The sequence below is a fragment of the Psychrosphaera sp. 1_MG-2023 genome (assembly GCF_030548245.1).
In the GTDB taxonomy this organism is placed as follows: Bacteria; Pseudomonadota; Gammaproteobacteria; order Enterobacterales; family Alteromonadaceae; genus Psychrosphaera; species Psychrosphaera algicola.
The window spans coordinates 115,344-309,996 of record NZ_JAUORW010000003.1; the positions used below are offsets into that span (position 1 = coordinate 115,344).

Annotated in this window: 157 protein-coding genes, 2 tRNA genes and 1 other RNA gene (1 of these 160 running past the window's edge); 66 read left to right on the plus strand and 94 right to left on the minus strand. The window is 39.6% G+C overall.

The window, feature by feature from the left end; all coding sequences use genetic code 11:
* A protein-coding gene (locus Q4575_RS03465) for a Zn-dependent hydrolase (RefSeq protein ID WP_303521328.1) crosses the window boundary here: on the plus strand, positions 1-1,293 show its 3' portion. 384 nt of this gene lie to the left of the window's left edge; 1,293 of the gene's 1,677 nt are visible here — the last part of the coding sequence; its start codon lies beyond the left edge, outside the window; the stop codon is at positions 1,291-1,293.
* Positions 1,294-2,208: 915 nt separating this feature from the next.
* Here Q4575_RS03465 and Q4575_RS03470 read toward each other — a convergent pair.
* The 8 genes from Q4575_RS03470 to Q4575_RS03505 form a co-directional block, all read right to left on the minus strand.
* Complete coding sequence (locus Q4575_RS03470; RefSeq protein ID WP_215962194.1) at positions 2,209-2,373, minus strand: hypothetical protein; 165 nt, start codon at positions 2,371-2,373, stop codon at positions 2,209-2,211.
* Positions 2,374-2,395: 22 nt separating this feature from the next.
* Positions 2,396-2,599 carry a hypothetical protein gene (locus Q4575_RS03475; protein WP_215962195.1) on the minus strand — a complete coding sequence of 68 codons (204 nt, stop codon included), beginning with the start codon at positions 2,597-2,599 and terminating at the stop codon, positions 2,396-2,398.
* A 995-nt stretch (positions 2,600-3,594) separates the two neighbouring features.
* The gene (locus tag Q4575_RS03480; protein ID WP_256448276.1) at positions 3,595-3,720 is read right to left on the minus strand and encodes a hypothetical protein; all 126 of its coding nucleotides are present in this window, start codon (positions 3,718-3,720) and stop codon (positions 3,595-3,597) included.
* Positions 3,721-4,186: 466 nt separating this feature from the next.
* Positions 4,187-6,790, minus strand: coding sequence for a TonB-dependent siderophore receptor (locus Q4575_RS03485; RefSeq protein ID WP_303521329.1), 2,604 nt, complete (start codon positions 6,788-6,790; stop codon positions 4,187-4,189).
* Between the two features lie 286 nt (positions 6,791-7,076).
* Positions 7,077-8,183, minus strand: a complete 1,107-nt coding sequence (locus tag Q4575_RS03490) for a DUF4340 domain-containing protein (RefSeq protein WP_303521330.1) — start codon at positions 8,181-8,183, stop codon at positions 7,077-7,079.
* 13 nt (positions 8,184-8,196) lie between these two features.
* A complete protein-coding gene (locus Q4575_RS03495; protein WP_215962198.1) occupies positions 8,197-10,086 on the minus strand; it encodes a Gldg family protein in 1,890 nt (629 codons plus the stop codon).
* Between the two features lie 15 nt (positions 10,087-10,101).
* Entirely contained in the window at positions 10,102-10,836 is a 735-nt protein-coding gene (locus tag Q4575_RS03500; RefSeq protein WP_215962294.1) for an ABC transporter permease subunit, read from the minus strand.
* A gap of 18 nt (positions 10,837-10,854) precedes the next feature.
* Positions 10,855-11,781 (minus strand): ABC transporter ATP-binding protein, encoded by a 927-nt coding sequence (locus Q4575_RS03505; protein WP_215962199.1) that lies wholly within the window; start codon positions 11,779-11,781, stop codon positions 10,855-10,857.
* A 248-nt stretch (positions 11,782-12,029) separates the two neighbouring features.
* Here Q4575_RS03505 and tsaA point away from each other — a divergent pair, with 248 nt between their 5' ends.
* Positions 12,030-12,746, plus strand: a complete 717-nt coding sequence (gene tsaA, locus Q4575_RS03510) for a tRNA (N6-threonylcarbamoyladenosine(37)-N6)-methyltransferase TrmO (protein ID WP_303521331.1) — start codon at positions 12,030-12,032, stop codon at positions 12,744-12,746.
* On the plus strand, positions 12,743-13,804 hold the full coding sequence (locus Q4575_RS03515; protein ID WP_303521332.1) for a galactose oxidase: 1,062 nt from the start codon (positions 12,743-12,745) through the stop codon (positions 13,802-13,804). Before tsaA ends, Q4575_RS03515 begins: the two co-directional genes overlap by 4 nt.
* A gap of 49 nt (positions 13,805-13,853) precedes the next feature.
* Here Q4575_RS03515 and Q4575_RS03520 read toward each other — a convergent pair whose 3' ends face one another.
* Complete coding sequence (locus Q4575_RS03520; RefSeq protein ID WP_215962202.1) at positions 13,854-14,618, minus strand: DUF2310 family Zn-ribbon-containing protein; 765 nt, start codon at positions 14,616-14,618, stop codon at positions 13,854-13,856.
* 155 nt (positions 14,619-14,773) lie between these two features.
* Between Q4575_RS03520 and Q4575_RS03525 the strand changes: the two genes are divergently transcribed.
* From Q4575_RS03525 to Q4575_RS03535, 3 genes are all read left to right on the plus strand, one after another.
* Positions 14,774-16,495, plus strand: a complete 1,722-nt coding sequence (locus Q4575_RS03525; protein WP_303521333.1) for a proline--tRNA ligase — start codon at positions 14,774-14,776, stop codon at positions 16,493-16,495.
* Complete coding sequence (hisIE, locus tag Q4575_RS03530; RefSeq protein WP_215962204.1) at positions 16,495-17,118, plus strand: bifunctional phosphoribosyl-AMP cyclohydrolase/phosphoribosyl-ATP diphosphatase HisIE; 624 nt, start codon at positions 16,495-16,497, stop codon at positions 17,116-17,118. The genes Q4575_RS03525 and hisIE overlap by 1 nt, the downstream gene beginning before the upstream one ends.
* Before the next feature lie 151 nt (positions 17,119-17,269).
* On the plus strand, positions 17,270-18,238 hold the full coding sequence (locus tag Q4575_RS03535) for a WD40 repeat domain-containing protein (RefSeq protein ID WP_303521334.1): 969 nt from the start codon (positions 17,270-17,272) through the stop codon (positions 18,236-18,238).
* Positions 18,239-18,259: 21 nt separating this feature from the next.
* Here the strand turns inward: Q4575_RS03535 and Q4575_RS03540 are convergent, their stop codons facing one another.
* The 5 genes from Q4575_RS03540 to Q4575_RS03560 all read right to left on the minus strand — a co-directional run bounded on the left by Q4575_RS03540 (position 18,260) and on the right by Q4575_RS03560 (position 26,858).
* A complete protein-coding gene (locus tag Q4575_RS03540; RefSeq protein WP_303521405.1) occupies positions 18,260-20,785 on the minus strand; it encodes a glycoside hydrolase family 3 protein in 2,526 nt (841 codons plus the stop codon).
* Between the two features lie 110 nt (positions 20,786-20,895).
* Complete coding sequence (locus tag Q4575_RS03545) at positions 20,896-21,807, minus strand: hypothetical protein (RefSeq protein ID WP_303521335.1); 912 nt, start codon at positions 21,805-21,807, stop codon at positions 20,896-20,898.
* An 11-nt stretch (positions 21,808-21,818) separates the two neighbouring features.
* A complete protein-coding gene (locus Q4575_RS03550) occupies positions 21,819-22,601 on the minus strand; it encodes a sugar-binding protein (RefSeq protein ID WP_215962207.1) in 783 nt (260 codons plus the stop codon).
* The gene (locus Q4575_RS03555) at positions 22,598-25,483 is read right to left on the minus strand and encodes a gluconokinase, GntK/IdnK-type (RefSeq protein ID WP_303521336.1); all 2,886 of its coding nucleotides are present in this window, start codon (positions 25,481-25,483) and stop codon (positions 22,598-22,600) included. Before Q4575_RS03555 ends, Q4575_RS03550 begins: the two co-directional genes overlap by 4 nt.
* 4 nt (positions 25,484-25,487) lie before the next feature.
* The gene (locus Q4575_RS03560; protein ID WP_303521337.1) at positions 25,488-26,858 is read right to left on the minus strand and encodes an MFS transporter; all 1,371 of its coding nucleotides are present in this window, start codon (positions 26,856-26,858) and stop codon (positions 25,488-25,490) included.
* A 252-nt stretch (positions 26,859-27,110) separates the two neighbouring features.
* On the opposite strand from Q4575_RS03560, the gene Q4575_RS03565 reads away from it, so the two are divergent.
* The 6 genes from Q4575_RS03565 to Q4575_RS03590 all read left to right on the plus strand — a co-directional run bounded on the left by Q4575_RS03565 (position 27,111) and on the right by Q4575_RS03590 (position 35,922).
* Positions 27,111-30,095, plus strand: coding sequence for a TonB-dependent receptor (locus tag Q4575_RS03565; RefSeq protein WP_215962210.1), 2,985 nt, complete (start codon positions 27,111-27,113; stop codon positions 30,093-30,095).
* Positions 30,096-30,279: 184 nt separating this feature from the next.
* The gene (locus tag Q4575_RS03570; RefSeq protein WP_303521338.1) at positions 30,280-31,860 is read left to right on the plus strand and encodes a tryptophan halogenase family protein; all 1,581 of its coding nucleotides are present in this window, start codon (positions 30,280-30,282) and stop codon (positions 31,858-31,860) included.
* A gap of 21 nt (positions 31,861-31,881) precedes the next feature.
* Positions 31,882-32,610 carry a SapC family protein gene (locus Q4575_RS03575; RefSeq protein ID WP_215962212.1) on the plus strand — a complete coding sequence of 243 codons (729 nt, stop codon included), beginning with the start codon at positions 31,882-31,884 and terminating at the stop codon, positions 32,608-32,610.
* A gap of 47 nt (positions 32,611-32,657) precedes the next feature.
* The gene (locus tag Q4575_RS03580; RefSeq protein WP_303521339.1) at positions 32,658-33,674 is read left to right on the plus strand and encodes a cupin-like domain-containing protein; all 1,017 of its coding nucleotides are present in this window, start codon (positions 32,658-32,660) and stop codon (positions 33,672-33,674) included.
* Between the two features lie 12 nt (positions 33,675-33,686).
* Positions 33,687-35,189: a tryptophan halogenase family protein gene (locus Q4575_RS03585; RefSeq protein ID WP_303521340.1), complete on the plus strand. Its 1,503-nt coding sequence runs from the start codon at positions 33,687-33,689 to the stop codon at positions 35,187-35,189.
* 10 nt (positions 35,190-35,199) lie between these two features.
* Positions 35,200-35,922, plus strand: a complete 723-nt coding sequence (locus Q4575_RS03590) for a DUF6445 family protein (RefSeq protein WP_215962214.1) — start codon at positions 35,200-35,202, stop codon at positions 35,920-35,922.
* 480 nt (positions 35,923-36,402) lie between these two features.
* On the opposite strand, the gene Q4575_RS03595 is transcribed toward Q4575_RS03590, so the two are convergent.
* Together Q4575_RS03595 and Q4575_RS03600 are read right to left on the minus strand one after the other, a co-directional pair.
* Positions 36,403-38,964, minus strand: a complete 2,562-nt coding sequence (locus tag Q4575_RS03595) for an exo 1,3/1,4-beta-D-glucan glucohydrolase (RefSeq protein ID WP_303521342.1) — start codon at positions 38,962-38,964, stop codon at positions 36,403-36,405.
* Between the two features lie 17 nt (positions 38,965-38,981).
* Entirely contained in the window at positions 38,982-40,265 is a 1,284-nt protein-coding gene (locus tag Q4575_RS03600; protein WP_215962216.1) for a sugar MFS transporter, read from the minus strand.
* 236 nt (positions 40,266-40,501) lie between these two features.
* Between Q4575_RS03600 and Q4575_RS03605 the strand changes: the two genes are divergently transcribed.
* From Q4575_RS03605 to Q4575_RS03615, 3 genes are read left to right on the plus strand one after another with little or no spacing between them, the layout of a single operon-like run.
* Positions 40,502-41,842 carry a GH1 family beta-glucosidase gene (locus Q4575_RS03605; RefSeq protein WP_303521343.1) on the plus strand — a complete coding sequence of 447 codons (1,341 nt, stop codon included), beginning with the start codon at positions 40,502-40,504 and terminating at the stop codon, positions 41,840-41,842.
* Positions 41,843-41,898: 56 nt separating this feature from the next.
* Positions 41,899-43,431, plus strand: coding sequence for an MFS transporter (locus Q4575_RS03610; protein ID WP_215962218.1), 1,533 nt, complete (start codon positions 41,899-41,901; stop codon positions 43,429-43,431).
* Between the two features lie 54 nt (positions 43,432-43,485).
* Positions 43,486-44,490 (plus strand): LacI family DNA-binding transcriptional regulator, encoded by a 1,005-nt coding sequence (locus Q4575_RS03615; protein ID WP_303521344.1) that lies wholly within the window; start codon positions 43,486-43,488, stop codon positions 44,488-44,490.
* Positions 44,491-44,582: 92 nt separating this feature from the next.
* On the opposite strand, the gene Q4575_RS03620 is transcribed toward Q4575_RS03615, so the two are convergent.
* Positions 44,583-45,461, minus strand: a complete 879-nt coding sequence (locus Q4575_RS03620; RefSeq protein WP_303521345.1) for a sugar phosphate isomerase/epimerase — start codon at positions 45,459-45,461, stop codon at positions 44,583-44,585.
* A 744-nt stretch (positions 45,462-46,205) separates the two neighbouring features.
* Here Q4575_RS03620 and Q4575_RS03625 point away from each other — a divergent pair.
* Positions 46,206-47,285 (plus strand): endo-1,4-beta-xylanase, encoded by a 1,080-nt coding sequence (locus Q4575_RS03625; protein WP_303521346.1) that lies wholly within the window; start codon positions 46,206-46,208, stop codon positions 47,283-47,285.
* A 109-nt stretch (positions 47,286-47,394) separates the two neighbouring features.
* Here Q4575_RS03625 and Q4575_RS03630 read toward each other — a convergent pair whose 3' ends face one another.
* The gene (locus Q4575_RS03630; protein WP_303521347.1) at positions 47,395-48,126 is read right to left on the minus strand and encodes an NUDIX domain-containing protein; all 732 of its coding nucleotides are present in this window, start codon (positions 48,124-48,126) and stop codon (positions 47,395-47,397) included.
* 397 nt (positions 48,127-48,523) lie between these two features.
* Between Q4575_RS03630 and Q4575_RS03635 the strand changes: the two genes are divergently transcribed.
* Genes Q4575_RS03635 through Q4575_RS03645 form a run of 3 tightly spaced genes read left to right on the plus strand, consistent with a single transcriptional unit; the run spans position 48,524 to position 53,282 of the window.
* Positions 48,524-50,446, plus strand: a complete 1,923-nt coding sequence (locus tag Q4575_RS03635; protein ID WP_215962222.1) for a PrkA family serine protein kinase — start codon at positions 48,524-48,526, stop codon at positions 50,444-50,446.
* A gap of 19 nt (positions 50,447-50,465) precedes the next feature.
* Complete coding sequence (locus Q4575_RS03640; protein ID WP_303521348.1) at positions 50,466-51,734, plus strand: YeaH/YhbH family protein; 1,269 nt, start codon at positions 50,466-50,468, stop codon at positions 51,732-51,734.
* Positions 51,735-51,749: 15 nt separating this feature from the next.
* The gene (locus Q4575_RS03645; RefSeq protein ID WP_303521349.1) at positions 51,750-53,282 is read left to right on the plus strand and encodes a SpoVR family protein; all 1,533 of its coding nucleotides are present in this window, start codon (positions 51,750-51,752) and stop codon (positions 53,280-53,282) included.
* Between the two features lie 106 nt (positions 53,283-53,388).
* Here Q4575_RS03645 and Q4575_RS03650 read toward each other — a convergent pair whose 3' ends face one another.
* Both Q4575_RS03650 and Q4575_RS03655 read right to left on the minus strand, forming a co-directional pair.
* On the minus strand, positions 53,389-54,372 hold the full coding sequence (locus Q4575_RS03650; RefSeq protein WP_215962225.1) for a sensor domain-containing diguanylate cyclase: 984 nt from the start codon (positions 54,370-54,372) through the stop codon (positions 53,389-53,391).
* Between the two features lie 2 nt (positions 54,373-54,374).
* A complete protein-coding gene (locus Q4575_RS03655) occupies positions 54,375-55,379 on the minus strand; it encodes a response regulator (protein ID WP_215962226.1) in 1,005 nt (334 codons plus the stop codon).
* Positions 55,380-55,522: 143 nt separating this feature from the next.
* On the opposite strand from Q4575_RS03655, the gene tpx reads away from it, so the two are divergent.
* Both tpx and Q4575_RS03665 read left to right on the plus strand, forming a co-directional pair.
* Entirely contained in the window at positions 55,523-56,119 is a 597-nt protein-coding gene (tpx, locus tag Q4575_RS03660) for a thiol peroxidase (protein ID WP_215962227.1), read from the plus strand.
* Positions 56,120-56,329: 210 nt separating this feature from the next.
* Positions 56,330-56,767 carry an Hsp20 family protein gene (locus Q4575_RS03665; RefSeq protein WP_215962228.1) on the plus strand — a complete coding sequence of 146 codons (438 nt, stop codon included), beginning with the start codon at positions 56,330-56,332 and terminating at the stop codon, positions 56,765-56,767.
* Between the two features lie 120 nt (positions 56,768-56,887).
* Here the strand turns inward: Q4575_RS03665 and Q4575_RS03670 are convergent, their stop codons facing one another.
* Positions 56,888-57,226, minus strand: coding sequence for a P-II family nitrogen regulator (locus Q4575_RS03670; protein WP_215962229.1), 339 nt, complete (start codon positions 57,224-57,226; stop codon positions 56,888-56,890).
* Positions 57,227-57,318: 92 nt separating this feature from the next.
* Here Q4575_RS03670 and nadE point away from each other — a divergent pair, with 92 nt between their 5' ends.
* Positions 57,319-58,149, plus strand: a complete 831-nt coding sequence (nadE, locus tag Q4575_RS03675; protein ID WP_303521350.1) for an ammonia-dependent NAD(+) synthetase — start codon at positions 57,319-57,321, stop codon at positions 58,147-58,149.
* 3 nt (positions 58,150-58,152) lie between these two features.
* On the opposite strand, the gene Q4575_RS03680 is transcribed toward nadE, so the two are convergent.
* The 12 genes from Q4575_RS03680 to murJ form a co-directional block, all read right to left on the minus strand.
* The gene (locus tag Q4575_RS03680) at positions 58,153-58,677 is read right to left on the minus strand and encodes a GspH/FimT family pseudopilin (RefSeq protein WP_215962231.1); all 525 of its coding nucleotides are present in this window, start codon (positions 58,675-58,677) and stop codon (positions 58,153-58,155) included.
* A gap of 1 nt (position 58,678) precedes the next feature.
* Complete coding sequence (locus Q4575_RS03685; RefSeq protein ID WP_215962232.1) at positions 58,679-59,170, minus strand: type IV pilin protein; 492 nt, start codon at positions 59,168-59,170, stop codon at positions 58,679-58,681.
* Positions 59,167-62,715: a PilC/PilY family type IV pilus protein gene (locus tag Q4575_RS03690; protein WP_303521351.1), complete on the minus strand. Its 3,549-nt coding sequence runs from the start codon at positions 62,713-62,715 to the stop codon at positions 59,167-59,169. The genes Q4575_RS03685 and Q4575_RS03690 overlap by 4 nt, the downstream gene beginning before the upstream one ends.
* Before the next feature lie 2 nt (positions 62,716-62,717).
* Entirely contained in the window at positions 62,718-63,362 is a 645-nt protein-coding gene (locus tag Q4575_RS03695) for a PilX N-terminal domain-containing pilus assembly protein (protein ID WP_215962234.1), read from the minus strand.
* A 2-nt stretch (positions 63,363-63,364) separates the two neighbouring features.
* On the minus strand, positions 63,365-64,231 hold the full coding sequence (locus Q4575_RS03700) for a PilW family protein (RefSeq protein WP_303521352.1): 867 nt from the start codon (positions 64,229-64,231) through the stop codon (positions 63,365-63,367).
* Positions 64,228-64,923 carry a type IV pilus modification protein PilV gene (pilV, locus tag Q4575_RS03705; RefSeq protein WP_215962235.1) on the minus strand — a complete coding sequence of 232 codons (696 nt, stop codon included), beginning with the start codon at positions 64,921-64,923 and terminating at the stop codon, positions 64,228-64,230. Before pilV ends, Q4575_RS03700 begins: the two co-directional genes overlap by 4 nt.
* 90 nt (positions 64,924-65,013) lie before the next feature.
* On the minus strand, positions 65,014-65,943 hold the full coding sequence (gene ispH, locus Q4575_RS03710; protein WP_215962236.1) for a 4-hydroxy-3-methylbut-2-enyl diphosphate reductase: 930 nt from the start codon (positions 65,941-65,943) through the stop codon (positions 65,014-65,016).
* 9 nt (positions 65,944-65,952) lie between these two features.
* Complete coding sequence (gene fkpB, locus Q4575_RS03715) at positions 65,953-66,396, minus strand: FKBP-type peptidyl-prolyl cis-trans isomerase (protein WP_215962237.1); 444 nt, start codon at positions 66,394-66,396, stop codon at positions 65,953-65,955.
* Positions 66,397-66,407: 11 nt separating this feature from the next.
* Positions 66,408-66,929 (minus strand): signal peptidase II, encoded by a 522-nt coding sequence (gene lspA, locus Q4575_RS03720; RefSeq protein WP_215962238.1) that lies wholly within the window; start codon positions 66,927-66,929, stop codon positions 66,408-66,410.
* A complete protein-coding gene (gene ileS / locus Q4575_RS03725) occupies positions 66,929-69,760 on the minus strand; it encodes an isoleucine--tRNA ligase (RefSeq protein WP_303521354.1) in 2,832 nt (943 codons plus the stop codon). The genes lspA and ileS overlap by 1 nt, the downstream gene beginning before the upstream one ends.
* 43 nt (positions 69,761-69,803) lie before the next feature.
* Complete coding sequence (ribF, locus tag Q4575_RS03730; RefSeq protein ID WP_215962240.1) at positions 69,804-70,730, minus strand: bifunctional riboflavin kinase/FAD synthetase; 927 nt, start codon at positions 70,728-70,730, stop codon at positions 69,804-69,806.
* Positions 70,731-70,871: 141 nt separating this feature from the next.
* The gene (murJ, locus tag Q4575_RS03735) at positions 70,872-72,425 is read right to left on the minus strand and encodes a murein biosynthesis integral membrane protein MurJ (RefSeq protein WP_303521355.1); all 1,554 of its coding nucleotides are present in this window, start codon (positions 72,423-72,425) and stop codon (positions 70,872-70,874) included.
* 187 nt (positions 72,426-72,612) lie between these two features.
* Here murJ and rpsT point away from each other — a divergent pair, with 187 nt between their 5' ends.
* A complete protein-coding gene (rpsT, locus tag Q4575_RS03740; protein WP_215962241.1) occupies positions 72,613-72,873 on the plus strand; it encodes a 30S ribosomal protein S20 in 261 nt (86 codons plus the stop codon).
* Between the two features lie 203 nt (positions 72,874-73,076).
* Here the strand turns inward: rpsT and Q4575_RS03745 are convergent, their stop codons facing one another.
* From Q4575_RS03745 to recR, 5 genes are all read right to left on the minus strand, one after another.
* Positions 73,077-73,472, minus strand: a complete 396-nt coding sequence (locus Q4575_RS03745) for an MAPEG family protein (protein ID WP_215962242.1) — start codon at positions 73,470-73,472, stop codon at positions 73,077-73,079.
* 192 nt (positions 73,473-73,664) lie between these two features.
* On the minus strand, positions 73,665-74,147 hold the full coding sequence (locus Q4575_RS03750; protein WP_215962243.1) for a DUF1993 family protein: 483 nt from the start codon (positions 74,145-74,147) through the stop codon (positions 73,665-73,667).
* A gap of 90 nt (positions 74,148-74,237) precedes the next feature.
* Complete coding sequence (gene adk / locus Q4575_RS03755; RefSeq protein ID WP_215962244.1) at positions 74,238-74,882, minus strand: adenylate kinase; 645 nt, start codon at positions 74,880-74,882, stop codon at positions 74,238-74,240.
* Between the two features lie 531 nt (positions 74,883-75,413).
* Positions 75,414-77,342, minus strand: a complete 1,929-nt coding sequence (gene htpG, locus Q4575_RS03760) for a molecular chaperone HtpG (RefSeq protein ID WP_215962245.1) — start codon at positions 77,340-77,342, stop codon at positions 75,414-75,416.
* Positions 77,343-77,486: 144 nt separating this feature from the next.
* The gene (gene recR / locus Q4575_RS03765; RefSeq protein WP_215962246.1) at positions 77,487-78,083 is read right to left on the minus strand and encodes a recombination mediator RecR; all 597 of its coding nucleotides are present in this window, start codon (positions 78,081-78,083) and stop codon (positions 77,487-77,489) included.
* A gap of 288 nt (positions 78,084-78,371) precedes the next feature.
* On the opposite strand from recR, the gene Q4575_RS03770 reads away from it, so the two are divergent.
* Positions 78,372-79,193 (plus strand): hypothetical protein, encoded by an 822-nt coding sequence (locus Q4575_RS03770; protein WP_303521356.1) that lies wholly within the window; start codon positions 78,372-78,374, stop codon positions 79,191-79,193.
* A gap of 108 nt (positions 79,194-79,301) precedes the next feature.
* Here the strand turns inward: Q4575_RS03770 and Q4575_RS03775 are convergent, their stop codons facing one another.
* Positions 79,302-81,347, minus strand: coding sequence for an ATP-dependent DNA helicase RecQ (locus tag Q4575_RS03775; protein ID WP_215962248.1), 2,046 nt, complete (start codon positions 81,345-81,347; stop codon positions 79,302-79,304).
* A gap of 268 nt (positions 81,348-81,615) precedes the next feature.
* On the opposite strand from Q4575_RS03775, the gene purE reads away from it, so the two are divergent.
* From purE to Q4575_RS03815, 8 genes are all read left to right on the plus strand, one after another.
* Positions 81,616-82,101, plus strand: a complete 486-nt coding sequence (gene purE, locus Q4575_RS03780; protein ID WP_215962249.1) for a 5-(carboxyamino)imidazole ribonucleotide mutase — start codon at positions 81,616-81,618, stop codon at positions 82,099-82,101.
* A gap of 75 nt (positions 82,102-82,176) precedes the next feature.
* A complete protein-coding gene (locus tag Q4575_RS03785; protein WP_215962250.1) occupies positions 82,177-83,349 on the plus strand; it encodes a 5-(carboxyamino)imidazole ribonucleotide synthase in 1,173 nt (390 codons plus the stop codon).
* 305 nt (positions 83,350-83,654) lie between these two features.
* Positions 83,655-84,266: a carbonic anhydrase gene (locus Q4575_RS03790; protein ID WP_272180011.1), complete on the plus strand. Its 612-nt coding sequence runs from the start codon at positions 83,655-83,657 to the stop codon at positions 84,264-84,266.
* 37 nt (positions 84,267-84,303) lie between these two features.
* The gene (gene rlmF / locus Q4575_RS03795) at positions 84,304-85,251 is read left to right on the plus strand and encodes a 23S rRNA (adenine(1618)-N(6))-methyltransferase RlmF (RefSeq protein WP_215962252.1); all 948 of its coding nucleotides are present in this window, start codon (positions 84,304-84,306) and stop codon (positions 85,249-85,251) included.
* Positions 85,252-85,288: 37 nt separating this feature from the next.
* A complete protein-coding gene (gene pulA, locus Q4575_RS03800) occupies positions 85,289-88,066 on the plus strand; it encodes a pullulanase-type alpha-1,6-glucosidase (RefSeq protein WP_303521357.1) in 2,778 nt (925 codons plus the stop codon).
* Positions 88,067-88,216: 150 nt separating this feature from the next.
* Positions 88,217-88,293 (plus strand) — tRNA-Pro (locus Q4575_RS03805).
* Positions 88,294-88,633: 340 nt separating this feature from the next.
* Entirely contained in the window at positions 88,634-89,752 is a 1,119-nt protein-coding gene (locus tag Q4575_RS03810) for an HD domain-containing phosphohydrolase (RefSeq protein ID WP_303521358.1), read from the plus strand.
* 350 nt (positions 89,753-90,102) lie between these two features.
* A complete protein-coding gene (locus tag Q4575_RS03815; RefSeq protein ID WP_215962255.1) occupies positions 90,103-91,026 on the plus strand; it encodes an AEC family transporter in 924 nt (307 codons plus the stop codon).
* A gap of 28 nt (positions 91,027-91,054) precedes the next feature.
* Here Q4575_RS03815 and Q4575_RS03820 read toward each other — a convergent pair whose 3' ends face one another.
* Both Q4575_RS03820 and Q4575_RS03825 read right to left on the minus strand, forming a co-directional pair.
* On the minus strand, positions 91,055-91,552 hold the full coding sequence (locus tag Q4575_RS03820) for an NYN domain-containing protein (RefSeq protein ID WP_215962256.1): 498 nt from the start codon (positions 91,550-91,552) through the stop codon (positions 91,055-91,057).
* Positions 91,553-91,631: 79 nt separating this feature from the next.
* A complete protein-coding gene (locus Q4575_RS03825) occupies positions 91,632-91,976 on the minus strand; it encodes a hypothetical protein (RefSeq protein WP_303521359.1) in 345 nt (114 codons plus the stop codon).
* 214 nt (positions 91,977-92,190) lie between these two features.
* On the opposite strand from Q4575_RS03825, the gene Q4575_RS03830 reads away from it, so the two are divergent.
* From Q4575_RS03830 to Q4575_RS03850, 5 genes are read left to right on the plus strand one after another with little or no spacing between them, the layout of a single operon-like run.
* Positions 92,191-93,162: an MbnP family copper-binding protein gene (locus tag Q4575_RS03830; RefSeq protein ID WP_303521360.1), complete on the plus strand. Its 972-nt coding sequence runs from the start codon at positions 92,191-92,193 to the stop codon at positions 93,160-93,162.
* A gap of 40 nt (positions 93,163-93,202) precedes the next feature.
* Positions 93,203-94,384 carry an MbnH family di-heme enzyme gene (locus Q4575_RS03835; RefSeq protein ID WP_303521361.1) on the plus strand — a complete coding sequence of 394 codons (1,182 nt, stop codon included), beginning with the start codon at positions 93,203-93,205 and terminating at the stop codon, positions 94,382-94,384.
* Positions 94,381-95,565, plus strand: a complete 1,185-nt coding sequence (locus Q4575_RS03840) for a hypothetical protein (RefSeq protein ID WP_303521362.1) — start codon at positions 94,381-94,383, stop codon at positions 95,563-95,565. The genes Q4575_RS03835 and Q4575_RS03840 overlap by 4 nt, the downstream gene beginning before the upstream one ends.
* Positions 95,566-95,617: 52 nt before the next feature.
* Positions 95,618-96,859 carry an ATP-binding protein gene (locus Q4575_RS03845; RefSeq protein WP_215962260.1) on the plus strand — a complete coding sequence of 414 codons (1,242 nt, stop codon included), beginning with the start codon at positions 95,618-95,620 and terminating at the stop codon, positions 96,857-96,859.
* The gene (locus Q4575_RS03850; RefSeq protein WP_303521363.1) at positions 96,849-97,394 is read left to right on the plus strand and encodes a response regulator transcription factor; all 546 of its coding nucleotides are present in this window, start codon (positions 96,849-96,851) and stop codon (positions 97,392-97,394) included. The genes Q4575_RS03845 and Q4575_RS03850 overlap by 11 nt, the downstream gene beginning before the upstream one ends.
* 31 nt (positions 97,395-97,425) lie before the next feature.
* Here Q4575_RS03850 and Q4575_RS03855 read toward each other — a convergent pair whose 3' ends face one another.
* The 10 genes from Q4575_RS03855 to Q4575_RS03900 all read right to left on the minus strand — a co-directional run bounded on the left by Q4575_RS03855 (position 97,426) and on the right by Q4575_RS03900 (position 109,582).
* The gene (locus Q4575_RS03855) at positions 97,426-99,810 is read right to left on the minus strand and encodes an ATP-binding protein (protein WP_303521364.1); all 2,385 of its coding nucleotides are present in this window, start codon (positions 99,808-99,810) and stop codon (positions 97,426-97,428) included.
* 1 nt (position 99,811) lies between these two features.
* Positions 99,812-101,023, minus strand: coding sequence for an ABC transporter substrate-binding protein (locus tag Q4575_RS03860; protein WP_303521366.1), 1,212 nt, complete (start codon positions 101,021-101,023; stop codon positions 99,812-99,814).
* A 158-nt stretch (positions 101,024-101,181) separates the two neighbouring features.
* Entirely contained in the window at positions 101,182-102,636 is a 1,455-nt protein-coding gene (gene gnd / locus Q4575_RS03865; RefSeq protein ID WP_215962264.1) for a decarboxylating NADP(+)-dependent phosphogluconate dehydrogenase, read from the minus strand.
* 352 nt (positions 102,637-102,988) lie between these two features.
* The gene (locus Q4575_RS03870; protein ID WP_215962265.1) at positions 102,989-103,594 is read right to left on the minus strand and encodes a trimeric intracellular cation channel family protein; all 606 of its coding nucleotides are present in this window, start codon (positions 103,592-103,594) and stop codon (positions 102,989-102,991) included.
* Positions 103,595-103,727: 133 nt separating this feature from the next.
* The gene (locus tag Q4575_RS03875) at positions 103,728-104,897 is read right to left on the minus strand and encodes an ABC transporter permease (RefSeq protein WP_303521367.1); all 1,170 of its coding nucleotides are present in this window, start codon (positions 104,895-104,897) and stop codon (positions 103,728-103,730) included.
* Positions 104,894-105,628 carry an ATP-binding cassette domain-containing protein gene (locus tag Q4575_RS03880; RefSeq protein WP_215962267.1) on the minus strand — a complete coding sequence of 245 codons (735 nt, stop codon included), beginning with the start codon at positions 105,626-105,628 and terminating at the stop codon, positions 104,894-104,896. The genes Q4575_RS03875 and Q4575_RS03880 overlap by 4 nt, the downstream gene beginning before the upstream one ends.
* A gap of 9 nt (positions 105,629-105,637) precedes the next feature.
* Entirely contained in the window at positions 105,638-107,110 is a 1,473-nt protein-coding gene (locus Q4575_RS03885) for an alpha/beta fold hydrolase (protein WP_303521368.1), read from the minus strand.
* 171 nt (positions 107,111-107,281) lie between these two features.
* Positions 107,282-107,581, minus strand: a complete 300-nt coding sequence (locus tag Q4575_RS03890) for an Hpt domain-containing protein (RefSeq protein WP_303521406.1) — start codon at positions 107,579-107,581, stop codon at positions 107,282-107,284.
* Between the two features lie 46 nt (positions 107,582-107,627).
* Positions 107,628-108,092, minus strand: coding sequence for a hypothetical protein (locus tag Q4575_RS03895; RefSeq protein WP_303521369.1), 465 nt, complete (start codon positions 108,090-108,092; stop codon positions 107,628-107,630).
* 434 nt (positions 108,093-108,526) lie between these two features.
* Complete coding sequence (locus Q4575_RS03900; protein WP_303521370.1) at positions 108,527-109,582, minus strand: CNNM domain-containing protein; 1,056 nt, start codon at positions 109,580-109,582, stop codon at positions 108,527-108,529.
* Between the two features lie 430 nt (positions 109,583-110,012).
* Here Q4575_RS03900 and Q4575_RS03905 point away from each other — a divergent pair, with 430 nt between their 5' ends.
* A complete protein-coding gene (locus tag Q4575_RS03905; protein WP_303521371.1) occupies positions 110,013-111,065 on the plus strand; it encodes an efflux RND transporter periplasmic adaptor subunit in 1,053 nt (350 codons plus the stop codon).
* Between the two features lie 3 nt (positions 111,066-111,068).
* Entirely contained in the window at positions 111,069-114,161 is a 3,093-nt protein-coding gene (locus Q4575_RS03910) for an efflux RND transporter permease subunit (RefSeq protein WP_215962273.1), read from the plus strand.
* 124 nt (positions 114,162-114,285) lie between these two features.
* Here the strand turns inward: Q4575_RS03910 and Q4575_RS03915 are convergent, their stop codons facing one another.
* Positions 114,286-115,311 (minus strand): oxidoreductase, encoded by a 1,026-nt coding sequence (locus Q4575_RS03915; protein ID WP_215962274.1) that lies wholly within the window; start codon positions 115,309-115,311, stop codon positions 114,286-114,288.
* Positions 115,312-115,537: 226 nt separating this feature from the next.
* On the opposite strand from Q4575_RS03915, the gene Q4575_RS03920 reads away from it, so the two are divergent.
* Positions 115,538-116,503 carry a hypothetical protein gene (locus Q4575_RS03920; RefSeq protein WP_215962275.1) on the plus strand — a complete coding sequence of 322 codons (966 nt, stop codon included), beginning with the start codon at positions 115,538-115,540 and terminating at the stop codon, positions 116,501-116,503.
* Positions 116,504-116,676: 173 nt separating this feature from the next.
* Here Q4575_RS03920 and ffs read toward each other — a convergent pair.
* Positions 116,677-116,773, minus strand: an RNA gene (gene ffs / locus Q4575_RS03925) — signal recognition particle sRNA small type.
* 176 nt (positions 116,774-116,949) lie between these two features.
* On the opposite strand from ffs, the gene Q4575_RS03930 reads away from it, so the two are divergent.
* From Q4575_RS03930 to Q4575_RS03960, 7 genes are all read left to right on the plus strand, one after another.
* Entirely contained in the window at positions 116,950-118,101 is a 1,152-nt protein-coding gene (locus tag Q4575_RS03930; protein ID WP_215962276.1) for a patatin-like phospholipase family protein, read from the plus strand.
* Positions 118,102-118,362: 261 nt separating this feature from the next.
* Positions 118,363-118,614 (plus strand): helix-turn-helix transcriptional regulator, encoded by a 252-nt coding sequence (locus tag Q4575_RS03935; RefSeq protein ID WP_215962277.1) that lies wholly within the window; start codon positions 118,363-118,365, stop codon positions 118,612-118,614.
* The gene (locus Q4575_RS03940; RefSeq protein WP_215962278.1) at positions 118,614-119,828 is read left to right on the plus strand and encodes a type II toxin-antitoxin system HipA family toxin; all 1,215 of its coding nucleotides are present in this window, start codon (positions 118,614-118,616) and stop codon (positions 119,826-119,828) included. The genes Q4575_RS03935 and Q4575_RS03940 overlap by 1 nt, the downstream gene beginning before the upstream one ends.
* Before the next feature lie 81 nt (positions 119,829-119,909).
* The gene (locus Q4575_RS03945) at positions 119,910-121,085 is read left to right on the plus strand and encodes an RHS repeat-associated core domain-containing protein (protein WP_303521372.1); all 1,176 of its coding nucleotides are present in this window, start codon (positions 119,910-119,912) and stop codon (positions 121,083-121,085) included.
* Between the two features lie 8 nt (positions 121,086-121,093).
* Complete coding sequence (locus Q4575_RS03950) at positions 121,094-121,264, plus strand: hypothetical protein (protein WP_215962280.1); 171 nt, start codon at positions 121,094-121,096, stop codon at positions 121,262-121,264.
* 571 nt (positions 121,265-121,835) lie between these two features.
* Positions 121,836-122,213, plus strand: coding sequence for a DUF6516 family protein (locus Q4575_RS03955; RefSeq protein ID WP_215962281.1), 378 nt, complete (start codon positions 121,836-121,838; stop codon positions 122,211-122,213).
* 1 nt (position 122,214) lies between these two features.
* Positions 122,215-122,613: a MarR family transcriptional regulator gene (locus Q4575_RS03960; protein ID WP_215962282.1), complete on the plus strand. Its 399-nt coding sequence runs from the start codon at positions 122,215-122,217 to the stop codon at positions 122,611-122,613.
* A gap of 409 nt (positions 122,614-123,022) precedes the next feature.
* Here Q4575_RS03960 and Q4575_RS03965 read toward each other — a convergent pair whose 3' ends face one another.
* Genes Q4575_RS03965 through Q4575_RS03975 form a run of 3 tightly spaced genes read right to left on the minus strand, consistent with a single transcriptional unit; the run spans position 123,023 to position 126,661 of the window.
* Positions 123,023-123,463 carry a hypothetical protein gene (locus Q4575_RS03965; RefSeq protein WP_303521373.1) on the minus strand — a complete coding sequence of 147 codons (441 nt, stop codon included), beginning with the start codon at positions 123,461-123,463 and terminating at the stop codon, positions 123,023-123,025.
* Positions 123,464-124,645 carry an RHS repeat-associated core domain-containing protein gene (locus tag Q4575_RS03970; protein ID WP_368392708.1) on the minus strand — a complete coding sequence of 394 codons (1,182 nt, stop codon included), beginning with the start codon at positions 124,643-124,645 and terminating at the stop codon, positions 123,464-123,466.
* 36 nt (positions 124,646-124,681) lie between these two features.
* Positions 124,682-126,661: a monovalent cation:proton antiporter family protein gene (locus tag Q4575_RS03975; protein ID WP_215962731.1), complete on the minus strand. Its 1,980-nt coding sequence runs from the start codon at positions 126,659-126,661 to the stop codon at positions 124,682-124,684.
* A 175-nt stretch (positions 126,662-126,836) separates the two neighbouring features.
* Here Q4575_RS03975 and Q4575_RS03980 point away from each other — a divergent pair, with 175 nt between their 5' ends.
* A complete protein-coding gene (locus tag Q4575_RS03980; protein ID WP_215962730.1) occupies positions 126,837-127,730 on the plus strand; it encodes a GGDEF domain-containing protein in 894 nt (297 codons plus the stop codon).
* Positions 127,731-127,808: 78 nt separating this feature from the next.
* On the opposite strand, the gene Q4575_RS03985 is transcribed toward Q4575_RS03980, so the two are convergent.
* The 17 genes from Q4575_RS03985 to pyrH form a co-directional block, all read right to left on the minus strand.
* Positions 127,809-129,602, minus strand: coding sequence for a glycoside hydrolase family 3 N-terminal domain-containing protein (locus Q4575_RS03985; protein ID WP_215962729.1), 1,794 nt, complete (start codon positions 129,600-129,602; stop codon positions 127,809-127,811).
* A 216-nt stretch (positions 129,603-129,818) separates the two neighbouring features.
* Positions 129,819-131,141 (minus strand): tRNA lysidine(34) synthetase TilS, encoded by a 1,323-nt coding sequence (gene tilS, locus Q4575_RS03990; protein WP_303521375.1) that lies wholly within the window; start codon positions 131,139-131,141, stop codon positions 129,819-129,821.
* Between the two features lie 66 nt (positions 131,142-131,207).
* Positions 131,208-132,164: an acetyl-CoA carboxylase carboxyl transferase subunit alpha gene (gene accA / locus Q4575_RS03995; RefSeq protein WP_215962727.1), complete on the minus strand. Its 957-nt coding sequence runs from the start codon at positions 132,162-132,164 to the stop codon at positions 131,208-131,210.
* A 50-nt stretch (positions 132,165-132,214) separates the two neighbouring features.
* Entirely contained in the window at positions 132,215-135,700 is a 3,486-nt protein-coding gene (dnaE, locus tag Q4575_RS04000) for a DNA polymerase III subunit alpha (RefSeq protein WP_215962726.1), read from the minus strand.
* Positions 135,701-135,726: 26 nt separating this feature from the next.
* The gene (gene rnhB, locus Q4575_RS04005) at positions 135,727-136,317 is read right to left on the minus strand and encodes a ribonuclease HII (protein ID WP_215962736.1); all 591 of its coding nucleotides are present in this window, start codon (positions 136,315-136,317) and stop codon (positions 135,727-135,729) included.
* A 28-nt stretch (positions 136,318-136,345) separates the two neighbouring features.
* Complete coding sequence (lpxB, locus tag Q4575_RS04010) at positions 136,346-137,506, minus strand: lipid-A-disaccharide synthase (protein ID WP_215962725.1); 1,161 nt, start codon at positions 137,504-137,506, stop codon at positions 136,346-136,348.
* 14 nt (positions 137,507-137,520) lie between these two features.
* Entirely contained in the window at positions 137,521-138,282 is a 762-nt protein-coding gene (gene lpxA / locus Q4575_RS04015) for an acyl-ACP--UDP-N-acetylglucosamine O-acyltransferase (RefSeq protein ID WP_215962724.1), read from the minus strand.
* Between the two features lie 220 nt (positions 138,283-138,502).
* Complete coding sequence (fabZ, locus tag Q4575_RS04020; RefSeq protein ID WP_215962723.1) at positions 138,503-138,967, minus strand: 3-hydroxyacyl-ACP dehydratase FabZ; 465 nt, start codon at positions 138,965-138,967, stop codon at positions 138,503-138,505.
* Between the two features lie 24 nt (positions 138,968-138,991).
* Positions 138,992-140,044 carry a UDP-3-O-(3-hydroxymyristoyl)glucosamine N-acyltransferase gene (gene lpxD, locus Q4575_RS04025; protein WP_215962722.1) on the minus strand — a complete coding sequence of 351 codons (1,053 nt, stop codon included), beginning with the start codon at positions 140,042-140,044 and terminating at the stop codon, positions 138,992-138,994.
* A gap of 66 nt (positions 140,045-140,110) precedes the next feature.
* Positions 140,111-140,614 carry an OmpH family outer membrane protein gene (locus Q4575_RS04030; RefSeq protein WP_215962721.1) on the minus strand — a complete coding sequence of 168 codons (504 nt, stop codon included), beginning with the start codon at positions 140,612-140,614 and terminating at the stop codon, positions 140,111-140,113.
* A 33-nt stretch (positions 140,615-140,647) separates the two neighbouring features.
* Positions 140,648-143,119: an outer membrane protein assembly factor BamA gene (bamA, locus tag Q4575_RS04035; RefSeq protein WP_303521376.1), complete on the minus strand. Its 2,472-nt coding sequence runs from the start codon at positions 143,117-143,119 to the stop codon at positions 140,648-140,650.
* Between the two features lie 49 nt (positions 143,120-143,168).
* Positions 143,169-144,512, minus strand: a complete 1,344-nt coding sequence (gene rseP, locus Q4575_RS04040; protein ID WP_215962719.1) for a sigma E protease regulator RseP — start codon at positions 144,510-144,512, stop codon at positions 143,169-143,171.
* Positions 144,509-145,687: a 1-deoxy-D-xylulose-5-phosphate reductoisomerase gene (ispC, locus tag Q4575_RS04045; RefSeq protein ID WP_215962718.1), complete on the minus strand. Its 1,179-nt coding sequence runs from the start codon at positions 145,685-145,687 to the stop codon at positions 144,509-144,511. The genes rseP and ispC overlap by 4 nt, the downstream gene beginning before the upstream one ends.
* A gap of 9 nt (positions 145,688-145,696) precedes the next feature.
* On the minus strand, positions 145,697-146,566 hold the full coding sequence (locus Q4575_RS04050; protein WP_215962717.1) for a phosphatidate cytidylyltransferase: 870 nt from the start codon (positions 146,564-146,566) through the stop codon (positions 145,697-145,699).
* 35 nt (positions 146,567-146,601) lie between these two features.
* The gene (gene uppS / locus Q4575_RS04055) at positions 146,602-147,363 is read right to left on the minus strand and encodes a polyprenyl diphosphate synthase (RefSeq protein WP_215962716.1); all 762 of its coding nucleotides are present in this window, start codon (positions 147,361-147,363) and stop codon (positions 146,602-146,604) included.
* Positions 147,364-147,440: 77 nt separating this feature from the next.
* Positions 147,441-147,998, minus strand: coding sequence for a ribosome recycling factor (frr, locus tag Q4575_RS04060; RefSeq protein WP_215962715.1), 558 nt, complete (start codon positions 147,996-147,998; stop codon positions 147,441-147,443).
* Positions 147,999-148,018: 20 nt separating this feature from the next.
* Entirely contained in the window at positions 148,019-148,750 is a 732-nt protein-coding gene (gene pyrH, locus Q4575_RS04065) for a UMP kinase (RefSeq protein WP_215962714.1), read from the minus strand.
* A 195-nt stretch (positions 148,751-148,945) separates the two neighbouring features.
* Here pyrH and Q4575_RS04070 point away from each other — a divergent pair, with 195 nt between their 5' ends.
* From Q4575_RS04070 to Q4575_RS04095, 6 genes are all read left to right on the plus strand, one after another.
* A complete protein-coding gene (locus tag Q4575_RS04070) occupies positions 148,946-149,449 on the plus strand; it encodes a DUF3015 family protein (protein WP_215962713.1) in 504 nt (167 codons plus the stop codon).
* 49 nt (positions 149,450-149,498) lie between these two features.
* Positions 149,499-151,397 carry a DUF4105 domain-containing protein gene (locus Q4575_RS04075; protein ID WP_303521380.1) on the plus strand — a complete coding sequence of 633 codons (1,899 nt, stop codon included), beginning with the start codon at positions 149,499-149,501 and terminating at the stop codon, positions 151,395-151,397.
* A 147-nt stretch (positions 151,398-151,544) separates the two neighbouring features.
* A complete protein-coding gene (locus Q4575_RS04080; protein WP_303521381.1) occupies positions 151,545-152,483 on the plus strand; it encodes a CsgG/HfaB family protein in 939 nt (312 codons plus the stop codon).
* A 128-nt stretch (positions 152,484-152,611) separates the two neighbouring features.
* Positions 152,612-152,926 carry a hypothetical protein gene (locus Q4575_RS04085; RefSeq protein WP_272180051.1) on the plus strand — a complete coding sequence of 105 codons (315 nt, stop codon included), beginning with the start codon at positions 152,612-152,614 and terminating at the stop codon, positions 152,924-152,926.
* A complete protein-coding gene (locus tag Q4575_RS04090) occupies positions 152,923-153,270 on the plus strand; it encodes a DUF4810 domain-containing protein (RefSeq protein ID WP_303521382.1) in 348 nt (115 codons plus the stop codon). The genes Q4575_RS04085 and Q4575_RS04090 overlap by 4 nt, the downstream gene beginning before the upstream one ends.
* On the plus strand, positions 153,270-154,097 hold the full coding sequence (locus Q4575_RS04095; protein ID WP_303521384.1) for a GNA1162 family protein: 828 nt from the start codon (positions 153,270-153,272) through the stop codon (positions 154,095-154,097). Before Q4575_RS04090 ends, Q4575_RS04095 begins: the two co-directional genes overlap by 1 nt.
* A gap of 62 nt (positions 154,098-154,159) precedes the next feature.
* Here Q4575_RS04095 and tsf read toward each other — a convergent pair whose 3' ends face one another.
* Both tsf and rpsB read right to left on the minus strand, forming a co-directional pair.
* Positions 154,160-155,011, minus strand: a complete 852-nt coding sequence (tsf, locus tag Q4575_RS04100; protein WP_215962707.1) for a translation elongation factor Ts — start codon at positions 155,009-155,011, stop codon at positions 154,160-154,162.
* Positions 155,012-155,140: 129 nt separating this feature from the next.
* The gene (gene rpsB, locus Q4575_RS04105) at positions 155,141-155,863 is read right to left on the minus strand and encodes a 30S ribosomal protein S2 (RefSeq protein ID WP_215962706.1); all 723 of its coding nucleotides are present in this window, start codon (positions 155,861-155,863) and stop codon (positions 155,141-155,143) included.
* A gap of 287 nt (positions 155,864-156,150) precedes the next feature.
* Here rpsB and map (Q4575_RS04110) point away from each other — a divergent pair, with 287 nt between their 5' ends.
* The 3 genes from map (Q4575_RS04110) (at position 156,151) to dapD (ending at position 160,500) form a co-directional block, all read left to right on the plus strand.
* Positions 156,151-156,942, plus strand: coding sequence for a type I methionyl aminopeptidase (gene map, locus Q4575_RS04110; protein WP_215962705.1), 792 nt, complete (start codon positions 156,151-156,153; stop codon positions 156,940-156,942).
* A gap of 68 nt (positions 156,943-157,010) precedes the next feature.
* Positions 157,011-159,623 carry a [protein-PII] uridylyltransferase gene (glnD, locus tag Q4575_RS04115; protein WP_303521385.1) on the plus strand — a complete coding sequence of 871 codons (2,613 nt, stop codon included), beginning with the start codon at positions 157,011-157,013 and terminating at the stop codon, positions 159,621-159,623.
* Positions 159,624-159,672: 49 nt separating this feature from the next.
* Entirely contained in the window at positions 159,673-160,500 is an 828-nt protein-coding gene (dapD, locus tag Q4575_RS04120) for a 2,3,4,5-tetrahydropyridine-2,6-dicarboxylate N-succinyltransferase (protein WP_215962734.1), read from the plus strand.
* Between the two features lie 211 nt (positions 160,501-160,711).
* Here the strand turns inward: dapD and Q4575_RS04125 are convergent, their stop codons facing one another.
* The 3 genes from Q4575_RS04125 to Q4575_RS04135 form a co-directional block, all read right to left on the minus strand.
* Positions 160,712-162,097, minus strand: coding sequence for an alkaline phosphatase (locus Q4575_RS04125; protein WP_303521387.1), 1,386 nt, complete (start codon positions 162,095-162,097; stop codon positions 160,712-160,714).
* 113 nt (positions 162,098-162,210) lie between these two features.
* The gene (locus Q4575_RS04130) at positions 162,211-165,384 is read right to left on the minus strand and encodes a TonB-dependent receptor (RefSeq protein WP_303521388.1); all 3,174 of its coding nucleotides are present in this window, start codon (positions 165,382-165,384) and stop codon (positions 162,211-162,213) included.
* 42 nt (positions 165,385-165,426) lie between these two features.
* Entirely contained in the window at positions 165,427-166,323 is an 897-nt protein-coding gene (locus Q4575_RS04135; protein WP_303521389.1) for a S1/P1 nuclease, read from the minus strand.
* A 255-nt stretch (positions 166,324-166,578) separates the two neighbouring features.
* On the opposite strand from Q4575_RS04135, the gene Q4575_RS04140 reads away from it, so the two are divergent.
* Positions 166,579-167,472 carry a PhnD/SsuA/transferrin family substrate-binding protein gene (locus tag Q4575_RS04140; protein ID WP_303521391.1) on the plus strand — a complete coding sequence of 298 codons (894 nt, stop codon included), beginning with the start codon at positions 166,579-166,581 and terminating at the stop codon, positions 167,470-167,472.
* Position 167,473: 1 nt separating this feature from the next.
* The gene (locus Q4575_RS04145; RefSeq protein ID WP_303521392.1) at positions 167,474-168,442 is read left to right on the plus strand and encodes a hypothetical protein; all 969 of its coding nucleotides are present in this window, start codon (positions 167,474-167,476) and stop codon (positions 168,440-168,442) included.
* A gap of 1,230 nt (positions 168,443-169,672) precedes the next feature.
* On the opposite strand, the gene map (Q4575_RS04150) is transcribed toward Q4575_RS04145, so the two are convergent.
* Positions 169,673-170,449, minus strand: coding sequence for a type I methionyl aminopeptidase (gene map, locus Q4575_RS04150; protein WP_303521393.1), 777 nt, complete (start codon positions 170,447-170,449; stop codon positions 169,673-169,675).
* The gene (locus Q4575_RS04155) at positions 170,442-170,648 is read right to left on the minus strand and encodes a ParD-like family protein (protein ID WP_215962699.1); all 207 of its coding nucleotides are present in this window, start codon (positions 170,646-170,648) and stop codon (positions 170,442-170,444) included. The genes map (Q4575_RS04150) and Q4575_RS04155 overlap by 8 nt, the downstream gene beginning before the upstream one ends.
* A gap of 404 nt (positions 170,649-171,052) precedes the next feature.
* Here Q4575_RS04155 and Q4575_RS04160 point away from each other — a divergent pair, with 404 nt between their 5' ends.
* The 6 genes from Q4575_RS04160 to Q4575_RS04185 all read left to right on the plus strand — a co-directional run bounded on the left by Q4575_RS04160 (position 171,053) and on the right by Q4575_RS04185 (position 177,898).
* Complete coding sequence (locus tag Q4575_RS04160; protein WP_215962698.1) at positions 171,053-171,916, plus strand: GyrI-like domain-containing protein; 864 nt, start codon at positions 171,053-171,055, stop codon at positions 171,914-171,916.
* A 53-nt stretch (positions 171,917-171,969) separates the two neighbouring features.
* Complete coding sequence (locus Q4575_RS04165) at positions 171,970-173,343, plus strand: MATE family efflux transporter (protein WP_303521394.1); 1,374 nt, start codon at positions 171,970-171,972, stop codon at positions 173,341-173,343.
* 1,320 nt (positions 173,344-174,663) lie between these two features.
* Complete coding sequence (locus Q4575_RS04170; protein WP_215962732.1) at positions 174,664-175,536, plus strand: LysR family transcriptional regulator; 873 nt, start codon at positions 174,664-174,666, stop codon at positions 175,534-175,536.
* A gap of 299 nt (positions 175,537-175,835) precedes the next feature.
* Positions 175,836-176,753: a sensor domain-containing diguanylate cyclase gene (locus Q4575_RS04175; RefSeq protein WP_303521395.1), complete on the plus strand. Its 918-nt coding sequence runs from the start codon at positions 175,836-175,838 to the stop codon at positions 176,751-176,753.
* A gap of 12 nt (positions 176,754-176,765) precedes the next feature.
* Positions 176,766-176,981: a DUF3820 family protein gene (locus tag Q4575_RS04180; RefSeq protein ID WP_215962695.1), complete on the plus strand. Its 216-nt coding sequence runs from the start codon at positions 176,766-176,768 to the stop codon at positions 176,979-176,981.
* A 314-nt stretch (positions 176,982-177,295) separates the two neighbouring features.
* Complete coding sequence (locus Q4575_RS04185) at positions 177,296-177,898, plus strand: PEP-CTERM sorting domain-containing protein (RefSeq protein WP_303521397.1); 603 nt, start codon at positions 177,296-177,298, stop codon at positions 177,896-177,898.
* 230 nt (positions 177,899-178,128) lie between these two features.
* On the opposite strand, the gene Q4575_RS04190 is transcribed toward Q4575_RS04185, so the two are convergent.
* From Q4575_RS04190 to pnp, 4 genes are all read right to left on the minus strand, one after another.
* Entirely contained in the window at positions 178,129-178,359 is a 231-nt protein-coding gene (locus tag Q4575_RS04190) for a hypothetical protein (protein WP_215962693.1), read from the minus strand.
* A 151-nt stretch (positions 178,360-178,510) separates the two neighbouring features.
* Positions 178,511-180,205 (minus strand): tetratricopeptide repeat protein, encoded by a 1,695-nt coding sequence (locus Q4575_RS04195; RefSeq protein ID WP_303521398.1) that lies wholly within the window; start codon positions 180,203-180,205, stop codon positions 178,511-178,513.
* A gap of 17 nt (positions 180,206-180,222) precedes the next feature.
* Positions 180,223-181,143: a lipoprotein NlpI gene (gene nlpI, locus Q4575_RS04200; RefSeq protein ID WP_272180068.1), complete on the minus strand. Its 921-nt coding sequence runs from the start codon at positions 181,141-181,143 to the stop codon at positions 180,223-180,225.
* 137 nt (positions 181,144-181,280) lie between these two features.
* Positions 181,281-183,389: a polyribonucleotide nucleotidyltransferase gene (gene pnp, locus Q4575_RS04205; protein ID WP_303521399.1), complete on the minus strand. Its 2,109-nt coding sequence runs from the start codon at positions 183,387-183,389 to the stop codon at positions 181,281-181,283.
* Between the two features lie 277 nt (positions 183,390-183,666).
* On the opposite strand from pnp, the gene Q4575_RS04210 reads away from it, so the two are divergent.
* Positions 183,667-184,245 carry a DUF3365 domain-containing protein gene (locus Q4575_RS04210; RefSeq protein ID WP_215962689.1) on the plus strand — a complete coding sequence of 193 codons (579 nt, stop codon included), beginning with the start codon at positions 183,667-183,669 and terminating at the stop codon, positions 184,243-184,245.
* A gap of 64 nt (positions 184,246-184,309) precedes the next feature.
* Here Q4575_RS04210 and Q4575_RS04215 read toward each other — a convergent pair whose 3' ends face one another.
* From Q4575_RS04215 to Q4575_RS04260, 10 genes are all read right to left on the minus strand, one after another.
* On the minus strand, positions 184,310-185,314 hold the full coding sequence (locus tag Q4575_RS04215; protein ID WP_303521400.1) for a phospholipase A: 1,005 nt from the start codon (positions 185,312-185,314) through the stop codon (positions 184,310-184,312).
* A gap of 190 nt (positions 185,315-185,504) precedes the next feature.
* Positions 185,505-185,774 carry a 30S ribosomal protein S15 gene (rpsO, locus tag Q4575_RS04220; protein WP_215962687.1) on the minus strand — a complete coding sequence of 90 codons (270 nt, stop codon included), beginning with the start codon at positions 185,772-185,774 and terminating at the stop codon, positions 185,505-185,507.
* 150 nt (positions 185,775-185,924) lie between these two features.
* A complete protein-coding gene (locus Q4575_RS04225; protein ID WP_303521402.1) occupies positions 185,925-186,899 on the minus strand; it encodes a DUF6635 family protein in 975 nt (324 codons plus the stop codon).
* 100 nt (positions 186,900-186,999) lie between these two features.
* Positions 187,000-187,923, minus strand: a complete 924-nt coding sequence (locus tag Q4575_RS04230; protein ID WP_303521403.1) for an alpha/beta hydrolase — start codon at positions 187,921-187,923, stop codon at positions 187,000-187,002.
* Positions 187,924-188,207: 284 nt separating this feature from the next.
* A complete protein-coding gene (gene truB, locus Q4575_RS04235; RefSeq protein ID WP_215962684.1) occupies positions 188,208-189,143 on the minus strand; it encodes a tRNA pseudouridine(55) synthase TruB in 936 nt (311 codons plus the stop codon).
* Positions 189,144-189,560: a 30S ribosome-binding factor RbfA gene (rbfA, locus tag Q4575_RS04240; RefSeq protein ID WP_215962683.1), complete on the minus strand. Its 417-nt coding sequence runs from the start codon at positions 189,558-189,560 to the stop codon at positions 189,144-189,146.
* Positions 189,561-189,645: 85 nt separating this feature from the next.
* Positions 189,646-192,270: a translation initiation factor IF-2 gene (gene infB, locus Q4575_RS04245; protein ID WP_215962682.1), complete on the minus strand. Its 2,625-nt coding sequence runs from the start codon at positions 192,268-192,270 to the stop codon at positions 189,646-189,648.
* A gap of 24 nt (positions 192,271-192,294) precedes the next feature.
* Positions 192,295-193,791 carry a transcription termination factor NusA gene (gene nusA / locus Q4575_RS04250; RefSeq protein ID WP_215962681.1) on the minus strand — a complete coding sequence of 499 codons (1,497 nt, stop codon included), beginning with the start codon at positions 193,789-193,791 and terminating at the stop codon, positions 192,295-192,297.
* Positions 193,792-193,813: 22 nt separating this feature from the next.
* Complete coding sequence (gene rimP, locus Q4575_RS04255) at positions 193,814-194,272, minus strand: ribosome maturation factor RimP (RefSeq protein ID WP_215962680.1); 459 nt, start codon at positions 194,270-194,272, stop codon at positions 193,814-193,816.
* 264 nt (positions 194,273-194,536) lie between these two features.
* Positions 194,537-194,613: transfer RNA gene (locus Q4575_RS04260), tRNA-Met, on the minus strand.
* Between the last annotated feature and the right edge of the window lie 40 nt (positions 194,614-194,653).

A 194,653-nucleotide genomic window follows, 5' to 3' on the forward strand; every position in this document is an offset into this window, starting at 1 on the left:
ACCGGTTTTGGTGAAAAACCCCTTGGGGCGCAATTTTACCCAGCAGATATGACCAAGAAACAATTGACTGATGCCGTATTACAAGACGGTGAAGGATTGTATTCGGTTATTACTAGAAACGAAGATGGCAAACTGCAAGCCGTTAAATATTCAGTCATTTATCAAAAAGAACTCAAGCAGGCTGCTGATATTTTAGTTCAAGCCTCAAAATTAGCTGAAGACAGCGAATTTGCAAACTACTTAAAAATGCGTGCAGAAGCCTTATTAAATGATGATTACCAAGCATCTGACTTTGCCTGGATGAACATGAAAAACAATGCAATTGAACTTGTTTACGGTCCAATTGAAACTTATGAAGATCAACTTTTTGGATATCGTGCAGGCTTTGAATCTTACGTCCTCATCAAAGATCTGGCGTGGAGTGAAAAATTAGAGAAATACGCCAAAACACTTCCAGAATTGCAAAAAGGCTTACCTGTTCCAGGCAAGTACAAAAAAGAAGTCCCTGGCGCCAACTCACAATTAAATGCCTATGACGTTGTTTATTATGCGGGGCACTCAAATGCCGGCGGTAAAACAATCGCAATCAACTTGCCAAACGACGAACAAGTTCAACTGCAAAAAGGCACTCGTCGACTGCAGCTTAAAAATGCGATGAAAGCTAAATTCGATAAAATTTTGTTGCCAATATCGGATGTATTAATTGCCCCGGAACAAAGAAAACACATTACGTTTAATGCGTTTTTCAACAATACAATGTTCCATGAAGTTGCACATGGCTTAGGCATTAAAAATACCATTACAGGTACTGGTACAGTTCGCCAATCTTTGCAAGAACATGCATCTGCATTGGAAGAAGGCAAAGCGGATATTCTTGGCCTTTATATGATCACGCAATTGTTTAACCAAGGTGTAATAACCGAAGGTAAACTTGAAGATTATTACACGACGTTTTTAGCCGGTATTTTCCGTTCAGTGCGGTTTGGCGCAAGTTCGGCACACGGTAAAGCAAACATGATCCGCTTTAATTATTTTGCAGATAAAGATGCGTTCCAACGTGATGAAAACGGCCTATACCGTGTCGACATGGTGAAAATGCAACAAGCTATGACAGGTTTATCAACGTTAATCTTAACCCTACAGGGCGACGGTGACTACGATGGTGTCGACAAGCTAGTCGCAACAAGCGGCATTATTAAGCCACAATTAGCGGCGGACTTAGCGCGTTTAACAACTGCAAACATTCCAGTAGATATTGTATTTGAACAAGGTAAAGAAGTCTTGGGACTTTAACCCTAGTAAAACGCTCTAATTACCTATCAAATGCGGCTTAAATTCCAAGTGAGTTTAAGTCGTATTTTTGTATTAAATGAAGTTTTGGATAATTGGATAAGCCTTGCTGATAAATAACGGAATTATTAAGGTCTATTCATAAGTTTAAATATTTTATTTTTTAGCCCAAATATTAAATAAAAACACGCCATTGAAAATAAAATGAACGCTGACTTTACGACTATGTCTTTAAAAATAGCGACTCCAAAATCAAAATCAAAATCAAAGCCAATGACAAAACAAATGTTTGTCTTGATTTGGCTTAATTCCAAAATACGCTAGATTAGCAATTCCAATAGTCACCAATCAAAAATACCAATTTTCTAATTTAAGTGCAGACAAGACCCAAGTTGTCCCAGCCACTATCATTGCAAATCCAGTAATATAATTAGCCAAGTTAATCTCCATATTCAGTATTTAAAATATAAACCAGGGTTTTATGAAATATATACCCACTAATGATTACCAATACTAAAAATGATATGTGTGCAACTTCCAGCACTTTGATAAAAAAAGTACCTAGCCCCATGTAAATAAAGGCTTGTCCCCAGTTAAACAATTTAACATTTGAATCGCTTATTGAATTGAAAATCAAAAAAGCCACCAATAATAGACATTATGCCGGTGATAAATAATACGGGGAGACTTAAACCATAAACCCCTAATACAAAAGAAGTAATTGCAATACTAAATGAAAATGGTTTCATCATTATAGATTTCATAAAAATTCCTTAGTAGGGCTTAAGTATCCTTAAGAAAAGATTACCATTGCACACTATGCAACCAATATAAATTTTCTAATTAAAAGGCGTCCAAATTTCTAGCTATGCCTTGAATAACTAACTTTAAGTTTCCCTAATATAGAAAAAAAACCTATTACTTAACAATCATAAAAATAGAAATTGCAATTGCAATTGCCAAACAGATAAATAGTAAATTTCTATTTTTAGTGCCGTTTTGATTCCACTTTGTTTTTTCCTTATTCCGCCATTGTTCAAATTGCATTTCAAGCTCCTCAATATTTGTTTTTAATTGGCTCATTTTTACATGAGCCAAAATATGTTTAGTCTTCCAACAAGTCAGATATGTACGAATATGTAGTTGTTAAACTTACGGCAATCATGGCAATTGGAAACCAAGCTGGGGCGCTTCCGGCTACTGCTATTCCAGCACCGATTGTGACGATTGTTGCATTAGTTGAAATTGCAGTATCCTGGTCGACTGCGCCACTTACTTCTATAACTTCATTTACGCTTAATTCACGCATAATTTACTCTCCTTGTTTCTGACATTTTTGTCAGTTAGTTATTCGCTATATCAGTTATTGATATAGCGCCATTTATGGTCTGTCGCTTTATACAACAGTTCCAAATCTGTTAAACGAGACAAAACCGCTTAGCTTAAATAACAACATGTCGTTTGGTGATGATGGCATTAACATAACCGGTTTAATCGGTCATCTCTGCCCATTAAACATTTGGCTAACAACCACCTCTACAAACCACTATCAATCCTTTGAATGTTTTAACGTTATTAAATTTAAGGCAGCAAATTAAAACCGTCAAGACGAGCTTTTGAGTTGAAAAATATTTTTCTATATTTAACAAACACATAAAACTTAAAAACTGTACTTTTTAATTTGAAGAAACTGACCTTTTTAGGTGAATTAACCTCCCCTTGAAATACCTTCAACCTCAGTAAATTTTAGCTAAAAAATATTATTTAACGCATTAATTAGACGTATTTCTTCGCTCTGTTTTAGATAAACCGTTAATGGCAAACTTGTGGGAAGCTCTAGATATCCAGCGCAGGCTCAATTTTAGTATTTTGGTATTTTAGTATTTTAGTATTTTAGTATTTTGGGATTTTTGGATTTTTGGATTTTTGGATTTTTGGATTTTTGGATTTTTGGATTTTTGGATTTTAGTTCAAGCAATAGCAATCAATGCAAGTAATGCAAGTAATGCAAGTAATGCAAGTAATGAAAATTAACGAGGAGCACGAGAATACATTCACAGTCGCACTTCCCATTGAAAACCCCTTCGTTACTTATTTACTTTCCACTTATTAATTATTTCTATTTTGATAAAGAAAGCTATAAAAACAATTACCAGCCCGATTAAAACAAAGTCGGCATTTGAAAGTGGGTTTACTCTTACAAAATAGAAGATCTGAAACAGGACAAAAAGAGCGATAAAAATCAATTTCCAAATCATTGTCACATCCTCTATGACCTAAAATAAAACCCACATAAACTAACGTTTAAAAGCGTATTAGTAGTTGCTTAAGATGCTTCGGTATTTCGATAACCGCCGGCATCAAAGGAATTTCGTTGGTGATTGCACCACCACAAATCCCACTTAACTCATATTCGATTAATTCGCGCATATAACTCTCCTTGTTTTTAATTTACTAGTCTTGTGCTATCCAATTCACCTAATCCTTATCAAAGACAAACTGGAAAAAGCAATATGATAAAACCGATACTAAGCATTAAAACTTTGCAATTCAGACGGTATCATTTAATTAAATAAGCCCAAATAGCGACTTGCTCTAGCAATATAAAAGTTATATCAGTGCAGGCACATCGTCAAGGTCGGCTTTCACCCATTTACAATAAAACCCATAATTTCAAAATGTTAAGCGACAAAAACTGTACCTTATCATAGCGCTAATTTTTATTAGTGGGTTTTAAGTTCTATTTGAAACTTAAGTTTAAAACACATTACCTTTACTCAATTCCCTATCTACTTTTTTGGCTTACGGTATTGATTAATTGCGTCCTCACCTCAAATCCAGAGCAAAAAAAATCCTCTGCAAGCAGAGGATTTTTCAAATCTAAAGCAGTTTCAAATTAGAAGCTGTAACGGCCTTGGACGTAATAACTACCGCCATTGAAGTCAAACGGACTCGTCTCGTAGAAAACACCACCAGCGTAATCCTGGCTACCTGCATACGGCATACGATGTGCTTCTTGGTCAAATATATTATTCGCACCAACTGAAACAGTAAACTCTTCAGTTACTGAATAGCTCAATTCCGCATCAATTGTAATAGCAGAATCACCAGTTTCACTTACCCCTGGATCATCGGCATGTACTGCTAAGTATTCACCATAGTAGTTAGCGCGGATAAACGTACTTACGTCTTCCCATTTCTGACTAATTGTAAATGTAGCGCGATGCTTAGGAATACCATCTTCTAAACGGCTGATTTTGAAATCTGATGTTGCAACTAGTGCAGCGCCTGTATTTGGATCAAGGCGAGTAGCAACAGAATCTACAGTCGTTTCGTTCCAGTTATAAGCCAATGCAAAATCAGTGTCTCCACCAAATAATTCAGCTGAATAGTTGGCAACGATATCTAAACCTGTTGTCGTTGTATCAAAATCATTTGCGAAGAAAGTGATAGTACCTAACAATTCAGGGTTTTTAACACCAGCTGCAGTAAGTGGAGCCAAATCAGACGCGACAATGTCCAGTTTGTCCGTTTGTGCTATCCGGTCTGTAACTTCAATAGTATAGAAATCCGCTGTTACGAAGAACGTACCGTCATTATAAACCGCACCAAATGCAAAACTTGTTGATTGCTCTGGATCAAGTATTGTAGCGCCTTTTTGAATTGACACTGGGTGAGCTGGTGGGTAAGTCGCCGATTGAATCAACTCACCATTAACCATTGACGTTTGTGTATTAACAACATTGTCTTGGCCAACTGTTGGTGCACGGAAACCAGTTGAATGTGACGCACGAAGTGAAATATCGTCTGATAACTCATATTGTGCAGTTAATTTATAGTTAGTTGTATCACCAAACGAAGAAAAATCTTCATAACGTAACGCGCCGCCTAATAATAATTGGTCGGTCACTTGAGATTCTAAATCTAAGTAAGCTCCAAAGCTATCTCGGGTACTTGTCCCTGCAGCATCTTCGTGGAAGCCAGCAAAACCATGAGAACCGATACTAAACCCTTGGCTTGCTAATGGTCCCGCTTGCCAAGACGCATCTTCACCAGCAATGATTTCGAAGCTCTCTTGACGAATTTCAATACCCGATGCAACGTTTACCAGTTGACCACCATCTAATTGGATTTCTTTAACTAAATCGACATTAAACGATTTTTCCAATTGAACGTAGCTACCTGTATCAAAGCTTAAACCTGAAGGTTGTACAGGACCAAATGATGGGTTGACCGTATTTACTAGAGTGTACGACGACTTATTGCGACCTACTGAGCCACTAACATCATACATAACTTCATCTAAGAAACCGTGTTTAAATTCACCTTTAACACCAGCCACAAACGATGAATCTTCAATATCACCGGTAAATTGCGGAGTGTAACCACCTGGTAAAATTTCGTTAAACGCGAAACAGTTTTGACCTACTGCCGTATTTGGATCTGCAATTAATTGATAATCAGAATTATCAAGAATATTTTCGGTCGTAGGCGTTAACGGTAAAACAGGACATTCAACGCCAACTCCAACGCCGTCTAAATCACCAACTAAATGGTTAGCGTCACCGGTAAATACGCCACCACGGTTTTGTGGGTTACGATAGTAATAGCCCCCAGTTGCAGTACGTGAAGAAACATTACCAAACGCATATAAACTAGCTTGGTCATTTAGCTCCAAACCTAAGTTAATAAATACCGATAGATCGTCCTTAATTTCAGGATTACCCCAAACCATAGCTGGATCATTAACTGATGTATTACCAGCATCGATTAAGTTTTGTGCATCATTACGTTGAACTGTTCTGCTCGTCGCATCGGCGTTTTTATATTGGAAACTTAAATTGGCAAAGCCATTTTCTGTTAGTTCCAAGCCAATATTACCGTCAACAACAGTAGCTGCACCGTCACCTTCGAAATATTCACCTTGACGAACTGAAATAGAACCACCTTCAGACGCATCATTTAGAACAAAGTTTAAAACCCCAGCAATGGCGTCAGAACCATATTGTGCCGCCGCACCATCACGCAAGATTTCAACTTGCTTTAATGCAGAACTTGGGATTACTGAAATGTCTGGGCCTTGAGCACCATCATTAATACCACCACCTTGGAATGCTAATACTGATGCACGGTGACGACGCTTGCCGTTAACCAAAATCAACGTACTGTCCGAAGACAAACCACGTAAGTTCACCGGGCGAATAAACGATGCAGCGTCACTAATTGGCTGTTGTTTTACGGTAAAAGACGGAACTGCAGCTTGCAACATGTCTAGCATGTCAGTTGATGCATTTTTACCTAATTCATCTCCACCAATAATATCAATAGGAACTGGTGAGTCATCAACTGAACGAGGTGCGGCACGTGAGCCTACTACGGCAATTCGTTCAACTTCTTCTGCTGACTCCGCAGCGATTGTTTGGGTAGAGACGGTAGACAGGGCTAAACTTGAAAATAATGCTAGTTTAACCACTTTTGAAAGTGGTGATAATTTATACACTGTTTATTTCCTTCATATGCTATTCATGTTTTGTTGTTGTTGTGCGGTACTCAATTCTGTGTGAGCACTTGTGATAACCTACTACCTATAACAGCCTTGAGTCAACAAAGGAATGTTACAATTTATTTACTAAAGGCAACAATTTAATGCCATCTATAAGATTGATATATAAAGAAATAAATATAAATGCAGTAGAAGTGAAAAATTATTAGAAAGTAAATTGGACAAATATGAAATTATGACCCATCCTAAATTACGATGGGTCATTTTTATTAAAAATCCCTAATTATTCAGACTCAGTATTTGACACTAAATCATTTTTATCGATTGCGAGTTTGTTGTAGTCATTTTTAGCTATTTCAATCAACCACTTCGAATTATCAATTGCTATAAAGTACAAATTTTCATCGTCACTTGAATAAAAATCAACTCTCAATCTACCGGTATTTCCAAGTTTAGATTGATATTCAACAAAAACGCTCTGAGTTAATTTTAACAAATCAAGTTTTGTGCGTTGTTCAACACCTCGCAATTCTAAAGAAATTAAATTTCGAACAAATCCATCAATAATCGATGGTGACTTTAATTCGATATCGACTTTTTCATCGCCAACTAATTCAAAATGATCTGCCAGTACCGACTTTTCGCTGTCCAGTTTTTCGTCTAGTTTTGATAAGTTCAACGTTTGTTCTACAGTCTTTTTAGCCAAATTAGTGATATTTTCCTCATTCGAGGCTTTGTCTTCAACCGCTAAGTTCTTCAAAGGTCGCAGTGCGCTAAATTCAACTTGTCCAGCTTTATCTAAGGTCACTTTACGAATGTCTGAATAGTCCACAGCAAATACCTTGGGCTCTAGCCAGTCATTAACAGAGTCAGATAATTGCAAGTAACTATCAACTAGATAAGTTTGAGGCGAATCTTCAAATCGCACATACCGACCTTTGCCATGGCCCATTTCTTTACCAATTAACAAAGCCATCTCATTTCCAGGCCAATGAAGAACCAATCTTGATGCGTTAGAATTTGGAGAATCTAATGCAGCTAAATTTAGTTTGGAATGGTGTTCAACTTTAGCCGTTTTTAATTCGACGACGCGAGTCGACTGTAACTCTCGTAAAAACTCGGTTAGTGCATTGACGTTAGCGGGGTAATCAAAACCTTCTTTAACGCGCCATTCATTGCCAACGAGATCAATTGTGACACTTTGGTCGTCAGTCGCCGTTTCTATGACAACTTTATTGATTTTATTTAGGTCAACTTTAGCCGATGCATATGACAACAGGTCTTTTTTATTGAGATGAGATGAGCCTGCGTCACTTGACGATATTTTTAAACCAACCGTAATGGCTACGAGTGATATTATTAATAATACAAGTAAAGAATTTTGTTTCATTTCTTCTACCTCACTAACCGAGTTGTTGCATTTGTTTCATCATTTGGCGGCGCACATACTGGGCAATAGCACCTAATAAAAGTGTTAACAATAAAGGGAATACGGCAATATTTAAAAATTTCAGCCAGCTGCCCAGTGACTCTATGTCTTTATCTAACTGATGCCTGACAACACGGAGTTCTTTCCTTATCGCTAACTTTTTAGCAACAAACTGCTCCACTGCGGCAGTTTGTTCTGCCGTTAAAACGAGCGCCCCCGACTCAGATTGTTGGCTTTGTAAATCGGCTAACTGACTTTCCGTTTGCTGTAATTCGTTTTGCAAACGTTGCTCTTGCTCTCTAAATTTAGCTTCTGCAGCAACGGTTAACGCTTCAACAACATCAAACGGACGTTGATATTTACCTTTTCCTCTGATTGACAATAAATTCGAACTACCCGATAAGTTATCGACTGCATTGATAAGGAAATCACCGTTATTCGCAAAAGGTTGCAAAATGGTTTGACCAAAGAAGTTAGAGGTTTGCACCCAGAATCGATCCGTTAACATGTCGGTGTCCGCTACAACGACAACTTGAATATTGTCTGCAGATTTTAACCAATCTTCATCTACTCGGCCTTCTGGTAAAGTTTCAAACGCTGTGTTTGCAGCCCCACTAACGCGAGCGGCTAAAACTCGTGAAACCTGCCCCGGTGTAAAGTTATTTGTTAGCCTTTCTGGATTTTGGCCGGCCATTGAATACACCATGGAGTTGGTGATGGCACTAAACTCTGAACTTGAGAACAAAGGCGTAAACGTTGTGCTCGCGTTTTCAATCTTTGATAAGCTACCAAAACTGGCGCCATTAATTGACGCTAGAGACGTTGTGACGACGTCCTGCCCATCGATGTTTTCTCTATCTAGCCCCAAATAGCCAATATGACGCCCAGGCTTGCCATCTGGCATTCTAATTTCAAGCCCTTTGGCTGCATCCAATACAATTTCACTGCTGTTGTAATCCACTCCCCAGGCAGTAAATAAACGAGCTAAATCTGAGCTAGAAGCCGCTGACATTCCCATCATATTTGCCTCCGCGTCACTTTCAGCATTTGGGTCAACAAACACCAGCAGTTTTCCGCCCCCTAATACATATTGGTCAATGGCAAACAGTTGGTTTTCCGACAGGTTTTTAGGATGAACAAGTATTAGCAAGTTAATGTCGTCAGGCAGTGTTTCAGAATCTTGCTCTAGAACATTAATGTCATATAACTGCGCTAATTGGCTGTAGGTACTCCAAGCAGGTGTTGTAGCAGGTTGCCCCATTTGCATCGCCATAGGATTGGGATTTAAACCTCCTTGCATAGGCAAACTCGATAACAACGCAATTTTCACTTGAGTCGGATGAGTTAATCGGTAGATTAACTTACTAATTTCATATTCAAGTAAGGTTTCCTGACTAGGGTCAAAAAACGCAATAATCTCTTTATTATCTATCGAATCAGTTGCTGCAAGGCCTAAATATACAGACTCGCCGGTCGTACTTATTGGTGCTGCCGTAAGCCCCATTTCTGCCGCTTTATCTTCCGCTTCAGAAAACGGCTCAGGGTCGATGATATGAAGTTTAATTTTGCCATCTGCATATAGTTCATATTCTTCCAACAAGCTTTGGACTCGCACGGCATAGTTGCGCAACGATGTCAGGCCCTCTGTCGCTTTATTGGAATAGAAAAAATACAAATTTATCGGCTCATCTATTTCTGTAAGAATTTTGTGTGTTCCCTCTGAAATCGAATAAACACCGCCTTCGGTTAAATCCAGTCTCGCTTTATTAAACAAAACATTATTAAGTAAAACCAAAGCAAAAAATGCAATTGCAATCGTGCCTAACGAAACGACAAGGCCACTTTTGTTTTTTAAAAAATTCATTTTAAATTAGCTCCCTTAATCGGCTTTTTTATTTTCAATAATGACTAGGCCGGCCGCTAGCCAGCAAACAATCACAACAACAAAATACCCAACATCTTTAAGTGAAATGACACCTTTAGCTATTGCGTCAAAATGTTGAAGAAAAGATAACGAGGCGATAACGTCAATGACGACTGAAGGCAACCAGCCTTGAAACGCCCCTAAAACCGCATCACTGCCGCTAAGAACAAATAAAAAGCTAACAGTAACTGCCAAAATAAATGCAACAACTTGAGATTTAGACAACGCAGACATACAAATGCCCACTGCCAAAAATGCGCCGGCCATTAGCCAGCTTCCAAAGTACGCAGCAACAATGACACCATTATCGGGAGCGCCTAAGTAATTGACCGTAAGCCATAGTGGGAAAGTAAGAACTAAGGCTAACCCTAGCACTAACCAAGCCGATAGAAATTTAGCTGCCATTGCCTGGACCGTTGTAATAGGCAGTGTCATTAATAATTCTATCGAACCACTACGTCGTTCTTCACTCCAGGTCCGCATCGCAAATGCTGGGACTAAAAATAGGTATAGCCATGGATGGAAATTAAAAAATGGCATTAAGTCTGCTTGACCTCGTTCATATAACCCACCCAAGTTAAAGGTCATAATTCCGCTCATAACTAAAAATATGGCGATAAAAACATAGGCAACTGGTGTAGCGAAAAACGACAAAAATTCTCGTTTGGTTAAAATAGAAATCATTGAAATGTTGTTCATCATTGTCTCCTATTTCACAATTTCTGAGTTTGAGGTGAGTTCACGGAAAATGTCATCGAGTCGCCCTTTTTCGCTATAAATGGCATCGATTTCAATATTTTCATTTTGAATAAATTTGTACACTTGGTTAAATATGTTTTGACCATTTTGAGGCTTTATTGTCACCATATTGCCCGACACTTCGACCGCCGCAATATCGTTTAACGATTTAAATTGGTCTTTATCTATGTTGCTTGAAGATGTTTCAATCGTAACTGCATTGTGGAATGACGACTTGTTTTGCAGTTCATTTGGTGTTCCATCAAATATTTTTTGACCATTTGCAATGATCACAGCTCGATTACACACCGCTGTTACTTCTTCAAGAATATGAGTAGAGACAATTACGATTTTATCTTTAGCCATCTTCTGGATCAGTTCTCTGACCTGATGTTTTTGATTTGGATCTAGACCGTCAGTCGGCTCGTCTAAAATAAGTACTTTTGGATCATGTAAAATCGCTTGAGCTAATCCTACTCGTCGCTTAAAGCCTTTAGATAAATTATCTATTGGTTTATCTAATACCGACTGCAGTTCGACGCTTTTAATGACCCGGGCAAGTCGCGCTTGTTTTTTACGCCCTGTTAAGCCACGAATATCCGCAATAAAATTTAGGAATTGTGCTGGTGTCATATCACCATAAGCGGGCGCACCTTCCGGCAAATAGCCAATGAGCTTTTTCACATCTATCGGTGACTGTTTTATATCAAATCCATTAACCCATATGGCGCCAGAGGTGGCATCTAAAAATCCGGTTAACATTTTCATAGTCGTCGATTTCCCGGCCCCATTTGGCCCCAAAAAACCGACAACTTCGCCTGGCTTAATCGTAAATGAAAGGTCATTTACTGCAGTAAAGTCGCCAAACTGCTTTGTAATATTTTTAATTTCAATCATCGTTTAATGATCCCTCTGAATAACGTGTATCGTCACTTTTTGTTAGAAACAACATAATCAAAATTATTTGGGCGAGGCCAAATCAGCATTGATATAGGGACGGCTAAATTGATTTCAAGCATGCGAATTAAAATACTAATATTGCAGAATATTCAGACCAGTTTCAGCAGAAATACCCTATCAACTTTGATATTATCTGATTTCTTAAATACACCGAATTTTTCGACCCAATAGTTAAGAAGAACCTTTTGAATACGCTAACGCCTTTTACCGTCAATCCCATCGGATTTGTTGCATCACCTTTTAAAGAAAAGTTCGGCATTCCTAGGCAACCGAAACTATGTCCGGTGTCGAGTTTATTGTGGCTTCACGGTGATGCCAACAATATCGATTGCATTAGAGATATCGAACTTAACTCGCATATTTGGGTTCTGTTTCAGTTTCATCAAAACAGTCAACAAGGCTGGCACCCATTAGTCAGACCGCCGCGTTTAGATGGCAATAAAAAAACCGGCGTATTTGCAACTCGGTCACCCTTCAGACCGAATCAAATTGGTATGTCAGCGGCAAAATTACTCGATGTTGGTGTGACAGATAAAAAGGTATGGCTTGAAGTTGAAGGATTAGATTTGCTCGACGGTACGCCAATCGTCGATATTAAACCCTATATTCCTTATGCTGATGTAATACCGGAAGCAACGTCGGAATTTGCGCCATCGGCACAAGAAACACAACTCAACATTCGTTTTTCAAATGCCGCGCATATAGTCATAGAGGAACTTAAGACCTTAATACCTAATTTAAAGATCGTAATAGAGCAAGTTTTGAAGCAAGATCCCCGTCCAGCCTACAAAAAAGGCAAACCTGATGATAAAATTTATGGTATTCGTCTTTATGATCTAAATATTCGCTGGTCTATCGACGCGGATGAATGCCATGTTTTAACTATAGAGCACGTTTTATGAAGTTAATTAACGCTATTTTTTCTGTTTTATTTTTATTTCCTTTGTTCCAAGTTTTCGCTAACGAGTTCCCACTTTTACCGGAGCCTGTCACCAACAACGCTGTTGCAACCGTAACGATTGACGATGTGCAATATATTGTGAGTTTTATGGGGCTCGCTGCGGGCAAATCATACAAAGATGTTCACAACAAAACATGGAAAATGACAGTTGATAAAGCGGGTCAATATTCGCCATGGCAACAAGTGCGTTCGGTCCCTGGCAGCCTAAAATTAAAAGGTCGACTTGCCAGTATCGCCATTGGTGTTGACGACAAAATATATCTATTTGGTGGCTATACTGTCGCGTCCAATCATACTGAACAGTCAGCGCCGGACGTTTATTCATATGACGTATTAACCGACCATTACAATTTGTTGCCTCCTATGCCCGTTCCTGTAGACGACGCCATCGCCCTGAGTTACCGCAATCGATACATATACTTAGTATCTGGCTGGCACAACGATGGCAACGTAAACCTAGTTCAAATGTATGACATTGTTAAAAATGAATGGCGTCAAGCTAGCCCGTTTTTAGGCGCGCCAGTTTTTGGTCACGCCGGCGGAATTGTCGATAACCAATTAATGGTATGCGACGGTGTAAAAACTGTTGCCCACATGACTCGCCGTCGCAGTTTTGCCCAGCAAACAGCTTGTTTCTTAGGTGAAATTGATGTCATGAATCCTGCCCAAATTAATTGGTATGAATGGGTCCATCCAACTGACGAGGGGCGATATAGAATGGCCGCTGCAGGCGACATCGAAAACGATAGAATTATTTTTGTTGGCGGCGCGACAAATCCATATAACTTTGACGGCATCGGCTATGACAAAATCCCGTCGGAACCAACCTCCGAAATTTGGAGTTATTACTTGTCGACACGCACTTGGAAAGTGACGGAGTCCAAAGAAACAACAATGGATCACCGCGGACTAATAAATGTGGGGGATAAATGGATTACGGTCGGAGGCATGGGCAACAAACAAATCGTGTTAGACCAGGTCAAAACTCACATTCAGTAGCTAAGGTAAAATTTAGTCGCACCTAAAACAAACTCAAACTACGTTGGGACTATTGCCAGTCCCAACTAATATTGGATAACAGCAAACAAGAGTCGCATTTAAAATCAAATAACTGATGTAACGATTCCGCTAAAGCCCAGGGTTCTGAACAACCAGGGCACAAACGTTGTTGTTCTAACGCAAGACTCTCACCACCAACTCGATACAGATATCGATACACAGGAACCTTTAGCTCATCACTTATTTGCTGACAGATATCTAGGCCGTTTTGCATTAACTCGCTATCGGGTTGTGATAGTTGCTCTACGACAAATGGCTCAATTTCGGCTAATTCGTTCATTTGTAATTGATCACAGGCCGCTTGAGATTCTTGCCATTTGATCAGGTCGTAACGAATTGACTCCGGTAGCTTATATAATGGGATAGGTAAAAAATGGTCCATACACCTTACAGGTGAACATGACTGAACAAAGGTTGAATACAACACCAGTGCGCTAGGTACTTTACACAAATCGGCAAAATCAGATTGGCTTTCCAGCCCCAGTACCTTAAATTGTGGTAACGCTAATCCACACTTGGCAATGGCTTCAAATGCGCCGGTTACATTATCAGTATTGTATTTAACAGCTACCGAATCTTGTTCGGGACAGACAAATATTACGTCAAAATGATCGTCAACCAAAATGACCGGAAACTCACGACCGATGATCTGACCGTTATACCGATATTCATCTAATAACGCAGAAATAACCGTTTGGGCCTCGGAAATTTCAATATCGACGGCGCAATTGAAGCTTAATTGACATACATACATAAATTAGTTCTTAAAAAGTGACAGTTATTTCAGTTTGGATATTTATCCAAAGCCATTTGATTGCTAGAATCCTCCGCCATTCTAACCTGTTTTTATCCGAATATTGGAATTAGGATCAGGTCCGGTCAATTAGTGAACAACGAGACAATAATCGCATGCGTACTAGTCAATATATTATTGCTACATTAAAAGAAACGCCATCTGACGCTGAAGTGATCAGCCATCAGCTTATGTTAAGAGCGGGAATGATCCGCAGACTTGCTTCTGGTTTATACACTTGGTTACCCACTGGCCTCAAAGTTGTTCGTAAAGTAGAACAAATTGTTCGTGAAGAAATGGATAAAGCAGGTGCGCTCGAAATGTTAATGCCTGTTGTTCAACCTGCCGATTTGTGGGAAGAGTCAGGCCGTTGGCAAGAGTACGGCCCAGAGTTATTGCGTATCAAAGACCGCCACAATCGCGACTTTGCCTTAGGTCCAACTCACGAAGAAGTTGTGACTGAGTTTGTCCGTAAAGAAATCAACAGCTATAAACAGTTGCCATTAAGTCTTTATCAAATCCAAACAAAGTTCCGCGATGAAGTTCGTCCACGTTTTGGTGTCATGCGTAGCCGCGAATTTGTCATGAAAGATGCGTATTCTTTCCATTTAAGCCAAGAGTCTTTGCAACAGACGTATGACAAAATGTATCAAGCATATTGCAATATCTTTGAACGTTTAGGTTTAGATTTCCGTCCGGTTATCGCTGACACAGGTTCAATTGGTGGTGACGCGTCTCATGAATTTCATGTATTAGCTGATTCGGGTGAAGACGACATCGCATTTTCGACTGAAAGTTCATTTGCGGCTAATATTGAAAAAGCAGAGGCGCTTGCGCCAAAAGACACTGCTGATGCAGCAACTCAAGAGTTAACGCTTACCGATACGCCTAATGCAAAAACAATAAATGATTTGGTAGAACAGTTTAGCGTAAACATTGAAAAAACAGTGAAAACATTGATTGTTAAAGCCTCTGATGATGTTGACGCTGAATATGTAGCGTTAGTCGTACGTGGTGATCATGAACTCAATGAAATTAAAGCTGAAAAACTTGATGAAGTTGCATCGCCATTAGAAATGGCAAGTGAAGAAGCAATTAGAGATGTAATGGGCGCATCAGCAGGCTCACTAGGCCCAATCAATTGCCCAATTCCGGTCATTGTTGACCGAGCTGCCGCCGTTGCATCTGATTTTTCTGCCGGAGCAAACGTCGACGGTAAACACTACTTTGGTATTAACTGGTCACGTGATCTTGAATTACCAACCGTTGCTGACATCAGAAATGTCGTTGAAGGTGACCCAAGTCCATGTGGTGAAGGAACAATTACCATTAAACGTGGTATTGAAGTTGGTCATATTTTCCAACTTGGTACTAAATACTCAAAAGCAATGAACGCTGGCGTATTAACGGAAACAGGTAAGCACCAAGTATTAGAAATGGGCTGTTATGGTATTGGTATTACGCGAATTGTAGCCGCTGCTATTGAACAGAATCATGACAAATTTGGCATTAAATGGCCAAACGCATTAGCACCGTTCCAAGTTGCTATCGTGCCTATGAACATGCACAAGTCACACCGTATTCCTGATATCGCTAATGCGATATACGACAAGTTAGTGGCAAAAGGCATAGAGGTTTTATTTGACGACCGTAAAGAACGCCCTGGTGTCATGTTTAACGATATGGAACTTATGGGCATTCCGCATCAAATCGTTATCGGTGAACGTAACTTAGACAACAACCAAGTTGAATATAAGAGTCGTACCACCGGTGATAAAGAATTATTAGACGTTGACGATGCTGTTGACTTCGTTTTAAACCAAATTAAGAATGCATAATGAAAGTAACTACAGAAAACCTAAGTAACTTAGCTTGGGATAAAATGGAAGGTTTATTGCCTTGTATTGTTCAAGACGCTGCAAGTGGCAAGATCTTGATGCAAGGTTTTATGAATAAAGACGCGGTTAATGCTTCTTTAGACAGCGGTAAAGTGACGTTTTTTAGTCGCAGTAAAAACCGCCTTTGGACTAAGGGGGAAAGTTCAAGCAACTTTTTAAACCTAGTTGAATTGTCTGTTGATTGCGATCAAGACTCGCTAATCGCGCTTGCGCATCCAGACGGACCAACCTGCCACACTGGTACAGAAACGTGCTGGCACGACGGTACAGCTCAACCTGAAATTAGCTTTATTTCAGATTTAGAGCGCGTTATTGCGTCGCGAAAAGGCGCTGATGCGGACTCGTCATACACAGCTTCTTTATATGCCAGTGGCATTAAACGTATCGCTCAAAAAGTGGGGGAAGAAGGCGTTGAAACTGCTCTTGCGGCGACGGTTCAAGATCTTGAAGAACTTAAAAATGAAAGTGCTGATTTAATTTATCACTTATTGGTTCTTCTTCAAGCGTCTGACTTAAGCCTTAGCGATGTTATTGGTGTATTAAAGAAACGTCACGCTAAGTAGCGCTTGCGAATAAACTTATCGTTAGTTTATAAAACAGCTCATTTTTGAGCTGTTTTTTTTATGGCTATAGTTTGGTTTCGCTAAGGCATAACTTGTGTTATTCGTCAAAACTCGCTATAAAAAACCATAAAAAATAAGGACAGTATAGTTAATGCGTATATTACTTTTAACTCTCGTCTGTTATGTGTTGGTTGCATGTGGCGGAACCGAACCACTTAAAGAAATTGGTGAACCCTATCAACTAACAGAACTGCCGTTATTACGCGCTCAATTTACGGCACATGGTGAAACAGCGGTAACGCTATCGCAAATTGATGTAACACTGTGGAATATCAAAAATGAACAACCCATATTTAGCCATTTGTTTTCCCCAGAAAATGAAGAACAATTTTTTGTCGCCCTTGCTAAAAATCAGCAGGTCCTTGCTACAGCAGGCAAACAAACCGTTACCCTTTTTGATGTTAAAAAGAACCAATTAAGTTTAGCTTGGAAAGTATATGGAACCGTTGAACACGCTGCTATTTCTACGCTAGCGGTCAATTCTCATGGAGATAAAGTTGTTGTTGGACTCACCGATGGCAGTATTTCTGTCACCGATGTTAAGAGTAAAACAAGGTTACTTTATCAACCTCACTTAAGTGAAATTCAATTTCTATTTTTTAATCAATTGGAGAACAAACTGATTACCGCAGGTGTTGATGGTCGACTCGTTGTTCTATCCCTTGATACCGGTGTAATAGAACAAGAATATGAGTTCCTATCAAGGATCACTGCTTTACATGTCGAACCGCGAACTGGCAATGTTTTTGCGTCCGATGCACTAGGCAATGAAATCATTACCCATATCGATAACATTCATAAATCAAAAAGTTTATCTTATATTGAACGGAACCAATATTTTCGACAGGCACGATTTATTAACCAATCACTCCTAGTAACAAGCAATTCGAAAAATAAGCTGACGGTTTGGAATTTAGAAAACGGCAAAGAAATTGCGTCTGGAAATATTAAGGCATTAACCGCAAGCTCCTCGACCAGTGACTTAGTTATTTCAGGAAGTTCTATTTTGAGTTTGTCGACTGATGGGATTGTACAAAATTGGCCAATCCCATCAATTTAGTTTGATGTTAGGAAACGCAGGTTATTGATAAACAAAACGCTGATTTAGTCTTAAGTCAGCTAATGAACTGCCAATAAAAGCCTCAAACTCACCTGCTTCATATCGCCAAGCATTTGTTGATTCATCCCAAAACGACAAGTCCCTTGGCTTAAGTGTTAATGCCACTTGCTGCGTTTCCCCTGGGTTTAATTCAACCTTAGTAAAGCCTTTGAGCTCTTTTAGCGGTCGTTCTACTGAGGATTCAACATCATGAACGTATAACTGTACAACTTCTTTGCCTTTTACCAAGCCAGTGTTTTTGACATCCAAAGTCAGTTTAACGTTGCCGTCTGACAATGGCGTGATCATAAGGTTTTGATAGTCAAATGTTGTATAAGAAAGACCATGACCAAATGGAAATAACGTATCGATTTGTTGCTGTTCAAACCAACGGTATCCAATAAATACCCCTTCTTTATACAAAGATTCAGTAGCATTGTAATCATCGAGTTTAATTGCAGCTACGTCACTAAGTTGTTTTGGCAAAGTGATCGGCATTTTGCCACTTGGGTTTACTTTACCCAATAGAACATTCGCAAGTGCGTTGCCAGCTTCTTGGCCGCCGTACCAGCCCCAAACAACACTTTTTGCTTGTTCTACCCAGGGCATTTCAACAGCAGAACCCGCGACCATAACAACCGTTGTATTGGCATTTACAGACAATAAATTACTGATAATTTGATCCTGACCATTTGGCAGTTTCATATCCGTACGGTCAATTGCTTCACGGTCATCAGCGTGGCTCAAGCCACCAAAATAAATAATGGCATCTGCTTTTTTAGCCGCTGCTAAATATTGTTCTTTCTCCAAAAATAGACCTCCAGGTGACTGCCAACCTAGAACAAAGTTATTTTTTCCTTGGTATTCAATTTCAAAATCATAAGCTTTACCAGCCATCAAATTCATACTGACTGGACGACGGGAGTCAGATATCATTCGTCGACCATCAACATATAGAGCAAATTCACCGCCAAACTCAGCCTGTAATATATGCTCGCCGCTTCGTAACGGCTTAATCGTCGCCGACATCTTAATGTACTTTTTAGCACCGTCTGAGTTTTTATATTCAGAGTTTACAATCCAAGATTCGCTTGTTTTGGTTTTATAGCGTCTGCCTTGGTAAAAACTGATATTCCAAGCTGGTGTTCCCGTCCAGTGACGTGTCGCAATAAAATCTGCAGGTATAGGGGATATGTCGTCAGGCTGGGCTCGTAAAAAGGTAATTTCAACGTCATTGCCTAATGCATTTTTCAACCCCTGTAACGGTGTAATTTCATACAAAGATTTAATTTCAGATGAACCGCCACCAGCGCCATGTGCTTTGTCTGCATTAGGTCCCATGACTAAAATCGACTTTATTTGGGTTGGATCAAGAGGCAAAACATTGTCATCATTTTTGAGTAGCACGACGCCATTTTCAGCTATGGTTCTCGCCGCAACTTTATGTTCTTGGGTATTTCGTTGACCTGATTTTCGCGACTTATCCATCATGCCGATGTTAAATTGCACGCGTAAAATACGTCTGACTTTGTCGTCCAAAACCGATGGTTCGATATCGCCGTTGACTATCATTTTTTTAAAATTATCAGCGAGAACATAATCGTTATAGTTTTTAACGTCGGTACCCATTTCAATGTCTAAACCGTTAACCGCGGCATCAAAGGTATTGATATTGACGTTCCAATCGGTCATCAACACGCCTTCAAAACCCCACTCGCCTTTTAAAATATCCATGACAAGATGTTTACTTTGGTTAGCATTTGTACCGTAATAATTGTTATATGCCCCCATTAATGCCCATGCTCCACCCTCTTTAACAGCGGCTTCAAATGCAGGCAAGTAGACTTCTCTTAATGTACGCTCAGATGGCCTAGCATCAACGCCTGTACGATTGAGTTCTTGCGTATTTAAGGCGTAATGCTTAACCGTCGCAGCCACGTCGTTTTGTTGAATTGCTTTTACTTCAGGTACAACAAGCTTGGCCGCTAAATAAGGATCTTCACCCATGTATTCAAAATTTCGGCCATATAAAGGCAACCGAGCCATATTAACACCTGGGCCTAAAATAAAGTCTTTTCCACGGTGACGGGCTTCACTGCCTAAAACATTGCCGTGCAAAGTGGCCATTTCTACATCCCAACTTGCGGCAACCGTTGTTAATGGTGGTAAGTACGTTGAATGATCACTTTCTAAATTTGCCGGTGCCCAATCATGTCGATTAATTTCATAACGAACCCCATGTGGACCGTCAGATAAAACCATTTCATGGATACCTAAACGCTCAACTGCACCAATACTAAATTTTGAATCAGCGTGAACCAAACCGAGCTTTTCGTCTAATGTCATTTGCGCCAAAAGAGACTCTATTTGCGATTCAAAATCGGGGGTTTTGTCTAGCTGAACTTGTGATTTCTGTTCAGGTTTTTCTAACGACTGTTCCGTTGTCGCATTACAACCATAAACTAACGAAATCGCCAGTAATAGCTGGGTGGATTGACTAAGAGACATCACGACTCGAACTCCATTGTTATCTATTTAGTGAGTAGTTTTGGTGAATTTCACTTGTGAAAGTAAAGAGTCTACCAAGTTCTGTTAAGCGAAATTACATTTAACGAATTTTACTTAGGTGTGTTGATCGCCAATTGGTTCAATTGCAAATAGCTTTCAATATACAATTCATCATTTTTAAATCGGTTATTAAAATCCGCCGACTGATTCATCAAGTTCTCTAATGTCGTCAGCCCTACCGTATCAGCGGTAATAATCAGGCCATACACTTTTGCTGACCGGTCAATCGCGCTGAGCGGACTTTTCCGATAATTTTTACTGTTGTAAAACGACATATCTTTTGCAGCAATGAGTACATTAGACGGACTTTCAGTGGCCTCCAATGAAAGGAACGCTTTTGCGTAAGTTGTTTGGACATCGATTTTGTGATGAAACTGGCCATAAAAAGTCGCTGCAAAGTGATGCCGTGGAGAAAATAATTTGTCGATAAATTGGTGTTCTATATTGTGCGGTGATTTTGGCGCTATAGGCAAGTAACTTAGTGCTTTGGAAACCCGCAAATTCAGTTTTAATGAATCAATATCGTCAAATGTAAAGTTGTATTCTGACAAATCAAACTCAATGCCATTTACATGTTGGTTTGTATTATTGAATAATTTTCTAACTAGCATAACTTCCAAACGAGACTGGGCAAGATTTATTTTGGGATCGTATATACTGGAGCCTCGTTTTTTTGAAGTCGATTGATTTGTACTTATATTGCCTGAGTTGAGCGCTGAGTTAGCATGAGAAGCCATGTCTGCGTATTGCAGTTCCGCGGCAATTTTAGCTTGGTTACTGGCGTGGTTCCAACTTGTCACTTTAGTTAAATCGACCATAAGCTCGCCAGCGTGCACAACGTTAGGCATCGCTAGCACGCCAACGAGCACAAAACCTAAACGTTTCCTAAGGCAATTCGTCGTAAGCCGAAATACGGCGCAAATACCTAAGAAATAAAATACGTTTACCTTACTGCTTTGCATAGATAATTCGCTTAGTCACCAATTAACGTCAGTTTGGAAAATACATCAGCCAACCGATAACCTAAATTTGTATCGCCATTAATCGGTTCAACCTTAGTTGATCCAATAAAATGTTCTCGGGTTTTACTGCCGTCGTTGTCACAATAAGCCAACATAAATCCAAGCACTTTTCCTTGGTGCAATGTGACAGGTTGTTTACCTATATTAGGTTTAAACGAATCGTCATAGACAGAGATCGCCATTTCCCAAATCACTTTACCGTTTTGATGACGCATCCAGCGACTTTTAATATGGTCGTTAAGCGTTAAAAATGGCGTTTTACCTGAACTGTCTTTTTCACCAATATCAACCGCTTGATTATCTAATGCAACATGATAAGCAAAGGCATTGTAATTAAACTGATGTTCACCACCTGAGGCATCTTCATCCAAAAAGACTTCCAATGTATCGTCGTCCCAATAAAACTCTAGAGGGTCTGCGATTTTATCTATAAGTACATCGTCTTCAAATTCGGCGACAAGATACAAAGCGTCTTTATCCCACAATAATTTAAAGCGCCCATTAAAATCTGACTTATCTGGCATGCCGCCTAAAATAGGTTGATCCAAATTGTGCCAAGTCGCTTTATCCCACTGTTTGTCTAATTCACCATCAATGACAATCGCCGTGTCAATGTGATGTGCCACAAAACTCGGTGTTACCGCGTCGTTAGCTGCTGTTAAGTAAGTTGCTGCGAATAGCGAACAAGTCGCAATTACCTTAGCGCTTACTTTTAACTTTGATAAAAATGTCATATTAGATCCTTAATGCTATTGATAACCTCTTCGAGCGGCTGCGTGCCATCAATATGAACCACATCTTGCTCATCGGTTGTAATTTGCTCCATTGACGACAATTGGCTGGCCAATAAATTGGGGTCAAAAAAGTGAGTTTCTCTATTTTGCAATCGTTGTTTGAGTATGGGTTCTGACACTTTAAGATTAAAATAGCGGACGTCTAATCCCAATGTTCTAAATCGCTCACGATGCTTTTGTTTTAAACCGGAGTAAGCTAACACAGTGTTTTGTTTTTGACAGCGCAAAGTTGTCAAATAGGTAGACAATTTAGTTATCCAATGGTCGCGATAGTTATCGTCGAGCGGAATTCCCTGCGCCATTTGTTTTTTTGCCCATTCTGAATGAAAGTCATCCGCATCGACAAAGACACTATTGCATTGGCTTGCCAACGATTTTGCGACCGCCGTTTTACCGCTGCCACTGACCCCCATAATAATACAGAGCTTGGCCTGAGTTCTTGCCACATAAGGCAATTTGATCTCTATTTTATAGGAGGTATCGGGTTTGATATTCAGTAATCTATTTTGGGCTAAAGCGCGGCCGTTACAACTAGTCTGTTGTTGTTCAATATTAGCATCTCGAATTATTTCAACGGTGAATAACGCACCGCGATATTGCCGACTAAACCCAAAGCCTTGCCAATCCGAAGGCAGTTGTGGCGATATTTCTACGCCATTTGTTAACCCTTTAAAACCACAAAGGTGCTCATTAACACAACGCATTAACCAACTAATAGTGCCTGTATTAAATAAGTTGGATGAACGGCCGGCATAGTCGGGGAATTGAAAATACGCACCACGGTAATAATTAGGCACAAAGTTCGGCAACTGATCTCGGTTTATACCACTCTCGGGTAACGCTATCATTCGAGTAAGGACGTCAAATGCTTGATCGGTAAGGCCTTGCTCAAATAGGGCGTAGGCGTAAAATATGGCTGCGTGGTTATACACAGATCCGTTTTCAGACACGCCTGGGGATTTTTGTGTTATACGGCCGACATCTTCAACCATTTTGGTATAGCTTGGCGCTAACATTGTATAACCATATGGGGTTAATAAATGTTGGTTAATCTGGGTTAACGCTTCTGGCTGTTCAGCTATAGTAGTTACACCACTTAACATGGCCCACGACTGTGCATTAAGAAACATTTTTCCTTCTGCATCTTTTTCTGTACCAAACAAACGACCATCATCGGTAATACCTCGTCCAAACCACTTTCCAGATTGAAAAGCGTTCAGTGCGGCGTTGTTCAAATACTGCATAGACGTTTGGTAATGGCTGTGTTTTTTCGCGTTATAGGTTGGTAAAAACTGATCACAAATTTTAACCCAGCATTTAATTGCATAAGCCGTTGCAAACGTAAGCCATGAGGATACACCTTTGCCTTTATAACCAACCATATTCATAGGGTCACACCAATCTCCCTGAGCGATTAAACTCAAGCCATTACGATCGGTATTATTTATTAGCCAATCCAATGCCTTTTCGACGTGTTCTGTGACAGTGCCAGAGGATTTTTTGTCTGCATAAGCAACAACTTCATCCAATACTGAGGTATCACCGGTTTGCTCTAAATAGGCAAGTAAAACGAGAGATAACCAAACATTATGATCCGCATGTGGCACTTGATTAATGTACTTTAATTCAGCTTCGTCTGTGAGGAGGATCCCGTCGGGTAGTTCGCCGTTGGCTTGCTGCTGTGTTAGCGCGAATATCAACCGCTCTCTAGTCACTGATGGCGATAAATAGATCATCCCCATCGCGTCTTGCAAATAGTTACGAGTCTGCGGATCGGTGCTTAATCTATTAACATCGCCGTGGTAAAACGCCTGGCGTGGGAGCCAATAATTAACAACATGATTGAGCCCAACATTTGGGGAATCAAAATGTAGGTTTCCAACACACTGCTGAACATAGTTGAGGTACTCAGCTCTCACGTTGTTGAAGTATGCCAAATGGCATTTGCTTTTTATTTCTGAAATTTCTTCAATATTATTTGCAGGCCCAAATAAAAAGCATAAAGATTCGTTAGCATGTTTTTCCAAGGTCACATCGTGCTGTAATACCGCAATTGGGGTTTCGTAATTGACGGTTTTAGAGGGCAAGACACCATGTTGAATTGCATCGGGTTGGGTTAGACCACCTTCCCCGACAAAATCAGCAAAGCTGCAGCACCAGCTTGTTGCTTTTTTATCTGACATCAAAAATGTTTTATCGTTTAAATTTTTAACTGTTGGGTAGTCTTCAACCTTTTGATATGCCGTAACGCTACTCGCAACAATTGTATTTAGCTCTGGTTTAAACGTTGCCGCTTGATTCATCCACGACATATAGCCAATAGAAAAACAGGTGTATATTGATAATTTTCGCTCTGAATCATCACTGTTTTTAACGTCCAGCGACCAATACTCAAGATTGGTTTCCAAGTCGAGATTAAAGATAATGTCAAACCGCCAAGACAAGTGTTTAATTTGCCACCGCACTTCTGACATTTCCGCATTAAACACAAACGAATCTAGCGTTTTACGCATAGGTTCGTAAGGTAACGAAAATACTTCGCCCGTCGCATGGTCTTTAATGTAAAAAAATCGACCTGGGTGCTCTGTATAAAATGGCTGCTCAGGTTGAATAAAGGTTTTCGCTTCTAAATTAGGTCCATGAGAATACTTCGCAGGCTCTGGTTGCATAAATTGCGAGATCACATAACCTCGGCAATTAACCTGCGCAACCATATTTTTATTCCACAGAAAATGACTTGCTTTTGGCAGTTCTGTTGGGGAGTTGAGAGATATCGTCTTACCCTTGTTACCCCAACTTATAGGGCTCGATTGAATATACATTGATTTAGTTCGCTTTTTTAATTATCAACTGTTGTTGAATGTGATCAACTTTTTCTTTATTTAGCGGATAACGCCAAATGAAAAACACCGATAAAAATGAAAATACTGCCGGCACCAAACTCATCAAAAGTACAATTCCTAACTGAGAGTCAGCCGATTGCTGCTGATTTGCAATGTACCCAAGTGAACCCAGCAGCCACCCCATCATCGCTCCTGCCAATGCGCCGCCTAATTTTTGCGAGAATGCCGCTGCGGAAAAAATCATCGCGGTCGCTCGTCGACCATTTTTTAGTTCTGAGTAATCGGCAGTGTCAGCATACATAGAAAAAACCAAAGGCGACTTTGGCCCAAGGCACAAACCAATCAATATTTGAATGATAAAAATAAGCGCTAAATTATCTGCGGGAATAAAAAAGAAACCAACGGACAGCACGGTGACGGCAAGCATTAAAATCAATAACAATTGTTTCTTATCTATGTACTTAACCATTATGGGCGTTAACGCTGCACCGACCATCAGTGACAACATGTAGGCTGTAGAAAAGGCCCCAATTAAGTCTTCACGACCAACAAAATACTTAAAGTAAAATGTGCCACTGCTGCCACGTAATGTAATGGTCAACATTATGATAAGAGCCAGAGCGAATAAAATGATCCAAGGCTTGTTTGTTAGGAGGTCAGCAAGATCTTGCTTAACTGGCGTCGGGGTCGTTTGAATTGGTTGCACTCGTTCTTTAGTAGTAAAAAATGTCGTTGCAAATAACATCGCTGCGACTGCGCCGTAGCAGACCATTGTCAGCTGCCATCCTAGTACTTCATTGCCTTGGCCAAAATAAGCGACACACTCAGGCGTTAGATAAGCGACTAATGTACCGCCCGAAAATGCGCCTATAAATCGAAAGCTAGTTAAAGTTGTACGTTGATTTGAGTCAGATGTAATAACGCCCATAAGTGCGCCGTATGGCACATTAATAAAGGTATACGCCAACATCATAAATATATAGGTACCGTAAGCCCAGGCAAGTTTCCCGCTATCACTGGTGTCAGGAACGGTAAAGGTTAAAACTCCTGCTGCGACAATTGGGATTATGCCCCACAAAAGATAAGGACGGAATTTCCCCCATTTGGTTTTAGTGCGATCTGCGAGCGCGCCCATTAATGGATCAGAGAACGCATCGACCATACGGGTTACTAACATCATGGTGCCTACTGCTGCAGCCGACAAACCAAAAACATCGGTATAAAATATAAACAAGAATACGTCAAACACCCGCCAATAAAAATTAGATGCAACATCTCCGCACGCATACCCTATTTTTTCTTTTAAACTCAATTGTTGATTGTTATCTTTTTTATCAATTGAACTTTCAATCATTTCCTCGTCCCCGCTCCATGATTTTAATGCAAATTATTCAAACACTTTATGTAAGCGCTTACAAGATGTAATGATAAAAAGTAACAAAAAATTACTGACGATGAAATTTATTAATAAATTATGCTTGATCATTATGAAATTTTGTTTTAACTTTTTGTAAGCGCTTTCAGGAAATTTTTAAAAAAACACCCAATGTAAGCGCTTCCAACTTTGGATTACATAACAACATCAACAGGAAGCAGCGAGGACAATATGAATAATAATCGCTTTGTGAAAACAAAATTAGCAACAAGTGTGTCACTTATTTTAGGTGCACTTTCAACGCCACTATACGCAGCAGACGAAACAGATGCGGACGCAGATGTCGAAGTCATACAGGTAACTGGTATTCGTGGAAGTTTAATTAAATCACAGGATTTGAAACGTTCTAGTAGTGGCGTAGTTGACGCTATTTCTGCAGAAGATATCGGTAAATTCCCAGATACTAACCTTGCAGAATCGATGCAACGTATCGCAGGTGTTTCAATTGACCGTCAAAACGGTGAAGGTAGTAAAGTAACCGTTCGTGGTATTCCACCTGAGATGAACTTAGTTACGTTAAATGGTCGTCAAATGCCAGTAACAACGGGTAACCGTTCATTTGATTTCGCTAATATTGCTTCTGAAAGCATCAGTGGCGTAATCGTAACAAAAACTGGTGATGCAGCGGTACCTACTGGTGGCATCGGTTCAGTTATTGACATTCAAACTCACAAACCTTTAGCACATGGTGGCACTAAAGCTTCATTTGGTGTTAAAGCTGTAGCTGATACTTCTACAGAAGATGGTTCAGTTACTCCTGAGCTTTCTGGTTTATATTCAACTGTCTCTGAAGACGGTAATTTTGGTGTTGCGATTTCAGCAAGTTACCAAGAACGTGAAAGTGGTAACGCTCAAGCGTTAGTTGGTACCGGTTGGCGTTCATTCCCTGGTACTGCTGATACCGATTGGTCTGGCTCAAATGCCGCATGGGGTGGTGTTGCTAAAGATGCAACTCAAACAAACCGTCCTGCAGATTCAGATGTATATTCAGTGCCTCAAACTGGTATTTATAAGTTTGAAGAACAACAACGTACCCGCACAAACGCCCAGTTGGTATTGCAATACCGTCCAATTGAGTCAGTAACGGCGACACTTGACTACACATACATGCAAAACGACATTGATGTTCAACACAATGATATTTCTGCTTGGTATAACTTTGGTACGTCAGAAAATATTTGGACAGATGGTCCAGTAGCTTCGCCATTAATCTATTCAGAAGATTACGGTGATGGTGCCGGTAATGGTCTTGCCGATTTATCTATGGCGCGTGGTTTCTCCTCGAACCGCAACGAAAGTAAGTCTCTTGGTTTGAATGTTGAGTGGCAAGTAAATTCAGATTTAAAACTAACATTTGACGCACATAGTTCTGAGGCTTCTCGAACACCAAATGGTAAGTACGGTTCTGCTGCTAATATGTCTATGGCCGCTTTTGTTCGTAGTCGAGCGGCAACTGACTTTTCAGGCGACCGTCCTATTTTAGCTGTTGATGGCAGTGAAGACGTTCAATGGTCTGATATGCGAGTAACGGGTAGTACGTTTGGTAACTCACAAGACGCGTCAGATTTATCACAACAACAAGTAAATGGTAGCTACATTCTAAACGAAAATAGCAGCATTGACTTTGGTGTATCACTAACAACAGTAAGCAACCATTCGCAAGCAGTTAACGTTCAGCGTAATGACTGGGGCGGCATGGGTGTTGATGAGCCAAGTATCTTTACTGAAGATATGTTCCCTGTAGATAGTATCCAAGATCGCTTTAATACAAGCGGCGGCAACTTCGATGGACTATCTGGTAATATGCAAGCAATCGATAGAATGTTTGTTTGGGATTTTGAAGCAATTCGCGATATCGCAGCTGTAGCATACCCAACATCTGCTGGCACAATCGAAGGCGATTGTGGCAACTTATTCTGTCCATCTACAAACTACGGCGCTGATACAGACCGTGAGACGGAAGAAGATTCTACTGCAATTTACGCCAAGTTTAACTACGAAGGCGAAATGGGCGATATGTATTATAGCTTGCATGTTGGTGCTCGTTATGAAGATACTGAAGTTGTATCAACTTCAATCGTTACAGCGCGTTCTGGCGCGACTTGGATTTCAGCTAACGAAGTAATCTTAGGTGACGGCGGACGTGTTTACCAAACACAAACTGGCGGTTATGATTATTTCTTACCAAGCATTAATTTAAACGTAGACGTAACTGACGATATTATCGTTCGTGCAGCTTATAGCCAAACAATTGGTCGTCCAAATTATAGTGATATCCAAGGTGGAACAGTTGTTGGTTCTTTAGCGAGAACGAGTGGCGGTAATGGTAGTGCCGGTAACCCTAGTCTATTGCCATTAGAGTCAACTAACTTAGATTTGTCTGTTGAATGGTATTACAGTGAATCAAGTTATTTGTCTTTTGGTTTATTCAAAAAAGACACGCAAAACTATATTGCTAACGTAGTCGACAATTCTGATATCTACAACATCGCTAACCCTGGTGATGGTGCAAAATATGACGCTGCTCGTGCTGCGACAGGATCTGTAGATGCTAATGTAATCCGTGACTATATCTTCGCTAACTATGCAGATGACCCGTTTGTAGATGTTGCAACTGGTGTTATCACTGGTGACCCAGCAACTGATAACGTTATGAACATGGCGATTACTGTCCCTACTAATGACGATCGTAAAACACCTATTGATGGTATGGAATTATCACTCCAGCATATGTTTGACGAATCAGGTTTTGGCGTTATTGCGAACTACACTGCTGTGAATACGGATTTATCGTACGACGTAATGGATTTGAACGACCAACCGGTATTAACAAATATCAGTGACTCGGCAAACTTCATCGCATTCTATGACGCAAACGGTTTCCAAGCACGTATCGCCTATAACTGGCGTGATGAGTTCTTATCATCACGTTACCAAGGTGATGTAGGTCCTTCTCCAGTATTTGTAGAAGCATACTCTCAAATTGACTTTAACATGAGTTATGACGTTGCCCAGGTTGAAGGCTTAACTGTCTTCTTCGAAGGGATTAACATCACTGACAACTTCACTCGTTCTCACGGACGTTCTGAAAAACAAGTGTTAAACTTAACTGAGACGGGTCCACGTTATAACTTTGGCGCTCGTTATTCATTTTAATTAAAATGGGTTAGCTTATACCTAGCCCCTTGCTAATTAAATTGTAAAGAAGTCGTTATGATACTCTTGAGTAACGACTTCTCTTTTTATCCTTTCTAAATATTTTAAAATCAAAACATTTACTTAAACGTATTAATTTTAACGTATTTTCTATACCTTATAGGTAGTTGAATTGCAGTAGGTAATGAGAGTGAAGACAGAAATAAAACGAATAGTAATAGTAGGTGGTGGCACTGCAGGTTGGTTAACTGCATGTGTTTTAGCCGCTGAACTGGATTTAATTAATTCAGACTTCTCTATTACTTTAGTTGAATCTTCAGACATTAATCCAATTGGGGTTGGGGAAGGCACTTGGCCTACAATGCGCGGTACGTTAAAAAAAATCGGCATCAGTGAAAATGAATTTATTTCAACTTGTGATGCAAGCTTTAAACAAGGCTCTCAATTTATTAATTGGCAAGGCCAAACCGCAACTAATCCTGTTTATGCGCAAGATAGTTATATCCACCCTTTTACGCTGCCGCAAGATTTTCAAAACATCAATTTAGCACCGCATTGGCAAGAGTATTCTGAACAAGTTAACTTTGCTGATGCAGTTTCAAGTCAGAGTGTGCTATCAAAACTAGGGAAAGCGCCTAAGTTAATTACCACTCCAGAATATTCATTTATCAGTAACTATGGGTATCACTTAGACGCTGGAAAATTTAGTGGGTTACTGAAAAAACAAGCAAAAGACAAATTAAACGTTAACCACATAATCGACAATGTTATCGCCGTCAATAATGACAAAAACGCTGATATCAGTGATATAGAAACAGAAAAAAACGGCAAAATTGCCGGTGACTTATTTGTTGATTGCACCGGGTTTGCTTCATTATTAATTGGTAAACATTACAATATCGACTTCATTTCCAAACAACACCAATTATTTAATAACACAGCCATTGCAATCCAAGCACCTTATAACGATCCTAATGACGACATAGCTTCTTGTACCTTATCCACGGCTCAATCAAATGGTTGGATTTGGGATATTGGTTTACAAAGCCGACGTGGTGTAGGCCATGTATTTTCAAGTGAACATACAAGTGCAGAAAAAGCAGAACAACAATTAAGACAATATTTAACCGCTACTTTAGGTTTAAAAAAAGCAGAAGAGCTTACTTCTAGGACGATTAAATTCAACCCGGGTCACAGAAAAAAGTTTTGGCATAACAACTGTTTGGCCATTGGTATGTCAGCTGGGTTTATTGAGCCCTTAGAAGCTTCGGCGTTAGCGCTTATTGAACAGTCTGCTATGTTTTTAGCAGAACAATTCCCTAAGAATCGGTCTACGATGAAGATAATTGCCAAACGATACAACCAAACAACGTCACAACATTGGACACAAATAATAGAGTTTTTAAAGCTCCATTATGTTTTATCGAAACGCACAGACAGCCAATATTGGTTTGATAATGTCGCTACTGAATCTATTCCAGAGTCACTCATAGAAAACTTAGAGTTATGGCAACATCAGTATCCATATCATGCAGACCAAGTCGCTCGTAATCCTTTGTTCCCAGCAGCAAGTTACCAGTATGTAATGTTTGGAATGGGATTTAAGTCTTCGTCGATTACGAAACGAAACAATAAAATAATTCAACAAAAAGCACAGCAATTGTTTAAAGAAAATATACAACGGACGCAGCAACAAGCAGCAGTATTAACCTCAAATCGTGAATTACTAAATAAAGTAAAAAAATTCGGGTTTGCAAAAATATAACAAAAATTAAATAGGTGCTTCATGGCAACTCAAAAATTAGTCAACAACATCGATCACAAAGACACAAAAATTATTACAGAACGTTCAGCTACTTATGGTGATGATATTTGGTTTACCCAAACCTTTCCCGCTGAATTTCGAAGTGTACAAGCCTACTACCCTATTTTTTTCACGAAAGATGAAAACACAGGTAAATTCCTTCCTGTTGCTCTGTTTGGATTTGAACAAAACGAAAATTTGTTCATTAACGACGGGCTTTGGCATGTTCCTTATATTCCTTTAATGCATGCAAGAGCACCTTTCCTAATTGGTAAACAAACACTATTAGAAGATGGCGTTGAAAAACTTCAACGAGTTTTATTTATCGATGAAAATCATCCACGAGTAAATACAGAGCAAGGTGCGCCTTTATTTTTAGAGTTTGGTGCCAATGCGCCTTATTTAGAAAACATGGCTAACATGATGGAAACATTGCATCATGGAATGCAAGATAATGACGTATTTATCGGGCGCCTTGTAGAATTAGAGTTGCTTGAATCGTTCACATTGGATGTTGAATTAAATGATAAATCTAAACATCAAATGTTAGGTTTTTATACGATTAATGAAGACAAACTTGCCGAACTAAGTGACGACGATGTGGCACAGTTACATAAAGATGGTCATTTGCAAGCTATTTATATGGCAATTGCTTCACAATCAAACGTCACGAGATTATTACTACTTAAAAACGCGGCACTTGGTCTGTAGGTTTATGCCAAAGAAAATGCAAATTGTGTTAATAAATAAGGTCGATAATGTTAGACATTAAGAACAAAGTCGAGGAGATCTGTTTAGCCCCTGGCGACGATTTACCTGAGTCCATTATTAACACAGCAAAGCCAGTTTTAATTAGAGGTTTTATTAATCATTGGCCTTTAGTTAAAGCTGGAAAAACGTCCAACGACGATGCATTTGAATATTTGAGCAAAGCCTATAACGGTCAGCCTATTACTGCTTATTATGCACAACCTGAAGCTAAAGGAAGAATTTTTTACAATTCTGATTTTAACGGATTTAATTTTCAAAGTGCTTCGTTAGATTTACATACCGTTTTAAGTAAATTGAACGAGTTGAAAAGTGATCCTGAACCCCCTGCTGTTTACGTTGGTTCGACGAATATCAATCGACACTTTCCTGAATTAAATCTTGAGAACAAGGTAAATATCGCAGGCGTGCAACCTATTACTAACTTATGGTTGGGCAACCGAACTAAAATTTCTGCTCACTTTGATTTCCCAAACAATTTGGCGTGTTGTGCGGTAGGACAAAGACGTTTTATCTTGTTTCCCCCAGAACAAGTTAAAAACCTATATGTTGGTCCCAAAGAGGCTTCACCTGGTGGACAAGACATCAGTTTAGTTGATTTTGATCAACCAGACTTAGTCAGGTATCCAAAATTTCAACACGCAATAGACAATGCTTTTGTTGCAAACTTAGAAGCCGGAGATGCGTTATTTATTCCAAGTATGTGGTGGCACCATGTCGAAGGCTTAACGGACTTCAACGTACTAATCACACATTGGTGGCGCAATAGTTCTGCGTTTATGGGGAAACCTGACAATGCACTCGACTTAGCTATATTAAGCCTTAGAAATTTGCCGTACGAACAACGCCAAGCTTGGAAAGCCATATTTGAACATTATGTATTTGACCATAATGAAGAAGATATCCAACACATTCCTAATCATGCTCAAGGTTGTTTAACATTGCCAATGCCTGAGCTTGAAGCGCGAAAACTTAGAGCTAAATTGTTAGAACAACTAAAACGATAATGAGTCATTAATATGAACGATACTAAATCATCTATGAAACCAGTTAAAAAAGTTGTTATTGCCGGTGGTGGAACCGCAGGTTGGATGGCCGCTGCTGCCCTTACCAAATTACTCGGTAAAAACATTGATGTGACTCTAGTTGAATCTGATGCAATACCGACAGTCGGAGTAGGTGAAGCAACGATCCCAACCTTACACATTTTTCATCAATTGTTGGGAATTAAAGAACAAGACTTTATGGCTGCCACGAATGCCACTTTTAAAATGGGTATTTCATTTGAAAACTGGCGTGATGTAAAACAAGACTACATTCACTCTTTTGGCTTTTTGGGTCAAGATTGTTGGGCGGCAGGTTTTCAACACTTTTGGCTAAAAGGTCATCAACGTGGAATAGTTTCTGAAATTGGTGATTATGTTCCAGAGCATCTTGCGGCTCGAGAAGGCAGATTTGCTGTTTTAGCGAATCAACAATTAAACCATGCTTATCATTTGGACGCTGGTTTATATGCAAAATACTTACGTAACATAGCAGAACAACATGGTATTAATCGTATAGAAGGCAAAATTGATAATGTAAATTTATCTAAGCAAAACGGGTTTATTGAATCGCTGACATTAGATTCTGGAAAAATAGTTGAAGGTGATTTGTTTTTAGACTGCACAGGTTTCAGAGGATTACTCATTGAAAATGCGCTGCATACGGGGTTTGACGATTGGAGTCACATGTTACCGTGCGATAGCGCAATTGCAGTGCAAACTGAAACTGTAGGCAAACCTGTGCCATATACTCGTTCAATTGCGCATGATGCCGGTTGGCAATGGCGTATCCCCCTGCAGAACCGCACAGGTAACGGATTAGTTTTTTGTAGTAAATATATGACCGACGACGAAGCCATCGCGAAGTTACGCGAGAACCTTGTTGGTAAGTTATTAAATGAACCTCGTGTTATCAAATTTAAAACTGGTACTCGCCGGAAACACTGGAACAAAAACTGTATCGCTGTTGGATTGTCCTCAGGTTTTATTGAACCTTTAGAGTCAACAAGTATTCACTTATTCCAACGCGCAATTGTGCGTCTTATGCAAATGTTCCCAAGTAAGGGGATTAATCAAGCCGATATCGAAGAGTTTAATGCCCAAACTAAGTTCGAACATGACAATATAAAAGACTTTATTATTTTGCACTATCATTTGACAGAACGTGAAGACACTCCTTTTTGGCGTTATTGTAAAACCATGGAAATTCCAGATTCACTGCAACATAGAATGGATTTGTTTAAACAATCGGGACGAGTATTTAAACGCGCAGAAGAATTATTTGGTGAAACATCTTGGGTTCAAGTTATGTTAGGTCAAGGTCTAATGCCTGAACAATATCACCCAATTGTTGACCAAATGGATGATGCGGAATTAGATAACTTTTTAACGCATATAAAAAGCAGTGTCAAAAAGAAAGTCGCCGCGTGGCCAGATCATTATGATTTCTTAAAACATTATTGTAAAACGTCTGTTTAGGCAATTAGTCATGACGTCTGTGCTTTTTACTCAAAATCCTCTAATGGAAGTAAATGTGATGAAGGTTGGCGTTGAACAAACGCCAATTATCGTCATTGATAACTTTGCAACAAACCTCGATGACATCAAAAAATTCGCTAAGTCACAAGCCGTATACTCCCCAGATACAGACACTTTGTATCCAGGTATTCGTAGCCCTCTTCCTGAGCCATATATCATTAAATTGCTACAAGCGATTTATCAACCTTTGTATGGCATTTATGGAATCGACCTTAGTAAACGTTTGAAACCACTGAATTCATTTTTTTCATTGTTGACTCTGCCACCTGAAGATTTACATTTGTTACAACGAATGCCTCACTTTGATACAAACAATCAATATTGTTTCGCAGTTTTACATTATTTATCAAATGGCCAACATGGCGGAACAGGGCTATACCGGCATAAACCAACACAATTTGAACGTATTACCGATAAAAGATACGAACATTATATCAATAGCGCTAAACAGTTTATTCAAACGAACGGTGAACCTGCTCAAGGTTATATAACTACATCTACTGATCATTTTGAGAAGTATTATGAAGTGAAATACAAACCTAACCGTCTGGTGATATACCCGAGTAATTTGTTACATTCGGTTAATGTAGATAAAGAAAGAGATCTCTCTAGCGACCCTGAAGAAGGCCGACTTACTGCCAATATTTTTATCGAGTTTAAAGAACTTACGTAACCAAGATTTGCATATTCTTCATCAATTCCCCATCATTTAACAGCGAGTATTCAACGATACTAGTCAACTACACAGAATGATTAATATCATTTATGACACGATTGAATGGGCAAAATTTTCTTATCAATGCTAACGATTCTTCAAGTTACATCACGGGGGCAAACTAAAATAGATGTCAATGGGAGGACATCTCACGGCAAACTTATTAATAAGTGTTCTGTTGTACTTTACGTTTACCTTTACCTTTGCCTTTGCCGTTACCTTCATATAGATGATGGCCGATAGTGAGCTGCCAGTTAATTTTCTTAGTTAAAATTTGGACAGTTTTAATCCATCATTTACAACTTCACTAAATTTGCTTTTAGTTATTAATTCGAACAAAAAAACACCTAATCTAAAGCTTTAGACTAGGTGTTTCACACACAACTTTTGTTAAACCTATGCTGCTATCAAATCAGTACAGATTTATTACTATAATGACTACTGACAAGATAATGTTGCTGCTTTTGCCGTATTCGGTTTAAACATAATATCTGCAAGTCCAATACGTGTATTGCCCGTCAAATTCATTTCAAATGGTTTAACAACCTGACTGAAATTAACACCCGCGTTTGCGAAACACTGCAGATCAATAGACAGAGGTTGCCAGCTGTCTTTAGGCAGTTCTGAAATTAACTCTGTAATGTCTATTCCGGTATGGCAACTACCGGCTACGTCACCAGTACCCTCACAATTCATAAAGATATTTGCCGTTGCGTCGGTAAATTGTTGAACATTGACCAGTAAATGCAACGCAGAGTTCGCAGAAAGATCATTCGATAAATCTTCTCTAAAGTAACTTTTTGCAACTACGTGTAGCCCTGAAGTGTGATTACCTTGAGTTGTCAGTAAAACAGAATCTTCTTGAACATTACGGTCAATCGTTCGGTAAGTCAGGCTTCCAACTTTATGGCTACTTGCATTTACATCCATTTCTTTATGATTTGACAATAACTTCAAATACCATGGTTTGTGCATCGTACCGTCGAAGAAAACTCGAGTTTCAACCTTTGACAGATCCATATTCAAGACTTCATTTAAATTGTCAGATAACACATTTTCATCGCCATAAGTCAAACCAAACCCATATGGTAACAGTGGTGCATAGTCTTTATCGTTACGGTTTACGGTAGTTTGATCAGGAGTCTTAGGCCACGAATAAGATAATTTGCCTTTGAAGTCATGGTTTACAGAACCGTCTTTCTTAGTAAATAAAACATCTGCTACCGCTTTACCTTCAGAACCAGGTAACCAAGCAGCTACAAACGCATTAGATGCATTAAGTTCGGCATTGACCCACATTGGTCGACCCGAAATAAACACGGATACGACTGGAATACCTTGTGCTTTTAAGCTTTTTAATAACTTAAGATCAGATTTTGACCCACGTTGATAATCCAAATTTTCTCTATCGCCGTGCCCTTCCGCATATGGGTCTTCACCAAACACTACAATCGCAACGTCAGGTTTAGTGGTAAATTTACCTTCAACACTTAACGTTGTTTTACCACCAGCGGCATTAACCTGTTGTTTGATCCCAGAATAAATTGAGCTGCCCCCAGGAAAGTCATTATTGGTGTTATTAGTTCCTTGCCAAGTAATTGTCCAACCGCCTGATTGCTTACCGATATTATCGGCAGCATCACCGGCAACTAATACATTTAGTGTTGGCGATAATGGCAACAGGTTATTTTTATTTTTTAGCAAGACTAAAGATTCTCTGACAGCTTGTTGTGCGATTCTACGATGTGACTCTTGACCAATAAGTTCTGTTTTGCCCGAAAATTTACGATTTGCCGGACTTGGTTTTTCAAATAAACCAGCACGCATTTTTACTCTTAAAATACGTGTAACGGCATCGTCGATACGACTCATCGCAATAACGCCATCTTTAACTTGTTGAATCGTATTGTTATACAAAGGTTTCCAAGCATCGGTCGGAACCATAAAGATATCCAAACCGGCATTGACCGACTGTGGACAACTTTCATTTGTACAACCTTTAACTTGCCCATGACCATTCCAGTCACCTACTACAAAACCATCAAATCCCATTTGATCTTTTAACACGTCAGTTAACAAATATTTACTACCGTGTAATTTATCACCGTGCCAGCTGTTAAACGACGCCATAACAGACTGAGCTCCTGCCGTTAAACCACCGACATAACCCTGCGCGTGGATATCAAACAATTCTTGCTCAGACGCAATATTGTCACCTTGGTCATCACCCTTCTCGGTTCCACCGTCACCTAAAAAGTGTTTAACGGTACTAATAACACGGTTATCACTTAAAAAATCTTTATTTGCATGGCCCTGAAGTCCTTTAACTATTGACGCAGCGTATGAGCGAACTATTTCTGGATCTTCAGAATAACCTTCATATGTGCGTCCCCAACGGTCGTCTCTTACTACTGCAACGGTAGGTGCGAACACCCAGTCGATACCAGTAACCATGACTTCAGTCGCTGTGGCTTTGGCAATTTGTTCAATTAAGTCTGGGTTATTTGTCGCGCCTAACCCGATATTGTGTGGAAACAAGGTCGCACCGATGACATTGTTATGGCCATGTACCGCGTCCGTTCCCCACATTGTTGGGATTTTTGAACCGTCAAGTGAGTCGTCGATTGACGCTTGGTATAGTTCTTCAGCAAACGCAATCCAGTCAGCAGGTGTGGAGTGTTTATTGTTGTTCGGAAAACCACCGCCACCATTGAGGTATGAACCAAAACCGTATTTCCGCATATCCTCAACGGTAATATCGCGAATTTCAGGCTGGATCATTTGTGCGACTTTTTGCTCCAATGTCATTTTACTTAACATTGATTTCACACGATTTTCAATTTCAGCGGTTTGTTTAACTTCAATGTTTAACTTTGGCCAAATTTTAGCGGCATCCGCACTATTCGTTTGTGAAGGCTCGGCTTTCTCATTACTTCCTGAACAAGCAGCCAAAATTGCGCATAAGGCTGCTGTAGTCGTGTATTTAAATTTATTCATCATTATGAAGTTACTCGTACTTATTTATTCAAATTTGGTTCAATTGATTCATCAGATCCAATTGTTTCGCTTGGACGACTGCCTATTAATCCGTAATAGGCAATGTAGCCGTAACAAACAATAGGTAAAATAAAGGACATGTGGACGCCAATAATATCGGCTAAAAACCCTTGCACTACTGGAACAATTGCACCACCTACAATTGCTAAACATAAGATCCCAGAGCCTTGGCTAGTGTGTTTACCCAAGCCATTCAGCGCAAGACTGAAAATAGTTGGAAACATAATTGAATTACACAAGCCGACTAACAATATTGACCACATGGCTAACGCGCCAGTACTCACTAATGTGATAAAGATTAATAGACAGGCAAGCGTAGCATTAAATGCCAATGCTTTACCCGCAGGAATTTTCTGCATGACGGCTGCGCCAATAAATCGCCCAACCATTGCACCGCCCCAATAATAGGTCAAGTATTTGGCTGCCTCAAGTTCTTCCAAACCCGCAATATCGGCTTCACCAAAAAAGTTAACTAAAAAGCTACCTATAGACACTTCAGCACCAACATAAACAAAAATACCAAGGGCACCTAAAACTAAGTGTTTATATTGCCATGCAGAACCTTCGATAACTTCGTCACTTTCAGTTTCAGCAGACGCTATGTGAGGTAATTTTAAGTAAGCAAATATCGCTGCAAGGATTAGTAATGCGGCTGTTAAACCTAAATAAGGAATTTGAACTGACTCTGCTGATGTTGCAATTTCATTAGTCGCCTGCCCAAGGATAAGCAGTGCGCCAAAATACGGAGCGATTGTAGTGCCAAACGAATTGAACGCCTGAGTAAGTGTGAGTCTCGACGAAGCGGTCTCCGACGGTCCTAACAATGTTACATATGGATTTGCGGAAACCTGCAAGATAGTAATACCACTGGCAAGCACAAATAGTGCGCCTAAAAATACTGGATAACTATGGCTAGATGCCGCTGGGTAAAAAAGTAGGCAACCACAAGCTGCCACAACAAGACCTGCAACAATGCCTTTTTGATAGCCCAGTTTTTTGACTAAGTTACCTGCTGGCAACGAAACAATAAAATAAGCGCCGAAAAAACAAAATTGCACCAACATTGATTGCATGTAATTTAAATCGAATACCGCTTTTAGATGAGGAATTAGTATATCGTTTAAACAAGTAATAAAGCCCCACATAAAAAATAGTGATGTGAGAGCTGACAACGCAAAACGGTGATTACTCCCGTTATTGTCTACTGAACTTAATGAACCGTTCGCAGGCGCTGAAATTGCCATACGTATTCCCCTTTATTATTTTTTTAGTTAAAAAATTGTAAGCCGATAACAAAATTCGGTATTGACGAATCAAAAATATCAATTTAATCTAACCCAACTTTGTAAGCGCTTTCATTAATAATAAACTTGTCTGCAACATAAGTTCAAGTCTTTTTGTAAGCGCTTACTAAATAACTTGATTTTACCTTGAAAAACGCGATGAAGCGGACTTTACACCAGACCAATGGGTACCTTTGATGAACAAAATAACTTTGCCAATAACGTCACCAATGATGAAACGCCAATTTACATTTGGTGTGGCAACCGCATCTTTTCAGATTGAAGGTGGTATCGAACATCGTCTTCCATGTATTTGGGATACTTTTTGTGATACAGATGGAAAAATTGCAGATAGTTCAAATGGTAAAATTGCCTGTGATCATTTTAATAAATGGCAGGACGATGTTGAGCTAATTAGTTCGCTTGGTGTTGATGCCTACCGCCTTTCCATCAGTTGGCCTCGTGTTATAAAACAAGATGGTACATTGAACGAAGAAGGTGTTAGTTTTTATCAAAACTTAATTGATGGCCTTAACGCGAAAAACATTAAAGTATTTGCCACACTTTATCATTGGGATCTGCCACAACATTTGGAAGACCAAGGTGGTTGGTTGAATAGAGAAACAGCCTATAAATTTGCTCAATATGTAGATCTAATTTCAAAAGAGCTAGGCGAAAAAGTTCATTCTTACGCAACATTTAACGAACCATTCTGTTCGGCATTTTTGGGGTATGAGATAGGTGTTCATGCACCTGGTAAAACCGGTAAAGCAAACGGTCGTCAAGCAGCGCACCACATATTGTTAGCCCATGGGCTAGCAATGCCAATTTTACAAAAAAACTGTCCAAATAGCCTTAATGGCATCGTTCTTAACTTTACACCATGTTACGCCGCAAGCGATTCCGACGCGGACAAGCAAGCTGCAGAATATGCCGACCAATATATCAATCAATGGTACATAAAACCTATCATGGATGGCGCCTATCCGAGCATCATAGATAAACTTGGCAACGATTGGGCTCCTGATATGCAAGAAGGTGATTTGGCAATTATTAATTGCCCAGTGGACTTCCTTGGCATCAATTATTATACCCGCCTGTTGTATTCTGCACCGACCCAAGACGGTGAGTTTTACACTGAACACGACCATTTGTTTCCACGTACAGATATTGGCTGGGAAATTTATCCAAAAGCACTAACGGAACTGCTCGTTTCACTAAACTCAAAATACACACTACCACCGGTTTACGTTACAGAAAATGGTGCTGCGATTGCAGACCAAATGGTTGACGGTATTGTCCAGGATACTGACCGTATTAATTATTATAATGGCCACCTTAACGCAGTAAACGATGCGATAACCGATGGTGTAAATGTCGTGGGGTATTTTGCGTGGAGCCTAATGGACAACTTCGAATGGGCAGAAGGTTACCTTAAACGATTCGGCATTGTTTATGTCGATTACGACACTCAAGTAAGAACCATTAAACAAAGTGGTCTTGCATATAAAGACTTGATAACCTCTCGGGGTGAATAGTTAAAAGTAAAACTAAATAAGCTCAGTACAAGCCGACTACAATAAAAATAAATGGAATGACAATGCAACTAGCCCTTAAAGAAAAAATTGGATACGCGCTCGGCGACGCCGCAGCAAACTTAGTTTGGCGAGGCGCGCTTGCATATTTAGCCGTATTCTATACCGATACATTTGGGTTAACGGCAGCGGCGGCAGCCATGCTGTTTTTAGTTGTTCGGCTTACAGACGGAATTACCGATATAATCATGGGTATGATCGCCGATAGAACCGACACAAAATGGGGTAAATTTAGACCTTGGATTTTGTGGTCAACGCCATTTTTAGCGCTATTTATGGTGCTGTGTTTTACCACGCCAGACTTTAGTTACGACGGTAAATTAGCGTTTGCGTACGTGACTTATATTGGCTTAACGTTAGCTTATACTGTAAATAATGTCCCTTATTCTGCATTGATGGGCGTCATGACAAATGATGACAAAGAACGAACAAGTCTATCTGGATTTAGATTTGCAGGTGCATTTTTAGGTGGTTTGTTTGTAATGGGCTTCTTACCTCAACTCGTTGAATACTTTGGTCAAGGTAACCAGCAACAAGGTTACCAATACACTATGTATTTATTTGCCGCTTTTCTTCTTGTGTTAATGGTCATAACGTTTTCCACTACTCAAGAGCGAGTTAAACCTGTAGCCGATAATAATAGCGGTTCATTAAAATCAGAATTAAAAGATTTAAGTAAAAACCTACCATTTATCATTTTACCGCTACTCGCGACCACCTTGTTCTTCTACTACCGTAACTTGCCAACAGGCCTGTTTTTTGTAGCGGTTGTGGTATTTTGTCATTTCGCAATAAAACGCTTGCTGAGTTCTGATCACTCCAATCTAACCCGCAGTCAGCAAGACATGATTGACTTATTAAATAACAAACCATGGTTAATATTACTCGGTATGGGCTTTTTAACCATGATGTTTAATGGTATTAAATATGGCGTAATTGCCTATTATTTTAAATATTTTGTCGGTGACGAAATACTCGCTGGCCAATATTTTGTTGGACTGTTAGTTGTCAGTATTTTGGGTGCTTTGAGCACAAGTACTCTAGCGAAATGGTTTGGTCGTAAGCAGTTGTTTATTGGCGCGCTGATCATCAGCAGCCTATTAACTGGCGCCATGTTCTGGATCCCAGAAAAGTCCATCGTACCGGTATTTTTGTTGGGTTGTTCTGCTGAGTTTTTTGCTGCAATTATGCCAACCTTGTTTTTCTCAATGCTAGGCGACTCTGCCGACTATTCTGAATGGAAAAATGGGCGCAGAGCAACAGGACTGATTTATTCCGCTGGTACATTTGTTCAAAAAACAGGCGGTGGTTTTGCCGGTGCACTTGTGCTCCTAGTATTGTCAGGTTATGGCTATGACGGTATGGATGCTGCAACAATTGAAGACTCACTGCCAGGCATGCAATGGCTGATGAGTTGGATCCCTGCGGCATTCGGGTTTATCGCAGCGGCACTAATGATGTTTTATCCTCTTGACGATAAGATGCAGGAAAAAATGACAAATGATTTATCAGAAGCACGTTTGGCTAGTTAACCGTTACAAGAAAGGGTAAACTCACGCTGAATTTTTTAAGGATTTGATAGTGTAATGGCGACAATTTACGAAGTTTCAGAACTGGCTGGGGTATCATTGGCTACCGTATCTAGGGTTATGAATGGCTCTAGTAATGTAAGTGATAAAACACGAAAAAAAGTCGAAGCCGCAATGAGTAAATTGGGTTATCGTCCGAATTCTATTGCCCAGTCCTTAGCTTCAAATCGCTCTAACAGTATCGGTGTAATGATACCTGAGTTAAAAGGCCCATTTTTTGGGTTCTTAATGAGTGGGGTTGAAACCCAACTTAGAAAAGCCAACAAACACGTTATTTTTACCGCGGGTCACAGCGAAGAAGCAACTGAAAAAGACGGCATAGAGTTTCTATTAAGCCGAAATTGCGATGCGTTAATTCTGCACGTTGAAGCGGTAACTGATGAATACTTAGTCGAATTATCTAAAAGCAAGATCCCAGTTGTTATTATTAACCGCGTTGTGGAAGAAATTAAAGACTTGTGCATTTACTTAGATAATCGCGTTGGTGGCTATTTGGCTGCCAAAGCAATTATTGAAAAAGGCCACAGGAACATTGCTTATATTTCTGGACCTACCTGGAAAATAGATTCCAATGACCGATTATTTGGTCATAAAGCCGCACTAGAAGAGTCTGGCATCGAATTTGATGAAGACCTGCTCTATCGCGGCGACTTTATTCAAGAAAGCGGCAGTATTGGTTTAAGTGAGCTTATTCATAAAAACAAACCGTTTACTGCACTGATTTGTGCTAATGACGAAACGGCCTGTGGTGCTATGGCTATGGCACGGAAGTTAGGTATGGATTTACCAGAAAATCTCTCAATTGTTGGGTTCGATAATATTTTATACGCAAGCTACTTATACCCGACACTAACGACACTCAATTATCCTGTATTTAATATGGCAAAAATGGCTGTAGATTTAGTGCTCAAAGAAGTTTATCAATTTGAAAATATTGAGATTACCAATCAATTTTCGCCAAAACTTGTGGAACGTAATTCTGTCATTCCATTTACCGAATAATATTGATTATGTAAGGGTATTGTCGGCTTAACGTTTCGACACAACAAAAGGCACTACCCGAAATTACAGATAATGCCCTGTTGCGTCTTGCTTTAGTCTAAACGCGCCATTATCTTATCCAAACCTTGCTTAGACAACTTCACAGAATCTAATTCAGTTAATCCAGCAGGGTATTCTTCTTGCTCAACAACTATCCATTTTGTGCCGCCTACCGCTATATTAGTTTTGATCAGTGTTGCCCAATCATAGCCATCATCACCTAAAATAACAGACTCCGGTTGACCGTCTTTTGTTCTAACTTTGTAATGAGTCGTTAATGTACGATTTGGGTATTTAGTCACAAAATTAACCGCATCTTTTTTAGAATAATTAACCCAGCCAACATCGAGTTGCAGCAAAAATGAGTTGTTGGTGTTTTGGGCAATGTAATCCCAATAGGTTTCGCCTTGAAACTCGTTAAACTCTTGGTCATGATTATGGTATCCAAACACCATATTTCGTTCGGTCACTTTAGCTTGGATTGCATTAAGCTGCGCCACCATCTCTTTAACATCGGTTGGGTGCCAAGCGCGTTCATCCCAAGGAACTATAAGCAATTTTGCGCCTAACGTTTGATAGAAATCCAAAGTACTTTCAATATTCGCATTAGACAACGCGTCGTAGTTAACATGCGCACCACTCGCTGTTAAATTTAATGAATTCAAAAACTGTTTTAATCCTTTTGCATCACCTGCGTAGGGCCCAAAATTGCCAGCAAACTCTACTCCTTCAAATCCCATATCTGATAACTTTTGAAGTGTCCCCTTAAAGTCATTAGTGAGTGCGTTTTTGACTGACCACAGTTGTACACTTATTTTCGGCAAGTCTTGCTTGGTAACATTTGGCTCAGTTGACTTACTACACCCTAAGACAGTTAGTACCGTTACCAGCGATAAAATCACTTTCAGATTAAAAAATTTTTTAGTATTCATTTCTACCCTTTTGAATAAACCATTTTTACGAAACGATAACCTTATTAATCCCAGATACTGTAACAATACAGTGCTAACGGAAATAGACGAGTTAGCATTTTTATAAAAACCACTTTTGATACAAATTAGCTTATCGTGCATCCTGTATTTTCGTTACGATAAATTAGGCTATCGATGAAATAAAATCAGCGTATTAACATTATTGCAGGTCGGCGATTATCTAAATTAAAGACGTGTTTTTAACTCAATTAGCTTGAGTTAACCGCGTTCATTTTTACTATTTCATTGTTTTACGTTATGTTATTTTTTCGCCATATTTACTTATAGTGATTATAACCATAAGTTACTCATACCTGATTAATTTAAGCTGAACAAATTAGTCAGGCAGAGCTGCCCTTTTCTTCCCGTTGGGGGTAGCTCGACTAAATTTTACTTACACATATGTATCACCTAAATTGCCATTTACGAAGTGAATTGTAGTCTGCTCTATTTGAAGGCAAACAACAGCGATACGTGCTAAAAACTCGATGGCATTTGCAAATTTGCATGAGTAGCATTTGAACATTTAGACGTAAACTCAGTGGGAAGAACATCTAAACAAAGTAAACTCCGGTGACATAATTATCTCTATTTGCCGGTATTGTATTAAATTAAGGAAACAACATGCACCAAATCCTAAACTCTCGCGTAGTGGTAGTCCTGAGTATACTCTTACTGTCTTCTTGCGCCGATAACGGCAAAGAAATGTCTACAGTGAAATCTGTTGATGCTTCAAAAAATCTTTCTCTACGTAATCTATTTGGTGATAAATTTATGATAGGTGCTGCTCTCAACAAGGAGCAAATACTAAATACTGAAGCTGATACACTGCCATTGGTAAAAAAGCAATTTGACGCGTTAACCGCAGAAAATGAAATGAAGTGGGAAAGTATCCACCCTACGAGAAACAACTATAAATTTGACTCAGCAGATGCATTGGCAGCCATAGCAAAAGATCATAATTCATTTTTTGTTGGCCACACGCTTGTTTGGCATGCCCAAACACCTGATTGGGTTTTTACTGATAATAATGGCCAAAACCGTACCAAACAGGACCTAACTGCCATTGTTGAAGAACACATCAATACAGTCGCAGGCCGCTATCAAAACAAGGTGAATGGTTGGGATGTGCTCAACGAAGCCTTTAACGAAGACGGTACATTACGTCAATCCAAATGGTTAGAGATTTTAGGTGATGATTATATCGCTGAAGTCTTTAAAATGGCTGCTAAAGCTGCACCTGATGCAGAGTTGTACTATAACGATTACAACTTATTTAAACCTGAAAAACGTCGTGGCGTTGTTGCTATGGCAAAAAACCTAATCGCGCGTGGAATTAAAATTGATGGGATCGGAATACAAGGTCATTATGCGCTTGATTATCCAGACCTTGCAGAACTCGAAGACTCTATTATTGCGTTTGGTGAGCTTGGACTAAAAGTAATGATCACAGAATTAGATGTGTCTGTGTTGCCATTTCCTGAAGACGCACATCAAGGCGCTGACGTTTCACAAAATTTCCAATTGCAAGACAAATACGACCCTTACCGAAACGGGATCCCAGATGATGTAAACGCTCAACTTGGCGATCGTTACAAACAGTTATTTGCGCTATTTTTAAAACACAGTGACAAAATAAGTCGTGTAACATTTTGGGGGGTGCACGATACTCAAACATGGCGTAACTATTGGCCAATGCAGGGGCGCACCGACTACCCATTATTGATAAACCGTGACAAGCAACTCAAACCTTGGGTAAAAGACTTAATGCCAACTCAACCTTAGTTGAACAATATTTTGTCCTAATAAAATCGCTATACGCATTTAATTAGATATTTGCGTATAGCAGTCCGAAACCCTTTCCCTAAACTCTCACACAGCTAAATTTATCGTTTTAAAGTTCAAACGAAAAGCCAAATTCCGTTAACCTGCGATATGCCGTTTCATCAAATTGATACAAGCCCGCCGCACGATGAGCCACATTCGTTTGTTTTTCTTTGCAATCAATCAACAAGTTCATTTTCAATATTTTTCGACGAAAATTCGGCTTGTCCAACTTTTGGCCTAAAATCGCTTCATAGATTTCTTGCAATTGAAGCAATGAAAATTTTTCTGGCAACAAACTGAATCCCACAGGCTCATGTCTGACTTTGTACCTAAGTTGTTTAATCGCGGCTTCAACAATGTTTTGATGATCAAAAATCAAATCTGGAAGCTCGTTAACGTCAAACCACGCTACTTCAATATCTTTGTTTCCCGTCGTAATTTTTACGTCTTCGAATCGAACGAGCGCATAATAAGCAACGGTGATAATCCGACTAAGTGGATATCTGTCCACCGCACCAAACGTACTGAGTTGTTCCAAATACAGTTTTTTAACTAAGGTGACTTTCTTAATAACTCGTAGCGCTGCTTCGTCAAGACTTTCATCCAGCTTAACCCAATGGCCGATGACACCCCACTTGTTACTGGCAATACCTTGTGTGTATTTAACTAAGAGTAATTTTAATTTGCTGTCTTGCAATGAGAATATCAGATTGTCGACGGAAACATTTGGCAGCGTGTCTTCAGCACCAAATTCTAATTTTTCAGTCGATTCTACAAAGATAGGTGTGTCTTTTTTCACGTATTTACCATCCATTTATTCGACAAAACCGTCGATTCCGCTATGTATTTAGTCACCAATTAGATCTAAAAAGTTCAAAGAGTTACACCTAAAAAAACGATTGAAATAAAGATGAATCAAAATGTAAGCGCTTTCCCTGCGTAGAGTAACGATCCGAAAAATTATAGTCAAGATCACTATATTATACATCTCGCATTTATAAGACGACCTACTGCCATTTTCCGCACCTTAATTCCAGAGGTTTAAATTATAACTTTCAATTATTTACTCGATAGAACAATTAATATCTCTCAAATTTTTCCTTGTATCTCTAAATCTAGACTAATCTTAAAGTAACAAAACTAGCTAAATCAATAGAATACAAACTCTAATTTTCCTTGAGAGTTTTGGAGGCACTATGAGTATATTTGACCATTACAAACAACGTTTTGAGGCTGAGCAAGAACAAGAATTTACCATTGATGAATTTCTTCAGCTGTGTAAAAAGGACAAGTCTGCGTACGCATCTTCTGCCGAACGATTATTATTGGCCATTGGAAAACCGGAAATGGTCGATACGTCACAAAATCCTGTATTAAGCCGAATATTCTCAAATCGAATTATCTCTCAATACCCCGCATTTAAAGACTTTTTTGGGATGGAAGAAGCGATTGAGCAAATTGTTTCTTATTTAAAACATTCGGCCCAAGGGTTAGAAGAGAAAAAACAAATTTTATATCTATTAGGACCTGTCGGTGGCGGCAAATCATCACTTGCGGAAAAACTCAAATACCTAATGCAAAAACAACCCATATATTGCATTAAAGGATCTCCGGTAAACGACCACCCGTTTTGCCTATTTGATCCAGATGAAGATGGCCACATTTTGGAGTCGGAATACAACATTCCACTTCGTTATTTAAAAACAATAATGTCGCCGTGGGCTGCCAAACGGCTAAAAGAGTTTGGTGGAGATATTAGTCAATTTAAAGTAGTTAAACGTAACCCGTCTGTTTTACATCAAATTGGCATCGCTAAAACCGAACCTGGTGATGACAACAACCAAGACATTAGCTCTCTTGTTGGTAAAGTAGACATCCGAAAACTAGAAGATTTTTCCCAAGACGATCCCGACGCCTATAGCTATTCCGGTGCTTTATGCCGTGCAAACCAAGGCTTAATGGAATTTGTCGAAATGTTCAAAGCGCCTATCAAAGTGCTTCATCCGTTGCTAACTGCAACACAGGAAGGCAACTATAACGGCACCGAAGGCTTATCAGCATTACCCTATGACGGCATAATTTTAGCCCACAGCAATGAATCCGAATGGGAATCATTTAGGAATAATCGCAATAATGAGGCATTTTTAGACCGAGTCTATATTGTAAAAGTGCCCTATTGCATGCGGGTAACTGAAGAAGTAAAAATTTATGAGAAACTGCTAATAAGTAGTGAACTCGCAAAAGCCCCTTGTGCGCCGAGCACACTAAACATTCTCGCCCAATTTACAATTTTGTCGCGAATTAAAGACGTTGAAAACAGCTCTGTTTATTCCAAAATGCGTGTTTATGACGGTGAGAGCCTTAAAGATACCGATCCTAAAGCAAAGTCCTATCAAGAGTATAAAGATAACGCCGGCGTTGATGAAGGCATGGCCGGTCTCTCTACCCGTTTTGCATTTAAGATCTTGTCCCGCGTTTTCAACTTCGACCATCAAGAAGTTGCTGCAAATCCAGTGCACTTGTTTTATGTGCTAGAACAACAAATTGAACGAGAACAATTTCCTCAAGAACAACAAGAAGCCTACTTGGAATTTTTAAAAGGTTATTTAATCCCACAATACGTTGAGTTTATTGGCAAAGAAATTCAAACCGCATATTTGGAATCTTATTCTGAGTACGGTCAAAATATATTTGACCGTTATGTGACTTACGCCGACTTTTGGATCCAAGACCAAGAATATCGCGATCCAGAAACGGGCCAATTATTTGACCGTTCAGCGCTCAACGACGAACTGGAAAAAATTGAAAAACCGGCAGGTATAAGTAATCCAAAAGACTTCAGAAATGAAATCGTTAATTTTGTGTTGCGCGCTCGTGCTAAGAAAGAAGGCAAAAACCCAGCGTGGAACAGTTACGAAAAACTGCGCACGGTTATAGAGAAAAAGATGTTTTCAAATACAGAAGAGCTGTTACCTGTCATTTCGTTTAATGCTAAAGCAAACGTAAATGATCAGAAAAAACACGACGATTTTGTAAATCGTATGGTGGAAAAGGGATATACCCCAAAACAAGTACGCCTATTATCGGAATGGTATTTACGCGTCCGAAAATCTCAGTAATTTAACTGAGGAGGTATGTATGGCGCATTTTATAGATCGTCGATTAAACGGCAAGAACAAAAGCGCGGTTAACCGCCAGCGCTTTTTGCGCCGCTATAAATCACAGATTAAAAAAGCAGTTGCCGAGTCCATTAGTAAAAGAAGCGTTACTGACACTGAATCTTCTGAAAACATTTCAATCCCAAGTCGGGATATAAAAGAACCTATTTTTCATCAAGGAAAAGGCGGAAATCGTGACCGAATTTTACCCGGTAATGATCAATTTATTCCTGGTGACAAAATCAAACGCCCAGAAGGCGGAGGTCAAGGTTCAGGCGATGGCGACGCCTCCGATTCTGGAGAAGGTCAGGACGAATTTAGTTTCTCTATTTCGATGGAGGAGTATCTAAACTTACTCTTTGATGACTTGGAATTACCCAATCTACAAAAAACAGAACAGAAACAAGAAGTTGAATTTGAAACCGTACGCAGTGGTTATAAATCTGAGGGGATCCCTTCGAGTATCGATATTGTTCGCTCATTAAGAGGTGCCCAAGCAAGGCGAATTGCATTAACAGCCAGTAAAAAAAAGAAGTTAAAAGAATTGCAAAAACAACTTGCTGAACTGGTGCTATCGCCAACGCCCGATCCTCGGATTAAAGCTCAGTTAGAAGAACAAATAGAAGATCTAGAACGACGAATTAAAAAAGTGCCTTTTATTGACACCTTCGACCTACGTTACCGTAATTTTGAAAAGCGCCCTAAGCCAAGTAGCAAAGCGGTGATGTTTTGTCTAATGGATGTATCGGGGTCAATGGATCAAAGCACAAAAGACATCGCTAAACGTTTTTATATTTTGCTCTATCAGTTTTTGAGCCGAAGTTATAAAAACACAGAAGTTGTGTTTATTCGTCATCATACACAGGCGAAAGAAGTCGATGAACAGGAGTTCTTCTATTCGCAGGAAACAGGAGGAACAATAGTCTCTAGTGCCTTGTATTTAATGGATGAGATTGTGCAACAGCGTTATCCTGCCAATCAATGGAACATTTATGCAGCACAAGCATCAGACGGTGACAATTGGGCTGACGACTCGCCAAAATGCAGCAAATTATTAAACGACAAAATACTGAACTATTCACGTTATTTTAGTTATATCGAAATAACCAATCGCAGTCATCAAACCCTATGGCAAGAGTACCAAGGGTTAACAGAACGCCATGATAATTTTGCTATGCAAAATATCAAACAAGCCTCTGATATCTATCCAATCTTCAGAGAATTCTTTAAGAAACAAACGAGCAGTTAGCGTTAGGGGAAGGATATGACAGCAAAAAAGAAACAAAAAGCGCAACCGCTATCAGATGGCCCAGAGTGGACATTTGAGTTATTAGAAGCCTATCAAAATGAAATAAAACGAGTCGCAGAATATTATCGACTTGATACTTACCCAAACCAAATTGAAATAATTACCTCTGAGCAAATGTTAGATGCTTATTCAAGTGTGGGCATGCCACTTAATTACAACCACTGGTCTTTTGGTAAAAAGTTTATAGAGTCTGAACAAAACTATAAACGAGGATTTATGGGGTTGGCCTACGAAATCGTCATTAATTCTGACCCCTGTATTTCTTATCTCATGGAAGAAAACACCATCACGATGCAAGCGCTCGTGATTGCACATGCCTGTTATGGTCACAATTCTTTTTTTAAAAACAATTACCTTTTTAAAACATGGACGGATGCAGGTTCAATTATTGATTACTTATTATTTGCTCGTAACTACATTGAGCAATGTGAACAAAAGTATGGTGTAGAGGAAGTTGAAGAGATCCTTGATTCGTGCCATGCCTTAATGAATTTAGGTGTCGACAGATATAAGCGCCCACAAAAAATCTCTATGTTTGAAGAGCAAAAACGTCAAACAGAACGCGCGGAATATCTACAAAGCCAAGTCAATCAATTGTGGCGAACGATTCCACAGAAAGCCGCTGAAACCAAAATCAAAAGCAGTAAATTTCCTACAGAACCCCAGGAAAATTTACTTTATTTTTTCGAAAAAAATGCGCCCTTATTGGCCCCTTGGCAACGTGAAATAGTGAGAATAGTCCGTAAAGTTTCACAGTATTTTTACCCTCAAAAACAAACACAAGTCATGAACGAAGGCTGGGCAAGCTATTGGCACTACACTATTTTGAATCACCTATTCGACGAAGGTTTGGTCACTGAGCGATTTATTTTAGAGTTTTTACATAGCCACACTGCCGTCGTATATCAGCCTGAATACAACCACCCTGGCTTTAGTGGCATAAACCCCTATGCTATTGGGTTTGCAATGTTTAAAGACATTAGGCGCATTTGTGAGGCCCCTGATGAAGAAGATAAACTGTGGTTCCCAGATATCGCGGGGTCAAATTGGCTTGATACTATGCATTACGCTATGGAAAATTTTAAGGATGAAAGTTTTATTGCCCAGTTTTTATCACCGCGGTTAATGCGTGAGTTTAAACTGTTTAATTTACAGGACTATGAAGACAATAAAATGTTGGAGGTCACCGCGATACATAATGAGCAAGGCTATCGTGATATCCGCCAGAAACTGGCTTCGCAATATAACTTAAGCTTTTTAGAGCCAAATATTCAAGTGATTAATGTCGATGTAAATGGCGATAGATCGTTAACGTTAGAATACACACCACACAACCATATTCCGCTTAGTGGCAACCTAGACGAAATGATGAGACATGTTTACAGACTATGGGGCTTTGATGTGAAATTGGTTCAACAACAAATTGGAGGGAAATATATTGAGCTAGCACACTGCCCTGTCGTTGAAAATACGATAAAAGATAACTAGATTTTTGCGAATACCCCCTTTGGTTTATTCGCAAAACATCGTATTTCAGCGTATTTTGTATAAAAACAATTACAATTAACCTATTAATTTTTCAACTTTATTAAGCTTATTTAACAACACGTTCAATATCAGGGGTAAAAGTCCTAACTAAATTACGACCATCAGTCTTGGCTACATAAAGCGCACTGTCGGCAGCCTCGATCCAATTTTGGTGATTTTCAAATTGGTCTGAGTATTCTGCTAAGCCCATGCTTATTGTAAATTTGATTTCAATATCGTTATATAAAACATGGGATTCTTCAACGATTTTTCGAATGCGCTCAGCAAAGATAAGTCCATGCTGAACATCCGTTTCAGTTAATATCACGGCGTACTCTTCACCACCGTAGCGCCCGCCAATATCCGTTTCACGTAAGTTCTTACGCAGTATCTTAGCTAAATGTAAAATCGCTTCATCACCCGCAGCGTGGCCGTACCCATCATTCACTTTTTTAAAGTGATCAATGTCGAATATCAACAACGTACTTATATTGTGGCTACGTTTTTGCCGTTGAAATTCTCTTTGTAAACACTCTTCCCAGTAACCTCGGTTATTAAGATTGGTTAATCGGTCAGTCTGGCTTAGGCGCTTCAGCTCTTTGTTAACTTCTTCTAATTCAATTTTTGAAATAGCAACATCGGTCACGTCGTAAATAATAATGCAAAGGTGAGTTACTTCACCCATTGTGTCGGTCAGTGGAATAAAAGTGGCGTTTTGGTACATGAACGGCGCCACACTTGTAATCGGCCGATAGTTCTTAAATTTAAAAATGTGTGGGGTTTGTTCCCATATGGTAAACGCTCGGTTTTTAAGAACAAAAACTGGATCTGTTTTTTGCTTTAACCAATATTCATCAAGTGCAGGAAATGCTTCAAAAAGTGATTTATTTCTTACGTCATAAGGCGTTACACCAGAATGATTTTCCATAAAACCATTCCAAACTTGAATTTTATAATCACGGTCTAGAACAACCAGTCCGACATCTACAGACTGAAACATATCCATTAACCAATGGACTTCGGATACTTCAATAGTCGCTTTTTCTGTCATGGTCATATGTCAAATAAGAAGTTGAGTTTATTTTGAAGGGTTGGAATTGAGTCTTCAGTAATAAGCAGTAATAAATCGCAAGTTACATCGTGCCCTTCCAGCCCATAGCTGATTTCAATGGTAAGTGTCTTTTTCCAATGGGTCGAATTGGTATAAATTAAATCCGATACATTACAATGTTGCCCAAGCACGGTTGGGTGACCTTGGCTAAAGTTTAAATCAAGCTGTTCAGACAAGCCTTTAAGTACTGAACCTATTAATATATTGCCAATATCCATCAATAATTCGAGTTCGACTCGACTATCAACTTTACCTTTATAATTCAGAAGCTTGGCGATATCTTTAAAACCTGAATCGTGTAAAATCAGTAAAGCTTCTCCGGCAACACCACCGCTTATAAATCCCTGGCAGACACCTGACGTCGTATCGTTTGTTTCAACCGACTGCAGCGCCATAGCTAACTCAGAGACTTCCAATAAATTTACATTTGGGATAGGAAGTTTTACAAAAACATCCAGCACAGTTGCAAGTAAACTACCCGCCTGCCCCATAGCAACATTTGTAACTTCTTGCAGAACATCACGAGTTTCAGCATCTAGCAACTTTTCAGCTTTAGGCTTGATTTTACCTAATTCGGCTTCGCTGGTAATACCGTATTTATGTAGGAGTGCCTGCAGTTTTTCTTTATCAATTGGCTTCTTTATAAAATCCAATGCACCTAAGGCTTTAACTCGTTCATGAGCCGCAGTTTGGATATCTCCTGATACGACAATTGTAATAATTGAGATACTTTCGGCTTGTAATGCCTCTAACACGCCATAACCATCTAACACCGGCATATTTAAATCAAGAAAAAGCAAATCTCCCTGCCCTTTTCTTATAATATCTAAAGCATCTTCGCCGTTAACTGCAAATACCACTTCTACATCCCATTCGTCGGGTAAAGAACGTGCCATTTGTTTACGTGCTAGATTAGAATCATCACAAATAATTACTGTCGTTTGCATATTATTATATTGACCAAATTACCGGTATTTTGAAATAAAATTTTGAATTTAAACCTATTAATAATAGATTATGTAAAAACTATAGCAGTTAAATCATAAAGCAAGCTAGCATTTATATGCGAAATAACTAAATTGGAGTAAATATGAAATTTTTATCGGTTTTCGGCATTCTTATATCAGTGTTCAGTGTTTCTGCCGCTGATATACAGAAAGACTTACCGATCCACTACGATATCGTCAGCGCTGGAGACAAACCCGTTGCGTTATTGGGGCCACAAATTAATGTCGGGCAACTCGCCCCTAATTTCAAAGTGGTAGATAGTAAATTTAAAACAAAATCTCTAAGCGACTTTAAAGGTAAGCCGGTTTTAATTAGTGTTGTCCCAAGTTTAGACACTGGTGTTTGCAGTATTCAAACAAAACGATTTAACGACGAAGTAAGTAATTTACCTCAAGATATTGTGATGTTAACTATTAGTGCCGATTTACCATTTGCTCAAAAACGTTTTTGTCAGGCCGAAAATGTTGACAAGTTAATGACACTGTCTGACTCAGTATGGCGTGACTTTGGTATGAGTTACGGCGTATTGATTAAAGATATGGGGCTGTTAGCTCGCTCAGTTTTTGTAATTGGACCCGACGGCGTCATCTTTTACAAAGAGATCGTTGCAAAATTATCTGAACAACCCGATTACGATGCCGCATTTCATGCCATTACCCAGGTTTCTGAGCAAAATTAAATCTGATTAAAATCAATAAAATAGTCAAAAAGGCCAAATTAATTTGGCCTTTTTTGTTGAAAAAATAAAATGCACCCATAGATATGTTTCAAGTTAACGAGCAATGCCTAACGGATTGTCGATAACTACCTAACCTGTTCATTTTGAAAGGTTAATTAAATTTAAAATGTATTTAAATAATACTTATTGCTTAAAATAAAGGATAAGAAAATGAGAAATGTAGACCTATCACCACTATACCGTTCATTCATCGGATTTGACCACCTAGCGACTTTGTTAGACTCAGCAAATCGCACCGATAAATCAAACGGATATCCTCCTTATAACATTGAATCTGTAGCCGACGATAAATATCGAATTACAATGGCAATTGCCGGATTTAGTGACAATGAATTAGACATTCAGTCTGAACACAATACGCTTGTCGTAAAAGGGATTAAACCCGAATTAAAGACTGATAAAAAATATCTCTACCAAGGAATTGCTGAGCGAAATTTTGAACGCCGTTTTCAACTAGGTGACTATATTAAGGTCATTGATGCAGAACTTGAAAATGGTTTATTGCACATATTCTTAGAGCGCGAAGTTCCTGAAGCACTTAAACCAAGAAAAATTGAAATTGGCACTGGCAAACTGCTAGAAAGCTAATACACTCAAAAGTGTTCCCCAGTGAATTGTTGTTTTACCGGAAGCTTGCTTCCGGTATTTTTTTGTCTGTTCGTCAGAAATTTATTTAATTACGATTTTTGAACAAGACTAAACGATACACTAAACCGCTTCTTCGTTTTCTTCGCCAGTACGAATACGAATAACTCTTTCAATGGCTTCGACAAATATTTTACCATCTCCAATTTTCCCGGTCTGAGCAGATTCTAAAATTGCTTCAACGACCTGCTCAACAGTCTCATCATTGACGACAATTTCGAGTTTGACCTTTGGTAGAAAATCAACCATGTATTCTGCGCCACGGTAAAGCTCAGTATGGCCTTTTTGTCGACCAAAACCTTTTACTTCTGTTACTGTCATACCATTAACGCCAATTTCAGATAACGCCTCACGGACATCATCTAGTTTGAAAGGTTTTATTACCGCCGTAACTTTTTTCATATATTTTTACCTGATCGGGTTACAATTAGTGAGAAATTATTTTAGTTAACATAGAATATTCTAACCAGTTAAACATGAGAAGAAATTCATTTATGGATGCACAACAAATTCGCAAGGAAATGATGGTTCAACCAACTATCAATGTAAACCACGAAATTAACAGACGTGTTGAGTTTATCAAAGCAACACTTTTACGTTCTGGGCAGAAAAACCTAATTTTAGGGATAAGTGGTGGTGTCGACTCTTCTACTTGCGGAAGATTAGCTCAAATTTCAGTGGATCAACTAAATGAAGAACATAACGGCGGATATAGCTTTTTTGCAATTCGTTTACCTTTTGATATTCAGGCTGACGAAGATGAAGCCCAATTGGCGTTAAGTTTCATTAAACCGACCCACGTGTTAACGGTTAACGTTAAAGATGCTGTTAACGGTTTACATCACCAAGTTATGCAGTCATTGCCTACAGACATCTCTACGAAGTTTTCCAGCACTCATGTGGACTTCGTAAAGGGGAATGTGAAAGCGCGCGCTAGAATGGCCGCACAATACGAAATAGCCGGTTTAGTAGGAGGTTTAGTGTTAGGAACCGATCATTCTGCTGAAAATCTCACAGGCTTTTTTACTAAATGGGGTGATGGCGCTTGTGACTTAATCCCTCTATTTGGCCTAAATAAAAGGCAAGTTCGTGCTATAGCCGCTGAATTAGGCGCTCCTAAAAGACTCGTTGAAAAATCTCCGACTGCCGATCTAGAAGAACTTGCGCCAGGCAAAGAAGATGAATCAGCACTTGGGATCACTTATGATGAAATTGATGACTTCTTAGAAAATAAAGAGGTGGCGCCACACATTGCTGAGAAATTAACGGAAATATTCAATAAAACTCAACATAAACGGCTACCTATCCCAACGATTTACGATTGATCCTTAATCTGTGCAGTCGATTTCGGCTTGATCTTTTTCAAGTCGAACTCGGCCTACATTTGATATAACAATAGCACGTGAAAAAACGGTTGTTTCTTCATCAGGACAAATTGTAATTGTGGCCGTATTGTTCTGGGCAGTGTTAAATGGCGCAAAACGTAAAGAGTCACGTGTGGATGCAACCCTGTAATCGTTAACCATTTCAATGTTTGCGATGATTTCTTCATTGCCATCTAACGAGCCATCACCGTCTTCATCAACAAAAACAATTTTACTTAGTGCCCAGTCGTCTTCGCAGTTTTGCATGTCGGAACTAGGGCAAACAACCACAAACACGTTTTCAGATACAGCGGTATGCCTCGCCAATTGAATGGCTGAAATATGATTATTTACAATCGATGCAACTCTATTACGTTTATAAAAGTTACCCAATGACGGCGTTACCGTTGTGGCGATAATACTAAATAACGCCAGGGTAACTAGCAATTCTATAATCGTAAATCCAGACCGCCTCACGTTATTTTGCATATTAACACTTCCAACAAAATTCATCCGCGCTATAAGCACCATCGTGATCAGCATCAATAGCTTTTCGGCCATCAGAGAAATAACTCATTATGCCTTCTTTCATACTGCCTTGACCAACAGGGCCAGATGCAACAGGCGTTGCACGGATCTCATACGTCCGTCCATTGCCACCAACCGCTTGAATGGTCAAATTGTAAATAGCTTCTGAGCCTGTATTCGATGGCGACTGATCATCATAAATCCAAGGAGCGCCAGTATCGGTCGGTGCGTCAGATGTGCCGGCAGCCCCAGCGTAGCTAAACGTTGTCGCGCGATGTTTTTCCATTGCAGTTGCGAGTGCCAGTAAATCAGCTTGAGCCTGTGCACGATAAGAGCTCTGGGCATGCCTAGTGTAACTCGGATAAATAACACCAGCCAAAATCCCAATTATTGATACGACAATAAGTAACTCGATTAGGGAAAATCCATTTTGGCATTTTAGTTTGTATGTCATCTATCATCCTTTGTTGTCGGTTCTATTTCTGTTGACCAAGAATTGGTATAGACCCGTTTCAATTTACTCTTAGCACCCGAAACCTTACTTGTAAGTTTCTTAAATATGTCACCCTCATCGTCAGCCGATTCAACAGTGTCAGCGCATTCTGTGCCGATGCAAATTGTTGGCGCGTCAGGATCGGTAATAATTAATCGAGGCTCCGCTGGGATCCCAGACTTATCCAATACTGCAAATGAGTCATTATAATCAATCTTATTGTCATTATTTATATCTATCAACGCATTACCGTCGAGCAAATTAATAATATAGACTCTGCCTCCGCCCTGAGCCGCCGAACAAGAGTTTTCCTCTAAACCAGCTGAACTTGGGTCGTACGTTGAGAATATGAGTCGGCTATTGATAATCGACACCCCAGTGAGTACTTTTTCACCTTTAGTTAAATTGAATTCGTAACCATCAAATTCAGCTGAATCAGATAGATTTTGAGATTCCGGCGTAATTTGAACAATTGTAGAGATTTCAGGGAAGGTATAGCGTCCATCTTCTTTTATAAATACCCCTTTATCTTTAATCATCACAACGGAATCTTGCACTGTTTCATCTAACGGATGAGCTCGATAACCTGAACCTATTGATACCGCGTAATAATGGTCATGATCTTGCACTATTTCAGCAATGTCAGGTGAATTATAAAAACGACGTGTTTTCTCTATATTGGCATCTTCACTCGATGAATAAAGTAATTTACCCACGGCCAATTTTGACGTTGTCTGTCCGTTGTATAAGTCTACCCGGAATAGTTGTCCACCCATGTCACCAAAATAAAGATGATCAGCAAGACCATCAAAATCGCGATCGATCACAGAAATCCGAGCAGGGACACCATATTTCATCTCTGAAATGACATAGTTAGCGTTTGTATTTGACGAAATCTCAAATAATTTTTGACCCGTTGACGCATCAACGATAAACACGGAATTTCCCACGGTATCTGGCGTTCGAATATTGACCGAGTCCTGTAACGGATCGTAACCACCACCAAAAATAAGAACTTTCTTGGTATCTTCACCAATTTTAATCGAAGATACTGTCGGTTTCGACCACGTCTGCCCTAAACGAGCATAGTCACCAGTGCCACCTTCAATCGAATACTTATAGCGAGGAGATGTACGACTCGTAATATCTAAAACATGATAGCGATTACCACCGCGTCGCTGACCAACAATAATGTAAGTATTGCCGTCTTCTGTCCATGAATTAATCGAACCATCCATACCATAGGTGCGAGTATTAAATACATTACCGTCTTGGAAATAGACAGGAATATTATCGATTAATTCTTCAGGTATAAATGCCCAATTCTCACGGCCTGAATCACCGTCAATTGACATTAGGTAACCTTCATTTGTACCAATAAATATAGCGGACTTGTCATCAGAGTAGCGATGAAACAAGGGTTCTGAATGCAGAGGATCAGACATTTCATAGCGAGGTTCATCCGTTTCACCATCGCCATCCTTGTCTTTCATATCATAGCCTAACATCCATTTAATTAAGGTATTACGATAATCTTCATCGACTGTCAGTAAACCTAAATTACTCGCTGTGATACGTTCATCCTCTTCAGATAAAGGAGTTGAACTATTCGCCATATTAGAATATATATTTCTTGCAACTCTTTGATTTGCAGAGACACCACCTCGACTAACAAATGTGCCACTTAACGAGCCGCTAGTTGCCCAAAAATCATGGGCATTGTCTTTAAAAAAGCCATCACTGGAAATCGCATTTTCTTCATTCTTATCTTGAACAACACTATCTATTAATTTGTATTTTTTTAAGTTGCCCGGCCAATATTCAGAGCTTGTTGGATCAAACAAAGCGTAATAAATATCATTCGAATGAGTCAACCGATTAAACTGATTTACCGATATACCTGGTGCTACAAACGTGCTTGAACCTTTTTTCGCTTCGACAAAAATAGACGTAAATGCCGATGCTAATTCATTAGCAGTTTTACCAGAATAAAATGAACCAGAACCAGCGGCAGCTAAATCTTTTAGATATTGATCGTCAAAACCACTCGATTCAAAGCCAACGGTATAGGTAAAAACCTGCGCGTCATTATTAGAAACGCTACGCTCACTTGGCGGTGTTGCCATATATTCTGCAAGAGCTGTTGCACAATTTTCATTTTGACAAGTACTACCGATAATACTACTTATATCGCCATCTCGGTCTGTCGCATTAGGTTCACCGTCACTAAACAGAACCAAATAGTTTGCCTGGCACTGCCCCAATTCACCACTAATTGGCGATATGTATTTTGCTTTATCAAGGTCTTCAATTTTTTGATCTCGACATTCATACGACGTTAGTTGTTCTGTATTACAATCCACAGGTGTTGTAATTGATGAACCGGTAAACGTATCTGGATGACTTAAGCGTGCTAAACTTCTTACCTTGTTATAACGCCCACGACTTCCACCATTAAATACATTTTTACCATTAAGATATAAATAGGCTTCATACATGGTATCTACAACTGGCGTTGTGCCCTCAGCAACAAACTCTTCTGTTAAACTTATTAACTTATCTCTTGCTGTATATTTATGTTCAGAACCATTAGGCGGGGTATAAACAATTCGCAGTTGTGGAGATTTTTGTTTTCGTGAAATACGAGCCGCCGCGTGGCTAAATACTTGAAATTGATCTGAACTTGCTTTGCTATCCGCTAAACCAAAAATTAGTATAGGATCACCACTTTCCCAATCAGCATCATCTACAATAGCTTGCACAATAACGGATAAATCAGGTGTATTCATTGGGTAATCTTCATTCAGCCAACCATCCGGCTTCCAACAAACAACTCCTGTTTTGTTACATTTTCTTTCGGTCGTATCAACACTCCCTGAGCTATTTAGATATAAGTCATCAAAGTCACTGCCATCGACAAACTCACCAGGGTCATCTGCTAACGAACCAAAATACGCAATTGTTATGGAGTCTTCAGATGAACTATATTCTGAGAAATATGTGATATGGGCACTATTTATTGTTGAACCGTGGGGAATATTAAAGTCAGTAAATCGCAGTGCATGGGCACGTTTATGATCATTATCGATTAAATATTCTCTTGAAAATTTGGTATCCAATGAGCCATTTTTTTGTGATATTGCAAAATCATAATCACCATTAAGTGACCGCACAACCTCATTACTAGGCCAAATAGCATCTATGTCTGTCGCCGGCATTAACACTGGGCCGCCATCATCATTAAAACGCATTAGCGAAACATTCACGCCAGAGATATTGTTTAACGCTAACTTTAGTGCTTCTTTAGACTTAAACATACGGCTGCTACTCGTGCCATCTGTAGCTGACATAGAGCCCGACGTATCAAAAATGAAAACGACATTAGGGTTTACTTCGACTGCCTCGTCTGAAATGCCGTAATAAATTTCTATGTCATCACCAAACGCGCTAAATGAGACGATTGATGAAACAAAACCTGTAATAATTAGGTCGCGTAATTTGCGCATTATCAATCTCCTGATTCTGTCGTTTGCCTAGATAAGACAAGTGTATTGGCAGCATTTACAACAGATCCAGATACATGGCCACACCCTTTAACAACAAAAACTTCCAAGATAGTTCGATTTCTAGCACCGTCGGTGTCGACAATACTAGAAACCAATCCTGAATTAGCGTCGGTTAAGTTCTTTAATCCAATATAAGCAGATTTAGACCACGCCCAAACTTCTGGACTTGCTCTCATTGCAGTCGTCCCTTCCATCACAGTATCGTCCTGTAATCCATTTGCGGTAACACTTCGCTCCGCCCAATTCGCATCAGCAATGTCATCACATGTCGGTAAATTGTTAAAATCCACCTGATTGTCGTCAGTTATCTGTCCTGAATTTCGCGCTTGTGTTAAAACGTCAAACAACTGGTTACCATTAACATCTTCAATCGTTCCTGCCCTCAAGTTTGTTGAGGAACTTTCATGAACAATGCCCTCAATTGCCGCATCAGCGCCATCAAACGCTAATGATAAGGTATTTTGATTTGTCGCCATCTTAGTTTGCAAAACCCCTGAAGACACCGAACTCACACCAACGACAGTCATCGACGTTAATAGCACTAAGCTAATAACTAAAACGATGCCTTTTTGTAAACGATATTTCATAATTAACCTCCAGCGATCACATTATTCCATGCATTACGCATTAATATGACCGTCTCAAAAACTCGATACAAACCGTCATCATCTGGTATAAATGCATCGTGTCCGAGTAATTTTAAGTTTCGAGTTTGACCAAGTGCGATCTCATCGTCATTTTTTATCAAAACAGCAATTTTTAAAGCAACGACCGGTATACTCCCATCTGCTTCTACAAATTCAGCGAGTCGGGCCGCGGTAACCCAAGACGTTACCATACCGGTTTCTGTATTTCCTATAGGCCAGCTGATGCCATACATAACTTGAAAATCATAAACATTTTCCATCAGTGTTACAGATTGACCATTGGCGCCATTTGCTTTTAATCCACGCAAGTAACGACCGTCATGTCCACGGCAACGAAGAGTATTATCTTCAGTGTAATATTCGTTTACGACGTGAAATTCAGCATCAACTGCAAAATCAAAATTAGAGCCTGTGCATGCTCTATTTGCCATGATATTTATGAACAATGTGTCAGGCGCTTCATCTGCCCCCTCTTTTGAGCCAAGTGTTGGATCCACATCATAATCAGCTTCTAACACAATGGAATGAGCCCGAATATAGGTCGCTTCCATATCTACATCTATATTGCGGTCCAAGTTGGCAGAAAATTCATTATAACGACCAACAGGTAATAATGATTGCCTTAACGCCGAAATGATATACCGCCCATCCTGCTGAATATTAGACAAGGCATAATTATAGGTCAGTAGCTGATTATTACTTTGGTAAACCTTAACGAGTCCAGCTGTTATAATAAGTCCTAATGTCATTGAGATAAGCATCTCAACTAAGGTAAAACCGCTAACCTTAATATTGGACTTTAGCCTCATAATCCTTCCCCTAACAACAGATCCAAATGCACACACTCATATTCACCCGCAATTCCCTGTGAATCAAGTACAGTATTGCAAAGCTGGCTTTGTGCTCGGTCTAGATTTTTCCATATAGTGGCAGGCCAAGCGACATAGATTGTTAACATTGAATGGGGTGGGACCGGGTCGCCACTAGCGTCGGCAACCGCGCCGATGGCAGTAACTCCAACTTCCATATTATCCATAATGGCAGCAGCTTGGCAGCTTGTTTCATAGGCATCAAAAATAGCTGATTGATCGGCGGTGCAAAGCTCAGCATTTTCCGCGCCTTCATCTCGGCAACTAACAACGGCGGCCGGAATCGCTCGACAAAAACATTCAAACTCATTGCTGTCGCAGCTAGAAAGATTTCTAAAATTAAAGTTATTTAAATTGGTATAGGCATTATCAGTGGCGTCACGAACTGGTACTGTTTCATCGTCTCGGTTTTGGAACTGGCGGTTAATACGGATCCTATCCGCCAAACTTTCCGCAATAATGGTGGCTTGCGTTTTAACGTAGGCATCTTGATTAGAGGTAGACACAGTAAATTGCAGGCCAACTAGCCCTAAAATACCAATAGATATGACAAACAGTGAGATTAAAATTTCAATTAATCCCACACCATTTTGACCAGAAAACGTCGCTTTATTCAGTACTTTATTTTTCATATCCGTACTACCACTTAACTTTGGCGTAAGCCAATAAGTAAGTTTAGTTCCTTTCTAACTGTTTGCGTAGTTTTTAGCCTATCACTCTTTTTATTGCAATTCAGCAGGGACGGCAAAAACGATATTTTCTTTTTTACCAGGATTTTCTAAGACGTGATTTGCACCTAACGCCTTCAACCTGTCTATAACACCTTTTACTAACACTTCCGGGGCCGATGCCCCAGCTGTAACACCAATACTTAAACATTCATCAATCCACGTCTCATTGATATTAGACGCATCATCGATTAGATAAGCTCGCGTACCAACTTTCTCAGCTAATTCTCTTAACCGATTTGAATTAGAGCTATTTTTCGCACCAACCACTAAAAGTAAATCTACCTTTTGTGCCAATTCACGAACCGCATCTTGCCTGTTCTGTGTGGCGTAACAAATGTCGTCTTTACGAGGGCCTTTTATCTTCGGAAATTTTTCTCTCAAAGCATCTATAACATCAGCCGTATCATCAACCGACAACGTTGTTTGAGAACAATAATACAACTCATCTGGATTTTTAACATTTAAATTAGCAACGTCAGAAGGTGATTCTACTAAATAAATCCCGCCTTCATCGCTGCTATATTGCCCCATTGTCCCCTCAACTTCCGGATGTCCTTCATGGCCAATTAAAATACACTCAGTGCCTTTTCTTGACGCTCGTGTGACTTCCATATGAACTTTAGTTACCAATGGGCAAGTTGCATCAAATACTTTAAGTCCACGTTGTTTTGCTTCATTTCTAACGGCTTGAGAAACACCATGCGCAGAGAAAATAACAATCGACTCGTCGGGTACTTCGTGTAGTTCATCAACAAATAACGCGCCTCGCTCTCGCAGGCCATTAACAACAAATTTATTGTGTACAACTTCATGACGAACATAAATTGGTGGCTGAAATATTTCAAGAGCACGCTCTACAATGGATATTGCACGGTCAACACCGGCACAAAAGCCTCTAGGATTTGCTAATAATATTTCCATTTCTCGCCTCTATTTTGTTGTAGTTGGTAATACGTCTAATATTTCGACATCAAACGTTAATACCTGACCTGCTAATGGGTGATTAAAATCAACTGTAACTGACTGACCTACGACTTCTCGTATCATGCCTGGCAATTCGGCCCCATCTGGTTGCGTAAAAGCAACAATAGTTCCGACTTCAGCAGGAATATCTGAACCAAATTTATCTCGATCCAAATAGTAAATATTGTCTGGATTAGGCTCACCAAATGCTTCTTCAGGTTGTAAAGTAAAAGACTTTTCGTCACCTTTTTCCAAACCAATTAAACAAGCTTCAAAACCTGGTGTTAGGTTACCATCACCAATTGTTAACTTAGCGGGTTTGTTATTTACTTTAGTACTATCGGCAACCGAGTCATCTGACAGTTTGATTGAAAAATGGAAAACAACTTCATGACCAGTTTCAATTTTCATTTTTACACTTCCTAATTTGGTATTTTTTTGCTGTTGTCGTCTTTTTTTGACTGATTAAAGTCAATAAAGGCTTCAAGAATTAACAACGCTGCACCGCAACTAATTGCAACATCTGCAATATTAAATGCAGGAAAGTGCCAACTGTCATAATAAAAATGGAGAAAATCGACGACATAACCATACATCATTCGATCTGCCACATTGCCTATAGCCCCACCTAAAATAAGGGCATAAGCAGTCAATAACAATTTTTGTTTTATAGGTGTTTTTGCCATCCAAAATGTCAATAAAACACTAATAACAATCGCTATAATAGTGAAAAACCAACGCTGCCAACCACCCGCGTCGCTTAAAAAGCTAAACGCTGCACCGTGATTTCTGACATACGTGATGTCAAAAACCGGCAGAACATTAATATCTTGATAAAGTGCTAAGTTATTAATAATCCAAATTTTGGTGCCTTGATCAAAAAGCACCACAACAAGGCTTAACAACAAAAACAGTAATCCGGGAAACTTGTTTAATAACTTCATTAAGCAAATTTCCTAAACTCACCCGCACCGGTCACGTTCTCAACGCAACGGCCACATAAATCGGAGTGTTCCGGATGAATACCAACGGTAACTGAATGATGCCAACAACGCTCACACTTTTGTTCCGTGCTCGCTTTAATGCCAATAAATAAGCCGCTGATTTCTGACTCAAATGCCGTATCTGGTTTGTCAGTTAATGGTGCTAAGTTCACTACAGAGGTGATTAAGACAAATCGCAATTCATCTTCGAGTGTTTGTAATGTATTTAATAATTCATCTGATACATACAAAGTTAACTCAGCCTCTAGCGATGCGCCCAACAATTTATCTTTTTTGGCAATCTCAAGCGCACGGTTTACTTGTTCTTTAACCGATAATACGGTTGACCAATATTTATCACCTAACTCACCTTGGGCTGAGTATTGTTCGATGCCATCGTACCATACGTCAGTAAAGACAAACTCGTCGCGCTCTCCTGGTAAAGTATCCCAGATTTCCTGAGCGGTAAACGACAATACAGGAGCCATCCAGCGAGTCATCGCTTCGGCAATAAGATACAGCGCGGTTTGACATGAACGACGAGCTGTTGAATCCGCTTTAGCGGTGTATTGACGGTCTTTAATAACATCAAGATAAAAACTGCCTAAATCTACTGAGCAGAAATTCATCAGCTTTTGCATAACAACATGGAACTGATATTTATCGTAAGCCTGTATAATCTCTTGCTGCAAACGTGCCGCTTTACTTACGATCCAACGATCCAACGCAACCATTTCATTCACGTCAACAATATCTTGTTTCGGGTCAAAACCATTTAAGTTTGCAAGTAAAAATCGAGAGGTATTTCTTACACGGCGATACGTATCTGCGGCGCGCTTAAATATTTCGTCTGATACCGTCATTTCACCTGTATAGTCCGCCGAGGCTACCCACAAACGTAGAATGTCCGCACCGTATTTACCCGTTACATCTTTTGGTGAAACCACATTGCCTAATGATTTAGACATCTTGTGACCATTTTTATCGACAGTAAATCCATGGGTCAATACTTGTTTATAAGGTGCAACATCATTCATCGCAACAGACGTCATTAATGACGACATAAACCAACCACGATGTTGGTCAGAACCTTCTAAATATAAGTCAGCAGCTTGTTCAAATTCCTCACGGGCATCAACCACAAAGTGATGGGTAACACCTGAGTCAAACCAGACATCCAAAGTATCTTGTACTTTACGGTATTGATCTGATTCTGCACCTAACAATTCAGCTTGGTCGAGATCCCACCATGCTTGAATACCGTCTTTTTCGACTGCCAGTGCGACTTTTTCCATCAACGCTGGGCTATCTGGATGAAGTGCATCGGTTTCATTATGGATAAATAATGGAATTGGCACCCCCCAGGTTCTTTGGCGTGAGATACACCAGTCTGGACGGCCTTCAACCATCCCTTCAATGCGGCCTTGACCCCATTCTGGTAACCACTGAACTTGTTTAATTTGTTCGATTGACTTACCGCGCAGTCCAGCTTGATCCATGCTGATAAACCATTGCGGCGTAGCGCGGAAAATAATTGGCGTTTTGTGACGCCAACAATGTGGGTAACTGTGTTCAAATGACACATGTTTTAATAACGTATTGGTTTCTTCTAATTTTGCGACAACGGAGGCATTCGCCTTAAACACATGCTGTCCTGCAAAAAATTCAGTACCTTCAACATAAACACCATTCGGTCCTACTGGATTTGCAACTTCAAGTCCATATTGTAAACCCACGGTGAAATCTTCTTGACCATGGCCAGGTGCGGTATGCACACATCCCGTACCAGCGTCAGTTGTAACGTGATCACCCAATACTACTGGAACATGAAAATCATAGAACGGATGTTGCACCTGAACATTCTCTAAAGAGTCACCTTTAGCAAAACCAAGAGCATGATATTTAGTGAAGCCCCAACGGTCCATGACATCGGTAAGCAGTGAAGCGGCAACAACCAATCTAAATTTGTTTTGTTCATCATCTTCAACTTGTACAAGAACATATTCTACGTCAGCAGCAAGTGCAATAGCTCTGTTTGCTGGTAATGTCCAAGGTGTTGTGGTCCAGATTACAAATGACACGTCACCTTCACCCTGAAGATGATCTGGGTGTTCAAACATTGCAACAACAGCGTCGGTGTCGACTGCATTAAATTTAACATCGATCGCCGGTGACGCTTTATCTTTGTACTCAACTTCAGCTTCTGCTAATGCAGAACCACAATCGGTACACCAATGCACAGGTTTTGAACCTTTTTGCAAATGACCATTATCGATGATTTTACTTAATGCTCGGATAATATTAGCTTCCGAACTGAAATCCATCGTTTTATAAGGATTATTCCAATCACCTAAAACACCTAAGCGTTTAAACCCTTCCATTTGCCCATCGATTTGACGTTGCGCATAAGCACGGCATTTTTCACGGAATTCTGCAGCTGTGACTTTTTTACCTGGCTTACCAACTTTCTTTTCAACCATTAATTCAATTGGTAATCCGTGGCAATCCCAACCAGGAACATAAGGCGAATTTAAATCAGACATTGTTTTAGACTTAACAATAATGTCTTTTAAGATTTTATTTACTGAGTGACCTAAGTGAATATCGCCGTTTGCGTAAGGAGGGCCGTCATGCAAAATAAAACTCTTTTTGCCTTTTTTCGCTTCGCGGATCTTTTTATATAGCTCTTTTTCTTGCCAAAGCTTCAACATTTGAGGTTCACGTTGGGCTAAATTTCCACGCATTGGAAATGCGGTTTCAGGCAGATTAAGCGTATGCTTATAGTCACTCATGATCGGTTCCGTATTATTTACTGCTTATTAGACCTTTAAGGGTCTAATCTATTAAAAATTTGCGCTTGGCTGTTGAAACGTCCAACGATATTTGCGCGATTAATTCATCTAACGAGTCGAACTTTTTTTCGTCTCGAATTTTAAAAACAGGGGTAATTTGTAACCTCTGTCCGTATATTTGTTCATCGAAGTCAAATAAGTGAACTTCTAATAATGGTTTAATTCCATTTAACGTTGGTTTATTGCCAATATTGGCAACACCTAAAATCTCTTTGTTTCCGAGCAACGCTTTAACACCAAACACGCCACGGATAGGAAGTACAGCTCGTTTAACTGCAATATTTGCAGTGGGAAAACCAAACTTACGACCATTCTTCTGGCCGTGAATCACTCGTCCTTGAAACCCAAACGCCGCCCCTAACAATTCAGACGCGCCGGAAAAGTCACTTGCTAACAACCTATTACGCACTTCCGTACTGCTGGCACGTTTATTACTAAATTTAAAGGTTTGGCTATCATCAACCGAAAAGCCGAGTTCTGAAGCCATAGACTTCAATAACGTAAAGTCGCCTGTTCTTTTTTGACCAAACCTGAAGTCATCCCCAACAATAACGTGTTTAACACCCAGTTTATCAACTAACAAGTTAGCGACAAATTGCTCAGCAGTCATATCTGCAAAAGTCGAGCAAAAGCGGATGCAAATCAACCTATCGATTCCTAGAGACTTTAGCTTTTTATATTTTTCTCTAAACGTCAGTACACGAGCCGCGGCTTTATCCTGCAAAAACACTTCTTGTGGCTGAGGTTCAAAAATCATGACAGCCGAAGGCACATTGTGTTGCTTAGCTACTTTTTTCAGTTTGTCGATGACGTATTGATGGCCGATATGGACACCGTCAAAATTGCCAATCGTTAAGACGCAATTTTTATGATGTTCTGACAAATTAATTAAGCCCCGAACTAACTCCATCACCCACACTTCATAAGTTAAAAAACCGACGAATTATAACGGTATTCAACGGGTAATTACTAGCGTAGACAACGTAAATGAGGCAATTGTTTTTTAATATATCTAATTTTATTTTGATAATTCAAAAATGTGCCATTGATGTTAAGAAATTAGACTGTCACTTTTTAGATGTCTGATCCGTAAGCCCAGCAAAAACAAGACTAAAAAGTAACCAAACATAGCACATAAAACGAGTAACATCATGACACCAATGCTCGTCATAAAATGCATATCAGGGTGCCACCACATTTGGTAGAGGAGATATAAAACAACCGACATGAAAATGGTCGCAACAATCAATTTAACCACCCAAACCAAAGTATATCGGCTAATGGTATACACGCCCTGTGCAGCTAATCCACGATATAACAAAACAGCATTTAACGTTGCTGACATTGCGGTTGCAATCGCTAGGCCCACATAGCCATAAAATGGTGCCAACATAAAGTTAAAAACTATGTTGGCAATCATTGAAATGATACCAATTCTAACCGGCGTTTTAGTGTCTTGTCTGGCAAAGTACCCAGGGGCTAATACTTTCACTGACATATAACTCAGTAACCCCGAACCATAAGCTAACACGGCCCAATAGACTTGTTGGGCGTCAAACACTTTAAACTCACCATGGACATATAAAACATCGATAATTAGTGGGCCTAAAACCATTAACCCCGCCATGGCAGGAAACGCCATAAGCAAAACAAAGCGCAATGCCCAATCCATCGTCGCCTGAAATTGTTGAGGATCACCTGTTGTGTGCAGCCTAGATAGACTTGGCAAAATGACAGTTGCGATCCCAATTCCAAATAACCCAAGAGGGAACTCAATTAACCGGTCGGCATAATACAGCCAACTTATTGAACCGGTGATTAAAAAGGACGCAATTACTGTATCAACCAAAGCATTTAACTGATGAACTGAGACGCCTAATATCGCCGGCAACATTAACAATCTGATGCGTTTAACGTAGGGATCATTCCACCCCCACTGCGGCTTCACTAACAACCCAGAACGGTACATAAATGGCAACTGAAATAGAAACTGTGTCAATCCGCCAAAAAAGACACCTATTGCCAATGCAAACGCGGGATCAGACACGTGATCCTTTAGTAATATGGCGCAAACAATAATTGCAATGTTCAAAAAGACCGGCGTAAATGCCGCTACGGCAAACCGATTATAGGTGTTAAGTACCGCGCCAGAAAGTGCAACAAACGTAATAAAAAACAGGTAAGGAAAGGTGATTTTTAATAATAGCGACGCCATTTCAAACTTTTCACCGTCACCATTTAACGAGTCAATAAACCAACCCGTACCGAATACCATTACGATTATCGGTGAGGCGATAACCGCGAATAGGGTAATAAAAGTAACAATGACACCTAAGGTACCTGCGACTTTAGCAACTAATACGCGAACTTCGTCATCGCCATGTTGTTCTTTTACTTCTGTTAAAACGGGGACAAATGCCTGGGCAAAGGCCCCTTCGGCAAATAAACGGCGTAAGAAATTCGGGATCCGGTTGGCAAACAAGTAAACGTCAGCATTAACACCTGCACCTACTAATGTTGCAATCACAACATCACGAACTAAACCTAATACCCTAGAAATGAGCGTCATTAATGAAACAATGAGGCCAGATTTTAATAATGCCAAACGCTTAATCCTTGTTGTTCTTATTTAAATCATTACAATCGCACAGCGCCGTGAATTATACATAGTTTTCCTGTAGGACAGAATTGTTTAAATAAACTCAAAAGGGTTTGACAACAGGGATAGAAACAGGCAAAATTCGCGGCCTTAAAAACCGGTTAAATCGAATTTATATTTTTAGGAGTCAGTCTTGGCTAACATTAAGTCTGCTAAAAAACGTGTTATAACTTCTGAGAAGTCTCGCCAACACAATGCGAGTCGTCGTTCTATGATGCGTACGTACATGAAAAGAGTTGTTGCAGCTATTGAAGCTGGTCAGAAAGAAACTGCAGTTGAAGCATTCACAGCTTTAGTTCCAGTTTTAGATCGTTATGCAACTAAAGGTCTTATTCACAAAAACAAAGCTGCTCGTCATAAGAGCCGCTTTAATGCTCAAATTAAAGCTCTTTAAATAAAGACTTTTAATTTTCGCAATTTTGTGAATTTTAAAAATCCGGAATGGTTCGCCACTCCGGATTTTTTGTGTCTGTAATTCAGCCAATCAATGTTTAAAAGCGCCGTTAATCCGTCACGATAGGTGATAAACCCTTTTCAGAAAAATGATTTATCACTGTAACCTGTCCGCGTTTTTACAACAATGCAATCAATTACAATTCAATAAACCATCGCTATGTTTAAGCCAGCCGCTACTAACATCATAGTATATGTCAGGATCCCGCCGACAAAACGTGGAACCGAAGTCCCTGCACTTTTACCTAACCCCAGCGCATGAAACAAGCGACCAATTAGCAAACTTAATCCCAATAAGTGCATTAGCCAACTTTCAGTTTGATTTAATTCAAGTAGCAACATTAATAACAGTGCTAATGGCACATATTCCGCAAAGTTGCCGTGTACTCGAATAGCACGATGAAGTTCATTTTGCTTGCCATGACCAATACCCACTTGGTATTTACGTCGCATTAAAATGATCCGAAATGACAGCACTACGTACACAAATGCCAGTAATCCCGCGTAAAACGATGTAAATTGAATAAGCTCCAACTGCATAAAATGTCCAAATTAGTTATTTAAAAATTGATGATCTAAGATAAACGAATAACGTTATTGTTGGAATCTATAAACAAATACATTCCAACTTTCTTATCATATCTGATTAATCTCTATATCGCCTCTCTACTACGACAAGAAACAATTTAGCTAACCACTAAATTTGTCACTGAATCGCTCCAGTTGAAATAGTTAATAAAAACTAAAGCCAACTGGGTAGCTATGTAGTCCGTCAAAATCACCTTTACTCAAAGCAACACCATGACTGCGGGCAATTGCATAAGCCATACTCGAATGGAAGTAACAATTTGGTAGGATATATTTGAGAACAAAATCTAATGGCGGTAATGAAATTTCGGAAAAACCTGCTTTTTCTGAAATATCACTCTGTAACTCCCAACCTAGCGGTAACTCCTCAACGGACAAGGCCAACATGCAATGGTCAATTTTTTCCAGGCACATTTGTTTTCCTATTCCGTTTAGAGCTAAATCGGCAACCGGTTTACCGACTAAAGGCAACATACCACGTAAAGTAAAATTAGCTGCAATTTGAACTTGTGCACCTAAAGGCGCCATGTCAGGGGCAAGTGATTGTTCAAACAAGGGGGCAGGTATCTTAGAAACAACAGATTTTAGATTCACCAATACATTAATTAATATCGATTTAACGTCCATATACAATTCCTGCAAAGCTACATTATTAAATATTTACCATCAAAAAAGCCCGCATAAAATGCAGGCTTTTCATATTAAACAACAGTGTTATTAACCAAGGATGTTAGCTAACTCAGCGCTTACCGCATCAACGTCTTGTGTCCCGTCGATTGTCGCAAACTTAGTGTTTCCAGCGTCTGCTTCTGCTTTGTAATACGCTACTAACGGTTGAGTTTGCTCATGATAAACACCTAAGCGTTTACGTACGGTTTCAACTTCATCGTCAGGGCGGATGACTAAATCATCACCAGTTTCGTTATCTTTACCTTCGACTTTTGGCGGGTTATATACCAAGTGGTATACACGGCCAGAGCCAGGATGAACTCGACGACCACTCATACGGTTAACGATAACCTCATCTGGTACATCAAACTCAAGACAATAATCAACAGCTACGCCGTTTTCTTTCATTGCATCGGCTTGCGGAATAGTACGAGGGAAACCATCTAACAAAAACCCATTTTCGCAATCGGCTTTTGAAATGCGCTCTTTAACTAATCCAATAATAAGATCGTCAGACACTAGCTGTCCCGCATCCATTACTTTTTTAGCTTCAAGCCCCAACTCAGTGCCTTCTTTTATTGCAGCACGCAACATGTCACCCGTAGAAATTTGCGGGATACCATATTTATTCATTAAGAATTGTGCTTGTGTCCCCTTACCAGCGCCCGGTGCGCCTAACAGAATAATCCGCATGGAATATAACCTCAGATAAAATTAAGAAACTTTTATATTGCGCGCATATTGTCATATTCCAAAACCGATAACAACCCACCCCCCTATGGGTTTAGACCAAAGTCGAATGAATATTAAGCCATTGATTATATTTTTTCGAACGGTCTTTAAACCTTGAGCTATAAAGCATGAGTAAATAAATTTGACGCTAGGCGTTAGTAATATTCACGGTTCCCTGTCTCTGTATGGCAATTTAAATTGACGCTATCCGTCTAACTTTTTCACACAAAAGCACAGTGACTCAATTTATAATGAAATAGTTTTAGGATTTAACAGTTTGGTAATAATCGTGAAAAACATAGACCTTGTTTACGTTTAAATATGAAAAATAAATAGGTTTCTTACCAAAATTTCACCCAGTCAAAAATCTAATAGAAATGCGTCATTCGAAATAGGTTTTGCTCTAAAATGCCTTAACGTGTTGTTGCTTTAAATACCAAAATTGCAATAAAAAAGGGAGCCTAAGCTCCCTTCCCTAATTTAATATTGGCATTATTTAGTTAATGACAACATTAGGCTATTCATGCGTTTTACAAAAGTACTTGGGTCACTAATAGTGCCGCGCTCTGCAAGTGTTGCTTGGTCTAATAACACTTCAACCCACTGCTTAAACTGCGCTTCATCCTGCACTTGGTCAATATGCTTCACTAATTCGTGCTCCATATTCACTTCAAATACTGGTTTAACGTCTGGCACAGGCTGTCCCATTTGTTTCATCAAATCAATCATTTGAGGGCTCATATCTGAGTTCCCTGTAACGATACACGCCGGTGAATCTGTTAAGCGATGTGAAACCTTAACTTCTTTAACTCGGTCGCTGATAACGCCTTGGAAACGCTCAATTGAAGTCGCAAATTCTTTATCTGCATCTTCCTGCGCTTTTTTCGCTTCTTCGTCTTCTAAGTCACCTAAATCAAGATCACCGCGAGTGACTGAAACAAGCTGTTTACCATCAAATTCAGTTAAGTGAGACATCAACCACTCGTCAATGCGGTCATACATAAGTACAACTTCAATGCCTTTCTTACGGAATATTTCAAGTGCTGGGTTATTCGCAGCTGCTTCGTATGTGTCCGCAACTAAGTAATAAATCTTGTCTTGGCCTTCTTTTGCACGCTCAAGGTATTCTGGGAAAGAAACACTTTGAGTCCCATCTTCATTATGAGTAGATGCAAAACGCAATAATTTGGCGATTGCTTCTTTGTTCCCCATATCCTCAGCCGGACCTTCTTTCAGAACCTGACCAAATTCATCCCAAAACATTTGATAATTTTCTTTATCATTTTTACCCATGCGATCTAACATTTTCAAAACGCGAGTAGTACAACCCTTACGTAACGTCTGGGTAACTTTGTTGTCTTGTAAAATTTCGCGCGATACGTTTAATGGCAAATCATTTGAGTCAACTAGACCCTTTACAAAACGTAAGTACGTTGGCATAAACTGCTCAGCGTCATCCATGATAAATACACGTTGAACGTATAATTTAAGACCACGTTGTTTATCACGATTCCACAAATCGAATGGGGCTTTTTTAGGAATATAAAGTAATGAAGTATATTCGCTCTTACCTTCAACTTTATTATGAGCCCACGTTAGCGGGTCTTCAAAGTCATGACTGATATGTTTGTAAAACTCTTGATACTCAGCGTCTTCAAGCTCTGATTTATCGCGAGTCCAAAGCGCATCCGCTTTGTTGATAACTTCCCATTCACCCTCAACGGCTTCAATTTTTTCGCCATCTTCACCTTCAGATTCAGGCGTACCTTCTTTCCACATCTCAACCGGTGTTGCGATATGATCAGAGTATTTTTTAATGATAGAACGAAGTTTAAAGTCGCTAGCAAATTCTTTTTCTTCGTCGCTTAGGAAAAGCGTAATTTCAGTACCGCGAGTCGATTTTTCAATTTGTTCAATTGTATAATCGCCTTCGCCTTCACTTGTCCATTCAACCCCTTGAGATACATCGTCACCAGCTTTACGAGAACGTACAACAACTTTTTTAGCTACGATAAATGCAGAGTAGAAACCAACACCAAATTGACCAATCAATTGTGAATCTTTCGCTTGGTCACCAGTCAGGTTTTTGAAGAAGTCTGCGGTGCCAGATTTAGCAATCGTACCTAAATGCTCTGTCGCATCGTCAGCATTCATACCAATGCCGTTATCTTCTATCGTTACCGTGTTCTTTTCTTCATCAAAAGATACGCGAATTTTCAATTCACCGTCATTTTCATACAACGCGTTATTTGAAAGTGCTGCAAAACGAAGTTTGTCAGATGCATCCGCCGCGTTTGAAATAAGTTCACGTAAGAAGATCTCTTTATTTGAATATAAAGAGTGGATCATCAGTTGTAATAGTTGTTTTACTTCGGTTTGAAAACCGTGGGTTTGTTTACCTTGAGTGGCCGCTTCCGACATAGTCAAGTCTCCTGTTTGCTTGTACAAATAAAATTAACTGGAGTGTAAATAGGTACAAAAGGAGATAATTCAAGGGTATTGGAAAACTTTAACCAACCTAAATTTAAATCAAAGGCTGGTTAATGTTGATATTCTATACGGTAATTAAAGTAATTGACGTCCCATCAAAGCATGACTAATGGTTGTGTTGTCGACCATTTCAAGTTCACCGCCAACCGGTATCCCATGAGCGATACGGCTTATCGGCAAATTAAGACCACGACAAATATCCACAATAAAATGTGCGGTTGCTTCTCCCTCAACACTCGGGTTCAATGCCAAAATCACTTCTTTATATCCATGTGTCTCAAGTTGTTTTTGTAATTCAAATAGCCCCAACTCGGACGGCCCAACCCCATCAATTGGCGATAAACAGCCATGTAATACAAAATAACGTCCAGAATATTGACCACTTTGCTCAACGGCTAACAAATTCGCCGCTGTTTCAACAACACAAATTGATTCTGCTTCTAGTCGTTTGGGATTATTACAGAGCTCGCATATATCATGCTCAGTATAATCGCGACATGACTGACATTGACCAATATCAACCATTGCTTTCGCTAACGTTTGGGCTAAATCGGCACCGGCCTGTCTTTTACGTTGTAAAAGATGATAAGCCATTCTTTGGGCCGTTTTATTACCAACGCCAGGTAAACACTGCAGCTGGTCGATCAATAAATCCAATAAGGAATTCCGCATTTCACTTCTCTCAAAAAATCAAACGTATACAGCTTGATGAATAATAACGTGACGATTAGTTGCAATGATACAACGTGTTTTCCTTAACCCCAACTCAACTTTTAGCTAAGTACGTATTTCTATCTCAAGAACAAATATTTCAAATTATTTAGTATTGGATACAAACAGTTGGTTCATCCAGATTTAGAAGGATGACAACACGAAGTTTTGTTTGTTATTTTAACAATAGGTTTTTTTTGAAATCTGCATTAATATTAAATTTACCTACCGCAAATTGTTAAGATTATGGTGAACAAAAAAATTGCAGTATTTTTTACTATCATCAATCTACTTTGGCTACCGACAAGTTCGCTAGCTGAAATTAAGACGGTTGGTCCACAATCGAGTCATGACGCAAGTCATGATTATTTTATCAGCCTATTGAAATTGGCACTTGCCGAATCAGGACACAGTGACACATTAAAAATCATCGACCACCAAGGTGAAGCAAGGGCGTTGCAGCTGCTGCGAGATACCGACTTGTACGACATTTTGTGGACAGGTCAAAGCATTGAACGTGATAAAATGTTGCTTAAAATTCCAGTTCCGTTGTTTTTAGGTGGATTAGGGATCCGAGGCTCTATTATAAAAAAAGACTTCCTTAATGCCTTCAACCAAACAAAACATATCGTCCAATTAAAAAAATACATTGCATGCCAAGGTCACCACTGGCCGGATGCCAACAAACTAGAAGCCGTTGGGATAAACGTGATCCACGTTATTAACTTTGATTCTATGATGAAGATGGTCAGTTTAGGGCGTTGCGACTTTTTACCGCTCAGCATCTTCGAAGGTGAAGGCGAGTTGTTAAAAGTAAAAGAAATGTACCCAAACCTTACATTTAGTACCAAAGTTTTATTTCATTATGATCAAAAAATGTATTTCTACGTAAAAAGTTCAAATCCAGAATTAGCGCAACAAGTTCAATCGGGATTAAAAGCCATGATCGATAGCGGAAGATTTTTGCAATTTATGCAGAATCATCCCCTCACTAAATCGGCATTTCCTTTGTCTAAATATGCAGAGTCTACAAAATTCCCATTAGATGATTCAGAACTGACCCTTTTCTAATCAACAACGCTAAACCAACTGTTAAATCTCACACCTAAAACACACATCTAATCTTATCAAACAACACGTCGGTAATTACCATAACGCTATTTGGTTACTAACACCGCTTTAGTCAGACAAAATGAGTCTTGAAATCGACAATATTTCCGAAAACGAATTATTTTCCAACCGTGCAAAGTTGTCTATTTTTCTAGCTTTAAGCCGAGTGAATAAAGGCACGCTAATGCCACACAAAAATTTAGTCAGAAGTTCCGCCGACGGTAACTTAAATTGATCTGCCTGGTAGCTTGTTAAAAATGGTTTACTCAATTCTTTTAATGTTTCACTAGAAGGTAAATCCGGGGTTGAACATTGAGGATAATGCACAATGTTTCCATGACATACACTGCAATGACCACAATGACTTGGCGCTGCTTTATCACCAAAATATAACGACAATTGATTACTCAAACATTGTGGACGTTCAAATAACTTCAACATGTTGTGGATCCGAGCCACTTCGACATCCTGCTTTTGTACAAAGGTATCGGTGAGTTCTTTTGCGACTTTGGCGACAAAAAACGTGTTATCAGAAACATCGAACACTTCTGTCATTTGTTTTGCTTCGAGCTCAACCCAACCTTTATCTGAAAAATACTCCAATGCCGTTATCACTCGGCCTCGTTGGGCTCCGTTACCATTGTGATTGTATTGTTCAAAAATATTATCAAAGTTAAGTTGCCACCAGATTTTTTTCTTGTCTGACGCGTCAAAAATAGCGCGTACAAATTCAAGACGTTCGCCATTAAACGCAGCTTCAATGACATCCATTGCCACCAGCAATTTAAAACGATACTCCGCAAAATAACTGTACTTCGGCTTAATAATGCCGCGCATTTCAAGGTAAACCATAAGCGTCTTTAAACTCAATTGACGAATATTACACTCCTGGGACAATCGATAAAGCTGCACATGCCACTCGTTTAACGGTTCCGTGTTAGATTGGCTTTGTATGTCTTGCAGCACAAAGTGAATATCCTGCAGTTCAGGTGTATCGCCATATACAAAATTTTCTAATACATTCAAACGTTCTTTGTTTACTATAGTTAAACAATCAGAGACGTTACCGTCGCGCCCGGCACGACCAATTTCCTGAGAATAGTTTTCAATTGATTTAGGTAAATCAAAATGGATAACATTTCGAATATTCGATTTATCCACCCCCATTCCAAATGCAATGGTCGCGACGATAATATCGACTTTATCGTCCATAAATGCATTTTGAATAGTGCTTCGTAAGTCACTGGCTAAACCGGCATGATATGCAACAGCGTTAAAGCCATCGTGTTTTAATTTAGTTGCTAAATCTTCCGCGTTTTTCTGCAAAGTAACATAAATAATTGTCGGACACGCATGAGAGCCCTGTGCACCCATTACGTTATTGGCGGCTGAATTATTGGCGTCAGCCTCACGATATTGATTCGCTATTGGCTTAAATCGTGCGGATTTAGATAAATAATCAACAATAAAATCGTACTTTTGCGCTTCGGGCATGGCTTTAATATTAAGATGCAAATTTGGCCGATAAAAACCCGTTGTTTGTATGTCCTGTGGTGCGATATTAAATTTATTTGCCATGTCTTCTATTACAACGGGAGTGGCCGTTGCGGTGAGCAGTAACGTTTGAGTAATGCCAAACTCAGCTTGGTAAGATGGTAACTTCAAATAGTCAGGCCTAAAATTATGACCCCATTCCGAAATACAATGAGCTTCGTCTATTACAAGTAACGAAATAGGAATGTTTTTAATGGATTGCCTAAAACGTTCATTTTTAAAACGCTCTACCGCCACCATTAATACTTTTGTTTTTCCAGCACGCAGGTCGGCCCAAATTGCCTTAGTTTCATTAAAAGTTAAACTTGAGTCTAATGCGGCGGCGGGGATATGTTTAGATTGTAAGAATGACAATTGATCCTTCATTAATGCCACCAGCGGTGAAACCACTAAGGTTAAATTAGGTAACATTAGTGCCGGTAATTGATAACAAAGTGACTTACCGGATCCAGTAGGAAATATAGCAGCTGCAGAGCGGCCACTAAGTACCGATTTAACAGTTTCTTCCTGCCCTTTTCGAAAAGAGTCAAATCCAAAATATTGTTTTAATTGCGCCTGCATACTAACCACTTTATCACTGTATTTTTAGACAGTATAACCTGTTGACAATAAATTTCACGATTGATTAGGTACAGTTTTATTAGAATAGAACAAACAATCGACTATTTACGAAAATCAAAGATGATCCTATTCTTTGATTTTGGTAGAATGCGCGGCTTTAGTTATTAGCGGTATTACTAACCTACCTCTAATGAAAATAATCGAAGCAAATAATGTTAATAAATGCTGACTAAGCATTTATTCCATTTACGTAAATACGGCGGATGAAATGAAACGAGTAGCAATTGTTATGGGTTCACAATCAGATGGACCAACGATGAAACATGCAGCAGAAATGCTTGACCAATTTGGCATTGAATACCATGCCCAAGTAGTGTCTGCACACCGTACTCCGCACTTATTACAAGAATTTGCAGAAACTGCCGAAGAAAAAGGTTACCAAGTCATTATAGCTGGTGCGGGTGGGGCTGCTCATTTACCTGGCATGATTGCCGCGTTCACACACATCCCAGTGTTAGGTGTCCCGGTTAAGTCGAGTAAATTAAGTGGTGTCGACTCACTCTATTCAATCGTGCAAATGCCAAAAGGTGTTGCAGTAGGCACGTTAGCTATTGGTGAAGCCGGTGCCGGGAACGCGGGTTTATTAGCAGCGCAAATCATTGGTTTAAATGACCCGGCAGTTACGGAAAAAGTAAAAGCGTTCCGCATTGCGCAAACTAAAGATGTATTAGAAAACCACAAACTCGACTTTTAATTCGAGTTTACCTATCAGGTGGTGGCTCGCGTCTCCACCTATAATTAGATCCTTTTAAATTAAAGCGACACAACAATGACCCATAAATTTTCAGGCAATGCAGATTATTTAAATAATGGTAACGACCTCGTTGTCGTATTAGGTCACGGGCAACTTGCTCGCATGATGTATTTAGCCGCAAGTCAGCTAGGCATTAATATTATTGCTGTAGACGCAGACAGGTTATGTTGTGTTAATCCTGTCGACAAAACTGTATTAGCAGTTGATGTTGAAACGGCTTTTGCTCACTGCATTGCAATCACGTCAGAATTTGAACACCTACCTAAAGAATTGTTGGCGACTGCGCAGGCAACCGGAAAATTGCGTCCAGGGGCAAATTCTATTGCTGCCGGTGCTGATAGAATTGTCGAGAAGCAACTATTAAGCTCACTTTCGATACCAAACTGCACACACCGTATTATCCACTCGGTAGATGATTTAACTGAAGCCTATAAAACATTAGGTCCAAAAGTCATCTTAAAAACGAGCCGTGACGGTTATGATGGATATGGTCAATGGCGTATATTTTCAGAACGTGATTTTGCATCGATAAGCAACGAGCTGAGCACTTTTGATTTTGGCCACATGCCACTTATCGCAGAGCAATGCATTGAATTTGAAAGAGAAATCTCATTACTAGGTATTACCGACATCAAAGGTAAACATCACTATTATCCTTTGACCGAGAATCATCACGGTGATGGTCAACTTGTTTTGTCATTAGCGCCTGCGCCAAATAACAGTGACGAATTGCAAAACAAAGCGCAACAAATTCATCAAAGCATCGCCAATGAATTAAATTATGTTGGCGTGCTAGCCATCGAGTTATTCCAAGTTGGTGATACATTATTGGTAAATGAAATTGCCCCAAGAGTGCATAATTCAGGTCACTGGACACAACAAGGTTGCCAGGTAAGCCAGTTTGAAAACCACATTCGAGCGGTTGCAGGTTTAACTGTGACAGGCACAACAACCGACAAACAGGTGGCCATGGTCAATTATGTTGGTGAAGCAAAACCAAGTAAAACGCTACAGGCCATCGAAAACACCCACTTACATTGGTACGACAAATCAGTTCGTGCAAAACGTAAAATGGGTCACATCAATGTTGTGGCTAATACAGTTACTGAGTTACAAACAACTTTGAAACAGGTAAAAAGCCAATTACCAGAATCTCTCGCTAAAAATTTAGCAAAGGTTGTCGACTAAAAAGCAAATTGGGTGAACAGATCGCGGTTTGTTCGCCCGTTTTTAATGACTGTCATAATCCATCCATTTTTAATAATACATACTGATTAATATCTGTTTTTATACCCCATAATTGCAGCACAGTTACCATTTACCTCTTCTTTAATTAAGTGAATAAAATCAAAGAATTCAAATTAACAGCTAAGACCACTTTAACAAATTTCCAAACTTTGTTTATTAGCCATCGATTTCCCTATATCCTTAGCGCTCGCAGAATCACAACAAAAATAACCTGTGAATAGAGACTGAAAATAGGAACTAAATAAATGCCGAAGTTTATTGATGGGCTCAAACGATTCCAACAAGAAGTATACCCAATGCATAAAGCGCGTTTTGAGAAACTTGCTGATTACCAAAACCCAGAAGTATTGTTTATTACCTGTTCGGACTCAAGGATTGATCCTAACTTAATTACTCAAAGTAACCCCGGAGAACTGTTTATCTGCCGAAACGCAGGTAACATAGTACCGCCACATTCAAATGAAACGGGTGGAATGACCGCTTCAATTGAATATGCAGTGTCAGTATTAGGTGTAAAACATATTGTGATCTGTGGTCACAGTAATTGTGGAGCAATGACAGCTGCGATGCAGCCCGAAACCGTTAAAAATTTACCCCATGTAAAAATTTGGTTAGATCATTGCCGAGCGGCTAAAGAAGCAGTTGAACATCAACATAATGATTGTTTAGGGGATCACCATTTAGACGAAGTCACTAAACAAAACGTTGTCTTGCAACTGCGTCACTTATCTACCCACCCTGCGGTCTTTACTAAGTTATACAGTAACGAATTACAACTACATGGTTGGGTATATGACATAAAGTCAGGTAAAATCGAAGTTTATAATAGAGACAGTAAAGAGTTTTCTGAACTTTAACTATCATTAGTTAACCCAACTAAAATTAAGTGATACCTTGCAAAAATCAAAGCTTCATCCTAGAAATCGACACACATCTGAAAATGGTGTCGGTTACGATTTCACTGAGCTGTGTAAGGTAAACCCAACCTTAACATCGTATTTAAAGACAAACCCTAAAGGGATTGCTACGATCAATTTTGCTGACGATATCGCAGTAAAAGAGCTTAATAAGTCTCTTTTATTATCGATGTACGGTTTAGTCGCTTGGGATTTACCAGAACAATTTTTATGCCCGCCTATCCCAGGGCGTGCAGATTACATTCATTATTTGGCGGACCTAATTCAAACGTCCACCAAAATTAAAAAAATCGTTAATCGCAAAATCAAAGGCTTAGACATAGGTACTGGGGCGAATCTCGTATATCCCATTATTGGTAACCACGAATACCAATGGCAGTTTGTCGGTACTGACATCGACCCTGATTCTATCAATTGGGCAAAACAATTATCACAATTTAACCCAAAGCTTAAATCAGCATTAAAATTACGTATGCAAACGAATTCATTGCATGTTTTAGACGGTATTATTAAACAAAATGATAGGTTTACGTTTAGCATGTGTAATCCGCCTTTTCATTCATCTCAAGAAGAAGCGGAACAAGGTTCAAAACGAAAAATACAAAATCTGAACAAAGGTAAAAACACTAGTTCAAAAGATTTGAAGCTCAACTTCGGCGGCCGCAGTAATGAACTATGGTGTGAAGGCGGTGAGATTAGTTTTGTCCAAAATATGGTAAGGGAAAGTCAACAATTTGGATCACAAGTACTGTGGTTTACATCGCTGATTTCAAAAAAACAAAACCTTCCTGCCATATACACAGCATTAAATCAGGTAAAAGCAGTCCAGGTAAAAACAGTCGACATGGCGCAAGGCAATAAAGTAAGCCGATTTGTCGCGTGGAGTTTTTTGACGTCGGAGCAACATAAACATTGGTTCGACTAATTAAGCCGCTGCCTCACCTTTAACAGGGAACAAACGCATGTTTAATTTATTAACCAAAGTAATTGTTGTTTTAACCGTTATAACAACAACCTATTCTATTTCTGGCTGTACACAAAAAGAGTCAAATTCAAGCTCTATTGATTCAGCCAAATTTGCCAATGACGCCCATTGGCTCGAAGCAAATATCATTGCTTTAGACTCTCCTACTAACGTAAAACAAGTCACATTACATTCTACGTTAATTGACGGCATGGAAGTAACGACAATTTTCAGAGCTGTCAAATTTCCTGCGCGACTTAGTGAAAAGTTTCCGCATCTAAGTCACCTCAATGCTTTTGAATCAAAGGAACTTCCTGACGTTAAACGCCTTCTAAAAAGTAAAAATCGAGTCATCTATACGCCACAAGGCAGCTCGCAGCAAACCACCAAGTTGCAGCAATACGGCGCGATTGACCACCTTTATACCGCGTCTTTTGATGATGCCGACGAGATAAACGATTTTGGCGCATCAGTACTCCCTAAAGAGGTTCAATTTAAGCTTTGGGCACCAACAGCTGTGTCTGTTAATGTATTGCTTTTTGATAAAAACAAACAGCCACTAACTCCTGCAAAACTGGCGATGGTCGAAGATAACAAAACAGGCACTTGGGCAATAAAAGGTCCCGCTTCTTTGATATCACAGTATTATCAATACCAGCTGACTTTATTTCATCCGGCCACCGACCAATTTGAAACCGTTACCGTAACTGACCCTTACAGCTTAAGTTTGTCACGAAATAGTAAGTACAGCCAAATTGTCGATTTAACTTCTGTTGCAACTAAGCCCCTTGGTTGGGATTCACACTCCATTCCAACAGTGGAAGCACCAGAAGATCTTATTTTGTATGAAACCCATATTAAAGATTTTAGCGCCTCAGATACGGCACTAAGCAACAACTTGTTTAAAGGTAAATATAAGGCATTTTCAGAAACCGATAGCTTTGGGATGATACATTTAGCCATGCTTAAAGAAGCCGGGTTAAATACCATTCACCTCTTACCCACGTATGACTTATCAACAATTAATGAAGACCCAAGCATTGCTATTAGCCTAGACGACTCTATGACTAAGGTGTGCCAACAATTTCCTGAGTTGAGTGCTTGTTTAAACTTGGAGACAAATGAGACTCTGCGCCAGAAGTTACAAAGTTACGATCCAAGAACCGGTGACGCACAAGCGCTCGTTGAGAAAATTCGTGGAAATGACGACTACAACTGGGGTTATGACCCATTCCACTATACTGTACCAGAGGGAAGTTACGCGGTGGATCCTGAGGGTATTAATCGAATTGTTGAATTTAGAGAAATGGTGCAAAGCCTTCACTCCAAAGGTTTTAGAGTCATCATGGACGTTGTATACAATCACACATTTGCATCTGGATTAGCTGAAAAATCGGTTCTAGATAAAGTTGTGCCGGGTTACTACCATCGCCTCAATATCAAAACAGGCGCAATTGAACAATCGACCTGTTGTGACAATAGTGCAACTGAACATGCCATGATGGCTAAACTAATGAAAGATTCATTGGTGGTTTGGGCAAGAGATTACAAAATTGACGGCTTCCGTTTTGATTTGATGGGACACCAACCAAAATCAGCGATGTTGGAAAGCCGCAAAGCCGTTCAACAAGTTGACTCTGATACTTACTTTTATGGTGAAGGCTGGAATTTTGGTGAAGTTGGCAACAACGCCCAATTTGTTCAAGCAAGTCAGCAAGAACTCAGTGGCACAGAAATTGGCACATTTACCGACCGTCTGCGAGATGCAATACGTGGCGGTAATTTTCAAACGAACGCAGAGAAACTCCGCTTTGATCAGGGAATTGGTAATGGCTTGTATGTTGTACCAAACGAAATGCAAAGAGGAAACAATCAACAAGCTCATTATAATAACTCGATGGACATCGTTCGTTTAGGGCTAGCTGCGAATTTAAAGACGTTTAGCTTCAATGACATTAACGGGCAACTTATTGCTGGCACTAACGTTCTATACGGCGGTAATCCTGCGGGTTATGCGTCAGACCCTGCTGATACGATTAATTATGTTTCAAAACATGATAATCAAACATTGTGGGACAATCATCAATATAGACTGCCGTTTAATATGACAAGTGATGATAGGGTAAGGATTCAATCTCAGTCGTTGTCATACGCTCTGTTAGCGCAAGGTATACCGTTTTTACATATGGGATCTGAATTGCTCCGCTCTAAAGCTTTTTTGCGCGACAGCTACGATTACGGCGATTGGTTTAATAAAGTTGATTTTAGTTACCAAACAAACAACTACGACGTGGGATTACCGCCTGCGGAAAAAGATCAAGATAATTGGCCAATTATTTCGAAAATCTTAGATAAAAACGGCAACAATGACGATGTAAGCCCCGCTCAAATTGAACGTAGTGCTAACATATTTGCGGACTTTATCAGGATCAGAACCAGTTCTGCGCTATTCCGATTGAGAACAGCGGAGCAAATAAATCAAAATGTGCAATTTATGAATACTGGCCCACAACATGTTGCTGGTTTAATTGTCATGAAAATAAACGACGTAAATGTGGGTGACACAACAAAAGGTCAACTAGACCCTAACTATGACTCCATTGTTGTGATTTTTAACAATAACGCGACGAGCCAAAAAATATCGATTCCTCAGGCAAATAAGTACAAGTTACATCCGGTACAACGCAATGGCTTTGACGATATTGTCAAACAAACACACATTGCCGATACAACAGTAACAATACCCGCCTATACAACTGCCGTACTTGTCAGATAATCGCCAGAAAGAATAACAGCTAAGCCTAGGGTTGGGCTTGGCTTTTATTGCTTCGCCAATCGACCATTAATTAGCCGAACAAAACATTAGTATAATTAACAGGTTGCAATTCAGCCGCAGTTTTATATTATCCCCTGCGTACACTAGTGTCGGACTGTAGCGCAGCTTGGTAGCGCACTGTCATGGGGTGTCAGGGGTCGCCAGTTCGAATCTGGCCAGTCCGACCAATTTTAAAGGCTTTCAGAGCATCTCTGAATTTGCCGCCCACTCATTCAGTTATTCTTTTATCCGTTATAAATTAAAATTGGTGAAGCGGATCCATTTTATCTTATAGAAAATACGGATCAATTGAGTTGATTTGTTTTAGTCTTAGCTTCAACTCTACCTTCGCTCTAATTATTGCCTATTAATTAAACACTCCTTGACGTAAATCTAAAAAGTGTCGACTATTTTTCCTTTCTATTTGATGTATATCAACAAAAACAACGTCTTTTAAATCTACTGCCATTAATCAACTATACTTAGCTCTATTCACGGATTTATCATTGATTTACTGGCAAGGGAACTATGGAAAACCGACTCAATACGTTTTTATCTCAAACATTTTTAACCAAGAATGAAGCTGCCCAGGAATTTTTGGAAATCTTTATTGGGGTTACAAACAGTATCTATGGTTACATTCACTTTATTGATGAAAATGTCGATAACTTTAGCTTAACGGTTTGGTCAAAATCAGTTATTTCAAAAATGGAAAATGGGTATAAAAAGTTCAGCTATTTACCCAATGTAGGCCCTTGGTCAGAGTCAATTAAAGTCAAAAAAGTATTACGAATGCCGAATAAGGACCAAAAATATTATCAGTCATTTTTTCCACACCCCTTAGACGAAATTGCTGAATATATATGTTTCCCTCTCATTATTGAAAGCAAAGTCATTGCCGTAATTGGCGCCGCAAGCGAAAATCATTATAACTCTGAAACAGTCGCCAACATTTCAAAGATATTTAGAAAAAACGTTCGCAAACTTCGTCGTAAATTTGAAACTGCAGAAGATCATTATCTCGACCTTAAAGCAAATTTCCAGTCACTTTCCAACGATACAATTTTAGTTGAAATGTTAATGGCCATTTCAAATGCCCTTGAACTCAGAGACGCTTATACAACCCACCATCAGAAAAATGTTGCCCATATAAGTGAGCAAATTGCGATAGAGCTTGGATTAAAGGCCGATCGAGTTTTTGGCCTTAGAATTGGCGCGTTAATTCATGACTTAGGTAAAATCGTAATTCCATCACAATTACTGAACAAAAGTGGCAAAATAGAACAAGCGGAATTTGAATATTTAAAATTGCATGCAGAAAAAGGTGCATTTATTTTGAAAGATGCCCATTTCCCATGGCCCATTCAAAAAATGGTAGGCCAGCATCATGAGCGATTAGATGGTTCAGGTTATCCGTTAGGACTAAAAGAAAACGAAATCATTCTGGAAGCAAAAATAATTGCAGTAGCAGATACATACGATGCAATGGCAAATGATCGACCTTATCGAGAACGCCCCGGCATTGCAAAAGCAATTGCAACACTCCAAGCCGGGCGAATGACAAAGTATGACCCTTATGTTTTGGATGCTTTTATTTCCTGCTTTGAACGAGACCCAACATTCGGTGGTCGTTATAAATTAGATTAACACGTGGCAATTGCGTACTGTATCGCATTTTGCCAAACTCCTAGTTCATTTTATTCAAATGGAGCTTTTTAAAATAACACGGTTTAAACCTCATGACAGATCCCCACAATAACGAAAATCGAAAATCGAAAGTCGTATTTTGCGTGTCAACCAATCGGCGCCAATCATCCTTGATTTAAAAGATCAACTATCCAAAAAAAGCTAAGTAAAAACTACTTTTAGAAGCTGTTGAAAAGCCTATAATGAATTGCTTTGCAAATCGTTATCGCCAAACGCCATTGTCTCAATTGGTATAATAGACGGTCAAAGCGTAAGAGACATTTTTTGGATAACTCAACCTTAGGAATTTCATGAATTTAGAATTGGTCATTGGTGCTTTTGAAATCACACTTCCTATTTTGTTTATTTTACTGTTAGGTGGTTGGTTTAAACATAAAACATGGATCAGTGATGGCTTTGTCTCTTCTGGTAATACCCTCGTTTTCAACATCAGTTTGCCTTGTTTACTTTATTTAAATGTTTCTCAAAATTCGATTTCGACAAACCTCAATTTACCGCTCATCGGATTTGCCATCGTAGCGACAATTGTGACTGTGGTCGTCGTTTGGCTGTTTTACCGTAAGCAACCCGACGCCGGCCAACGTGGCGTACTAGCGCAATGTGCATACCGAGGAAATATGGCTATCATAGGCTTGGCGTTGTGTGAGCGTGCTTTAGGACAAGATATTTTAGGGAAGGCTGCAATTTACCTCGCCTTTCTAACCATTTTATATAATCTGATCGCAGTTGTTTTATTGACGACATTTAATCGAAAAATTTTATTTACCATCGCTAAAAATCCATTAATTATTTCAATTGTTCTCGGCCTTATCAGCTCGTCTAGTGAAATACATCCACCGCAGGTGGTCATCACATCAATGGCGTACTTAGGTAAACTTACACTGCCCCTCGCTTTATTGTGTTTAGGAGCGAGTTTACAGTGGCAAAGCTTTAAGCAAAATCATAGAGATGCGATTGCTATTACGTTTCTTAAACTGATATTAATTCCGCTCTTAACGATGTGGGCCGCGATTCCTTTTGGCTTTGATAAAACGGATACGACATTACTGTTTTTTATGGTCTCTGCACCCACTGCAGTTGCAGCTTACGTCATGGCCAATAAAATGACATCCCATGGGGCACTCTCTGCCGAGATCGTCGCGCTTTCAACGTTAGTGAGTCCATTTACAATAGCGATTGGTTACTACTTATTAAAAGTATTTGGCATGGCCTAAATCGAATCCTTGTATGCCAGCTTAATATTCAACATAAGTGTGTGGGTAATATAGGGGTGTACTTATCAACACTTCTTATTAGTAAATTTGCCGTTAAGGCCTCTACACCATAAACTTGCGTGTGAACCTTATAACGCCCCTTAATCGTGGTCATGAGGAGTTCAAAGTCTCCGTCACCAGATAATAAAATAACGGTATCAACTTGTGGTGCGGCATCCATGACATCTATTGTGATCCCTACATCCCAATCCCCTTTCGCGCTGCCGTCTTTTCGTTGGATATAAGGCTTTAGTTTCACGTCAAAGCCTATATGCCTCAGGGCATCTTGAAACTTCTTTTGGCCATCATTTTCACTCGCAATGGCATACGCATATGCATTTTTGATTTCGCCTTGGTACGACAGTGTCTGCCAAAACTTACGGTAATCAAACGATTTCCCAAAGGCTTGTTTGGTCGTGTAATAGATGTTTTGTACATCAACAAATATTGCAATTTTTCCTAAATTTTCCTGACCCGTTTTTGCCATGATGTTATAAATGCCCTATTTTAATGTTGTGATGTTTGCTGTTTAGGATAATGCTAAGAAAGATCTAATAATTTGATGTTTATCGGTCTTCGGTATCTTCATTTTTCTGACTACGACTTTTTCTTAAAATTGCAGGTTCGTCAAAATAGCTCACATTATTTTGAAGCACAGCGTTACGGCGCTTTTCTAATCTATTTTTTCGACACAAAATCGTCTCTCCAAATACATCGATATGAGCTTGTTCTAAAAGAATTTTTCCTTCGTCATTTGAAATAAGGTTCATAAATTCCCCAGCCGCAATAAACCCTTCAACTCGATGTTTCTGTTTCTCAATTTCATTACCCGCTTTGGACGATTGATACAATGCGAATAGTCGTTGATAAACTTCCTTTTTAAAAACATCAGAACTAACTATCACGTTCATATTTTTACCCCAAATCACAGTTCCGTATCTGTTAGAAATGCTATCAATATAACAAAACTACATAAACTAAACAGCTGCACAAAAGCAACATTAATAAAGGTGCGACAATTTGTCACATTGAGTGGCCTTATAAAAAAAATTATAGTAACAACATAAGCTTGAGTTCGACATTTTAATGTACTCACCTAGTGTAACTTCAAAGGAAAAGATGAAAATGCGTCATAAATTTAAATCGACTTTATTCACCATAGCCACGATGGCGTTGTTATCAGGTTGCAGCAGCGACAGTGGTACCGAAGACGAATTAACCATGACCCCATTTACAATTAATTTCTCTGCAATGAGCGGCGACCAAAACGTAGATTGTGACGCTATGGTATCGGGTTTTGGCAATGAGGGACATTATTCAATTGGTGTTAGTGACCTCCGTTTTTATGTAAGTAATATTGAGCTATTTGACCAATATGGTGAAAAGATTGAAGCATCTTTTGATAGCAATGAGTTTCAACTCAATCATGACTTAGGATTTGTAGGCCTTGTTGACCTCACAAGTAATAGTTCGGGTAAGTGCACATCTGACGCGATTCCTAATAGTGAAGGTACCGCACGGACCAATAATGTTATGACAGGTAAAATGATTGATACTGGCGTTAACAAAATCACCTTTGATATTGGCGTTCCTCAAGCCATCATGAAAGAAGTTATCGCAACACAAAGTGCAGAAGACGCCCCATCACCATTAAACGAGATGTACTGGTCATGGGCTTCGGGCTATCGTCACTTTGTAATGAACTTTGCTATCGAGAGCATGATGGGAAATACCGGTGAAGGTTATATACACATTGGCAGTAGAGGGTGTGGCGACGACAGTTTACTTGCTTTAGAAAACAAAGAAAAATGCGACTTTGTTAACACTCCTAAAGTTGAGATCACAGATTTTGAACCTAATATGGACACTGTTGTCATTCGTATCGATAAATTACTAGACCAACTAAGCTTTGCCCCAGCAATGAGCAGTCATGGCGACCATACCGCCGACACTGAAATGATGGATAGCCCTTCAGTTACTTGCCACTCTGCAAGTCCCGAAATGCAACCAGACTGTGCGGCAATTTTTCAAAACCTTGGACTATCTACCGATGATGGTAGCAGTTCGAGCGACACTAACCAAGTTGTCCAACACTAGTTTTCCTCCGGGGCATATGCCCCTTTTTTTTAAGGTTTTTATGATCCGTTTTTTCACATTAGTCTGTGGCTTAGCCTTACTTTCAGGGTGTGAATTTGATTCAAACTCAACATTTACCAATACAGATGATGCTCAATCTTTGCGCAGTTTATTAGATCTACCCGATCACATGCCCTTACCTGCTATTCCAGATTACAACCCACTGACCCAAGAAAAAATTACCTTAGGTCGTTTTCTATTTTACGATACTAAGTTATCCGCTAATCAAACCCAATCTTGTGCGTCGTGCCATGAACAAGGAAGAGCATTTGCTGATGGATTGACTGCCCCCTTAGGCTCTAGTGGGCACCAACTCGTTCGCAACAGTCAAGGTCTTGGTAACGTGGTTTATCATTCGACATTGACCTGGAGCAACAATGGTTTTTTTGAACTTGAAGAGCAGCTCAATGTGCCTATTCGTGCTGATAACCCAATTGAACTTGGCGTTACCGACGCCGTATTGCCAGACGTGTTAACGCGTTTTCAACAAGACCCAGATTATCAAACGATGTTCAATCTCGCCTTTCCGGATACATCGAGTGACAAAAGTAACATTACAATGAACAAGATCATCTTTGCCCTTGCTAGCTTTGTTCGGACGATGATAAGCGCATCCAGTCCTTATGATAAGTACTTATTAGGTGATAAATCAGCTCTGACACAGCAACAAATCAGAGGGTTTCAACTTTTTAATGGCGAGAAGTTTGAGTGTTTTCACTGTCATTCAGGTGTCAACTTTTCATCATCTTATCGTGATGCAAATACGGCTTTAGATGCCCTACAATTTCCTTTCTTTAATAACGGTCTATACAACGTCGGCGGCGATGGAAGTTACCCAGATGAAGATCAGGGATTATATGACCTAACATTAAACCCTATTCATAAAGGGCTATTTCGGCCACAAAGTCTGCGTAATATCGCATTAACCGGTCCTTATATGCACGATGGCAGCATTGCTAGTTTACGAGGCGTGATTGAACATTATGCCCGAGGCGGCAGTATTACGTTAACAGGCAAAAATGCCGGAGATGGCAGAGTAAGCCCTTTAAAGTCTGGATTAATACAAGGTTTTGATGCAACAGAAGAAGAAATTGATGCCGTCATTGCTTTTTTAGAATCGCTGACTGACGACAAGTTTATTTCCAACCCACGATTTTCAAATCCATTTACCGAGCAAAGATGAAACAACTTAATCTTACCACGCTATTCACGCTACCATTGTTGGCATTTTGTAGCTATGCACATGAATCAGGTGTCGACGAAACCCCAACGCACTTAACGCTAAAAACGGCAATGAGCTTTCAAAACAAGGCCACGACCGATGAAGTGTGGATGATCCCAGGCCTACTGATGGGAGGTGAATCAACCCCTAGACTAAAAGGTGCTGCAATAGATGATACCCAATTAACGGGTAAATTAGTTTTAGAAGATCAAGTCAGCGTCCATGGCAAAATTGGATTCCATCAACATGCTGGCGAGGGAGAGCTATCGCTAGAGGAGCTTTGGTTTAATAAAATTTTTCAATTGAACCATAGTCGATTGGATGTCGAAATTGGCTTAATGGCAACCGACATCACATCAACGGCAAACCATCATGCTTCACAAAGTCAATTTAATACTAAACCACTTTTGGCTCAGACATTTTTTGGCGGACATCATAAAGACACCGGCGTAAAGTCAAAATATTACTGGCACAAATTTCAATTTGGATTAGAAGTTTGGAATGGCGACAGTTGGCCCTATACAAGCTCAGAAGGCAGCAAAGCACTTTACCTAACCTACCAAGACACAATTATATCTATCGACGCTCAATCCGGTTTGTGGTATTCACAGGGCTCGGCACTTTCACGACAAGACTTGAGATATAGCTCAGATCATAATCACTCAAATTCGACAACGTTAAATACACCTGAGAACTATTTTACCGGTGATATAGAAATGCTTGGCGGTTTTTTAAAATTCACAAAATCATATTCAAACGCCCTACTTTTAATGACTGAATTTGAAATAATCGAAAGTCGGCAAAGCGGCGTATTTTCAGACACCTCGCAAAGTGCAAAGGTAAAATTACAACAAACTGGATATCGTGGTTTATTTGGTCTTCAATGGCAAAATCACAGCTTAGTGGCACAACATGAAATGTTAGTGGTAAATAATCAGTTTAAAAATACAACGACCGCATTTATTGAACAACAGGGGTTGTATAATAAGAACTTTGAACCTAAACAGACAACAATAACGTACAACTGGCAGTGGCAAAACAAGGTTACGTTTAGGCTTGAGACGAGTTATGACCAGACAATGATAAACTCTACACAGCAAGTTTGGTCTGTCGGTTTCACTTGGCAACATAACCTGCTATAAAAGTGTTCACATTTATCTCCTTTAAAACCGAGTTAATTCAACCGTTGGCAATATGCAAATAATAAAAAACAATCAACAAGTTAAACCTCTAATACATGCCAAGTTTGTTTTTATTGCGCTCCAACTTTTGGCCATTATTGTATCTCAACAATGGCTCGATTATGATTTTCCATACTCCGTTCTTTACAGCATTATTCTGGCCGAGCTGATCGTAAATATTGGGTTTTACGTCAAATTTCAGCAAACACCTTCGATACGTACAACGGCTTATTTTTCGTTTGTCGCCGTAGACATTATTTTCCTCAGTGTCTTATTGTATTTTACCGGAGGCGCTGCAAATCCATTTGTATCCTTATTACTGTTGCCAATCGCAATAGCCTCAGTGTCATTAACACAACGTTGGCTTTTGATAGTGACCTTTTTATCAATGTCTGCTTATTCAACTTTGCTATTTAGTATTGATCCGCATGCGCTACATAATATGGATTTAGCGCAACATCTATTTGGTATGTGGCTTAACTTCATATTATCTGCACTCGTTGTCGTTATCATTGTTGTGGCGTTAATCAAAGCGATAAGTCGCCAAGACAAGATAATTAGCCAGCACCGTGAAGAACAATTACGACAGGAGCAACTTGTCTCTCTCGGCGCTGCAGCCGCGCAATTTGCCCATCGATTAGCAACGCCGTTAGGAACTGCTCATTTGTTGGCTGAAGAGCTTCAGGAACACTCAAAAATAGAAGATCCTACTATAATATTATTGGACGAACAGCTTGCCACTTGTCGACGTCATTTAGTTAATTTTAGAGATATTGCAGAGAAAGTAAGAAATAATATTAAGTCGCCAGTCAGCGTATTTTCATTAATTGAAGAGCTAAAACAAGAAGTTCAAATTAGCTTTCCACTTGCCAAAGTAACTTGGAATTTTGAAAAACAAACCACATCTAGAATTGTCTCCGAACCAGTATTACTGCCTGCACTATTAAACTTAATTCAAAATGCAGTTAATGCCAGTGGTGAAAATCACAGTTATAAAGTCATCGTCAATATTACAACCATAGACAATTTCATTTGTTTATCAGTTCGAGATTTTGGCCCTGGCATTAAGCAAGAAACACTATTGCAGTTAGGCGTGGAATTAGTCGATAGTAAACATGGCTTAGGAATGGGGGTATTCTTATCCCATGTCACCCTGGAAAAACTTGGTGGTAAGTTAAAGTTATTTAATCATCCAGAAATAGGGGCTGTTGCCGAAGTATTTCTGCCGATATGGGACGCACTTGATGAGCAGTGAACTAACAAAGTCGACATTAGGCCGTTTGTTAATTATCGAAGATGATGTGAACTTTGCTACGGTTTTAGCACGCCGGCTTACCCGTTATCATTACGACGTTCTTGTCGAGAATAACTTAGATGACGCCTTAAACACAGCCAAAAAACAATTGCCAAACTTTGTTCTGCTCGACATGAAAGTTGGCGACCAAAATGGAATTCATATTCTTCCTGCACTACGGCAAGCGCTACCGAGTAGTAAAATCATCTTACTCACTGGCTATGCTAGTATTGCCACCGCCGTTGAAGCGATAAAATCAGGTGCGGATGACTATTTATCGAAACCGATTGATGCTGCTAGTTTGTTAGTTGCTCTGGACGGTACAGCAAATAATTCGGTCCACGCAGAAACAAAAATGACGACTGCTAGATTAGAATGGGAACATATTCAACAAGCACTAAAAACCAATAACGGCAATATCTCCGCGACGGCGCGCCAACTGGGTTTACATAGACGAACCTTACAACGGAAGCTTGCTAAAAAGCCGCAAATTTAGATCTAAAAACGATCACCATAACCGCAAATTATCAGATAAAATCCCGTATCGCCTTATATAATTCTTTTATATTTATCGGCTTAGCGAGATGAGAGTCAAAGCCATTATCCATATATTTTTTTACATCGTCATTCATTACATTTGCGGTCAATGCGATAATTGGAATATGCGGAAACTGTGCTTTAATTTTTGCACAGGCTTCTACACCATCCATATTAGGCATTTGAATATCCATAAAGATCATTTCAGGAAGTCGTGTGTTTACAGCAATAACCGCTTCAACACCATCATTTGCAACTTCAATAATCGCGTTTGTAGGTTTTACTATCGAACAAAAAATTGTTTGATTAATTTTATTATCCTCGGCAAGTAATATTACTTTCCCAGTAATATCAGGCGCTTTATCAAGTTCTTTTTCCGCTCTTTTAACTTTTTCCAGAGTCGACTTTTTAGCTGGTATTCGAAGCGTAAAACAAGAGCCTCTATTTTCTTCACTTTTTGCCTCAATATCACCGCCCATTATTTCGGCTAACTTTTTAGAGATTGCCAATCCAAGTCCCGTGCCACCATACTTGCGCGTTGTTGATGAGTCGGCCTGCTCAAATCGATTAAATAACTTGCCTAATTGTTCGTTCGACAAACCAATCCCGGTGTCTGTTACTGAGATAACAAGGCATTCATTCTGCTCGTTTAGACTAATTTTAACTGATCCGTTTCCGGTAAACTTGACCGCGTTTGAACAAAGATTTGTAATAATCTGTTTAATTCTAACGGGATCGACAATCCACATTTTGTGCATATTTGGGTCAGCCGAAAAATTCAAATCGAGTTTCTTTTGCGATGCAGCCAATGCAAATTCAGACTTAACAGTTTGCATTAATTCAACAACATCGGTTGGTAACATTTCCAAACTTACGTTATTCGATTCAATCTTAGACAAATCCAAAATGTCATTAATTATTGCCAACAATGACTGTGATGAAATAATTCCCGTATCGACCAATTGATGTGCCGCCTCAGGTAGTTCCATACGTTGCAATACTTGTAATGAGCCTAAAACACCATTCATTGGCGTTCGTATTTCATGACTCATATTGGCTAAAAATTCAGTTTTTGCTTTACTCGCAGATTTAGCCATTTTTAACGCGTTTTCTAACTCGAGTTGTTGGCGTCTCAATTCGTCAATATCCGACAATGATCCTGCCATACGAATAGCTCTGCCCGCTTCATTACGTTGGACAATTCCTCGCACCCGAAAATAGCGATATGGTTTTGCGCCATTGCCCATTCGAACGTCAAAATCATAAGGCACGTTGGTTTCCAAATGTCTTTTAAGTGCATTTCGGTTGTTTTCTTTATCATCAACATGAACAAAATCATTAAAAATTTGAGCCATCGAATAGCGTATCGCTGGTGTATTTTCATCATATGCGATTTCCAACATATCTAAGAAACGCGGCGATAAATACAAGCTATCATCATTAAAATCCCAATCCCAAATACCGTCATTACTGCCTTGTATTGCTAATTGATAACGCTCTTCGCTATGTTTGAGTCGCTTTTGAGAATGTGCCAATTTTTGTAACGGACTGATTAATATAGAACGAATGAGCATGACCAAAATAACGAAGCAGATTGACATACCGATAATCAAACTTGTCCCAATACGATTAATGTATTCAGATTTTTCTTGTAATTCACCTTCGCGGGAAATGTAAAATTGGACAACTAAGCTTTTGTCTAAAAGCTCCGCATTTGATATTGAACGATATTTTTTAAGGTCATTGGTTGCAAATACATGTCCTTGAAGATCTTTAATCAACACTTCGTAGATATGATTCTCAATTGTATTTTTTATAAGTGATTCAATTGAATGACTTCGGATATCAAGCACTATCGCCCCTTCAGTTAAACCATTATATTTAATAGGTACGGCAATTTGAAAAAAGTGTTCCTGCCGCCGTTTGGCAATATTTAAAATAAAATCGGTTTCAACATGGTCAATTGTGCTAGTCCAATCTGCTAACTTTTGCCCTTTCTGAGGCAAGGGATAAATAATATCACCATTAAAATTAGCGACCGTAATGGCTTCTTTTTCTCCTAAAATTGTTAGGTTTGTTAAGTGATCAGCTAGGTTTGCGCCAGTAACATCCAGCCCCATAACACTTGACACAACAATCGGTGAAATCGCGATTTCATTTAAGATTTTTATCCGATTATCAACAAACTGTTCAACAACATTAAAAGTGGCTTCAGCTTGCAACTGAGTATGTTGGTCTAGTAACTTAGTTACTGAAATAGATGCGCGTTCTGATACAAAATTGGTGATGACTAATGTTGTTAATACAAAACCAAAAAACAAAACCAGATAAGAGCTTCCCGATTTAGTCTGGAACCAGTTTAAAAATGTTTTCATATTAGTTTGGCAACACCATTATTCGATTAAATTGATCAAACTCTGCCATGCAGAAGTTTTCTAACTTTAATGCTTCATGTGCATCGGTTTTGGTTTGACGCCACTGCGTAAACGGTTTGTTATACTCTTTAATGAGCCCACGAATTGGACGTTCAATACTTTCCAGTGCCGACTTAAACTTATCCCTATTACTAGGCATGTCATCCGTCATTGTAACTTGTTGCAAAGCCTGAGTTACGATTCTTCCTAGGTCATATGCATGAACAAATCCTGCTTGGGCTTTTACTTCGTCTTTTTTTCCTATTGCGGCCGGAAACATTTTTTTAACCCGTGCATGTACATCTAAACTGAAAGGTGTTTGCCACGCTCCACTAAAACCAAAACAACTTTGAATAAATGAAAGCGTAACGTTTTCTTTAATTTGCTTTGTCATCAACTCCTCAGCATCACCTCCAGTTAATCCCCAATGGCTGACAATTGGCACTCTATCCGCTTTAGGCAATAAAGCCATAGCCTTCAGAAAATGTTTTGACTCGGTATAATTACTCACCAAAATGATACAATCACTGCCCCCTACAACGGCGTTTCTAATTTCAATATTTGCAGTGTTTTGTTTGGTATTCCAGCCAAACCAGCTAATGCCATATGTGACTTTGCCATCTAAATATTCCGATATTGTTTTGTAATTAGATTTTCCCCATTGGGTATCTTCTAAAAATAGGTGAGGCTTTTTGCACTGTAGTTGACCAATGGCATATTCGCCTATCCTTTGACCTGCTATTGAATCATCAATTGATAACCTAAAAACCCAATTATTATCACTGGGATAACGAGTGATAGGCCCACCAGCAGCCCAAGGGATCAATAAAGGTATCCGACTTTGATTGATATATTCACGGTGTTGAATATAAGGTGGGGAATGCACTCCTCCCAAAACAAACAGAGCATCATCGTCTTTTTCAAACTGCTTAAAATGGCTAAAGCTACGGTTTGCATTACCTCTATGGTTTTTTTCGACGATTTCTAAACGATAACCCAAAGGTTCTGAATCAAATTCCGACAAAGCCGTCAACAAGCCAATTTTCATCGCCAACGCAGCGTCACGATTTATCGAATAATCTGCATCATGATAAATTTTATAGGTCTTAATCGGTGACGCGACGCTAAGGCTTGAAAAAAAAACCAGCATAAATAGGTAAGTAGATAATTTCATTAGTCTAATTTATAAAAATGAAAACTACATTGATAGTAGTTCAAAGGGCAATAATTAGCGAATATCCAAGGGAATAAATATAGATTTTACATTTTTGTTGGATAACAAAATATAAGCTCGTAGAACCAAAAAGCGCGGTGTTAACCGCGCTTATTTAATTAAATTGAATACGTTGTAGAAGCCGTGTCACCGCCTCGACCTGTCCAATTTGTATGGAAAAACTCACCGCGAGGTTTATCATTTCGTTCATACGTATGAGCACCAAAATAATCTCTTTGGGCCTGCAGTAAATTAGCCGGTAAGTTTGCTGTTCTGTAACCGTCAAAATAGCTTAATGCAGATGACATGCATGGCAATGAAACACCACTCATTGCCGCGGTTGCAACAACCTTTCTCCACCCTTTTTGAGCGTCTTTAACAACTTGATTAAAATAATCGTCAACTAATAAGTTTTCAATATTTTCATCCTTGTCGTAGGCCGCTTTAATATTGTCCAAGAAAACTGAGCGGATTATACAACCACCACGCCACATCAAAGCGATTGCGCCATAGTTCAATTGATAGTTGTATTCTGTTGATGCTTGTTTCATCAATGCAAAACCTTGAGCATAAGATACAATTTTAGACGCCAATAATGCATCTTTTAGTGCATCTATGATTTCTTGTTTATCGCCATCAAATTCTTCAGTGATCCCTTCAATTAGACCTGACGCGGCAACACGCTCTGGTTTAATTGCAGATAAGCAACGAGCAAATACCGCTTCACCGATTAGAGTTAACGGCGTACCTAAATGAAGTGCTGTAACGCCAGTCCATTTACCAGTCCCTTTTTGGCCTGCTGTATCTAAAATTTTGTCGATAAGCGGCGAACCATCAGCTTCTTTATAAGCCAATATATCCGCAGTAATTTCAATTAAGTAACTGCTAAGTTCTGTTTCATTCCACTGCACAAAAACACGTTGTATTTCATCAGCAGACATTTTAAGTAAGTCGCGCATAATTAAATAGGCTTCACAAATTAACTGCATGTCACCATATTCAATGCCATTGTGAACCATTTTAACAAAGTGCCCTGCACCGCCATTACCCACCCAATCACAGCAAGGTACATCGCCTTCAACTTTCGCACTAATACCTTGGAAGATAGGTTTTAATGTTGGCCACGCCTCTGGTGCACCACCTGGCATAATAGATGGACCTAACAAGGCACCTTCTTCACCACCTGAAACACCTGAACCTACATAAAGAATGCCGCGGGCTTTAAGTTCAGATGTACGACGATCTGAATCTTCAAACTGGGTATTCCCACCATCAATAATAATATCACCCGCTTCTAACAATGGGGCAATTTGCTCAATCATAGCGTCAACAACTTGGCCTGCCTTAACCATTAACATTACTTTTCTTGGTGACTCTAACGAATCAACAAGTTCTTGCAACGAAAATGCGCCACGAATGGATTTACCTTCCGCACGACCATTTATAAAGCTTTCGACTTTGTCTGTCGAACGGTTATACGCCGTTACTGTAAAGCCTTTACTTGCCATATTCAGGATCAGATTTTCGCCCATTACCGCTAAACCGACGACTCCGATATCAGATTTTGATTTCATGGTTTTATTTTTCCTGTTTGTAGAATATTGCCAATCGTGCGTTTGTAATTAGCTTCGATAAATTTATCCACTAAAAATAGCAATCCTTTGTATTAAAACGAGTTTAAGACCGGAAAACGATGACAATATGCAAAATTTTATATAACTAAAATATTAACTAATCCGAGCTTTATATAACGCTTTTAGAATTTCAGCAAATAAAGAAATGGAATAGAACAGTCACCGACAAGCATAACTTAGTCTAATTATTCATCTTTACCCTAAAAAAACAGCAATAATTCGCTCTTTGCCCCATAAACGAGCCAAATTAATTTACCAATATTCAAATATACAAATTAACTAAACCAAATCATTAATTCTTATAACGAAATACATGGATCTGCCAATGCCATTTTATGGCAGCTAGACGAAGAATAAAGACCGTAGAAAAACCTAATGCAACCGCAATCCCCGGAATAAAATGCAGCGCTAGGACATAAATTGACGCTCCAATAATGCAGCACATTGCATACAATTCCTTTTGTAAGATCATCGGAACTCGGTTCGCCAGGACATCGCGTAACATTCCACCAAAACATCCTGTCATCATCCCCATGATAATTGCAGTGATATCTGAGACCCCATACGACAACGCTTTTTCAGTGCCCATAACGACAAAAAGCGCTAAGCCAAGAGCATCGGCAAATTCAAGAGACTTTGCGGGTAGTTTCTGCGTTTGATTGATCCAAATAACGGCCCCAAAACTCGCGACAAAAATCACATAAAAGTAGTTTGCATCTGTTAGCCAAAACACTGGGGCATCCAGTAATAAATCTCTAATTGTGCCACCGCCTATGGCGGTTACTGCTGCAAGCACAAGCACTCCTACTCCATCCATTTTGCGTTTAAATGCCAATATCGCCCCTGAAATGGCAAACACACCGCAACCGATTAAATCAAATGTATAGAGCCAATCCATTTAACCTTCCTCTTCCTACAAATTTAAAATTTACCAAACCATGATATCAAACATAAAAAAACCAACATATCTAATGTTGGTTTTTGCAGACAAATCCGTACTTACGCTGACTTACTAATAAGTCATATCGTTTTTATAATCCAAGTACGACTTTTTCCGATTTTAATGATCGTGCGATAAACAATACAATCAATACCGTCGCAATAACAGTTACAATTGAGCCGCCAATAAACGGCAAATAGCTCTCAAGTTCACCACGGATCATTTGGCTAATTGCTTGTTGCTGCGCCACAATTGGCACATAGCTTAATGCCATGTGTTTATAGTTGCTAAACTCCAGGGCCATTGGAACAACAACCGGAATGATAATGGTATATTGAATATAAGACTGTGCTTCTTTAAACGACTTCGCATGAAATGCGGTAAGCAATTGAAAAGCTGCCGCAAAAAACGCTAATGGTAATAATAACAACCAAATAGTAAACGCAAGTCCGGCATCAAAGTGAAATGCCATTCCCAGCTTATGGAGCGGTATAAATGGTATGACCAATGCCGTTAAGCCAACACTCAATGTGCCGCCGGCAACGCCAAATAAACCTGTATTAAGTGTTTTAGCCGCAACCACCTGCAATGTCGTCACCGGTTGCATCAATAATAATTCCAACGAATTACGCTCGCGCTCACCTGCGCTGCTGTCAATCGCCGTATTAGTTGATGAAACAAATACTGCAACTAAGATCATAATGCCTAACATGCCTAACAGAAGTGCAGATTTAGAACTTGGCGAACTTGTATCATTTTCTTCAACATGTATCGCATTTAATATATCTGGCGATATGCCTCGGGACATTAACTTCATCCCGACTAACTGACTTTGGTAGCCTTGGATAACTCTTTGAATACGTCTGACTCGGTCATTCGTTTCTTTTTTAGAGTAATCTGCCGTTAATTTAATCTCCGCCGTTTTACCTAGCTCTAAACGTGTGGCAAAGTCTTCATCAAATTCGATGGTAATTTTTGAATGTTCGACAGACTCTCCATCCAATTCAAAAGTTTTACCTTGTTCTGGGGTAACGGCATGGAAAATTTGCCGCTGATTTAACAACTCAACGATATGTGGTGCCTGCGCTTCATTTACGATCTCTACATACAAATCGTCCACACTGCGAGCTTTATCAAGCATAAACGTCATCATGCCGGCAAAAAATATCGGGCTAAACAAGGCTCCGGCCATTGCGGCAAATACCGCACGTTTATCTCTGACTGAATCTTTAAACTCTTTTTTAAATAATGAAAAAATCATGCTGCAATTCCCTCATCGCTACCAATTAGACTCACAAACGCTTCCTCTAATGTTGACTCACCCGTCATCTCACAGAGCTCCTGTGGTGTACCAACGGCCGCAACCTGACCGTTTGCAACTACAATAACTTTGTCACATAGTGCTGCAACTTCTTGCATGACATGGGATGAAAACAAAATGCACTTACCTTGCTTTTTAAGGTCTAACAATACATCTCTTAAAATACGTGTACTCATAACATCCAAACCACGAGTCGGTTCATCTAAAATGAGATTTTTAGGCTGATGTACTAAGGCTTGCGCGAGCACGACTTTCATCCGTTGACCCTGCGAAAACCCAGCACATTTACGGTCGGCAATATCTTCAATACCTAGTTGGGTAATGATGCTACTCAATGCATCTTCCAATTTTTGACCTTTAAGGCCGTGTAACTCTGCAAAATAACTGATCTGTTCTCTTGCGGTTAAACGTTCGTATAATCCAAACTTGTCTGGAAAAATACCGATTTGACGACGTGCGCCGATTGGGTCCACTTGGCTGTCGATTGAATTAATCAACCCTTGGCCTTCTTCAGCTTTTAACAACCCATATAACACGCGAAGAGCGGTCGTTTTACCCGCGCCATTTGGTCCCAAAATACCGGTAATCTGACCATCTTCTGCTGAAAAACTCATGTTGTTTAAAGCGTTTATATCACCAAAATGTTTTACTAAATCTTTAACTTCTAACATCCCTATCTCCTAGTGCAGTTGATTCATGTCAGTAAAAAACATCATAGGTACTGATTTATCAGCACAGCTATAATCCAAGTCATCAAATTTTCCAACGCTAATAAACGCAGAGATAAGAGATGTACATTGCCTAATGGAAGCAACATGAGCGCCGTTTTTGATTTCGACATGTTTTGCATTTGGTAAATTTTTCAATGCCATTTCGCCATAGGCCGGTGGCGTTACGGGGTCATAACTACCAGAAAACAGTAAGACGGGTACATCGGCTGTTACAGGTTCAGCAAAATCGACCGGTGCTGGCCATTTCGGCCAATATTGACAAACATCGGTAAAATTAGAATGCCCTAATTTACCATTAAAGTAGTTGTCTGCATCTGCATCAAAGGCTTCTGTCTTCCCTCTTGGAATATCTTCATTACACAAAATATTCATTGTTAAACCTGGATACATCCCACCAGCGGAACGCTCTGAGTCAACGGTACGACCAATGAAGGCTGTAAGAAAACGTAGGTCGCCATTAGCCGCTCGATTTATCATGTAAGGCAACATCTGTCTTGAACCTAAGTCATACAAAGTGCTACGCATTGCTTCAGTAACTTTGTTTTTAGATAAAATGGCTTCAACAGGCTTCCCCGTTGCCGGATGAAACGTTTTATGCTTAATAGGTCCTTTGTCTAACTGTGCAACTAAGGATAGATAGTCTTGTTTTAAATTTGGGAACGCTGTTTGGCATTTTTCATTCGTTGAGCAATCAGCTAACAACATGTCAAATGCGCGTTCAGAGGTTTTACCAAACATCCCAATGACAAGTTCCATTGGCGCATTACTGTCCAATATTGCTGTCTCTATTGATTGTGGGAATAATTTTAGATAGGCAAACCCCGCTCGTGTGCCGTATGACCCGCCAAGTAAATGTACTTTGTCAAATCCTAGCGCCTCACGCACTGCTTCAAAATCTTTTATCGAATCATATGTGTTGTAACTTGGCAGATGTCGTGGTGGCATTTCTTTCAGACATTTTTCGACGTCTTTTTGAATACTAATGGCACTGTCATCCAAAGCCAATGCGTCAATTAAATCGTCGTCACAACTTAATGGATTCGACTTCCCTGTGCCACGTTGATCAATAAACAATATGTCATGTTGTTGACGAGTATCACTCAAGAAACGATCGATTGCAGGGGCTAACTCAGTAGCTGCTTGTCCAGGGCCACCAGCAAGAAACATAAGAGGATACTCTTTACTTTCCTCTTTGAACTTAGGCAATAAAACAATGTTAAGCACAACTTTATTTGTTTCAGACATCGGCTTACTGCGGTCTTCTGCCACATCTAAGGTGCCACATTTAGCTTTGCTTTTAATTTTAGGGACAAAACAATCAACTAACGTTAATGTTGCATCGGATGGCGCTGCATATGTTTTGGTGTTAACTCCAAGCACAGTGCAAACTAAGATTAACCAACCCAAATTGGTGATTTTCATTTTTTGACTCCATGTTCTCTATATATTTGAACGATTTATAACTGGACACTTTAACTAGGTTAGTCGACTTTACAAAGAAAAAGTTAAGTTTGCTTGCCACTTAATTGGCAACAAGATGTTACGGCCAATTTAAATAACGACCTATATATTTATTTTTCACATTCAAAAAAGTTATTTAAGTTCGTGTTCAATTGCTGACTTAAATGCAACATATTCATCGTTTAACTCTTGCATCAACTCTAGGCAATTTGAAATATCAGTTGACCCAGATGCCAGTTCCAATTTAAAGCAAATTGCATTTAATTTATTAGCGCCAATATTACTCGCCGCACCTTTTAATGCGTGGCAAACATGGCTTATTTGAATAAAGTCTTTTTGCTCCAATAATTCAAACAAACCTTCAATATCGAGACGAGTTTGCTCAATAAACAAAGCCAATAACTCTTTAAGCAATGTTTCTTCACCCATCACCCGTGCCAACGCACTTTCTTTATCAAAACGTTTAGTGTCTTGGTTTTCAATCAGTCTCGCGCTTGTTTTGTAATTTAGCGCCTTTAACCTCAATAATTTTATTATTATATTTGTCAACTCTGACGAGTTCATCACCACTATGTGCGTCAATCATTCTGACTTGAAAAACATTTGAATAATTATTTATCAAAGATGTAAATATTTTACCGAGATGAGACTTGAAAATATTGACGTCGTTACCGCTATCAGGGTCGACTCCGTTGTTTTCTATGGCCCGATGAATACCTAAAACTGGCGGCATATCTGCTAAAAACTGTAAGTGTTTATTATTGGTATCAATAAATCGGGTCAAGGTATTTCGTTGTTCTTTAACCACTTCTTGTAATGACGAAGCAAGGTTGTCATTTGTTAATCGAATTTGCTTCTCGTCTTGAGCATCAATGACAAATAATACAACACTTAAAAAAATGACAAATACGAAAGGCAATAGCATATTTTTTAAGAATGACATTTAACTAAAAATCATGATTTCCCTTTCAAGCGACTGCGCTTTGCTTGTGCAATAAATAAACATTGCCAAGTATTAACGTTAAATGAGTGCTATTTGTCGCATTAAGTCATCAACAAGTACGTTATTACAAGTTATATGAAACGAATATATTTTCAATTATTTTTTAGATATAGCGGGCTATTCGACTTACCACAATCGGTAGATGTAAATTAAATTATGTTTACAGATCTAGTTGGTTATATTAACTGTAGAGTTTTACTATTCTGTGTCATTAATCCAATTTCTAGTCGTAATTTAGCGTTTAATGACAACAATTTTTACCGGTAAATGGTCAAACTAAAGAACAGATAAAACAGTGTGTTTTACCTGTTCAACGCAATTGGTATTAACATTGATTTACAAAACGTAATGAGAACTCGTTTAGTGAGTCGTGATCAACTCTCTTTAGGGGTTGTAGTAGGGATTTCTGGATCTGTTTCTTTCTCAGTTACCGTGGTTTCAGCTTCTGCAGCGGTTGTTGATTCAACATCACGCTCATCAAGTATGGATACCTGTAACAATGCTTCAATAACATCTTCCAATGTAACAATCCCTTGCACCTCACCGTATTCGTCCACAACCAAAGAAATATGCGCTCTTTGTGTCAGCAATTTGTTGAATAGCAAAGGCAAACTGAGAGTTTGTGAAACCGTTAAAATTGACGTTACCAGTTTTGATATTCGGTAGTCAGGTTTTACTCGGCTATTTGCTAACATAACATCGGTTTTTAAAACGTAACCGATAATGTCATCTGGGTCTTTATCAAACACAAGGATTCTGGAGTAAGGAACTGAGCCGTGTAATTTGCAATATTCTTCTACCGTTGTGTCTTTGTGTAATTTAAATAACAGAGATCTAGGTGTCATGACTTTTCTTATTGTTAAATCTCTAAAATTTAACAAACTTTGAATTATGTCGGACTCTCCTTTATGCAGTGCCCCAGCTTGCAAACCAAGCTTGGCCATCGCTTCAATTTCAGAACGCATATAAAGACTCTCGTCATTATCCTGTTTAAATAACTTGGTAACAAGTTCTGACATCCAAACAAAGGGTTTGAGTAACCAAACTAAATTAACTAAAACTAAACTCACCGTCGGTGCCAATTGTCGCCAATAATTTGCGCCAACTGTTTTAGGAATAATTTCAGAAAAGACCAAAACAAATAGGGTCATAATTGCGGATGCGATACCAATCGCAGAGTCGCCATATAAATGAGATGCTTGGGCCCCGACCCCTGCTGCGCCTGCGGTGTGGGCAATAGTGTTTAAGGTTAAAATTGCAGATAGAGGTTTATCTACATGCTGATTTAGATTATTCATTCGCTTTGCAATTTTAGGATTTTGGAAAGACGCAATATAAGCTGGTGTAATACTAAGTAAAACAGCTTCCATAATCGAACAAATAAACGAGACCACAATTGCAATCGTTGCAAACAACAATAACAAAAACATTAAACACTCCTTTGTACAGGTTAATAAGGGCGAATTTTATTCCCCAACGATATTCACAATTGATCTTCACTACTACATCTTCACTACTACATATATAGGTCAAGTTTTTCAAGTTTCAATTGCTGCGTCGTTGATTAATTGCGAAACCTAATAAAAGGGATTGAATTTGTCAGCAAGTCAAAATTGGCCAATGCGAATACCCAAGTAAAACTATGGTTTTTTATTCTAAATAAACTAATACTTACCCAATTATTTCTTAAATATGTACCAATCGGTATTTAAATACAAAAAGAAAGGTAAAATAAGCGTTAAATCGCAACTTTAACGTGCTTAACTACATATTTAGATCATCTAAGTATTGCTATTATAATTCCAAATAGCGGATTGTATTTCCACTTTAATGTTGAATATAAATTTATAGGTAAAAAAAATGTTTAAAACCCCGGTTACTTGGATTGTACTGTTATTAGTTGGCATGCTGGCATATGTGTATTGGCCGGCAACAGCTTTATCCAACAGCAATAACGGAAGTGGTCAAGCGGCGGTCGTTGAAACGGCGCTCGTCTCCAAAACATTGCTAAAAGATGAAATCATCGCATTAGGCACGACACAGGCCAATGAATCCATTATTTTAACATCACAAAGTACCGACCGAGTAAAAGCGGTTCATTTTGAAGACGGTGATACTGTTGTTAAAGGTCAACTTATAACGACCTTAGAACATGGTGAAGAACTTGCAAACTTAAAAGAGTTAGAAATTAAGCTAGCAGAACAAACTCGCCAATTGCAGCGTTTATTAGACATCGAAAAAAGCAGTGCACCGGCAGAAAGTGCAATAGACAGCCAAAAAAGCATGATGGAAACAACCTCTGCGCAATTGTCTGTTGCCGAAATCAAGTTATCTGAGAAATTTATCTACGCACCATTTGACGGCAAGTTAGGCTTACGCGAAATTAGCCCAGGGCAATTATTAACAACCGATACTGAAATCACAACATTGGACGACCTAACACAAATTAAGGTTGAGTTTCAGTTACCTGAACGTTTTTTAAATCGTGTTGCTGTTGGACAACCCGTATTTGCCACAAATATAGCTTATGAAAAGCCTTTCAACGGCAAAATTTCAAGTATTGCCTCACGTTTAGACAAAGCAACACGTTCGTTTAAAGTCCGAGCGTTATTTCCAAATAAAGAAGAAAAACTTCGTGCAGGTATGTTATTGCAACTATCAGTTGAAACAAAATCGATAGAATCGATAACCGTTCCTGAATCGTCAATTATCCCAATAAACGAAGCCCACTACGTATACAAAGTTATTGATAATGTTGTGCATCGCACATTAGTTGAAACCGGCCGCAGAAAACCAGGCGTTGTAGAAATTTTGTCTGGATTAGAAGTGGGTGAAACTGTTATTTCTAAAGGCGTGATAAAAGTTCGAGACGGTGCACAGGTAACCACTACAAAACCGGCAGTTAAGGGGTAAGTTATGTTGTTATCCGATATTTCAGTTAAGCGCCCCGTCTTTGCGACGGTTGTTAATATGCTGCTGGTGACCTTTGGTATTGTCGCTTTTTTTATGCTGTCGTTACGTCAATATCCAGATATCGATCCGCCAATTGTTTCGGTGAGTACATCTTATCCTGGCGCATCGTCTGAAATAATTGAAAGTAAAATCACGCAAATACTGGAAAGCCGTATTTCAGGGATTGAAGGGATTAAAAATATCAATTCAACATCTCGTAATGGTCGCTCTCAGATCACTATAGAATTTAAAACAACACGTAATATTGACTCAGCGGCGAATGACGTTCGTGAACGTGTTTCCCGAGCACTTAACAACCTCCCTGACCAAGCGTTACCGCCGGAAGTATTTAAAGCTAACGACGACGAAGACGTAATTGCCTGGTTTGTTATGAATTCAACCACTATGAACAACTTAGAATTAACTGACTACGCCAAACGATACGTGGTTGACCGTATCGCAATTGTTGATGGCGTTGCGCGGGTTCGCTTAGGTGGAGGCCGTGATTATTCGATGAAAGTTTGGTTAGACCGAGACGCAATGGCAGCGCGAAATGTCACCGTTGCAGATATTGAGAACACACTTCGAAAAGAAAACGTGGAACTGCCTGCCGGCGAAGTTAAATCCACAGACCGAACCTTTAATGTTCGAATCGAGCGCTCTTATAAAACACCAGAGCAGTATAAGACCTTAGTGGTTGGTCGCGGCGATGATGGTTATCTTATTCGATTAGGTGATGTCACTGAGGTTGAACTGACCGCAGAAGATGACGAAAATGCTTTCCGTGGTAATGGCAAAGACATGGTTGGTTTAGGCATAATCAAACAATCTAAAGCAAATACCTTAGATGTAGTGCGTGACGCCCGAGCAGCATTAAAACAGTTACAGGAAACATTACCGGAAGGCACACAAATTTCCGACTCCTACGACTCTTCCGTTTTTATCGCCAAATCTATCGAAGAAGTATACAGCACGCTAGCAATAGCCATTGCTCTAGTTGTTCTGGTTATCTATTTGTTTTTGGGGGATGTGCGAGCCACATTTATCCCAGCGATAACCGTTCCAGTCGCCTTAGTTGCCACATTTACCGTGTTGTTAATGCTAGACTTTTCAATCAATTTATTAACGCTCTTGGCATTGGTCTTGGCTATTGGACTGGTTGTTGATGACTCTATTGTTGTCCTAGAAAATATCTATCGCCGAATTGAATCCGGAGAGTCCCCTCTACTCGCAGCCTATAACGGCGCAAGAGAAGTCGGTTTTGCCGTAATAGCAACTACCTTAGTATTGGTTTCAGTATTTATTCCATTGGTCTTTTTAGAGGGGGATATTGGCCGGCTTTTTGTCGAATTTGCCATTACCGTCGCCGCTGCGGTGATATTCTCCAGTATCGCAGCACTCACCCTATCGCCGATGTTATGTTCGAAAATACTGCGACGTAAAAAGCGTGCGTCTAAGTTTGGCCGTTGGCTCGACAATGGTTTTTCTAAATTAGAGAACCGCTACGAAAACCAACTCAACTCGACTGTGAGCAATAAGTTTGGGTTGTTAGTGATCATGTCGTTAGCAATTGCAATTATGGTTGGCTTATTCCAAACGATTCCTCAAGAGCTGGCGCCAAAAGAAGACAGAGGCAACTTTTTTGTCATGGTTCGTGGAGCTGAAGGCGCAAGTTATGAAAACAACCTAAAAAATACGGAATTAGTTGAAGAACGCTTACTGGCCTATTACGACCGTGGCGACTTAAATCGAGTAATCGTCAGAACCCCAGGTTTTGGTGGCAGTGCAGGTATCGCAATTATCGGCATGCCTGACTGGGAAGAGCGCACTAAATCGACCAGCCAAGTCATGAACGAAATTTCTCAGGAATTACAAGGTTTAACCGATATTAGAGCCTTTGCTATGATGCGAAGCGGCTTAGGTGGGCGCGGTTTAGGCAGTCCTGTTCAGTTTGTTATCCAAGGCGATACCTACGATGAACTCGCTAAATGGCGCGACATCATCTTAGCGGAAGCACGTAAAAACCCAAATTTACTGCGTCTTGACAGTGACTATAAAGAGACCTTGCCGCAGTTGTTGATCAACATAAACACTGAACGTGCATCAGACTTAGGGGTTTCAGTATCTGACATCGGTAGTACCTTAGAAGCAATGTTAGGTCAGCGCAGAGCAACAACCTACATTGAACGCGGCGAAGAGTATAATGTACTGCTTGAAGGACGTGACGAAGCCTTTAATAGCCCGTCAGACCTTGACGGCTTATATGTACGTTCTGCAACAACACAGCAACTGATCCCGCTATCGAATTTAGTTGAAGTAAATGAAGAAGCAACCGCGAGTCAATTAAACCGATATAACCGTATGCGCTCAATAACAATTGAGGCTAATTTGGCTGAAGGTTATACCCTTGGCCAAGCGCTCGACTTCTTAAATAAAGTGGTTAAAGACAATATCACGGGAAGCGTAAATATCGATTACAAAGGGCAGTCGTCGTTGTTTAAAGAATCTGGCAGCTCTATCGCTTTTGTTATGTTAATGGCGATGGTAGTCACTTATTTAATATTAGCCGCGCAATTTGAAAGTTTTATTCACCCATTAGTTATTATGTTGGCGGTTCCATTGGCCGCACTGGGTGCAATGTTGGGGCTCAAATTCACCGGAATGACACTTAACATATACAGTCAAATAGGTCTCGTAATGTTGATAGGGTTAGCCGCCAAAAATGGAATTTTGATAGTTGAGTTTACCAACCAACTGCGAGACAAAGGTGGTGTATTTAAAGAGTCTCTTATCCAAGCATCAAAACAACGTCTTAGACCTATAATCATGACGTCTTTTTCAACAATTATGAGTGCGGTACCACTAATGGTCGCCTCAGGAGCGGGTGCTGAGAGCCGTTCTGTTATTGGTGTGGTGATATTCTTTGGCGTTGCATTTTCAACCATCTTGACATTATACGTAATCCCGATGGCCTATTATTGGATTGCGAAAAATACCGGTTCACCATTGGCAATTAGTAACGAAATAAAACGACAAGAAGAGTTAAAAAAGTCCTAATACTCTCTAATAAAAAATTAAAAAGGAGCTGAATTCAGCTCCTTTTTTGTATCTACGTCTCGCCTATTATTTGGAGGTTAAAATTTAGCGGTTAAAATTTGTTAATTGTGTTGCGTCGTTTTATTTATTCTAACTTTAGCGTTTTGCCAATTAGACTGCTTTTCTCCGCTAACTCAAGTATTTTGAGCACATTGACCACGCCTTCTGGATGAACAGGGTTGTCGCCACCGACTCTAATCGCGTTTGCAATGCCTGTATAATATCGTTGGTAACAGCCCACTTTCGTTGAGATGACTTCGGTTGATTCTTCAGTATAAAGACATCCAAACTGTTCTGGAGACTCAACCCCATAGTTGCTGTCTGTTGGTCTAAGACCATTTTTTAATTGCGCTTCTTGTGGATCAAAACCAGATTTAACAAAGCTCCCTTTGGTACCTTCAACACGAAAACGCTGATTTGGCGCAGCCGAAAACGAGCTACCATGTAATACGACTTCAAGGTTTTTATAGTGTAACAAAACGTGGAAGTAGTCCGTCGTTTTAGCCCCCTCTCTAAGGCACAAACAACGAGCTGTCAGCGCGTTCGGTAATCCAAAAAGGCTGATTGCTTGATCAACTAAATGAGCGCCTAAATCAAACCATATGCCCGCTCCCGGCCCCGGCTGTTCTCGCCATCGTTGTCGCACCGTTGGTCGAAAACGGTCATAGCGAGATTCAAACAAACGAACATCTCCAACCTGCTCATTCGCAAGCAAGCTTTTAACGGTTAGAAAGTCGCCATCCCAACGTCTATTGTGAAAAACAGACAATAGTAAAGAACGAGATTTGGCGAGTTCAACAAGCGCTTCTGCTTCAATACTTGTGGTCACCATTGGTTTTTCAACAACAACATGAATTCCATTTTCCAAACAACACTTAGCCAATGCATAATGCACATCATTTGGTGCCGTTATTATGGCTAGTTCAATGTCACCATGAGTTATCAAGTCATAGGCCGACTCAAAAACGGTAACACCGGGAAAGGTCTGTTCAATCAAACTTTTCTGCGAGCTACTAATAACTGAAAATTCAAATAAATCGGAGGATTGGATCAGCGGAATGTGAAAGGTCTTAGCGGAATATCCATAACCAACAACACCAACTTTAATCATCTATAATTCACCTGTACGTAATTATTCATAAATAAACCAACACAAATACAAGGTTAACATGCATGGCTTTTGAATTTTTATTAAAACATTACTCACTAGGAAAATAAGCTTAAAACTCTCCGCGTAAAAAACATGTGTTGTTATCGCAATTTATCGTCGCTTTTGTTATTTAATAAGATGAACAAAGGAATTAATATAATTGCTTAATCTACGTAAAAGGAAATTGATGGCACACTTTAAACCAAAACATATAGGCATAATCCTAGGTACATTTTATGGCCTCCTTTTTAGAGTTGTTTTAGAATTTGACGCGCTTCAAAAATTCGGTGGTTTAGTCTCTTTATCCTTTTTATTTCTCGTGCCTTTTATTATTGGATTTATAAGAGTTCATTTTGAGTTAAATCAAAATAAGAATATTCGTTATCAGCAAATGGCCACTATTGCTTGGCAACCAATATTTATATGCCTTTTAGTCAGTGTCATCACATTATTGGAAGGCAGTATCTGTGTATTAATAGCGACACCTGCATTTATGTTTAGTGCGAGTTTAGGCGGTATGGCGGCGGGTTTTGTGCGACAAAAATTTCATCACCATAACAACACACTATCCTGCGTTGTTGTACTCCCGTTATTCATCGCCCCACTTGAAAATAATTACCTTAGTATGACCTCAACGTACGAAGTATCCAATTCGATAATTATAGATGCGTTCCCCAGTAAAATTTGGGCGGAATTAGGAAATGTAAACCACATTTTTCCAGACGAATTACCGTTTTCATTTACTGCTTTAATAGGAGTTCCATCGCCAATTTCTGCCGACATGTCCGGTCAAACCGTCGGCAGTGTAAGAACAAGCACTTGGGAAAAAAACGTCGTTTTCAAAGAAGTGATCACTGAATGGACTGAAAATAAAAAAATGGCCTATCGGTTTGAAATAGATCCAGACTTGATCCCAAATGATGCGTTAGACAAACATGTCAAGATAGGTGGCGAATATTTTGCCCCGCTTACAGGTTCCTACCAGATTACGCCTTTACCCAATGGAAAAAGTCAATTAACACTATCGACAACCATAAGAGACAATACCAACTTCGGTATTTATTCAAGAATTTGGGGTGAATTTATATTTGGGGATTTTCACTCATCTTTATTAGAACTTATGAAAAGCCGCTCAGAAAAAAGCACAGGTTAATTAATTTTAGAGTATTGATAACAGAAGTAATAAATTCGCTTTTGGCATTGCCAAAAAGGATATGTTGAATTCTATGGAGATACGATTGAATCTAAACGAATTAAACTTAATAGTCGAAGATGAAAAACAGAAAATAAGGAGGATGTCTTGAATAAAATAGGATTGGGTGGCAACTCCACCAGCCACATCCCGGCACACGAGTCACTAGCCTTGGCTGCTCCCTTCCGGGCCTGACCAGGTAAACCAGTTATCGTTGCGAGAGAACCAATGGAGTTACCATAACAACTTGCCTATCCAATTGTTAACATTGGTAAGCGGCGCGCATTATTACGTAATCCTGTGGAGGAATCAAGGGTAAGTTTATTAACTTATTCCTAAAACTTGGTTTGTCGTTTAACATATTAATTTCTATACTAAAAACAAATGGTTTAAAGGCTTAACTGTAAATGTTGTTTAAAGCGACGAAAAAACCCAAAACGTGTGCATTATTATTGACTGGCGGCGGTGCTCGTGCGGCCTATCAGGTCGGTGTGCTAAAAGCGATTTCATCGAAACTGCCCCGTAATCAAAAGTCGCCGTTTAAGGTAATATCCGGTACGTCTGCAGGTGCAATCAATGCAGTTTCAATGGCGTGTTATGCTTCGTGTTTTCACCTTGGGGTGAAAAAAACTGAATGGGTATGGAAAAATTTTAGAACTGAACAAGTATATGCAAGCACATGGCGCGGGGTATTTGGGCATCTAGCATTAAATTACTTATCCAAATTTAGTAAAAAAGGAAAACAACGAGCAACGAGTTTATTTGACAATCGCCCCTTACGAAACCTTTTACAAGAAGTCATTGACTATAAACGCATCGATCGAAATATTTTATCGGACCATTTAGATGCGGTATCTGTTGCTGCTTCGAGTTATAACAACGGCGACAGTATTGCGTTTTTTCAGTCAAGCTCGGCACAAGATTGGAGCCGCGCGAAACGTAAAGGTGTTAAAACTATGTTGTCGACTCGCCACTTAATGGCGTCGGCGGCCATTCCTTTGGTTTTTCCAAGTGTAAAAATAGACGAACATTATTATGGCGACGGTTCTATACATCAACTGTCGCCATTGAGTCCTTCAATTCATCTTGGCGCAGACAAAATTCTCATTATAGGTGTCGAGCATCCCGAAAAGGACGATGTTTTAGGCGACCCTGAGTTTTTTCCAAATTCGGCCACCATCACCGGGCACTTACTTGACACTGTTTTTACAGACTCTCTTAATTCAGATTTAGAGCGACTAAACAGAATTAACAGCACATTAGAACATGTTCCAGAAAGCAAAACAGACTTAAAGCCGGTCCATACGTTACTTATTAACCCATCTCGAAATTTTAGCCACATTGCGTCAAATTATTACGATCAAATCCCAAGTGCTATTCGCTTTTTACTTAAACTGATCGGCGTCAATCGAAATAGTGAATCGACATTAATGAGTTACATACTGTTCGAAAAGCCATTTACCAAAAAGTTGATTGAAATTGGCTATGAAGATGGTTTAGCAAGACTAGATGAAATCATGGCGTTTTTAGAACTTGAAGAAACGACACAAACAGATTAAGCGACCTGTGGGTCAGAGTCGCTGATTTGGATCGTAGATCCTACCGTTCATATGAATTAATTCAACTTAAATAGCTAACCTAATGGTTTTCATAGAGCTTTAGTTGTTCGATTAAACGGATTAAAATTAAACATGTCAATTCAAAGGAAAATATTGTTAACGAATTACTGCCCTAAAGGTTAACATATATTAACCTTTAAGCTTGTTACACTGATTTTGTTAATATATATTAACGTATGTTTTGTTATAGAGGTTTCTAAAATGCATTGGTATGACGGTTCTTTGATAGCAGTTAAACGCAAAGAAAAAGGTTGGACTCAGCAGTACGTCTCAACCCAAACCGGTTTAAGCCGAAATCAGATCATTGCGATGGAAAAAGGTCACTTTACGGGAGGGATAAAATACCTTCGCAAGTACCTTGAAGTATTGGGATTAAAGATTTCCTTTGTTGAAGAACAAAACGATTTACCTCAATTAGATGAACTGTCCAGATTGTTTGGGGAAAGTGACTAGTGGCGGAACTACCAAATAAAATAACTCAAATTAACGTGCAATCCTTTGGAAAAGGATCGGGCGACTTGACTCAGCCAAGCCATTTTTCTTACCAATACCATAGTAACAATCCTGTATCTTTGACTATGAAATATCAGCAAGCCCCTTACAATTATGGTGCGCTTCACCCTATTTTTAGCCAAAATTTACCGGAAGGTTATATTCGCCGCTACATCAGTGAAAAACTTCGACGTCACGCCAACATCAATGACATGTATTTACTCGCTCTCCAATTAGATAAAGGTATTGGGCATTTATCTTACAGTAGTGAAATTGAGAAAACAGAAGTTGAGCAACTGTCATTAAACGAAATACTCACTTGGCAAGGCAAAGAAAACCTTTTTCATCAACTATTAGATAGACACTACCTAAATGGCTTGGTTTCAGGCGTGCAGCCTAAGGTGCTCGTAAATGCGCTTAATGACACAGACAAACCGTCAGTTGGGCGCAGTCTTTTACAGCAAGATGACTTTATCATCAAAACATATGATGAGGAATTTCCACTGCTGACCGTCAACGAATACGTGTGCATGGAGGCGGCAAGAGCCTGTGGTTTGGCACCTAGCCAATGTTGGCTGTCCGACGATTTGAGAACTTTTATAACCGAACGATTTGATGAGGTAAATGGTAAGCGCCTTGGCATTGAGGATTTTACCGTGCTAATGGGCAAGCAAGGCGATGAGAAGTATCAGTCGAGTTACGAAATGCTAATGAAAGCGACGTACCTCTATACAAGATCTGATTTACAACTTCAGCGTATGTACCAATATATTATTTTTAATTGCTTAATAGGAAATGGCGATGCCCACCTAAAGAATTTTTCAGTGCAATATGAAGAAAGCAAAACAGAGATAGTGTTAACGCCACCATATGATATTACGCATACGCCAATTTACGACACCATAGATAACAAAATGGCACTAAAGCTCAACAGTGCAAAACTTTTTCCAGATAGGAAACAATTGATTAAGCTAGGAAAAACATTCAACATAAATAAGCCAGAGGTTATCATTGAAAAACTTGCCGATACGATTAGGGATAACATAAATTACTCATCTGAAGTCGACATTATTAGTGGCTTAAAAGAGTCAATATTGGCCTCCCTTCATTGTGGAACCAGTGAAAAATATTTAACCAAGGCTTATATTCACGAAAAGAAAAAAAAGTTTGAGTAAGTACAGCCTATTAGTGTGAATTATTTGTAGGTTCAGCCAAGTTAATTCATTAGGTTAGCGATTTGGATAGAATTAATCCATATGAACGGTCGGATCTACGATCCAACTTTAGGTCGATTCTTACAGGCTGATCCGTTTATACAAGCACCGAGTAATTTGCAGAACTATAATCGTTATAGTTATGTTCTGAATAACCCGATGAGTTATACCGATCCAAGTGGGTATTTCTTCTCTAGTTTTAGACGTGGATTAATTAAAGCCGCTACCAAAATATTTGGAAAAGATGTAGTTAATATTGTTGGTTCTACTGTTTCTGCTGTTTATGGTGGAGGTTGGGGGGCTGCCGCTTGGACATATGAGTTTAATCGAGCTATGGGAGTCCCTCCTTCTGGGGCACTTAGAGCTGCTGCTGTAGCTGGTGCAAGTGCTTATACATTCCAACAAATCGGTGATTATTACAGCGGGGCAGGAGCAAGTAATATTGCGGCAGTTGAAGCTGGAAATATGAGTGCATCAAGCCTGACCAATTTTGGTGAAAACATGTTAACATCTGGTCAGATTGCTGGGCAAATTGCATCTCATGCTTTTGCAGGTGGCACATTATCTGTGCTTGGCGGTGGAAAGTTCGGTCATGGATTTGTTTCTGCTGGATTTACAAAAGGAGTTGGAACGGGGTTGAACACTCACTACAATAGTGGACCAATAAGTGGCACGATAATAAGTATGACGGTTGGCGGTACATCATCTGTGCTTACAGGTGGAAAATTTGGTAACGGTGCGATGACTGCAATGTACCAAAGTTTATTTAATGAGTTTGGTCAAGGTGATCTACAAAAACGATTAAATTCTGAGTTAGCTTATTGGGATAAGAAAACAACAAACTTTTTCAATGATTTGTTCGGAAATTCGGCCTCTTTAACGGGGACGGGGGCTGTCCATTATGGAATTGAAGGTGTAAGTGTTGATATTGGACAAATAATGACAACTAACGGTCAATCCTGTTCTGTAGTGCAAGTGTGCGATAGACTAGGGTTAGGTGTTGGTGGCAGTTTGGGTGGTACTGTAGCCATGTCTCCCGCAAACTTTGTGACAGAAGGAACAATACAGGTCGAAGGGTATTTCCTTGAAACGCCAATATTTGGAGCTTCATATTTAACTGACGGTACAGCAGGTTATACTCCGGGTAAAATTTCTTATGGATGGATATTTGCTGGTGGATACCAACAATGTTCAGTAACCGTTTCAAATTGCAATTAGGTTTAAATATGAGACCAATTATTTTATCTATTATATTTGCTGGGATTATCGCGGGTAAGTTGGGGTATGGTCAGTTAGGTTATATGTTGGCGGTTATTGCTTTTATATTGACCTTTTGGTTTATTGGCAAAACTATCCTTAAACCGTTTATCAAAGACAACACTAATGACAGTGAATAAGATCTAGTAGTTATGTAAGCAAGCCTGCCAGCTCCGGCTGGTTTTGCTTTGAGGTCAAAGCGGGATTAGATGATTTCAATTGTAATTAAGATAAATATATGTGAACTAGTACCTGATGGTGTTCATTGCCATTTTAAATGGGTTTAGTAATCAATAAGATCAATGGGGTCACCCATTAGACAAACCGTGTCAATAGCACGACCGATCTTGTGTCGCTTGTGCGACCATTTTTTTTAACTTGTTTTTCTATGGTTTGTGCTGAATATAATATTCGCACCACTCACCCATCTGGATCTAAGATAAATATTATCCCCACGAACTGTTTATGCGCCACAAAACCTCAGCTCACCATGTTATCCAATGCGTAAATTGCACAGAGATTGTGAACGGGCGATTAGGAATTACGATCCAATACGTACGAAATTTCCCTACTTATCAACTGGTTAAAGAGCGTTTTATTAACAACCAATCCACCCTAATTTATTTGATGTTTCGATATTTTAATAATTTGAAATTGTACAATTAAACAGATGTACAAATAATTAAACCTTAGTTATACTCAGGTCATAACATGAATTGGAGTGCTGACTTGGATACAGGTCTAAATAATTTATTGGATTTGCATGGTACTGAAGTACATCGTGATGATGGGTACTGGTGGAAGATAGAGGCTTGGCAAGTTACACCAACTAAAGAAAGGCCTCACGGTATCCGATACAACTTAACGTTACATAACAATTATAATAAACGTGTATTTGGAATGGATAATGCTCATGCTGTCAAGCCTTTAAAGAAAAAAGGCTTTGCTGGCCGACGTCATGATTATGATCATGTTCACAAGTCAGCGATTGATAAAGGTACTCCGTATGAATTTCAAGACTGTACAGTTTTATTAACCGACTTCTTTGAAGGGATTGAAGTCACTATTGAAGCAATTGAAGGTAAATAATATGAAAGCAAGAATCGGCATCATGCCTGAGAAGCTAATACGTATGAGAGTACTGGCTATTGCTCAAGGCAAATACAAACCAGCGAAAGACGAGCCAAAAGTTTGGTATACGTCTTTCAATGCTATTTCTCAGGTACTAAATCCAGAAAACGTAGCTCTGTTAAGACTCATTGATGATGAACGCCCTCAAAGTGTTACTGAGCTTGCTGAAATTTCTGGCCGTAAAAAGTCTAACTTGTCTAATACTCTAAAGGCACTGTCTGAAAAGGGGTTTGTTCGTATGGAGCAAGGAGAAGGCAGAAGTTTGAAGCCAGTGGCGTTATATACAGATTTTGAAATCACTACGATGAAAGAGTTAGAAGACTTTCTTTTAGAATTAGAACATGGGAAGGCTGCGTAGCCTCCCCCATTTTTCTATTTATCCTCATCGTCTTAATCACCTCCCCAAAAAGCAATTATTACCACACCAATCAAAAAAGCAGCGGTCAGTGCCAATAAAAAAATGTGAATGGGGTCAGGTCTTGCATTTTGCACTTTTTAGAATCATGTGAATGAGGTCAGTTATTGTGGCAAAATGCAAGACCTGACCACATATGCTCGCGAGCGTTATTGATTATTTGAAATTAAATTACCAGCATCTTTTATCGAAAAGGCAAAACCGCTGAAAGCAGAGTATTAAAAGCGACATCAGGAACAGCTAAGAAGTGTCTAGATTATTGGTGTCTATTCACTATTTATTTTTCAGAGTTAATCCCGCTTTGACCTCAAAGCAAACCAGCCGGAGCTGGCCTGCCTATAAAACTCTAGTGTTAGCCTGCTCCGCGCCTTAACCTATCATTTACAATTTGAAGTATTAAAAAGGCTAGCGCCATCTCTATAACGAGATAGACAGATATAAAAATACTTATTCCAGCGGCAACTAGATAAACCCTAGCTGTAAACTTATTATCCAGATAAATAGCAGCAACAATTACACAGAATAAAAATAAAATACCTTTAGGTACAATTAAATTTTTCCTACTTTCAACTCTTTGAGTATGAAGGTGTTCCGCAATTTCTTCATAATTTTTAGGGGTGCTATTGTAAACATCAAGCTCTTGCTGAGTAATAATTGAATCGGCATTTAAATCCAGTTTATTAGTATGAGTTTCAGTATTAACAGCTCCAACATTCAGCTCATTTTGCTCTGCCAGTAAAGACAGAACAAAGTGGCTAACAACAAACAAGGCTAAAAAAAACTTAGTTTTCATTTAACATCCAACCGCTGATTTGTGAGTTAAGCAGTGATTTACCAAAGATAACCTATAGTCAAATTTGAAAACACCAGTCTCAAAAGGCAAGTAAACAGGTCCCATAAATGTTCGGTTTACTTCATACCCAAAAGAATAGTCAACTCTAAATTGATCATATAAAACATACCGTTGTTGTAGCTGATACACAAATTTATAATCTACATCTAACCAAGGGGCGTTAAAGAGCTTAGACATTGCTTTGCCGGCACCAAAATTTGTAATGTCCGTCAGTCCAAAACCCAGTTCTTCATCAATCGATTTAATATGAGGGCTGCCTACGTTTCGCCACTCTTCAACTAATGTCCCATCCACACTAACTGCATGATGAACCATCCTAGAGCTAAACTCATTGTATAAGCTTTGATAAGCCCCTGTTATTGCGCCATTCGCAAACTTACCTCCACTCAATACGGATGCAGTGCCTCCCACCGTGGCATTAATTATCGTTCCAGAAATGATTCCATTATTATAATGAGTGTTTAACGATGTCCCCGCACCTTTCGTGAAGCCAGCGCTCCAGAATCCGTGACCAAATTTACCCCCACCTAAATCAGCTGCTATACCACCTACCATTGCATGTGAGAATATTTGGCCTGCGACTTGACCAGAAGTTAGCATATTGCCACCAAAATTGATGAGAGCATCCATTGACGCGTCAAACGAAGCTTGACCAGCGCCTGATCCAAATGCGGCTTCAGACATATTGCCTAAACTTCTAGCATCAGCAATATTTTGAGCACCTGCATTATTGTAATAGTCGCCTATTTGTTGGAATGCATAGGCTGACGTTCCTGCTACAGCAGCAGCTCGAAGAGCTCCTGATGGGGGAACCCCCATTGCTCTGTTAAACTCATATGTCCAAGCCGCATTTCCAAGGGGCCCTCCGACCGCATATGCAGCGATATTGCCTAAGAAATTAGTGACATCTTTTCCAAATACTTTACTAAAGCCTCGAATAATCGATCTTCGAGAGCTTGCCGTAAAGAAATACCCACTAGGGTCGGTATAGCTCATCGGGTTATTCAGAACATAGCTATAACGATTATAATTCTGACTGTTATGAGGAGCCTGAATATGCGGGTCAGCCTGAAGGAACCGACCCAAGGTTGGATCGTAGATCCTACCGTTCATATGAATTATTCGAGTTAAATCCTTAACTAAATATTGCCGGAGTAATTACCCCGTCATCAAATAACGTTCTACTCGTTCTACTCTGCGAGGTTTACCTTTAATTACAATGATGTCCATTGCCTGAATAACGGTTTCAAGCGCTGGGCTTGATAATTCCTTGCCACCGCGTCTTAAACCAACAACTTCAACTCGTCGCTCTTCAATTTTTAACTCCGCCAATGATTTGTGCACGGCATACGCCTCGACAGGTATCGCAACGGCATGAATAAACTCCAATAAATCACGTCGATCTGCGCTTACTTCAGTGGTGTCACCTGGATAAAAACCATGTAATTCACCATATCGATTTTCGCGCTCTTTTCGTATACGGCGCAACACTCTCGACATCGGTACACCGGATTCGAATAACACTTGCGACACCAACATCAAACTACCTTCGAGCGCTTCTGGTACGACTTGGTCCGCGCCATCATCAAGTATTGCTTTTAGATGTTCATCGGTTTTGGTCCTCACCATGATACGTGCGGTACTGCCCGACTCTTTTACATTTTGAATGACCATATGTGTTTTTGTAATATCACCAAACGTAACAACAACCAACTTAGCATTTTTGACACAGGCGGCTTCCAAAATGGCTTTATCCCTTGCGTGACCGAATTGTACGTTTTCTCCGGCCGCCTGGGCTTCTGCAACACGCACAGGGTCGACATCTAACGCAATGTATGGCACAGCTTCAGATCTTAAAAATCGGCTTACGGTCTGCCCCACACGGCCAAAACCACATATCACTACATGGTTTGCCATGTTTGTTTCAAATTGAACAAATGACTCTTCGACGTCATCTACTTCATGTTTACCAAGCACCCGGTCCACTTTATTAACAATGCTTTGGTGACGATTAATAATTGAAGGTGTTACCGCCATACTTAATACACCGATGGCAATCAAAGCCGATGATAAATCTGGTGTAAATAATTCAACTTGTTGCGCTAATGCGACAAGAACAAATCCAAACTCGCCCATTTGAAACAACATTAAGCCGGCCGACCAGCCATCTTTACGAGTTTCTCCGGCGAGTATAGCGAGTTGTTTGATGACCAGAGTTTTGACGATCAATAAGGTAAACAGTCCCGCTAAAATCCAAGGCCAGTGGCGTAAAATTACGGTAACGTCTAGCTCCATCCCAACGCTGATAAAAAACAGACCCATTAAGATATCTCGAAACGGGCGAATATCCGCTTCTAACTGATGTTTGTATTGGCTTTCACTTAACATCATGCCAGCTAAAAATGCACCCAAGGCCATCGATAGCCCAAAAAAGCTGGTAAGTGTACCAGCCATTACAGTGACTAATATGGCAGTTAATACAAAGAGCTCGTCGGTTCTGACTTGAGCAACTTCGTTAAATACTTTTGGCAGAACCCATTTACCTACCGATAGCAAAATTGCGACAACAACAGCGCCTTTTGCTAACGCCAATAAAATGATCGTCGCCATATTTTCACTGCCGTCACCTGCCAATAACGGAATTGCGATTAAAAATGGTACTACGGCAATGTCTTGGAATAACAAAATACTAATGGCCACTTGGCCGCGTTTTGTCTGAGTAAGCCCTGTTTCATTTAGTGATTTAACGACAACTGCAGTTGATGACAAAGCAAAAATACTGCCGATGACAAAAGCGATACTCCATGAATGCGTATAAAAATACGAAGGCAACATGACTAACAAAAGAGTAATAATGACTTGCGCGCTGCCCACACCAAATACCAAATGGCGCATCGCGATGAGTTTAGGGACTGAGAATTCTAAGCCAAGTGAAAATAGCAAAAACATTATGCCTAGTTCTGCAACCAAGGCGACATCATGGGGATTTTCAAAAAGAGCAAAGATTTGAGGTCCGGCTACGACGCCCGCTACTAAATACGCCAATATTGGCGGCAATTTTATTCGTTTAAATAACCAAACCGTGAAAACGGAGATAAAAAGCAAAAAGACTAATTCGAGAAAAATCCCGTGGGCCATAACGTTTTAGTTCCTTAGTTGGCAAAAGCTTGCCGACAATATTTTGTCAGTTTAGCAGAGTAATATTACGTTTTTTTATTTTTCTTTACTTTTCATGTTATTACAAGCTTGGCATGAACTTCGCTTATTCCAATTAAGTTTATTTAATTCCGACATTAATCCAAAGGGGGTCGCAGTGGACTATATAAGCCATCTGGATGTTTTAAACCCTGAAGCAAACGCTTCAATTATGGCTAGTTGGACAAATTTTTCCAAGGAGCGGGATAACAATACGTCGCTAATTGAGCAGTTGCAAACGACGTTGGATATTGAACAGTTATTAGCAATTTACTTAAACGCACTAGCCGGCGTCTATAAAGTAAATGCGATTCGATTAGAAACGTTCCAAAATACGTTCACAGCTGGAACGCCAAAAGTTGATTCACAAAAGTTAACACTGCCTATTCGTATCGACAATAAGCTAATGGGCAAAATAAGCTATTTCACCGACAAAAAAGTGACCGACATCCTAATGTCGTCTCTTACAGGCTTTCAAAAGTCGCTAGTGTTTCCACTTAGAAACGCTTTGGCTTTCTGGCAGCTTCAACAAATGGCATTAAAAGATGCATTAACAGGTGTTGGCAATCGCGCAATGTACAATGACGCAATTGCGCGCGCAATTCAATACGGAACTCGTTATAAAGAAGACTTCGTATTGATGATACTTGACTTGGACAACTTTAAAAATGTGAATGACAGTTATGGGCATCAAACCGGTGATGATATTTTGACGGGTTTCACCCAAGTTGTTTCCGAATGCCTTAGAGCTGAAGACCAAATGTTCCGCTTCGGTGGCGATGAGTTTGCCATTATTTTGGATAAACAGGGCCTTGATGCGGCAAAAATTGTTGCTTCACGTATCCACTTTGCCGTTTCGCAACAATCACAATTTATCAAGTATGGTGTAAGTACAAGTATAGGTTGTGCGTGTTTTAACGTTAACGATACAACTTTAACCCTTTTTGCACGTGCAGATAAAGCATTATACGCCGCAAAATATGCAGGTAAAAACTGCATGAAAACAGCTTAACAACGACTACCCCCAGGAGTTGCCCTTCGGGGCGCTCCACCTAATACTTTTATTTAGCTAATAAAAATCCACTTAATGTTATTTAATCGTAACCGGTGACACGCCGGTTGCTTCAAGTTGACCCAATAATAACTTAGCTAAAGAAAGATAAGCTGGACCTGTTATTTCTCCCGTTACCGCGTCGGCATACTGATTATAGGAATAAGTGGTAATAACCGAGTCGGCATATTGACGATAATTTGAGGTTTCATACGGCATGCGTAAACTGACAAAAGAAATGTGCTTTTTATTCGATTGGGCGAAACTTAACAGTCGTTGTAACTTTTCGTCCTGGATTCGCTTATTTTTAGTTAAATTGCCCAATAATTTTTTCAAACGAAGATAGTCATCCATCCCTCCCATTTCAGCTAAACTTTGTTGCGGCGTAACACTAGTAGCAACAATTGCATCGGCTAGCATAATTTTAGATTCGATTTGTTGTTGGTTTAACTCGTAATAAGGAGAACAGTCGACTTTAATCGTGTGACTTAATTTTCTAAACGCCGACAGCATGGCCGCACACTTATCATCGTCTGGCATAAATATCTGAAGCGTTTTAATTGACTTAGGCAATTCACCACTGCCCTGCAATAGCGTGATTGATGCGTCGGATAACACTTGTTCGTTATCTCTATGTTGCTGCCTACCAACGACCTTTTCAGCGGCATTAATTTTAGCACTTAAGGTTTTAGCACTCTCATTACGAGACGTCGTCAACATTTTTGACTTTAGTCTAGCAATTCGAGCATAGGAGTTTGAAATTTCTTGCTTATCCAAAACACCTGTTTCAACAGCGTTTGACAATTTATCCAACAAGTCATTTAGTTTTGATATTTCGTCTCGATTTCGTATTTTAATCGGCATTAACGCGATATCGGCCCCTGCCTTAAACGTTTCTATGACAGCCTCAGATTCCGTAAAAAAGTCACTAATGCCTTTCATGTCCAAAGCATCCGTGATCACGACACCGTCAAAACCCATTTTTTTTCTGAGTAAGTCAGTCAAGATAGCTTTCGACATTGTCGCAGGTTTCATCATCGTATTGCCGCTCTTACTGATAAAGGTGCTGCTGTCTAAAGCGGGGAATTGAATATGCGCCGTCATGATCATAGAGACCGCGTTTTTATCGATGGCATATTGAAACGGTGCCAAATCGATATTTTTAATCTGTTCTAACGAATGTCCAACAACAGGCAGTCCGGTGTGGCTATCAACATTGGTATCACCATGCCCAGGGAAATGTTTTAGAGTTGCGATAACATTATGCTTTTGCATCGCCGTTAATTGCGCATAAGCCAACTTTGCCACTAATTCTGGTTGTTCGCCAAACGATCTAACATTAATCACAGGGTTGTCTGCATTAACATTTACATCAACGGTTGGTGCATGGTTTACGTTAAAGCCAGTTGCAGCAAGTTCTTTACCGATAATATCACCAGTAATTTTTGCAAATTTATCATTAAATTTTGCGTAGGTGGCTCCAATGGCCATATTACCGTTGAACGCTGTCGATATCGAACGAGGCAATCGAGCTACCCGACCTCCTTCTTGGTCGATAGAAATAAACAAAGGTAACTGGCTCGGACTTGATTTTGTCGCTTGTTGAAGTTGATGATTTAGGCTGACAATTTGCGGCAGAGTTTGCAAGTTTTCACTAAAAAGTATGACACCGCCAAGATTGTAGTCACTAATCATCTTTGCAAGTTCTGGCGTGAGTGTCGTTAGCGGTTTCCGGCATTTTTCTGGTTGTCCTTCATCATCACAGTAATAACGAAGATCAAGCATGATCTTTTGCCCAATTAAGTTTTTAACATCCAATTCTGTTGTTGCCATTACTGCATTCTCACCATTGTAACTGCACCCTATTATCCCAATAAAACTGACTAAAATTGATAATGTTAACCATCGAACTTTAAACAAACTGAATCTTGAAAAACCAATCATTCTAGACCTTATTTTATTCACAATAACCTTACTAAATCGACTAAACAGTTATCGGTGAATTTATTCACACTTTGTCCCATGCACTGAGTTTTTAACTGCCATTTATCATAACCCTAATGTAACTTTGAGCTTGTTTTGAAATCGCTCGTGAACATAGCGTCCGCCTATGGCTACAAGTTCACCCTGATAATAGACCAAAGGAATTTTGCATCTCAACCAAGGTGGGCAAGCCATATCTTTAAATGCCTGCTTGACCGATTTAGAACCGAGTCCGTTTGCCATTGGTAACTTATCTGAGTTATTGCCATATTTGATCTCGAATAAATCGTCGAATTTTGACACTATCTTAATTGTCGAATAGCAGTTTTGGGCATCTAATTGACATTCTATATTTGATTTAACCTTAGTTGTCTCGGGCTCTATACCGGTTCCAGCTTGAGCAATAAGGTAAATATGATCCCTATGTCGTTTAAAGTAAAAATCGCCAAATAAAATTTCAGGTTGATGGTCTTGCTGCGCCGTAATGAGCGAAGTGATCACTTGCATTAAAATATTGGTAGACGGATAACTTCCAGTAATTTCAAAACAAAACATACGCAGAACAGCTTTCAATTTAGCCTGCTCAAATTCATTGAGCTTAGCAATATTGAGTGTGACTTCGTTTAAAAAACCTAACCCGATACTCGCCTTATAATCGGATTTGACATAGTCGAGTAATAAATCGGCTTCTTCTTGTAATAATGCAGTTGATTGCGCTATCGCTTGATGATATTGCGGCCAACGTTGCGCCAAAACCGGCAATAACGACGTTCGCACATAGTTACGGTCAAATGAGAGTACGTTGTTTGATTCGTCTTCAACCCACTTTGTATTATAGGCCGTGACATAACTCACCAAGTATTCTTTAGTTAAATCGAGAAACGGTCGAGCAAGTTGCAGTGACTTTTGACGTCCCAATTTATCAGGAAATGGCGCCAATGACCGCATAGCACCTAACCCAGTTAAGCCTGAGCGGCGCATTAATCTTAATAAAAACGTTTCAGCTTGGTCAGCTAAATGATGGCCTGTTAATAATACAGTGTGCTCACTTAACTGTTCTGCGATGACACCATAACGAGCTACACGTGCCAGTTGCTCTAATGATTGCCGAGAGGACTTTTCAATTGTCACAACAGAGGCGCTAAAAGGTACCTGATGATATACGCACAATTGTTCGCAGAATGCCTGCCATTGCGTTGCGTTTTGACTCAGTCCATGATTGACATGCACCGCGCTGATATCAAGTGTCGGAATTTTCTTTTTAGCTTCGACAGCCGCAAGCAATAAAGCTACCGAATCAACACCGCCGCTTAATGCAACGGCCAATGGTTTATCTGTTATATTTAATCGTCGTAAATAATCACAAAGATGTTGCGATAACATCAGCATATTTGTTTCCAGTCAGACATAAAAAAAGCCATCAAAAGATGGCTTAATTCTAACGGTTATTGACGATTATAGATATCCAAAAGACATCAATCGTTTATAACGTGTATCTAATAATTCTTCTTTTGACATCGTATTTAAATCAGCTAAGTCTTGCTTAATACGTTGTTTTAATGTCGCAGCCATCTTATCCATATCACGGTGTGCGCCGCCTAATGGTTCATCAACGATATTGTCGATTAAACCGTTTTCTTTAATTTTAACGGCTGTGATCCCCATGGCTTCAGCTGCTTCTTCAGCTTTAGTTGCACTCTTCCATAAAATAGAGGCACATCCTTCAGGAGAAATTACAGAATATGTGCTGTACTGCAACATATTTACTCGGTCACCAACACCAATCGCTAATGCACCACCTGAACCGCCTTCACCAATTACGGTACAGATAACAGGCACTTTAAGTCCCGCCATCACTTTTAGGTTACGAGCTATGGCTTCACTTTGACCACGTTCTTCCGCACCAATACCTGGGTAAGCCCCTGGGGTGTCGATAAACGTTATGATTGGCATGTTAAATCGCTCAGCCATTTCCATCAAACGTAATGCTTTACGGTAACCTTCTGGCTTAGGCATACCAAAGTTACGTTTTATTTTTTCAGCAGTGTCTCGACCCTTTTGCTGGCCGATGATCATTACTGGTTCATCGTCTAAACGTGCGATACCACCGACAATTGCCAAATCGTTTGCATAGGTTCTATCCCCTGCTAATTCGTCAAATTCAGTAAAGATACGTTTAATGTAATCGTGAGTATATGGGCGAAGAGGATGGCGAGCGATTTGCGCTACTTGCCATGCGCCTAAATTTGAAAAGATTTTTTTCGTCAATTCACGATTTTTTTCTTTTAAGTTTGTGATCTCTTGCTCTAGACCCAAATCCAACTCACCACCACGATTTACTTTCTGTAGTTCGTTGATTTTTGCTTCTAATTCCGCAATCGGTTTTTCAAACTCAAGGTAATTGAAACTCATTAATACCACCAAAAAATTATTATTATTGCCAACGCTAGTGCACTGACATTCTAGAATTCAATTTTAGGCTCCAACGCCAACTCGTCATTTATGTCGAACATTAATTGTTCATCTGGGCTGACGCGCCACGCGGTTCCTAGCTCAATAACTGCCGAAGCCATTGCATTTTCGTACTCAATTCGAACAGGCGTTTGCCCATCTTTATATGGCAACAAAAGTTTTTTCAACGATTGTTGCAACTTAGCTGCAGCTTCTTCGCTTTTAACGACTAATTTAATGCAGTTAGCGAATTTTTCTCTTGCTGTAGTCATCGACATTACATCTCGACCGGTCATTGTATTGCCGTCACTAAAATTATCAAAGCTGACCTGTCCACTAATTACAATAATTTTCCCGTTTTGAAGAAGATCTAGGTACATATCGTATTGTTCAGGGAAGAAACGCACAGCGAGTCTGCCCGATTTATCGTCAATTGTCACTAAAGCCCATTTACGGCCTTTTTTATTAATCAGAACACGTACATCTATAACGAGCCCAGCTACCGTGATCATTTGGTCTCGGCGAGTTGGTTCCACGTCACTTAATTTTATTTTAGCGTAATGTCGCAATTCACGCCTAAACGCATTAATTGGATGTCCTGTTAAAAATAATCCTAACGTATCTTTTTCACCTTGTAACCAAATAGAGTCAGGCCATGGGTTCGCTACGTTAAACTGTTGTTTAAGCTCAGCAGGCGCTGAATCCAACAATCCAAATAAGTCAGATTGTCCTACATCTGCCGCTTTCGCTTTTTGAGTCGCCGCTTTTAGTGCGTCCTGCAACGTCGCCATAATAATAGCGCGGTTTTCTTGCGTGTGCGGTTCTGGTCCAAGTTGATCGAGTGCACCGGCTAAAACCAGTTTCTCTAATACGCGTTTGTTAATACGTTTTACATCGACACGCGCACAAAAATCAAATAAATCACTAAACGGACCGCCTGCGTCTCGAGCTTCTAAAATCGCTTCGACCGGGCCTTCGCCCACGCCCTTAATCGCGCCGATGCCATAAATAATATGGCCTTCATCGTTGACGGTAAATTTATATGAGCCTGAATTAACACTAGGTGGCTCAATAACGAGTTTCATTCGATCACATTCATCAACTAAGGTAACAATTTTGTCTGTGTTATCCATATCAGCTGACATTACCGCAGCCATAAACTCTGATGGATAATGGCATTTCATCCAAAGTGTTTGGTATGAAACTAATGCATACGCTGCTGAATGAGATTTGTTAAAGCCATAGCCCGCGAATTTTTCAACGAGGTCAAATATTTTCATCGCCAAGTCAGGGTCTATATTGTTATTTTTAGCCCCTTCAGCGAAAGTACTTCGTTGCTTCGCCATTTCTTCGGGTTTCTTTTTACCCATAGCTCGACGTAATAAGTCAGCGCCGCCTAGCGAATAACCAGCCATTTCCTGAGCAATCTGCATGACCTGCTCTTGGTATAAAATAATACCGTAGGTAGGTTCAAGTATTTCTCTTAGGCATTCATGTTGATATTCATGATCTGGATAGGCAACTTCTTCACGGCCGTGTTTACGTTCGATGAAGTTATCAACCATGCCCGAGTCCAAAGGACCTGGTCTAAATAGTGCTACGAGTGCAATGATATCTTCGAAGGTATCTGGTTGCAGTTTTTTAATAAGGCTTTTCATGCCCGATGATTCGAGCTGGAATACCGCTGTGGTTTCAGAATTAAGCAACAATCTAAAGCTGGCTTTATCGTCTACCGGAATTTGCGTAATATCGACGTAGTCTTTCTCGTCTTCGATACGGCTATTTGCCATATCAACAGCCCACTGTAAAATCGTAAGCGTTCGTAGGCCTAAAAAGTCGAATTTAACTAAACCGGCCGTCTCAACGTCATTTTTATCGAATTGAGTAACAGGGTTAGAGCCATCATCATCACAGTAAAGTGGTGCAAAATCGGTGATCTTGGTCGGTGCTATTACAACCCCACCGGCGTGTTTACCGGCACCACGGGTAATACCTTCCAACTTACGCGCCATGTCAATAAGCTCTTTCACTTCGCCGTCGGCGTCGTAAGCTTCTTGAAGTTGTGGCTCAACGTTAAATGCTTTTTCTAACGTCATCCCCGGATCACCAGGGATCATTTTTGAAATTCGATCAACAAAACCAAACGGTAAACTCATCACTCGGCCAACAGACTGAATTACCGCTTTAGCTGCTAATGTACCAAATGTAATGATCTGTGATACTGCTTCACGGCCATATAATTCTGCAACGTGATCGATAACTTCATCACGGCGGTCCATACAAAAGTCGACGTCAAAGTCTGGCATCGATACCCGTTCTGGATTCAAAAATCGTTCGAATAACAGGGCAAATTCAAGTGGGTCTAAATCGGTAATTTTTAGAGCATATGCCACCAATGAACCAGCACCTGACCCCCGACCAGGTCCAACAGGAATGTTATTGTCTTTGCTCCATTGAATAAATTCAGAAACGATCAAGAAATAACCAGGAAATCCCATTTGGTTGATAACGGTAAGTTCAATATCAAGGCGCTCATCATATTCTTTGCGCTTAATGGCCCTTTCATCTGGATCTGGGAATAAAATAAGTAAACGTTCTTCGAGGCCCTTTTCAGATTCTTTAACTAAAAAGTCCGCCTCTGTCATTCCGTCCGTGGGACATTCAGGTAAGAAATAAGTACCTAATTGAACGGTAACATTACATCGTTTTGCAATTTCAACAGTGTTTTGCAAGGCTTGCGGTATGTCAGAAAACAACTCGCACATCTCATCTTCTGTTCTGAGATATTGCTCTTTGCTGTATTCTTTTGGACGATTTTTATCATCCATTGTTCTTTTTTGATTAATGCAAACACGAACTTCGTGCGGCTCAAAGTCTTCGGTATCTAAGAACATTACTTGGTTTGTTGCAACAACAGGCAATCCCTGTTCTTCTGCAAACTCTAAAACTTGTTCGTTATACAAATCTTCTGGCTTTCGGCCTGTTCGAGTAATTTCGATAAAATAATGCCCATCAAAATAGGCTTTGTACGGTGCAACAATTTCTTCCAGCAGTTTGTCGTTATTTTTTGCCAAGCCAAAGGCTAAGTCACCGTCGTAACCACCAGAGAGTAAAATAATGCCCTCTCGATGTTCAATTAACCACTCTTTATCCACCGCCATTTTGTCTTTCACTAACCCACGTGAATAAGCCATAGATATTAGGTTGGTGATATTTTTATAACCATCATTATTTTTCGCAATTAGGGTCATGCGGTAAAACGGTTCGTCGTCTGCACGTCGAAGCCAAATATCGGTGCCAATTATAGGTTTGATGCCAGCGCTATGTGCCCCTTCGTAAAACTTAACGAGGCCGCACAAATTCATTTGATCAGTTAATGCAATTGCTGGCATATCAAGCTTGCTCGCTCGCGCTAACAATTTCTTAACCTTCGGCAAACCATCCATCATTGAATAGTCGCTATGCACTCTTAGGTGAACAAATTTTGGTTCTGACATAATTGGGGTATTTTATTTCCGATTTATTATTCTAAACCCAATGCTTTTCGCACGGGTTTGAAGCTTTGTCTATGGTGCGGTGTCGGACCATATTTAGCAAGCATTTCGAAGTGTAATTTTGTGGGGTAACCTTTGTGTTTAGCAAAGCCAAATTCAGGGTGAATTTTGTCTAATTCGACCATTTCAGTATCTCGAGTGACCTTAGCTATTATTGACGCAGCGCTGATCTCAGCGACTAGGCTATCGCCTTTAATAACTGCTTCGCAGGGGACAGGTAAATCAGGGCATCGATTGCCGTCGATAAACACAAAATTAGGCTGAATCTCAAGGCGCGCAACGGCCCTTTTCATCGCCAACATAGTGGCGTGTAAAATATTAAGTTCATCTATTTCACTTGGATCCGCGCGGCCAATACTCCAGGCCAATGCTTTTTTCTTTATTTCTTCAGCAAGCAACGCTCGTTTCTTTTCAGTCAACTTTTTTGAATCATTGAGCCCGTCAATTGGTTGACTAGGATCTAAAATAACCGCTGCGGTCACCACATCGCCAACTAGGGGTCCACGGCCTACTTCATCAACCCCGGCAATTAAATCTATGTTTGGACGGGTAAAAGTAATCGATTGAGTCATTCAATTTACCTTGTTTTTAAATTGCTTTAGCGCGTTTAATCAGAGGCCAAATGGCATTTGCCGCGCGAAGACTGGCATTACGTTGGATATTCTGATGAATGTCAAAAAACTGCTGCTTAAGTTCGTTTTGTGGTTTGGTTAACATTGGCAAAAGCGCTTCAACCATATTTTCTACCGTCATTTCGTGCTGAATAAGTTCAGGAACTAACTCTTTGTTTGCTAGCAAATTAGGTAAAGTAAAATACGGGGTTTTAATCATCCGACTGAATACTTGATAACTTAACCAGCCAACCTGGTAACCAGCGACCATTGGCGTTTTCATCAGCATTGTCTCTAGTGTTGCTGTTCCCGAAGCTAATAAAACCGCGTTAGAAGCCCCCATGACGTCTCGGGCATTGCCAATGCTAAGCTTGATGTTCAAATCAGAAAACGCTTCGTCAATGACACTCTGAATTGCTTTAGCTCGATAGTCATTGACCGCAGGGATCATTATTAGCAAATTGGGTATTTGCATCGTCAGTTGTCGAGCCGTAATCAAAAATGGTCGTAACAAAAATTTAATTTCTGAACCTCGACTGCCTGGCAATACACCTAAAATTGTTTGATTTAAAGGCAACTGCAATCGTTCTCTGATGGTATTTTGCTGATCTTCTAACGGGATTTGATCCGCCATAGTATGACCAACAAACTCACAGGGCATATCATGTTGTTGATAAAATGCTTGTTCAAATGGCAATAACGCTAAGACAAGGTCGCAGGCCTTTTTAATGGTCTTAATCCGAGATTGACGCCAAGCCCAAACTGACGGACTAACATAATGAACTGTGGTGATCCCCCGCTCTTTTAACATTAGCTCAAGACCCAAATTAAATTCAGGTGCATCAATACCAATTAGCACATCTGGCTGCCACTCAATTAAATCGGCTGCAAGTTGCTTACGTTTTTTGAGCAACCTTGGCAGGCGTTTTAATATTTCAAATAAGCCCATGACTGACAATTCGTCCATATCAAACATGGATTCTGCGCCGAGTGCCTGCATTTTTGGTCCTGCTACACCTTTGAATGAAATCGAAAACGATTTTTCAGCGGCAAGATCACAAAGCGCTGACATTAAGTCAGCGCCTAAAATATCACCGGAGTGCTCTCCGGCAACGATTGCAATTTTTAATTCGGTCATATCAATTCCGCAGTTTACCGAATGATCCCACGGCTTGAGTTCTCTATAAATGCCTTAAACGGTGCAATAGCAATATCTTCACCATCAAGTTGTTCAAGTGCTTCAGCAATAGAATTGCCTTTTCGGTAAACTTCCTTATAAGCACGTTTTATCGACGATATTTGTTCCGCGGTGAAACCACGACGTTTTAACCCTTCAGAATTAATGCCTTTCGGTTCAGCGGTATTGCCCGACGCCAACACATAAGGTGGCACGTCTTTTACTACGATTGAATCTAGTCCAATAAAACTATGGGCACCTATATGCACAAATTGATGAACACCAACCATGCCACCTAAAATGGCCCAATCTCCGACATGCACATGACCTGCAACACTTGCATTATTAGCGAAGATGACATTCGAGCCGATAACACAGTCATGGGCGACGTGTGTATAAGCCATAAACAAATTATTACTGCCAATTTTCGTTAAACTTTGATCTTGAATAGTGCCACGGTGAATCGTCACATTTTCACGAATAATATTGTTGTCGCCGATTTCTAAATAGGTCTTTTCTCCCGCAAATTTTTTATCTTGGCAATCTTCTCCAACCGACGAAAATTGAAAGATCACATTGTTCTGACCAATCTTGCTTGGCCCTTTGATCACTACATGTGAGTGGATGACAGTTCCGTCACCAATTTCAACATTGTCTCCAATGTAAGTCCAAGGACCTACTGAAACATTGTTACCGAGCTTAGCTGTCGGCGAAATAATTGCAGTTTCATGTATCAAAATAAATTCTCTTTCTCAGCTTATACATAGTTTAATAGTGCAAACTAGACAAAATTCAAGCCCTTGTGACCGTGCTAGTCGTATAAGTCCATTTCTTATATGTAAAATTTAACAGGTATTCGAGCAGGTGAAAACGTTCTGAGTGGTAAATGTTGCTTATTTAGGCATAAATACAAAAAAAGCCGGATATACCGACTTTCTACGTAAGATTTTGGTCATTCTATAATACGCGACGAGCACACATTATTTCTGCGCATGCCACCATTTTACCGTCAACATGAGCTTCACCTGTGAATTTCCAAATACCACGACGTTCTTTAACAAACGTTACGTGGAAGTGAATTTGATCACCCGGTACAACTGGATTTTTAAAACGAGCGTTATCTATTGCTGCAAACAAATACAATTCGTCAGGGTCAACAGCGCCTTTTTCAGCTTCGATAGTTTTAAAACCAAGTAGGCCAGTTGCTTGTGCCATAGCTTCTAAAATAAGAACTCCAGGGAACACAGGACGACCAGGAAAATGGCCAGTGAAAATTGGCTCGTTGATCGTTACATTTTTTATCGCGTGTAGCGTTTCACCAACTTTGTAATCAATAACTCGATCTATCAGCAACATAGGATATCTATGTGGTAAATACGACATGATTTTTTCGATTTCAAATGAGTTTAATTGCTCAGACAAAGTGTGTCTCCTTTCAATACAAAATTATTTATCCTGGTCACTCGATTTCTCAAGCTTTTTAACCCGGTCAAATAGCTCCGTTAGTTTTCTATAACGTGCCGTATTATTACGCCACTCTTTATTTGTTGTTGCTGGCATTCCAGACGAATACACGCCAGGTTCATTTATGTCCTTCATTATGAAGGCCCTGCCAGTAATAAATGTTCTATCACATATTGTTAAGTGGCCACTAATAGCGCAAACCCCACCAATGGTGACATTTTTACCAATTTTAGTACTGCCCGCTATCATAGTGCCGGCAGCAATAGCCGTAAAATCACCAATCTCAACGTTATGTCCAATCTGTATTTGATTATCAATAATGACATGACAACCAATTATTGTATCTTCTATTGCACCGCGATCGATGGTTGTAGATGCGCCAATTTCGGTATGATCACCGATGACAACACGACCGACCTGAGGAATTTTCAACCAGTGTTGATTACCTTCAACATTTAGTGGTGCATAGCCAAACCCATCCGCACCGAGCACGGTTCCTGCGTGTACAGTGCAATCTGAGCCTATCTTCACCGTATGGTAAACCGTAACATTTGGCATCAGTTGAGTTCGACAGCCGAGCATTGTACCCTGCCCGACATAACAACCTGCTCCGATCACTACATCATCGCCTAAAACAACGTGTGCTGCGATCACGGCATTTGCACCGATCTTAACATTTAGGCCAAACTTAGCGGTTGGGTCGACGGTTGCCGTTTGATGAATTCCGTCGCTTTGCAGTGGCGTAGAATCTAAAACTTGTGCGGTTATCGCAAAACCTGCATAGGGGTTATCCATCACAATGCGGTTACCAGCAAAATCATCTCGCTGTGCTTTGGATAATATCACTGCACCCGCTTGCGTTTCCGCTAAATATTTTTTGTATTTGGCATTGGCAAGAAATGAAATTTGCAGTTTTGTCGCATTCTGTAACGTTGCGATACTAGTAACTGCATAGTTTGAGTCACCGATCACTTCTGTTTCTAAGCCAGTTTGATTGGTTATCTCGGCCGCTAATTGCTTTAACGTAATTGCCATTTTAAATCCTCCCAATAAAAAACCCACTTAGAGTGGGCTTTTTCAATTATAACGCGTAAACCTAAATTAGTTTAATTTGCTGATCCGCGCTGTAACTTTGTCTGAAATGTCTTTTTCAGGAGTCACGAATACAATTGATTGTGCTTGCAACACGATATCGATTTTCTCTTCTGCTGCAACAGCATCAACGGCTTCTTTAACAAGCGCTAAGATCTTGTTGCGCTCTTCAGTTTGACGTTGTTTAAGTTGTTGGTCTAGCGGCTGTGCACGACTTTGAAACTCTTTTTGCATTCCTTCGATTTTAACTTTAAGTGCTTCTTGCTCTTCTTGACTCATTGTCATTGATTCGCGTTGAAACTTTTCAATACTAAATTTTATGTCACTTTGTAATTTAGTCAGTTCTTCTCTCGGGCCAGCAAATTCTTCATTTAGGGTTTGCATCATTGCTTGAGTCTGAGGCAATTGAGCGACAATTTTTTGTACATCAATTACAGCAATTGATTCTGCAAAAACCGATACTGAAAATAAAATACCAGCTGTTGCACCTAAAATCTTTTTCACTAAAGTCATTGTTTTACTCCAAAATTATTATAAATCTTTCAATTAGAATGTTGTACCGACATTGAAGCTAAATACTTCATGCTCGTCTTCTTCGTATTCTTTTAACGGCTTAGACCAGGTAAATACCATAGGTCCCATAGGTGAAAGCCACTGAATTGACACACCGGTAGACGCACGATAGCGACCAGGGTCTGAATAATCAACTAACTTTGCACGTTCATTTGCCGATAAATCGTCATAGTAACCAAGATCAAACTCGGTATCCCATACATTACCAACATCAACAAATATTGATGTACGAACCGAATTTACGTATTCATCAGATAAAAATGGTGTTGGTGTAATTAGCTCAATTCCACCAAATACAGATGCGTTACCACCAGTTGCACGGTACGTTGTCGACAAGACATCTTTTTCCGAACCTGCAATTACACTTGTTGTGCCACCAAGTTGATTTGGTATTCCACCAGAAATTGTTTGAGGGCTTCTAACAATTCCTTTTGGTCCAATCGTATTACTTTCAAAACCACGTAAGTCGTTTGAACGTTGTTGCATATTTTCCCAAAATGGCAATGTCTGTTGATTACCATCAAGCGTTCCGTAACCATTACCGTAGTTCATTTCTAATCGAGTTAAGAACGTCCACTTATGATCACGTGACAATGGGAAATAGAATTTCGAGTCAAAGTTAAACTTAAAGTACTCTACGTCAGAACCCGGAACCGTCACCTTAAAACCGTAATATTGACTTGAACCATTACTTGGGAATACGCCGCGGTTTAGTGTGCTACGACTCCAGCCAATTGACGCTTCGACCGATTCAAATTTGAACTTGGCATCTGGGTTGTCAGGGTCAATGAACGAGCTCGCAAATCGACGGATCTGATCGTATGGCTGCAACGCTGATATCTCAATATCTTTATACGCCATACCGACACTAACACGGTTATTTTCCATAACCGGCCAACTTAATGTTGGACCGACGGTGATTGTTTTACGCGAATACGTTACTAGATTAACTTTTGACGCATCATAATTACTGTAAGAGATTTGGCCACCAAGACTTACGCCATCATCCGTAAAGTAATTATCGGTATAGTTTAGAGCAATTGTTTGCTGCGCTTTCCAAGTGTTAAGTGAAATACCAACCGAGTTACCCGTACCTAAAAAGTTTTCTTGCTGTACCGACGCATTAAATGCAAGCCCAGTATAATCACCATAAGAAACACCAGCTTGGAATGAACCTGACGGTTGTTCTTTAATGGTAAATTGAACGTTTACCGCATCGTCACGGCCTGGGATTTCTTTGACTTCAAACTCAACCGTTTCAATGTATTTTAAACGTTGAATAAGGTTTTTAGATAATTCCAATAACTCATTAGATAATGTTGCACCTTCAAACTGGCGTATCTCACGGCGCAATACTTCATCTGACGTATTAAAGTTACCTATGAACGAAACACGCTGAACATAAACACGTTTACCTGGGTCAACCGAGATAGTTAAAGCAACTTCGTTTTTCTCTTCATCAAGCTGAGGAATCGTCTTAACCTGTGCATTTGCATAACCAAAGCGAGCGAGGTATTTAGTGATCATTTCTTCAGTGTAAGTAACAACTTCACCGTTATAATGCTCATTGATTCTAATTGGTACGAGTCTCTTAAGAAACTCTTCTTGTCCCAACAAGTCGCCGATAAATTCAAAACCAGTCACCGTAAACGGTTCACCTTCAGTCACGTTAAGTGTGATGTAAACCGATTCTTTATCTGGTGCGACTGAAACTTGAGTCGATTCAATATTAAACTTTAAATAACCAAATTCTAAATAGTAGTCACGTATTGTTTCAATATCGCCCTGCAGTGCTTGCTTTTGATAACGGTCATTATCTAAAAACTGCCACCAAGCCAGGTTTTGCTTTGATTCAATCTTAAGTAACAATTCCTCGTCTTCAAAAACCTCATTACCAACAATGTTAATTTGACGAATTTCAGCTGCGTCGCCTTCTTCGAACTCAAACTTTAGCTTTACGCGATTTCGAGGTAAGTAAGTGACACTCGCATTTACCGTAGCATTGTATTTACCAACACTATGATAGAAGTCGGTAAGTGCCGACTCAATGTTCGTTAAGATAGTTTTATCGAGGGATTCGCCAACTCGTATATTAGAGTCGTCTAAACTGCCTTGTAACTGCTCGTCTTTAATATCACTGTTACCATCAAATTCAATAACGCTGATGGTAGGTCTTTCCGTCACCTTATAAATTATTGTGTTGCCATCACGGTACACTTCAATATTTGCAAAATGGCCAGACGCGTATAAGCGTTTAATCGATTGCGCTACATAAAACTCAGTTATTTCGTCACCTGCGGAAAACGGCACATGCGTCAGTGCGGCACCAAGTGCGACACGTTGCAAACCATTAACTTGAATGTCTTCAATAACAAATCGTTGTTCGTCTGCAATAGAAAAGCAACTAAGAGAAATTAAGAGAATACTAACTACGATATGTTTCATTATTATTTTTGTTCCAATACAACTACTACAGGCAAGATATAATCAGCCACTACAATCTGCCGAAATCATTCATAATGGCGATACCCATTATCATTAATAATGCAAAAGCACCGATCCTAAAACCGATTTCTTGCACCCTTTCAGAGACAGGTTTACCTCTAATTAGTTCAATTAAAAAATACATTAAGTGCCCGCCATCCAATATTGGCAGTGGTAATAGATTGACTACACCAAGATTGACACTTATCAAAGCTAAAAAACTGACAAAGTAAACAATTCCGCTCTGAGCACTGATACCAGCGCCCTGTGCGATTGAAATAGGACCACTTAGGTTATCTAATCCAATAACGCCTGTTATTAACTTGCCGATTGTCTGGAAACTCATGGTGATTAATTCATAAGTTTTAACAACTGCTTTTTGTACGGCGGGCAAAATACCATATTGATGATTAAATACATAGTCTTTTGGCCAATTCTCAAACTTAGGTGCGATGCCAAGGTAGCCATTGCTGAAACCCTCTGCGGTCGGTTTGTTAGTTGGCCGGATAGTCAAGGTTATACGTTCTTCACCTCGTTGCACCAAAAGCACTAATTCCTTTTCTGCGGATTCACTTATGATCCCGGTGGCCTGTTTCCAAGTGGTTAATGGAACATTATCCAAAACCAACATAGTATCGCCAACTTTAAGCCCGCCTAAGTCGGCCGCAGATTCAGCAACAACATGACCTAACTCAAGCGTTGGTTCTGGCCGAAATGGCTCGATACCAAGCCCACTGAGCAACTGCCCGTCCGAAACGGTCCAGCCTATCGTATTTAGTGTTGCTGTTGTTTCAAAGTTGCCACGACTTACTGTGAGGTTCACTCTGTCGTTACCAATATGATTGATTAATGCATAGCTCGCCGCTTCCCAATCTCCAACTGACTGATCTTCAACTTTGATGATTAAATCATTGGCATATAAACCCGCATGTTGCGCGGGTGAGTCCGCGATAACGTTACCTATGACAGGTTTTACCGCCGGTACCCCCATTAAAAACATGACAAATAACGCAAATATCGCGAATATAAAATTCATCATTGGGCCTGCAGCAACGATTGCAATTCTTTGTTTGACGGATTTTTGATCAAAGCTAAATGGTTTGTCTGCCTCTGCAACGTCGTCAACACGACCGTCTAACATTCTTACATAGCCACCTAATGGGATTAGACCGATAACATATTCAGTACCGGTTTTCCCGTGCCAACTGTAAATTGGTTTACCAAAACCCACCGCAAAACGAATAACTTTTACCTTGTTTTTTCTGGCAACCCAAAAGTGGCCATATTCATGTACAAATACTAAAATACCTAGGGCGACTACAAAGCTCAGTAGGTTCCAAATAAAATCAATCATAACAATGGCTCCAACACTGCTGTGGCAGCATATTTTCGACTCATTGTATCTAGCGCTAATATATCGTCTAAACTCGCTACAGACTCACCAGCAAGCTTATTTAGTACACCTTCATTTATTGTTGCGATTTGATTAAACCCTATTTGACGAGATAAAAACGCGGCGACAGAAACTTCATTGGCAGCATTCAGTATCGTTGTTGCTGCTTGTCCACATTTAGATGCTTCTAATGCTAATGCTAAATTTGGAAAACGGTTTAAGTCAGGCGCTTGGAACGAAAAATCTGCAAGTTGGGTAAAGTCGAGAGGTGTTACCCCGGAGTCAATTCGATTTGGAAAAGCCAACGTATGAGCAATCGGTGTGCGCATATCAGGTTGTCCCATTTGCGCAATTACCGAGCCGTCATTGTAACTCACCATCGAATGAATAATAGATTGAGGATGGATAATGACATCAATTTGTTCAAAACTAGCATTAAACAGCAAACGTGCCTCGATAAACTCGAGACCTTTGTTCATCATTGTGGCGGAGTCCACAGAGATTTTAGCGCCCATATCCCAATTAGGATGGGCCACTGCCATTTCTGGGGTAATCGCTTCAAATTCATTTAGTGGTTTAGTTAAAAAAGGTCCACCAGACCCCGTCAATAAAATTTTGTGAACACCGGAGTCTGTTAACTTCCCGCCTTTTTGAACTGCGGCAGGTAACGCTTGAAAAATGGCATTATGTTCACTGTCGACCGGCAATAAAGTTGCGCCACTTTTACGAACTTCATCTAAGAATAATTCGCCGCTCATGACTAAGGCTTCTTTATTTGCCAACAATATTCGTTTGCCCGACTTAGCGGCGGCCATTGTAGGCTCTAAACCTGCGCCACCAACAATAGCGGCCATAACAGTATCAACGTCAGTACAAGCTGCAATTTCTACTAAGGCTTCTTTACCACTGAGCACTTTTACCGAGCTTGGTACTAATGCTTTAAGCGCGCAAGCCGCGGCTTCTTCTACCATTACTGCAATTTGAGGTTTGTGTTCTAAACAAATCTTAGCCATTGCTTTAACATTGGTATTGCCGCTAACAGCATATAGGTTAAATTTATCTGGATGACGACATATAACATCGAGTGTCGAAAGCCCTATTGAGCCGGTTGCTCCAAGGATTGTTAGATTCTGCATTGTCGCCAATTAATTAAGATAAAAATGACTGAAAAATACCAAAAACACAGGCATTGCAGCGGTTAACGAATCGATACGGTCCAATAATCCACCGTGACCGGGAAGAATATTGCCACTGTCTTTCATGCCAGCGTCACGCTTCAACATGCTTTCACTCAAGTCGCCAAATGCAGAAATGACACCAATGGCTACGCAGGATAAGATCAGTACAAACCAGCTATCCATCGAAGTTTCTGAATTCCACAATACGTAAACGGTTAGTAAAACAACAGCAGCCATTCCACCCAAAAAGCCTTCAATCGTTTTTCCAGGACTTACCCGTGGCATAAGTTTGTGACTGCCAAAACGACGTCCCGCAAAATAAGCGCCTATATCTGCGGCCCATACAATACCAAAAACAAATAAAGCGAGCCAAGCGCCTTTATCGACATCTAACTCATAATGCCATTGACGTATGGTTAATAATGCAAGCCAAGCCGGTATAACGGTTAAATAACCAAATACGGCCTTAACAATAGGTTGATGTTGCCAAACGCGATTCCCACGTGGGTAAATCAAAACTAATACTGAGCTGACAAACCACCAGCAACAGGCGCATAACATAAGTAAGTAGTTTTGTTCGGTCAGTTGACCTGTAATGGTCCACAGGTCTTGCTCTAGGTAACCTAAATAGAGTGCCAGTCCAAGAGCGACTGATCCGCCAGCATAAAGCAATTGATTAACAGCGGATTTTATCTCGGCTAATTTACTCCATTCGTAGGCTGCATAACCAAATACCCCTAAAGATAACCAAGTAAACCAGTCTGATGGCAGATTAAATAACGCTAACAGTAATAACGCACCCAGTATCAAGGCTGTAATAATTCGTTGTTTTAACAAACTTAAATCCTATTTTTATTATAATTTTAAGTGCACTAGCGTTTAACTTGCTCGCCGGTCAACCCAAATCGTCGTTCTGTTCCGGCAAAAGCTTCAACAGCTTGAGCAAATGCTAATGCGTTAAATGCTGGCCAATAAAGTGGCGTAAAATGCAATTCTGCGTAGGCTACTTGCCATAGTAAAAAGTTACTGATCCGAGTCTCTCCCCCCGTTCTGATCAATAAATCTAAATCAGGTTGTTCAGCAAATTGCGTATGTGAGTCAAATAATGCTTCATCAATGTCAGCACTTTCCAACTCGCCACGTTTAACTTTATCCGCAAGTGACTTTGCTGCTTCAACAATGTCCCAACGGCCGCCGTAATTCGCAGCAACATTTAAGGTTAACCCTGTATTGTTACCCGTTAGTTCGTGAGCCGAGGCCACTTTCTTTTGAATTCCTGCGCTAAATGCCGTGATATCGCCTACGATTTTTAACTTCACGTTATTTTTGTGTAAATTCTTTATTTCTTTTGTGAGTACCAACATAAATAGGTCCATTAACCCAGAAACTTCTTCCTCTGGTCGTTTCCAGTTCTCACTTGAAAACGCAAATAATGTAAGTGACTTGATCCCAACCTGACGCGCAAACTTCACCGCAGCACGAACCGAGTCAACACCTTTCTTATGGCCGTATACTCTTGGCATTCCTTTTTGTTGCGCCCATCGACCATTGCCGTCCATTATAATCCCAACATGCTGTGGAATAGAATCGGCGTAATGCTCTAATACGTCAGCGACAACGTCTACTTTTGCCATTATTTTCACCTAAAAATAATAAAACGCCGAGTGGTAAAACTACACGGCGTTTATAACTAATCACCACTAATGAGCGATTAAATTTCCATCAATTCTTTTTCTTTTTTGTCAAACATCGCATCGATAATTTTCATCTTAGCATCTGTTAACTTTTGAATTTCGTCTTCAGCTTGGCGAGCTTCGTCTTCAGATATTTCTTTATCTTTTAACAACGATTTAAAATCACCATTTGCATCACGGCGAATATTTCGCACTGCAATTCGACCACTTTCAACTTCGCCTTTTACCACTTTAACTAAGTCACGACGACGCTCTTCGGTTAATGCTGGTAACGGAATACGGATAACCGTACCTGCTGACATTGGATTTAAACCAAGGTCTGACATCATAATTGCTTTTTCAACAGCTTGTGTCAGTGACTTATCAAATACAGTCAATGCTAACGTACGTGAATCTTCAATCGAAACGTTGGCTAATTGGTTAAGTGGGGTATCCGCACCGTAATAAGACACTTGAATGCCATCTAAAAGGCTCGGATGAGCACGTCCAGTACGAATTTTATTTAATTGAGTTTGAAGAGCATCGATGCTCTTGTCCATACGCACAGCTGCGTCTTTTTGAATTTCATTTAACACGTTAAAATTCCTTTAAAAATTTATAAACTTTCAATCTTGTTATTAGATACGATTGTACCTTCTTGCTCACCTGTCACAACACGTTTTAAAGCGCCAGGCTTATTCATATTAAATACACAGATAGGCATATTATGGTCACGGGCCAACGTAAATGCAGCTAGATCCATAACTTTTAATTCTTTTTCAATAACTTCTTGATAATCCAATGCAGGGTACAATACCGCATCTGGGTTTTTCATTGGGTCGTCAGAGTATACACCATCAACTTTAGTTGCTTTTAACACAACGTCGGCTTCTATTTCAATTCCGCGTAAACATGCGGCTGAGTCGGTTGTAAAAAATGGATTGCCAGTACCTGCAGAGAATATAACAACGCGACCGCTTTTTAATAAGCTAATGCCCTCAGCCCAAGAATAATCGTCACAAACACCTTTAAGTGGAATCGCCGACATTAAACGTGCGTTTACATGTGCTCTATGCAAGGCATCACGCATTGCTAAACCATTCATCACAGTAGCAAGCATCCCCATGTGATCACCGACAACGCGATTCATTCCAGCTTCTGCAAGTGGTGCACCACGGAAAATATTACCTCCGCCTAAAACCACACCAACTTGGACATCCTTTTCTACTAACTCTTTTATTTCCTGCGCCATACGGTCCAAGACTTTAGGGTCAATTCCAAACCCTTCTTCGCCCATAAGGGCCTCACCGCTTAATTTTAAAAGAATGCGTCGATAAACTGGCTTCATGTTTTGAAGGCTCCCGTAGATTGAAATTATGAGGTGCAAATTGCCGCGTATTCTAGGGGATTTTTACGGTTATAGCAAAGCAAAAGTGATTGTTAGAAACAAAGTTTTAGTCACAAAAATGGCGAAAAATATATTTGCCGTCAAAAAAAATAATGCTAATGTGAATTTGAATATTTATATAAAGGAAGACTATCAATGAAGTTAAAACAATACGTGCTTGCTATTTCTACAACCGTGGCTTTGTCTTTTTCTGCTTCTACACTAGCTGATGATACTGTTGATCAGGCTGCCAAAGCAGTAAAAAATGCATGGACAGACTGTGGGATCGGAGCCTTAATTTTTAAAGACATGCCTGTAGCGGCCGCTGTTTCTAACATTATTTGGGATTTAGGTACGACTGCCCTTATCTCTATGGCTGCGTCACCAGAGCAATGTAAAGGCATTAATGTTGCGTCTGCTGTATTCATTAATGAGTCGATTGAGCAAATCGAAACAGACATCAGTAAAGGTGAAGGCCGTCATGCAACAGCCATGTTGTCACTTATGGGTTGCGATGTTGCAAACCATGCTAAAGTAACCGCGGCTATTCGCAACGATATTGCGACTGATGAATCATTTGCTGAATTAGCGTCTACAGCTAAAGCTCAAGCAATGTATTTAAAAACAAGTCAACATGTAGCAGCGTGTACTGTTAGCTAATTTTTTCTTTTATGCGAGATAAAGCCTGCCTGTGCAGGCTTTTTAATTTATGAGATTTATTCTATTTTTATTCTTTTTTCATTGTATTCAAGCTTTTGCTTCCCCTATCCCCAAATCAAATACGGAACTAAGTGCTAGGCCAAGCGAGGAAATACAATCGCTTGCTAATGATCCGTTTTGGATCGGTTTACTACGATACAAAAATAACGATGGCCTATTTCAAAGTGAAGTGACTTCTGATTCCTATTTTTTGAGTGACAATGGAAAAACTGACAGCAGTGCTGAATTACTCGCTAACATTAAACTGCTATTTTCCACTCCTACAGACAACAATCATCCCAGTTGTCGCTTTCCGGCTCGCTTTAGTTGGCTCTCCAAGCAACTTAATTTAAACACTTCTCAATATAACTTAAACCACTGTGAAGACTTTAATCAATGGGCTAAATTGCCTAGTCTTAAATCCGCTAGCCTAGTATATGCTTCTGGGTACTTGGGCAACCCGGCATCTTTTTTTGGGCACTTATTACTAAAATTCAACTATCAATCAAACTCAACTGGCAGTAACTTATTACTTGACCACAGTGTTAATTTTGGTGCTGCAATCCCCCCTGAAGACGGTGCACTGACGTACGTATTTAAAGGTTTTTTCGGTGGTTATTTTGCCGCATTTAAAGAAGATAGTTTTTTCCGTCATCATAGAATGTATGCCGAACAAGAATCCAGAGACCTCTGGGACTATCAGTTGGCGCTTTCTAATACTCAACTTCAAATGTTGATCATGCACGTATGGGAACTTCGTAGACAAAAATTTGATTATTACTATTTGAACGACAATTGCGCGTCTCGTATTGCAGAATTAATTAGCATAATTACCGATAGAAAATTAATCGATGACGAGTTTTATTGGGCCCAACCAATAAATGTTTTTAAAGCGATTGCAACACCAAGTAACAACTTAATTGCTTCAATCGATAAACATCAATCCAAATTCTCTAGTTTTCTGTCGAACTATCAACACCTAACCGCCACTGAAAAGGAAGTGGTTGTTAAATTAAATAACCAATGGCGTACCAACTCACTTTTAAATAACACAGACAATAGTCATAACGCTTACACTAGTTTGAGTCTTGCTGAAAAGGTTAATGTTATTAATACATTAATTGAGTTTTTAAATTATCAACATCAGCTCGGGAAAACCGATAATTCCTTTAGAAAGAAATTGTTAAAAGAGCGGCTCCTACTACCTACCGGTGGCAACTTCAAGCCTACAAAAATTGAAACCGCTCCGCATTTAGGCCAACAACCTAGCATGACGCAAATCACCGTTCGTCATTCATCTAGCGGCCAATTAGCAACTAAAATTAGGATGCGAGCGACCTATTATGACTTACTCTCTAATGATATTGGACGTCTAGCCAACTCCTCATTGCAAATGGGTGACTTAGAATTTTTGGTGTCTGATGAAGGGGTTCGACTAGAGCGTTTTGACATAACCAATATACTCACGTTACAACCGGCACAAACAGATCTAAACGAGACATCTAATTTAGCGTGGAAAATTCGGCTTGGGTTTGAATCCAATCAACAAAAATGCTTTGAATGTATTAATGTGACGACAGAGCTTGGGCTAGGTAAAGCCTATGCTTTTGGAGGTGGGACGGTCTATGGGATGCCTGAGTTAAAACTGCAAACGTCAACTTCTTACCTTCGCCCTATTTCTGCAAGTTTAACGCTAGGTTACCTTTGGGACTTTAATTCGTATTGGAAAAGTCATATTGAATTAAATCAGCCCATAATTGGACTTGCTGATACCTCTTATGACAACGTCCCTACACTTAAGTGGCAAAACAGATTTGGTTTAGGGATTGATTATGACGTGCGACTCAGCATTGAACGCCGCCCCTTCGAAAATTCAATAGACTTAAGCTATTCATATTATTGGCAATAATATTAAGAAATTTATTTTATTCGGTAGAAAACAAATTAATGAACCTTTTAATTTTACGCCTGTCATAAAGTAAGAAATCTCACGGACTGGTACTTCTTAACATTTTTTACTGACCATTTCGTGCCACAATGTCAAAGGATTACATTTATGCAAAGACACTTATTACCCTCATTATTTATGGTTTTGACAATTTCTGCCTGTACCAGTGCGACCAAGGAGCAAATTAACAAACCCATTTCGGGTGCCGACCAAATTGCTAAAACCAAGTTAAGTTCAGAGCAAGGCCTCAAACGAATTGTTGCTATAGGTCGATTTTCTGACGAATCAAAACGCCAGTCTGGTTTTTTAGTTGATGGTAATAACAACCGTTTAGGTAAACAAGCCAGTGATATTCTAAATGCTAGGCTGACTCAAAGCGGAAAGTTTATCTTGCTAGAACGAAGTGATTTACAGCTATTGAAGAATGAAACTAACAATAAATTTGATGCCAGTTTAATTGGAGCTGAATATTTATTGCTAGGTTCTGTTTCCGAATTTGGCAGGGAAACGGTCAGTGAAGTGGGTATTTTTTCAAGAAATAAAATCCAAAAAGCCCGTGCAACTGTCAATGTTCGGCTAGTGAATGTCGCTACATCTGAAATTATCTATTCCGAAGAAGCAACAGGCGAAGCCACGTCGGAGGCAAATCAAGTATTTGGTGTTGGTGAAGTTGCTGCATTTAATACCTCACTAGACGACAAAGCCGTTTCCGCGGCGATATCTAAACTTGTTGCAAACATAATGAACAACCTACTAGACAAACCTTGGAAGAGTTACGTGTTGGGCGTTCAGGACCAACAACTGATCATTGCAGGTGGCTTAAATCAAGGTCTAACACCTGGAACAATGTTATCAATCTACCAACCTGGAAAGTCGGTAACTAATCCTCAGACAGGTCAATCAATCGAATTACCTGGACGTATTATCGCGACAGTTAAAGTCGCAGCTAATGCGGGAGAAGGTGAAAGTCAGATCAGCTTTGTGGATTTGGTCGATGGCAAAATTGACGAGGCGCTTCTAACTCAATACCAAGTTAGAGAACGTTAATTTAACAAGACTAGTTTTGGTTAACGAAGGTGATTACAGGCTTAAACGCCACTGGGTTAGTGACCAAAAAAACGTTTTCAAAACAAAGCCATTACATATCGACTCATTTGGTTATAAGGATAGTTTTTATGAAGAAATTAATACTCGTTACTTTTATGTTTATCATTTCAGCCTGCACCAGCGTGCAATACACAAATCAGCCTGTTGACCAAGCTTATGTTCAGCTTGAAGGTAACTTTATTGGTGCCACTATTATTTTAGGGCAAACCATTACCAACATTAATGCAAAAACTAAAACGTTTGAACTCAATGGAAAGACTGTCGCTAAGTTTCCAATAGCCATAGGCAGTCACGAGCTTAAAGTTCTGCGTAATGGCAAACTCGTTATAAACAAGAATATTTTTGTCACTCAAGGTCAAACAGTGGATGTGATTATACCGTGAAATTAGCCTATTTATGCTTGTTGGTCTGTGTAACAACCCTAACCGGTTGCGCCGCCAAAACGATGTATTACTGGGGAAACTACCAAAATACCCTCTATGACTACCGCAAAAATGATGACAGTCATGCGTTTAATCGCCACAAAACAGAGCTAGAAGGTATAATCAACAAAGCACCTAGCAAAAATAAGCCGGTGCCGCCGGGTGTGCGATTTGAGTTGGCTATAATGGAGCAATCACTTGGTAATAAAAGTCGAGCCATCGAATTGTTGACTCTAGAAAAACAATATTTTCCAGAGGCTCAATATTATGTTGATAAGATTTTATTAACTATCGAGGTTGAATAATGGCGAACAAAATAACTATTAACAATGTGAAAAGTTCAATATGTCACCAGGCCATTAACCAAACCGTTTATCTGCAAATGGCAAAAAAGTTTATATCAGCCACTTCCATAATTGCATGTTTACTTGTATTGCAAGCTTGCCAAACTACTTCGGGTTATAGCAAATTGCAGGCGTACCCAAATATGTATCAGGAAAAAATAAAGTCCATATTGGTGTTGCCTGCTCGCAATACAACAACCGCCGCAGACGCAGCACAACTCTACTCAGCAACTTTAGCGTTGCCACTCGCCGAAGCGGGTTACTATGTATTGTCAGTGCCGTACGTCGAATCTGTGTTCGCTAATGAAGGTATTATTGACGGCGCACAACTTTCAGCAATTCCACTTTATAAATATCAGCAGCTGTTTGGCGCCGATGCGGTATTGTTTGTGGATATTAGTCATTGGAATACGTCTTATTATATTGCTGGAGGAAATGTCGCTGTTGGTGCCAAATTCCAACTTGTTTCAACTAACTCAGGTGAAACACTCTGGCAGCAAAATGATGTTGTTGTTGAAAATACCAGTGGGGATTCTGACAGCTTTTTATTCAATCTAATTATTACTGCGATAAATACAAGTACAACAGACTATCTGCCATTAGCCAATAAGGTCAATTCAAGGGTATTTAATACCATACCCAAAGGCAGTTACCATCCGCTATATGGACAAGATCAGGAACAGTCTGCCCTTATCCCAGCGCAAACCAATGAACACGAGCATAACTCGACTTCAAGTGGTAGTGAGAAACGAGCGAGTAAAGTAACCTCGCATATTGAAATTAATTAATCTCAAATTTCAGACATAAAAAAACCGCGGACAACCGCGGTTTTTTCTAAGATAAAGTAGAATTAAGCTTTTTTAGCAGCTTCAATTTGCGCAGCAACTTCTGATGCGAAATCTTCTTCTTTCTTCTCAATGCCTTCACCAACTTCTAAACGAACGAATGAAGAAACAGTAGCGCCTTTCTCTTTAAGAATATCGCCAACAGTTTTCTTAGGTTCCATGATGAATGCTTGGCCAGTAAGAGAAACCTCACCAGTAAACTTCTTCATGCGGCCTAAAACCATCTTTTCAGCGATTTCAGCAGGCTTGCCTTCATTCATTGCGATTTCAATTTGGATCGCTTTTTCTTTCTCAACAACTTCAGCAGGTACGTCAGATGGATTAACAAACTCAGGCTTGCTTGCAGCGACGTGCATAGCAATGTGCTTAAGAGTTTCTGCGTCTGCTTCACCAGCGACAACAACACCAATCTTCTCACCGTGACGGTATTCTGCTAATGCAGCACCTTGGATGTATTGAAGACGACGTACATTGATGTTTTCACCAATTTTAGTCACTAGCGTTACACGAGCTTCTTCAAATTTAGCTTTTAACTCGTCGATAGTCATTGTAGAAGCGATTGCAGCTTCAGCAACTTCGTTAGCAAATGCTAAGAAGCCAGTGTCTTTTGCAACGAAATCTGTTTGACAGTTAACTTCAACAAGAACAGCTGTGCCGTTTGCTTGTTTAATGACAATTGTACCTTCAGCAGCAATGTTACCCGCTTTTTTAGCCGCTTTCGCTTGGCCATTTTTGCGCATATTTTCAATTGCTAGTTCAATATCACCGTTAGTTTCAGTTAACGCTTTTTTACAATCCATCATGCCCGCTGCTGTGCGGTCACGAAGTTCTTTAACTAATGCAGCAGTTACTGCCATGATTCTGTCCTCATGTATTAGTCATCGCTTTTGCGAGCAATGACATCATTTAATCTGGTATCGGGGCCATAGAAACTATGACCCCTTACTATTGTCGTAAATTAAATCGTTAAAAACGATTTATGACAATTATTCAGCTTCTACGAAATCTTCAGCTTGAACTTCTAAGTTGTTTGAGCGACCTTCTTTGATGGCGCCAGCAACTGCTGAAGTGTATAACTGAATTGCACGGATAGCGTCGTCGTTACCTGGAACAACAAAATCGATGTTGTCTGGGTTAGAGTTAGTATCAACTACTGCAACAACAGGAATACCTAGGTTATTTGCTTCAGCGATAGCAATGTGCTCGTTGTCTGCGTCGATGATGAAGATCACATCTGGCAAACCGCCCATGTTTTTAATTCCGCCTAAGCTTTTTTCTAGCTTTTCCATTTCGCGTGTACGCATCAAAGCTTCTTTTTTAGTAAGCTTTTCAAACGTTCCGTCTTCAGATTGCGCTTCCAAGTCTTTTAAACGCTTGATAGATTGACGAACTGTTTTCCAGTTAGTCAACATACCACCTAACCAACGGTGGTTAACGTAGTATTGGTCGCTAAGAGTAGCCGCTTCCTTGATAGCTTCGCTCGCTGCACGCTTTGTACCAACAAACAAGATCTTACCTTTACGAGCAGAAACAGACTTGATGAAGTCTAATGCATCGTTGAACATAGGAACTGTGTTTTCTAAGTTGATGATATGAACTTTGTTACGAGCGCCAAAAATGAAAGGTTTCATTTTAGGGTTCCAGTAACGAGTTTGGTGACCGAAGTGTACGCCAGCTTGTAGCATGTCACGCATTGATACGTTTGCCATTTTAATTTTCCTCTGTATGGGGTTAGGCCTCCATATATCCCATTCCAATCCGACCTCACCGTTTTTCAACGTTTTGGCACCCCGGAGAATGTGTCGATATATGTGTGTTATTTAAAATTAATGTTAGTTTTACTTACTTATCCAAAAATGATTTAAGTAAATACTCAAAAAACCTTTGTAAAAATAAGGCGCGCTTTATACCATACCCGAGTAATCAAACACAACAATTACCGTTAAATATTGTATATTTTTTAACATCTAGGTTGTGAAAATAATAAGAGGATTTTATGGCTGCAATAATTAAAACACCTGAACTAATAGAGAAAATGCGAGTTGCAGGCCGTTTAGCTGCCGAAGTATTGGAAATGATCGGTGAACATGTAAAAGTTGGCGTTACAACGGATGAGCTCAATACCATTTGCCACAATTATATTGTTGACGTGCAGGGTTGTATCCCTGCACCATTAAATTATGGTCACCCTCCGTTCCCTAAAAGTATCTGTACATCAATAAACCATGTTATTTGTCATGGCATACCGGATGACAAGCCACTAAAAGATGGCGACAGTGTCAATATTGACGTAACTGTAATTAAGGATGGTGTGCATGGCGATACGTCAAAAATGTTTTTTGTCGGAAAAGAAAACATCATGGCGAAACGATTAGCGATTGTTACCCAAGAATGCCTTTATAAAGCCATTGAGTTAGTTAAACCAGGTTGTCGTTTAGGCGATATCGGTGAGGTCATTCAAAACCATGCAGAGAAACATTCATATTCGGTAGTCCGCGATTTTTGTGGTCACGGCATTGGCGAAGGATTCCATGAAGAGCCTCAAGTAGTGCACTACGGCCGGGCTGGAACAGGCGAAGAACTTAAGGCTGGCATGTGTTTTACTATAGAGCCAATGATTAATGCCGGAACACACAAGTTAAAAGTGCTTAAAGATCAATGGACGGCAGTCACAAAAGATAGAAAATTATCGGCACAATGGGAACATACATTACTTGTGACTGAAAATGGCGTTGAAGTTCTCACATTGAGAAATGATGAAGACTTCCCTCGGATCATTACACACTAAGTAGTTTTACCATGACTAGACTATAACCCCGGCGGCGCAAGCCGCTTTCGATCCTAAAAGGCGAAAACGTGAATATACAGATCCCGAATGAATTACTGTCACCATTACCAGTGCCGTTTCAACTGCTTGAGTATAAAACTCGCCTGAAGGAGTTCGGTGATTGGAGTCGTGAGAATTTTGGGTTAATGACGGTTCGTAGATTAGTTAACGCACGTTCTGACTTTGTTGATTTTATCCTACTTAATGTGTGGCAACTTAGTGACCTTCATATCGAGGAAGACATCAGTTTACTTGCTGTTGGTGGTTATGGTCGTGGTGAGTTACACCCAGAGTCAGATATAGATTTATTATTATTAAGCAAAAAAGCAATCAAGCCCGCTGTACAAGAAAAAATAAGTTTATTTTTAACGACACTTTGGGACCTAAAATTTGATGTTGGTCATGCGGTAAGAACCATAAAAGAAGCAATAGATATTGGCAAAGACGATATAACAATTGCAACCAACTTAATGGAACGTCGTTTAATTTGCGGCAACAACCATAACTTCGAGGAACTTGAAGTTGAATTAAATAAATCAAAATTTCTATCTAGCCAAGACTTTTATATTAAAAAACGTGATGAACAAGAAGAGCGTCATGCACGCTATCACTCAACGTCGTACAACCTTGAACCGAATCTAAAAGCCAATCCTGGTTGTTTGCGAGACCTGCAAACTATCTCTTGGGTTGCAAAAAAGCACTACAATACTCAAAGTGTCGCCGAACTTGTCGGTCATGACTATTTGTTACAAGACGAATATCAAGAAATGCAGGAGTGCCAAGACTACTTGTGGCAAATGCGCTTTGCTCTGCATATCGTTGCTAAACGCAGTGAAAATCGACTCTTGTTTGATTACCAACCGCAAGTTGCTGAGTTAATGGGTTTTGGTGACGACGGCAAACCATCCGTCGAACGCATGATGAAACGCTTCTTTCGTGTTGCGCGCCGCGTAACTGAGTTAAATTCAATGTTGTTACAACGATTCAACTCTTCAATTTTAGGTGTTACTAGAGATGTCATTGTCCTTGATGATGACTTTGCGATTCATGGACGTTCCTTGTTAGTACGCCACGAAGACGTATTTTTCTATCGAGCTAACATTTTTAAGATGTTTATTCATATCGCAGAAAACCCACAGGTAGAAAAACTGCACTCAGCCACAATTCGCTTGTTCCGACGCGTTCGCCGGCGTTTGATGGGGGATTTGCAAGACTTAGAAAAATGCCGAAATGCGTTTATGGAATTTTTACGACACCCTAACTCTATGGGCCATGCATTTACGTTAATGCTCAAACACAGCGTATTAGCCTACTATATGCCTAATTGGCGACATATTGTTGGCCAAATGCAATTCGATTTATTCCACGCTTATACCGTTGATGAACATACACATAGATTAGTCAAAAACCTGTATCGTTTTTCACAGCCGCAATATAACAATGAGTTTCCGTTGTGTAGTGCAATCTTCAAACGGTTAGATAAGCCAGAATTACTATATATCGCCGGTATTTTCCACGATATTGGTAAAGGCCGCGGCGGTGATCATAGTGAACTAGGAGCTATCGACGCGACCCACTTTGGTGACCTACACAAATTGCCAAAATCAGACACAAGACTAGTTTCCTGGTTAGTGGACAATCACTTACTGATGTCGGTAACCGCCCAAAAAAATGACATCTATGACCCAGACGTCATTTCCGATTTTGCAAAAAAAGTAAAAGACGAAACCCGTTTAAATCACCTTTATTGTTTAACTGTAGCCGACGTACGTGCTACGAATACAAACTTGTGGAATGACTGGAAAAACTCACTGTTAGCCGATCTTTATTTGTCAACTCAACGGGCGCTACGTCAAGGTTTAGAAAACGCTAAAGACATGCGTGAAACCGCCAAAGATCATAAAGAACAAGCGTTAACCCTATTGGCCGACAAAGGTATTATGGAAGAGCAAGTCCATCATATTTGGAAGCAATTTCGAACTTTGTATTTCTCTCGACATGCCCCTAGAAATATAGCCTGGCATACCGAGCATCTTTTAAATCATAAAAATCGCAGTAAACAGCCTTTAGTGCTAGTTAGTGAAGGGCCCATAAGAGGCGGAACTCAGATTTTTGTCTATGCTAAAGACCGTGCCGGTGTTTTCAGTAATATCGTAAGTGCGTTTGATACTAAAAACGTCAACATCGCCGATGCGCACGTTATGAATACAAAAGATGGGTATTTGCTAGATACGTTTATCGTTTTAGATCAAGACGATGCAGTTATTGATTCTGAATTTCGTCGCGATGAAATAAAACATTTATTGATTAAAATCATCAGTGGCGAAGTTTGTGCAACAACAATCAATAAGCGTGTCCCACGACAAATTAAGCAATTTCAGATTAAAGTCGGTGTTCGTTTTATGGATGCTAAAAGTAACTATCGCGATATGTTGGAAATTACGGCTTTGGATACGCCGGGATTACTTGCAAAAATTGCAACTGTATTTAAAGACAATCAAATTATGGTGTATTCAGCAAAGATCAGCACAATCGGTGAACGCGCTGAAGACATCTTTAAAATTTCAACTGCAGACAATAAGAAGTTGAATGAAGAACAACAATTAGCGCTATCAGAAGCGTTAAAAGACGCATTATCTTAATAAATTAACGTTCTAGAAAAGTAGGAATAACATGACTGAACAAACCAACATTGCCCAATTACAAACGTTGATCGAAGAGGCATTCGAAAATCGCGACAATATCACGCCAACTTCTGTTACAGCAGAAGTTAAGTCGGCAGTGGAAGAAGCGATTGAATTATTGGACAAAGGTGCAGCCCGAGTTGCAGAAAAAATCTCCGGGGAATGGGTTGTACATCAGTGGCTTAAAAAAGCCGTTTTGTTGTCATTCCGCATTTGCGATAATGAAGTTATGGATGGTGGCGAGACGCTATTTTACGATAAAGTTGACAGTAAATTTGCCTCTTATACAGAAGAGCAATTTAAACAAGGTGGTATGCGTGTCGTTCCTCCTGCAGCAGCCCGTAAAGGTGCCTTTATTGGTAAAAATGTTGTATTGATGCCTTCATTCACAAATATTGGTGCGTTTGTCGATGATGGTACTATGGTCGATACATGGGCAACTGTGGGGTCTTGTGCTCAAATTGGTAAGAACGTTCATCTTTCAGGTGGCGTTGGCATTGGTGGCGTTTTAGAACCACTTCAAGCTAATCCTACAATTATCGAAGACAATTGTTTTATCGGTGCACGTTCAGAAGTCGTTGAAGGCGTTGTAATTGAAGAAGGCGCAGTGCTATCAATGGGTGTTTATATTAGCCAATCAACTCGTATATATGACCGCGAAACAGGCGAAATTACATACGGCAGAGTCCCTGCTGGTTCTGTTGTGGTCCCAGGCTCATTACCATCAAAAGACGGCACACACTCTTTATACGCAGCTATCATAGTTAAAAAGGTAGATGCTCAAACACGTGCAAAAGTCGGCGTTAACGCCCTTTTACGTAGTATTGACGAATAATCCAAGGGCCTAGTTGCATTGCTGAAATGAGAATCGACTCAATAATCTCGATAGGTTCAATGCTTTAGGAACATGGTGAAAATATAGAAACACATCGTTTCTTTATTGTCTTACAAATAAAAATCCAGCGCAGTGCGCTGGATTTTTTATTGCCTATTAAGGCTCAATAAAAGCCAAGCAAACAAACTACGAATAAGTTAGATGCGAGCTATTATTTTTTCGGTAATAGACTAAAGAGCTTTTTGGCGATGTCGGTATTGTCTTGAAATCCGACAAACATGTCTTTATGAGGTCCAAACGCAAAAACCTGAACATCTTCTCCAGTATGGCCGCCGGTTGTCCAACCTGTGCCAGTCTTTTTAGCTGTCAGTTTAGAAATAGCATTTGAAAGTGCGTATTGTTTTTCAGACTCAGACGCTTTAACAAGTTTCTCCAACTCGTCTTTTTCTAACGGTAAATCGATGTATTTTTCCCAAACATCTTTAACACTTTGCCCTTCTTTTACCAAACTAGCAAAGTGACCCGATGAAATTTTAATTTTGTGAACAAGCTCGGCTTGCCAAACATACTTTCCGTCTCGACCCAATGTAAGTCCACCTGTTGAGTGATCTGCAGTTACAACGACCGTGGTATTTCCGTTTTGTTTAGCAAAATCCACCGCAAGTTTTAACGTGGCTTCAAAGTCGGTCATCTCTGCCATCGCACAGGCAATGTCATTCCCATGAGAACACCAGTCGACCTGACTACCTTCTAACATTAAGAAAAAGCCCTTAGGCGCATTCTCTACTAATCTAAGTGCCGCTTTTGACATTGCAGTTAGGCGATTTGGCTGCTCTGAATCAATCGCGAATGGCATACCTTCTTCAGAAAAAAGACCAAGTACCGGTAATTTTTTCAAAGAATCTAAATCCGACATTGAATCAATATACTGAAAGCCTTGTTGCTTAAACTCTTTTACAAGTTTACGACTTTCACGGTCAAAATATTTAGTACCGCCGCCTAACATGACGTCGGTAACTATCGTGTCATTTAGTACGCTGTTTGAAGTTGAACTAATGTATTGATCAGCGATTTCATCGTATTTTTTTCTGTGATCGATATGAGCGATAAAGCTGGCTGGCGTCGCGTGGTTTATCTGTGCAGTGGCGACAACACCGGTTGCCATTCCTAATTGCTTTGCGCGCTCTAATAACGTTAATTGTGACTGTTGATCTGGAGTGACTCCTATCGCACCGTTATAAGATTTAAAACCCGTTGCAAGAGCTGTAGCACCTGCTGCCGAGTCTGTAACAAGTGTATCATCAGCTGGGTATGTGCTCGCCATACCAACTAAGTGCTTGTCAAATTCTGTGCTTGGTATTTTACTCTTATCACCGCGAACTTTGCCCTGCGCATTTGCTTTGTAATATCGATACGCCGTTGTATGCGGGCTACCCATACCGTCACCTATTAAATAAATAATATTGTGCGGTTTATCCGCCGACGTTACTGGCGTATTTGCTGCGTTAACGCTTGTTGAATTCGCTAATAATATACATAAAAAACCTCCAATCCGTGCGTAAACATTTTTATTATTACGTGAACCAAAATACAACATGGTAAAAATTCCTTTAAGATTAATACAGAAAAGCGGCTCTACTATGAGCCGCTTTAATTACTAAGTTTCTAATTTATGAATTGCTGATGCAAATCATATTGTCACTAAACTAATTAGAAACGATATTTAATACCGACTTTAACTAACCATGCAGAATCTTCAACAACGATTTGGTCAAAATTGTCAGTTTCTCTACCATAGAAAGGTTCATCGTAAACATAACGACCTTGGTCATCCAAATCATAATCAACGATGCCCTGATTTTGGTATTGTTTATTCAATACTAAACCACTGTCTTCATCGAATAAGTTAAGTAAGTTCTTAACATCGAAGTAGATTGAACCTTTATGACCTTTCATGAAGCCAGGAACTTCCTGTTCAACATGTAAGTCCATTCGAGTTCTCCAAGGTGTACGGCCAACGTTCTTAGGAACGTAACCGCCGGCGTAACCTGAAAGTCCACTTTTTTCAACAAGTTCAGCAAAGTCTTCGTAGCTTATACCGTCAAAAATAACGTTAGGATCATCAGCACCTGTTGGAATATAAGGTAAGTAATAACCATCACTGTAGAATGAGCTTTGGTCACCTAAGTCACCATCTCTAAATGCACCCATTGTGTACGAGTAAGGTGAGCCTGATTTACGTTCAAAGAACAAGTTGAACTTAGTATCGTAGCCTGCAAAAAACTCAGTTGTATAACCTAAGTTTAAGACAAAACGATGTTCAATTTCATAATCAGAAGTTGCAATATGCGGTACGTTTCTGCTTACAGCTGGAACATAACGGAAGTTAGATTTAGCAGTAGAGCTTGCGCCTGCATTACCTTCAGTGATGTCTTGATTAGTGTAAGACATGTTTAACGTTACACCGTTATCCCATGCTTTAAATAGGCTAGTAGTGAAAATGTCACTAGTACCATTTTTATCTGCATTGGTTAACATTAAGTCATAACGGTTAGTACGTTCGCCAGTCAAATAATCAATTGGTTCATAAATGATACGGCCGCCATCAGCAGTTGTGCCAATTTCTTTACGAGTTAAATCTACCCAATGAACGTCATTTTCTTTTTCAACATGGATAAACTCAGCACTTGCAACAAAACCTTCGCCAACAGCAGGTATATCAAACGTGTGTTCAATTGAGATGCTAGTACGCAAATCAGAAGGCATTTCAAAGTCTGGGTCAGTTACGTTCACGTTACCGTCACCAGCAACTAAACTGTTTTGGACATCTGTAGGTACTTGTTTAATATCTACATTAGATAAGAAAAGTGAATCATCGATGCTACCGTCGTTGAACGTAGTGTATGTTACACCGTCATTACTATAGGCATTTGAAATCCAAACATTTGGACGACCACCCGAGAAACGACCGATACCACCACGTACAACAGTATCGAAATCAACATCCCAAACAAATGAGATACGAGGTAATATGATACTTAAACCGTCTAGACTTACGTCATTACGGATACCCATTGAGCTATAACGGTTATCAAAGTTTTCATTATAAGCAGGCTTATCGTCGTTATGAATAGTTTCATAACGTAGACCAGCTGTAACTTCAAAGTCTGACGTAATCGCCCAAGCATCTTCTATAAATAAAGAGGTGCTACCGAAATTGAATTTTGCAGCAGCGTCTTCAGAGTCGTTACTGTACGCATTTGAATAGAAAAATTCAGCGGCTTCTTTGTTACGGAAATCCTCAATACTGTCGAATTCCCAACGACCTAATGAATCTGGAGCAAACAAGTTGCGAACGTCAATTGATTCATGTTCGATACCGAAACCAATAACGTGATCACCCATTAAATATTCACCAGCAAAACGCAAACTTAACGTTTGGTTATCTAGTTCATTACCGTGTCTATATTGGTCTGAACCAAAGGCAATATTCCCTGCTGGACGGCCGCGACTATCTAGTCCCGTAGCAACAGTGATATCACCAAATGCCTTACTTGATGAAGCTTGAATTGTTTCTACGTTCTTGAACGCAATTTTAAATTCAGTTGATAGGTCCATTGTCCAGTCTGAATATAAATGTACGCTTAAGTTATCCAGTGTTTCTTCTTTATTGTACCAATGTGAGCTTAAACGTAACTCACTGCCACTTGAAGATTGGTTACGAATACTGTTACCCGTAGTGTGTTGGTAAGTTGCAGAAACACGATGATCTTCGTTGATATTCCAATCTAATTTTAAAAGGAACTTTTCATCTTCTTCTGTTGGAGCAACTTCCCAGTTTCCGGCATCTACGCCATATACATCTTTTGCAATTTGCACAACTTCGTTATAACTCGCAACAGTTGCATCTGTTGAATTAGGCGCTGAAGAACCGTCTGGTCCGTATTCGATTGGTGCCGTTGCGTCGTACTTCTCATACGAGGTAAAGAAGAACAATTTGTCTTTGATGATTGGTCCACCAACAGTGAAACCCCAAACGTCTTCGCTAAATTCAGGCGTGATATCACGTTCTTCATCAGAAAACGGGTCTTTAACATCACCTGCTAACGCATCACTTTTCTTTTCAATAAAAATTGAACCGTGAAATTCATTTGTACCAGACTTAGTTACTGCATTGACCTGACCACCAGAGAAACCAGAGTTTGTCACTGAGAAAGGCGTAACATTTACAGAAACTTGCTCAACCGCATCGATAGAGATCGGTGAACGTTGAGTTGGGTAACCGTTACCATTAAGGCCAAAGTCATCATTTTGACGAACGCCATCAACACTAAAGCTATTATACTTAGGGTTTGAACCAGCAATTGACATTTGCGACTCAGAACCAGCACCAATATTAACTAATGGGTTCAAACGTAAAACTTCTTTTAAATCACGGTCAACAGAAGGTGTTGATTCAATTTCACGCAACCCAAAACTTGCACCACCACCGCGGTTATCACTCACAATACGAGCGCCTGTAACCGTAATAGTTTCCATTTCTTCTAGATTCAAAACAGGGCTTAAACGTAACGTTTTGCCAACTTGCAAATAAACATCGCTAATTTCAGAATCTTTGTATTCATCAGAATCAATAACGATTTTGTATGGACCACCAACGCGTAAACCTTTGGCATTAAAGTTACCTGCTTCGTTTACTTTTAACGTAGTAACACGACCGGTAGGTTCATGTAGGATCGTAATAACTGCGTCAGTTACGAGACTACCATTGTTACCTGTTACCACACCACGTATAGCAGACGACGTTTCGTCAGCCATAACTGGTGCAACATTTAGGGCCGCTGCGACGGCCAGTCCAAGAGCACTGCGTTTAATCAGCTTCATTTTTCAGTTCCTAGTAAGTGTTGTTTAACTTCAAAGTTGTGATTATTGGATTTTTGTTACTGCATTTTTGCCAGGCTCTGAGGCCGGGTCAAAAATTAGGTTCAGCATGCCAGCCAAACGAATACCCGCTTTTAACAATTGCGTTTTAACAATTGGCATATTTTGATATTGGTATTCATAACCAAAGTCGCCATCGCCAATGTTGTAAACAATTTGACTAAATTCATATGATTCCGTGATCCAGTCTTGTACACCAGAGTTTAAATACTTGCTGATGACTGCTTGATCATTTGTTTCTATAAAGTCCGCAAACTCTCTATAAGAGAGATTTTGTGATTCAACTAATGCCGTATCCCACAAAGAGTGTAAATTAGTTTCCTTACCAAAATATTTCACTTTTATACGATTGCCACCGCGGTCTTCGCTACGACCAACATGCAAAGGCATATGCAGATCACCGATTAAGTGAGTCAAAAAGCGAAGGTTAAATTCTTTGTCGGCTTGAGAAGAGGATTTGTCTTTTAATACTGTGATATTTTTAAGGATTGCGGAGTAGATATCTTTTGGTGTTTCTTGGAATGGGAAGTTGTATTTTTCAGGTTTAAAGTCGGTAAGCTTGTTAATACTGATATAGTGCCATTTTGAAGATTGATACTTCCAAAACTCGTCTGGGTTTGATCGCATCTCATCTGCCCAAGTTGTGACTTCTGGTAATCGGTCACCTGACAATAAGGCGAGAACCTTCTCTAGTGCAACCGGTGTCAAATGATTCAAAGCAATTTGACCAACGATACGATGACCATTTTGCCCCCATGCATTCACCTTTGGTATATAAGTCGTCATAACTAATACCAATGCAATAAAGACTGCAGTGCCTAAACTTACTTTCGTTTTATTCAAAAGCTGTATTGGCAAAGTTGATTTTAAATTAGCAAACACAATAATTCCTTAATTGGCCTAAATTTTTAAACATTTTGGCAACATTAGTAAATACAACAACTTACCAACACCAAAAATTCATGCCGTCACTTTACCGTTACAGGATTAAGTAAAAAGGCGTTAACACAATTCATAATCCCCTTGTAATAAAACTTTAAAATCATAATGTTACAGTGCTAAAATAAACTTACTTATTACTAAAAGTAATTTTACCGGTCGATAAATAAACATGTATTTACCAATGAAAAAATTATTATGAACAAATCACAGCATAGAGCTCAAACCAGTTGGTATGTGACAGTTTTGTGTCTATTTTCGATGTTCACTTGGTGGATATCTGGCAAAACTAATGGCAATTTACCCACGTCAATACCTAATTTAATTGTTGAAACAAAAAAATGTCTGACGTCAAGCACACATAATAAAGAACAGTTTTTTATTTTTAGTGGCGGCAAAGAAGCTGCGAGTATGCTAAATGATGTTGCATGCAACAACAAAGTCATCAACAAACAGTTTGGCAGCGTTAAATCTTTTTGGCATATCAATGATAGCCATACGTTGCAAATCATTGGGAAAGGGATTGCCGATCTTGCCTTAGTAAAAGAAAACATCATGAGTGCCCTCAAGTCTGAAGAAACTCATGGGTATACAAAAATTGCAAGTTACCCTAAATATCAAGCCTATCTAATCGCCCGAAAAGAACGTCCAGTTTTGACCAAAAACTACTTCTTAGACAAACGAATTGCCCTTCTGAATTACCCAACCAGTCGCAGTGGCCATATCATTCCAGTTCAAATATTTACCGAACTTGGTTTATCACTCGAAAAGTTAGACATCGTATATGCACGCAGCCATAAAGAAATGCGAACTTTGTTATATTCTGGTGATGTAGATATTATTTCGTCGTATTGGCAAGCTGAAGATGAAGCTTTATTTTCAACAAATTACCGAGTACCAATATCCAGCCCAGTTAGTGGTTCTTCTTGGTACATCAAACTGACAAATCGAAATGATGACTTATTATGTGCTAGTCAATCTATGCTATTGCAATTATCCACTGGCCAGTCTCAAAACTATTATAAAAGTCTCAATCTAATCCCTTTTGCCCACTGTAATATGGCAAAAACGATTCCGGAGTTAAATCAATAACATGGCGAATATTTCCAGGTTCACCTTAGATTTTGGTGCGATAAAACACATATTTTTAACTCGACGCTTTTATTTATGGTTCATACCAACGCTATTTGTGCTTCAAGGTGCTTACACAATAGGTTACGTTCAATCTGAGCAAGTCGATGTTATAAATGCTGAAAACCAAATAAAGCAACGTATCGCAATGGATTTAACTCATAACTTTGATGTTTTGCCTATATATATAGAAGATGGCACTGAAGGGGGCCGATACTTAGCCAAATTAAATAAGATCCTAATCGACAAACACTATCCTATTAGAGTTGTTGGTGTTGAGGTTTCAGCCACTGCTGCGGATCCCGAACTAAGACAATACAACCTTGTTTTAACTGGCATTAATAACGACACCTATATAATAGTAGTGCATCCTCCGATAAGTTTATTTTCTTTTATCAGTTTATGGCCATTTTTTATTGCCATATTTATTGCCTCTATCTACATATTTTATAGTGAAAAAACACTTAAAAATGTTGCCGAAGAACGTTTCATTGACATCGATCCCTGCAGGTTAAAAATAGACTTACATCAAAAAGTGCTAGTAAATCCGGTAACAGGTATACAAGTTGCCTTAGCTAATAAGCCACTCTGTTTTTACGCGTCGCTTGTCGAATACTGTTTAAAGTATCCGGAGAAATCACTAAACCCAAACAAAGATCTCCCGGATGAATTTAGCCAGCTGTGTCGTAAATATTTTTCTCGTCTTATCGAGCTAGGCCACACAATTCGAAAACGCCCAAATTTTGCCTCAAATCTTGAAAAAACACTGAGTGAAATACGCGCAGCACTCGACGAGTTATATGGCGATGACATTAAAACAAAGGACTATGTTTACCCTAAAAAAGCCGTCGGTGAGGGTTCTCGTTCGAAAGCACATAACTTTGCATTAACTGAAATTAATCAAGAAGTCGTTAAAGTACTCGGTAGTTAGTCATACCAAAAGTAGAAACCGAATAACAGCACGTTATATAAAGATAACTAATGTGTAACCACTAATCTACATTTAACTACTATGACAATTTCTGTCCTAAATCTTATCTGTAACTTATAAACAGGGGTATGAGATTTTCTATTGTTCCCCCTTTTAAATGAATCAATGAGACAAGAAGAAGATAACAATAATTAGATTGCTAGACACACCAAATTAAATAACCCATTACATGAAATAAATACGCCGGCTATCCCCTTTTCCCTAATACGGTGTTTATTCTGACAAAAATAATTAAAATCGAGATTTTTCGCGCAAACTTGTTTTATGGTTAATTAGCTGATTTGACAAACACATGGGTCGTGTGGAAATGAACAAGAAGTCATTAAATGCAGATATCACTATGCCGCTAGAATGACTACACAATAATGTTATATTTGAGATTTAGCGCTGACTAACGTATTCACATTACTTTTATTAGAGCAAATACCATATATTCGTAACTGAATAGTTAGTAAACCGATGGATTGCTTTAATTACTAATTAATGTATTCAAATAAGATTGTCTTGCTTAGATTGCGATAGGGACCTGTTATTTTTAGTCAACAAGTGAAATAAATTAATTTAATGCGTTAGTTTATAACGCTAGTGAATAGAGCAAAGAGTCTATACTCTATTTGTAAGTTCTTAACCCTCCTCAGGTTTAGTTCTTACCCTGTTGATTGTAGTTCGCCAAATTTGGTAACTAATTTTAAGGCCACTTTATTTGAAGTGGCCTCTTTTTTACCCAAATAAATGAATATAATTCACCTGTTGGATTAAATTAACGAGTTCGACAATAGAGTTTAGACTCTATATTCTAATCACAAGTTCTTAACCCTCCTCAGGTTTAGATCTTACCCTGTTGATTGTAGTTCGCCGAATTTGGTAACTAATTTTAAGGCCACTTTATTTGAAGTGGCCTCTTTTTTTATCCCTTTATTCTAATAATTAACTAAACACTTCATAGCTAAGCATCCAATTAGTAGTATCTAAGCACGAAACCAATTTGCTATTGATATAAGTCTACACATTAACAATGTTTATCAAATTGGACTGTGACAAGCATAGCTGTTTGTGATTTGTGATTTGTGATTTGTGATTTGAACAAAGATATTGAGTCAACCACCGAAGTTCATACCTTTAAGCAATAAGCAGCATTAGATTTGAGCAGCTAACGGCATAGGTTATCCATTATAATAGTATTTCATCTTCACGAAGGGTTAGCACTTCATAACCTGTTTGCGTAACTAAAATCGTATGCTCCCACTGAGCAGAAAGTTTTTTATCACGCGTGACTACTGTCCAACCGTCTTTTTTAGTTTTTATTTTCTTTGAACCTTGATTGATCATTGGCTCTATAGTGAAAGTCATTCCTGCTTCTAAAACAAAACCTGAATGAGGTTTGCCATAATGGAGAACTTGCGGCTCTTCGTGCATCTCTTTACCAATGCCATGGCCGCAATATTCTCTTACAATACTGTAACCCGCAGATTCGGCATGCTTTTGAATGGCATGACCAATATCACCCAGCGTAGCTTTAGGTTTTACGACCTTAATACCTTCCCACATTGCTTCGTAAGTGGTTTTAACTAATCGTTTCGCTTCAGCGCTTGTTGCACTGAAAGTATACATTTTGCTTGAATCGCTGATATAACCATTTTTTTCTAAGGTGATATCAATATTTAAAATATCTTTGGCTTTTAAAATATGCCTATCATTAGGTACGCCATGGCATACCACATCATTTAACGAAGAGTTGAGTGAATACTGATAACCATATTGCCCTTTACTTGCAGGCCGGGCCTTTAATTCATTAACAATGTAACTTTCAACTTTGGAGTCAATATCTAACGTTGTTATACCTTCACAAATAAAGTCGTCGAGCATTGCAAATACTTTAGATAGAAGCCTACCAGACTCTCTCATAAAGTTAATTTCAGTTTCCGTTTTTATCACTGTTTTATTCATGCAATAACCCTTCAATAGCAAGGTTTTCTTTAAGCAATTGACTTTTAATGATTTCATGAAAGGTAAGTGTTGGATTTAGCTCTGCAAGCATACCCATTTTTATCCAAAATTCAGCTTGTGAGTTGATTGATCTAGACATGACGTTGCTAGACTTTCTAATTTCATCATGTAACTGATCAGATATTTTAACTATTCCCATTATACGTTCCGTATACAAATTGTATTCGAATCATATACTCCATAAAAATAAGTGTCAATTTACTTGTTTCATATTTGATTCGTTAAGACAACTATTGAAAATAATGTCAATTTGGCTGATAGGTTCGGCATCTATAACAATCAGTTACTTACGCCTTCATCTGACTTAAAGACATGGTCATTTGGCTCACCTAGATCACTGGGAAAACTATTAATTAGGGGAAAAACCAAAAACGGATTAACGGCTTACCCACTTTAGTTAATTATTTTGTTTTACTGATTAGCAATCTCAGTCAATATTTTTTTTACGGCAACATGTAAAATCTGCTTAAGATTAATAAAACTGTACAACGCATAAAATTCAATACTGAAAAATGAGTAAAACACTGGGATAAGTTTAGTCAAATGAATAACTATGAACAAAACCTCTTTAGAGTATGTGATTACATTAATCAGAATCTAGATGATGACTTAACATTAGACAGGTTAAGCACGGTTTCGGGGTTTTCTAAATTTCACTTTCATCGTGTTTTTTCGGCATATACCGGGCTTAGTGTAATTAAGTTTATTCAGATGTCACGATTAAAGCGAGCGTCTTTTAGGTTGGTATTTAAAGCTGACATTAAAATTATCGATATTGCTTTTGAGGCTGGATTTGAAAGTGCCGAAGCGTTTTCAAGAGCCTTTAAACGTGAGTTTGGACAAAGTCCGTCTGAGTTTAGAAAGTCCCCAAAGTGGCTTAACTGGCACGATAAAACGGATACATTGACCCTACAGTTAATTGATAAAACGGAACATAAAATGGATGTGAAAGTCGTTTATTTTGAAGAGCAAAAAATAGCTGCATTGGCGCATTATGGTGACCCTAAACTCCACTATCAAACATCAATGAAGTTTATTGCTTGGCGCAAAGCAAGCAAGTTATCACCAATTAAAACCAGTAATACTTACGGCATTCCTTACTCTGATCCTAATGTAGTAAAAGCAGAAGATTTTCATTTTGATCTCTGCGGCTCGGTAAAAGCAGACATTCCAGAAAACGAATACGGTGTAGTAAATAAAATTATTCCAGCAGGACGTTGCGCCGTTGTTCGTGATATTGGGCATCGCGATGACTTAAAAAAAGGGGTTTATTATTTATATCAACAATGGTTACCAACGAGTGGTGAACAATGCAGAGATTTTCCCGTGTTTTTCCATTATGTAAATTTTGTCCACGACGTGCCCGAACATGAAGTGATCACTGATATTTATCTACCAATTAAATAGTTTTTACTTACGAGCCTTTTTCTTACGAGACTTATACTATTAGGACTTAAATAATGCCCCATTCTAAAAACATGTTTCTTGTCGGTTCGTTACCGTCTGTATTTATGAAAACCGCCGCACCTATAATTTTAATGATGTTGGTCAATGGTTCGTTCTCATTAGTTGATGCTTACTTTCTAGGTGAATATGTTGGAGCACATGCACTTGCAGCCGTTACCTCAGTATTTCCTGCTTTTATGTTACTGGTGGCTTTATCAAGCTGGGTGTCTGCGGGCTTTTCAAGTGTGATGGCAAGGCTGTTGGGCGCCAATAAAACGGACCAAGCTATATCGGCCTATAGCCAAGCAATGACACTATCAATGTTTGTTAGCATGGTGCTGATTTTACTGTTTTTAGGCGGCGGTGAACAATTGGTGTTGTTTGTTAATAATGGTTCAGCGAGCTTATCTAGCATGAGTTACAATTATTTATCTTTAATGATATTTTTCTCACCATTGCTATTTATTCTCACTATCAATAGCGACAGCTTACGTTGTGAAGGACAAATGTCTTTTATGGCAGTTGTGCCTTTGTTATCGGTATTCTTTAATATTATATTTAACTACATTTTTATTGCGATGCTTGGCTGGGGCGTAGTTGGTTCTGTTTACGGTACTTTGTTAGCGCAAACCTTATCACTGTTTGCTGTGTACTTATTTCGCCGTTACAGTAAAACCGCGTTAAAGGTGTCTATTGTGCGCTTTACTGCGAACCGTAAGTTATGGGCCGACTTTTTGGCATTAGGCGCGCCAACGAGTTTGTCTTATGTTGGTGTCGCGCTTTCTTCTGCCTTTATTTTATATAACTTACAAATTTGGAGTAATGAAAACTACAGCATGGTTGTGGCAGCTTATGGCATTATCACCCGAATTATGACGTTTATTTTTCTGCCATTGTTAGGCTTGAGCATGGCGTTTCAAACCATTTTAGGTAATAACATAGGGGCAAAAGAATGGCTAAGATCAAACAGTGCAATTAAAATCGCCATCTTCATCGCTTTTATTTATTGTGCATTTTGCCAATTATTTGTATGGCTACTTAAAAACCAGTTAGGTGGCGTGTTTGTTAGCGATATAAGTGTAACTGCAGAAGTCGCACGTATTATACCTATTATGTCATCAGCCTTGTTTTTATTAGGTCCGTTGATGATGATTGGAGTTGTGTTCCAAGCGATGGGAGATGCAAAAAGAGCAGCTATTTTACGCCTGGCAAAAGTATACGTTTTTACCCTGCCGTTGATTTTTATTCTGCCACTCTTGTTTGCCGAAAAAGGCATTTGGTTAGCTGGCCCAAGTGCGGAATTCTTGGCATTGTTGCTGACGGTAACCGTTTTATATCAACGTCGCCAAAAATCAGGTAATCCGTTTGGTTTGTTTTTTAAGGAATAATAAAAGTGCTATTCGATTGGCCCGTTGATTTTGAGTTAAAAATATAAACAGCTAATTTTCTGAGGTGCAATAGCGATGTAAAATGACTTATTTTAAAAGTTCAATTTGCAAACGCTACCTCTGCAAGCACTATTAGGATAGATTGCTAGGACATCGTGAATACAATTATTAGTTGTTGCTAAGCATAAGAGTGGTTCTGCTTATCGTTATTTTAAACGCTTTGACAAACACTAATTGACTCCCAATGGTATTGCCTGATGGGCACTCAAACTAATGTTAAACATTTGGTAACTGTTGCGTAGTTCAATTTTAACCAAAAATTGATGACGTTTGCTTTGGTACAAAAACACCTTAATTTCAAGAGTTAGATTCTAAATCTCATAGATAATAATTATTTAAGTATCGAGTTAAATTAACGCGTTCGACACTAAAGTTAAGACTCTATAGTCTAACCACAAGTTCTTAACCCTCCTCAGGTTCTGATCTTACTCTGTTGATTGTAGTTCGCCATATTTGGTAACTAATTTTAAGGCCACTCTTTTGAAGTGGCCTCTTTTTTAATATCACACATGAAAAAACATTAACCATCTGGTTAAATTAACGCGTTCGACACTAGAGTTAAGACTCTATATTCTAATCACAAGTTCTTAACCCTCCTCAGGTTTAGATCTTACCCTGTTGATTGTAGTTCGCCATATTTGGTAACTAATTTTAAGGCCGCTCTTTTGAAGTGGCCTCTTTTTTTGCCTTCCCTGCTTACTTATTCCCTTATTTCATGTTGCCCGCGGGCGCTATTCGTTAATTCCAAAGCATCTACCAATTAAAATAAAGATAAAATTGTCGAAAATATCGTTGTTTTGTTATTTATTTACACTTTTGTAGAAATATTTCAAAATACCGCTTTACAATTAGAGTAAAGAGTCTATACTCTAATACATAAGTTCATGCCTCCTCGGGTTTGTTCTTACCCTGTTGATTGTAGTTAACCTTATTTGGTAACTAATTTTAAGGCTCCTTTTTTAGGGAGCCTATTTTTTTGCCTAAAATTTACCAAATCAAAGATCCTATATCCTCACTCTCAGCAATTCCCTTTGCTACTAATCACAACTCTCTCATTAAGATTGTCTGGCAGTGCATCCCTCTTTTGGACATATACATAACTTAAATTAATTTAATACTCACCAAACTGGTGCAAATATCACGTCCGATGATTACCTATAATATATTTCCCTTTAAATTCAAACACCTAAAGTTTGGCCTAGGCCTTGCTATCTTATAACTAAAGTATACTTGAAAATTATTTAAGGACGTCCTATGTCTATTCAAACCCCAATTCGTGGTTTGCGCTCGTTCTGTATTGCAGCCCGATGTTTAAGTTTTAAACATGCAGCAAAGCAATTGCACATAACACCTTCAGCGGTCAGTCATCAAATCCGATTGTTAGAAGAGCAGTTGTCTAAACAGCTTTTTAAACGACAAACTCGAGCAATTGAATTGACTCGTGATGGTATAAATTTTTATCAAGCTATTGCACCTGTTATAGAGCAGCTTGAAAGTACAATTGAAAAATTTAGTGAAGAAACAGAAAACTCGGTAATTAGTATTTCATTACCCGAATTTTTTGCGAACGAACTATTTGTTCCAAAATTAAGTCATTGGTCAGATCAAAATCCAAATATTAATTTGCAACTTGAAACGGTAAAGTCTCGTTCTGAAAACAAAAAAGAAACGGACCTATCCATAGTACTTGCGGCATCAAAACCAACAGACGCACTTACATATGAGCTATTTCCCGTAAGTTATATGCCTGCATGTAGCCCAGCGCTTTACCAAAAATTAAAGCCATTAGGCAAACAAGCGTTATACGAAGCGCCACTAATATTACATCAATCTCGCCCTTGGTCGTGGCATCAATGGGCCAGTGAAAACGACGTTGATGATTTCGATCCTAAACGAATTGTCCAAGTTGACAGTATGTTTTCAGTAGCACGTGCAGCTCAACAGGGCCTAGGCATAGCATTAGTACCGTTACCGATTAGCCAAAGTTGGTTTGATGAAGGGGTCATTATGCCTCTTTTTGAAAAGCAACTTCATACTCGAGACCGCTATTACTTAATCCAACATGATTGGCATGCGTCAAGAGATGAGCTCGATGTATTTGTTCAATGGATGCTAACGTCTTTTGCAAAATAAGTAGAAAAGACAACAAACATAATCATTGCCAACCGAATATGCGGCCTGGCAATGATTATATGTTATTCCTCCCACCTCCCACTTAAACTAGACTCAAAACTGATCCAAAGCTCATTTCAAAGACGCATATCAACACCTTCCTCAAACAGTAAATTCAAATAGACCAAACGCTTTATCGCTGGAAAAAGGCTCAAATGTCTTTATGTTTGATAAACACGACTTAGGAACTGTATTTTTAATATAGACATATAGCTATATGCCCACTAGACTCAAATTTACGTCCACCAACCTGTTTTATAATGGATAAAAAGAACTCAACCGTTTCCGAATTAATGTCACAAGCGCTGCATAACAGTAAAGACATTGTTGCGCTATTGGATAGTAAAAATAGATACATCTATTGCAACGCAGCTTTTGCTGGCTTTGTTGATGCGCCAATTGAAGATATAATCGGACAAACTTTTTCTACTCTAGTACGCAGTTGTTTTACTAGAGAAAGAGGGATACTAATCGAAACCGACAATATCGATGAATGGTTAGCGGCGGCAGAATCCAAGCAAAGGTCAGATAACTTTAGAACGTTTGAAGTTGATTTGTATGATGGCCGATGGATTAAGGTGTCTGAATTTATTGTTGAGGACTGTCTTTTTTTACATGGGACCGACATAACTTCGAACAAATCGCTGCAATTTGAGTTAGAACATACCCAGGAACAGCTCCGTATGGCTGCTTCGACAGATTTTCTAACCGGTATTTACAATCGTCGGCAATTCAGCGAATTGGCTGAGACTGAAATAGACAGAAGTACAAGGTACGGTACACCACTGACACTGTTAATTTTTGACCTAGATTTGTTCAAAGAAATAAACGACAAGTACGGGCATGCAGCTGGTGATGAAGTACTAAAAGAATTTGTTGAAAGGATCAAAACGTGTTTACGCCCCTATGATGTATTTGCCAGAATAGGCGGGGAAGAGTTTGCCTTGTTGTTACCAAACACCGACGCTACCAATGCAAAAGGAGTTGCCAATCGTTGTTTGAAAGTAATCAACGGGCAAGTTCTGAGCTGTAACGGGCACAATATCAATTTAACGACCTCTATCGGGGTTTCTAAAACAATTCATGAAACGAGTACTTTAGATTCATTGTTGGTGAGTGCTGACCAAAACCTATATAAGGCAAAAAAAATGGGCCGAAATCAAGTAGTGGCGCCTTAACAAGTGGACAATATGTTAGACAAAAAAGCCCTCATAGAGGCGATTAATACAGAAATGCCTTTTGGTAAATATGCGGGTCGAAAGCTGATCCATCTACCTGAACCCTATTTAGTTTGGTTTCATAAACAAGGCTTCCCAAACTCTAATTTAGGGAAACAACTTGCCCTATTGTATGAAATTAAACTGAATGGACTAGAGGGCATGTTAAAACCCCTAATTAGAGGATAATTGTTGAAGTACATTAAAATATGACTGATTTTTCCGTTGCATCAGGGGCCCTTTAATCATATTAAAATGAATGATAAAAAGCGGAAACTGTATTGCCGAGTAAAATAAACTCAGTCAAATATCCCGTAATCTTTAAAGTAATCACGCCATGTTCACCTGTCCATATCTTTTACAACATTGATATTATACCCATTTGAAAAAAATCTATGACATTGATGCATATACAGTTTCCATCTATGGAACATTCTTTGCTCTGTTAACTTAAATTGATAAAACTAGCCAAATGGTTCGTTATTATAAAGGTGGATCTAAAGATGAAAATTAATAAAATTGGTCACTTATTTAGAATTTTTGCACTTGTATCTGGACTGGGTTTTATGCACAACGCCTATGCTGGCTTAATAATACCGGATAGTGCAACTGTCGAATCTGGCACTGCTTGGAATACCGGTGGTGGTGTTGGACAGCTTGTTGATGGCTATACAACGGCAGGTTCACGCTGGTTTGGCTTTCGTCCCCTATCTGGAAATCAAGATGACAGAGTACGCTTAACACTAGATGACAACTACGACCTTAGCTCAGTAAGTATCTGGAATAATGGTGGCGGTATTGATGGAGATAGTGAAGGTCTTAAAGATTTTCAACTCACCTTCTTGGATGAAAACCTATTTAGTCTCAATAGCTATTCTGGCAGTTTGTTAGACTTACAAAGCATTCAAACGCAGGCAATAAGTGCGACAAATGTTTCCTTTATAGACCTTACGTTTAAAACGAGTCATGGTGCAAACTACGCTATAATAGCAGAAATTCAATTTGAAGGCGTTACCACAGCCGACGTACCAGAACCTCCCACACTGGCGATTTTTGCATTAGGCTTGATAGGATTAGCGTCACGTAAACTAAGAAAGTCACAATAAAAACTTACTTGCACTGGAAAACATCAATATGAAAGATTGATGATTTCCAGTTTAAATTTATAAATTAGTGAAGCAAAATTTAGGTATTTTGTTGCGTTAACCAAACCGACAAAATTTTATTGAACACAAAAACTGCGGTTAGTTTAGAACTCTTTCACTTCCATTCATGCAGCAAACGAAGCGCTCTGTTTCTACAAATTCTACAAACAAAAATTTAAACCCTATAATTTTCAGACTAAATTTAGCGATTCCAACTCTTTATTGAGTTTTTCCATTCGGCGCTTGATCCCACTTTGTTTAAGCGCTTTGGTACGTTTATCAATACGCTCCGCCGTTTTTAGCCAGTCGAATATCTGTTTTCTTGAGACACCAAATTCGTCTGATACATCGCCAATTAATCTGTTCTCATAACGAACTGCGCTCATTATCTTAATTCGGATCTCTTCATTAAATAGACTCATTTCATCCACCTATTCCTATTGGACACAGTGAAATAATGGAATAAACGTACCAAAAATTAACCCATTGAATTCAATACAAAAACAACTTCAACATTATCTAATACTAAGTTACATTCACCAATATTGAACACGCCCTGCACTGAAACTGACTTTACTCCAACAGATGTCCTAGCCTTTTTTGTGCGAGTGCGCTGCCGAGCTTGGCAGCTCGTTCGTAATATTCAAATGCTTTATCAATGTCCTGTATACAACCCCAGCCATTTTCCAAACACTTGCCGTAAAAGTACAACCCGTACGTATCATCCTGAATCGCCGCCTGTTTATACCAATGTGCAGAGCTTGTAAGATCCTGAGGTAGCCAAGTGGATTCGATATAATAATGACCTAATAGAACCTGTGACGTTGGATCGCCCCCGTGAGCAGCATCGCTTAGCAAATCTAGGCCTGAAGGGAAGTCACCGTTTTTAAAATAATACTGGGCCAGCATTCTTTTTGCCGGGAGAAAGTTTAAATTCGATGCCTGCGTTAGCCAATAGACTTGTTCATTAAGTCGCAACTGCCTTGTTTTCTTATCAAGTAGCGCCGTATCGTCGGTTCTGTAGGCTAAAGCAAAATTCATCGCGGCGGGCGTCAAAGCCAGATCAGAATTGGTCTTCATCAACTCCCAATATTGACTCGAAATAGGTAAATCTAAATATTCCATAAACGACGGCGCTGAATAAAACTTATACGCTTTATAACTGGTATTTTTACAGGTGTTCGCTGGGAACAACTCTCTGTGATAGATCGCTTCAAGCTCTGTGATACTAAATTCTTCAGTCGCTACGACTAAGTTTTTCCCTAACGTTTTGTGATTATACGTTTGGCATAATAAAACTTGCTGAGACGGGTGGATTTGATATTCGTCATATAGTTGTAGCCAATGGGCAATTTCATGTCTTAATACTGCTACGTTATCTTGACTGTCGATAAACATGAGACCACCACGTGTATTAGCGTCCCCTTTATCAACAACGACTAATAAGTGGCTTGAGAAGCGCTTAGCGTTATCCTTAGTGGACAACGCCTTATACACTAATGACAATTTTGGTAAATCACAATCAATTCGCCCAACTTCATCTTCTTCACAAAAGCTCGATATTGAATGAGCGACATACACATTTGGAAAACAAACAGATTGGCGCGCCCTATTCTCTTGCTGATATTCCGCGAGCAATTCTTGGGTCGAAGCCAACAGTGACTTATTTGCAACTAGCACGTCAGCGGAAATCTCACATTGAGAAACCGTATTGTATCTGCGCCTATTATCAATATTGCTCAATATTGGTACTGATACATCAACTTTAGAATTAAGTAAGTCATTGTCGGTAGAAAGGGCAAATTCGGTTTGAACCTGCATTTGATTAACCTGTTTCAATTTAACTGCTGTTAGTTTTGGCCAGTCAGCGAGATGTTGTTTGTAATATTTGTCAGCTTGTTGCCAATTTTTTTCCAATATATGCAATTTCAGCAGTTCGAATCGAGCATCTATGCTGCCCAATACACTTGCATGATTTAGCCAAAGTAGTGACTCAGAGATATTATTTTGTTTGTGGGCGAGTTCGAACAACTGAAATGCAGCGCGAGCTACGCCAAAATTTGCAGCTCGTTTTAAATACTGAATGTCACGATTGTTTTGAAATACCGTGTAGTTTGCCTGAGGGTGTCCAAATTCAGCGGCAACATACGGATACGATTGAGATTCATCAAAATGGGACCAGACTATAACTGGAGTAAAAATGATCCCATCACTTTTTGACAAAAAAAGGTAAGTAACAAACACCAAACATTTTAATAACGGTTGCATGATTGTTACTTAATTCACTAATTTTTTACAGGTAACTGATTTGCTGGATTGTATCGTTGCTTAGCTTTTTCATACAGTTTAGCCAATTCAAGTTTTGCGTATTTGTGCTCAACAAATTCAAATACGTTGGTAGATAACGCAAGTCGAAAATAGTTTTTTGCGGTTTCTTCATCACCTTGCTGTAATTTGAGTTTCGCCAAATAGAAATAGCCTTCGCATAGGCGATCAACCAGTTCTCGAGGACTTTGCAGTGATCTGCTCATATTTTCAATAAATTGCTTTTCGTCGATGTCACCAAGGAAAAGGTCGATCAATTGATAAGACCACTTATTTTTATCAATCATTGAGGCGTTATAAATAAGTCTCAAACGTGCATCTTCAGGATTGATTTCATATTCTGCGAGATACAACCACATAGCTCGGTAAGGGTCATTTGGTTGACGCATTAAAAAGGTTTCTAGGTCATCAACTGCCAGTTCATTTTTACCAAAGTAATATAAAGCGATACCTCGGTTTAAATAGACATAACTATGTTCTGGTTCAATTTCGAGAACATTATCGAAAATCTCAAATGCTTGAGAGAACTGACCAATTAATGTCATGTGAATACCAATAAAATTATAGGCATCGGCAAACGCTGGTTTGTACTCAAGAGCACGACGGAAATCGAGTTGAGCTAATGTTCTAAGGCCCATACTGTCAAAAATAACCCCACGGTCATATAACATCTGGGCCATCTTGTCGTTGTCTAACTTAACGTGGTTAATTAGCTGTGACAATTTTGCTACAGCAAGTTCGCTTTGATAGTCAATTTCGAGAGGTTCGGTAATGACCGCATTATTGACAAAATGAGGTCGAGAATTTTGTTCAACCGACTTGGTGGCACAACCACTTAATAAACTCGCTGAAATAACAACTAGCGAAAACAATAGCTTCATACTGACTCCTAGATTAGTAGGCGTATTAATAACATAAATTTGAACCGATGATAAACAGCGTTTTACATTGCAGAGCGCTAAATACAAAAAAGAGAGCCGAAGCTCTCTTTTTTCTAAGATAAAAGCGTTGCTAAATATTATTCAGCTGCTGCTTCAGTCTTTTCGCCCGCTTCTTTCATGCTCAAACGAACACGACCTTGACGGTCAATTTCGAGAACTTTAACGGCAACTTCTTGGCCTTCTGATAATACGTCAGATACATTTTCAACACGATCTTGAGAGATTTGTGAAATGTGGACCAATCCATCTTTACCAGGTAGAACGTTAACAAACGCACCGAAATCAACGATACGTGCAACTTTACCTTGATAAACACGGCCAACTTCTAGGTCAGTCGTTAGTTGCTTAACACGGTCGATAGCGGCTTGAGCGCTTACGCCGTCTGTTGCAGCAATTCTAACGGTTCCATCGTCGTCGATTTCAATTGTTGTACCCGTTTCTTCAGTAAGTGCACGGATAGTTGCACCACCTTTACCGATAACATCAGCGATTTTCTTAACTGGAACTTTAACAGTGTAGATACGAGGCGCAAACTCAGACATCTCTTCACGGTGTCCGCCGATTGCTTCGTCCATAACACCTAAAATATGGATACGTGCAGCTTTAGCTTGAACTAACGCTTTATCCATGATCTCACGAGTAATCCCTTCGATCTTGATGTCCATTTGTAGTGCTGTAATACCTTCAGTAGTACCAGCAACTTTAAAGTCCATGTCACCTAAGTGATCTTCATCACCAAGGATGTCAGACAATACAACAAAGTTGTTATCGTCTTTAACTAGACCCATCGCGATACCAGCAACAGACGCCTTAATTGGAACACCAGCATCCATAAGTGCTAAAGAAGAACCACATACAGAAGCCATTGAAGACGAGCCGTTAGATTCTGTAATTTCAGACACTAGACGAACTGTGTATGGGAATTCTGCTTGTGAAGGCATTACCGCTAAAACACCACGTTTCGCAAGACGGCCATGGCCAATTTCGCGACGCTTAGGAGAACCGATGAAACCAGTCTCACCAACACAATATGGAGGGAAGTTATAATGAAGCATGAACGGGTCACGTTTTTCGCCAAGTAACGAATCAATGATTTGTGAATCACGTTCAGTACCTAAAGTACACGTAACGATAGCTTGAGTTTCACCACGAGTGAACAAAGAAGAACCGTGTGTACGCGGTAAGATGCCAGTTTTAACATCTAGTGCACGGATCATATCTGGTTCACGACCGTCGATACGTTTTTCACCAGCTAAAATACGTGAACGAACAACGTCTTTCTCTAAGTCATGTACAAGTTCAGACACTTCTTTTTCGTTAACGCCTTCTTCACCAGCTTCTTCAACTAGTGTCGCAATTGTTGCTTTTTTCACTTCGCCAACGGCAGCGTAACGCTCCATTTTGTCAGCGATAGCGTATGCAGCTGTAATACCTTCAGATGCTAGTGCAGCAACTTTTTCTTTTAATTCTGTGTTTTCTGCTGGAGCAGACCAATCCCACGCAGGATTGCCAACTTCTGCAGCAAATTCGTTGATTGCAGAAACAACCACTTGCATTTGTTCATGACCATAAACAACTGCACCAAGCATGACTTCTTCAGATAAAACAGCTGCTTCAGATTCAACCATAAGTACTGCATTTTCAGTACCGGCAACAACTAAATCTAAGTCACTTACTTTTAGTTCAGTTTGAGAAGGGTTTAAAACATACTGGCCATCAATTACACCAACACGTGCAGCACCGATAGGGCCATTAAATGGGATACCAGAAATTGAGATTGCTGCAGACGCACCGATTAATGCAACGATGTCCGGGGCAATTTCAGGATTAACAGACATTACAGTACAAATGACTTGTACTTCATTTTTGAATGAAGCTGGGAACAATGGACGTAATGGACGGTCAATTAGGCGAGCAATTAACGTTTCTTCTTCTGCAGGACGACCTTCACGTTTGAAGAACCCACCAGGGATTTTACCGCCAGCATAAGCTTTTTCTTGATAGTTAATTGTTAGTGGGAAAAAGTCTTGTCCAGGACTAGCTTCTTTTTTACCAACAACTGAAATAAGTACAGCCGTATCACCGATGCTTGCCATAACAGCAGCACTTGCTTGACGTGCAATAACGCCCGTCTCAAGAGTGACCTCGTGTTGACCATACTGGAATTTCTTAATAATTGGAGTCACGTTTTTTTCCTTTCATTTTCATTTTTATTCAGCGTTTATCTTAGGGCGTCTTTATGACCACGATGTTGCACTATTACAAAAAAGTGTATCCCCATACTGAATCATGTTTTCATTTAAATTCGCGCATATTATACGCCCGTATTTTAAGCTTGTCAGTAAATGAAATTAAATAATCTGTCTGAGCTTTTAACCCAAAATAACCGCAACAAAAATTGCTAATCAAACGAATTCATTATAGTTTTATAGTGCTGGGCGTTTTTCTAGATAGGGTATAAAAATGACTAAACGAATATTTATTTTGGGTGTTTCATCACTTGTTGCAATTTCGGCATATGCCGCGCAAGTTGAAACATCAAAATTAAAGCAATTGGCTGACATAAAAATCACCGCATACAACCATCAATTGCGCACTACACTGCAGTCAACTATCGACTTAGGAACATTAAAACGCAGCGTCAAAGGGTGTGAGTCAATTGCTCAAAATATGCTAGTTCAAAATGGCACCGGTGGTTGGGACTTGGAACGAACCAGTTTAAAGTTCCGTAATCCAGACAATAAACCGGACGCTTGGGAAGCTAATCAATTAAAGCAATTTCAAAAAGCATATGACAACGGCAAACCCATATCTCAGCTAAGTGTTGAACGCCTAACCAGCGTTGGACCAAAAAAAGTTGTTTATAAATATATGAAAGCTATTGAAGCAGAACCCGTATGTCTAAATTGCCATGGCAGTAATATGTTAGATACGGTAAATGAAAATTTAGCACTCAATTATCCGAATGACAAAGCGATAGGCTATAAAGCGGGAGATTTAATGGGCGCCTTTGTGCTTAAAAAAGTCGTCAGCTCTAGATAATTTTATTTAGAAAAAAACCAACCCGAAATTAAATTCGGGTTGAATACCTATCTATTTTCCTACATTAGAAGATTTCAGTTAGTGCGATACCAAAACCAATCTTTTGTTGCTTGTGATTGTAATCAATCAAGCTTTCACCATAGCCGCTAAAATATTGAACTAAACCGATCATCCGGCCAAAGATTGGTTTCGTGAAGTTTATTTCAATAGCGCCATTCCCTGTTCGCCAATTTTTACGGATCATTACAGCAATTTTACGCGTGTCAGAAAACGCATAAGCCGCGTCAATCGTATAGTGCCCCATGTAATCTTCAATATCAGGGTTATCATCACCGATGGGCGATAAAGGCTCTTCTTTGTCCCCTTCCGGCAACCTGTACCAAGGTCTAAATGCAACAAAATGGTCGCCACGTTCATATAAAATACCAAATTTTATTCGGTTCCAACTTCGAGACAACAGTTGAGACTGACCGTTAGACTGATGTTCAATACCTAATTCAAATCCCATATTCCCACCAAATGGCTTAAATGGCAGTGGCGCTTGATAAAATATTTCTGGTTGATAGTTCGTTTCTCTAAAAGGTCTTGATAGTTTTTCTGAATACAATTGCCACCAAGCTTGAATTGTCATACCAAAATAAAGCGAATCCCCAGGGACAAAAATATCAGAGGTAAATAATGGAACTTTTAAGCTGATTTGGTATTTAGCTTCATAGTTTTTCATATGATCTATATTAGTTCCGACTTCACTATAGGCTTCGGAATTAAAATTGTCTGAATAACTGACTGGCATTATGTAGCTATGTTTATGAGGTGTTATTACAAACGGGTTAAACTCTGTCGCTTTTTCATTAATGATCCGCATTGCGTATCGGCCTGGGTTGTATACCTCTGCCCACGCTTTTGAACGGCAATAACGTTTCAATAATTTGGGCTCGATATAAGTCAAACCTGTATTTTCTATCGTGTCGATACACAATTTGGTTTTTGCCAAAACCTCTTTATCTCGTTCGGTGTATGCATCCGGTAATATATCAACCGCAACTTCAGCGACGATAGTCTGTGACATAAATATCAAAACTGAGTAAAAAAATATTCTAAACATTGAGACCTTTAATTTATGAGTAATGCCAGCAGTAAGATTAGTTTATTCCTACTGAAAAGTAGAAACTTATAGGCAATCAATAAACTTATACCTAAAAAACAGATACAAAAAAAGGAGCATATATGCTCCTTTTCTAATCCAATGACTACTTCGCTTAGCGACGTAGGCCTAAACGTTGGATTAAGTCGTTGTAACGATCAAGCTTGCTACCTTTAAGGTAATCAAGAAGCTTACGACGTTGACTTACTTTACGTAAAAGTCCACGGCGTGAGTGATTGTCTTTTTTGTGCGCTTTAAAGTGGTCTTGTAACTTGTTGATGTCAGCAGTTAACAATGCAACTTGAACTTCAACAGAACCAGAATCGTTTTCGCAAGTACCGAAATCCGCAAGGATTGCTGCTTTTTCTTCTACACTTAGTGACATAGTATTCTCCAAATTTTAATGATTGCCAGCCGATCACTAACTCAGCCAACAGGAACGCCCCCTATAAAGAGGAGGCGCGAATTCTACTTGTTTTAGATATAAGGTCAAGAAAAAGACCAACAAATAAGCATATTTATCGCCAACAAAACACTATTTAACTGTGACAGCTAACATTAAGTCCGCTAAATCGAGGATCCGTGCAACAAAACCGTCTTTAAATTGCATAGCGCTTTTATCCCCAGCAACAAATTGTTGTTCCAATTTATCTATCACCTTGTGTAGTTTTTTTTGGTGCATGCCAAAGTGTTTTTGCAAAGGATCTGTAACAAATCCTGTATATGAAGCGATAACCCCAAGTGCCACTGCAACTCCACCAGTACTCAACGCAATCATAGTTTTGGACGCACTTGCAGTGAATACCGAATAATAAAGTCCCCCTAGGGTATTACCTAAAACAAAACTAGAAACAGCCACATTATGAGCAATACCGGCTGCCAAAACACTGCCCAAACCCATCGCGCCAAAGTTAACCGATTTATTTGCTGCGTAACCAGCGGCTAGAGCAACAAAAGCCGATGACAACTCTGCCGCGGCTTTTCTACTGTCGACATAAACTAATAACTTTTCAGCTAAGGCTCTTTGCCCTGATTCGTTACCAACAAGATCAGCGAGTTGCATTAAACTTTGGTCAAAAAGAGCATTAAGCTTATCGTCCTCTAAGATCATTGCTAACATTCGGTTTTCAGTAAATTTACGAGGACCCTGTTCGTATGGTAATTCCAAAAGTTGAGTTTGAACGCGCCAAGCAACTTCTTGTTCTACATCCGTTTTAATACCTGCCGGCAATTTAACTAAACGGTCACCGAGCCTATTGTTAGAAACTCTTTTGAGAATGCGACCGGTGCCTGAAAGTAAAAAATGGGGTGGTGTCCATAAAATATTCAGTGGCGTTTTTAACATATCCAAACCAAAAGCTTTTTTATTGAGTTCAAAAGCCGGTTTGATCGAAAAATTATTTTCAACAAATTGGTCTACAAGTTCGTGGCGCGATGAAAAATAACGTGACAGTCCTCTTTCAACAACGTCACTAACTAATTTGTTATTTTCGGCAGTTCTTACGTCCAATCTTTAAACCTATTGTATTTTGAATGACCCCATAATAAGAACTTCAAATACACCAATGCAATACAAAGTTTGTAACAAAATGGTACTTTTAGACATCCACTTAGTGTCCAAACATAAACGCCAGAGGTACATGTAATCGAGACTGCCAAGAACGTTCTGTGTGGTCATGGCCGTCAAACAACAAGCTTTGCCATTGTTCTTTAGGGTATTGACGGGTTGTGAAAAGAGCGTCTATTTGTTGTTGATACTTGGGATATTTTACATCCAAGGTTTGATTTCCGTAATCAAAATACAATTTGTGGTCTTTTAGCTTAGATAGGTTTGAAGCAATATAGTTATAGAACTGTTTAAACGCGACGCCATTATCACTTTTTAATCCAACCCAATGCGTCGACATACAAATAGCCCCTGCAAATTCGTCAGGGTATTGCATCAATCCGTACCAAGAGATCAATGCTCCCATACTCGAACCAGCTAAATATCTATGTTTACCGCCGCGATTAACCGAAAATGTTGACTCAACATAAGGTATGACTTTGGTGACTAGAAATGCAAGGTACTCATCTGACGTAACGATAAAGGGCTTATTCTCAGGTAACGGTAGTCCCTTTATTAGCTCTGTTTTTTGCAGATTGTTCATCTGATTTAATGGTACTTTAGGAAAATATTCCGCTGCTCGTTGCAGTCCACCATTAGGTATTCCAACAACAATAAATGGCCTAACACGATGTTCAGCAATCAACTTACTAACCACTTCGTCTACTTGCCACTCTTGGTTATTCCAAGTCGTAGTCGCATCAAATAGCATATCGCCATCGTGCATATATAACACATCGTACGTTTTGTTAATGTCGTAGCCATCAGGGAGCCAAACATTGATAGTCCTTGGTGCGATTGCATCAAATGACATCACCTTATCTTGAATTAAAGTCCCACTACTGACGGTCATGGGTTTAGCGAATAAGCAACTGCTTAACAACAAAAGCATTAACGCTGAAAACCAAATAAATGAATTACGTTCCATAGTTTTTACTTATCCTTACTCAAACTTAAACGCGCCTGACAGCGGCATTAACAAACTTTACATTGTGAAGTTGCATAGTAATTTTTACGACACAACCACGTTTAAATCTACCGTAGATTAATATTTAAAACTATTGATTGGCCTACCGATATCATCAATAAAAGGCTGCTTTAACAGTGAATACGTATGTCTTGTATTAAATGCCGCGTATAAAAAAAGCCACCTAAGTGACTTTTTAACATTACATTTGAGTAGACTCAGAGGTAAAAACGAAATATTTGAATTTACTGAGGTGCAACAACTAGTCGTTTCACTTTTACGACACCAGACTTGATGCTAACTACGCCATGGAATACGTTTGTGTCTTTTTCAAATATTTTTGTTTCTGCAACATCAGGCATATCAACCGCAACAGTTTGACCATATCGCAAAACTTCAATCTGGCGAGCAGTTAACATTGTTTCTGGTAATCCAATTAAAGCAGTTTCAAGGGGTAATAAATGACTATCAAGCGCAGTTGTATCAACAACACCTTCCTCGTCCATATTGTCATCCTTTAGCGCTTGAATTTGATCAACCGTTAACATTTTATCAGCTGGATAATTTGCCACTTTAATCCGACGCAGAGCTTTAACGTGGGCGCCACAACCTAACAGCTGCCCTAAGTCGTCAATCAAGGTTCGAATATAAGTGCCTTTTGAACAATGAACTTCAAAATCAGCTTCATCGCCGTCAAAACGCAATAATTCGAACTTAAATATAGTAATTGGGCGAGCTTCGCGTTCAACCGTTATTCCCTGTCGAGCGAGCTTGTACAGAGGCTGACCATTGTGCTTAAGCGCAGAAAACATGGTTGGGACTTGCTTGATGTCACCAGTTAAGGTTGCTTTGTGCTCAAGAATTTGTGATTCAGTAATGTTCACGTCAAACGTTTCAACCACCTCGCCTTCCGCATCACTGGTATCAGTACGCTCGCCAAATTTTGCAGTAACGATGTAGGCTTTGTCTGATTCCAGAAGATACTGAGAATACTTAGTTGCTTCACCAAGACAAACAGGCAACATACCCGTTGCTAACGGATCTAACGCGCCTGTATGACCTGCTTTTTCCGCACCATAAATTGCACGAACTCTTTGTAAAATATGGTTAGAAGACGACCCTTGGCTTTTATCAACTAAAACGATGCCATTGACCGGCCGTCCTTTTTTACGTCTTGCCATTTAGTCCTCGACTTGACTATCAGCAGGATTATCGCCACTTTTTGCGCGAAGTGTTTGGTCTTTAGATATCGCTTCAGATACCTTTTTAGACATCTCAATACCCGTAACTAAGCTATCGTCATAGATAAACTTGATTTCAGGTACGATACGTAAACGCATACGCTTACCGATTTCATTTCTGAAAAAGCCAGAAGCGTTATTTAAAACAACTTTGGTTTCTTCTATTTTTTCTTGGTTGTCGTCTTGACCTAACAAAGTAAAAAACACTTTTACATAAGCTAAGTCTCGAGTGACTTCAACAGATGAAACTGTTACCCAACCTACACGTGGATCTTTAAAATCACGTTGAAGGATCATTGCGATCTCTTGTTGCACTTGCTGTGCTACACGATCTGTTCTAGAAAAGTTTGTTTGCACTTTCCTCTCCAAATGGCTAAACCAAATAAATTAAAGACAAAAAAGGGGCATATAAGCCCCCTTTATAAACAACATTTGACGGGGATTACAGCGTACGCTGAATCTCTACAACTTCGAATACTTCGATTTGGTCGCCAACTTTAACGTCGTTATAGTTCTTAACACCGATACCACATTCCATGCCGTTGCGAACTTCAGCCACGTCGTCTTTAAAGCGACGTAATGATTCTAGCTCACCTTCGTAAATTACGACATTTTCACGTAATACGCGGATTGGGTTGTTACGTTTAACGTTACCTTCAGTAACCATACAACCAGCAATAGCGCCAATTTTTGGTGACTTAAATACGTCACGAACTTCAGCAAGACCAATTATCTCTTGTCTGAATTCCGGCGCCAACATGCCAGACATCGCTTGTTTAACTTCGTCAATCAAATCATAGATTACGCTGTAATAACGTAAGTCAATGTTCTCTTGTTCCATTAAGCGACGTGCAGTTGCATCAGCACGAACGTTAAAACCAACAACAATTGCGTTTGAAGCTTGTGCTAAAGATGCATCAGTTTCAGTAAGACCACCAACACCAGAACCAACAATGTTCACTTTAACTTCATCGGTAGACAATTTAGCAAGAGACTCGCTAATCGCTTGCAATGAACCTTGAACGTCGGTTTTAAGTACGATGTTAAGTTCAGAAACGTCGCCTTCTTCCATGTTAGCAAACATGTTTTCAAGCTTAGCTTTCTGTTGTCTAGCTAATTTCACTTCACGATGTTTACCGTGACGAGAGTTAGCAACTTCACGAGCTTTACGCTCATCTTTAACAACAGTCGCTTCATCACCGGCTTCAGGAACACCTGAAAGACCTAAAATTTCAACTGGGATAGACGGACCGGCAACATTAATTTCTTTACCGTTTTCATCTTTCATCGCTTTTACGCGGCCATATTCAAAGCCACATAATACAATGTCACCGCGTTTCAATTCACCTTCTTGAACAAGTACGGTAGCAACAGGGCCACGACCTTTATCAAGACGAGATTCGATTACAACACCGTGAGCAGCACCATGATCAACCGCAGTTAATTCTAATACTTCAGCGATTAAGCTAATTGCTTCAAGAAGCTCATCAACGCCTTCACCCGTTTTAGCCGAAACGTGGATAAACTGGGTATCACCGCCCCATGCTTCAGGGATAACGTCTAGTGCAGCAAGTTCGTTTTTAACACGATCTGGGTCCGCAGCTTCTTTATCGATTTTGTTTACCGCAATAATCAGTGGTACACCTGCCGCTTTAGCATGTTGTACCGCTTCTTTAGTTTGTGGCATAACACCATCATCTGCAGCTACTGCAATGATAACAATGTCCGTTGCCTTCGCACCACGAGCACGCATTGACGTAAATGCCGCGTGACCAGGAGTATCAAGGAACGTAATCATACCGTTTGGCGTATCAACGTGGTACGCACCAATGTGCTGAGTAATACCACCCGCTTCGCCGTCAGCAATATTTGCTTTACGGATATAATCTAGAAGAGACGTTTTACCGTGGTCAACGTGGCCCATTACAGTAACAACCGGAGCACGACTTGTTGCATCGCCTTCACCTGTATTACGGTCAGTTAATACGCTTTCTTCTAGTTCATTTTCTTTAACTAGAACGTATTTGTGGCCCATTTCTTCAACAACTAATGTTGCAGTTTCTTGGTCCAACACCTGGTTAATGGTAACCATTTCGCCCATTTTCATCATAGTCTTAACGACTTCAGCGCCTTTAGCCGACATACGTGAAGCAAGTTCTGCTACCGTAATGGTTTCACTAAGTTTAACAACTTGTTCAACCGGTGCTGCTGGTTTTTGGAAAGCATGCTGATTTTCAGACGCTTTCTTACGACGACGGCCAGTTAATTGCTGCGCGTCATCTTTACCACTGCGTTTAGATTTACGACGTGCTTTTTTCTCTTCGTTTTTATCTTGGTCATCTTCTGCAAGCTGAGCGTAAATAGATGAGTGAACGTGAAGATCTTCTTCAGATTCATGCTCTAACTTATATTTACGTTTCTCTTCTTCTTCTGCCCAAGTTTTTTCGTTCTTTTCAGCAAGTTTACGTGCTTCTTCAGTTAGCTTTTCAGCTTCTGCTTCTGCTTTTTTTATTGCTTCTTGTTCTAATGCTTCACGTATACGTTTCGCTTCTGCTGATTCGTTAGGATCAACTGGCTTAGCCGCTTTTGCCGCTTGTGCTTCCGCTTTACGTTTTGCTTCTAATTCACGCTTTGCTTTTGCTTCAGCATCTTTAAGCGCTTTATGTTCTGCGTCTTTAAGTGCTTTTTGTTCAGCTTCTACGCGTGCTTTTTCTGCTGCTTCAGCACGTGACTTCTCTTCCGCTTCTGCAATTGCCGCAAGTTCTGTTTCGCTGCGTTTAACAAACGTACGTTTCTTGCGAACTTCAACTGTTACGTCTTTAGCTTTTCCAGAGCCACTGTTTACACTCAACGTACTTTTTGTCTTACGTTGCAATGTCATTTTTTTAGGTTCAGCACCTTCGCCACCATGAGACTTGCTCAAGTGGTCAAGTAACCGTTTCTTTTCATCTTCGGTAATCATATCACCGGTATTTTTGCTGATGCCTGCATCTGCAAATTGCGTTACCAGCTTGTCAACCGGAGTTCCCACGTCTTGGGCTAGTTTTTCTAAACTAACATCTGTCATATTTAATTTAACCTCCGTTGAACCTTAAACTTCGTCACTGAACCATTGAATATTACGGGCAGCCATGATTAATTCACCGGCTTTTTCCTCGGTCAATTCTTCCACGTCTGCAAGGTCATCAACACCTTGTTCAGCAAGATCTTCAAGGTTACAAATACCTTTACTCGCTAATACATATGCTAAATGACGATCGACACCTTCAAGATTTAATAACTCTTCAGTGGGTTCTGCGTTTTCTAACGACTCTTCATTTGCTAAAGCCTGTGTCGTCAATGTTGCTTTAGCTCGACTTCGTAGTTCCTCTACAATGTCTTCATCTAATCCGTCAACTTCCAATAATTCAGAAACTGGCACATAAGCTACTTCTTCTAGTGAAGAAAATCCTTCTTCAACTAACATAGTGGCAAAATCTTCATCGATTTCTAACCCAGTCATAAATAACGTGACTGTTTTACTATTTTCAGCCTGATGTTTTTCAGCCATGTCGGCTTCTGACATCACGTTTAATTCCCAACCAGTTAATTGGCTAGCTAATCTAACATTTTGACCGTTACGGCCAATAGCCATTGCTAAATTGTCAGCAGCAACTGCAATATCCATCGACTTGCTGTCTTCATCTACGATGATAGACGCTACTTCTGCTGGTGCCATCGCATTGATAACAAACTGCGCAGGATTGCCATCGTATAATACGATATCAACACGCTCACCATTTAATTCACCGGATACTGCTTGAACTCGAGCACCACGCATACCAACACACGCACCAACTGGGTCAATACGACGGTCATTTGACTTAACAGCGATTTTGGCTCTTGAACCAGGATCACGTGCTGCAGCGATAATGTCTAACATTTCTTCGCCGATTTCCGGAACTTCAATGCGGAATAATTCAATCAGCATTTCAGATTTAGTACGACTCACAAACAATTGTGGCCCACGAACTTCAGGTCTTACAGCATATAAATATGCTCTAACACGGTCGCCCGGACGGAATGTTTCACGTTGGATCATGTCTTCGCGAAACAATACAGCTTCAGCATTGTTACCTAAATCAAGGATAACATTGTCACGATTCATTTTTTTAACGATACCAGTGATTAATTCACCAACTTGGCCAATATACGCTTCTGCGATTTGGCCACGTTCCGCTTCACGAACTTTTTGGACGATGACTTGCTTCGCCATTTGAGTCGTAATACGGTCAAATTTAATTGAATCGATTTGATCTTCTACGAAATCACCTAATTGTAACTCAGGTTCGTCGTATTGCGCAGCAGAAAGACTCATTTCTGCACTTGGGTTTTCCATTACATGGTCGTCAGGTACTACTAACCAACGACGATATGTGTCGTACTCACCAGTTTCTTGGTCGATATGTACTCGAACTTCGATATCTAACTCATATTTCTTTTTAGTTGCAGCCGCTAGAGCAAACTCCAGTGCCTCAAAGATTTTTTCACGAGGTACCGCTTTTTCGTTCGATACTGCTTCCGCTACTAGTAATAGTTCTTTTGCCATTATTACTTCGCTCCTTTAATTATCAGTCGAACTTCGCGACCAAGTTTGCTTTTGCGACATTATCAATAAATAGGGTAAATATTTGGTTATCGATTTCAATATTAAGCATATCTTCTTCAACGCTAACCAATTTGCCTTTAAAGTTACGACGCCCATCTTGTGGCACATTAAGTCGTACATTTACAGTTTCATCTACAACCAAAGCAAAATGCTCAATGGTAAATAAAGGTCTATCCATGCCTGGTGATGACACTTCTAAGGCGTATTCAGTTGCAATAGGATCTTCAACATCCAAAATTGCGCCTACCTGATTTGATACATCTGCACAGTTATCAACTGTAATACCATTTTCATGGTCAATATAAATACGCAATGTTGAGTGATTACCCGCTCGAACGAATTCAACACCAAGTAAATCAAAACCCAGCGCAGTTACCGAAGATCTCATCATTTCAGTTAAACGTAATTCTAAACTAGTCAAATCTTTTTCCCATAACATAAGTACAAAAAAAGGGCCTAAAGCCCTGTTGCATATGCCCCAGTTACATAATGTGGGCATACAAAACATACTGTAAAAACTAAAATGCCTCGACATTGCGAGGCATCAGCTTCTGAACTCAATCATCTCGTAATAGTTTACTTAATGACCAAGTTACGAAATCAACCTAAGTTAATTTCAAAAACTTGCACTATCAGTGTTGAAATTTTATTCAAAAATCCAAAACCCAGCGCTATGCATTCGAATTGGTTGCGGGAGCCGGATTTGAACCGACGACCTTCGGGTTATGAGCCCGACGAGCTACCAGGCTGCTCCATCCCGCGTCCGAATGCTTCTCAAAAGAGAAGGTGCCTACAATATTTT

Excerpts from the sequence above, each read along its gene's own strand:
- Q4575_RS03650 (WP_215962225.1), bottom strand. The coding sequence starts at position 54,372 with ATGACAGAAAAAGCGACTATTGAAGTATCCGAAGTCCATTGGTTAATG.
- Q4575_RS03550 (WP_215962207.1), bottom strand. The coding sequence starts at position 22,601 with ATGACATTTTTATCAAAGTTAAAAGTAAGCGCTAAGGTAATTGCGACT.
- ispH (WP_215962236.1), bottom strand. The coding sequence starts at position 65,943 with ATGGAAATATTATTAGCAAATCCTAGAGGCTTTTGTGCCGGTGTTGAC.
- accA (WP_215962727.1), bottom strand. The coding sequence starts at position 132,164 with ATGAGTTTCAATTACCTTGAGTTTGAAAAACCGATTGCGGAATTAGAA.
- Q4575_RS03640 (WP_303521348.1), top strand. The coding sequence starts at position 50,466 with ATGGCGCATTTTATAGATCGTCGATTAAACGGCAAGAACAAAAGCGCG.
- lpxB (WP_215962725.1), bottom strand. The coding sequence starts at position 137,506 with ATGACCGAATTAAAAATTGCAATCGTTGCCGGAGAGCACTCCGGTGAT.
- Q4575_RS03820 (WP_215962256.1), bottom strand. The coding sequence starts at position 91,552 with ATGGCAAAAACGGGTCAGGAAAATTTAGGAAAAATTGCAATATTTGTT.
- Q4575_RS03835 (WP_303521361.1), top strand. The coding sequence starts at position 93,203 with ATGATCCGTTTTTTCACATTAGTCTGTGGCTTAGCCTTACTTTCAGGG.
- Q4575_RS03985 (WP_215962729.1), bottom strand. The coding sequence starts at position 129,602 with ATGGCAACAACAGAATTGGATGTTAAAAACTTAATTGGGCAAAAGATC.
- infB (WP_215962682.1), bottom strand. The coding sequence starts at position 192,270 with ATGACAGATGTTAGTTTAGAAAAACTAGCCCAAGACGTGGGAACTCCG.
- Q4575_RS03945 (WP_303521372.1), top strand. The coding sequence starts at position 119,910 with ATGAACGGTCGGATCTACGATCCAACTTTAGGTCGATTCTTACAGGCT.
- Q4575_RS03750 (WP_215962243.1), bottom strand. The coding sequence starts at position 74,147 with ATGGACGTTAAATCGATATTAATTAATGTATTGGTGAATCTAAAATCT.
- ispC (WP_215962718.1), bottom strand. The coding sequence starts at position 145,687 with ATGCAGAATCTAACAATCCTTGGAGCAACCGGCTCAATAGGGCTTTCG.
- Q4575_RS03495 (WP_215962198.1), bottom strand. The coding sequence starts at position 10,086 with ATGAATTTTTTAAAAAACAAAAGTGGCCTTGTCGTTTCGTTAGGCACG.
- Q4575_RS03570 (WP_303521338.1), top strand. The coding sequence starts at position 30,280 with ATGAGAGTGAAGACAGAAATAAAACGAATAGTAATAGTAGGTGGTGGC.
- Q4575_RS03540 (WP_303521405.1), bottom strand. The coding sequence starts at position 20,785 with ATGTCTCTTAGTCAATCCACCCAGCTATTACTGGCGATTTCGTTAGTT.
- nusA (WP_215962681.1), bottom strand. The coding sequence starts at position 193,791 with ATGGCAAAAGAACTATTACTAGTAGCGGAAGCAGTATCGAACGAAAAA.
- Q4575_RS04185 (WP_303521397.1), top strand. The coding sequence starts at position 177,296 with ATGAAAATTAATAAAATTGGTCACTTATTTAGAATTTTTGCACTTGTA.
- Q4575_RS03745 (WP_215962242.1), bottom strand. The coding sequence starts at position 73,472 with ATGCAGTTGGAGCTTATTCAATTTACATCGTTTTACGCGGGATTACTG.
- Q4575_RS03690 (WP_303521351.1), bottom strand. The coding sequence starts at position 62,715 with ATGCGCAAATTACGCGACCTAATTATTACAGGTTTTGTTTCATCAATC.
- Q4575_RS03915 (WP_215962274.1), bottom strand. The coding sequence starts at position 115,311 with ATGATTAAAGTTGGTGTTGTTGGTTATGGATATTCCGCTAAGACCTTT.
- Q4575_RS03785 (WP_215962250.1), top strand. The coding sequence starts at position 82,177 with ATGACCCATAAATTTTCAGGCAATGCAGATTATTTAAATAATGGTAAC.
- Q4575_RS04070 (WP_215962713.1), top strand. The coding sequence starts at position 148,946 with ATGAAGTTAAAACAATACGTGCTTGCTATTTCTACAACCGTGGCTTTG.
- ribF (WP_215962240.1), bottom strand. The coding sequence starts at position 70,730 with ATGGAGTTAGTTCGGGGCTTAATTAATTTGTCAGAACATCATAAAAAT.
- bamA (WP_303521376.1), bottom strand. The coding sequence starts at position 143,119 with ATGAAACATATCGTAGTTAGTATTCTCTTAATTTCTCTTAGTTGCTTT.
- nlpI (WP_272180068.1), bottom strand. The coding sequence starts at position 181,143 with ATGAAGCTATTGTTTTCGCTAGTTGTTATTTCAGCGAGTTTATTAAGT.
- Q4575_RS03830 (WP_303521360.1), top strand. The coding sequence starts at position 92,191 with ATGCGTCATAAATTTAAATCGACTTTATTCACCATAGCCACGATGGCG.
- Q4575_RS04160 (WP_215962698.1), top strand. The coding sequence starts at position 171,053 with ATGAATAACTATGAACAAAACCTCTTTAGAGTATGTGATTACATTAAT.
- Q4575_RS03695 (WP_215962234.1), bottom strand. The coding sequence starts at position 63,362 with ATGAAATATCGTTTACAAAAAGGCATCGTTTTAGTTATTAGCTTAGTG.
- Q4575_RS03555 (WP_303521336.1), bottom strand. The coding sequence starts at position 25,483 with ATGTATATTCAATCGAGCCCTATAAGTTGGGGTAACAAGGGTAAGACG.
- Q4575_RS03905 (WP_303521371.1), top strand. The coding sequence starts at position 110,013 with ATGTTTAAAACCCCGGTTACTTGGATTGTACTGTTATTAGTTGGCATG.
- nadE (WP_303521350.1), top strand. The coding sequence starts at position 57,319 with ATGGATGCACAACAAATTCGCAAGGAAATGATGGTTCAACCAACTATC.
- Q4575_RS03680 (WP_215962231.1), bottom strand. The coding sequence starts at position 58,677 with ATGCAAAATAACGTGAGGCGGTCTGGATTTACGATTATAGAATTGCTA.
- Q4575_RS04190 (WP_215962693.1), bottom strand. The coding sequence starts at position 178,359 with ATGAGTCTATTTAATGAAGAGATCCGAATTAAGATAATGAGCGCAGTT.
- map (WP_215962705.1), top strand. The coding sequence starts at position 156,151 with ATGGCTGCAATAATTAAAACACCTGAACTAATAGAGAAAATGCGAGTT.
- Q4575_RS04145 (WP_303521392.1), top strand. The coding sequence starts at position 167,474 with ATGGCGAATATTTCCAGGTTCACCTTAGATTTTGGTGCGATAAAACAC.
- Q4575_RS03580 (WP_303521339.1), top strand. The coding sequence starts at position 32,658 with ATGTTAGACATTAAGAACAAAGTCGAGGAGATCTGTTTAGCCCCTGGC.
- pulA (WP_303521357.1), top strand. The coding sequence starts at position 85,289 with ATGTTTAATTTATTAACCAAAGTAATTGTTGTTTTAACCGTTATAACA.
- map (WP_303521393.1), bottom strand. The coding sequence starts at position 170,449 with ATGAATAAAACAGTGATAAAAACGGAAACTGAAATTAACTTTATGAGA.
- lspA (WP_215962238.1), bottom strand. The coding sequence starts at position 66,929 with ATGAAGTTATTAAACAAGTTTCCCGGATTACTGTTTTTGTTGTTAAGC.
- recR (WP_215962246.1), bottom strand. The coding sequence starts at position 78,083 with ATGCGGAATTCCTTATTGGATTTATTGATCGACCAGCTGCAGTGTTTA.
- Q4575_RS04215 (WP_303521400.1), bottom strand. The coding sequence starts at position 185,314 with ATGTCACAGACTATCGTCGCTGAAGTTGCGGTTGATATATTACCGGAT.
- Q4575_RS03880 (WP_215962267.1), bottom strand. The coding sequence starts at position 105,628 with ATGTTAGAAGTTAAAGATTTAGTAAAACATTTTGGTGATATAAACGCT.
- Q4575_RS03655 (WP_215962226.1), bottom strand. The coding sequence starts at position 55,379 with ATGCAAACGACAGTAATTATTTGTGATGATTCTAATCTAGCACGTAAA.
- Q4575_RS04155 (WP_215962699.1), bottom strand. The coding sequence starts at position 170,648 with ATGGGAATAGTTAAAATATCTGATCAGTTACATGATGAAATTAGAAAG.
- Q4575_RS03775 (WP_215962248.1), bottom strand. The coding sequence starts at position 81,347 with ATGCAGGCGCAATTAAAACAATATTTTGGATTTGACTCTTTTCGAAAA.
- Q4575_RS03895 (WP_303521369.1), bottom strand. The coding sequence starts at position 108,092 with ATGTCATTCTTAAAAAATATGCTATTGCCTTTCGTATTTGTCATTTTT.
- Q4575_RS03605 (WP_303521343.1), top strand. The coding sequence starts at position 40,502 with ATGAACAAAATAACTTTGCCAATAACGTCACCAATGATGAAACGCCAA.
- fkpB (WP_215962237.1), bottom strand. The coding sequence starts at position 66,396 with ATGAAAATTGAAACTGGTCATGAAGTTGTTTTCCATTTTTCAATCAAA.
- Q4575_RS03475 (WP_215962195.1), bottom strand. The coding sequence starts at position 2,599 with ATGCGTGAATTAAGCGTAAATGAAGTTATAGAAGTAAGTGGCGCAGTC.
- Q4575_RS03870 (WP_215962265.1), bottom strand. The coding sequence starts at position 103,594 with ATGGATTGGCTCTATACATTTGATTTAATCGGTTGCGGTGTGTTTGCC.
- truB (WP_215962684.1), bottom strand. The coding sequence starts at position 189,143 with ATGGCAAGACGTAAAAAAGGACGGCCGGTCAATGGCATCGTTTTAGTT.
- Q4575_RS03955 (WP_215962281.1), top strand. The coding sequence starts at position 121,836 with ATGAATTGGAGTGCTGACTTGGATACAGGTCTAAATAATTTATTGGAT.
- Q4575_RS03595 (WP_303521342.1), bottom strand. The coding sequence starts at position 38,964 with ATGATGAATAAATTTAAATACACGACTACAGCAGCCTTATGCGCAATT.
- Q4575_RS03520 (WP_215962202.1), bottom strand. The coding sequence starts at position 14,618 with ATGTATGTATGTCAATTAAGCTTCAATTGCGCCGTCGATATTGAAATT.
- purE (WP_215962249.1), top strand. The coding sequence starts at position 81,616 with ATGAAACGAGTAGCAATTGTTATGGGTTCACAATCAGATGGACCAACG.
- Q4575_RS03965 (WP_303521373.1), bottom strand. The coding sequence starts at position 123,463 with ATGAAAACTAAGTTTTTTTTAGCCTTGTTTGTTGTTAGCCACTTTGTT.
- Q4575_RS04130 (WP_303521388.1), bottom strand. The coding sequence starts at position 165,384 with ATGAAGCTGATTAAACGCAGTGCTCTTGGACTGGCCGTCGCAGCGGCC.
- Q4575_RS03610 (WP_215962218.1), top strand. The coding sequence starts at position 41,899 with ATGACAATGCAACTAGCCCTTAAAGAAAAAATTGGATACGCGCTCGGC.
- Q4575_RS03860 (WP_303521366.1), bottom strand. The coding sequence starts at position 101,023 with ATGAAATTATCTACTTACCTATTTATGCTGGTTTTTTTTTCAAGCCTT.
- Q4575_RS04095 (WP_303521384.1), top strand. The coding sequence starts at position 153,270 with ATGGCGAACAAAATAACTATTAACAATGTGAAAAGTTCAATATGTCAC.
- Q4575_RS03930 (WP_215962276.1), top strand. The coding sequence starts at position 116,950 with ATGTTGTTTAAAGCGACGAAAAAACCCAAAACGTGTGCATTATTATTG.
- Q4575_RS03885 (WP_303521368.1), bottom strand. The coding sequence starts at position 107,110 with ATGAAAATCACCAATTTGGGTTGGTTAATCTTAGTTTGCACTGTGCTT.
- Q4575_RS03545 (WP_303521335.1), bottom strand. The coding sequence starts at position 21,807 with ATGCAAAGCAGTAAGGTAAACGTATTTTATTTCTTAGGTATTTGCGCC.
- tilS (WP_303521375.1), bottom strand. The coding sequence starts at position 131,141 with ATGCTGATGTTATCGCAACATCTTTGTGATTATTTACGACGATTAAAT.
- Q4575_RS03850 (WP_303521363.1), top strand. The coding sequence starts at position 96,849 with ATGAGCAGTGAACTAACAAAGTCGACATTAGGCCGTTTGTTAATTATC.
- Q4575_RS03825 (WP_303521359.1), bottom strand. The coding sequence starts at position 91,976 with ATGAACGTGATAGTTAGTTCTGATGTTTTTAAAAAGGAAGTTTATCAA.
- Q4575_RS04195 (WP_303521398.1), bottom strand. The coding sequence starts at position 180,205 with ATGCAACCGTTATTAAAATGTTTGGTGTTTGTTACTTACCTTTTTTTG.
- Q4575_RS04180 (WP_215962695.1), top strand. The coding sequence starts at position 176,766 with ATGTTAGACAAAAAAGCCCTCATAGAGGCGATTAATACAGAAATGCCT.
- gnd (WP_215962264.1), bottom strand. The coding sequence starts at position 102,636 with ATGAAATCAAAATCTGATATCGGAGTCGTCGGTTTAGCGGTAATGGGC.
- Q4575_RS03565 (WP_215962210.1), top strand. The coding sequence starts at position 27,111 with ATGAATAATAATCGCTTTGTGAAAACAAAATTAGCAACAAGTGTGTCA.
- Q4575_RS03855 (WP_303521364.1), bottom strand. The coding sequence starts at position 99,810 with ATGAAAACATTTTTAAACTGGTTCCAGACTAAATCGGGAAGCTCTTAT.
- Q4575_RS03960 (WP_215962282.1), top strand. The coding sequence starts at position 122,215 with ATGAAAGCAAGAATCGGCATCATGCCTGAGAAGCTAATACGTATGAGA.
- adk (WP_215962244.1), bottom strand. The coding sequence starts at position 74,882 with ATGCGGATTATTCTGTTAGGCGCACCGGGCGCTGGTAAGGGGACACAA.
- Q4575_RS03975 (WP_215962731.1), bottom strand. The coding sequence starts at position 126,661 with ATGGCCCACGGGATTTTTCTCGAATTAGTCTTTTTGCTTTTTATCTCC.
- Q4575_RS03560 (WP_303521337.1), bottom strand. The coding sequence starts at position 26,858 with ATGATTGAAAGTTCAATTGATAAAAAAGATAACAATCAACAATTGAGT.
- pilV (WP_215962235.1), bottom strand. The coding sequence starts at position 64,923 with ATGAAAAATAAAGTACTGAATAAAGCGACGTTTTCTGGTCAAAATGGT.
- Q4575_RS03935 (WP_215962277.1), top strand. The coding sequence starts at position 118,363 with ATGCATTGGTATGACGGTTCTTTGATAGCAGTTAAACGCAAAGAAAAA.
- Q4575_RS03615 (WP_303521344.1), top strand. The coding sequence starts at position 43,486 with ATGGCGACAATTTACGAAGTTTCAGAACTGGCTGGGGTATCATTGGCT.
- Q4575_RS03480 (WP_256448276.1), bottom strand. The coding sequence starts at position 3,720 with ATGCGCGAATTAATCGAATATGAGTTAAGTGGGATTTGTGGTGGTGCA.
- Q4575_RS03790 (WP_272180011.1), top strand. The coding sequence starts at position 83,655 with ATGCCGAAGTTTATTGATGGGCTCAAACGATTCCAACAAGAAGTATAC.
- Q4575_RS03810 (WP_303521358.1), top strand. The coding sequence starts at position 88,634 with ATGGAAAACCGACTCAATACGTTTTTATCTCAAACATTTTTAACCAAG.
- rpsB (WP_215962706.1), bottom strand. The coding sequence starts at position 155,863 with ATGGCAAACGTATCAATGCGTGACATGCTACAAGCTGGCGTACACTTC.
- Q4575_RS04230 (WP_303521403.1), bottom strand. The coding sequence starts at position 187,923 with ATGGAACGTAATTCATTTATTTGGTTTTCAGCGTTAATGCTTTTGTTG.
- Q4575_RS03575 (WP_215962212.1), top strand. The coding sequence starts at position 31,882 with ATGGCAACTCAAAAATTAGTCAACAACATCGATCACAAAGACACAAAA.
- Q4575_RS04075 (WP_303521380.1), top strand. The coding sequence starts at position 149,499 with ATGAGATTTATTCTATTTTTATTCTTTTTTCATTGTATTCAAGCTTTT.
- Q4575_RS03670 (WP_215962229.1), bottom strand. The coding sequence starts at position 57,226 with ATGAAAAAAGTTACGGCGGTAATAAAACCTTTCAAACTAGATGATGTC.
- uppS (WP_215962716.1), bottom strand. The coding sequence starts at position 147,363 with ATGGCAAAAGTAGACGTTGTCGCTGACGTATTAGAGCATTACGCCGAT.
- Q4575_RS03600 (WP_215962216.1), bottom strand. The coding sequence starts at position 40,265 with ATGGCAATTTCAGCGCCTGCGAACGGTTCATTAAGTTCAGTAGACAAT.
- ileS (WP_303521354.1), bottom strand. The coding sequence starts at position 69,760 with ATGAGTGACTATAAGCATACGCTTAATCTGCCTGAAACCGCATTTCCA.
- pyrH (WP_215962714.1), bottom strand. The coding sequence starts at position 148,750 with ATGAAGCCAGTTTATCGACGCATTCTTTTAAAATTAAGCGGTGAGGCC.
- hisIE (WP_215962204.1), top strand. The coding sequence starts at position 16,495 with ATGAAAGTAACTACAGAAAACCTAAGTAACTTAGCTTGGGATAAAATG.
- htpG (WP_215962245.1), bottom strand. The coding sequence starts at position 77,342 with ATGTCGGAAGCGGCCACTCAAGGTAAACAAACCCACGGTTTTCAAACC.
- Q4575_RS03590 (WP_215962214.1), top strand. The coding sequence starts at position 35,200 with ATGACGTCTGTGCTTTTTACTCAAAATCCTCTAATGGAAGTAAATGTG.
- Q4575_RS03700 (WP_303521352.1), bottom strand. The coding sequence starts at position 64,231 with ATGAGGCTAAAGTCCAATATTAAGGTTAGCGGTTTTACCTTAGTTGAG.
- Q4575_RS03900 (WP_303521370.1), bottom strand. The coding sequence starts at position 109,582 with ATGTTTTTGTTATTGTTGTTTGCAACGATTGCAATTGTGGTCTCGTTT.
- Q4575_RS03620 (WP_303521345.1), bottom strand. The coding sequence starts at position 45,461 with ATGAATACTAAAAAATTTTTTAATCTGAAAGTGATTTTATCGCTGGTA.
- rpsO (WP_215962687.1), bottom strand. The coding sequence starts at position 185,774 with ATGTCACTAAGTGTAGAAGAAAAAGCAGCAATCCTTGCGGATTTCGGT.
- Q4575_RS04175 (WP_303521395.1), top strand. The coding sequence starts at position 175,836 with ATGGATAAAAAGAACTCAACCGTTTCCGAATTAATGTCACAAGCGCTG.
- Q4575_RS03585 (WP_303521340.1), top strand. The coding sequence starts at position 33,687 with ATGAACGATACTAAATCATCTATGAAACCAGTTAAAAAAGTTGTTATT.
- Q4575_RS03505 (WP_215962199.1), bottom strand. The coding sequence starts at position 11,781 with ATGATTGAAATTAAAAATATTACAAAGCAGTTTGGCGACTTTACTGCA.
- rseP (WP_215962719.1), bottom strand. The coding sequence starts at position 144,512 with ATGATTGATTTTATTTGGAACCTACTGAGCTTTGTAGTCGCCCTAGGT.
- Q4575_RS04085 (WP_272180051.1), top strand. The coding sequence starts at position 152,612 with ATGAAGAAATTAATACTCGTTACTTTTATGTTTATCATTTCAGCCTGC.
- Q4575_RS04140 (WP_303521391.1), top strand. The coding sequence starts at position 166,579 with ATGAACAAATCACAGCATAGAGCTCAAACCAGTTGGTATGTGACAGTT.
- Q4575_RS03840 (WP_303521362.1), top strand. The coding sequence starts at position 94,381 with ATGAAACAACTTAATCTTACCACGCTATTCACGCTACCATTGTTGGCA.
- Q4575_RS03625 (WP_303521346.1), top strand. The coding sequence starts at position 46,206 with ATGTCTACAGTGAAATCTGTTGATGCTTCAAAAAATCTTTCTCTACGT.
- Q4575_RS03470 (WP_215962194.1), bottom strand. The coding sequence starts at position 2,373 with ATGAGCCAATTAAAAACAAATATTGAGGAGCTTGAAATGCAATTTGAA.
- Q4575_RS04030 (WP_215962721.1), bottom strand. The coding sequence starts at position 140,614 with ATGACTTTAGTGAAAAAGATTTTAGGTGCAACAGCTGGTATTTTATTT.
- Q4575_RS04125 (WP_303521387.1), bottom strand. The coding sequence starts at position 162,097 with ATGTTGTATTTTGGTTCACGTAATAATAAAAATGTTTACGCACGGATT.
- dnaE (WP_215962726.1), bottom strand. The coding sequence starts at position 135,700 with ATGTCAGAACCAAAATTTGTTCACCTAAGAGTGCATAGCGACTATTCA.
- Q4575_RS04210 (WP_215962689.1), top strand. The coding sequence starts at position 183,667 with ATGACTAAACGAATATTTATTTTGGGTGTTTCATCACTTGTTGCAATT.
- Q4575_RS03910 (WP_215962273.1), top strand. The coding sequence starts at position 111,069 with ATGTTGTTATCCGATATTTCAGTTAAGCGCCCCGTCTTTGCGACGGTT.
- Q4575_RS04165 (WP_303521394.1), top strand. The coding sequence starts at position 171,970 with ATGCCCCATTCTAAAAACATGTTTCTTGTCGGTTCGTTACCGTCTGTA.
- Q4575_RS03845 (WP_215962260.1), top strand. The coding sequence starts at position 95,618 with ATGCAAATAATAAAAAACAATCAACAAGTTAAACCTCTAATACATGCC.
- Q4575_RS03535 (WP_303521334.1), top strand. The coding sequence starts at position 17,270 with ATGCGTATATTACTTTTAACTCTCGTCTGTTATGTGTTGGTTGCATGT.
- Q4575_RS03665 (WP_215962228.1), top strand. The coding sequence starts at position 56,330 with ATGAGAAATGTAGACCTATCACCACTATACCGTTCATTCATCGGATTT.
- Q4575_RS03515 (WP_303521332.1), top strand. The coding sequence starts at position 12,743 with ATGAAGTTAATTAACGCTATTTTTTCTGTTTTATTTTTATTTCCTTTG.
- Q4575_RS03815 (WP_215962255.1), top strand. The coding sequence starts at position 90,103 with ATGAATTTAGAATTGGTCATTGGTGCTTTTGAAATCACACTTCCTATT.
- Q4575_RS03635 (WP_215962222.1), top strand. The coding sequence starts at position 48,524 with ATGAGTATATTTGACCATTACAAACAACGTTTTGAGGCTGAGCAAGAA.
- tpx (WP_215962227.1), top strand. The coding sequence starts at position 55,523 with ATGAAATTTTTATCGGTTTTCGGCATTCTTATATCAGTGTTCAGTGTT.
- Q4575_RS03920 (WP_215962275.1), top strand. The coding sequence starts at position 115,538 with ATGGCACACTTTAAACCAAAACATATAGGCATAATCCTAGGTACATTT.
- Q4575_RS03645 (WP_303521349.1), top strand. The coding sequence starts at position 51,750 with ATGACAGCAAAAAAGAAACAAAAAGCGCAACCGCTATCAGATGGCCCA.
- Q4575_RS03490 (WP_303521330.1), bottom strand. The coding sequence starts at position 8,183 with ATGAAACAAAATTCTTTACTTGTATTATTAATAATATCACTCGTAGCC.
- lpxD (WP_215962722.1), bottom strand. The coding sequence starts at position 140,044 with ATGGCAATTACGTTAAAGCAATTAGCGGCCGAGATAACCAATCAAACT.
- Q4575_RS03525 (WP_303521333.1), top strand. The coding sequence starts at position 14,774 with ATGCGTACTAGTCAATATATTATTGCTACATTAAAAGAAACGCCATCT.
- Q4575_RS04080 (WP_303521381.1), top strand. The coding sequence starts at position 151,545 with ATGCAAAGACACTTATTACCCTCATTATTTATGGTTTTGACAATTTCT.
- tsf (WP_215962707.1), bottom strand. The coding sequence starts at position 155,011 with ATGGCAGTAACTGCTGCATTAGTTAAAGAACTTCGTGACCGCACAGCA.
- Q4575_RS03685 (WP_215962232.1), bottom strand. The coding sequence starts at position 59,170 with ATGACATACAAACTAAAATGCCAAAATGGATTTTCCCTAATCGAGTTA.
- Q4575_RS03950 (WP_215962280.1), top strand. The coding sequence starts at position 121,094 with ATGAGACCAATTATTTTATCTATTATATTTGCTGGGATTATCGCGGGT.
- Q4575_RS03875 (WP_303521367.1), bottom strand. The coding sequence starts at position 104,897 with ATGATTTTTTCATTATTTAAAAAAGAGTTTAAAGATTCAGTCAGAGAT.